Source organism: Marinomonas sp. ABL3_031, assembly GCF_056161265.1.
Genome location: NZ_JBSWYU010000008.1, coordinates 1 through 184,823 on the forward strand (window position 1 = coordinate 1; position 184,823 = coordinate 184,823).

170 protein-coding genes and 1 pseudogene are annotated in these 184,823 nt (G+C 43.5%); 68 read left to right on the forward strand and 103 right to left on the reverse strand.

Features of this window, described 5'->3' with window-relative positions; translation table 11 throughout:
* Window positions 1-925 precede the first annotated feature (925 nt).
* The 4 genes from ACXAH2_RS10080 to ACXAH2_RS10095 all read left to right on the forward strand — a co-directional run bounded on the left by ACXAH2_RS10080 (window position 926) and on the right by ACXAH2_RS10095 (window position 3,214).
* Window positions 926-1,369: a hypothetical protein gene (locus ACXAH2_RS10080; RefSeq protein ID WP_475078271.1), complete on the forward strand. Its 444-nt coding sequence runs from the start codon at window positions 926-928 to the stop codon at window positions 1,367-1,369.
* 92 nt (window positions 1,370-1,461) lie between these two features.
* Window positions 1,462-2,121 carry a HEPN domain-containing protein gene (locus ACXAH2_RS10085; RefSeq protein WP_475078272.1) on the forward strand — a complete coding sequence of 220 codons (660 nt, stop codon included), beginning with the start codon at window positions 1,462-1,464 and terminating at the stop codon, window positions 2,119-2,121.
* Window positions 2,122-2,198: 77 nt separating this feature from the next.
* A complete protein-coding gene (locus ACXAH2_RS10090; protein ID WP_475076562.1) occupies window positions 2,199-2,699 on the forward strand; it encodes a hypothetical protein in 501 nt (166 codons plus the stop codon).
* A 296-nt stretch (window positions 2,700-2,995) separates the two neighbouring features.
* On the forward strand, window positions 2,996-3,214 hold the full coding sequence (locus tag ACXAH2_RS10095; RefSeq protein WP_475078273.1) for an addiction module protein: 219 nt from the start codon (window positions 2,996-2,998) through the stop codon (window positions 3,212-3,214).
* Between the two features lie 401 nt (window positions 3,215-3,615).
* On the opposite strand, the gene ACXAH2_RS10100 is transcribed toward ACXAH2_RS10095, so the two are convergent.
* The 6 genes from ACXAH2_RS10100 to ACXAH2_RS10125 all read right to left on the reverse strand — a co-directional run bounded on the left by ACXAH2_RS10100 (window position 3,616) and on the right by ACXAH2_RS10125 (window position 10,188).
* Window positions 3,616-4,605 carry an LLM class flavin-dependent oxidoreductase gene (locus ACXAH2_RS10100; protein ID WP_475078274.1) on the reverse strand — a complete coding sequence of 330 codons (990 nt, stop codon included), beginning with the start codon at window positions 4,603-4,605 and terminating at the stop codon, window positions 3,616-3,618.
* A 181-nt stretch (window positions 4,606-4,786) separates the two neighbouring features.
* Complete coding sequence (locus tag ACXAH2_RS10105; RefSeq protein ID WP_475078275.1) at window positions 4,787-7,135, reverse strand: fatty acid cis/trans isomerase; 2,349 nt, start codon at window positions 7,133-7,135, stop codon at window positions 4,787-4,789.
* Between the two features lie 149 nt (window positions 7,136-7,284).
* The gene (locus tag ACXAH2_RS10110; protein ID WP_475078277.1) at window positions 7,285-7,881 is read right to left on the reverse strand and encodes a hypothetical protein; all 597 of its coding nucleotides are present in this window, start codon (window positions 7,879-7,881) and stop codon (window positions 7,285-7,287) included.
* A gap of 68 nt (window positions 7,882-7,949) precedes the next feature.
* A complete protein-coding gene (locus ACXAH2_RS10115) occupies window positions 7,950-8,330 on the reverse strand; it encodes a YacL family protein (RefSeq protein WP_475078279.1) in 381 nt (126 codons plus the stop codon).
* Between the two features lie 11 nt (window positions 8,331-8,341).
* Window positions 8,342-9,310, reverse strand: coding sequence for a ribosome biogenesis GTPase YlqF (ylqF, locus tag ACXAH2_RS10120; protein ID WP_475078280.1), 969 nt, complete (start codon window positions 9,308-9,310; stop codon window positions 8,342-8,344).
* Window positions 9,311-9,564: 254 nt separating this feature from the next.
* Window positions 9,565-10,188, reverse strand: coding sequence for an acyl carrier protein phosphodiesterase (locus tag ACXAH2_RS10125; protein ID WP_475078281.1), 624 nt, complete (start codon window positions 10,186-10,188; stop codon window positions 9,565-9,567).
* A 279-nt stretch (window positions 10,189-10,467) separates the two neighbouring features.
* Between ACXAH2_RS10125 and ACXAH2_RS10130 the strand changes: the two genes are divergently transcribed.
* The 6 genes from ACXAH2_RS10130 (at window position 10,468) to ACXAH2_RS10155 (ending at window position 16,905) form a co-directional block, all read left to right on the forward strand.
* A complete protein-coding gene (locus tag ACXAH2_RS10130) occupies window positions 10,468-11,940 on the forward strand; it encodes an ABC transporter substrate-binding protein (RefSeq protein ID WP_475078283.1) in 1,473 nt (490 codons plus the stop codon).
* A gap of 62 nt (window positions 11,941-12,002) precedes the next feature.
* Complete coding sequence (locus ACXAH2_RS10135) at window positions 12,003-12,983, forward strand: ABC transporter permease (RefSeq protein WP_475078284.1); 981 nt, start codon at window positions 12,003-12,005, stop codon at window positions 12,981-12,983.
* Window positions 12,980-13,918 carry an ABC transporter permease gene (locus ACXAH2_RS10140; RefSeq protein WP_475078285.1) on the forward strand — a complete coding sequence of 313 codons (939 nt, stop codon included), beginning with the start codon at window positions 12,980-12,982 and terminating at the stop codon, window positions 13,916-13,918. Before ACXAH2_RS10135 ends, ACXAH2_RS10140 begins: the two co-directional genes overlap by 4 nt.
* A gap of 2 nt (window positions 13,919-13,920) precedes the next feature.
* Entirely contained in the window at window positions 13,921-14,913 is a 993-nt protein-coding gene (locus ACXAH2_RS10145) for an ABC transporter ATP-binding protein (RefSeq protein WP_475078287.1), read from the forward strand.
* A complete protein-coding gene (locus ACXAH2_RS10150) occupies window positions 14,913-15,923 on the forward strand; it encodes an ABC transporter ATP-binding protein (RefSeq protein WP_475078288.1) in 1,011 nt (336 codons plus the stop codon). Before ACXAH2_RS10145 ends, ACXAH2_RS10150 begins: the two co-directional genes overlap by 1 nt.
* A gap of 37 nt (window positions 15,924-15,960) precedes the next feature.
* Window positions 15,961-16,905 carry a LysR family transcriptional regulator gene (locus ACXAH2_RS10155; RefSeq protein ID WP_475078290.1) on the forward strand — a complete coding sequence of 315 codons (945 nt, stop codon included), beginning with the start codon at window positions 15,961-15,963 and terminating at the stop codon, window positions 16,903-16,905.
* Between the two features lie 11 nt (window positions 16,906-16,916).
* Here ACXAH2_RS10155 and ACXAH2_RS10160 read toward each other — a convergent pair whose 3' ends face one another.
* Entirely contained in the window at window positions 16,917-18,536 is a 1,620-nt protein-coding gene (locus tag ACXAH2_RS10160) for a putative bifunctional diguanylate cyclase/phosphodiesterase (RefSeq protein ID WP_475078292.1), read from the reverse strand.
* Between the two features lie 240 nt (window positions 18,537-18,776).
* Between ACXAH2_RS10160 and dbpA the strand changes: the two genes are divergently transcribed.
* From dbpA to ACXAH2_RS10180, 4 genes are read left to right on the forward strand one after another with little or no spacing between them, the layout of a single operon-like run.
* Window positions 18,777-20,159 (forward strand): ATP-dependent RNA helicase DbpA, encoded by a 1,383-nt coding sequence (gene dbpA, locus ACXAH2_RS10165; RefSeq protein ID WP_475078294.1) that lies wholly within the window; start codon window positions 18,777-18,779, stop codon window positions 20,157-20,159.
* Window positions 20,160-20,162: 3 nt separating this feature from the next.
* Entirely contained in the window at window positions 20,163-20,552 is a 390-nt protein-coding gene (locus tag ACXAH2_RS10170) for a VanZ family protein (protein WP_475078296.1), read from the forward strand.
* Window positions 20,553-20,592: 40 nt separating this feature from the next.
* Window positions 20,593-21,903, forward strand: coding sequence for a guanine deaminase (guaD, locus tag ACXAH2_RS10175; protein WP_475078297.1), 1,311 nt, complete (start codon window positions 20,593-20,595; stop codon window positions 21,901-21,903).
* 54 nt (window positions 21,904-21,957) lie between these two features.
* Window positions 21,958-22,143: a hypothetical protein gene (locus ACXAH2_RS10180; RefSeq protein WP_475078298.1), complete on the forward strand. Its 186-nt coding sequence runs from the start codon at window positions 21,958-21,960 to the stop codon at window positions 22,141-22,143.
* Window positions 22,144-22,162: 19 nt separating this feature from the next.
* Here the strand turns inward: ACXAH2_RS10180 and ACXAH2_RS10185 are convergent, their stop codons facing one another.
* Entirely contained in the window at window positions 22,163-22,666 is a 504-nt protein-coding gene (locus ACXAH2_RS10185) for a hypothetical protein (protein ID WP_475078300.1), read from the reverse strand.
* Between the two features lie 152 nt (window positions 22,667-22,818).
* On the opposite strand from ACXAH2_RS10185, the gene ACXAH2_RS10190 reads away from it, so the two are divergent.
* Complete coding sequence (locus tag ACXAH2_RS10190) at window positions 22,819-24,063, forward strand: multidrug effflux MFS transporter (RefSeq protein WP_475078301.1); 1,245 nt, start codon at window positions 22,819-22,821, stop codon at window positions 24,061-24,063.
* 115 nt (window positions 24,064-24,178) lie between these two features.
* On the opposite strand, the gene ACXAH2_RS10195 is transcribed toward ACXAH2_RS10190, so the two are convergent.
* On the reverse strand, window positions 24,179-24,736 hold the full coding sequence (locus ACXAH2_RS10195; protein WP_475078302.1) for a TetR/AcrR family transcriptional regulator: 558 nt from the start codon (window positions 24,734-24,736) through the stop codon (window positions 24,179-24,181).
* Between the two features lie 611 nt (window positions 24,737-25,347).
* Here ACXAH2_RS10195 and ACXAH2_RS10200 point away from each other — a divergent pair.
* The 6 genes from ACXAH2_RS10200 (at window position 25,348) to map (ending at window position 30,048) form a co-directional block, all read left to right on the forward strand.
* Entirely contained in the window at window positions 25,348-26,298 is a 951-nt protein-coding gene (locus tag ACXAH2_RS10200) for a M23 family metallopeptidase (RefSeq protein WP_475078303.1), read from the forward strand.
* 8 nt (window positions 26,299-26,306) lie between these two features.
* The gene (locus ACXAH2_RS10205; RefSeq protein ID WP_475078305.1) at window positions 26,307-26,624 is read left to right on the forward strand and encodes a bactofilin family protein; all 318 of its coding nucleotides are present in this window, start codon (window positions 26,307-26,309) and stop codon (window positions 26,622-26,624) included.
* A 310-nt stretch (window positions 26,625-26,934) separates the two neighbouring features.
* Window positions 26,935-28,182: a tryptophan synthase subunit beta gene (gene trpB, locus ACXAH2_RS10210; protein ID WP_475078306.1), complete on the forward strand. Its 1,248-nt coding sequence runs from the start codon at window positions 26,935-26,937 to the stop codon at window positions 28,180-28,182.
* A gap of 1 nt (window position 28,183) precedes the next feature.
* Entirely contained in the window at window positions 28,184-28,969 is a 786-nt protein-coding gene (gene trpA, locus ACXAH2_RS10215; RefSeq protein ID WP_475078307.1) for a tryptophan synthase subunit alpha, read from the forward strand.
* A gap of 81 nt (window positions 28,970-29,050) precedes the next feature.
* Window positions 29,051-29,254: a ParD-like family protein gene (locus ACXAH2_RS10220; protein WP_475078308.1), complete on the forward strand. Its 204-nt coding sequence runs from the start codon at window positions 29,051-29,053 to the stop codon at window positions 29,252-29,254.
* Window positions 29,255-29,259: 5 nt separating this feature from the next.
* The gene (gene map, locus ACXAH2_RS10225; protein ID WP_475078309.1) at window positions 29,260-30,048 is read left to right on the forward strand and encodes a type I methionyl aminopeptidase; all 789 of its coding nucleotides are present in this window, start codon (window positions 29,260-29,262) and stop codon (window positions 30,046-30,048) included.
* A 43-nt stretch (window positions 30,049-30,091) separates the two neighbouring features.
* On the opposite strand, the gene ACXAH2_RS10230 is transcribed toward map, so the two are convergent.
* The 4 genes from ACXAH2_RS10230 to ACXAH2_RS10245 are packed head-to-tail and all read right to left on the reverse strand — an operon-like array spanning window position 30,092 to window position 35,328.
* Window positions 30,092-31,027 (reverse strand): diguanylate cyclase, encoded by a 936-nt coding sequence (locus ACXAH2_RS10230; RefSeq protein WP_475078310.1) that lies wholly within the window; start codon window positions 31,025-31,027, stop codon window positions 30,092-30,094.
* Window positions 31,024-33,372 (reverse strand): ATP-binding protein, encoded by a 2,349-nt coding sequence (locus tag ACXAH2_RS10235; protein WP_475078311.1) that lies wholly within the window; start codon window positions 33,370-33,372, stop codon window positions 31,024-31,026. Before ACXAH2_RS10235 ends, ACXAH2_RS10230 begins: the two co-directional genes overlap by 4 nt.
* Before the next feature lie 22 nt (window positions 33,373-33,394).
* Entirely contained in the window at window positions 33,395-34,165 is a 771-nt protein-coding gene (locus ACXAH2_RS10240; protein WP_475078312.1) for an avidin/streptavidin family protein, read from the reverse strand.
* A gap of 14 nt (window positions 34,166-34,179) precedes the next feature.
* Entirely contained in the window at window positions 34,180-35,328 is a 1,149-nt protein-coding gene (locus tag ACXAH2_RS10245) for a pepsin-like aspartic protease (protein ID WP_475078314.1), read from the reverse strand.
* Window positions 35,329-35,645: 317 nt separating this feature from the next.
* Here ACXAH2_RS10245 and ACXAH2_RS10250 point away from each other — a divergent pair, with 317 nt between their 5' ends.
* Together ACXAH2_RS10250 and ACXAH2_RS10255 are read left to right on the forward strand one after the other, a co-directional pair.
* Window positions 35,646-36,185, forward strand: a complete 540-nt coding sequence (locus ACXAH2_RS10250; RefSeq protein ID WP_475078315.1) for a hypothetical protein — start codon at window positions 35,646-35,648, stop codon at window positions 36,183-36,185.
* Window positions 36,186-36,371: 186 nt separating this feature from the next.
* Window positions 36,372-37,748, forward strand: a complete 1,377-nt coding sequence (locus tag ACXAH2_RS10255; protein ID WP_475078316.1) for a glycosyl hydrolase family 79 N-terminal domain-containing protein — start codon at window positions 36,372-36,374, stop codon at window positions 37,746-37,748.
* Window positions 37,749-37,763: 15 nt separating this feature from the next.
* Here the strand turns inward: ACXAH2_RS10255 and ACXAH2_RS10260 are convergent, their stop codons facing one another.
* Window positions 37,764-38,447: a 4'-phosphopantetheinyl transferase family protein gene (locus ACXAH2_RS10260; RefSeq protein WP_475078317.1), complete on the reverse strand. Its 684-nt coding sequence runs from the start codon at window positions 38,445-38,447 to the stop codon at window positions 37,764-37,766.
* 181 nt (window positions 38,448-38,628) lie between these two features.
* Between ACXAH2_RS10260 and ACXAH2_RS10265 the strand changes: the two genes are divergently transcribed.
* The 5 genes from ACXAH2_RS10265 to ACXAH2_RS10285 all read left to right on the forward strand — a co-directional run bounded on the left by ACXAH2_RS10265 (window position 38,629) and on the right by ACXAH2_RS10285 (window position 46,714).
* Window positions 38,629-39,729, forward strand: coding sequence for an ABC transporter substrate-binding protein (locus tag ACXAH2_RS10265; protein ID WP_475078318.1), 1,101 nt, complete (start codon window positions 38,629-38,631; stop codon window positions 39,727-39,729).
* Window positions 39,730-39,762: 33 nt separating this feature from the next.
* Entirely contained in the window at window positions 39,763-40,818 is a 1,056-nt protein-coding gene (locus ACXAH2_RS10270) for a FecCD family ABC transporter permease (RefSeq protein WP_475078319.1), read from the forward strand.
* Between the two features lie 3 nt (window positions 40,819-40,821).
* Window positions 40,822-41,658: an ABC transporter ATP-binding protein gene (locus ACXAH2_RS10275; RefSeq protein ID WP_475078320.1), complete on the forward strand. Its 837-nt coding sequence runs from the start codon at window positions 40,822-40,824 to the stop codon at window positions 41,656-41,658.
* Window positions 41,648-42,100 (forward strand): plastocyanin/azurin family copper-binding protein, encoded by a 453-nt coding sequence (locus ACXAH2_RS10280; RefSeq protein WP_475078321.1) that lies wholly within the window; start codon window positions 41,648-41,650, stop codon window positions 42,098-42,100. The genes ACXAH2_RS10275 and ACXAH2_RS10280 overlap by 11 nt, the downstream gene beginning before the upstream one ends.
* A 585-nt stretch (window positions 42,101-42,685) precedes the next feature.
* Window positions 42,686-46,714 (forward strand): amino acid adenylation domain-containing protein, encoded by a 4,029-nt coding sequence (locus ACXAH2_RS10285; RefSeq protein ID WP_475078322.1) that lies wholly within the window; start codon window positions 42,686-42,688, stop codon window positions 46,712-46,714.
* 121 nt (window positions 46,715-46,835) lie between these two features.
* On the opposite strand, the pseudogene ACXAH2_RS10290 reads toward ACXAH2_RS10285, so the two are convergent.
* Window positions 46,836-47,003, reverse strand: a pseudogene (locus tag ACXAH2_RS10290) (IS3 family transposase); the annotation flags it as partial.
* Between the two features lie 100 nt (window positions 47,004-47,103).
* On the reverse strand, window positions 47,104-48,408 hold the full coding sequence (gene fucP / locus ACXAH2_RS10295; RefSeq protein WP_475078323.1) for an L-fucose:H+ symporter permease: 1,305 nt from the start codon (window positions 48,406-48,408) through the stop codon (window positions 47,104-47,106).
* A 373-nt stretch (window positions 48,409-48,781) separates the two neighbouring features.
* Between fucP and ACXAH2_RS10300 the strand changes: the two genes are divergently transcribed.
* Together ACXAH2_RS10300 and ACXAH2_RS10305 are read left to right on the forward strand one after the other, a co-directional pair.
* On the forward strand, window positions 48,782-49,396 hold the full coding sequence (locus ACXAH2_RS10300; protein WP_475078325.1) for a protein-tyrosine phosphatase family protein: 615 nt from the start codon (window positions 48,782-48,784) through the stop codon (window positions 49,394-49,396).
* Between the two features lie 97 nt (window positions 49,397-49,493).
* Window positions 49,494-49,898, forward strand: a complete 405-nt coding sequence (locus ACXAH2_RS10305) for an acyl-CoA thioesterase (protein WP_475078326.1) — start codon at window positions 49,494-49,496, stop codon at window positions 49,896-49,898.
* Window positions 49,899-50,017: 119 nt separating this feature from the next.
* Here ACXAH2_RS10305 and iolG read toward each other — a convergent pair whose 3' ends face one another.
* The 7 genes from iolG to ACXAH2_RS10340 all read right to left on the reverse strand — a co-directional run bounded on the left by iolG (window position 50,018) and on the right by ACXAH2_RS10340 (window position 59,462).
* The gene (iolG, locus tag ACXAH2_RS10310; protein WP_475078327.1) at window positions 50,018-51,016 is read right to left on the reverse strand and encodes an inositol 2-dehydrogenase; all 999 of its coding nucleotides are present in this window, start codon (window positions 51,014-51,016) and stop codon (window positions 50,018-50,020) included.
* Window positions 51,017-51,059: 43 nt separating this feature from the next.
* The gene (gene iolB / locus ACXAH2_RS10315; RefSeq protein WP_475078329.1) at window positions 51,060-51,872 is read right to left on the reverse strand and encodes a 5-deoxy-glucuronate isomerase; all 813 of its coding nucleotides are present in this window, start codon (window positions 51,870-51,872) and stop codon (window positions 51,060-51,062) included.
* 21 nt (window positions 51,873-51,893) lie between these two features.
* Complete coding sequence (locus ACXAH2_RS10320; RefSeq protein WP_475078330.1) at window positions 51,894-53,420, reverse strand: CoA-acylating methylmalonate-semialdehyde dehydrogenase; 1,527 nt, start codon at window positions 53,418-53,420, stop codon at window positions 51,894-51,896.
* Window positions 53,421-53,507: 87 nt separating this feature from the next.
* On the reverse strand, window positions 53,508-54,431 hold the full coding sequence (iolE, locus tag ACXAH2_RS10325; RefSeq protein WP_475078331.1) for a myo-inosose-2 dehydratase: 924 nt from the start codon (window positions 54,429-54,431) through the stop codon (window positions 53,508-53,510).
* A 28-nt stretch (window positions 54,432-54,459) separates the two neighbouring features.
* Window positions 54,460-56,322 (reverse strand): 3D-(3,5/4)-trihydroxycyclohexane-1,2-dione acylhydrolase (decyclizing), encoded by a 1,863-nt coding sequence (gene iolD / locus ACXAH2_RS10330; RefSeq protein WP_475078333.1) that lies wholly within the window; start codon window positions 56,320-56,322, stop codon window positions 54,460-54,462.
* Between the two features lie 24 nt (window positions 56,323-56,346).
* Complete coding sequence (locus ACXAH2_RS10335; RefSeq protein ID WP_475078334.1) at window positions 56,347-58,293, reverse strand: bifunctional 5-dehydro-2-deoxygluconokinase/5-dehydro-2-deoxyphosphogluconate aldolase; 1,947 nt, start codon at window positions 58,291-58,293, stop codon at window positions 56,347-56,349.
* Window positions 58,293-59,462 (reverse strand): Gfo/Idh/MocA family protein, encoded by a 1,170-nt coding sequence (locus ACXAH2_RS10340; protein ID WP_475078335.1) that lies wholly within the window; start codon window positions 59,460-59,462, stop codon window positions 58,293-58,295. The genes ACXAH2_RS10335 and ACXAH2_RS10340 overlap by 1 nt, the downstream gene beginning before the upstream one ends.
* A 449-nt stretch (window positions 59,463-59,911) precedes the next feature.
* Here ACXAH2_RS10340 and ACXAH2_RS10345 point away from each other — a divergent pair, with 449 nt between their 5' ends.
* Complete coding sequence (locus ACXAH2_RS10345; protein ID WP_475078336.1) at window positions 59,912-60,778, forward strand: MurR/RpiR family transcriptional regulator; 867 nt, start codon at window positions 59,912-59,914, stop codon at window positions 60,776-60,778.
* A 71-nt stretch (window positions 60,779-60,849) separates the two neighbouring features.
* Here the strand turns inward: ACXAH2_RS10345 and ACXAH2_RS10350 are convergent, their stop codons facing one another.
* Window positions 60,850-61,320: a DUF2127 domain-containing protein gene (locus ACXAH2_RS10350; protein ID WP_475078337.1), complete on the reverse strand. Its 471-nt coding sequence runs from the start codon at window positions 61,318-61,320 to the stop codon at window positions 60,850-60,852.
* Between the two features lie 137 nt (window positions 61,321-61,457).
* The gene (gene katG, locus ACXAH2_RS10355; protein WP_475078339.1) at window positions 61,458-63,659 is read right to left on the reverse strand and encodes a catalase/peroxidase HPI; all 2,202 of its coding nucleotides are present in this window, start codon (window positions 63,657-63,659) and stop codon (window positions 61,458-61,460) included.
* Window positions 63,660-64,032: 373 nt separating this feature from the next.
* Here katG and codB point away from each other — a divergent pair, with 373 nt between their 5' ends.
* The 4 genes from codB (at window position 64,033) to ACXAH2_RS10375 (ending at window position 69,958) form a co-directional block, all read left to right on the forward strand.
* Window positions 64,033-65,289: a cytosine permease gene (gene codB / locus ACXAH2_RS10360; protein ID WP_475078340.1), complete on the forward strand. Its 1,257-nt coding sequence runs from the start codon at window positions 64,033-64,035 to the stop codon at window positions 65,287-65,289.
* Entirely contained in the window at window positions 65,286-66,527 is a 1,242-nt protein-coding gene (locus tag ACXAH2_RS10365; RefSeq protein WP_475078341.1) for a PucR family transcriptional regulator, read from the forward strand. The genes codB and ACXAH2_RS10365 overlap by 4 nt, the downstream gene beginning before the upstream one ends.
* A gap of 8 nt (window positions 66,528-66,535) precedes the next feature.
* Entirely contained in the window at window positions 66,536-67,795 is a 1,260-nt protein-coding gene (codA, locus tag ACXAH2_RS10370) for a cytosine deaminase (RefSeq protein WP_475078342.1), read from the forward strand.
* Window positions 67,796-67,921: 126 nt separating this feature from the next.
* Window positions 67,922-69,958, forward strand: coding sequence for a methyl-accepting chemotaxis protein (locus tag ACXAH2_RS10375; RefSeq protein WP_475078343.1), 2,037 nt, complete (start codon window positions 67,922-67,924; stop codon window positions 69,956-69,958).
* A 7-nt stretch (window positions 69,959-69,965) separates the two neighbouring features.
* Here the strand turns inward: ACXAH2_RS10375 and ACXAH2_RS10380 are convergent, their stop codons facing one another.
* The 10 genes from ACXAH2_RS10380 to ACXAH2_RS10425 all read right to left on the reverse strand — a co-directional run bounded on the left by ACXAH2_RS10380 (window position 69,966) and on the right by ACXAH2_RS10425 (window position 81,859).
* Complete coding sequence (locus ACXAH2_RS10380) at window positions 69,966-70,931, reverse strand: D-2-hydroxyacid dehydrogenase family protein (RefSeq protein WP_475078344.1); 966 nt, start codon at window positions 70,929-70,931, stop codon at window positions 69,966-69,968.
* A 185-nt stretch (window positions 70,932-71,116) separates the two neighbouring features.
* Complete coding sequence (gene fadA / locus ACXAH2_RS10385) at window positions 71,117-72,292, reverse strand: acetyl-CoA C-acyltransferase FadA (protein ID WP_475078345.1); 1,176 nt, start codon at window positions 72,290-72,292, stop codon at window positions 71,117-71,119.
* Between the two features lie 26 nt (window positions 72,293-72,318).
* On the reverse strand, window positions 72,319-74,469 hold the full coding sequence (fadB, locus tag ACXAH2_RS10390) for a fatty acid oxidation complex subunit alpha FadB (RefSeq protein WP_475078346.1): 2,151 nt from the start codon (window positions 74,467-74,469) through the stop codon (window positions 72,319-72,321).
* 83 nt (window positions 74,470-74,552) lie between these two features.
* Window positions 74,553-75,482, reverse strand: coding sequence for an electron transfer flavoprotein subunit alpha/FixB family protein (locus ACXAH2_RS10395; protein WP_475078347.1), 930 nt, complete (start codon window positions 75,480-75,482; stop codon window positions 74,553-74,555).
* Window positions 75,479-76,231 carry an electron transfer flavoprotein subunit beta/FixA family protein gene (locus ACXAH2_RS10400; protein ID WP_475078349.1) on the reverse strand — a complete coding sequence of 251 codons (753 nt, stop codon included), beginning with the start codon at window positions 76,229-76,231 and terminating at the stop codon, window positions 75,479-75,481. The genes ACXAH2_RS10395 and ACXAH2_RS10400 overlap by 4 nt, the downstream gene beginning before the upstream one ends.
* 252 nt (window positions 76,232-76,483) lie before the next feature.
* On the reverse strand, window positions 76,484-77,236 hold the full coding sequence (locus tag ACXAH2_RS10405; RefSeq protein WP_475078350.1) for an enoyl-CoA hydratase-related protein: 753 nt from the start codon (window positions 77,234-77,236) through the stop codon (window positions 76,484-76,486).
* Window positions 77,236-77,796, reverse strand: a complete 561-nt coding sequence (locus tag ACXAH2_RS10410) for a DUF2889 domain-containing protein (protein WP_475078351.1) — start codon at window positions 77,794-77,796, stop codon at window positions 77,236-77,238. Before ACXAH2_RS10410 ends, ACXAH2_RS10405 begins: the two co-directional genes overlap by 1 nt.
* Before the next feature lie 84 nt (window positions 77,797-77,880).
* Entirely contained in the window at window positions 77,881-79,575 is a 1,695-nt protein-coding gene (locus tag ACXAH2_RS10415) for an AMP-binding protein (protein ID WP_475078352.1), read from the reverse strand.
* A 100-nt stretch (window positions 79,576-79,675) separates the two neighbouring features.
* Entirely contained in the window at window positions 79,676-79,990 is a 315-nt protein-coding gene (locus ACXAH2_RS10420) for an SCP2 sterol-binding domain-containing protein (RefSeq protein WP_475078353.1), read from the reverse strand.
* 63 nt (window positions 79,991-80,053) lie between these two features.
* Entirely contained in the window at window positions 80,054-81,859 is a 1,806-nt protein-coding gene (locus ACXAH2_RS10425) for an acyl-CoA dehydrogenase C-terminal domain-containing protein (RefSeq protein WP_475078354.1), read from the reverse strand.
* A gap of 430 nt (window positions 81,860-82,289) precedes the next feature.
* Between ACXAH2_RS10425 and ACXAH2_RS10430 the strand changes: the two genes are divergently transcribed.
* The 4 genes from ACXAH2_RS10430 to ACXAH2_RS10445 all read left to right on the forward strand — a co-directional run bounded on the left by ACXAH2_RS10430 (window position 82,290) and on the right by ACXAH2_RS10445 (window position 86,280).
* Window positions 82,290-83,138 (forward strand): TraB/GumN family protein, encoded by an 849-nt coding sequence (locus ACXAH2_RS10430; protein ID WP_475078355.1) that lies wholly within the window; start codon window positions 82,290-82,292, stop codon window positions 83,136-83,138.
* A gap of 82 nt (window positions 83,139-83,220) precedes the next feature.
* Window positions 83,221-84,561, forward strand: a complete 1,341-nt coding sequence (locus ACXAH2_RS10435; protein ID WP_475078356.1) for a flavin-dependent oxidoreductase — start codon at window positions 83,221-83,223, stop codon at window positions 84,559-84,561.
* 19 nt (window positions 84,562-84,580) lie between these two features.
* Window positions 84,581-84,871 (forward strand): Dabb family protein, encoded by a 291-nt coding sequence (locus ACXAH2_RS10440; protein WP_475078357.1) that lies wholly within the window; start codon window positions 84,581-84,583, stop codon window positions 84,869-84,871.
* Between the two features lie 116 nt (window positions 84,872-84,987).
* Window positions 84,988-86,280, forward strand: coding sequence for an NCS2 family permease (locus tag ACXAH2_RS10445; protein ID WP_475078358.1), 1,293 nt, complete (start codon window positions 84,988-84,990; stop codon window positions 86,278-86,280).
* Between the two features lie 104 nt (window positions 86,281-86,384).
* On the opposite strand, the gene cpxA is transcribed toward ACXAH2_RS10445, so the two are convergent.
* Window positions 86,385-87,770 (reverse strand): envelope stress sensor histidine kinase CpxA, encoded by a 1,386-nt coding sequence (cpxA, locus tag ACXAH2_RS10450; protein ID WP_475078359.1) that lies wholly within the window; start codon window positions 87,768-87,770, stop codon window positions 86,385-86,387.
* Entirely contained in the window at window positions 87,770-88,465 is a 696-nt protein-coding gene (locus ACXAH2_RS10455; protein WP_475078361.1) for a response regulator, read from the reverse strand. The genes cpxA and ACXAH2_RS10455 overlap by 1 nt, the downstream gene beginning before the upstream one ends.
* A gap of 178 nt (window positions 88,466-88,643) precedes the next feature.
* On the opposite strand from ACXAH2_RS10455, the gene ACXAH2_RS10460 reads away from it, so the two are divergent.
* The gene (locus ACXAH2_RS10460) at window positions 88,644-89,168 is read left to right on the forward strand and encodes a CpxP family protein (RefSeq protein WP_475078362.1); all 525 of its coding nucleotides are present in this window, start codon (window positions 88,644-88,646) and stop codon (window positions 89,166-89,168) included.
* A 66-nt stretch (window positions 89,169-89,234) separates the two neighbouring features.
* Here the strand turns inward: ACXAH2_RS10460 and ACXAH2_RS10465 are convergent, their stop codons facing one another.
* A complete protein-coding gene (locus ACXAH2_RS10465; protein WP_475078363.1) occupies window positions 89,235-89,513 on the reverse strand; it encodes a hypothetical protein in 279 nt (92 codons plus the stop codon).
* A gap of 185 nt (window positions 89,514-89,698) precedes the next feature.
* Between ACXAH2_RS10465 and ACXAH2_RS10470 the strand changes: the two genes are divergently transcribed.
* Window positions 89,699-90,241 carry a hypothetical protein gene (locus ACXAH2_RS10470; RefSeq protein WP_475078364.1) on the forward strand — a complete coding sequence of 181 codons (543 nt, stop codon included), beginning with the start codon at window positions 89,699-89,701 and terminating at the stop codon, window positions 90,239-90,241.
* A gap of 80 nt (window positions 90,242-90,321) precedes the next feature.
* Here the strand turns inward: ACXAH2_RS10470 and ACXAH2_RS10475 are convergent, their stop codons facing one another.
* The 3 genes from ACXAH2_RS10475 to ACXAH2_RS10485 all read right to left on the reverse strand — a co-directional run bounded on the left by ACXAH2_RS10475 (window position 90,322) and on the right by ACXAH2_RS10485 (window position 92,136).
* Window positions 90,322-91,320 (reverse strand): branched-chain amino acid aminotransferase, encoded by a 999-nt coding sequence (locus ACXAH2_RS10475; RefSeq protein ID WP_475078366.1) that lies wholly within the window; start codon window positions 91,318-91,320, stop codon window positions 90,322-90,324.
* 160 nt (window positions 91,321-91,480) lie between these two features.
* Entirely contained in the window at window positions 91,481-91,765 is a 285-nt protein-coding gene (locus tag ACXAH2_RS10480) for a DUF1294 domain-containing protein (protein WP_475078367.1), read from the reverse strand.
* Window positions 91,762-92,136 (reverse strand): DUF1499 domain-containing protein, encoded by a 375-nt coding sequence (locus tag ACXAH2_RS10485; protein WP_475078368.1) that lies wholly within the window; start codon window positions 92,134-92,136, stop codon window positions 91,762-91,764. Before ACXAH2_RS10485 ends, ACXAH2_RS10480 begins: the two co-directional genes overlap by 4 nt.
* Window positions 92,137-92,309: 173 nt before the next feature.
* Here ACXAH2_RS10485 and ACXAH2_RS10490 point away from each other — a divergent pair, with 173 nt between their 5' ends.
* The gene (locus ACXAH2_RS10490; RefSeq protein ID WP_475078370.1) at window positions 92,310-93,209 is read left to right on the forward strand and encodes an AraC family transcriptional regulator; all 900 of its coding nucleotides are present in this window, start codon (window positions 92,310-92,312) and stop codon (window positions 93,207-93,209) included.
* 121 nt (window positions 93,210-93,330) lie between these two features.
* Window positions 93,331-94,224 (forward strand): nuclear transport factor 2 family protein, encoded by an 894-nt coding sequence (locus ACXAH2_RS10495; protein ID WP_475078371.1) that lies wholly within the window; start codon window positions 93,331-93,333, stop codon window positions 94,222-94,224.
* A 164-nt stretch (window positions 94,225-94,388) separates the two neighbouring features.
* On the opposite strand, the gene ACXAH2_RS10500 is transcribed toward ACXAH2_RS10495, so the two are convergent.
* Window positions 94,389-94,856: an anthrone oxygenase family protein gene (locus tag ACXAH2_RS10500; protein ID WP_475078372.1), complete on the reverse strand. Its 468-nt coding sequence runs from the start codon at window positions 94,854-94,856 to the stop codon at window positions 94,389-94,391.
* Between the two features lie 7 nt (window positions 94,857-94,863).
* Entirely contained in the window at window positions 94,864-95,691 is an 828-nt protein-coding gene (locus ACXAH2_RS10505; RefSeq protein WP_475078373.1) for an NmrA family NAD(P)-binding protein, read from the reverse strand.
* 152 nt (window positions 95,692-95,843) lie between these two features.
* On the opposite strand from ACXAH2_RS10505, the gene ACXAH2_RS10510 reads away from it, so the two are divergent.
* A complete protein-coding gene (locus ACXAH2_RS10510; RefSeq protein WP_475078374.1) occupies window positions 95,844-96,848 on the forward strand; it encodes an AraC family transcriptional regulator in 1,005 nt (334 codons plus the stop codon).
* A 373-nt stretch (window positions 96,849-97,221) separates the two neighbouring features.
* Here ACXAH2_RS10510 and ACXAH2_RS10515 read toward each other — a convergent pair whose 3' ends face one another.
* The 3 genes from ACXAH2_RS10515 to ACXAH2_RS10525 form a co-directional block, all read right to left on the reverse strand.
* Window positions 97,222-97,641 carry a GNAT family acetyltransferase gene (locus ACXAH2_RS10515; RefSeq protein WP_475078375.1) on the reverse strand — a complete coding sequence of 140 codons (420 nt, stop codon included), beginning with the start codon at window positions 97,639-97,641 and terminating at the stop codon, window positions 97,222-97,224.
* A 126-nt stretch (window positions 97,642-97,767) separates the two neighbouring features.
* On the reverse strand, window positions 97,768-99,606 hold the full coding sequence (gene nadN / locus ACXAH2_RS10520) for an NAD nucleotidase (protein WP_475078376.1): 1,839 nt from the start codon (window positions 99,604-99,606) through the stop codon (window positions 97,768-97,770).
* 677 nt (window positions 99,607-100,283) lie between these two features.
* Window positions 100,284-100,553 (reverse strand): pectate lyase, encoded by a 270-nt coding sequence (locus ACXAH2_RS10525; RefSeq protein ID WP_475078377.1) that lies wholly within the window; start codon window positions 100,551-100,553, stop codon window positions 100,284-100,286.
* A 238-nt stretch (window positions 100,554-100,791) separates the two neighbouring features.
* On the opposite strand from ACXAH2_RS10525, the gene ACXAH2_RS10530 reads away from it, so the two are divergent.
* The gene (locus ACXAH2_RS10530) at window positions 100,792-102,495 is read left to right on the forward strand and encodes a methyl-accepting chemotaxis protein (protein ID WP_475078378.1); all 1,704 of its coding nucleotides are present in this window, start codon (window positions 100,792-100,794) and stop codon (window positions 102,493-102,495) included.
* Window positions 102,496-102,511: 16 nt separating this feature from the next.
* Here the strand turns inward: ACXAH2_RS10530 and ACXAH2_RS10535 are convergent, their stop codons facing one another.
* Genes ACXAH2_RS10535 through apbC form a run of 3 tightly spaced genes read right to left on the reverse strand, consistent with a single transcriptional unit; the run spans window position 102,512 to window position 105,221 of the window.
* The gene (locus tag ACXAH2_RS10535; protein ID WP_475078380.1) at window positions 102,512-103,537 is read right to left on the reverse strand and encodes a CobW family GTP-binding protein; all 1,026 of its coding nucleotides are present in this window, start codon (window positions 103,535-103,537) and stop codon (window positions 102,512-102,514) included.
* A 7-nt stretch (window positions 103,538-103,544) separates the two neighbouring features.
* Window positions 103,545-104,132 carry a dCTP deaminase gene (gene dcd, locus ACXAH2_RS10540; RefSeq protein ID WP_475078381.1) on the reverse strand — a complete coding sequence of 196 codons (588 nt, stop codon included), beginning with the start codon at window positions 104,130-104,132 and terminating at the stop codon, window positions 103,545-103,547.
* A 9-nt stretch (window positions 104,133-104,141) separates the two neighbouring features.
* On the reverse strand, window positions 104,142-105,221 hold the full coding sequence (gene apbC / locus ACXAH2_RS10545; protein WP_475078383.1) for an iron-sulfur cluster carrier protein ApbC: 1,080 nt from the start codon (window positions 105,219-105,221) through the stop codon (window positions 104,142-104,144).
* 585 nt (window positions 105,222-105,806) lie between these two features.
* On the opposite strand from apbC, the gene metG reads away from it, so the two are divergent.
* The 10 genes from metG (at window position 105,807) to ACXAH2_RS10595 (ending at window position 118,193) form a co-directional block, all read left to right on the forward strand.
* A complete protein-coding gene (gene metG, locus ACXAH2_RS10550) occupies window positions 105,807-107,867 on the forward strand; it encodes a methionine--tRNA ligase (RefSeq protein ID WP_475078476.1) in 2,061 nt (686 codons plus the stop codon).
* Between the two features lie 372 nt (window positions 107,868-108,239).
* Window positions 108,240-108,821 (forward strand): electron transport complex subunit RsxA, encoded by a 582-nt coding sequence (gene rsxA / locus ACXAH2_RS10555; protein WP_353667924.1) that lies wholly within the window; start codon window positions 108,240-108,242, stop codon window positions 108,819-108,821.
* 10 nt (window positions 108,822-108,831) lie between these two features.
* Window positions 108,832-109,428 carry an electron transport complex subunit RsxB gene (gene rsxB / locus ACXAH2_RS10560; RefSeq protein WP_475078384.1) on the forward strand — a complete coding sequence of 199 codons (597 nt, stop codon included), beginning with the start codon at window positions 108,832-108,834 and terminating at the stop codon, window positions 109,426-109,428.
* Window positions 109,428-112,535: an electron transport complex subunit RsxC gene (rsxC, locus tag ACXAH2_RS10565; RefSeq protein WP_475078385.1), complete on the forward strand. Its 3,108-nt coding sequence runs from the start codon at window positions 109,428-109,430 to the stop codon at window positions 112,533-112,535. Before rsxB ends, rsxC begins: the two co-directional genes overlap by 1 nt.
* The gene (rsxD, locus tag ACXAH2_RS10570; protein ID WP_475078386.1) at window positions 112,536-113,594 is read left to right on the forward strand and encodes an electron transport complex subunit RsxD; all 1,059 of its coding nucleotides are present in this window, start codon (window positions 112,536-112,538) and stop codon (window positions 113,592-113,594) included.
* Window positions 113,595-114,212, forward strand: a complete 618-nt coding sequence (gene rsxG, locus ACXAH2_RS10575) for an electron transport complex subunit RsxG (RefSeq protein ID WP_475078387.1) — start codon at window positions 113,595-113,597, stop codon at window positions 114,210-114,212.
* 12 nt (window positions 114,213-114,224) lie between these two features.
* Window positions 114,225-114,971, forward strand: coding sequence for an electron transport complex subunit E (locus ACXAH2_RS10580; RefSeq protein WP_475078389.1), 747 nt, complete (start codon window positions 114,225-114,227; stop codon window positions 114,969-114,971).
* Between the two features lie 35 nt (window positions 114,972-115,006).
* Window positions 115,007-115,642, forward strand: coding sequence for an endonuclease III (gene nth / locus ACXAH2_RS10585; protein WP_475078390.1), 636 nt, complete (start codon window positions 115,007-115,009; stop codon window positions 115,640-115,642).
* A gap of 220 nt (window positions 115,643-115,862) precedes the next feature.
* The gene (locus ACXAH2_RS10590; protein WP_475078391.1) at window positions 115,863-117,176 is read left to right on the forward strand and encodes a sensor histidine kinase; all 1,314 of its coding nucleotides are present in this window, start codon (window positions 115,863-115,865) and stop codon (window positions 117,174-117,176) included.
* Between the two features lie 30 nt (window positions 117,177-117,206).
* The gene (locus ACXAH2_RS10595) at window positions 117,207-118,193 is read left to right on the forward strand and encodes a response regulator transcription factor (protein ID WP_475078392.1); all 987 of its coding nucleotides are present in this window, start codon (window positions 117,207-117,209) and stop codon (window positions 118,191-118,193) included.
* Between the two features lie 83 nt (window positions 118,194-118,276).
* Here ACXAH2_RS10595 and cqsA read toward each other — a convergent pair whose 3' ends face one another.
* On the reverse strand, window positions 118,277-119,503 hold the full coding sequence (gene cqsA, locus ACXAH2_RS10600) for an alpha-hydroxyketone-type quorum-sensing autoinducer synthase (protein ID WP_475078393.1): 1,227 nt from the start codon (window positions 119,501-119,503) through the stop codon (window positions 118,277-118,279).
* A 541-nt stretch (window positions 119,504-120,044) separates the two neighbouring features.
* On the opposite strand from cqsA, the gene aptA reads away from it, so the two are divergent.
* The gene (aptA, locus tag ACXAH2_RS10605; protein ID WP_475078395.1) at window positions 120,045-121,382 is read left to right on the forward strand and encodes an omega-aminotransferase AptA; all 1,338 of its coding nucleotides are present in this window, start codon (window positions 120,045-120,047) and stop codon (window positions 121,380-121,382) included.
* A gap of 194 nt (window positions 121,383-121,576) precedes the next feature.
* A complete protein-coding gene (locus tag ACXAH2_RS10610) occupies window positions 121,577-121,861 on the forward strand; it encodes a hypothetical protein (RefSeq protein ID WP_475078396.1) in 285 nt (94 codons plus the stop codon).
* Window positions 121,862-121,924: 63 nt separating this feature from the next.
* Here ACXAH2_RS10610 and ACXAH2_RS10615 read toward each other — a convergent pair whose 3' ends face one another.
* The 5 genes from ACXAH2_RS10615 to ACXAH2_RS10635 all read right to left on the reverse strand — a co-directional run bounded on the left by ACXAH2_RS10615 (window position 121,925) and on the right by ACXAH2_RS10635 (window position 127,346).
* Window positions 121,925-122,746 (reverse strand): hypothetical protein, encoded by an 822-nt coding sequence (locus tag ACXAH2_RS10615; protein ID WP_475078397.1) that lies wholly within the window; start codon window positions 122,744-122,746, stop codon window positions 121,925-121,927.
* Window positions 122,747-122,893: 147 nt separating this feature from the next.
* Window positions 122,894-123,835, reverse strand: a complete 942-nt coding sequence (locus ACXAH2_RS10620; protein ID WP_475078399.1) for a nucleoside hydrolase — start codon at window positions 123,833-123,835, stop codon at window positions 122,894-122,896.
* A 31-nt stretch (window positions 123,836-123,866) separates the two neighbouring features.
* Entirely contained in the window at window positions 123,867-124,763 is an 897-nt protein-coding gene (locus tag ACXAH2_RS10625; RefSeq protein WP_475078400.1) for a ribokinase, read from the reverse strand.
* A gap of 200 nt (window positions 124,764-124,963) precedes the next feature.
* Window positions 124,964-126,193, reverse strand: coding sequence for an argininosuccinate synthase (locus ACXAH2_RS10630; RefSeq protein WP_475078402.1), 1,230 nt, complete (start codon window positions 126,191-126,193; stop codon window positions 124,964-124,966).
* Window positions 126,194-126,419: 226 nt separating this feature from the next.
* Complete coding sequence (locus ACXAH2_RS10635) at window positions 126,420-127,346, reverse strand: flagellar protein MotY (protein WP_475078403.1); 927 nt, start codon at window positions 127,344-127,346, stop codon at window positions 126,420-126,422.
* A gap of 56 nt (window positions 127,347-127,402) precedes the next feature.
* On the opposite strand from ACXAH2_RS10635, the gene rnt reads away from it, so the two are divergent.
* The 4 genes from rnt (at window position 127,403) to ACXAH2_RS10655 (ending at window position 131,509) form a co-directional block, all read left to right on the forward strand.
* The gene (gene rnt / locus ACXAH2_RS10640; RefSeq protein WP_475078404.1) at window positions 127,403-128,071 is read left to right on the forward strand and encodes a ribonuclease T; all 669 of its coding nucleotides are present in this window, start codon (window positions 127,403-127,405) and stop codon (window positions 128,069-128,071) included.
* A 63-nt stretch (window positions 128,072-128,134) separates the two neighbouring features.
* Window positions 128,135-128,515, forward strand: coding sequence for a YbaN family protein (locus ACXAH2_RS10645; RefSeq protein WP_475078405.1), 381 nt, complete (start codon window positions 128,135-128,137; stop codon window positions 128,513-128,515).
* 473 nt (window positions 128,516-128,988) lie between these two features.
* Entirely contained in the window at window positions 128,989-129,249 is a 261-nt protein-coding gene (locus tag ACXAH2_RS10650) for an HP1242/YdcH family protein (protein ID WP_475078406.1), read from the forward strand.
* Window positions 129,250-129,403: 154 nt separating this feature from the next.
* Window positions 129,404-131,509 (forward strand): TonB-dependent siderophore receptor, encoded by a 2,106-nt coding sequence (locus tag ACXAH2_RS10655; protein ID WP_475078407.1) that lies wholly within the window; start codon window positions 129,404-129,406, stop codon window positions 131,507-131,509.
* Window positions 131,510-131,590: 81 nt separating this feature from the next.
* Here the strand turns inward: ACXAH2_RS10655 and ACXAH2_RS10660 are convergent, their stop codons facing one another.
* The 7 genes from ACXAH2_RS10660 to ACXAH2_RS10690 form a co-directional block, all read right to left on the reverse strand.
* On the reverse strand, window positions 131,591-132,571 hold the full coding sequence (locus ACXAH2_RS10660) for a GlxA family transcriptional regulator (protein ID WP_475078408.1): 981 nt from the start codon (window positions 132,569-132,571) through the stop codon (window positions 131,591-131,593).
* A gap of 2 nt (window positions 132,572-132,573) precedes the next feature.
* Window positions 132,574-133,476 (reverse strand): EamA family transporter, encoded by a 903-nt coding sequence (locus ACXAH2_RS10665; RefSeq protein ID WP_475078409.1) that lies wholly within the window; start codon window positions 133,474-133,476, stop codon window positions 132,574-132,576.
* A gap of 381 nt (window positions 133,477-133,857) precedes the next feature.
* Complete coding sequence (locus ACXAH2_RS10670; RefSeq protein ID WP_475078410.1) at window positions 133,858-134,517, reverse strand: NADPH-dependent FMN reductase; 660 nt, start codon at window positions 134,515-134,517, stop codon at window positions 133,858-133,860.
* Between the two features lie 187 nt (window positions 134,518-134,704).
* Window positions 134,705-135,166: a methyltransferase family protein gene (locus ACXAH2_RS10675; protein WP_475078412.1), complete on the reverse strand. Its 462-nt coding sequence runs from the start codon at window positions 135,164-135,166 to the stop codon at window positions 134,705-134,707.
* 323 nt (window positions 135,167-135,489) lie between these two features.
* Entirely contained in the window at window positions 135,490-136,011 is a 522-nt protein-coding gene (locus ACXAH2_RS10680) for a hypothetical protein (protein ID WP_475078414.1), read from the reverse strand.
* Between the two features lie 503 nt (window positions 136,012-136,514).
* The gene (locus tag ACXAH2_RS10685; protein WP_475078415.1) at window positions 136,515-138,137 is read right to left on the reverse strand and encodes a Na/Pi cotransporter family protein; all 1,623 of its coding nucleotides are present in this window, start codon (window positions 138,135-138,137) and stop codon (window positions 136,515-136,517) included.
* A gap of 610 nt (window positions 138,138-138,747) precedes the next feature.
* Complete coding sequence (locus ACXAH2_RS10690; RefSeq protein ID WP_475078417.1) at window positions 138,748-139,644, reverse strand: LysR family transcriptional regulator; 897 nt, start codon at window positions 139,642-139,644, stop codon at window positions 138,748-138,750.
* 97 nt (window positions 139,645-139,741) lie between these two features.
* Between ACXAH2_RS10690 and ACXAH2_RS10695 the strand changes: the two genes are divergently transcribed.
* Window positions 139,742-140,635 carry a nuclear transport factor 2 family protein gene (locus ACXAH2_RS10695; protein WP_475078418.1) on the forward strand — a complete coding sequence of 298 codons (894 nt, stop codon included), beginning with the start codon at window positions 139,742-139,744 and terminating at the stop codon, window positions 140,633-140,635.
* Window positions 140,636-140,993: 358 nt separating this feature from the next.
* Here ACXAH2_RS10695 and ACXAH2_RS10700 read toward each other — a convergent pair whose 3' ends face one another.
* The 4 genes from ACXAH2_RS10700 to ACXAH2_RS10715 form a co-directional block, all read right to left on the reverse strand.
* On the reverse strand, window positions 140,994-141,473 hold the full coding sequence (locus ACXAH2_RS10700) for a GNAT family N-acetyltransferase (RefSeq protein WP_475078419.1): 480 nt from the start codon (window positions 141,471-141,473) through the stop codon (window positions 140,994-140,996).
* Window positions 141,474-141,590: 117 nt separating this feature from the next.
* Entirely contained in the window at window positions 141,591-142,403 is an 813-nt protein-coding gene (locus tag ACXAH2_RS10705; RefSeq protein WP_475078420.1) for a hypothetical protein, read from the reverse strand.
* A gap of 117 nt (window positions 142,404-142,520) precedes the next feature.
* Complete coding sequence (locus tag ACXAH2_RS10710) at window positions 142,521-142,829, reverse strand: DUF2834 domain-containing protein (RefSeq protein ID WP_475078421.1); 309 nt, start codon at window positions 142,827-142,829, stop codon at window positions 142,521-142,523.
* 127 nt (window positions 142,830-142,956) lie between these two features.
* The gene (locus ACXAH2_RS10715; RefSeq protein ID WP_475078422.1) at window positions 142,957-143,322 is read right to left on the reverse strand and encodes a cupin domain-containing protein; all 366 of its coding nucleotides are present in this window, start codon (window positions 143,320-143,322) and stop codon (window positions 142,957-142,959) included.
* A gap of 459 nt (window positions 143,323-143,781) precedes the next feature.
* Here ACXAH2_RS10715 and ACXAH2_RS10720 point away from each other — a divergent pair, with 459 nt between their 5' ends.
* Window positions 143,782-144,525 (forward strand): formylglycine-generating enzyme family protein, encoded by a 744-nt coding sequence (locus tag ACXAH2_RS10720; protein WP_475078424.1) that lies wholly within the window; start codon window positions 143,782-143,784, stop codon window positions 144,523-144,525.
* Window positions 144,526-144,727: 202 nt separating this feature from the next.
* On the opposite strand, the gene ACXAH2_RS10725 is transcribed toward ACXAH2_RS10720, so the two are convergent.
* From ACXAH2_RS10725 to ACXAH2_RS10800, 16 genes are all read right to left on the reverse strand, one after another.
* Complete coding sequence (locus ACXAH2_RS10725) at window positions 144,728-145,099, reverse strand: DoxX family protein (protein ID WP_475078425.1); 372 nt, start codon at window positions 145,097-145,099, stop codon at window positions 144,728-144,730.
* Between the two features lie 548 nt (window positions 145,100-145,647).
* Complete coding sequence (locus tag ACXAH2_RS10730) at window positions 145,648-145,899, reverse strand: hypothetical protein (RefSeq protein WP_475078426.1); 252 nt, start codon at window positions 145,897-145,899, stop codon at window positions 145,648-145,650.
* Window positions 145,900-145,972: 73 nt separating this feature from the next.
* Window positions 145,973-146,269, reverse strand: a complete 297-nt coding sequence (locus tag ACXAH2_RS10735) for a putative quinol monooxygenase (RefSeq protein WP_475078427.1) — start codon at window positions 146,267-146,269, stop codon at window positions 145,973-145,975.
* 884 nt (window positions 146,270-147,153) lie between these two features.
* Window positions 147,154-147,513 carry a DUF998 domain-containing protein gene (locus ACXAH2_RS10740; RefSeq protein ID WP_475078428.1) on the reverse strand — a complete coding sequence of 120 codons (360 nt, stop codon included), beginning with the start codon at window positions 147,511-147,513 and terminating at the stop codon, window positions 147,154-147,156.
* A 163-nt stretch (window positions 147,514-147,676) separates the two neighbouring features.
* Complete coding sequence (locus ACXAH2_RS10745) at window positions 147,677-148,882, reverse strand: FAD-dependent oxidoreductase (protein WP_475078429.1); 1,206 nt, start codon at window positions 148,880-148,882, stop codon at window positions 147,677-147,679.
* The gene (locus tag ACXAH2_RS10750; RefSeq protein WP_475078430.1) at window positions 148,879-150,276 is read right to left on the reverse strand and encodes an FAD-dependent oxidoreductase; all 1,398 of its coding nucleotides are present in this window, start codon (window positions 150,274-150,276) and stop codon (window positions 148,879-148,881) included. The genes ACXAH2_RS10745 and ACXAH2_RS10750 overlap by 4 nt, the downstream gene beginning before the upstream one ends.
* 193 nt (window positions 150,277-150,469) lie before the next feature.
* A complete protein-coding gene (locus tag ACXAH2_RS10755; RefSeq protein WP_475078431.1) occupies window positions 150,470-151,237 on the reverse strand; it encodes a DeoR/GlpR family DNA-binding transcription regulator in 768 nt (255 codons plus the stop codon).
* A 46-nt stretch (window positions 151,238-151,283) separates the two neighbouring features.
* Entirely contained in the window at window positions 151,284-151,640 is a 357-nt protein-coding gene (locus tag ACXAH2_RS10760; RefSeq protein WP_475078432.1) for a DUF1937 family protein, read from the reverse strand.
* A 19-nt stretch (window positions 151,641-151,659) separates the two neighbouring features.
* Complete coding sequence (gene eutH / locus ACXAH2_RS10765; RefSeq protein WP_475078434.1) at window positions 151,660-152,904, reverse strand: ethanolamine utilization protein EutH; 1,245 nt, start codon at window positions 152,902-152,904, stop codon at window positions 151,660-151,662.
* 18 nt (window positions 152,905-152,922) lie between these two features.
* Window positions 152,923-154,362, reverse strand: coding sequence for an FGGY family carbohydrate kinase (locus ACXAH2_RS10770; protein WP_475078436.1), 1,440 nt, complete (start codon window positions 154,360-154,362; stop codon window positions 152,923-152,925).
* 342 nt (window positions 154,363-154,704) lie between these two features.
* Complete coding sequence (locus tag ACXAH2_RS10775; RefSeq protein ID WP_475078437.1) at window positions 154,705-155,139, reverse strand: GNAT family N-acetyltransferase; 435 nt, start codon at window positions 155,137-155,139, stop codon at window positions 154,705-154,707.
* Window positions 155,140-155,343: 204 nt separating this feature from the next.
* On the reverse strand, window positions 155,344-155,625 hold the full coding sequence (locus ACXAH2_RS10780) for a BrnA antitoxin family protein (RefSeq protein WP_475078439.1): 282 nt from the start codon (window positions 155,623-155,625) through the stop codon (window positions 155,344-155,346).
* Complete coding sequence (locus ACXAH2_RS10785) at window positions 155,546-155,842, reverse strand: BrnT family toxin (protein WP_475078440.1); 297 nt, start codon at window positions 155,840-155,842, stop codon at window positions 155,546-155,548. Before ACXAH2_RS10785 ends, ACXAH2_RS10780 begins: the two co-directional genes overlap by 80 nt.
* A 181-nt stretch (window positions 155,843-156,023) precedes the next feature.
* Window positions 156,024-157,433, reverse strand: a complete 1,410-nt coding sequence (locus tag ACXAH2_RS10790; protein ID WP_475078441.1) for a restriction endonuclease subunit S domain-containing protein — start codon at window positions 157,431-157,433, stop codon at window positions 156,024-156,026.
* 2 nt (window positions 157,434-157,435) lie between these two features.
* Entirely contained in the window at window positions 157,436-159,499 is a 2,064-nt protein-coding gene (locus ACXAH2_RS10795) for a type I restriction-modification system subunit M (RefSeq protein WP_475078443.1), read from the reverse strand.
* 215 nt (window positions 159,500-159,714) lie between these two features.
* Window positions 159,715-160,182 carry an N-acetyltransferase family protein gene (locus ACXAH2_RS10800; protein WP_475078444.1) on the reverse strand — a complete coding sequence of 156 codons (468 nt, stop codon included), beginning with the start codon at window positions 160,180-160,182 and terminating at the stop codon, window positions 159,715-159,717.
* Window positions 160,183-160,642: 460 nt separating this feature from the next.
* Here ACXAH2_RS10800 and ACXAH2_RS10805 point away from each other — a divergent pair, with 460 nt between their 5' ends.
* The gene (locus ACXAH2_RS10805) at window positions 160,643-161,503 is read left to right on the forward strand and encodes an integron integrase (RefSeq protein WP_475078478.1); all 861 of its coding nucleotides are present in this window, start codon (window positions 160,643-160,645) and stop codon (window positions 161,501-161,503) included.
* A gap of 366 nt (window positions 161,504-161,869) precedes the next feature.
* On the opposite strand, the gene ACXAH2_RS10810 is transcribed toward ACXAH2_RS10805, so the two are convergent.
* The 5 genes from ACXAH2_RS10810 to ACXAH2_RS10830 all read right to left on the reverse strand — a co-directional run bounded on the left by ACXAH2_RS10810 (window position 161,870) and on the right by ACXAH2_RS10830 (window position 168,217).
* Window positions 161,870-163,540, reverse strand: coding sequence for an amino acid ABC transporter ATP-binding/permease protein (locus ACXAH2_RS10810; protein WP_475078445.1), 1,671 nt, complete (start codon window positions 163,538-163,540; stop codon window positions 161,870-161,872).
* Window positions 163,509-165,308 carry a thiol reductant ABC exporter subunit CydD gene (gene cydD, locus ACXAH2_RS10815; protein ID WP_475078446.1) on the reverse strand — a complete coding sequence of 600 codons (1,800 nt, stop codon included), beginning with the start codon at window positions 165,306-165,308 and terminating at the stop codon, window positions 163,509-163,511. Before cydD ends, ACXAH2_RS10810 begins: the two co-directional genes overlap by 32 nt.
* Window positions 165,309-165,310: 2 nt before the next feature.
* Window positions 165,311-165,421, reverse strand: a complete 111-nt coding sequence (gene cydX / locus ACXAH2_RS10820) for a cytochrome bd-I oxidase subunit CydX (protein WP_446815433.1) — start codon at window positions 165,419-165,421, stop codon at window positions 165,311-165,313.
* Window positions 165,422-165,504: 83 nt separating this feature from the next.
* A complete protein-coding gene (cydB, locus tag ACXAH2_RS10825; protein ID WP_475078448.1) occupies window positions 165,505-166,641 on the reverse strand; it encodes a cytochrome d ubiquinol oxidase subunit II in 1,137 nt (378 codons plus the stop codon).
* Between the two features lies 1 nt (window position 166,642).
* Window positions 166,643-168,217, reverse strand: a complete 1,575-nt coding sequence (locus tag ACXAH2_RS10830; RefSeq protein ID WP_475078450.1) for a cytochrome ubiquinol oxidase subunit I — start codon at window positions 168,215-168,217, stop codon at window positions 166,643-166,645.
* Between the two features lie 349 nt (window positions 168,218-168,566).
* On the opposite strand from ACXAH2_RS10830, the gene ACXAH2_RS10835 reads away from it, so the two are divergent.
* The gene (locus ACXAH2_RS10835) at window positions 168,567-169,463 is read left to right on the forward strand and encodes an alpha/beta fold hydrolase (protein ID WP_475078451.1); all 897 of its coding nucleotides are present in this window, start codon (window positions 168,567-168,569) and stop codon (window positions 169,461-169,463) included.
* 88 nt (window positions 169,464-169,551) lie between these two features.
* On the opposite strand, the gene arsN2 is transcribed toward ACXAH2_RS10835, so the two are convergent.
* The 8 genes from arsN2 to ACXAH2_RS10875 form a co-directional block, all read right to left on the reverse strand.
* Window positions 169,552-169,980, reverse strand: coding sequence for an arsenic resistance N-acetyltransferase ArsN2 (gene arsN2 / locus ACXAH2_RS10840; RefSeq protein ID WP_475078453.1), 429 nt, complete (start codon window positions 169,978-169,980; stop codon window positions 169,552-169,554).
* Window positions 169,981-170,132: 152 nt separating this feature from the next.
* Window positions 170,133-171,008, reverse strand: coding sequence for a TauD/TfdA dioxygenase family protein (locus tag ACXAH2_RS10845; protein ID WP_475078455.1), 876 nt, complete (start codon window positions 171,006-171,008; stop codon window positions 170,133-170,135).
* A gap of 75 nt (window positions 171,009-171,083) precedes the next feature.
* Entirely contained in the window at window positions 171,084-171,704 is a 621-nt protein-coding gene (locus tag ACXAH2_RS10850) for a dioxygenase family protein (RefSeq protein ID WP_475078456.1), read from the reverse strand.
* A 418-nt stretch (window positions 171,705-172,122) separates the two neighbouring features.
* Window positions 172,123-172,590: a GNAT family N-acetyltransferase gene (locus ACXAH2_RS10855; RefSeq protein WP_475078457.1), complete on the reverse strand. Its 468-nt coding sequence runs from the start codon at window positions 172,588-172,590 to the stop codon at window positions 172,123-172,125.
* 44 nt (window positions 172,591-172,634) lie between these two features.
* On the reverse strand, window positions 172,635-173,252 hold the full coding sequence (locus ACXAH2_RS10860; RefSeq protein WP_475078458.1) for a LysE family translocator: 618 nt from the start codon (window positions 173,250-173,252) through the stop codon (window positions 172,635-172,637).
* A gap of 65 nt (window positions 173,253-173,317) precedes the next feature.
* Window positions 173,318-173,758 carry an N-acetyltransferase family protein gene (locus tag ACXAH2_RS10865; protein ID WP_475078459.1) on the reverse strand — a complete coding sequence of 147 codons (441 nt, stop codon included), beginning with the start codon at window positions 173,756-173,758 and terminating at the stop codon, window positions 173,318-173,320.
* Window positions 173,759-173,813: 55 nt separating this feature from the next.
* Window positions 173,814-174,230 carry a VOC family protein gene (locus tag ACXAH2_RS10870; RefSeq protein WP_475078460.1) on the reverse strand — a complete coding sequence of 139 codons (417 nt, stop codon included), beginning with the start codon at window positions 174,228-174,230 and terminating at the stop codon, window positions 173,814-173,816.
* A gap of 388 nt (window positions 174,231-174,618) precedes the next feature.
* The gene (locus ACXAH2_RS10875; protein ID WP_475078461.1) at window positions 174,619-175,092 is read right to left on the reverse strand and encodes an N-acetyltransferase family protein; all 474 of its coding nucleotides are present in this window, start codon (window positions 175,090-175,092) and stop codon (window positions 174,619-174,621) included.
* A gap of 484 nt (window positions 175,093-175,576) precedes the next feature.
* On the opposite strand from ACXAH2_RS10875, the gene ACXAH2_RS10880 reads away from it, so the two are divergent.
* Window positions 175,577-176,020 (forward strand): hypothetical protein, encoded by a 444-nt coding sequence (locus tag ACXAH2_RS10880; protein WP_475078463.1) that lies wholly within the window; start codon window positions 175,577-175,579, stop codon window positions 176,018-176,020.
* A gap of 306 nt (window positions 176,021-176,326) precedes the next feature.
* On the opposite strand, the gene ACXAH2_RS10885 is transcribed toward ACXAH2_RS10880, so the two are convergent.
* The 7 genes from ACXAH2_RS10885 to ACXAH2_RS10915 all read right to left on the reverse strand — a co-directional run bounded on the left by ACXAH2_RS10885 (window position 176,327) and on the right by ACXAH2_RS10915 (window position 180,778).
* Window positions 176,327-177,373 carry a mannose-1-phosphate guanylyltransferase/mannose-6-phosphate isomerase gene (locus ACXAH2_RS10885; protein WP_475078464.1) on the reverse strand — a complete coding sequence of 349 codons (1,047 nt, stop codon included), beginning with the start codon at window positions 177,371-177,373 and terminating at the stop codon, window positions 176,327-176,329.
* A 207-nt stretch (window positions 177,374-177,580) separates the two neighbouring features.
* Window positions 177,581-177,901 carry a 4a-hydroxytetrahydrobiopterin dehydratase gene (locus tag ACXAH2_RS10890; RefSeq protein ID WP_475078465.1) on the reverse strand — a complete coding sequence of 107 codons (321 nt, stop codon included), beginning with the start codon at window positions 177,899-177,901 and terminating at the stop codon, window positions 177,581-177,583.
* A 143-nt stretch (window positions 177,902-178,044) separates the two neighbouring features.
* Window positions 178,045-178,605, reverse strand: coding sequence for a YbhB/YbcL family Raf kinase inhibitor-like protein (locus tag ACXAH2_RS10895; protein WP_475078466.1), 561 nt, complete (start codon window positions 178,603-178,605; stop codon window positions 178,045-178,047).
* 77 nt (window positions 178,606-178,682) lie between these two features.
* Complete coding sequence (locus tag ACXAH2_RS10900) at window positions 178,683-179,498, reverse strand: helix-turn-helix domain-containing protein (protein WP_475078467.1); 816 nt, start codon at window positions 179,496-179,498, stop codon at window positions 178,683-178,685.
* 118 nt (window positions 179,499-179,616) lie between these two features.
* Window positions 179,617-179,982 (reverse strand): hypothetical protein, encoded by a 366-nt coding sequence (locus ACXAH2_RS10905; RefSeq protein WP_475078469.1) that lies wholly within the window; start codon window positions 179,980-179,982, stop codon window positions 179,617-179,619.
* A 69-nt stretch (window positions 179,983-180,051) separates the two neighbouring features.
* A complete protein-coding gene (gene nudK, locus ACXAH2_RS10910; RefSeq protein ID WP_475078470.1) occupies window positions 180,052-180,630 on the reverse strand; it encodes a GDP-mannose pyrophosphatase NudK in 579 nt (192 codons plus the stop codon).
* A gap of 13 nt (window positions 180,631-180,643) precedes the next feature.
* Entirely contained in the window at window positions 180,644-180,778 is a 135-nt protein-coding gene (locus ACXAH2_RS10915) for a hypothetical protein (protein WP_475078471.1), read from the reverse strand.
* A gap of 104 nt (window positions 180,779-180,882) precedes the next feature.
* Between ACXAH2_RS10915 and ACXAH2_RS10920 the strand changes: the two genes are divergently transcribed.
* Together ACXAH2_RS10920 and ACXAH2_RS10925 are read left to right on the forward strand one after the other, a co-directional pair.
* Window positions 180,883-181,362, forward strand: coding sequence for a hypothetical protein (locus ACXAH2_RS10920; protein ID WP_475078472.1), 480 nt, complete (start codon window positions 180,883-180,885; stop codon window positions 181,360-181,362).
* Between the two features lie 348 nt (window positions 181,363-181,710).
* Entirely contained in the window at window positions 181,711-183,375 is a 1,665-nt protein-coding gene (locus ACXAH2_RS10925; RefSeq protein WP_475078474.1) for a hypothetical protein, read from the forward strand.
* Window positions 183,376-184,149: 774 nt separating this feature from the next.
* On the opposite strand, the gene ACXAH2_RS10930 is transcribed toward ACXAH2_RS10925, so the two are convergent.
* On the reverse strand, window positions 184,150-184,823 hold a 674-nt coding region (locus ACXAH2_RS10930; protein WP_475078475.1), incomplete at its 5' end, for a hypothetical protein.

Below are 184,823 nucleotides of genomic sequence, written 5' to 3' on the forward strand. Positions count from 1 at the left end.
TCCTTTCGCACATTCAGGAACGTGTCGAGCATTTTTTGCTGACAGGCTCATTGCCTCTTTTTACGTTTAAAAGCCTTTCACACTTGATGAACTCTCATGTTCCCTCCCCTTATGTCTTTCAAGGGGAGGGCTAGGGTGGGGTTAGTCCAGCAGCCTCAAATCAGCTCACCGTCAACAACGAAACGTAGGTCTGATAAGTGAAGTGCCATCAAACAAAACCACTGTTCCTTAGGCTATTCTGGATTTCCTCTGATTGCCTTTGGTTGGGGAGCTTTTTTCCGCCCTGCTAGGCGGGTAACTTTTGTCTAGCGCCACAAAACTTTCATTTCAAAAATTAAGCAAAAAGACGCTTTAACCCTTTCGCACATTCCATTACTGCATTAAAAAGCGTGTCGAGGATTACCTCATGAAGCTCATTACCTCTTTTTACGTTTAAAAGCCTTTCACACCTGATGAAATCTCATGTTCCTTCCCATTACCTTTTAAAAGAAAAAGCTAGGATGGGGTATAGCGACCCCAAGTGAACTCGTCATCAACAATTTATAGAGCTGACCAGTACAAAACCATCAGACATACCCTGTAAAGAATCACCAAAAACCAGCATATCCATACAGTTTATTTTTGAGATTGACAATGATTGGCTCGTTTTGTCTAAAAAATAATCGCAGTGTTGCGCGTTTGCGCTGGCGGAAAAATAAAAAGTCTTTTAGTATCAATGGATAAGAATATCTACAGCAGAAATAACGTGCTGTGGATAAATGTGTAAACGCGCATGCTCGTTTTTCCAGATTTGAATTTTGTTAATAGGTTTATTAAAGCATTAATTTTCAGCTACTTATAAAGTTATTGATAAAGTCTTTAAGTTGTCTAAACGCTCATGCGCACTATTAAAAATGTTATGAGTCAATCAGCATCGAGTGTATAAATGGACGATAGAATTAAGAAAATAGATACACCTGAAAAGTGTGAGATTTTTGCCAAAAACTGTATCGAGCGTGGTAGAGAAGATTTGGCCCAAGAAGCGAGGGAGCGTGCTGTTCAACTTCGAGCTGAGGCATATGGTGCAGAAACTGAAGCTGAGCGAGAGGCACTTGAAGCTGTATACGCATACGAAGAAGTATTGAGTACGAAAAATGGAAAGAAAACTCGCGCTGGTCGTACCTGGCAAATGATAACTCGCCACGGAATTATTGGCGCTATAGAGCGAGCAGTAAACCGCCCAACTGAAACTCAAGGCTATACCGCTCTCGTCGAAATGGGTCTTGAAGACTATGCGTTTGAAAATGTAATTCTTCGCTACCCCAGTTTGTTTAGCGAGGAAGCAGCACAAATCTCCAGAGAGCGCATAGAACAGTGGCGAAACTCATAACAAGCAAAGGCAGCATCGCCCTGCGGGCTGGACGCGCTAACGCGCGACGCTGCTTTGGGCGTTAGGCTCTATCGATATCGGAGATAATATTCTTGCAAAATAAACTTGGACAAAGATTTATTGAACTTGAGAAGCAGATGAGAGCTGTCGAGGATTCATGCAGAACATCACACTCTAACTATGGATCTAGCACAAATGTTAATTCTGAGCTCTATCTAGAATGGGTAGTAAAAGTCAAAAGTCTATTGGTAAAAGTGTGTGGAATAGAATCCGAGCACTATAAGGAGTTCGAAAAACCTGAAAGTAGAACATCCATGTCAGGAAATAGTGGCCGGTTCAAATCACAGAAAGCCGTATTCTTAGCTGCAAAGGAAGATTTTGAAGGCGGGTATTTATCATCATATAAAACTATCGTCCAAGCTGAGGTTTTTGATGATGAATTGGAGCAAGCCCAAGAGCTACTAGAGTGCGGTTACTATGGCCCTGCGGCTGTTGTTGCTGGAGTAGTCTTAGAGACTTCAATAAGAAGCGTGTGTCTTTCAGAGTCCATAGATACTGGAAAGCTCGATAAGATGAACTCTGATTTAGCAAAAAAAGGTATTTACAATAAACTTGTTCAAAAACAAATTACTGCTCTCGCTGGTATCCGAAATAGTGCAGCACACGGAAACTATAACGAATTTTCCACCACTGACGTGGAGCAAATGATTGTTAGCGTCAGAAATATCGTTGGCAACCATCTAAATGCTTAGCCTAACAAGCAAAGGCAGCATCGCCCTGCGGGCTGGACGCGCTAACGCGCGCCGCTGCTTTGGGCGTTAGGCATTGTATGAAAATCATCGCATTAATATTAATACTTGCTGTTTATCCTTTTGTTATCTACGCAGATAGTAGAAATACCATTCATGGGACTGCACGTGATGATCATATTATTGGTAGTCCTGACAGTGATGAAATTCTTGGTGGCGCGGGAAACGATATATTACGAGGCGGTGGAGGGAATGATTTCCTCTATGGTGGCACCGGAGCTGATATTTTTGTAGTTAAACTAGATGATTCTTCTTCTTTTGATACCGTGATGGATTTTAGTTCAACTGAAGGTGACGAAGTTTTATTTGACTTTACGGGCGATCAAGACAAAAGAAAAAAATACAAAATACCCAAGAAATTGACCATACATAATGTAACCTTAGACTATAAAGGTAACTTAAACATTAAGTTAACCAACAATAAAACACAATCGGTTCTCAATATTAAACAAGCTGACCTAAATATTGAGATTGAAGATAAAGTAAGCTCGGTACATATTAGGTTTAAAAAGAAATTTTAAAAGATAAGTCTAAATTTCCTAACAAGGTCATCAAGCTGGACAGCTTTTCCGTTGCTTATATGCATCTATAGACGGAGTTGATGACTTTAGATAATAGCAATAAACGGGGAAATGAATGGTTAACAAGCGCATTTAAATCACTCCTGCCACAAAAACCGCAGCCACCATTAGATCAGTTATCTAGCTCATCTTCATGATTACCTTTTATGAAACTCATTAACCGTCATCTGTTAATACAAGGTTTCACATATCTTTTTTAGTGGTAATATCAAGTCATAGTCACTCGGAGTTATTTTATGTCTGATGCATTAAAAGTCATGCTCGAACATATCGAGCAACTCAACACCAAAGAGAAAGCTCTTGCTGCCCACTGCCTTTTAACAGCGATGGATGCCAAAATAGACAGTGATGTGGAATCAGAGTGGATCAAAATTGCTGAAGCTCACAGTGCAGAACTAGAATCTGGCGCAGTAAAAAACATTAGTTGGGAAGAAATAGAAAAGGATCTTAATTAATAGATGCTGTCTGTTTCATTTCACCCTGAAGTCAAAAAGGAAATCACAGAGTCATTTACTTGGTATCAAGAGTAATCATTTGGGTTGGGACATGAGTTCACTCAAGAGATTAAGGAAGCCATTGATTCAATTCGCTCTTTACCAAAAGCATGAGCAAAAATGGGGCAAACTCATCGGCGTTTTGTATTGAGTAGATTTCCATATTCCATTATCTATAAGATTATAGAAAACAGAGAAATTAGTGTTGTGGCTATAATGCACAACCACCAAAAACCAGGCTATTGGAATGAACGCAGCTAGCGACTTAAGCGCTCAATCCACTATTTTCTGCCGCTAAGACACAAACACATGAGCCAAACGATAACTCTGAGTCTGCGCCTCAAATCATAGAGTTAACCTTTCTACCCCACCATCTCGTCTCTCACTTCCGCCATCAAATTCAGTGATTTTAATCTCGCGTCGGCATCATGAATCGGCATGGAGATGATGAGTTCATCTATGCCTGTAGCTTCTATGAAGCGCTCTAATTGAAAGGCTACTGAGGCTTTTGACCCTACCACGGCGTATTGCAGCATGTGTTCCACCATGTGTTTTTCACTGGTGGACCAAATGCCTTCCATGGAATCCACTGGCCGTGGGAAAGGACGATTGCGGTCACGGCGCAAATTGACAAATTGCTGCTGCGCTGAGGTGAACAGGTATTGTGCTTCTTCATCTGTGTCGGCCACCACCGCCATGACACCCGCCATAGCATAAGGCTGATCGCCCTCTTTAGCGGCTTTAAAATGACGTCGATAGATGGTTAAGGCTTGGTGCAATTGATCAGGTGCGAAATGGGAAGCAAAGGAGTATGGCAAGCCAAATTGCGCCGCCACTTGAGCACTGTACAAGCTGGAACCCAGCATCCAGATAGGCACCTGTGTGCCAAAGCCTGGTACAGCACGAATGCCCTTCTCTTGGTCACTCAAATAGCCTTGTAGCTCTCGTACATCATCAGGATAGGAATCCACGCCCGCATCCATGTTACGGCGCAAAGCGCGCGCCGTCATCATGTCGGTACCAGGCGCTCTGCCTAACCCTAAATCGATACGTTGCGGATAAAGTTCGGCTAAGGTGCCAAATTGTTCGGCAATCACCAAAGGCGAATGGTTTGGCAACATGACGCCACCGGAACCAAGACGAATGTCTTTTGTGTGCGCGCCAAGGTGCGACAAGACCACGGAGGTAGCCGAACTGGCAACACCAGCCATGCCGTGGTGTTCCGCCAACCAAAAGCGCTTGTAACCCAAGGCTTCGGCGGTTTGCGCCATCTTGACGCTCATTGTTAAGGAGTCTGCAACAGAATGCCCTTCTGCCACAGGGGCTAAATCTAAAATAGAAAATGGAATCATACTAGGCTACCAATTGTGTCTGATAAAGCCGCACAACACGTTTGTTCACTCTATTCGCTGTGCAGCCTATATATCAAATAGTCGTTCAAGATAGGTCTTATAATTGGCATGATAAGTGACCGTTACAAGTCACCAATCATGCAGCAAATCGTGAAACGTTTTGCTAATGGCAATGTTGACTTTAGCGATTTTCCAGACGGTTGAAGTCCAAAATGCCACTTTCTCTGGGTCTATCTTGTTTATTCAGACGAGCAATGGCATCACTTACTTGCCAGAAATTCGGGTGAGTACGACGAATACCAAAGGCATTCAACAATTCAACATAATCTTGTCGAGTTTTCAGTGAGGCAATTTGTTTCACCCAATTCTGCAATTCCGACTCTTCCACTTGCATAAACACATTGGGGTAATCCCCCAACACACCTTTGGCTATGGTAACACCGTCTTCTTGTGGTAAGCGCGTTGAGGCTTCATCCAACAGACTGGAAATATTGGCGTGGGCTTTATTGTGAATTAAGCTCAGCACCTCTAGTGGTTCCCCTTGGCGTGTCACCAATATTGTCACCACATTGGGTAGATACTGAATGCCACCGCCCTGCACTTGTTGCAATGACAAGAGCGCATTGACATCCTCTTGGGCAAGTTTGCTTTGCGGTAGATCGTAACCATGATCAAGAATCGCCGCTAACTTACTGCGCAGCATCTCATACAATTCCGCTTGACGATCTGAACGGCTGTAATGGATGGCAGATTGCACCCCTACCTTGATGTAATCACTGAAAATATAATTTTTGATGATCTGGTTGGCATCACGATACCAATACTGGCGAATGCGTTCTCTGTCTTCTTTGGGCAATAGCATAAGGAAGTTCATTTCCCCTTCCATGCGCAAGAAGTCCATGTAAAGTCGCGTCACTAGCTGATGGCCCACATTGCCATAGACATCAAACCCTGCCACCAGCAGATAATGAATGCGCTCTAATAATGGATAGTCAATTACCCAAGCGGTTTTGGGGTGCTGACCTACCATACCTCGCACCACTGAGGCGTTATCAAAGTGGCGGAAAATGGTTAACGCTGCATTCTGATTATTACCGTCGCCATCCCAAATCAAATCTAAATCCAAAGCAATGCGCTGGCTAAATTCCTTTTGCATCAATTTGGCTTTGGCCGATAAATACGACTTTTGTTGATCGGAGAACATGACCCAAGACGCAATCGACAAGGTATTACTGGATTCCACTGCAGGCATTTCCAAGTCTTTCACCTGACTTTCAAGGAAGTCTGCCGAGGTATTGTTGTAGGCGATTTCAGGGTCTAGAAAATACACCCAAAATTGCTCATTGATCACATTGACCGCCACTTGTCCGCGACACACCGGCCCTTTAATAAAGGCCATGATGGTCTTCTGGGCATGGTCAAGCAAGAAACGATAACGAGCGTATGGCGGAATTTCGCGGAACGCCATGAAAGGATTGGTGGCCACTTCAGGCTCATAACTTGGTAAAGCCGTAACCTGATATTCAGTTCCATAGAAGAAAGATTGCCAGCGCTGATAGCGAGCGTCATCCAAGCGCATAGGAATGTGATTTTTCTGTACCTTCACTTCCGGGTCAGCCCACAAGCGGTAATACACTCTGTCCACGCCGGGGTCATCATAAGGACGACGTGTGGCAATACGATCGATTGGCTCACCCGGTGGCGTGCTGGAACGGACTAAACGGAAGCGGAAAGCCTCACCCCCGTCTAAATACATGGAATACAGATACAAGTGCTCGTAGATATATCGTGCCACCAGCTGATCTTTCAAACTGTCGCCATTGAAACGACTTTCCCACAGATCAACTTGCTGCTGTAAGGCTTGTGTTAAAGGGGCTGGCGCTGGCATTTTTCCACCATTTACCAGCCAGCGGGTCAGTACACCGTATTCGGCGTCGGTCAATTGCGGTAAGCCATAGGGCATGCCCCAATTTGGGTAATCCTGTTCAAATTGACCGTATTCTTCAATGCTTACGCACTGTTGATCACGGGCCAAGGAAAAGTCGTACTCATCCCCCAATACGGCTTGCTTAAAATCCCCTTGTTGCTGACGTAAGGCAATCGCACGATACAACAAACTGCCTTCTAAATTGGCGGCAGGTGATTGACCGCGTTCATTCAACACCGGGTGAAAGCCTTTCTTACGCCATTCTTCTGTAGTTTTACCATCTATAAATAAGCGTGAAGGTGTGGCCGCAAGCAAACGGGTACCATCGTAGACGAGGTCTTTGGAGCCTCCTCGTTCAATGCCAGCAGAAGCCGTTAATTTCAGCTGACAAGGAGCATCGTAGCACGCATGGCAAGAGACACAGCGAGAATCGAGAATGGGTTTGACTTGCTCGTTATAAAAATTTGCCTCTTCTAATGAAATCTCTTGATGACGATTTTCTGGGCTGGCAGAACCAAACACTGAATCCAATTGTTTTGCGGCGTAAGCTGCACAGCCGGACACCGCAATCAGACTCAATAACACCATAACCCAACGAGACATAGTTTCAATCCTTTTTATTGCTGCCACTTAAATACCACTCCAACGGTCATACCCTAAACTCACCCTATTCGGGAAGATAACGAATGGCAAAGCTCATAAAAAAACGCCATTTCTGGCGCTTCTTAGAGACTTTTTCACTTTTTAAGCGCTTAATTTTTATCTGGGTAATCGTCCACATAATCCGAAGTCAGCTCATAGGAATCTTCCCCCATGTCATCATTTGCCATGAGCAAAGCTTCTTCATAAACCCCACCAAATTCAATACGAGTAATGTCGTATAAATCGTATTCAAAGGTATCGTCAAACCAACGCGCATCGGAACCAATTTCTTCCAACTCATACGTCACAGCATCGGCACGTATGACGCGACCAATTTCACAGCTGTCCGGTTCTACTTCTTCTCGGTGCAAGGTAACCAAGCCGAATTCTTCACTGATGTCCATCAGCAAGACCGCCAAATCCTCTAAATCCACCTCAGGGTCCATCACTTCTTCTTCACGAAGCGTTAAGACGCGTTTTTGAAAGTCATTAAAAGGGGCCGGATGAGCGAAGTCACTAATGTCTTCTAGAAACAAGATTTGATAACCATTAAGACGCACACTGTCATCTACCAGTTGGAGCAAAACCATTTCTTCATTGGCATCCACGACAAAACCATCTGACCAGCTGTCTGGGCCATCCAGTTCTTCACGAAAAATGCGCACTACATTTTTTCGAGTACGTGCTTTTTCCAACTCAATGAGCATATCGGCTCCCTAAAAATACGTAAAATTCAAATACCTAATAGTGTAAACCTAGCCAGCTTACGGAACAACTATTGCAACAGGTCATGCCAGTTTTCAATCATTTCTACCAAGTCTTCTAAACCGCACTCAGCTTGAATGCCATCCGTTGAGGTTTGGTAGAAACTGTCTTGCGAATCAAACATGGCTTTGATTTCTTCTTCTGCTGCGTTTAAGTCCACTTGTCTGGCCACATGGACACCTTCTTCACTGATCAGTACACGAAAAGGACCATGAGCAAATTCTGTGCTTTCCTTTTCTGTCTCCGCCAAGCGAGCGGCCATCAGAACTCGCTGCATCATTTCCAGTTCGCGCACATATTCACTCACCCATTCACCAATGGCAGCAAACTCGTAACCTGTATAGATACGATATTGGTTTTCTTCTTGATCAAAGGCGATTTCATAATCCATGGCCTTAAACCTCACTCTTTGTCTTGCTGTTGTCTACGGTATTCTTGATTGCTGGCTTGCTGGCGCTGAGGCACAGCGGCGGCCAAACGCGCTTGGCGTTCCGCTTCTTTCTTGGCTTTGGCTTCTTCCACCAATAACTCTTCTGCAGCGATCATGTCTGGCGTTTCCATAACATAAGGACCAATGGCACCAGTACGTACGTCGTTTAGAAACACTTCCGCTGCTTTGTGCATATCGACCTTGCCACCAGATCGCAATGCGCCGCGTTTTGAACCAATAATTTTTAAGGTTTCAAACGGGTCGCTTGGCGCTTCTTTGAGCTTATAACGTGTGGTTAGCGCCTCGACATAATGGGCAATAAAAAACGTCAGACCGGCCAAGGCCACGTCTTCATAATCAATGGCAGTATCACGCACGGCACCCGTTACGGCCAAACGGTAACTGGCGTCTGGGTTTTCAATTTTAGGCCACAAAATGCCTGGCGTGTCTAACAGTTGAAAACCTTCTTTTACTTTCAATTTTTGCTGGGCTTTAGTCACCGCAGGTTCATCACCAACTTTGGCGACGCGTCGACCTAGCAAGGCATTCATTAAACTGGATTTACCCACATTTGGGATGCCTGCGATCATGGCGCGAATGGGCTTTTCCGCCGAACCTCGATGCGGCACCATTTGCGCAACCCATTGGCTTATTTTCGCCACGTCACTTTTTTCTAAAGTGGAAAAAGGATGCGCCAAAATATCGTCATTACCACGCCAATGATCCAACCATAAGTCTAAGCGTATTTTATCTGCTAGGTCTTTTTTATTGAGCAAACGCAAGACTGGTACATCACCGCGTAAGGTATTAAGCATAGGGTTTTGACTGGAATCTGGAATACGCGCATCCAACACTTCGATGACGATATCAACCTGTGTCATCACGTCTTCGATTTCACGACGCGCCTTGTTCATGTGTCCGGGATACCACTGAACGCCCACCCTATTTCCCCCATTTTACTTTGTGTTGCTTGCTGGCTGCGGATTCTAGCACAAGCATGGCAACTAAGTTACTGATTCCTCATATAATCTTTTTCGGTGACAAGATTCCTTAAAAAGGCATCACGAACTGATTTAGATCAACACAGTAAACCTGTGCTTGCTTCTATACTAAACACGTCGAATCCACACTCATTCAGACTTCTGCAACTGAGATGGATTGGGTTTGACTGTTCTCTCGATCGAGCCACTGCGGCTCATTCTGCCGAGGTTATGCGTGTGATGACCTCGGCTTTTTTATATTCCTCAGCCTTTTTATATTCTTCAATAAAGATCAATAGCTCAGGATAGAGCTGTAAGAAAGGCTGCTCCGCTTGTGCCAGCACATTAGGCAACTCGTCCACGAAAGCCTGCAAATGATGGCCATGTCGCCAGCGACGCATAATGGAATAAATGGCTTTCTCGACCCCTTCTTGGCGGCCTAAATTGGCCAACCAATTGGTTTCTTGTAAGGACTGAATCATATCTTGCAACCTTGCAGGACAACGGGCTTTATCCTCAGCCAATCCACTTACCGCGCGCTGACAAAAATCGCTCAACGCTTCGTCGCTGTAGTCAGACCAGTGGCGTATTAACCAATAATCCATGGCAATGTCTTGCACTATGCCAGCAAAACGTCTGCGGCCTTGCCTTGGCAAAGCTCGAAAGGTCTGACTGGCCTGATGATCATCGACCCACACATCGACCGCCTGATGCAAACGCCAACCCTCAAGTAAATCTTCCTCTAGGTCCGCCGCCTGCACTGGAAAATCCCCCAATAAATTTCCCGCCCAGGAGGTTTGGGTCAAGCTGGCAATGTGTAAATGAGCAAAGTAATTCATGCAATGTCATTCCATGCTGGGAAAATGATCTAAATACGTCATGTACTATTCGCAACCTGTCTTTTTTATGACAAGTTTGTCAGAATACCCATATTGTCTATATGGTCAAAAAATGAAAAATAAACCCTACAAATACGACACCAGAAAGAAGGTAGAAAAATCGATACGCTCCTCTTCTTTCAAGGATAGAGTGCGAAGCATTACAAAAGGGAAGTCATAAAAATGAATGTTAAGCTTATATTAGCCTGCTGTCTGAGTTTGCTCTTCAGCAGCCAAGCTATGTCTGTGACATTAAGGATGGCGTTTGATGCCGATCCGATTTCGCTGGATCCTCATGAACAATTGTCTGAAGGCACATTGCAGTTTTCCCATCTGGCTTTCGATCCATTATTAAGATGGCGTCAAGACGGCAGCTTTGAGCCCAGATTGGCAACCCAGTGGCAACAAGTCAGCCCAACCACCACGCGTTTCTTGTTACGTAAAAATGTGCGTTTTCATACGGGCAATCCCTTCACTGCAAAGGATGTCGCTTATACCATTAACCGCCTAAAGCGTTCTGTCGATTTTCGGGCCATGTTTGACACCATCGAATCTGTGACTGTGGTGGACGATTTTACCCTTGATGTACATGGCGCTAAACCCAACCCCTTAGTACTCAACATCATGACTTATGTTTTCCCAATGGACAGACGCTTCTATCAAGGCAAAGATGAGATAGTCAAATACGGTGACACCTTTGCCTCTCGTCATGTATCTGGGACGGGGCCTTTTATATTGGAGAAACGCGAACTGGGCTCTCGCCTTGAGTTTAAACGCAACCCAAATTATTGGGATACCGACTCTCCGGGCAATGTAGATGAACTCATCTTCACCCCCATTCACACAGATGCGACGCGTCTTGCCGCCCTCTTATCTGGCGATGTGGATTTCATTTTCCCTATTTCACCCATCGACATTAAACGCACCCAAAACACCGCAGGCATTCAACTGGTTACCATGCCCAGTACACGCATTCTGTTACTGCATTTGAATCAGCAAAGACGTAAAGAATTTCAGGACATTCGAGTACGAAAAGCCATTAATCTGGCCATCAATCAAAATCTTATTGTTGAGAAAATTCTACGTGGTTATGCTGCACCGGCAGGCCAGCTCAGTCCAAATCGTTTTCTTGGCCATGTAGCAGACCTAGTACCAGAATACGATCTAGCTAAAGCCAAACAACTGATGCAGCAAGCCGGTTACGAGCAAGGTTTCCGCGTCAGCATGATGGCGCCAAACAATCGCTACACCAATGATGAAAAAGTGGCTCAGGCAGTGGCGGCAATGCTGGCTAAGATTAACATCAAGGTGGATCTTAAAACCTTACCGAAGGCTCAATACTTCAAAGAATTTGACGACCGAAGTGCCGACATTATGATGCTGGGGTGGCAATCAGATACTGTGGATTCTAATAATTTGTTTGAATTTATTATCGCTTGTCAGGATGCGCAAACTGGCCTTGGCGCTTATAATGCCAGCGAATACTGTAACCCAAGCATTACTAATGATATTCGCCAAGCCAATCAGGAGCTGAACCCCGAAAGACGTCTGCGTTTATTGCAAGGTATTGAGCGAACCTTGTATCAGGATGCGGCCTTAGTACCCTTGTATTGGCAATACTTAACTTGGGCAGCCAAAGATAAAGTCAAAATCAAAGACATAGTTAATGATCGCAACCATCCCTATATCGGAGATTTATTCATTGAACAATAATGCGCCATCCTTTGCAGTTTGCTGGATATGGTTAATTAGCCGATGCACAAAGGGATAGTCGGATGATAGAGTTTTTAATACGACGTCTCATCCAAGCTTGTTTTGTGTTAATCGTCATCAGTCTCATCAGCTTTGCCATTCAGGACAAGCTGGGCGATCCTGTTCGCCAGATGGTGGGTATGACGGTCGCCCCGGAAGTTCGAGAACAACTGCGGGAAGAGCTGGGGCTTAACGATGGTTTTTTGGTGCAATACGCCAGATTTGCTAAGAACGCCCTGTCTGGTGATTTCGGCACCTCATACTATTATAAAGAACCCACCTTGGATGTGATTCTGCAAAAAGTGCCGGCCACCGTGGAGTTGGCTTTATGCGCCATTTTGCTGGTCATCTTGATCGCTACGCCATTTGGTATTATCACGGCGATCAAACCCAAACACATGATTTCGCGCTTGATCATGATCATCAGCTCGATTGGTCTGTCGATTCCTATCTTTATCATTGCCATCTTCATGGTCTATTTGTTTTCTATTCAGTGGAATCTGGCCCCTAGCTTCGGCCGCGGGGAAACCATTATGCTGTTTGGTATTTGGGAAAGCGGCCTCTTCACCAAAGATGGTTTGAACCATTTGTTGTTACCCAGTTTGTCCTTAGCCATTGCCTTGATTCCTATTTTTGTGCGCCTTATTCGCTCAGAAATGAGTGAGGTATTGCAATCCGAATACATTCGATTTGCTTGGTCTAAAGGTCTGTCTGCGCCGCGTATTTATTTATTCCATGCGCTTAAAAATACCATGCTGCCCATCATTACCATTGGCGGTATTCAAGCGGGTACACTGGTGGCCTATACCATTCTGACGGAAACCATTTTCCAATGGCCTGGCATGGGCTTTTTGTTCATGGACGCAGTGAGTCGCGTCGACACCCCCTTGATTTCGACTTATCTACTGGTGGTTGGCAGCATGTTCGTGGTGATGAACACCTTAGTCGATTTGATTTACGGCTTAGTCAACCCAACCGTTCGTTTAGCGAGTCACGGATTATGAAACCTTTTAAATCGGACGTTTCACCGCCAATCTCTGGTAGCCGTTGGCGACATATACTAAGTGGTTTTGCGGGCGACAAATTGGCCATGTTGGCACTGTTTATTTTTGTCTTCTATTGCATAGTGGCCCTACTCGCCCCTTTGGTCGCGCCTTTTGATGTAGACGACCCAACTTTTATGGATTTAATTAACGCTGAGATTGCACCGAGCTGGATCAGTCAAGATGGTCGTTTTCTATTGGGCACCGATGCTCAAGGCCGAGACATGTTATCGGTGATTCTTTACGGTACTCGCTTATCCCTTACCATTGGGGTTTGCGCGGTGATTTTGCAAGCCAGCATAGGCATTTGCATTGGTTTGATTGCCGGCTACTTAGGCGGTCGCGTCGATAACTTCTTGATGCGTTGCGCAGACATTCAATTGTCTTTTTCTAACATGATGGTAGCCATCGTCTTCTTAGCCATTTTCCAGTCTATATTTGGCGTCGCCATGTATCAACAACTGGCCATGCTGGTGTTGATTCTGGTCATTGGCCTCACCGAATGGCCACTATTTGCCCGTACCATTCGCGCCTCAGTGTTGGCCGAAAAGCAAAAAGAATATGTGGATGCCGCGCGTGTTATGGGCATCAGCCAAACTCGCATCATGTTTCGTCATATTTTGCCTAATACCCTTTCGCCGGTGCTGGTGATTTTTACCGTACAAATTGCCAACGCCATTGTGGCGGAGGCCGCACTGTCTTTCTTGGGGTTGGGAATGCCCTCCACCGAACCGTCTTTAGGCTCACTGATTTCTGAAGGTGTGGCTTATATGTTTGCAGGCTCTTGGTGGATCTGTGTAATTCCAAGCATCACCCTGATCATTCTCATACTGGCCATGAATTTATTGGGGGATTGGCTACGTGACCACCTTAACCCAAGGGCTTACAAAGACTGATTATGAATTTGCTCAGTGTCGAACACCTCAACGTCAATTTTCATTTTAAGAAGCAGGAACTGGCCGCGCTTGTTGACGTCAGCTTTACTCTGCAACGCGGTGAACGTATTGCCATTGTAGGGGAATCGGGAGCGGGTAAATCCATTCTGGGGTTTGCTATCGTCAATCTTATTGGTAAGCCAGGTTACATACATTCGGGCTCCATTAAGCTAGAAAACAAAGAAATTACCAAGAAGAACCTACGTCAGCTGCAAGAAATTCGTGGCAAGCGCATCGCAATGATTTTCCAAGACCCTATGATGACGCTTAATCCGGTAATCACCATTGGCGACCAACTGGTGGAAACCATTCGCAGTCACACTAAGATTTCCTATAAAGACGCGCGCAATATCGCCATTGAAAAACTGCGACACGTACAAATCGCTTCGCCTGAAAGACGTTTTGATCAGTACCCACATGAGTTATCGGGCGGTATGCGCCAGCGAGTCATCATTGCGTCTGTGCTCTTGTTGAATCCTGACATCATTATTGCCGATGAACCCACTACCGCACTGGATGTCACCATTCAGGCAGAAATACTCCAGCTGCTATTGGCGATTTGTCGCGACAATGGGGTTGCACTGATTCTGATCAGTCACGATCTTGGCGTGGTGTCAAAAGTCGCAGAACGCACCCTCGTCATGTACGCAGGACAAATTGTTGAAGAGGGGCCGACGTTAGAAATCATCAATGATCCACAGCATCCTTATACTCAAGGCTTGTTAAATGCGCTACCGCAAATGGCCTTGCCAGGCCAACGACTCAATCAAATCAAAGGCAGCATGCCTTCTTTGGCCGATCGCCCCAGTGGTTGCGCTTTCCATCCCCGTTGCTCTTACGCCACGGAAAAATGCCGCAACCAGCAACCGAATTTCATATACAGTGGTGTTTCCAGTGTGGCCTGCTTCATGGTGGAAGACATGCTCAGCGAATTTGCTGCGGATGAGGAGCTATGATGAGTCGCCCTCTTATCCAAATCAGCGGTTTAGAAAAAGTCTTTCGCTCCGAACATAGCTGGCTGAGCCGCTGGCGGCTTCGTCATGGTAAATGGCAACACCAACAAAATGAAATTTTTGCCCTGAATGGCGTCAATCTTACCATTCATGAAGGTGAAACCTTGTGTGTAGTGGGTGAAACCGGCTGTGGCAAGTCCACACTGGCGCGCAGCATTATGGGGTTAACTGAGCCGACCGCAGGTGAAATTCATTTCCAAGATCAGCGCATTGATCATCTCAATAATCGTCAACGCATGTTATTTCGGCGTGCAATGCAGATGGTTTTCCAAAACCCCTATGCCTCTTTAAACCCTCGCATGACAATTTATCAAACATTAAGTGAGCCAATTGCCTTTCATAACCCGCAATTGTCTCGGCTTGAGGTGGACGAAAAAGTCGAAAGTCTGTTGGCGTCTGTCGGCATCAGTGGCAACAGCTCCGACCGTTACCCTCATGAGTTTTCAGGAGGTCAACGTCAACGCATCAGTTTAGCGCGCGCCTTATCGGTAGAACCGCAGTTTATTGTCGCTGATGAGCCTTTATCCGCGTTGGATGTATCTGTTCAGGCGCAAGTATTGAATTTGATGATGGATAAACAGCAAGAGCATAATCTTAGCTATCTGTTTATTACCCATGATCTTGCGGTGGTTGAGCATTTCGCCAATCGTGTTGCCGTGATGTATCTTGGCAGTATTTGTGAGTTGGCCGCCACACACACACTGTTTAGCGTGCCAAAACACCCTTATACCCAAGCCTTGCTATCTGCCATTCCACGTTTGGATTCCAATGCCGCTGAGCCGATTCGTCTGATCGGGGAAGTGCCAACACCTACCGAAAAACCTATTGGTTGTGTGTTTCAAGCACGTTGTCCGTATGCTAACCCGCGTTGCTACAAAGAAACGCCCGTAATGACCTTGCAAAAGGATGGCAGCAGTGTCGCCTGTCACGGTATTGAGGAGGGACGCTTATGAGTCGCTTCTTATCGCCTCTTGAAAGAGGAGGCAGCGCATGGAAATAAGATGGCTTGAAGACTTCATTGCACTGGCAAAAACCCGCCATTTCTCCCGTGCTGCTGACGAGCAAAACGTCACTCAGCCAACCTTTAGTCGACGCATTAAATTGCTCGAAGAAGAAATGCGCGTCACCTTGATCGACCGTAATACTCTGCCTTTGTCGCTGACACCGGCGGGTGAGGTATTTTTGCAAACGGCAGAATTGATTACACGACAGATCCGTGACACCAAAGAGCGCTGTCAGGAAATTCGCAAGCAGGAAGAGTCTCAAGTGCGCTTTGTTACCACACAAACCCTGTTTTTGAGTTTCTACAAAGAAATGATTGAGCCTTTCTGTGAGCAAATAGGCATGGAGCTAGACATCAACATGAAATCCAGCTCTTGGTTGGGCAATGATTTTGTTAATGCCTTGGTCAACCAACAAGCCGACATCATGATGTGTTATTGGCACCCTGCTATTAATTTCATTCGCACCTTGGATGACGAACAATACGAGCACATCGTCATCGCCAAAGAAACCCTAGTCCCTTACAGTGCTACCGATCAAAATGGCGACACCAAATTTGCCCTACCGGGCGCAAAACGTAAGCCACTGCCTTACATAGGCTACTATGAAAACTCTTTCTTGCAGCCGGTGATTCATCATCATCTACAGCGACAAAGAGACATTCCCCAATTGCAAACCTTGGCAGAGAATTATCACTCGGTAAGCATCAAAGCCATGGTCAAAGAAGGTTATGGTATTGGCTGGATTCCACAACGTCTCATGTTAGACACGGTGAATTACGGCAAGGTGGTTCAAGCGGGTGAAGACAATTGGCACATTCCTTTGGAAATACGTTTGTATCGCTCAAAGTTCAATCAAAACCCCAATCTCGTCCAATTTTGGGAAGCACTAAAGATACAAGTGGCACGCAATGCCACTTTGAAACCAGAGTAAAGTTCTCACCCTTATAAATCGCTCGCTTCATTTTGACTCAAGGCTTGAATCATAGGATCGCTGCCCATGGACTTGGCAGCCAGTGCTTTACTGAATAAGTAGCCCTGCCCCACATCACACTGCATGTCTCTTAGCATGGCTAATTGCTGGTCGTTACTTATGCCCTCCGCAATCACCTTAAGACCTAAGTCATGGCCAAGATTAATAATGGCTTTGGTCAAGGCTTGATGATTTTTGTCCTGAGTAATGTCGCGAATAAACACTTGGTCGATTTTAACCGAGTCGATCGGCAAATCTTTCAAATAGCTCAAACTTGAATAGCCTGTGCCAAAATCGTCTATCGCTAATTTAATGCCCAATTGGCTAATTTCTTTTAATAGCTCAGCACAAGTTTCTGCATCCTCAATCAGAATGGACTCGGTGACTTCTACTTCTATCAACCTTGGGTCTACTTGGTAAAGTTCTAATAGGGTTTTTAAATTAGGCAAAAAGTCACTGCGCTTTAACTGTTCCGCGGAACAATTAATGGCAATGGGTGGCACCTTAATACCTTGCTTTTGCCATTCAACAATATGGCGCAAGGTCTGTTCAAACACCCACTCCCCTAAAGGCAGAATGATACCCGACTGTTCCGCTATGGGTACAAACTCGGCAGGTGACACCTGACCTAACTCTTCATCATCCCAGCGCAATAATGCTTCCATACCAATACATTGTTGCGTCTTAATATCCACCTTGGGCTGAAATTGCATTTCCAGAAGGTCGTCTGCTATGGCTTTACGTAAGTGGGTTTCAATTTGTACATTGCGCACAAAACGTTGTCCCATTGCTTGATTATAATAATGGTAAGTAGCGCGACCAGAGCGCTTGGCTTCATAAACCGCCATGTCAGCGTTTTTAATCAAAGTCATGGGGTCACTGCCAAATTCCGGGCAAGTGACAATACCAATAGAACAACCTATGTTCAGTGTCAGATCGTCCACAAAATAACTTTGGCTGATTTGATTAATGGCTTGTTTGGCCACATCATCCAAATATGACGCAGGCCAATAGTCTGACACTGGCAAAATCACCAAAAAAACGTCACCACCAAAATAGCCAATCTCAGCCTGATCAGGAAACACCGCAGCTAGCCTTTGTGCTACTTTTGCTAAAAGTTTGTCCCCCACTTGATGGCCAAACGCTTCGTTAATGGTTTTGAAGTGATCCAAATCCAGCACCATAATGGCCAACCATTGAGGGTCTTGTTTGTTCTGTGATAGGTGTTCAGCTAACACTTGCTGAATTTTGTAGCGGCTCATTAAACCAGTGAGTGGATCCATTTCCAAATACTCATTAATGGCCTCCAATTTGCTGGCCTGCAACTGGATCAAGTAATGCGTTAACAGCGCCAGCAAAATACTCAGAGGGGTCAAAATAAAGATTGGGCTAAAAACGAATAACCAATTCACCGACAAACTATTCAATACCTCCGCTTGGGCAGTAGAAGACATGAGCATCTTAAACCAATGGTTATTTTGCTGAACATGATGAAGTTCATAAAGATACAAAGAGAAACTGCACACAACCGCAAACAACAAAGTCGTTCCAAAAACGACAAAAGAGGAATATTTATACAAAAATGTCTTCATCTAAAAGGCCATGTTATACATTAGAAAAACGAGCATAAAAGTCATTAGTACCTTGTTCTTATAAAATATCTAAAGTTTCTTAGTATAGGAATCATGAAGGCTTAACGATTGAGTTATCCATACGCCATCAACTTTACTAAAAAAGTTTAGAACGAACACGGGATATCTGCTAGCAAAAGGCATTCAAACGATTTTTCTGCTATTCTCTGGCGCAATCTCATTTAATAAGACAGGCCTTCTGTGACTCAAGCTCAATTTAACCTTCCCAAAGCTCTTCCCAAAAAGCTCATCAGTCTACTTTCTGACATGGGGTTTCAACGCTTCACCCCGATTCAAGAACACAGTTTACCTGCCATTATGGACGGTAAGGACATTCTTGCTCAGGCGCAAACCGGCAGTGGTAAAACCTTAGCCTTTGCGATTGGATTGTTGCTGAAAATTAATCCTCGCTTTTTTGGCGTACAAGCATTGGTTATGTGTCCAACTCGCGAATTGGCTGATCAGGTTTCAAAAGAAATCCGCAAAGTGGCGCGCTTCCAAGACAATATCAAGGTACTGAGCCTGTGTGGTGGCATGCCATTTGGCCCACAGATCAATTCATTAGAACATGGCGCTCACGTCGTTGTTGGTACACCGGGGCGCTTAATGGAGCATTTACGCAAAGGCACGTTACGCTTAAATGCGCTCAACACCTTGATCTTGGATGAAGCAGATCGCATGCTCGATATGGGCTTTGTGGACAGCATTCGCGAAGTGGTTGAGCTCACCCCAAAAGACAAACAAACCCTGCTTTTCTCGGCCACCTATGGTGATAATATTGCCGCTCTTAGCGAAGAATTCCAGCGTCAGCCGGTTAGCGTGAAAGTGGCAACACAAGAAGATCTTAAGCCCAATATTGAGCAATATTTCGTACGCAGTGAAAATAGCAACAAAACCTCTGCTTTGCTAAGTTGTTTAGAACATTTTGCTCCTCGTCAGGCCATTGTTTTTTGTAATACAAAAGCTGAATCTCAGCAAGTTGCCGACTGGCTAGACGATCACAAAGTGGCCGCTCAAGCCATTCATGGTGACTTGGAGCAAAAACAACGTGACCAAGTATTGGTGCGTTTTAGCAACCAAAGTAGTTGTGTTTTGGTCGCTACCGATGTGGCAGCACGCGGCATTGATGTCAAAGAAATCGATCTGGTGGTGAACTATGACACTACTCGAGACATTGACGTGCATACCCACCGTATTGGACGTACGGGTCGCGCTGGCGCTGCTGGTGTCGCGGTCAACTTGGTTACTGCAAAAGAAGATTACAAAGTACACGACATTGAAACCCGCTTTGACATACAAGCCAACTTTCTTGAACTGGCAGAAGCCGCTGCGGATTATCGCTTGATTCCACAGAAAACCACCATTGCTTTTGATGCTGGGCGTAAGAATAAACTCCGACCTGGTGATATTCTTGGTGCTCTCACCGCGGGATTGGGTTTATCTAAGGAACAGGTTGGTAAAATCGATATTTTTGATTTTCACGCCTACGTTGGCGTAGACAATCAGGTTGCTAAAAAAGTCGTGAAGGCATTAGAAAACAAAAAAATCAAAGGACGTAATATTCGGGTTCGGATTCTAAGGTAAACAATGACAAAGATAATCTCTTTAATTCAATCACAAAAACTACAATGGCTTGGCTTTGTTATCGGCTTGGTGATCATCAGCGCCGCCACCCTCACTCCTATGGAGCATTTACCCGATGCGCCAGGCTCAGACAAACTTCATCATGTCATTGGCTTTGGCGGTTGGGCCTTGATGTGTGCCTTTGGCCCCTTCCAACGTTTTATATGGATGGCAACTTTCATCTTTCTCTGGGGGGGCGTCATTGAGCTGATTCAACCCAGTGTGAATCGTTATGGAGAATGGCTGGATTTTTACGCTGATGGCTTAGGCGTTTTCATTGTCGTGTTGTTGCGAGGCATACTGTATTACCGGGCTAAAATTCGTCAATTTAGTGAAAGGCAAAACAATAGCTGATAAAATATAACCATTCGGTCAAAATTTTAGAGAGAAGATAATGACGCAGCAAAAAGCCTGGCGTGCGGCCATAGTGCATTGTATTGCAGACCCAAAAGAGGTGGGAGTGGATGCCGCTTATGAGTACTTTGAGGATGGCCTACTGCTGGTTGAAGGGGATAAAATTAAGGCTTTGGGCGATGCCGAAACCTTGTTAAAAACCTTGCCCGACTCTCTCGTAATAGAAGATCACCCTGATGCTCTTATTACACCCGGCTTTATCGATACGCACATTCATTATCCTCAGACGGACATGATTGGTTCTTACGGCGAGCAATTGCTAACTTGGTTAAACACTTATACTTTCCCAGAAGAATCTAAATTCCATGATAAGCAACATGCTCGCAACGTTGCGGATCGCTTTTTAGCCGAACTTTTGCGTAATGGCACCACCACGGCCTTGGTATTTGGCACAGTACACAAGGTATCTGTAGAAGCCTTTTTTGAGGCCAGTCAAGTACATAACCTACGTATGATCTGCGGTAAAGTCATGATGGATCGTAATGCACCGGATTATTTGACCGATACGCCTGAAAGCAGTTATCAAGAAAGCAAAGAGCTGATCGAAACTTGGCATAACAAAGGCCGCTTGCATTACGCCATTACCCCTCGTTTTGCCCCCACCAGTTCAGACCAACAATTGGCTTTGGCAGGTAAATTATTGAGCGAATATCAAGATGTTTACCTGCATACCCACTTATCTGAAAACACAGATGAGTGTGCTTGGGTACAAGAGCTGTTTCCGAATAGTCAACACTATTTAGACGTGTACGACCAAAACCAATTGCTTAGCGAGCGTTCTGTGTTTGCTCATGGCATTCACCTTTGTGACCATGAATACCAAAGATTGCACGATACAGGGTCAGCCATTTCGTTTTGCCCAACTTCTAACCTCTTTATTGGCAGCGGTTTATTTAAACTAAATAAAGCCGAAGAACACAAGGTGAACGTGGGTCTGGGTACCGATGTGGGCGGTGGCACCAGCTTTTCGATGCTGCAAACCATGAATGAGGCATACAAGGTGATTCAACTGCAAAACGAGAACCTAAATCCTATTAAATCTTTGTACTTATCTACCCTTGGCGGTGCTAAAGCACTACGCTTAGAAGATAAAATAGGTAATTTGGCGGTGGGCAGTGAAGCGGACTTCATTCTGTTAGACAAAAAGGCGACACCTTTGCTGACTTCCCGTTTGGCGTTGTCGAAGAGTATTGAAGAAACCTTGTTTGTCTTTATGACCATTGGGGATGACAGAGCCATACAAGCCACCTATTCAGCGGGACAATGTGTACACCAAAGAGATTCATTTTGATGACGATAAGTAACAGCCAAATGAGTCATTGCCATTATATTGTCGAAGGTTTATATGCAACCTGAAGCCACCCTCGCCTTAGGGGCTTTTGCTATTTTCTTCATTGGTATTGCCATGATACTGGCCTTGATTACGGTTAAAAAATATCGTCAGTTTCAAGCTCATCGGCAAAAGCCTGCTAAACCATCCAATAATAAGCAGTCCAATGGCAAACAGTCCAAAACGAAACTCAAGTCATAAGTCTCGTCGCGAGCAAAGGTTAGGGGTAAAGACGCACTATGCCCGTTTTTCCTTCAATGTCTCCCAATATCCATACTTTTTCAAAGGCATGAGGTTCAGGCATGCTAATTAAATGCTCTAAGGCTTTAATGTCAGTCTTTTGCCATTCAGGATGGGCATTACGAATCACCAACCAGACCCTTTGTGTGTGATAGGTCTTACTCGATTTATTGGTAAGAATTTTATTTAACGAAGCTAACAAACGTTTTTCGGCAGGTTCTTCTTTTAGTTGCGCCAACAAGTCACATGTTTTTGCCGTCAAATTACGCCCTAGAATCTCCATGGCTTCCTCTTCGGAGCCATATAAATGCGCAATTTCAAGGTCTAATCGTTGACCTTCAAACATACAAGAGACATCGGGTCGAATAGGGTTGTTGTGCCAAATATGGCGAATGGGTTTGCCTGTATTCTTCTCATAGCATCGCATAAATAACTTAGCGGCTTGATGCTCAAGTTCAATCTTTTCTTTTTCACTGTCGTTCATTGGTTAACTCCTTCGATACATCGAAAAACCAATCACATTTCACTTCCTCATTTGGTACACATAAGCGCAAACTCGGCTTAATATTAACTCAGTATAATAGATCTTTATGCAACCATAAGAGTTGCGATACTGTTGCCAAATTTGGAGTCCAAATGGAAAATGCTCACAACAACACTCAAGCTTCTGGCATGTCAGCCAAAGAGTTCACTATTTTGGTGGCATTACTTATGTCAATTGTCGCCATTTCCATCGATGCTCTCTTACCCGCGTTAGGCATCATTGGTAGGGAATTAAATGCTGCTACCGCCAACCAACCACAATTACTCATCAGTATGTTGTTCCTAGGTATGGCTTTAGGACAGCTGGTTTGCGGCCCTTTATCTGATGCATTAGGCCGCCGCCCTATTCTCTTTGGTGGTATTGGCTTGTATTTGGTCGGCACCTTAATTTGTTACCAAGCTAACGACTTAGACAGTTTGATGCTAGGTCGCTTCATTCAGGGCTTAGGAGTATCTGGGCCCTATATTTCCGCCATCTCTTTGGTGCGAGATCTATTCCACGGTGCGCAAATGGCACGCATCATGTCATTGGTTATGATGATTTTCGTCTTAGTTCCAGCGATTGCCCCCACATTAGGGCAGGCTATTATGTTGTTAACAGACTGGCGTGGCATTTTCGAACTTTACATGATTTATGCCCTATTACTGCTAGCATGGATCTTTTTCCGTTTGAAAGAAACCTTACCTAAAAACAATCGCATTCCTTTTACTGGCAAAGGCTTTTATAACGGCTTCAAAGAAGTGATCAGTAATCGTATTACCGCCGGCTACACCATTTGCATGGGATTATTTTTCGGTAGTTTTATTGGCTATTTAAATTCCTCGCAGCAAATTTTTCAGGTGCAATTTGAAACAGGAAAAATGTTTGCCGTGTATTTTGGCGTATTGGCTTTAGTACTCGGTGTGTCATCACTCATTAATTCTCGAGTGGTAGAAAAATATGGCGCACGTAGCATAGCACTCAAAGCAATCAGCTGTGTCATATTGGCATCAGCCTTATTCTTAGCATTACATGCCATGGTTAGTATCCAGTTATGGATGTTCATGCTGTATGCAAGCGTGTTGTTCTTTTGCTTTGGTTTATTATTCGGCAATGTTAATGCTCTGGCCATGGAGCCCATGGGGCATGTGGCAGGCATTGCTTCAGCCATTATCGGATCAGTCTCCTCTATCATGTCCATGTCGATCGGCACAGTCATTGGACAAATATACGACAATACACTGATTCCGATTTCCGGCGGTTTTGTTATTACGGGCTCATTAGCTTTGTGCATCATGCTGTGGGCTGAAAAAGGCAATGAAACAAACACAGATAACGCGGCAGGCGCGCCACTGTAAAATTGACTTCCAGATCCCCCTAAATAACATAAGGCCACCTAACGGAAGTGGCCTTATGTTATCTTTTCAAGAAACTACTTTAATGAATAGGCTTTCTTATAGAAATTTATAAATTTCAAATAGCGAGCAACCAATTCAGTTGCACTTTCATAAACTCTTCATTATCTGTTGGCTTATTAAGTAGCCTTGGCATCAATATACAGTGGCGACTCAAGGCCTCCATTTGCACAAAAACTTGTGAAGATACTTGAAATTGCGCTTGCCATACTTGTAAGGCGGTCATAAGTACTGTTTCAAAAAGATCGAATTTGGCCATCAATTGGTCACTCATTTTATGCTGTTCACCCAAAAAAATCCGATACACGGCTAAATTTTCAGATGATTCCGACCAAGATTCCCAAATAGCCAACCAAGTTTCTAAAGCAGAATTTGGCTGTTCTGCCACAGTCAGTTTTTCCTCCACCATAACCTGTTTAGCAAGACTAATAATATGCTCCAACACTTCTTCCCATAAGGCTAATTTGGTCGGAAAGTTACTATAGACTGTTGGCTTAGAAACACCAGCAGCCACCACCACTTGATCAATACTAGTGGCCTGATACCCCTGAACAGTGAACAAGTCACAAGCGGCTACAACAATGTGTGATTTTTTACTAGGTCGGCCTCGAGCCATATTAATACCTTATTTAAATTCTGCTTTACTCATGCCATCCCGCTTTCAGAAATACCAATGGGAAAATGACGCAAATTCCACAATAAGGATTAGCAACAAGGCCGATAAATAACCTATTGCAAGAATGCACAACCTTATCCCTACGCGGATTGCCACCTTATCAGGCAAATATTGCTGAAGCGAATAAACTGATAGTAGGATCAAATCATAGATAGTATTGGGAGCACGTTATACCATTAAAAAAACAACCCCATATATTAATACCCTATAACATAACGAATAATCATCCATCCGTCATAAAAAGTGAAGCAGACTAATGAGATAGCTTTCCTTCCCAAATATTTCCTCTGACCATAAATTCGTTATAACTGATATAGTTTAAAGGTATATGATTCCTTGATGCCTTCCATTGCTTGTTCGTAACTTCGCCTGTTGTTACAATGAAAAATCCTGATTACAAAATGAAACATTTTAACTGATCAGAAAAAGAAAATTTAGGTATGAAATATGCCTGAAACATGGACGCAGTATACACAACAAAATGTATATCTTATTAGTTTGATTCACGCTTATTTTTCAGGCGTTGAATGTTGTTGGGATACAAGTAAACAATGAAAGATAATGTAACCATATCAGTATCTTCTATTCATGGTACTAAGCATTTTAGCTTTGGTAAGAAATTTCGACATTCCATGAAAGTGGTTGGTTACTTGTTACTCATTGGCGTTGTGGTGACCGCGGTGGTCATTTATTACCTAGTTCATGAGGCGGAGTTTGCTAAACTCAAGCAAAAAGAACTGGAAACCAAATTTTCCTCCGTCAACCGTGAACTTACTTCTCTTACTGCACTCAAAACTACTCTAGAACACGACTTGTCTGAACGTGAAGAGCGCGTTCAAATAGTTTCAGATCGATTAAATGACCTAGAAAACATGCTAGGCATGGGCGATCAAAACGATACAGAGTTGGAATCCCGTTTGGATACCGCTACTATAACCACATCAATGCGCCTCATGATGTTGACTCAAATTCCGAGTGGACCGCCAGTGGTGAATGCTCGCACATCATCGGGTTATGGTAAACGAGTTCACCCTGTAACAGGGATAACCAAATTTCATCGCGGACAAGATTTCGCCGTGAATACCGGAACACCTGTTTACGCACCAGCTGATGGTGCAGTAGAGGTAATACGACCTAGCAAGAAAGGGTCTGGTAATTATTTACGAATTTTTCATGCGTATGGCTTCTCAAGTTCGTACTCGCATCTAAGCAAATTCGTTGTTAAACGTGGCGACTTTGTTAAGAAGGGAGATTTGATAGCCTACTCAGGAAACACAGGACTGTCCTCTGGGCCACACCTTCATTATGAAGTTCGCTTTGTGGGCCGAGCACTTAATCCAAAGCCATTTATCGAATGGAACGTAGATAATTTTGATACAATTTTTGACAGTGTAAGAGGTATAGGATGGGAATCTTTGGTGGGTCAAGTACAGTTAAGAGTCAGTCGTCAGCTACAACTCTCATCGCAGAAGGTTGCACTATTAATGGACACATCCAAGTAACCAGTCAATTGCAAATTGACGGTCATGTTGAGGGACAAATAGACGCGATCAAACAAATTAAGGTAAGTGAATCTGGCAAAGTGGAAGGTGAAATCAACACCGAGCGCCTTATCGTTAACGGCATATTTGAAGGCATTTGCCATGCCACTTACATTGAAATATTAAGTTGTGGTCGTGTCAGTGGCACGGTTTATAGCGATAATTTAAGCATCGAGCCTGGCGGTAAGTTTACTGGCATCACCAATCCGGCAGAACACAAAATCTCTAAGCAAGAAGCATTGGATCTCGATGAAAAAGTCACTTTATTAAGCAGTGATGCTATTTAAGTCTAAAAAGACTCATCATGTGAAATGCTTGAATAATAAAAAACCGAGTTCGTCATTGACTCGGTTTTTTGTTTCAAGCTATCAAGACAATCAAAGCCTAAATAGACCAACTTGAACCTTTTTCCTTTTAGGCCTCCCTCCCCTCTTATTAGCTAATTTCAAACAGACCACATTGGCCTAAACATGCTCTAAAACGCCAAAGAGAAAACACAACTTGATTGGGAACAATGTGTGAAGCTTGACGAATGAAAAGGAATGTTTTAATTTATTTACTATACCGTTTAGTAAATAAATTATTAGGAGTTCCTCCATGCAAAGCAACAATGGCTTTTATGGGCAATTTGGTGGTAGCTACATTCCCGAAATATTGTTTGCCAGCCAACAACAAATCTTGCAAGCCTTTGAAGAAGCGAAACAAGACCCCACTTTTCTTGCGGAACTCAATCAACAATGGCAAGAGTTTTCTGGACGTCCAACGCCCCTTACTTTTTGCGCCAACCTGACAGAATACTTTGGTGGCGCGCGTATTTATCTAAAACGCGAAGATCTCAATCACAGCGGCGCTCACAAAATGAACAATGTTATTGGTCAAGGTCTGTTAGTGAAACGCATGGGGAAAAAACGTGTCATCGCCGAAACTGGTGCGGGCCAGCACGGTATTGCTAGCGCCCTAGTGGCAGCACGTTTAGGATTAGAATGCACCATTTATATGGGTGCCAAAGACATAGAAAGACAATACCCAAATGTTTTCTGGATGAAGCAACTTGGCGCTGAAGTCGTTCCTGTTACCACTGGGGCACAAACTCTTCGAGACGCTCTGGATGAAGCCTTGCGAGATTGGTCTTCAAGTCATGAGGAAAGTCATTACTTAATTGGCACATCTTGTGGTTGTGCCCCTTTCCCCGAAATGGTGGCTTTTTTCCAATCTGTGATAGGCAATGAAGTACGTCAACAAAGTGTGGCGCAGTTTGGTAAATTCCCTGACCGTCTCTATGCCTGTATTGGCGGCGGCTCTAATGCTTGCGGACTATTTTTGCCTTTTGTCGACGATAAAGAAGTCGCTATGGTAGGTGTAGAAGCAGGCGGCAAAGGTTTGGAACTGGGCGAACACTCCATTCGATTGTCCCACAACTTAGGTGCCCCGGGGATTGCGCAAGGCTTTGCTACCATCTTCTTACAAAATCAACATGGACAATTACAAGAAACACACTCTATTGCCGCCGGACTCGATTACGTGGGCGTATCGCCAATTATTGCTCATCTAGCCGAGACTAAGCGCATCGAGATGACCTATGCAATGGACCAAGATGTGGTTAATGCCTGTACCTTATTGTTAAAAAAAGAAGGCATCATTCCCGCCTTAGAATCTTCCCATGCACTGGCTGGTGCTTTTAAAGATGCTGCCAAGCTTGGTCAGGATCAGCACATTGTTATCAATTTATCAGGGCGTGGAGACAAGGACATTTTTAATGTGGCAAAAGCCGTTGAGGATGAAACCTTCCCAGCCTTTTTACAAAACTACTTAGCCAGTTACCCTATTAGAGAGCAAGGAGAATAATATGAGTTCATTAGCACAATTCACTCAACAGAAACTCCAGCATAAATCCATTCTGGCGATGACACATGTGGTGTATGGCTACCCAACGGTGGACGAAAGTCTTGCTTGGATGACACAGTTACTGGAAGAAGGGGTTGATTTTATTGAAGTGCAATTCCCATTCTCTGACCCCGTTGCCGATGGCCCAAGCATAGTCGCCGCCTGCCATAAGGCACTGCAGCAAGATCTTGATGTGGATACTTGTTTAACGCAATTGGGCGCATTAGCAAAAGACTTTCCTGATAGCCGAATTGTGCTAATGAGCTATCTCAATCCCATGTACCGATTTGGCCTTAAAAAGCTGGCGCAGCGTGCCGCAGAAGAAAATATCAGTGGCCTCATTTTACCAGACCTTCCCATCGAAGCTGCCCAAGAGTTTCAACAAGCTTGTTATGACAAAATGATAGACCCAATTTGGTTGGTCACACCAGCCACTCCAAAAGATCGTTTGGCTATGCTGGCCAAACAAGCGGAAGGCTTTTTGTATTGTGTAGCAAGGTCTGGCGTAACAGGTCAATCCAACCACCAAGATAAAACTCCTAGCACAGAACTGGAAAGCTATTTGGCGGAGATTAAACAACATACCAGCACGCCATTGGGAGTGGGGTTTGGTTTGCGTAACAAGGAGCAGATCAACGCCTTGGTAGGAAAAGCAGAAATTGCCATTCTAGGCTCTGCTTTGCTGGATGCCTACAATCAAGGAGGGCAAGAAGCCGGCGTCAAACTGATCAAGACTCTTTTTGATTAAAGCCCTTTGCAACTTAAAGGCTTGAAGTAACCTACATACCTATATATGATCCATATATAAATCGTATACGGATCATATACTATGGGTATTATTAAAATTTCAGACCAACTCCATGATGAAGTGCGCAACAGCAGCCAAGTTATGTCTCGTTCCATCAATGCTCAAGCCGAGTTTTGGATCAAAATTGGCCGTCTTGCGGAGCAAAATCCGACCTTAACCTTTGCCGAAATCATTGCGATGGAAATGCACAAAGTCACGAATACTGACCAACTTAAGGCGGTATAGTCGAGATGACAGCAGGTATTATCAAATCCACATCAGAAATCGAATTGATGCGGGAATCCGGCCGCCTACTGGCGCAAGTCTTCGCCATGCTTGATGACATAGTAAAAGAAGGCATTTCAACGCTAGAGGTCAATCGTCAGGTTGAGCATTTTATTCGACAAGAACTCCAAGCTCGCCCTGCCAGTCTAGGACAATATGGTTATCAATTTTGTTTGAATTCATCGATCAATGATGTGGTCTGTCATGGTGTGCCTGCAGCAAATAAAATCTTATCAGCAAAAGACATAGTGAATTTTGACATCACCTTGGAAAAAAACGGTTTCATTGCGGATTCGAGCAAAATGTATTTAATGAGCCAAGCCAGCCCAGTGGCCAAAAAATTGGTCAAAACCACTTACGATGCTATGTGGGCAGGCATTAAAGCAGTGAAACCGGGAGCCACCTTAGGCGACATAGGAGCAGCAGTCCAAGCCGTCGCGGAAAAACAAGGCTACAGTATTGTCAAAGAATATTGTGGTCATGGCATTGGCAAAGACATGCACGAAGCACCGCAAATATTGCATTATGGTAAACGCGGTAGAGGGCCTGTAATAGAAGCCGGCATGACCTTTACCATCGAGCCCATGGTGAACCAAGGCAAGGCCAAAACTAAGACTAAAAAAGATGGCTGGACTGTCGTCACTGCCGACAAAAAACTATCTGCGCAATGGGAACACACCATCTTAGTCACTCAAAATGGCTTTGAAGTATTAACATTGCGACCAGAAGAAAGCCACCTTATTGATGCCGACTAACTATAAAAAGCGCTTAAGCTAGCAGCCTATAAAGGCAACTAGCTTACTTCACTGAAACATCCAATTCATGTGAATGAAACCATAGCATTTTATTCTTTCCAGAATTCTTGGCTTCCACCAGTTTACTGTCAGCTTTATCAAAGAAATCTTCCACCAAATCACCTACCAAAGGGCTCACACAGGCACCTCCCACACTGACTGTGACTTGACCTGTTTGACCTTGGTGAGAATAAGATAAATTCAATTGTTCAATATCAAACATGCACTTCTTAGCAATTCGCGCCGCTTCTGGTTGAGAAAAACGTGGTAAAACCACGACAAACTCCTCACCACCATATCGAGCAACGAGCCCTTCACCGGGTTTTATTTGACCCGCCAGAACAGTCGCAACGCGCTTAAGTACTTTGTCGCCTGTCGCGTGCCCGTAACAATCGTTATATTGCTTAAAATTATCTATATCAAGCACTAATAAAGACAAACATTCATTGTGTTGAATGGCTGCCTGCCATTCACGCACAATAAACTCTTCATAACGACGTCGATTCGCTAATGCGGTTAATGGATCAATGTTTGCCAATTGTTCTAATAACTTACGTTGTTTCGTTAACTGTAAGTGAAGGCGTACTCTGGCTTGAACTATGTTGTGGTTAAGAGGTTTTTGAATGTAGTCACAGGCGCCCATTAATAGTGCTTTTTCTTCATGGCTCGCATCATGTAACGCCGTGATAAAAATCACCGGTATGGTACTGGTTCGTACATCATGTCGTAGTCGATTCATGGTCTCATAGCCATCAAGCCCCGGCATAAGTACATCCAATAATATTAAATCCGGCTTATACTCAATGGCTTTACGAATACCCTGCTCTCCACTGATTGCCAACACCACATCAGCATCTTCACGCAATATGTCACTAATGATTTTTAAATTAATTCTTTCATCATCGATCACAAGAATTTTTTGACGATTTACCACTGTCATAAAACATCACCTTGCAAAGTAGCTAGCAATGATTGACAAAGTTCAGCCGCGCGCTCAAATTCAATCGATGAAACGGAATAGCGTATATTTTCCACGGATAAAGCGTATTTGGTTCCCAACAGCATTTTCTGTAACTCTTTCAAAGGGTTTTCTACGGAAAAATCTGATTGCCTTAATAAGGCTTCAACTGTAGCTAAGCTGGCACAAGCCCGAAGGAGCTCATGTTTGCTTAAGCTAATCTGCTGATTCCCTTTTTCCCATGTGGACAAACACGACTCAAGTTGATCCATTAAGGTGTGCAATTGGCTTTCTAGAATGGCGAGTTCTCTTGAACTATCCGACTCTTCATACAATTGAGCTTCCAGCTCAGCACAGAGCTCACTAAGGCCAAATGCCCCAATGTATAACAAACTGGATTTCAAGGAATGTACTTCCAATAAGATGCGATCTGGCGTTAGATTCTGATATGAAAAACCTCGATACTTGTCACAAAATTCCGCTACAAGTTCAAGATAAAATCCTGATTTGCCATCCAGTTTAGCGATCGCTTGGTTGATATCTAATGTATCGATAGCCGAAATTTTAGACAGCAATTCACCAAACTCAGTATCTGCTCTAAAATCTCCAGTTATCTCATGAAATGATGTAACATCTTGGTTCTTTTTTGATCGGTTAATTTGTAAAATTTTGTATAAAGCCGCTTTATCTATGGGCTTATCTAGATGGCCATCCATTCCTGCCTGAGCCGATTTTCTTTTAGCATCATCTGATACATGTGCTGTCATAGCAAAGATGGGAAGTTTTTTTCCTGTTGGCAAAGATCGGATGCGTTTGGTGGCGGTTAAACCGTCCATTACTGGCATTTGAATGTCCATCAAGACCATATCAAAAGTTTGCTGCTGAACCTTATCTATCGCTTGTTGACCATGATTGGCTATGATGACCTGTGCTCTTGTCTCCGCCAAATACCCCATCATTACTTTCTGATTAATAGGATTGTCTTCCACTAGCAAAATTCGCATTGCTGAACAATTTGGTATCTCGATATCGAATCCCGATCTCTGCTCAACAAGCTGTTCAATTTCATTTGTAGAAATCTCAAGAGGTAACTTAAAACGAAAAGTTGAACCCGTGCCTACGTGACTATTTACTTCTAACTGTCCATTCATTAAGTCACAAATTTGTCGACAAATAGCCAAACCAAGTCCTGTGCCACCATAAGACCGAGTAATGCTGTCATCAGCTTGTTGAAAAGATTCAAATAAACGGCTTTGATCCGCAGAAGAAATACCAATACCAGTATCAATTACCTCGCCAATAAAAATAATCTGATGATCAGAGTTAGGTTGCGCCATTAAACGTACTTTCACACCGCCATGCTCAGTAAATTTAACCGCATTACTAATCAAATTTGTCAAAAGCTGTTGGATACGCAATGGATCGCCACTTAACACGGCAGGCACATTTGGTGATATTTCGACAGACAAGGTTATGTTCTTCGCCAATGCTTGTACTTGATTGAGGCTGATAGCATGTTGCAGTAGTTTTACAGCAGAAAAATCCGTTTTCTCCAGGGTCATTCTACCGGCTTCCGCTTTAGAAAAGTCCAACACATCATTCACTATACGGAGTAAGGATTCACCCGCCGTGAGAATCTTTTCCAAAGAATCTCGTTGGGCATCATTCAGTGACGTTTTCAATGTAAGATAACTGAGGCCAATAACAGCGTTAATGGGGGTACGAATTTCATGACTCATGTGAGCCACAAAAGATGACTTGGCTTCCAGTGCGTCTTCTGCAATACGTTTGGCTCGCTCTAGCTCTTGGGTACGGGTACGTACTTTTTTATCTAAATCCTGATTTACCGATTCCAATGCCAAGCTGTATTCGGTTAATTTCTCATTAGCCTGCAAGGCGACCTTTTCCGCATCTTTTATCTTAGTGATATCACGACTTGCGCCACAAACAAAAATGGCCTCTCCCTGCGCATTAAAAATGGGAACAAACAAGGTATCAAAATAAATTTTAGAACCGTCTCCACGAACACCATTTTGCTCTATCGAAATGGGCTTACCGCCATCAATGACTTGTTGATAAGTAGCGAACACTTGTTCCGCCATTTCATCACCGAATTGTTGACGTAAGTCCAAACGATGAATCTTGTCATCTTCAGACAAGCCCATGACTTTTTTGGAGGCAGGATTGTTATCATAGAGGGTAAATTCACCATTTTTCTCTACCGACATGATAAACATCAAATCAGCAGAGTAACGCCACATCTGAAGAAAACAGTCTAAAACCGTTTGATCATGCTCGAACTTATCGTAAGTTTGACCCAGACGCATGTGTTATCCCTCACGAATCACATCAATCAATTGATTGTTTTATAAAACGCCAATGGGTTGCTTCGGATTGAAAATAGACATCACTTGGTGCTGTGGCATGAGCCAGCCAGCGAGTAACATCCAGCTGTTTCGCATCGAAAGACATACGACCGAGCAAAGAAATTGGCTGTTGGTTGCTAAGCATATAACCACTTAAGGTTAGACTCTGTAATATATTGTTATCGGCGTAGGTATCCGTAAAGCCCAACATGGCAATATCTTCTCCCGCTAAGGTTAAAACACCACTGACTAAACCATAGGTGTAATTCTGAATAGTCAAGCTCAATTTGGCTAAGCCATCCTCTCTTTGCCATTCACCATTTAATCGATTGTCATTGCTGTCATTAATACCGACATCAGAGAAAACAGGCTTCACTGGTGCTGACGTTTTAGTGAATACCAACTTGTCGACATAATCTCCCGGTGCAAATTGGTTATAGGGCGTCGTGGTGAGCAAGGTGTTAATCACGCTCAATTCCCCCTCAGCACTAAGCTGACCACAATACGTAGACATCCAATGCACACCATCGTCTTCTGCAGTCTGATCTATCGGCCGCCAAAAAATTGACAGTACGACGGCTTGCCCCAAATCACTGCTAGGATTCCTCGGTTGACTGTGCCCCATCACCAAATAGGTACCTGTCGCACCTGTTGTGGAAATGTATTCCCCTACGATCTGTCCAGCCTGATTGACTTCAAGCGTCATCAGAGAACCATAGCTGTTCTGCCAAACTCCATTTAATATCAACGACATACTTCCCCCTACTCTCATTCGAAAATACTGGCTGTTTTAGATTGCACACTGGTAATGATTTTTGGCCCATTTGGCTTATTGAAAATCCACACACCTAATGGCTTAAGTTGCCATTCATCTTGTACCTTAACCGTTTCATATTGGTATAAAGTATAAAGATGATCCATTAATACAGAACCAACCAAGACGATATCTTCCGCATGGTCCATGGGATCGAACTGGCTCAAGACTTTGCCTTTATCTTTGCCGGCTTCAATCAACACATCATATAAGTCAGCTGTAACATGAATTTCACCTGGTGCACCTGTATCAGTGCTACCCACTTGCATTTGTAAGCTGGCCTTTTGTTCAGCCAGCATCAGCAAGATACTCATTAAGTTTTCATCCCCTTTAAATTGTGAGGAACCAGAATCCAAAGCAAAAAAGAAACCGTCATCCGGCCCAACTAAATCTTTTCCAGCCATCTGCAAAGAGGTTAATGCTGTCGTCCATAAATAATTGGCTTGATATTCTGCCCATGGTAAGAAAAGGTATTCACGGCTGTTTTTGTAGGTCGTATCAACACCTCCAAAATGGACCACACCTTGCGTATTGTGAGAATTTGTCTGAAAACCAACAAAAGGCGTAGCCGGATCCACTCGCTGCTGTCGGATCAAGTCTTGCATAAAATGAAATGAAGGCGTCTTTGCTAAGCTCGTATCTTGGTCTACCGTAGCATCCGACACACTGGGCAAGCCTATTCCCCCATCCCAATCCAACTCAGCAAAATGTTCGCTGTCGTAGCATTGCGCAAGGTACAGATCGCTGATCACTTTTATTTCAGCACTTTCCGCCATTGGCATTAGACTTAATACATCCTGACCAGATTGCACTGCCATGCTTCCCCAAGGGCCAAAACTAACCGATGTCGTTTGTTGACTAATCCATTCGAAGCTTGTCGACAAGGCAATATCAAACCGACCACCAGCATAATGCTGGCAGCCATTTTTGGAACACAGACTGGATGTCACCCAATTAAAATCACTGCCACTGTCAAAACACATTTTTAGCTCTTGAGCCGGCGACCCTATTCCTAGCGTTGCGAACCAGGGAGATGCGCCATTATTTTGAAATGGGCCTCGTTCAAGGGCGAGACAGAAACCATTTGAAATATCCATTTGCATATCAATATCATCCTCTTATCCATTTGAATTATCTAAGGAAGGTGCGAATAAGTCTTCTGAACATGCGACTTACCAGAGAAACAAACCATTAAGGCAAGACTAAGCAGGAATGTTAATACTTTTCAATCACACTTAACACTGAGAGAGGCTTTCTCTGCAAGACCTGAAGGAAAGCGACACGTATGTAGGGGATTAGAGCAACGCAGGAGCAGGTTGCCGAATTCAGTAGACTTGTTCGAACCTTTCCTAAGTGTATACTTTACTAAGCGCAATACCCTTTGGTTCTGTTGAAAGACCTATGGAATAAGATGGCTAAGATGAAACCACCATTTATTCATAACCTCATTTTAATATTACTCGTGTTTCCGTTGGCGACTCATGCCAATCCTTTAATTCAATACGGCCAAAGTTGCCTTATCGAAGAACAACAACTCAATGAAGTTGCCTTAAAAATCCAAAACCATCAGCAAAATTTTCAGCAACGCCAGCAAGTTCGCCTGAAATTAAAACAACAGCTAGAACAACTGAAAATACAACTAACACAACTCAATACTGGCATGGAAGACTGTCAAACCGATACCCCCAACAGCCAATACTGCCATCGCACACGAGAACAATATCAACAATTGACTAAAGGTATTGACGACATCAAGCAAAGCTTACAAGATCAAGAAGAAACAGAATTTGCCTATCAATATGAATTAACGCGCAACGATTACCAAGATAAGCGGCATAAATTTAAACGACGTTGCTACCGTTCCAATCAACATTATGCCTTTATTCAAGATCCTGAAGCTTATTCGCAAGTATGTCATTCTGAAGCATTAAAAAAGACGCAAACCTGCTCATTTTTATAACTCCTGATGCCTTAACATCCCAATAGATCACAAATTTGTCATATATTTTCGGCATCCTATTACTATTGTTTTGCTTAGGAATGCTTCGACTTGTTTTTGCTCAATCTCAATCGTTTCAATAAGACCTCCTCATTGGTCAAAGACCATCAAAAACATGTAACGGTTAGTCTGATATCGAATACTGTGATGCAAGAAACAAGTCCTCGCTATCTGTCCTTTTCCATTGATATTTCAGTGTTAGCTGGCGGTTTTTGGTGGGATGGTGGTAAAAGCTCGCAAAAAGGTCTGGGAACGGAGAAAACATCGCCACTTGAATTACATCCCAGTAAACTGGATTTATTGGTGCAAGCATTAGGGCCATCATATCTGCGCGTGGGCGGTTCAGAAGCCGATAAACTTCACTACTTTACCAACGCTAATAAAGCACAACAGGGAGCACTTCAATTAACAGAAGACACTTGGCAGCAATTACATCTATTTTGTCAGCGCAATGATCTAAAGCTAATGTTTACTTTCAAATACGGCGTATTTGATAAAAAAAAGCATGGTCAATGGCAAGCCAATGAAGTGACTGACTTACTGAGCTATTGCCAGCAGCAAGGTCAATCAATAGCAATATGCGAATTAGGCAATGAACTAAATGCTTATTGGGCTTTTCATGGCATCAGTGCTCAACCTAGCGCGAAAAATTTAGCTCACGATTACGATCGTTTTATACAGTGTATTCGTACCCATAGCCCTGACAGTTTAGTGGCTGGCCCAGGCAGTGCCTTTTGGCCAAGAATCGGAGAAGCCATAAAACCCATTAGTAATCTAACAGCTCCTTTTCTTGAGCATTTAAATGAAAAATTAGACATAGTAGATTGGCATTACTATCCCTTCCAAAGCAGTCGATCACCCGTAAAAACCCGTGCTGCGACTCCCCGTAATTTGCTGTCCCCTGTGGCGATGCTCACTTTTGAAAAATACGCACAACAACTCGCCAGCTATCGCGACAAACATCAAGCTCAAGCGGAGATTTGGACGGGAGAAAGCGGATCAGCACAGTGTGGAGGGCAAGCCAAACTGTCAGACAGATTTATTTCTTCTTTTTGGTGGGCTGACCAATTGGGTAGAGGCGCTAAATTGGGGCAAAAAGTGATGATCAGACAAAGTTTAATTGGCGGAGATTACGCGCTTATTAACCGCCAAACACTCAAACCCAACCCAGATTTTTGGGTTAGCTGGCTTTGGCAAAAACTCATGGGTAATCAGGTGTATCAAGTTCACAGTAGTGACCCAACGCTGCTCGTCTATTGCCATAAGGCCAAAAAATCAGGCAAATGCACCTTGCTTATGATTAACATGACGGCGCAAATTAAAATCATCCATTGTCAGCAATTTGGATTGAAAAAAAAGCGCTTTGAAATCACCGCAGATAAACTCACCGCCAAGAAAATTCGTATCAATGGCTTCCGACCCAAATTTAAAAACGGCAATGTAAAACTCAGTGACTTTCCCAAGTTATCCAAACTCAACTTGGTCAGCCCATACAGCATTAACTTTTGGTGCTTCAGCTTGTAATGAATCGTCTTTCATTCAAATATATGCAAAGGTAATCATGTTCTCATTGACTTGCTTATAACCTCCATATATCCGAAAACCCATTGCAATTTTTTCACTCAGATCTCTTTGTACAACCAACGAAAAGACACCTTCTTGCTCAACCTCCAGAGCAACATCCAAAAAATCAAAGAACTGACCAACACTTGGATACAAAGCCTTATAGACACTTTCTTTTAGGGAAAAAAGCAACAACCTAGCACATTCAGACTGAAGGCCTATCGTATGAAGTATTCGAAACTCTTCTGGCATACCAATCAGACTTTCATCTTCGAGCTGACTGCCGCTGTTCATTTTCTCCAAGTCCACTCCAATCCCTATTAAACTCGACTGCGTGGCATCTATCACAAGAGCAATGGCTTCGTTGTCCGTGTGAGACACACTGCCTATTATATGAGACGGCCAAATGGGGGCGCCATCAACGCCTCGTGGCACATTAAAACAAGTCAAGCCCAAGGCTTGCTGAGCTGAACGCACCGCCATTCTGCCAGCTAAAAAGGTTTCTTTGCGCTTAATACGCCAGCGATGATATTCGGCGGGTTTAGGAATATCGGGATGAACATTCAGTTCAATAAGATCCCCTGACTGAAAACGTATGTGATGAATATAAGCAGAACCATGCTCGCCAAGATGAATCGTTGTTTGGTTATTATTTTTCACGACATTCCGACCGACAAAAGAAACTCAACATACCAAAATCAGCGGCTAATTCAATTGATTGCCATCATTTTTCACCCTAGCGAGAATAAATCACGCAAAAAATCACAGAACAGTATTGAAATAAGATGAATAATAAGTACTATTCACAATCGAAAATCATTCTCAATCAAGGATCATATTGATGAAACTCGGCTCACTCCTAGCAATCGCTCTTGGCGCGTCTATTTTTTCAGGGGTTGCTCAAGCAAAAGCAACCGTTATTGATGATGTTTTAGGCCGACAAGTTGAAGTTGACTTGCCCGCTAAACGAGTTGTCCTCGGCTTTTACGCGGAAGACTATATGGCAATTGGCACTGAAAAAGCCTTTGATAACGTGGTAGGTTTATCTCGTGATACATGGGAAGCTTGGCGTCCTGCAAGCTGGAACCTATACACCAACTATCGCCCTTCACTTAAACAAATTCCAGATGTTGGTGAAGTAGAAGCGCAAACATTTTCTATTGAAAAAGTACTTAGCCTAAAACCAAGTGTCATCTTATTATCGGATTGGCAATACAAAGGCTTGGGAATGGATATTGAACGTTTAGAAGATGCTGGCGTTCCTGTTGTGGTTGTCGATTACAATGCACAAACTCTAGAACGACATCTAAAAAGCACACAGATTATTGGTCAGTTAACTGGTCAAGAGCAACGTGCTGCTCAGATTGCAAAGGAATACCAAACGACAATCAATGACACCATCAAGCGTATTAAAGAGGCAAACGAAGCGAAACCTCGTACCTATGTCGAGTTTGGTAATAAAGGACCAAGTCAGTATAGCTTCACCTATGGTAAAAACATGTGGGGAGCCATGGTCACTATGTTGCAAGGTGACAATATTGCTGCGCCCTTCGTGGAATGGTGGGGACCAATGAACCCTGAACAAGTATTGGCTTCTAAACCACAGGTTGTCTTTATCACAGGTACTGAGTCGGGCGTTAAAGGCGATGCGTTACCAATGGGTCAAGGTATTGATCGCAATTTGTCCGAACAACGCTTAGCTGGCTTCACCAAACGCGCAGGTTGGGCACAAATGCCAGCCGTACAAAATGGTCAAGTCTATGGTATTTACCAAGGTGCATCACGCACTATTTTAGACGCGTCTATGGCGCAGTTTATGGCTAAAGCCATGTATCCGGATCTGTTTAAAGATGTGAATCCAGAACAAGCTTATTTAAATTTCTATCATAAATACTTGCCAGTGACTCCAACAGGCACTTTCACAGTTAACATTACGGAGTAAAATACCACTATAATTCATAGCGGTTTCGTCATTATGCAGCCATCAGGTTTACTCACTGATGCTATTTCAAACCAGCGGCGTTCTGAACAGCGCCGCTGGTTTGTTATAAGTGTCTTATTCATCATTCTTACAGCGTCCTTTATATTGGACGTTGCTACAGGTCCCTCTCTTCTAAACATCAAAGAGGTAGCTAACGCCCTACTTCATCTTATCGGCTTCAATACGCAAGTTGACCCTACGACGGAAGTCATTGTGACCAGCTTACGCTTACCTATTGCCATCATGGCAGTTATCGTTGGTGGCGTATTGGGTGTAGGCGGCGCAGAAATGCAAACCCTATTAAACAACCCAATGGCCAGTCCATATACCTTAGGTATGGCTGCCGCTGCGGGTTTTGGTGCCGCTATGACCTTATACGTTGGTTCACTTGGCCTAAATGCCAATGTAGCAGTACCCTTAGGAGCCTTCATTTGCTGCATGCTTGCAGCGGCTTTCTTGTTTGCTTTGGCCACCATGCAACATATCAGCTCAGGACAACTTATTCTGGCTGGTATTGCCTTATTGTTTTTATTTCAATCTCTACTGTCTTTAGTGCAATTCATTTCGTCACCTGAATTAAGTCAACAGATTCTCTTTTGGCTGTTTGGCAGTCTGTCAAAAGCATCTTGGTCTAATTTGCTGATTGTTGGTGTTGTAACATTGATCTGCATGATTTTTTTAATGAAGGATGCATGGAAATTAACTGCCCTGCGTCTGGGAGAAGAAAGAGCGAAAAGTCTGGGCGTGAATGTCAGCCAACTGCGTCTCAAAACACTTTTCATTGTTGCTCTGATGACGGCCACCGTCACCAGCTTTGTCGGTATCATAGGCTTTATTGGTATTGTTGCCCCCAATATCGCCAAGATTCTGGTAGGTGAAGATCAACGATTTTTCATCCCCTTGTCCTTTTTAATTGGTGCCTTTTTACTGTCTAGTGCTTCGGTACTATCCAAAATAATTGTCCCTGGCGCTTTATTTCCTATTGGCATAGTCACCGCCATCATAGGTGTGCCTTTCTTCTTTTGGCTAATCCTAGGAAAAAGGCGCTAAATTATGCTCACAATTCATCAACTTAATGTCACCTTAGACACACTAACACTCGCCAAGGACATGTCTTTTTCCCTGCAACCGGGCAAGGTCAACGTTATTATTGGCCCTAATGGCACAGGGAAAAGTACTCTGCTAAAAACCCTTTTCGGTGATATTCAGGCTAAGTCAGGAGATATTCGTTTCAATGATAAGTCGTTAACATCGAAACAACTGTCATCTTGGCGTAAGTTATTCGGTTATATGCCGCAAGACATTCGACTGGATATTGAATTGAGCGTACTAGAGGTGGTTTTACTGGGCCAATTAGACGCTCTGAGTTTACGATTAGATGATAGCTTAATTGAACAAGCCTTATCGGCACTGGACAAAATTGGACTATTGCACTTGGCCAATCGCTCGGTAAATAAGCTCAGTGGTGGCCAATGTCAAATGATTTTGTTTGCTCAAGCTTTGATGCGAAACCCACAAATTCTCATGTTAGATGAACCAGTCAGCGCTCTGGATTTACACTTTCAGCACGTGCTATTGGATCACCTTGATGAACAAACTAAGCAACAAGGTTGGGTAACCTTAATGGTGTTACATGACCTTAATCTAGCGGCTCAATACGCGAATAATCTTCTGGTACTAAAAAATGGTCAACTGGTAAAAAGCGGCAATCCTAAGGACATACTTTCTCCTGAGCTAATTCAGGATGTCTATGGCGTTGAGGCTGACATATCACATGACCGTCATGGACTCCCCTTTGTCAGGACGATTCGTAAAAATCCCACGCGAACAGACATGCAAGCAAAAACAACCTCTTCTCAAGCCGCAAAAGGAATGGCAGATGCCGTCTAAACTCTACATCATGATAATCGCTCTGAGCTGTGTGATTTTTGGTACCAATACTTATGCGAAAGAATGGCATGTACAAATGTTAAATTATGGATCAGCCGAACAGGGTGGAATGATCTTTGAACCGGCTTTTATAGATGCTCAAGTTGGTGATACGGTTACTTTCCTTCCCAGCCATTCAGGTCATAATGCCCAGTCTTACGTGGTACCTGAAGGCAGCCAACAGTGGAAATCCTCTTTAGATAAAGAATACTCCATTTCTCTCGATGCTGAAGGCATACATCTTTACTATTGCCCACCACATTTAATGATGGGAATGGTAGGTATGATTCAAGTCGGTACTGCAAAAAACCAAGCTATTATTGAGAAAAAAGCGCCTCGATTACGTTCTAAAATGGCCCTTAAACCCGAACGAATGGATGCCCTTTTGTTGAAAATTCACTAACCTCAAATGCCCCTCTTACCCCTAAGTTACTAAACACGGCGAATGATGTTCTTAAGACACATCATTCGCCGTGTTTGACTCTTTTCGCCTCTCTTGTCGACCTTTGCAAAGCCCTACTGACTCATAATGTTCTTTTTATTTAGGCTTTTACATGCTGCTTTTCTATCTGACAGAGCATCCATAAAACCTTATTGTCATCTGCCACAAAATTGCAAATACGGACTAGACGTTAGCGATGACTGAAGCAAACAATTTAAATTAAGTCTAAATTAAGATACCAGTGTCATGACTTTAGATACTATTACACTTATATTTGAGACGACTTAGCTCGTTATATTACACTTTCTGAAGTTTACTGCCTGAGTATTTTAGAAGCTTTTAAGGAACATACTAACCATGTTAAATGACCAAGTTACTTGTCATGAAAATGCAACATATTCCAAGTAATAATAATTAGCTATTAAAATCAAGAATATATATACTTAACTAAAAGCATTTAAGTAATAACATTTATCTAGTTTCATACGGATTATGAATAAAGGTAGCGTCTTGTTAAAAAGCGCTTCCTAACTTGCAGGAGCACACATGATGAATAAGCAAACTAATGCCTACGGCCTCACTACGCCTGAAATTCATTCACCTCAATCCATACTTCCCCTTTCTACCGCACAACGTGGTCAATGGATGTCACAAAAACTGGCCCCTAAAGGCACAGCTTTCAATGTCGCTGAATACCTTGATATCCAAGGCAAACTAGATGTTCTAAGCTTCCAAAAAGCCATCCATCAATTGATTACAGAAACCGACTGTATTCGCTCACAAATTATCGAAACCGAAGATGGTACCTACCAACAAATTTCTGATTCAAGCGAAGATCACTTCTCTTTATTGGACATGAGTCATGAATCGGATCCGATCAATAGTGCGCTAGACTGGATGCAACAAGACTACCTCAAACCCTTAACGCAAAAAGGCGATCGTTTGTGGTTCAGTGCTTTAATCAAAATCGCGGATCAGCGGCATATCTGGTATCATCGCTGTCATCATGTTGCTCTGGATGGCTTTAGCGGCCACTTAATTACCCAAAGACTGGTACACTTATACAACGGGTATTTTTTTAAGCAAGAGATTTCTGAATGCCCGTTTCACCCACTAGAAGACCTATTAACGCAAGAGCATCAGTATAAAGACAGCAAACGTTTCAAAGCAGACCAAAAATATTGGCTAAATAATCTTGTTCATCTTCCTGAAAGTGTGTCCTTAGCACAACGCGTTTGTCCTGATGACCAAAGCCAAATGCGCCGCCAAACCTTGAACTTATCAGCAGCACTATCTGAACACCTAGATCATGTCGGCAAAGCATTTGGAGCCAGTCGACCACAAACCTTAATTGCCTTAGTGGCGGCCTATTTTTATCGCATGACAGGTGCGGAAGATCTTATCATTGCCATGCCAGTCTCCGCTAGAGTAAATGCGATACAAAAGAATACGCCCAGCATGTTAGCCAATGCAGTGCCGATACGTTTGGCCTTTTCATCAACTATCTGTTTTCAAGAATTGCTGGAGCAAACCTCCAAGGTCGTACGTCATGCATTACGTCATCAACAATACCGTTATGAAGACCTCAAACATGATTTAGGCATGTTGTCTGCCAATCAACAAATTGCCTCTTTGGCGGTGAATATTGAACCTTTTGATTACGACGTCAAATTTGGTCATTGCTCAACCAAACTATGTAATCTCAGTAATGCTATGATTGACGACCTTACCATATTCGTTTTTGACAGAAAGGATGACTCAGGTCTTAGCATTAAGTTTGATGCCAATCCAAAACGCTACACAGATAAAGAATTAATCCAGCACTTACAACAATTTAAGCGACTGATTAAAAGTCTATTGGGGTTGGTAAAATTGCCTATCTCGCAAGCGCCTCTGTTAAGTGATTCAGAAAAACACCGTATCCTTAATGAGTGGAATCAAACGCAGACTAAACTGACCAACAGTAGCTACTTAGACATGTTCCATCAGCAAATCGAACAGCTTGGATCCAGCATAGCTGTCATCGGAGAAGATGGTGATTTCACTTATCAAGAGCTCAATGCAAAAGCGGAATATTGGGCTCATCAACTTATTGAACAAGGGGTACAACCCACTCAATTAGTTGCGGCATGTTTGCCACGCAATGCAGAAATGTTAGCCATTCTTATAGGGATTTGGAAAACCGGAGCAGCGTATTTACCACTCGACCCAGAGTTTCCACAAGACAGATTAGCAAGCATATTAGAAGATGCAGAACCTGCTTGCATAGTCACTAACCGTCAAGTCAGTTCCTGTCTACCCGATACGAACCTTGTTACGCTCTTTACCGAATGCACAGACCTGGTTAGGCCTCATTTATCAGTGACGCAAGATGTTGAACATAGCCAACAACAAACGGATCCTCATACACCAGCTTATGTTATCTATACCTCAGGTTCTACAGGCCGCCCCAAGGGAGTTGAAATCTCTCATTATGCACTAAAAAATTTCTTACTTGCTATGCAGCATGAACTCAAATTCAGTAAATCGGATCGCTTTCTAGCTGTCACTACGATCTCTTTTGATATTTCATTACTGGAATTATTCTTACCCATTATGGTTGGAGGTTCTGTTGTAATCGCAACTCGAGACACAGTTAGAACACCTGAACATCTCACTCAGTTAGCAAATAAGCATAACGTCACCTTTATGCAAGCCACACCTTCTTTGTGGCAAGCTCTGTTACCTGAATACCAAACACAATGGCAAGGTGTCCGAGCCTTGGTCGGCGGTGAAGCTTTATCTGGACAACTGGCTAAACACATGCATGCGTTAGGCCACCCCGTAATGAACCTATATGGACCAACAGAGACCACCATATGGTCAAGTATTATGCCTCTTGAACAGGATCATGACCTACAAAGTCCCCCTATCGGTCGTCCAATCTTTAATACTCAAATGTATGTTCTTGATAACATGATGCAACCCGTTCCTGTTGGCGTGGCTGGAGATCTATACATAGCAGGAGAAGGCTTAGCATTGGGGTATTATAAGAGACCAGATTTAACCGCAGAGCGCTTTATTAACAACCCCTTTGCCATTGGCAAAAAAGTCTATATCACAGGTGATAAAGCCAGATGGCGAGAAGACGGTGTTTTAGAATATTTAGGACGTGATGATAATCAGGTGAAGATTCGAGGGTTTCGCATTGAAACAGGGGATATTGAATCGGCTTTGCTTTCAATGCCTGCTATAGATCAAGCCGTTGTTACACCACAAGCCTCACCAACGGGTAGCAAGCAGCTCGTAGCTTACCTTCTCTCTAATCAAGATAAGGTTGACACCCATGAAGTTCGCCAACAGCTGATCACTAAATTGCCTGACTACATGATTCCCAGTCACTTTATCACCATCAGTGAAATGCCTTTAACACCCAATGGAAAAGTTAATCGTAAAGCATTACCACAACCTAGTTGGCAATCAGCAAATCATTATCAAGCACCACGCAATCATACAGAAGAAATGCTAGCAAACCTGTGGGCGGAAACTCTTGGGCTCACTTTAGTCGGCATACACGATAACTTCTTTGAGATAGGTGGCGATTCTATATCGGCCACGCGCATTCTGCATAAATTAGAACATAATCTGGGTATGGACATTCCATTGGGAGTCCTTTTTAAAGCCGCCACCATTGCAGAATTGGCAGAGCATTTACAGCAAGCTTCTAATTGGAATCCATTGCAACCTTTGTTGCCCATAAAGTCTTCTGGTGACCATGCTCCCCTATTTTGCATTCATCCTGCACTAGGCTTATCTTGGGGCTATGCAGCAATACTTAAGCATTTACCACAATCTACACCGTTATTTGGCTTACAATCTATTAGTTTAAGCCAAGATGAAAACAAACCTGAAAACCTGGAAGCGGTGGCCAGTCACTACTTAAAACTCATCAGAAGCGTTCAGCCACAAGGCCCCTATCAGCTTCTAGGCTGGTCGTTTGGCGGTTTAGTAGCTCACGCCATTACACAACAATTAGAAACACAGGGTGAGTCGGTTTCTTTCTTATGCATGTTAGACAGCTACCCTTATAAAAACAGTTATCAGGAGCCTAAAAATGAAGCAGACATTGTCAAATCGGCATTAATCTTCTTGGGTTATGATCTCAGCAAACTCGATACATTACCCATTAACAAAGCGGAGTTAGCCGCCTTGCTGTGGCATGACTACGATGACTCATCCATGTCGGTTGTAAAAAAATTACAAGCCAGCCAACAGGATATTATGAGTCGAATCCAGGCAACCGTAGAGCATAACTTAGAATTGGCCAGTCAATATAAAGCTCATACCATAACAGCCGATATTCTGTTCTTTACCGCGACAGACAGCGTTAATGGCTCAATGGAAAAGATACTCGAGCACTCAAGTGCCGCTTGGCAAAACCGTACTCAAGGCCAAGTCGAAAGTCATCAGATCGCCTGTCGTCATCAGGAGATGCTTGATCCGTCTGCACTTAGTCAAATAGCTCCCATATTACGTAGTCATTTAAACAAGTTACAAGCCAAACAGCGACAAAATAAAAAAGATAAACAGCGTTAACTAAGCTAACAACAAAGCCTTCTAAATCTGCACAGACAGTGAAGTGATATAACAAAGTAAGAGGTCTAAAACGGCCTCTTTTTTTATTCATCCCCGCGATGAAGGTGAAACCTATTTCAGAACGGGACAACCAAACAAGAAGGGTAGATCTACCTTGAATGCCGAAGTAAACTTGAGCTTGTTTGTAGGTCATTTCGCCTTTTTCTACACGCTCAACTACCCCCAATTTAAAAACCATTGAATAGTCACGCTGTATGCGCTTAATACGCTTGATGCCTGATGTCGCCATAAAGAAGTTCTCTTTATGTCAACCTATTTTAGGATGGGACAATACCAACAAAAAAGCCCCGCATAAAAGCGAGGCTTTTTAACATTACTCGTCGTAGCGATTAAGCGCGCTTCATGGCAAACAAACCATAAGCAGCAACCACTAAGAAACAAGCAGCAGGCACAACATAAGAAACGGTTGCGCTGTAAGCATCAATCGTTGCACCTTGTACCAATGGCATTATAGCACCACCTAAGATGGCCATTACTAAGCCAGCGGAGCCGAACTTAGTATCATTACCTAGACCGTTCAAAGCCACGCCATAAATGGTTGGGAACATCAATGACAAGCAAGCAGAGATAGACACGATCGCCCATACACCAGATACATTTGGTGTTAATACCGCATACAAGCACAACGCTGTACCTGCCGCTGCCAATAAGCTAAGCAATAAAGCTGGACGACAGAATCCCATCAACCAAGTCATCACGAAACGTGAAATCAAGAAAATAATCAGGCTATATTGTAGGTAATCCGCCGCACTGGCTTCAGTACCACCAATGGCTTCTTGTACGTATTGAATAGTAAATGTCCAAGTACAAGTCTGAGCGGCAACGTTAAAAAATTGGGCCACAACCCCCCAACGGTATTGAGCGTTACTAAGCAAGCGACCTAGGGTTGCAAAAAAATCAATTTTCGTCACTTCCTCACGGTAACCTGTTCCAGAAGTGTCGGCTTTTGGCACACGAATGAAGCATACCAATAGCCAAATCAACATAAGCACAAACGCCATACCAACATAAGGCGTCATCACTCCTGTCAGCTCTTCTGCTTGGATACTTTTCAGCATTTCTGGGGCCATACTGGCACGCTCTTCAGCCGTCGCTGTGTTCAGCTTAGGGAGGATTAAGGTAGCCGCAAGGAACACCCCTATGTTGGTACCCACTGGGTTAAAAGATTGCGCTAAGTTCAAGCGACGTGTTGCTGTTGCTTCTGGGCCCATCGCCATTACGAAAGGGTTAGCAGAGGTTTCTAGGATGGACATGCCCGCCGCCATGATAAACAAGGCTGCTAAGAAAAATCCGTAAGTCATCGAGACACTGGCTGGGTAAAATGCCAAGGCGCCAAGAATAGCAAGGCCAAGGCCACTTAATACACCCGCTTTGTATGAATAACGAGCGTTAATAAAAGCCGCAGGAATGGCTAAACAAAAATAAGCACCGTAGTAAGCAAATTGCACTAAGGCAGATTCGAAGGTACTCATAGTAAAGATTTTACTGAATACTTTTACCAGAGGATCGGTCATATTGGCCGCTACACCCCAGGCTGCAAAGCAGGTTATCAATAAAATGAAAGCCAGTTTCATATTGCCATAAACAAACTGGTTAGAAGAATTTTCTTGGATCGGTGAGTTTTTATTTTCCATAAAGCAACAACATCTATGTTTATAGTTAGAAGACAGACTAGGCTCAGAAATTACTTTCTAACGCTGTCAGACATTGATAATGATGCGCAAATGCCAAACAAATGCAGCATCAAAATTTGGTGGAGGATCCTACCACCAAGCGCGATAAAAAATGACCGAAATGACAAAAACTCGCTTTAAACACAAGCATTTAACTTTTTCTTACCAAGTTTGTTAACATTAATGAAACATTCGTGACACACCATTCACTAAAGCCAATCCATCCTTGCCGAACAAAAACCAACAGGCCTCTAAAGATAGGCGACTATGACTCATGCTAAACTGACTAACGTTCTGCCCTATTTGCTATTTTCAACAAGAGAATCCTTACACTATGTCCAGCAGTCAGCCTAAAAAGCGTTACCCTCGTCCGCCAATGAGCTTAATCGTTGAAAATATTGAGGGCTATGATATTGATATTTATCTGGGGGGTTCGGCCGGCGCTGCAGATCGTCAACTGCATGAAGAAAACAATATAAAGGTTATTTTCAATTGTGCGGTGAATCTGGATATTGACCTTGCCAGCACAAGCGATCATAAACATCAGCCTCCGTTACTGAATTTTGGTACGGGACACGTACGTTACTACAAGATTGGTTTGATTGATGGCCCAGGTAACCCAGCTGAGATGTTACTTTCAGGCTATTACTTATTACGTGCGGCATTACTACAACGCATGCCGGAAAAAGCCTCTTACCCGATCAAAGAGCAAGGTAACCTGTTGATCCACTGCCGAGGCGGAAGAAGTCGCTCTGTCGCCTTACTAGCACTGTTTTTACACCTAGAATACCCACACACCTACCCTAACCTGCAAGCCGCCATTGATGTAATCCGTATCAAGCGAGAATTGCACCCAGACGAATGGTATGAAACCCCAAAACCGGCATTAATAGAAGCGGTAGAACAAGCGGCAAAAATGGCAAAGCATTTACAGGGAATGACGCTTTAATTATCTGATACTGTCATTAAAGATAGGCGATTTTGTTATTTGCTTGCCCTGCTTGACCCCTTAACCTTGTTAGAAATAACAAGAACAGGAGGCTTATATGCAAGGTAAAGTGCAGATCAAGGTCCGAGGTTTTCATCTCGATATTTTTCAACACGTCAACAATGCCCGCTACTTAGAGTTTTTAGAAGAAGGCCGTTGGGCTTTCTTTGATGAATTCAGTGTTGGGGAAGATATGCTACAACAAGGCATAGTGTGGGCTGTGGTGAATATCAATATTGATTTTAAATCTGAAGCTGGGTTTGGTGATGTATTGGAAGTACAAACTCAATTCGTCAAATTAAGTAACCGCAGCATTACCATGAAACAGCGCATCGTAAACACCAAAGACGATAAATTAGTGGTGGAAGCTGACGTAACTTATGTGTGTTTTTCGAAAGAGCATCAGGCCGCCATTCCACTACCAGAAGATTATCGTCAAAAGATTGAACAAGCGATTGTTTGAAACCTTTCAAAATCTGTATTTAAGACAGTTACCTATTGAACAAACGCAGTAAAAAGCCCCTTTGCAACATCGTACAAAGGGGCTTTTCTTGTTAGCAAGATTTAACTTGGGTTAGACTATTACCAAGATAGAGTAACCTTCTCACCCGTATCGAACGATTTTTGCGCCGCATCGGCCAAAATCTGCGCACGACGACCATCTTCAAAACTTGGCGATACTGGACGCTTCGCCAATACGTTCTCAATGAAAGCCGTCAGCTGTAGGTTGTAAGCAGCACCATAGCGATCTGTAAAGAAGTTGAATAATGGATCTTTGACACCTGTGGTCTCTGTGTTGTAACGCACAACAGAGGTTGGCGTTTGGTTATCAGAAATCACCATGCCTTCTGAACCAAACACTTCTACACGTTGATCATAACCGTAGGTTGCACGGCGTGAACCATTGATGTGAATTAAACGGCCCGACTGGCTCTTCATGTTAATCATGACACTATCAACGTCGCCAATCTCTGTGATTTTTTCATCCACCAAAGCACTACCAAAAGCTTGGATTTCAACCACTTCTTCGCCCAAAATAAAGCGTGCCATATCAAAATCGTGAATGATCATATCGCGGAAAATACCGCCAGAAGATTTTAAGTATTCAACCGGTGCCATGCCTGGATCTCGGCTACTGATAATCACCTGTTCAAGCTTACCTACACTACCATCATGAGCGGCTTTCGCTGCGGCACCGTGGCTTGGATCAAAACGACGGTTGAAACCAATTTGGATTGGCACATTACAATCTTTGATCTCTTCCATGCAAGCATTTACGGTGGCGGTATCCAGATCGATTGGTTTTTCACACAAAATCGCTTTCCCTGCTTTCGCCGCTTTGATGATCAAATCCACATGGGTATCCGTGCTAGTGGCAATCAATACTGCATCCACTTCTGGATCTGCTAAAGCGTCATCAACACTGGCCGCTACTTTTGCTCCAGTCGCTTTCGCTACTTCTTGCGCTGCTGGCGCATACACATCATAAACGTATTTCAAATTTGAATGCGCGAACGCCTGAAGGTTTTGCGCATGCATCTTGCCAATACGACCCGCACCAAATAAAGCAAAATTCAACATAGTTAAATCCTTAAGTTATTTTTATTTATCAATTAACCATTGGTTACTTTTTATCCCGTTCTATGATCCACTCATGGTCGGGGTCATTATGAAAGATCCAGTTACGACTGGGTCCTGCCATTACATTCAGATAGTAAGACTGATAACCGTGGGGAACGCCCACCGGATGGTAGCCTTCTGGCACCATGACCAAGTCACCGTCTTCCACCGCCATGGTCTCATCAATACTGCGATCGTCTGTGTAAACACGCTGGAAAGCAAAACCTTGAGGTGGGTCTATCTTATGGTAATAGGTTTCTTCCAACTGGGTTTCGGAAGGCGCTGCATCGGTATCATGTTTATGAGGTGGATAGCTTGACCAACCACCGCTTGGCGTGATGACTTCACACACCAACAAACTGTCAGCAGGCTCATTACCAAACAAAATATTGCAAACGTGACGTGTATTACTCGCCACACCACGGGTTTCGTACTGACATTGTTCGGGACGAATCAGTTTAGCGGTATGACCGCCTTTGCCAGGCGCTTTGCAAAATGCCACTTCCACATCGGTCAAGGCTTGAATACTGATTTCATCTTGCGCCGGGGCATACACCGCATAAGGCGCTTTTTGCTCAAACACACTCATGCGATCACCAATATCGTCCCACGACGCTTGCTGTGTCTTGGCATTGACTTTGCCGCTTAAAATCACCGCACAGACTTCGTCGTTACCTGTCTTCAGACTGACCGATTCACCCGCTTTTAGCTGATGAGCCTCGAAGCCGACATATTGCCAATTGGCACTGGCTGGCGTTACCAGCTGGGTTTGTGACTGCCCAGCTTGTTGACGCTTTTTACTGAGTAAACGTGACATAGTGCTTCACCTCGTAAAACATTACTTCATGGTTGGCATAGAAAATTCTGGACCAGCGCGTAAACCAGTTGGCCAGCGTGCTGTCACTGTCTTCATACGAGTGTAGAAACGCACACCGTCTGGACCATGCATATGTAAAGGACCAAACAAGGAACGCTTCCAACCGCCAAAACTGTGGAAAGCCATTGGCACAGGAATCGGCACATTGACCCCAACCATGCCTACTTGTACTTTCTCAGTAAACTGACGTGCCGTATCCCCATCACGAGTAAAGATGGCCGTACCATTACCGTATTCGTGTTGGTTGATCAGAGCCAAACCTTCTTCATAAGAATTCACACGAACCACAGACAAAACTGGGCCAAAGATCTCTTCTTTATAAATACGCATGTTATCTGTGACATGGTCGAATAAGGTTGGGCCAACAAAATAACCTTGCTCATGATTTTTACGCACAAACTGACGACCATCTACCACCAAGGTGGCACCTTCTTCTTCGCCAGAAGTGATATAGTCACGTACTTTTTGCGCATGCTCTTTACTGATCAGCGGTCCCATATGAGGCTCTTCGTCTAAGCCAAAGTTCTTATACAAGCCTGGGCCAACTGTCATGGTCGAAATCTCTTGTTGCAGTTTGGCAATCAAGTTATCCGCCACTTCATCACCAACACAAACCGCTACTGAGATCGCCATACAACGCTCACCCGCAGAACCGTAAGCCGCTCCCATTAAGGAGTTCACCACTTGGTTTGGATCCGCATCAGGCATCACCAACATATGGTTTTTCGCACCACCAAGCGCTTGTACACGTTTACCGTGTGCACTGGCAGTGGCATAGATGTATTCTGCAATCGGGGTAGAACCGACAAAGCTAACAGACTGGATTCGTTCATCGGTTAGTAAAACATCCACCGACTCTTTGTCACCATTCACCACGTTAAACACACCCTCTGGTAAACCGGCTTCTTTTAGCAATTCTGCCAAACGCATAATGGTACTTGGATCTTTTTCCGATGGTTTCATCACAAAAGTGTTACCACAGGCAATTGCCACAGGGAACATCCACATTGGCACCATAGCGGGGAAGTTAAATGGGCTGATACCCGCACACACACCCAGTGGCTGCATCAGACTGTAACTGTCGACGCCACGACCCACATTGAGGCTGTGTTCACCTTTTTGCAAATGTGGAATACCACAAGCAAATTCCACCACTTCCAAACCACGAGTCAACTCTCCTAACGCATCGGAATAAACCTTACCGTGTTCACTGGAAATCAATTCGGCCAACTCATGGCTATTGGCTTCTACTAAGGCTTTAAACTTAAACAATACTCGAGCACGATTCAGCGGTGTCACTTGAGACCAGGTTGCAAATGCGGTTTGCGCAGAAGCAATCGCCGCTTCCGTTTCCGCTACCGTGCTCAACGACACCTGCAGTGATACATCACCAGTGGCTGGATTAAATACATTGGCATTACGAGCAGATGTGCTGGGTACAAACTGATTATCAATAAAATTACCCATCAGTGTGTTTGAACTAGACATAAACCTTCTCTCTTTCATTCATCAATTCGGTAAACAGAGCACCTTCGACGATGCCCCTGCTGTTATCAAAAGTGCGATCAGCTTGACCTAAATCGCAAACCCTGCTTGTTGCAGATTGCTCGATAAGTACTGATACCCCATGGTTGCATAGGTCAATGGATGCGCAATCGCCGGATCTTGCTCCGCTTCCACGACGACCCAACCTTGATAATCGACGCTCTTTAGCACATCAAAAATTGGCGCGTAATCAATGCTGCCATCACCTGGTACGGTATAAACGCCGTCCAATACTGCATTCAAGAAGGCACTGTCACGATTTAAATTGTCCTGCAAAACGCTAGGGCGAATGTCTTTGCAATGCACATGAACAATACGTTTAGCATGTTTCTTAGCCATTTCAAGAGGATTACCACCAGCAAAGGTGATGTGACCTGTGTCTAATAAAAGCCCGACATTGTTACCCGTCATGGCCATTAACTTATCCACTTCTTCGGCGGTTTCAATGACAGTGCCCATGTGATGATGGTAAGCCAATTTAACCCCCTGTTCTGCCATGTAATCCGCCACTTGGGTAATACGCTTAGTGTACTCAACCCATTGTGCCTCCGTCATGCCTGGGCGTTGCGACAAAGGCGCCGACTGATCACCGTGAATGCAATTGGTGACTTCGGCAAACACCATGACATCAGAACCTAATGCTTTAAGCAGGTTAAGATGATCTTGCATGGCGGCAATTTCTTCTTCAGCACTGCGCTCCATCAAACGCGCGCTATACCAGCCTGACACCAAAGACAAATCGTGCTCTTGCAAAATTGGCCCCAGTACTGCGGGATCACGAGGAAATTTATTGCCCAATTCAATACCTGAGTAGCCAGCCTGGCGGGCTTCACTCAAACAGACTTCCAAAGGCGTATCGGCACCCAATGAAGGCAAGTCGTCGTTTGTCCAAGTCAGCGGATTAATGCCAATTCGAACATTAGAAGCGGTTGCTGCGTTGTTATTTTTGTTCATCTGATTGCTCCCTAAATCGTCTCAATATTTAATAAGGCTGTTTTTGTTTTGCCGCTTGGTAGTTACGCTCAGCGTCCACTACTTGCTGTCTGCTCGAAACCTCAGGTACAGCCACATCCCACCAAGCACCACCTTCTTGCGTACTTGGCATTGGGTCAGTATCAATGGCGATTACATAAGTTTTGTCGCTGGCTCGTGCGCGCTCTAATGCGGTTTCTAATTCTGCCAGACAGGCTACCTGTTCAGACTCAGCCCCCAAGGCTTTAGCATGCGCTGCAAAATCGGTTTTTGGTGCTCCCGCTTCCACCGTATGACAATCTTGTAGTAGATTGTTGAACGACTCACCACCACAGGCATTTTGCAAACGGTTAATACAGGCATAACCACGGTTATCCAACACCACTATGGTGAGTTTCAAACCCAACATGACGGACGTCGCAATTTCAGAATTCAGCATCAAATAGCTACCATCACCGACCATCACAATGACATCACGCTCAGGTGAGGCCATCTTCACGCCCATGCCACCCGCAATTTCATATCCCATGCAGGAGAAGCCATATTCCACGTGATAACCCAAGTCATCTGAGGTACGCCACAACTTATGCAACTCACCTGGTAGACCACCGGCAGCTTGCACTATGGTGGTATTGGCTTGCACCTGACGGTTGATGACGCCAATCACGTTGGCATCAGTAGGCAAATAAGTGCTATCACTCGCCTGTTGTGGCAGAGCAGTCGCCTTGTCTACGGCGGCTAACCAAGCTTTATTCCAATCCAAGACTTGTGTTTGCCATGCCTGATCACTCTGCCAAGCAGACAAATCCGCTTGCATCTCTTGTAAGCTGCTTTTCGCGTCCGCCACCAATGGCAAAGCATTGTGCTTTTCTGCATCAAAAGGCGCGGTATTGAGGCTCAACAAGGTGCAGTCTGGATTGGCAAACAAGGTACGAGACGCCGAGGTAAAGTCTTGCAAACGAGTGCCCACGGCAATGACCAAGTCGGCTTCTTGCGCCGCCGCATTCGCCGCACTGGAACCTGTTACCCCTACTGAGCCCAAATTCCATTGATGATCCCACGGCAAAGCGCCCTTACCCGCTTGCGTTTCACAGGCTGGCACGCCATGTTTTTCAACGAAGGCTTTGATTTCTGGCAAAGCGTGACTGTAATGCGCACCACCACCTATCACCATCAAAGGTTTCTTTGCTTGCTTAATGGCCTCAATCGCATTAGATAACTGTTGTACATCAGCACGATTGCGACGCAAACCATGTACCTTTTTAGCAAAGAAGCTAAGCGGATAATCGTAAGCCATGGCCTGCACATCTTGCGGCAAAGCAAGGGTGGCTGGGCCACAGGAAATCGGATCCAACATAGTATTGATTGCCACAGGCAAACTGGTAATCAACTGTTCAGGACGATTAATACGGTCAAAGTATCGTGACACAGAACGGAAACTATCGTTTACCGACATACCAGGATCATTGAAATGTTCCACTTGCTGAAGCACAGGATCTGGCGTTCGCGTAGCAAACACATCCCCCGGTAAAAACAATACAGGTAAACGGTTGGCCATGGCCAAACCTGCCGCTGTGACCATGTTCAGAGCACCCGGTCCAATCGACGTGGTGCAAGCCATAATACGCTGACGTCTATGTTGTTTCGCAAAAGCACATGAAGCCAATGCCATACCTTGTTCATTGTGCGCACGAAAGGTGGTAAATTCTTCTTTTACTTGCGCCAATGCTTCCCCGATCCCGGCTACATTGCCGTGACCAAAAATCGCCCAAGCACCACCAAATAAAGGCACTTCTTTACCATCTATCAGGGTATATTGCGCTTGCAAATGCTTTACCAAGGCTTGTGCCATGGTTAAACGAATTGTTTCCATTTTTATGCCTCCGTTAGCGGGTGATTAAAGGGACTTACCCGCTTCGTTACGCTGACGCCAATATTCGCTCATCTCAAGATAGTTGCTCTTCACTTGAGCGACAAATTCCGCATCGTTAATGTCGTTTCTTAGCCATGCCTTGGTTGGCGCTGAAAAAATGGTGCGTCCAATAGCAAAGCCTTTACATACTTCTTGACCCGCTGCCGCATAGAAACCCGCTTTCAATTCTTCTACCGGCGCATCCAAGCCAAGTAACACCACGCCACGGCAATAAGGTGCACGAGCTTTGATAATCTTGTCTATGTTGTGCCAAGCAGCCTTACTTGGTGAAGGCAGTTTCCACCAGTCAGGGAACACTCCAAGATTGTAGAAACGCTCAATAGAGCGAGACAAAGTCTCATCGTCTACATCGGAACCCGCGGGCGGAATAATCTCCAACAACAACTCATGCCCAGTGGTACAACAAGCGCGATACAAGTCCATGACTTTTTGTTCTTGCTCACTACGTAGATTCACTTCGTCATCTGGGTGATAGAAGACCAAACATTTGACGATGTGATTGGCAGGCCAGGTCGCAATGGCTTGGCCCACATTGTTACCCAGTTCAAAGCGTATCGGGCGACTGCTTGGCATTTCGACCGGACGAGCAATCCAATGATCCTTACCGGTAATGTCATTCAACACATTTTGTGCAAAGGTGCCATCCGCCAAGATGCCGGTTCCACCAACACTGTCGCCTAAGGTTTGCGCGCCTTCGTAAGCGGCTTGCAAAATCAACTCTTTCGCTTTACTGATACGTGAAATAGGCGCACCGGCTTCACGGCACATATCGACGAACTGACGTCTGTGATCAAAGGCCAGAATACACATGTCTTGCCAATCTTTATCTTCCCCTTGGCGCTCTAAGCGCTGAGTAGTCACGCGATGCAAATAGTTCAACACTGGGTCCAAGTCTGGACGTGGAATTTCATCACGATGGATCAAGTAATAATCCAACTCTTCTAAACTTGGCATGGCCGGTGCGCAACCATGACGCGATACCACAATCGCCCCACAAGCATTCGCGTAATCACAGGCGTTTTCAGTACTTTCTTGATTGATCCAGCCACGCAAATAACCACTTAAGAAAGCATCCCCAGCCCCTAATACATTAAGTACTTCCACGGTCACACCGTAACGAGTAATACCCTCATCTAAGGTTTCGGGGATGGCATCTTTAAATACTGAACATCCCAAAGCACCACGTTTTACGACTAATTCAGCAGACGATACTTTGCGAATGCGTTTCAAACACTCAATAGTGTCCTCACATCCACCCGCAATATGAAACTCTTCTTCAGTGCCTACGATCAAATCACACAGAGGCATAATAGACATGATGTGTTCAGTAACAGCATCATCAGAAACAAAGCGATTTTCTCCTTCACCACGCCCCGTCAAACCCCAAAGCACGGGTCGATAGTCTATGTCGATGATGACTTTGGTATCATTAGCTCTGGCGTACTCAATGGCCTTGCGTGCCGTTTTGTCGGTAGACTCAGTAGAAAAATGCGTACCCGTAATCAATAAAGCTTTTGATGAGGCAATGAAATCCTCATCAAAATCCTCTTCTGAAATGGCCATGTCGGCGCAATTTTCACGATAAAAAATAAGCGGGAAAGTATCTTGGTCTTTAATGCCCAGTAGCACCAAACCAGTTAAACGCTCTTGATCGGTAATGGTATGAGAAACGTCAACACCAACACGGGCCAACTCATTGCGCACAAAACGCCCCATGTGCTCATCACCCACACGCGTCAACATGGCTGACTTCAAGCCCATTCGAGCCGTACCAAAGGCAATGTTCGCTGACGAACCACCTAGGTACTTTTTAAAGCTACTGACATCCTCAAGTGGCGCACCGATTTGTTCGGAATACAAATCCACCGCCGCACGACCTAAACAGATGACATCCAGATTCTTATTTTTCATTATCGATCCCCATCATATTGTTCAACCTTGACCCAAGCATTTCCTTCGTATGACTTAAGCACATCATCAAGTATTAGATTGACCTGAGCTGCCGCTCTGAAATCTGGCCACAGGGTTTGACCATGCACAATGCCCTCATAGAGGTCACGAATTTCAACCGCTTTCATATCATTGAAGCCCAAACCATGCCCAGCAGACACACAAAATGCTGCGTAGTCTGGATGTTCGGGGCCAGCTAATACTCGTCTAAAACCTTGCACATCAGGTCGGTCATCCACCAAGTAAAGTGAAAATTCAGACAACCTTTCCTGATCAAACATCACGCTGCCTTTGGTGCCCGTCAGCTCAAATGACAAACCATTCTTTCTACCCCACGCCACACGAGAGGTTTCTAACGTACCTTGAGCACCATTAGCAAAACGCACCATCATATGGGCTTGATCGTCATTTTCGACCAGACCTTTGGCAGTGCTATTCATATTGGAAGTCTCAACAGGACGCTGCTGATGAACAATTTTTAAATCGGCACACAATTCGCTGATTGGCCCAACCAGATGTAAAGCCAGTTGCACTAGGTGTGAACCTAAATCGTTAAGAGAGCCCGTTCCGGCAAATTCTTTTTGTAAACGCCAACTAAATGGCAAGTCGGCATTGGCTAAATAATCCTCATTAAAGACGCCACGAAAATGCACTATGTCGCCCAAATCACCACGTTCAATAAGCTGTTTAATAAATTGCACGGTAGGGTTTTTGACATAATTAAAACCTACCAATGTTTTTACGCCTGCCGCCTCTGCAGCTTCAGTCATCAACTTGGCGTCAGCTAAACTCAACGCCAACGGCTTTTCACTGTATACATGTTTGCCCTTGGCAATAGCCGCTAAGGCAATCTCTTTATGAAGAAAGTTCGGTGCACAAATATCAACCACGTCAATTTGTGGATCTGCCACTAACGCTTTCCAGTCACCAGTAGAGCGCATAAAACCAAGTTCAGCCGCTTTTTTCTCCGCCAATTCAGGTGTGGCGTCTGCTAGCATGTCACAAATGAGAGACTGGTTGGAAATCTCGAAAGCCGCCATAGCGTTACGATAAGCAATCGCATGTGCTTTCCCCATGTATCCTGATCCAACCATACCCACTCTTAGCTGCCCAGATAGTTGCTTAAACATCGACTCTTACCTCTAAACAGGACCCACTTTTGGTGAATACCGTGTTGTATCTGTATCTTGCTCAGCGGTGGCATTTTTACCTGCTCCGAAACAAAGTTTGTTTTTATATTTATCGTTTATTTCAACAACAGAACAATAATAGAATATTTATTTCAAAAAATTCAAGAAATAAAAAAAATATTTTGATTTTTTTCGCGCATTTCTTTTTCATGCTTAAAAAAAATTAATTTAGTGTTTAAAAAACAGTCAGTTAGAAAACAATAAATTTTAAAACAGGCCTTTCGTTTTATTTGCTTTTTTGAAACACAGGTTCTAAAATTTGCTTTTAGAGAATCTGTCGTTTCATTGCCCTAACCTTATCCAATAGAAGAAATCATTCGGCAATGACCTACATCGGAATGCCCATAGTCAGCATCCCCATATAAAAAATCATCATAAGGAGAGCTACTTTGGCCGCACCTTCCAGTCTTGAACAGTTACAACAAGCCATCAGTCGAAACTACGACAATTTATCCAAACGTTTGCAGCAAGTTGCGCGCTTTCTATTAGAGCATCCCAACACAGTTGCTTTAGAAACGGTCGCCAACCTTGCTCAACAATGCGGCGTCCCACCTTCTACTCTGGTGCGTTTTGCAGCGGCATTTGAATACAATGGCTTTAGTGAAATGCAAAACCTGTTTCGTCAATCCTTGGTAGAACAAACCTCAACCGCTAGCTACAGCGAACGCGTAAAAATGAATAAAAAAACCGCTGGTAATAATATCAATGCCAGTGATGTGCTGAGTGAATTTAGTGGCAATAACGCATTTTCCATGAGTCATATGGCTCATCAATTTTCTCCCGATACCTTAAATGCCGCGGTAGATATGCTTGAACATGCACAAAACATTTATTTGATCGGCTTACGTCGGGCATTTCCCATTTCCAGTTATTTTGCCTACAGCTTACGTCACCTCAATAAAAGCACACACCTTATCGATGGTGGCGGTGGTATGTTGGTTGAACAAGCCAGTAATATTCGCAAAGATGATGTGATCATAGCGACCACCTTTAGTCCTTATGCACAAGAAACCGTCACGGTAAGTGAATACGCTTACGCGGCTGGAGCCAAAGTCATTGCCATCACAGACAGTAAAATTAGCCCGCTAGCGGCCATGTCAGATGTGTGTTTTGATATTAAAGAAGCAGAAGTCATGGGCTTTCGCTCGCTGACCTCATCTATGACACTGGCACAAACACTGTTGGTATCACTGGCATATCGATTGAATGCTGACGGCCAAATAGGGGATGCAAAACAGATCGCCTGGAAACATTAAGGCAAACCGATAGACGATAGATCTGCCTTTATGTTGAGCGAACTCTTCTAGACACATCTAGAAAAATTCAACTAAATCGCCTGCCAAGTCGACTTGGGTTTGTCACGTTTTAATACCCAAAATAAATAACTCACGACCATAAGGTTAAAAAGTAAAATCATCCAATTACTGAGTTTGTTCACATCTTGATAAATAGCATAGAGCTCAAATGGGATATACAAACAACCACTCACAAAAGCGAACCATTCTGTCCAACGAAGGTGAAACCAGAGTCCGTATGCCATGACAAAGCGAAAACTGGCGTATAAGAGTGCCAAATAAGTAAACATAGGAATACGTCCTTGTGAAACACTATCAGCCAACATCAGCACCCATTGCGCATAATGACTCTGTTTTGATATTCCCAGAGACAGCATCTTTTCCAGTACCACAGTGTGCAAATCTTGTCCTGATAAACAGTGCACTATTACAACAAGCACTAGGGCAATCACCCCTTTGATACCTTCCATTAAGGCTAATGCATACAAACCTTCAAACTTCATTGGCGTCTCGCATCAAAAAAATAACAGATTAATCAGAGAAGATGACAAAAGCATGATGACACAGTTGGGTCGATAACATTCCATAAAAAAGCCCCACTACTTCACAGTAGTAGGGCTGAGCGTGGTAACGCTAGGAGTTAAGCTAGATCGAATCGATCCAGCTCCATTACTTTCGTCCATGCTGCTACGAAATCCTTCACAAAATCATCTTGTGAATCAGAGCAAGCATACACTTCAGCAATAGCACGTAATTGCGAGTTCGAGCCGAAAATTAAATCCGCACGAGTCGCTGTCCAACGTTTGGCACCGGTACGACGATCGCGACCTTCAAACGTCATTTCTTCATCCGAAGTCGCCACCCATTGGGTTCCCATATCAAGCAAATTCATAAAAAAGTCATTGCTCAATACCGCTGTTCTTGCCGTTAAAACACCTTCCTCAGAACCCGCATGATTGACACCTAACACTCGCAAACCGCCTAATAAAACCGTCATTTCAGGAGCAGATAATGTCAACAACTGCGCTTTGTCTAACAAAAACTCTTCTGTGGACACAGTAAATTTGGCTTTTTGGTAATTTCTGAAACCATCCACCAAAGGCTCTAAAACAGCAAAGGATTCCACATCTGTCTGTTCTTGCGTTGCGTCACCACGACCCGGTGTAAATGGCACCTCAATATCGTAACCCGCTGCTTTGGCGGCTTTTTCCACACCAACAGAACCTGCTAACACAATTAAGTCGGCCAAAGAAACCTGTTTACCACTGGTCTTCACTTGGTTGAATTCCGCTTGTATGGCTTCTAATTCTCCTAACACAAGTGCCAATTTAGCAGGTTCATTAACCGCCCAATCTTTTTGCGGTGCCAGACGGATACGAGCGCCATTTGCACCACCACGCATGTCAGAACCACGGTAAGTAGACGCCGATGCCCAAGCTGTTGATACCATTTGTGCAACCGATAGACCGCTTTGAGAAATCTTTTCCTTTAAAGAAGCAATATCGTTTTGATCTATGACAGAATGCGTACTTTTTTCGATAGGATCTTGCCAAATCAATTCCTCACTTGGCACCAAAGGTCCTAGGTAACGCTCAATCGGCCCCATATCACGGTGAGTTAACTTAAACCAAGCACGGGCAAAAGCATCCGCTAACTGATCTGGGTTCTCGTAGAAGCGTTGCGAAATTTCTGCGTAGACAGGATCTACTTTTAGTGCCATGTCAGCGGTCGACATCATAGGCGCATGACGTTTTGTTGCATCATGTGCATCGGGCACAGCATCGGCTAGAGCGCCACCTTTTGGTGTCCATTGCGTCGCCCCTGCTGGGCTAGTGGTTAGCTCCCACTCATTGTTCAACAAGGTGTCAAAATAACCGTTGTCCCATTGAATAGGATTCGGCGTCCAAGCCCCTTCCAATCCACTGGAAATGGTATCGATACCATGACCACTGCCCTGACTGTTGCGCCAGCCAAAACCTTGTTCGGCAATGTCTGCCGCTTCTGGATCTGGACCAACTTGAGCCGCATCACCGGCACCATGAGTTTTACCAAAAGTGTGACCACCAGCAACCAAAGCAACGGTTTCTTCATCATTCATCGCCATGCGTTCAAAAGTGTCACGAATATCAAATGCCGACGCCAAAGGATCAGGTTTGCCATTTGGCCCTTCAGGGTTAACGTAAATTAAGCCCATTTGCACCGCCGCCAAAGGGTTTTCCAGATCACGCTCACCTGAATAACGTTCGTCATCCAACCAAGTGGTTTCCGTTCCCCAGTAAATATCGTCTTCTGGCTCCCATACATCCACACGGCCACCTGCAAAGCCAAAGGTTTTAAAGCCCATGGATTCCAACGCGCAATTACCTGCAAGAATCATTAAGTCTGCCCAAGAAATCTTGCGACCGTATTTTTGTTTAATTGGCCATAAAAGACGACGAGCTTTATCTAGGTTAACGTTATCTGGCCAGCTGTTAAGTGGTGCGAAACGTTGGGTACCTGACGTAGCGCCACCACGGCCATCAGCAGTTCGGTAAGTACCGGCACTGTGCCAAGCCATACGAATAAAGAAAGGACCATAGTGTCCGTAATCTGCTGGCCACCATTCTTGAGAATCTGTCATCAAGGCATACAGATCTTGTCGTACTGCTTCAAGGTCCAGGCTAATAAAGGCCTCAGCATAGTTAAAATCGCTCCCCATTGGGTTCGATTCTTTGGTGTGTTGGTGCAGAATGTTAAGATTCAACTGATTTGGCCACCAATCTTTGTTACTGGTACCACGTCCTGCTGTTTGCGTTGCCATTCCAGCCCCATGGTGAAATGGGCATTTGCTTTCATTAGACATAACCTTCTCCTACTTTTTTGTTTTCCCAAGTTGCTGACCACTCAGGACTGCTGCTAACAAATGGATGTAATCGGCTTTCCTCACATCATTAGGACATTTATAAAACTATCGAAAAATACTTTCCAATAAATAAAAACTAATTACGCAATAGTTATGCACCAATCTGAGTGATAAATCAGTGCACTGAAAAAGCGTATTTGTTCACGACAATAAGAGCAAGATAGAAGAAAGTTGTCTAGTTTGCCTAAGATGATTGAACATTTATTGGTTATATTGCCAAAAATCTTTCGATCTTCTCTTCATCTAAAAAACTGGTTCATAAGTTGCTTATCACTAATGTGTAAGTATCCATAAGATGCATTAGGAGAGTGTAATGAATCAATCTGATTATCCGTTATCTGAAGTTCCACAAAGTGCACGTCGAGGCTTATTGCCTATGGCGTTTGTGTTGCTGGGTTTTACCTTTTTCACTGCCACCATGTGGGCTGGAGGAACCTTAGGTAAAGCCTTTTCTTTCTCTGAACTCTTGTGGGTGATTTTACTAGGCAATTTCTTACTTGGCGCTTACGCCTCTGTGCTTGCTTATATTGCCTTTAAAAGCGGATTAAACAGCGTGCTGATGGGACGTTATTGTTTTGGTGAAATTGGCAGTAAATTATCGGACTTCGTATTGGGCTTCACTCAAATAGGTTGGTACGCTTGGGGAACTGCCACTCTGGCCATTGTGCTTGTGAAAGTCACTGGTATTACCGAAAGCTGGCAAACCCCTTTGATGATCCTATTTGGTATGGCCTTTTGTATTACCGCTATGATAGGTTTCAAAGGCATGGACATCTTGTCACGATTTGCTGTGCCGCTGATGCTGATCTTTATTTTAATCAGTCTTTATACCGGCTTAGTAGATGTGGGCGGTATGGCAGGTTTACTCAATATTGAAACCACAGAGAGCCTGAGTTTCACTGCTGCGGTGACCATAGTAATTGGCACTTTCATCAGTGGCGGCACGCAAGCGACTAATTGGAGTCGTTTTGCCAGCAGCGGTAAGGTTGCCATTATCGCCACCATGGCGGCCTTTTTCATTGGTAATGGACTTATGGTGCTTACTGGCGCATTGGGCACGCTAATCTATCAACAAGCTGATATTGTGGATGTCATGTTAGCGCAAGGCTTTTTGGTACTGGCGGTGTTAATGTTGTTCATGAATATCTGGACCACACAAGACAACACCATTTACAACTTTGCCGTGGCTGGCTGTAATTTGTTGCGTACTGATAAACGCCGAACGGTCACGGTCGTCGGCGCAGCCATTGGTACCCTACTTGCCGTTTTCGGTATGTACAACTTCTTGATTCCCTTTTTAATCTTACTCGGTACTTTTATCCCACCTATTGGTGGCATTATCATGGCGGATTTCTGGATTCGCTATAAGGGTCAATACCCAAGTCTTGCTGGCAGTCATTTACCCGCCTTCCATTGGCCTGGCTTAGTGGCTTATGCTATCGCCTCGGCGGCGGCTTATACTTCACCAGTATTGCCGCCTATTGTGGGGGTGGTCACTGCCGTCCTAGTCTATGCTGTACTCTCTATGATTACACAAAATCAATCAAAGGCGGCCATTAAGCATTCATGAGCATCAGTTGTGCCGATATCCCTAAACTGCCTGGTCTTGAAAGCATTACCTTTCGAGCTGGGCTGACTGGAGGCCAACGCATAGTGCGTTGGCCTTATGTTGCAGAAAACGAATCCATTCAAGCATGGGTTAGCGGCGGCGAATTGGTATTTGTTACTGGTATCAATCACACACGAGACGAAGCAAACCTGTGCCAGCTTATTCATGAGGCTGCGCAAAGTCATGTGGCTGGTATGGTCATCTTGACTGGCCCGGAATTTATTCAAAAAATTCCTAAGTCTGTATTGGAATTAGCCAATCATTATCAGATACCTTTGTTTGAACAACCTTACCATTTGAAAATGGTGGTGGTCACTGAAATCATCAGCAACGCCATTGTGCAAGATAACTTACTCGGAAAATCTGTTCGCTTATTTTTAAGTAAGCTCATTAACGGCTTTCAACAAGCCCCCGAACTGATTCATTTAAGAGCCAAAGATCTTGGCATCAGCAGTCAATCTGCGTTCGTTGGTTTAACATTGAGTTATCGTCTGAAGGATGACAAGCAAGCCCCTTCTGCCAGCATACAACTTCAGCAACATCAGCACATTGAGCAAGCGTTAGAAGCCTTGTTAAAACGCCGTCATATTGAATGGCCGGTTTTGTCTGATGAAAAAGGCTTATTGGCGGTCTGGCCAACTCCAAAAAATGAAATAACTGAATTGTATGAAGATCTTTCACAACTGCGTGAGCGACTAGAATCGAGCTTTCCAGATTTGACTTTGAGCATGGGAGTCAGCAGCCAAAAACAAGGATTAGAAAATTTATCCGAAGCGGCTGAAGAAGCCAGACAAGCATTGCAATTTGCCATAAAACACCCCCATCAAAGAGTGTTTTTCTATGAGCAACTGGGTATAGCCCAATTATTTTCCGCCATTCCACAACGTAATATGCTTGCCGAGTTCTGCAAACAGCATTTAGGAGATTTGTGCTTTTGCCGTGATAATGCCAGTTTAGAAATGAAAAACACCCTTGAACACTATTTCAACCACTTTGGGCATTTACAACAAACCGCCGATGCCATGGACCTTCATCGCAATACCTTGAGTTACCGTTTAGGGCGTATCGAGCAAAAACTTGGCTACTCTTTACAAGACCCTTTTAGTCGACTCAATCTACAAAATGCTCTGTTGATCGAGCAAATTTTATTTCATCATCATAATTTGGATGGTCAAAATCGAGTTTTGACCGAGGATTAAGGACACTTATGCAAATTATAAACGCCCGTTTACGCCACCAAGCCGAACTTTTCACGCTGGATATTGAACACGGCAAGTTCACTAAAATCACTTCACAAACTCAGCTTATCCCTGCCACAGAAAAACAACTAGACGCGCAACAAAATCTACTTTGTGCGCCTTTTGTGGAACCTCATATACATTTAGATGCCGCACTCACCGCCGGAGAGCCCGAGTGGAACCAAAGCGGCACCCTATTCGAAGGCATCGAACGTTGGCGGCAACGTAAGCCCATGCTGGATGAAGCGGACATCCGTCGTCGAGTCTTATCGACCATAGAATTGCTGGTGCAAAACGGCGTACAGGCTATTCGTACCCACGCAGATACTACCGACCCAAGCTTAATCGGCATCAAGACACTGTGCGCCATTCGCGATGAACTGAAAGACAAAATCGATATTCAAGTGGTCGCTTTCCCACAAGATGGCATGCTGTCTTACCCAAACGGTTTGAGTTTGATGGAACAAGCTCTGGAAATAGGCGCCGATGTGGTCGGCGGCATCCCCCACTTCGAATACACCAGAGAACTCGGCGAGGAATCCGTCAAAACGTTAATTGGCTTAGCACGAAAATACGATCGCTTGGTGGATGTGCATTGTGATGAAATTGACGACCCTAACTCACGTTTTTTAGAATTCCTAGCCTACGAAGCCCTTAGATTTGATATGGGCCATAAGGTCACCGCCAGTCACACGACCGCCATGCATTCCTACGATAATGCCTATTGTTCAAAGCTGTTTCGTTTACTGAAAAATTCAAACATCAATTTCATTTCTTGCCCAACGGAAAGCATTCATCTGCAAGGCCGCTTTGATACTTTTCCGAAACGTCGTGGAGTGACTCGCGTAAAAGAGCTTTTGGAAGCCGGTATGAATGTCTGCTTAGGGCAAGATTCCATCTTTGATCCTTGGTATTCCTTGGGCAATGGCAAGCTATTGAGAACCTTAGATTTTGCCCTGCATATCTGCCAAATGATGGGCTATCAGGACTATCGACAAGCCTTGAATCTTATTACTGAAAACAGCGCTAAAACCTTATATTTGGATGATTACGGCATTGAGGTCGGCAAAACAGCAAACTGCATACTACTGGAGGGTGGAGACGATTACAGCGTCATTCGTCGTCAAGGAGAAGTATTATTATCGATACGACAGGGTGAAATCATTATGCAACGCCAAGCATCGAAAATAATAAAATTAATAGATTTAAAAGAGCAAAATGACAAGTAAAACTCCTAAGGCGTTATTATTGTTACTAAAGTTTACGAATTAGTTGAAAACGACTTTGGAATTATCTATTTCCCTTACCTAGACTATTTTTTGTACAACCCAAAAGACTAGGTAAAAGGAAAGACAATGCGTATTCACTCCATTCGATTAAAAGTTATGATGCCAATCATATCTCTTGCTCTCATTTTAGTGGCCCTATTTGTTTTCATGATGTTTATGAGCAATTTGCAAAAACGTTCAATGAGTGTACAAACAGAACACTATTTTGAAGCAATATCAGAAGTACTCAACGCAGATCGCGATATTTATCAAGCTCGGTTAGCACAAGAAAAATTATACGCAAACGATGGTGATAGAGAGCAAAATCTTCAAGATTATGAGGAAAACGCCCAACAAGTTTATGACCGTTTTCAATTATACCTAGAACACCTTGAAGGAGAACCCAGTCAATTAACAGAGCCATTCAATACATTTGAAGCACTTTATAACAGATGGCTGTCGGCAAGTAATCAGTTAGTCATTACCTCAAAAGCTCAAATAACTATTTCACAAGAGTTTCAAAACCTCGATGAGAAATTTACCGTCATTCGCAACATGCTCGACGAGGCCGGAGAAAAGTTAAGAGATCATACTCATGAAATGGAAGAGAAATATGGCTCTGATTTAGACTTACAGAATTATATTGAAGCCATCGCTGAAGTACTCAATGCAGATAGGGATCTGTACCAAGCCAGACTAGCCCAACAAGAAATCATCAACGGCATTGGCACCATTGAGGAGAATAAGCAATTATTCATAGAAAATACTCAGCAAGCATTACAACGTTTCCATACCTATCGTAGTCTTTTGGTCTCAGAGACATTTCTTACCGACCCATATAGAGAATTTGATACCTTATTTAATGAGTGGCTACAAGAAAGCGAAGCCTTTATCAATTCTCCCAATATTGAAAATAAAATCCAGCTTTCGGAAAGTTTTATCATTGCGGATAAAGCCTTTAGCGACATTCGAACCATGCTGGATGTCGCAGGTGAAACCGTAAGAAATTATTCTAGGACGGTTGAACAGCTTACCCAAGATAAAGTGAGATCCTATCAAGAAATAGCGATGGTTATTATTATCATCGCTTTTCTAATTGCCATGGCATTTGGCTACTTTATTCCTCTTAAACTGACCAAAGATGTGAGAAGTATGACCAAGCGCATCAAGGAAATTGCTGAAGGCGATGGCGATTTAACCCAGAAAATTAATTCAACCTCAAAAGACGAATTAGGCGATTTAGCAAAAGAGTTTGATGACTTTGTAGAGCAGCTTCGCCTCATCATCGCGAGTATTCACAAGCAATCAACGTCGTTAGGTAAAATGACTCATGAATTAAAAAATGCGTCTGTACACACCACTCAGATCACCGAAGCCTTAGGCACAGTTTCGGACTCCATTGTGAGTGCAGGCCATGAAATGAATATGGCAAATCAACAAATGGAAAGTGCTGCCTCAGAAACGGCTGCTGAAGCGACGACCTCAACAAACCTGACTCAGCAAGGAATTGAAGCCGTAAAAACGTCTCATGATGCTATTTCAGGCTTAATCGATGATATCGAAGAATCATTAACCAGAGCCAAAGAATTAGAAGAGAGTTCAGAAGCCATTGCCTCGGTATTAGAAGTGATACGTAATATTGCTGAACAGACTAATCTTTTAGCCTTGAATGCCGCCATAGAAGCAGCTAGAGCCGGTGAACAAGGTAGAGGTTTTGCGGTAGTTGCTGATGAAGTCCGTACGCTTGCTACACGAACGCAAGACAGTACAGATGAAATAGAAACCATGATTGATCGACTTAAAGCCAACGTGAAGAAATCATTAAATGCGACACAAAGCAGTCGAACCAATGTGAACCATACAGCCTCTAATTTTGATGAGGTGATTCGCACCTTCGACGCGTTAAAAGAATCTTTCGAAAAGGTACAAAATATGGCGGCTCAAACCGCTCAAGCCACGCAAGAACAATCTAGCGTCTCAAATAGCATTAATGAAAACTTGTCCTCTCTCAAAATACAAACGGATGGAGCTGAAGAAGTTTCTTCACTCATCAGTAACCAATCAGACCAAATTTCAAAACTTTATCAAGGGCTTAATAAACAAGTTGGCAGTTTTAAAGTGTAGTATTTGGCTATTTCTTAGCAACAAGTTGCTGTGGCTTTCCCTTAGCAAAAGCCACAGCATTTTCAAAAGCCGCCTTAAAATACAACTCATAACTATTGCGCTCAACATAGCCAAGATGAGGTGAACATAAGATATTAGGCAATCCTAACAATGGTTCATTTTGAGCATTTGCGGGCTCATTTTCATACACATCCACAGCAGCGCGTTTACTTGGCACACGACGTAATTCATCAAACAAAGCTCCCGACTCAACCAGCTCCGCACGACTGATGTTGACGAACAAAGAATCTTCTTTCATTAATGCCAAATCTTCCCTTGTTACGCAGCATTTGGTTACCGGATTAAGACGCAAATGCAGCGACACTATATCAGCCGATTGAAAGAATTGAGACTTAGACTCAGCGACCAAGAAGCCATCCGCCAAGGCCTTTTGACGTGAGGTTTCACTGCCCCAAACCATCACCTGCATAGCAAACACTTTAGCAAATTGAGCAATACGTTGACCTATCTTTCCATAGCCCCAGATACCTAAGGTTTGCCCATTAAGTGTTCGCCCCAAACCGAGCGCTTTGGACGATTGCCACTCTCCCTGTTGGAGCTGATCGACATAGGTTGGGATATGACGACTCGCAGCCATGATCAAAGCCCAACAAAGCTCAGACGGTGCCACTGGAGAACCAACGCCTTCCGCGACTTCCACGCCATACTGGTGACACAATGCAGGCTCTAGATGATTACTGACTTTACCTGTCTGACTAATGAGTTTGAGGTTAGGTAGGCGTTGCAGCAAGGATTCGGTGATAACAGTACGCTCACGGATCAGCACCAAGATATCCACATCGCTCAACTTCTCGACCAACTCGTCCTCGCTAAAAGTTTGGTTGAACACCGCCACCTGATAATCTTTTAACAAAGCGAAGCTGGCTAGATGTTTAACACTGTCTTGATAATCATCCAATACGGCAATCTTCACGCTCACTCCTAAATACAAAATCATTTTAACAAATCAATATCATGATACAGAATCGTCACCGAGTCACCCTATTAAGCGGCAGCGTAAAACAAAAAGACAGGCCAAAAAAAGCCCCACACAAGGTGGGGCAAAGACAGAAGTTAGAGATAAATTTTATCGAAGTAGCATTCGATAAGTTATCAGCATCACACTCGTTCAAAAACGGTTGCAATGCCCTGCCCCATGCCGATGCACATGGTAGCAAGCCCGAGTGTTGCGTCTTTATCACGCATCACGTTAAGCAGAGTGGTGGAAATACGCGTCCCCGAACAACCCAATGGGTGTCCAAGAGCGATGGCGCCACCGTTTAAATTCACTTTCTGATCCACTAGATCCAGTAGTTTCAAATCTTTTAATACTGGAATAGATTGCGCAGCGAAGGCTTCGTTTACTTCCACCATATCGATATCATCAATGGTCAAACCTGCGCGTTTTAATGCTTTCTTAGTCGCTGGTACTGGACCGTAACCCATGATCGCCGGATCACAACCCGCTACTGCCATGCTGCGTACTTTGGCAATTGGCGTTAAACCTAGATCCTGCGCTTTTTGCGCAGACATCATCAACATTGCCGATGCACCATCTGACAGAGCAGAGGAAGTACCCGCGGTTACCGTACCGACTTTTGGCATGAAAACAGGTTTCAAACCCGCCAAAGATTCCATAGAGGTTTCTGGACGAATCACTTCGTCCACTTCGACAAGTACCTTGTTGCCATCGGCATCATGACCTTCTAAGGCAACGATTTCATTAGCGAAACGACCTTGCAGCGTGGCTTCATGAGCAAGACGATGAGAACGCACGGCAAATTCATCTTGCGCTTCACGGCTGACACCGTGCATTTTGCCCAACATTTCCGCTGTCACACCCATCATCATGGACGCTTTCGCCATGTGTTTGGACAAAGCAGGGTTTACGTCCACACCGTGCATCATGCCAACGTGGCCCATGTGCTCTACACCACCGACAACAAATACATCACCCTGACCTGTCATGATGGCTTGAGCGGCCGTATGAATTGCAGACATGGAAGAACCACACAGACGGTTCACGGTTTGCGCTGCTGAAGTGATTGGCAACCCCGCCAACAAAGATACCGCACGCGCCATGTTGAAACCTTGCTCTAGGGTTTGGTTTACGCAGCCCCAGATCAAATCTTCAACCTCATTAGGATCCACATTTGGATTGCGTTTAAACAAGGCCTTTACTAGACCTGCTGATAAATTTTCTGCGCGCACGTTACGAAACACACCATTTTTGGATTTGCCCATAGGTGAGCGAACTGCGTCGATGATGACGACATCGTTTGGATTCAGTTTCATGGAGATTCTCCTCTTCCTTTGGGCAATTAAGCGCTGTAGTAAGTTTCGTTGTTTTTCGCCATTTCACGCATTGTCGCGGTTGGCTCGTACAACTTACCTAGGTGGCTGTATTTATCTGCAAGGTCACAGAATGCTTGCAGTCCCATCTGATCCAAGTAATGAAGAGCACCCCCCAAGTAGGGAGGAAAACCAATACCGTAAATCAACCCCATGTCCGCTTCCGCAGCAGAAGAAACAATCTTCTCTTCCAAGCAGCGCACGGTCTCGATACACAATGGAATCATCATACGAGCGATAATATCGTCTTCGCTCAGCTCCGTTTTAGAAGTCACCACGGGCGCAAGCAAAGCATTGATTTCTTCATTGAAAATTTTCTTCGGCTTACCCTTACGATCTGGCTCGTAAGTGTAGAAACCTTTACCGTTTTTCTGACCAAAACGCTCTAGCTCAAATAAACGGTCAACGGCATTTTTGCCTTCGTGTTTCATACGATCTGGGAAGCCATCCGCCATCACCTGATCGGCATGAAAAGCGGTATCCACACCCACGACATCAAGCAAGTAAGCAGGCCCCATTGGCCAACCGAAACGTTCCATAGTCTTATCAACCACTTGGAAATCCGCCCCTTCTTGCATCATCAAAGAGAAACCTGCGAAGTAAGGGAAAAGAACTCGGTTTACCAAGAAGCCTGGACAATCGTTTACCACCACTGGGGTTTTACCCATGGCTTGCGCGTAAGCCACTGTTTTAGCAATCGCGGCATCACTGGTTTTTTCACCGCGGATAACTTCCACCAGCGGCATGCGATGTACAGGGTTGAAGAAGTGCATACCACAGAAGTTTTCTGGTCGTTTTAGTGCTTTCGCTAATTCAGTAATGGAAATAGTCGACGTATTCGATGTCAAAATCGCGTCATCGGCGATCTTGCCTTCTACCTCTGCTAAGACAGATTGTTTAATCTTGACGTTTTCAACAACCGCTTCCACCACCAAATCAACCTGCTCAAACTCACCGTAGCTCAAGGCTGGGGTAATGCCATTCATGGCTTTAAGCGCTTTATCTGTAGTCAAGCGGCCACGTTCAACTTGGCCATTAAACAATTTGTTCGCTTCACTCAAACCAAGATCCAATGCTTCTTGGCGAATGTCTTTCATGATAATAGGCGTACCTTTAGAAGCAGACTGGTAAGCCACACCGCCACCCATGATACCTGCCCCTAATACCGCCGCCTGCTTCACTGGCGTCGCACCTTTCGATACTTTACCGGCGCTTTTCTTAATGGCTTGATCACTTAAGAACAAGTTCACCAAAGATTTCGCCACTGGCCCTTTGGCAAGCTTAATAAAACCTTTAATTTCCGTCTCAATGGCTTTTTCCATGGATTGACTGATGCCTTTTTCCATGGTTTTAATGGCTGCCATTGGTGCTGGATAATGTTTGCCAGCTTTGGCTCCAACCACACCGCGAACGGACTCAAAAATCATCATCTTTTCAATCGGAGAGAATACCATCGGAGCACGAAGTTCTTCACGACGCGCTTTGTAATCTAGCTTGCCATCCATTACCTGCTGAACAAGATGACGAGCAGAATCTTGAACCTTATCTACTGCAACAACCGCGTCAACCGCACCATCTTTCATGGCATCAGCACTGCGTTTTTGTGCACCACCACAGATCCATTCACAGGCATTATCGACACCAATCAGGCGAGGTAAACGCACAGTACCGCCCCATCCTGGGTAGATACCTAGCTGTGTTTCTGGAAGACCAATTTTCGCTGAGTCAGCCATCACGCGGTAATCACAAGACAACACCAATTCCATACCACCACCGAGTGCGATACCGTTTATAGCGGCAACGGTTGGACAAGGTAAGTTGGCAATATCGTTGAAAATATTGTGGGCATCGCGCAATTTGTCAGTCAACTCTTCATCTGACAACTTGAACCATGAGGTAAATTCCGTGATGTCGGCACCGACAACAAACACGTCTTTTGCACTAGCGAAAACAACGCCTTGTAGATCGTCAGTTTGCTTAAGAGTATCAACAGCTTTTGCCAATTCGCTTAACGTAAGACTGTTAAATTTATTAACCGACTCACCGGCCAAATCCAGAGTGACGGTTGCCACACCTGCATCATCGACTGCAACCTTGACTGCTTGTCCTTCGAAAATCATGCTGGTCTCCAATTATTTTTATTATGACCCAGCTCAATACGATTGAACTGGACCTAGATTAAATCGTTTTCCCTAGGGGATACTTATAGATTACTTTCCAATTCAGGCACGGCTTCAAACAAGTCAGCCACCAAACCGTAATCGGCAATTTGGAAGATAGGGGCTTCTTCATCTTTGTTGATCGCAACAATGACCTTAGAGCCCTTCATACCAGCCAAATGCTGAATGGCACCAGAAATACCTACCGCAATGTACAAATCAGGGGCAACGGTTTTACCCGTTTGACCAACTTGAAAATCATTCGGCACAAAACCTGCGTCGACCGCAGCACGTGAAGCACCGATAGCAGCACCCAGTTTGTCAGCCACACCTTCCAATAACTTGAAGTTGTCGCCACTCCCCATACCACGACCACCAGACACCACAACTTTCGCTGCGGTTAACTCTGGACGATCTGATTCAGCCAGTTCGTCTTTGATAAAACGGCTCTTATCAGCAGCAATAACCTGCGCCAATACTTCACGCTCTGCACTGCCACCTTCGCCTGCGGTTGCATCAAAACCTGTGGCACGAATCGTCATCACTTTTACTGAGTCAGCAGATTTCACCGTAGCGATGGCATTACCTGCATAAATAGGACGCACAAATGTGTCTGCAGACTCAACTTTAATGACATCGGATAGCTGAGCCACATCAAGCAAGGCAGCCACGCGAGGCAAGGTATTTTTGCCCGTCGTCGTCGCTGGCGCTAAGATGTGGGTGTAACCTTCCGCTACATCTACCACTAACTTAGAGATGTTTTCCGCCAACTGATGTTCGTATGCCTGATTGTCGGCAACCAAAACTTTAGCCACCCCAGTCACTGAAGACGCTTGTTCAACCACGGTTTGGCATTCAAAACCCGCCACCAATAGATGAATATCACCGCCAATTTGTGAAGCAGCAGTAACCGTATTTAGCGTGGCAGGTTTTAGAGATTTATTATCGTGTTCAGCAATGACTAAAATACTCATGACACCACCTTCGCTTCATTTTTAAGTTTGTCTACCAACTCAGTCACTGAGCCAACCTTAATACCACTGGCACGTTCTGGCGGCGGCGTAACCGATACCACGCTCACATTGGAACGAATCTCGACACCCAAATCAGCAGGCGCTTTTACATCCAGTGGCTTTCTTTTGGCTTTCATGATGTTCGGCAAAGAAGCAAAACGTGGCTCATTCAAACGCAGATCCGTTGTGACGACCGCAGGCAAAGTCACCGCAAGCGTTTGTAGACCGCCATCAATTTCACGAGTCACTTGTGCTTCGCCATTATCAATCACCACTTCAGAAGCAAATGTCGCCTGAGGATAATCCAACAATGCTGCCAGCATTTGACCCGTCTGATTATTATCAGAATCGATCGCCTGCTTACCCATTATGATCAAATCAACAGCTTCTTCTTGCGCCACTTTTGCTAACAATTTCGCTACTGAAAGAGAATCCACATCGTCTTCCGCTTCCACTTGAATGGCCCGATCAGCTCCCAAGGCAAGTGCCGTACGTAAGGTTTCTTGACAGGCTTTAGAACCGATAGAAACCGCAATCACTTCCGACGCTACGCCTTTTTCTTTCAAGCGAATAGCCTCTTCTACAGCGATTTCACAGAAGGGATTCATAGACATTTTGACATTCGTAAGATCGACCGCAGTCTGGTCAGCCTTAACACGAACTTTGACGTTATAATCAATAACGCGTTTAACAGAAACTAGGATTTTCATAAGTCCCTCGTATTTATTATTTTCTTGCAGCCTATATTAGTTTGAGCGCAATTTTCATCAATAACAAAAAAGCGCCAGTTAACTAACAAAAATAATCATGGATGATTGAGTTAGCCTATTTCATGCGCTTTCTTCTTTTGAGTTTAGCCGCAATTTATGAAAAAAATCACAGTGTATAGTGAAAAGAAAACTTATTTTTCATTAACAAAAAAAGCCCCATCTGTGATGAGACGTTGAATATCAAACTTTGCATTATTTATTTCGCGATAAAAAAGCAGCAAAGGCCTGATAGGCTTCTTGGGACTTTAATCTGTCTTTGAAGATGCGACCTTCACGCATCAGTGTCATCTGCACATCATCATGATCGCGATACTTTAATAAATCCTTACTCAAAGCCACCGCTTCCACTGGCAAAGCAGCAATTTTCTGGGCGTACATTTGTGCCACCTGAAATGCCTCACCTGGTTCGCATAAATGATTGAGCATTTTCAAATCATGGGCGTCTTTTGCTTCAATAAAGTCACCTAAAATAAGTATTTCAAAGGCTTTTTGATGACCAACCAATTGCGGCAAAAGATGACTCGATGCCGCTTCAGGCACAACACCAAGTTGTACGAACGGAAACTGCAATTTGGCACTGCGTGACGCCACCACCATGTCACAATGCAATAGCATAGTCGCACCAACCCCAACGGCACGGCCTTCCACACCCGCTAGCAGCGGTTTTTTATAACCACTGAGCATTTGCAAAAAAGCCATGATGGATTCCATTTTCTCAGGTGCTTGAGCAATTTGTATAAACTCTTTGATGTCATTACCTGAAGAGAAGTCATCTCCAGCGCCAAAGATCATGCTGGCTTTTACCGCAGGATTCTGTTCAGCAAAATGCAATAACTCAGTTAATGCCTGATACATTTCTAATGTAATCGCGTTTTTTTTATCCGTACGGTTGAGACAAATGTATTGCACCCCCGCTTCGATTCTTTCCGTTACCAATTCACTCATTAGGAAATCTCCCCAGCGGGTAATGTTAATACTTGCTCTTCCACCAGCTTTTTCACCATGGGACCATCCTCTGCCCAACCTTGGCAGGTGTTCACCAACTTACCAATCGCAATCGGTACTTGTTGAGGGTATTTTTCACTTAACGGCTGCCACATGGTCTGAAATGCCGTCGTTGCAGCCACTGGCAATAACTCCATCACATGAGTACAACCAGACTTCCCAGCAAAGGTTTCCTTTAACCAACGATTCCAACCAGGACCAATACGCGTGCCTTTCACGACATCAAACGACGGCACCGCACCACCACAACCAGGAAAAGGAAAGGCATGCATAGAGACTTCTATGTCTTTAACCAAAAAACTGTCGTCTAACGTTAAACGCACATACATATCATGAAAAGGTGTGTCTTTAGGAACCAGGCTGCCGTCGTACTCTCGATGTACATCATGAGCCTTGAGGTCTTGCATCGTGGCTTCGACTTCCCATAAGCCATCATCACGCAAAAAACCGTATGACTCAATACGACGACGATGCAGCAACTGACGTTTCACTTGCGTCATCATTCTCTCCTAGGAAAGGCGTATGGAAAGGGGGTACTGCGCGACAGCGAACTCAGCCGCTGTCGCGCAGAAATAAAAATACGCTTAGTCAGCCATTTCTTCGCGCAAAGCACGACGTAATACTTTACCGACATTGGTCTTAGGCAGTTCAGTGCGTACTTCGATGTACTTCGGCACCTTGTAAGCAGCCAAATGCTCCTTACAAAATACTCTCAATGTTTCTATATCAATGCTTTCATCCGTTTTCATCACGACAAAAGCTTTTACCGCTTCACCTGTTTTATCATCTGGCACGCCAATGGCAGCCGACTCAAGAATCGAAGGATGAGAGGAAATACAGTCTTCCACTTCTGTTGGGTATACGTTGAAACCAGACACTATGATCATATCTTTGGCACGATCAACGATTTGTAGGTAGCCATCTTCATGCTGCATGGCGATGTCACCTGTGATCAAGAAACCATCTTCGGTCATTACTTCACGAGTCGCTTCTTCACGGTTCCAGTAGCCTTTCATGACCTGTGGGCCACGCACGCACAACATGCCTGATTCACCCTGTGGCAAGGCCTCACCCTTATCACCTTGGATCTTGATGTCCGTTTCACCCACTGGCAAACCTATGGTTCCGATACGTTCTTTACCAATCGGATTGAATGACACAACAGGTGAGGTTTCCGTTAAGCCGTAACCTTCGACCACTTGGCATCCGGTAATGCGTTTCCATTCGTCGGCTGCGGCGTGAGTGAGTGGCATACCGCCAGAACAGGTCAATTTCAAAGCGGTGAAATCCAAAGCGCGGAAATCTTCACGATTACAAAGTCCGACAAACAAGGTATTAAGACCAACAAAACCCGTAAATTTCCACTTCTTCAATTCGCTAACGAAACCAGGTAAATCACGAGGGTTTGGAATCAAGATGCTATGGGCACCTCGCTCAAGCAAGGTCAGACCATGAATCAAAAATGCATAAATATGATACAGAGGCAAAGGCGCAATATAGGTTTCGGTTCGCTCATCAATTATAGTCTGTAAGCGCGAGCTTAATTGATACATATTGGCTAACAAGTTAGCGTTGGTTAGCATAGCGCCTTTGGCAACACCTGTGGTACCACCCGTGTATTGCAACACGGCAATTTCCTCAGGCTTAATTGATGCTTTAGCCACACTCTTGCCACGCCCTTTAGCTAAAGCTTGGTTAAGCGTAAGAGCACCCTGTATATGATATGGCGGCACCATTTTCTTCACGTATTTTACTACCGAGTTCACCAACAAACGTTTTACTGGCGGATGCAAGTCTGCAATTTCGGTAATAATGACATGCTGAATGCTGGTTTTAGGCAGAATTTTTTCCACGTTGCTCGCCATATTAGCGAACACTACGACGGCTTTCACATTAGCATCGTTAAATTGGTGCTCCAGTTCATTTGGGGTATAAAGTGGATTGGTATTAACCACCACCATACCCGCTTTCATAGCACCAAAAAGCACAATCGGATATTGGATAATATTAGGTAACTGGATAGCAATTCGATCACCAGGTAACAAGCTGGTTTCATTTTGCAAATAGGCCGCAAACTCGTTAGATTTTTCATCCAATTCACGGTAAGTAATAGTGCGCCCTACACTTGTGTAGGCAGGCAAGTCGGCGTATTTATCAACCGCTTTTGCAAGTACATCGGTTAGACATTGATAACCATTAGGGTTTAGCGAGTCTGGTAAATAACTACCTGGCACTTTCTCATTATCTAGGTTGTTATGAGGAGAAGTATCCGTTGTCATAAAAAGCTCCAGTTGTTTTTTTTATGTTGGAGAGAATCAAATACAAAAGCTCAACCACAAGTTTAGCAGTTGAGCTTAGAAGTTTTCTGCAATTTTCTTGTTACTGGGGGAAAATTTGCGTTAACTTGGTTGCTAGCATGATGTCTCCATCTGCACGGATTTTACCTTGCATGAAGGCTTGCATGCCATCTAATTCACCACTCATTACATCTTTCAATGTAGCAAGGTCCATGCTCAGAGTAACAGTAGGATCATCGTGCTCCCCTTCACCCATTTCGCATTTACCTTCATCAATGCTTAGGTAATAACTGTCAGCATCGTCTAAGTCAAATTGAAAGACCGCTTCCATGTCGTCGGCTTCATCGGCATCGAAACGATTTAACATGGAATCAAAAACAGCTTTAGCATCGCTCATAACACACCTCATTTAATTATTCTGTCTTTTGCTGCCCTGCTATCAGGGCAGCTATTTTTACTATTAAGCATTTAGGAATAGGAAGTTATCTTCGTCCATATCCAGTAAATTATCGGCACCAGACAACATCGCCTCTACGTGCGCTTTAGTACGTGGCAGAATACGATCGTAGTAGAAAGTCGCTGTTTGTAATTTCGCTGTGTAGAAACCCACTTCATCCGTACCTTGGTCTAGCTTGTTCTTCGCTGTGATGGCCATACGAGCCCAGAAGTAAGCCAATACCACATAGCCAGAGAACATAAGATAATCAACCGACGCTGCGCCCACTTCTTCTTTATTACGCATGGCTTTCATACCAATTTTCATGGTCACATCGCCCCATTCGCTGTTCAGTTTGTCTAGCGCGGAGAGGTAGGATTTGAAGCGTTTGTCACCCTTGTGTTCTTTACAGAACTTATGAACAATCTTAGTGAAACGACGCAGTGTAGCGCCTTGCGTCATCAGTACTTTACGACCCAATAGATCCAGTGCCTGAATGCCAGTTGTGCCTTCGTACAGCATGGAAATACGACAATCACGTACGTTTTGCTCCATCCCCCATTCAGCAATGAAACCGTGACCACCAAAAACTTGTAGTCCGTGGTTAGCCGCTTCAAAACCTGTTTCCGTCAAAAATGCTTTGGCAATTGGCGTCAATAAAGACATCAAGTCTTCTGCTTCTTCTTTCTCTTCTTTGCTGCCATGTTTGGTGCTATCCACCAACATAGAGCAGTAATGAATCAACGCACGACCACCTTCTGCAAAGGCCTTTTGTGTCAATAACATGCGGCGAACATCAGGGTGAACGATAATAGGATCAGCCGCTTTTTCAGGCGCCTTAGCACCAGACAAAGCACGCATTTGCAAACGATCTTTAGCGTAAGCCACTGAGTTTTGTAGAGCCCACTCAGAATGCGCCAAACCTTGCATTGCCGTACCTAAACGAGCCGCGTTCATGAAGGTAAACATGCAGTTCAAACCGCGATTTGGTGGTCCGATCAAAAAGCCTTTGGCACCGTCAAAGTTCATCACACAAGTCGCGTTACCATGGATGCCCATCTTATGTTCGATGGAACCACAAGCCAATTGATTACGATCGGCTTTTTCACCCGCGTCATCTACGTTGAATTTAGGAACGATAAACAGTGAGATGCCTTTGGTACCGGCTGGAGCATCTGGTAAACGTGCCAATACGATGTGCACGATATTTTCTGCCATGTCATGCTCACCCGCAGAGATGAAGATTTTCGTACCAGTAATAGTATAGCTACCATCTTCTTGTGGCTCAGCCTTGGTTTTCAACATACCCAAGTCGGTACCACAATGCGGTTCAGTTAAGCACATGGTGCCTGTCCACTCGCCCGATACAAGCTTGGTCAAATACGTCTGTTTCTGCTCTTCTGTACCGTGTTGCTCAATGGTATTCATCGCTCCATGACTAAGCCCTGGGTACATACCCCAAGACCAGTTAGAAGTGGCGATCATTTCGGTAACCAACATACCAAGAGAATCTGGCAAGCCTTGACCACCCATTTCTTCAGGATGTGACAACGATGGCCAACCACCTTCAACATATTGTTGGTAAGCTTCTTTAAAGCCTTCAGGCGTGGTAACGACACCGTCATTGAATTGGCAACCTTGCTGGTCACCGATACGGTTTAGAGGAGAAAGAACACGCTCAGCAAACTTGGCACCTTCTTCTAGAATTGCAGACACCATATCTGGCGTTGCTTCTTCGGCACTAGGTAACTTTGCGTAATGACCGTAAATATCCAGAACTTCCTCTGTGACAAATTTAATATCGCGCAATGGCGCTTTATATTCAGGCATGGCCTATAACCTCTTATTGTTTTTGTTGGAACAGTTCCAAAATGAACTCTTTCGATACTAGAAAGATTCGTCTATAAAGCCCATTCTCTCAATAACAAAAGATGCCAAAGTTAGTGACAAAATACACCAAAGCCAAAAAATCGTCATTTTCTTGGCTATTTCATCCTGTTGCATCGATATCAAATCGGCACACAAAATAAAAAATAAAAATAATAAATTCAAAGACTTAAATAAATTATCTATATTTCTTATTGCATTTTAGACATAAGACTTCCATCACATCTCATAAAGTTGCCGACTAACAAAGATCATCAAGCCAGTTAAAAAATGTCATCAAAAAACACTTCATTTACTTGTTGTTATTTCTCTCTTATTGGTAATCTGCTGGTCATCAATAATGAATATAGACCATCACATAATGAAGATTCTAATGAATAGTTTGCTGCTCGTTTCCCTGTGTCTTGCATTACCAAGCCATGCAGCCTCTGTATGGAAGGTATCAAACGGAAACAGCCATCTCTTTTTAGCGGGCACCATACATGTATTGAGCGCTGAAGATTACCCTTTACCCTCAGCGTATGATAAGGCTTATCAAGACGCGGATACTCTGGTGTTTGAAACGGATATTCATGCTTTAAACCAAGCCAATTTCCAGAGTCAACGGCAATCGGTCATGATGCTACAAAATGGCGACAAGCTTCATCAGTATCTGAATAAAGCCTCTTTTACACGACTTAATGACTATTTAACTCAACATGGTATTCCATACCATCAAGTCGAAAACTTCACACCGGTGGCCTTATCAATCTTTTTAACATTACATGCGCTCAGTGAGCTTGAAATGACAGAGGAAGGCGTCGATTTTTACTACGCTAATAAGGCTCAGCAAGACGGTAAAACACAAGGCTGGCTGGAAACGCTAGAAGAACAAATCGCCCTACTAAGCCGCCTTAATCAGATAGAAGCCAATATTATGGTCCGCTACACACTAGAGGACGTCAGCACCCTGCCCAGCGCCATGGATAACATCAAACAAAGCTGGCGCTCAGGAAAACTAGAAGCATTAAACAAAACCGAGATAATAGATTTTAAAAGCGATTATCCAGCCATTTACGACGCCCTACTTACTCAGCGCAATAAACAATGGGTTCCGCAGATAACGCAAATGTTCGACACACCTGAAATAGAGCTTGTTTTGGTTGGCGCCTTACATTTAGCCGGCCCTGATAGCGTGTTAAAAGCACTAGCTGCGCAGGGCTATCGAATAGAACAATGGTGACAATAGGCAAATACGCGATTGTATAGGAAGACAGTGTTAGCGATAATAACCGTTTAATGAAAAACTGTGGACCCTCTCAACTATGGCTCTTAGTAACATGGCATCTAGCAACACTACTTCGAATAATAAAAAACCCATTCTAATCGCTGGCGGCGGCATTGGCGGACTCGCTCTAGCCTTAACCCTTCATCAAATCGGCCAGCCATGCCTAGTATTGGAATCTGTTGCGGAATTAAAGCCCCTTGGCGTAGGTATCAACATCCAACCAAACGCCGTTCGTGAACTCTATGACCTAGGCTTAAATGAAGACCTGCTTAACACCATAGGTATTCAAACCAAAGAGTGGACCTTAGTTGGTCTTAACGGCAAAGAAGTTTACAGTGAACCTCGTGGTTTAGAGGCAGGCTACCATTGGCCCCAGTATTCCGTTCATCGTGGTGAATTACAAATGCTACTGTATCGCACCGCTGTTGAGCGCCTTGGCAAAGAGGCCATTAAAACCGGCCATAAAGTCACGCAATATCGAAATACAGCTGAGGGCGTGCTTGCAACCGTCACCTTAGCCACAGGCGAACAAATAGAGCTAGAAGGTTCATTATTGATCGCGGCTGACGGCTTACACTCTGCAGTACGCGCTCAAATGTACCCACAGCAACCACCTATTCACTGGGGTGGCGCTGTGATGTGGCGAGGTACGTCCCAAGCCAAGCCCATTCGCACGGGCGCTTCATTCGTCGGCTTAGGAACACATCATCATAGAATTGTCTTCTATCCAATTACGCCTGCCGATCCCCAAACTGGCCTAGCCACCATTAATTGGATTGCCGAGGTCACCATGGACAATTCAGCCGGCTGGACCAGTGGTGATTGGAATAAAAAAGTCGAGCTGGAAGATTTTATTCATCATTTTGACGATTGGAATTATGATTGGGTCGACATACAAGGCTTGCTGAGAGGTGCGCAAGAAGTCTTTGAATACCCAATGATAGACAGAGATCCGGTACCAAGCTGGGTAGAAGGTAATGTGGCATTAATGGGCGATGCGGCACACATTATGTATCCGACAGGTTCCAATGGTGCCAGTCAAGCGATTGTCGATGCTCGCGTATTGGGTGCAGCCATACTCAAATTTGGTGCGACCGCGACCGCACTCAATGAATTCAATAATAGCTTGTGTGAGGATATTTCTGCCGTTGTCTTGCGCAATCGAGGCGCTGGTCCATTTGTTATCTTAAACGAGCTGGATAAACGCTGTGGCGGTATGTTTGAAGACATTGAAGCCGTTTTCCCTGCGCAAGAGCGTCAGGATATGATGGCTAAGTACAAGGCCGCAGCAGGTTACGCAATGGAGGCGCTCAATAACGCTCCCCCAACGGTAGACGTCACCACGCCAACACAAAGTCCGAAACAAAAAGCCTCTTAAACGGATTATAAGGAATACCATGCTACAGCATTATGTCTTTATCAAATACCAAGACAATGTCTCAGGTGACCACATTGATTCCTTTATTGAAAAAATGCAGGCCTTAAAACACAGCATTGCACAAATAAAAGCATTGCATATTGGTCGAGATGAGTTAAAAGAAAATCGCAGCTGGGATCTCATCTTAGATATGCAATTTGATTCCCTTGAGGAGTTAAGACGCTATCAAACCCACCCTGAGCACCAAGCTGCGATGGCCTTTAACAGCCCTTATGTAGCGGATGTAGGCGCCATCGACTTCCATAAATAACCCTGCCACTTTGTGCCGTTAATTTTTTGCAATATTATCTGCACAAAGTGCGCTTATTTTTTTATACTTACGCCGTTTTTTAACCCTGAAAACTAAACCACAATTAAGGCAATTCAATGCTTGAACCTTTATTTCAACTAAAAGCACATAATACTAATGTGCGTAACGAAGTGGTTGGCGGTATTACCACCTTCCTAACCATGGCTTACATCATTTTCGTAAACCCTTCTATTTTGTCTCAAGCAGGCATGGATTCAGGGGCAGTATTTGTTGCAACCTGTCTAGCGGCTGCAATCGGCTGTTTGATCATGGGATTGTACGCCAATTATCCCATTGCAATGGCACCAGGTATGGGCCTCAATGCTTTCTTTACTTTTGGTGTCGTAAATGGCATGGGCTATTCTTGGGAACAAGCATTAGGTGCCGTATTTTTATCCGGTATCTTGTTCATTCTAATCAGTATCTTGCGCATCCGCGAATGGGTCATTAATGCAATACCCACGTCTTTGAAACTAGGTATTGCGGCAGGTATCGGTTTATTCTTAGCTATGATTGCCTTGCAAAATGCTGGCATCATAGTCAAAAACCCAGCCACTATGGTGGCGCTAGGCGACTTGTCTTCTCCTTCTGCCATATACGGTCTAATGGGCTTTTTCATCATTTGCGCTCTAGCCTACCTTAACGTCACAGGTGCAGTAATGATTGGTATTTTAATCATTACCCTTTTGTCTATGCTGCTAGGCCAAAGTCAATTTGCTGGCTTGGTATCTATGCCACCGTCTGTTGCGCCAACTTTCTTAGCCATGGACATTGAAGGCGCTTTCCAAATCTCCATGATCAGTGTGGTATTCGCTTTCTTCTTTGTCGACCTCTTTGACACATCTGGCACCTTAATCGGAGTGGGCCAACGTGGTGGCTTATTGGATAAGAATGGCAACCTACCTCGCTTGAAAAAAGCACTATTAGCGGATTCAACAGCAACCGTTGCTGGCGCAGCTCTTGGCACCTCTTCTACGACCAGTTACATTGAAAGTGCATCAGGTGTGGCAGCAGGTGGTCGAACTGGCCTTACCGCTGTCGTGGTTGCTGTGCTCTTCTTGTTGAGTTTGTTTTTTGCGCCTTTAGCAGGTTCTATCCCAGCGTATGCGACAGCAGGTGCACTTATGTACGTTGCTGTTTTAATGACCAGCAGCTTGGCACGGGTGGAATGGGATGACATCTCTGAAGCGGCACCTGTTCTAATTGCCGCATTTAGCATGCCATTGACCTACTCCATTGCTGATGGCATCGCCTTATCTTTTATCAGTTACGCGGTAATCAAATTACTGTCCGGCCAAGGTAAGCAAGTAAGTTTTGCCGTTTACGCTTTGGCAGCCTTATTCACCGCAAAATTCTTTATCTTTGTATAAGGTAAATGACGACCAATAAAAAATGGGAAGCCAATTGGCTTCCCATTTTTTATCTATCTACTCTCTTTTTCACCTATCTGCTCTCTTAATGATCACTTTCCCTATTAAGACAAAGGCAGAGTCACCTCAACAAATAAGCCTCCCAGTAAGCTTTTCTTTGCCTGTATGCTGCCATTGTGCTGACGAATCGCATTTTCTGAAATGGCTAAGCCCAATCCTGTTCCACCAGAATGACGGTCTCGAGCCGCGGATACTCGATAAAAAGGTCTAAAAATAGATTCCAATTCATTCTCTGGTACACCATCACCATCGTCTTCAACCCCTACTAAAAGGCGACTCGACTGTAATGTCAAAGACACTTTCACTCTATTTTTACTGTAATAAATGGCATTGCGAATAATGTTTTCTAATGCACTTGTTAATAATTGTGGATGACACAGAATATCGCAGTTCGGAATGTCCGGTAATTCCACCACTTTATGAATTTGTTCTGCTTCAAACTGACTGTCTGCAAAAATTTCCTTGAATACACTAGATAAGGGCTGACGTTCACGAATCAGATGACTGTCAACTTGTAAACTGGACAATTCCAATAATTTACCAATCATTTGTTCCAGTCGCTGCGCTTCAAGATCAATTCGCTCAAGTTCGAGGCTGTCCCCTTGTTTACGAGACGCCAAAGCTTGTGCCATGCGCAAACGCGTGAGTGGAGATCTAAGTTCATGTGAAATATCCGATAACAACCTTTGTTGGCGACTGATCATCATATTGACAGCCCCCACCATTTGATTGAAGCTAGCGCCCGCCTGTCGAAACTCTTGCGGCCCCTTCTCCAATGTCGGATCCGTTTCAAACACCCCTTTTGATACACGTTTAGCCGCCTTCTCTAATCGCCTAGCTGGCTGACTTAATGCCCATGCAAGCCATAATAAAAACGGCGTACTGACCAACATCACAAGCAATAGCAAACGCAATGGATGATCAAATAATTGCAATAAAAAATTTGGTGGTTGATCCCAACGATTGGCAACGATCAAATAAAAATCTTGATGAGCAAGGTAGATGGGGATAGGCCCAGAAAACATCATCTTGCCATACAAACGCTGACTCGGTATTGCTGGGTTTTCTATGCTGGAAACAAAATTACGTAAAGAACGGTCAATAAAGTCAGGACGTTCTAGCAAGGTCAACACATTGCCATCTAGATCCGTTAAAAATAAACTCAAACGATGATCGTCTTTATCTTTATGTCGCTGTGAACGACCTTCCAATAGGGCAATAACAGGTTCAATGCTTTGCGCCTCGGCAAAGCGATCTTCCAGTCGATCACGAATCTTGAGCATCACTCCATAATGATGAGGTGAAATCGCGCGACTTTTACGAGGATCAAGATGCGGTAGGGTAAGCACAGCCATCACGATAAGGAACATAGTAAACCAGAAAATAGCGAATATTCGACCATACAAGCTGGTGATATTGGGCAATCGCATCAGCTCCCCTCTACCAATAAATACCCCCGGCCACGTAAGGTTTTGATTCGCACTTTACCATCTTCCCAATTTGGCAATTTTTTTCGTAAATTGGAGACATGCATGTCCACGGCTCGATCAAATGCTGAGAGACGTTTACCCAACACTTCAAGGCTCAAATTTTCTTTAGTCAATACCTGCCCTGGGCGTTGTAAAAAATAATATAGCAAGGCAAATTCCGTACTGGTTAAATCCAATAATGTCTCTTGGCAATAGGCTTCTAATCTTCCCGGATACAATTTTAGATCGTAATACTCAAAGCCGTCCGACAGCTTTTCTTTTTCGCTTACCACTGGCGCTTGGGTTCGACGCAAAATCGCGCGAATACGCGCCAATAATTCTCTTTCACTAAAAGGCTTAGGTAGATAATCGTCTGCGCCTAACTCTAATCCCACCACGCGATCAATTTCATCGCCTTTTGCGGTCAACATCAACACTGGGGCAGACCATTTTTCTCTCAGTCGTTTTAATGTATCGAACCCATTCAATTTAGGCATCATCACATCCAACAGAACCAAATCCACAGTATCATTCATTGCATGCAAACCAGCCTCACCATCGTAGGCAGTCGAAACTTGAAAGTTTTCAAACGACAAAACTTCCTTCAGCAAATCACTCAACTCATTATCGTCATCAATGATTAAAATATGTGTCATCTTCTTCTCAAACCTTACTGAACATTCGATCTATTTTACGTTGAAATAGTGCTTGATTTTTACATTTTACTATACTTTACCTGCTCAGACCGCGATTTACCTAGCAAATCCTAATCTAGTTCTCATGCATTCGAACGCTGCCAAAAAAGCAACCTGTCACTGTATTGAGGATCAGACAATGAAATTTCCCAAGCAACTTATCATCGCTTCCCTTGTATTACCATTAACACTTGGTACAACCAGTAGTTTTGCTCACGGACATAAAGATGAGAAAGGACCACGAGGCCCACAACATGAATGTCGTATGGGTGACTTTGATCGTGGCATGATGAAAGAACTGGCACTAACTGATAGCCAAAAAGAGCAACTAAAAGCACTGCGCGAAGCCAATCGTGAAGCGATGAAAGCTGAGTTTGAAAAAGCACCTAAACCAGACATGGCGGCTCGTGAGGCACATATGAACCAGCTAAAAGAACTCATGATAGCAGACAGTTTTAACTCAGCTAAAGCCACAGAATTAGCGAAAGAAATGAGCGAAAAACGCATCGAACGTCAAGTAAATATGATGAACCAACAACACAAGATGTTGAGTGTTTTAACACCTGAACAAAAAGCTAAGTTCTTCGAATTACAACAGGAACACGCCGATGACTGCGCAGACAAACCACGCAAAGGCAAACCACGTAAAGACAAGCGCCACTAAGACCTTCCTTAAAGACACGAAAGGCAGCCTAAGCTGCCTTTCTTCAATTATGGCAATATTGCTCTTCTAATGACGCTTCCAAATACGCGCTACGGCCCTATCGCTACCTAATAAACCTACTATTTCACACACCAGACCGGTTGCACCAAACAAGATGACAGGAATCACTCCCGCTAGCTGACCCGTTAACAAAGCAAAATAGATAGAAGCGGCGGCAATCACTAAGCATAAAACACCAAGTACCACTAACACTTTCCGGTGGGATGGCTTGTAGTTAAATTCCCCTTGCCCACTCTCAAAGGGCTTTAGAATAGGCGAAAATATATTTTTCAGTACGGCTTTCATGGTTTTTTCCAAGTCAGTGTTGTCGGGCTTTAAGCGCTCTTAATGTTGCATTTATAACGAAAAACCTTCATGTCATCAAAATAAAATGTAAATTGTTTAAACTTTGTTCATCCAGAGTCGACACAGTAAATAGACACTCAAACAGTTTCCGAAGAGAAACGAACTTAAATGAAATGGAGAAGAAAATGAACAAATTTTTACTGGCCGGATTTACGACTGTTGCATTCACCTTATCTAACGCGACACAAGCAGAATCAATTTTTACCTATCTCGATTATGCTAAAGGAACCGTAGACGTCGACTCTTCTGATGATGAATACTCCTCTCTTTCCGGCGCTTTTGATCTTTCTGGCAGCTCTTATGTCGCCTTCGAATCTACCGAATATGGCAGTATCGACGTTATGGCTGTGGGCGGGGGTTTATACTCTAGTGTTGGAAGACAATCTAATATTTTTGGCCAGCTGCAATTTGTTGACGTTGATTTTGGCCGCTCTGACGACACAGGTTATCGCCTGAGCGCAGGCTTACGAACCACGATTTCCGACCGACTCGAATTAGAAGGCAAACTCAAATACGACGACGTATTTTCTGAAACGGATTCCAGCTTTGCAGTGACAGCACGCTACTATGTCACTAGAAACTTTTCTGTGGCTGCTAACTACGACAGTGCTGAAATAGCAAGTCGCAACTATGATGCTATGTTCGCTTCATTACGTTTAAACTTCTAACGCCATATCAAACAACAAAAAAGCGCTTGCCGGTGTCCATATAAATCACCAGCAAGCGCTTTTTTGTACATCAAACCCGATTAAACGACTTTCGTTAACCAGTTGTGTTTGTCTTCTGCTTTACCCCATTGAATGTCATTCAATGCTTGGCGTAATTTCTGCGCAACAGGGCCAGGCTCACCGCTACCCACTTTGAAGTCTTTACCGTTGTGAATAAAAGTACCCACGGAAGTCAGTACCGCAGCGGTACCTGACAATACTGCTTCCACTTCTGGCTTAGCGGCACGTTCAAGTAGTTCCTCCACTCTAATATCACGCTCGGAAACCGTCATGCCTAAGTCTTTAGCAATGGTCAAAATAGAAGAGCGAGTCACGCCGTGCAGGAAGCTAGTATCCAATCCTTTGGTGATGATTTCATTACCGTCAATCAATAAGAAGTTAGCCGCACCAGTTTCTTGTACGTCACCATTTGGACAAAACAGGATTTGATCCGCCTGTACTTCTTTTTGTGCTTTTGAAATTGGACCTAAAGCGCTGGCATAGTTACCACCGCTTTTTATCACTCCCATATGAGGTGCGCAACGCATGCCGTTTTCATCCAACAATATGCGTAACGCTTTAGCCCCACCTGTGAAGTAATCCCCTACTGGAGACAACAACACATACAACATAGAAGAAGTGGTCGGCGCAGCTGCTTTACCAATCGCCGCTTCCGTCCCAATATGAGTAGGACGAATATACATAGAACCAGGAGGCGCTGGAACCTCAGCAGCAAATTCTGCTATTACGTCTAAAATCATTTGTGAAACTTGTGCTTCATCTAATTCAGGCAAGGAGAGCAAACGGCTACTTTGAGCGAGGCGTTTGACGTTTTGGTCCATTCGAAATACATGCACACTGCCGTCTTCATGGCGAAACGCCTTCAAACCTTCAAAGCAGGTACTGGAATAATGCAAGACATGCGCGCCTGGATGCATTTGAATGCTGTCCGCCGCAACAATGTCTGCTTTACTCCACTGATTATTCTCGAATGTCGCCAATGCCATTTTAGGCATAAAAACGCTACCAAAAGCCGCCATTAGTGTTTCCTAAATTGAGTTTAATAAAGACAAAATGAGCCACTTCAAAAAAGAGACTCATTCAATAAACAAATAGTAAAACGGAACCGAGTTTGAAGGAAGAGAATCTGAGGTTAGGAAGAAAATAAAATCCAATACTCAATATTTTTTGCCATATTAGTTACATAAAAGTCGGCCATAGACTTAAAATCAGGACCACCCCCAGTAAATTGACAAACACGCTTGCCCAAAACACCAACATAAAACGCTTTTTACTCATCTTATGATGGAATACCTTTTGCGCCACCAGCGCTCCAATCCAACCGCCCAATAAAGACAATAAGTGCAAAGTGGATTCCTGAACTCGCCAATGGCCTTTTATCGCCGCGTACTTATCAAAGCCGTAAGCCAAAATCGCCAAAAGACTGAAAAGAACGTACCAAATGCATAGCAAGCTAAACATCATAATTGGGCTCGAATCGACTCCATGCGCTTACGATTTACGCCCAAATCAGAGTAACCCACTCTGGAAGCGGAACGAATGTGTATGGTGGTCAAACTAGGCGACTCTTCTACAAAATAAAATTCCACATCATCAACAAAGCGAAACACCTTTGACGTAAATTCAGCATGCAAATAATTTGACTCATTAGTTTCTATCGACACTCTTTTCAACTCTTGAAGAATATCCACAATAGCATCGTGTGCTTTATTTAAAGCACCTCGAAACAACAATGGATCAATGTAATGTTCTCTATCCTGCGCCTGACTACTAACACAATTAGGCTTACTGGAACATGCCGCCAATTGCCCTTTATTTACACCCAGTTTTGCCATCTTATTTATTCCGCAACTAACACAAATGATGATGAATTATATCAATACTTAATCCCATACAGAGTTTACCACTTAAACTTGTTATCTTATGCTCTTCATGATCAATCTGCCTTACATCTTACTGTGACATCTGTTTGAATGACCTTTATAAGATAAAGGAGCGCTGAACTTCAATGAAACACGCTATAGAATCGAATACCATTCCAAAGGTCGACTTTCATCAATCAAAGCAACATACACGTCATTTTGAAGTACGCAAACTGGAAGAATTACTGTCCATAATGTCACAGCCCCTAGTCAAACCTTCCAAGCAAACGTCTCCTACTCAACCCCATAGACTCAGTTTTCACCTGTTATTCATCATTACCGAAGGCACACTTCACCACCTATACGACGGTAAAGAGGTCACCCTTACTGCTCGTAATACCATGATGGTACATAAAAATCAGGTACATGCTTTTACCCAGCAGCACGATAAGGCTAAAGGTTACCTAGTGTTTTTTGCCGAAGAAGTGTGGCCAGAGTTAGTTGAATCGCAACTCAGCCACTGGAGCGCACTTTATGAGCCTTTGCACCTTCTTGAGCAACAAGACTATAACAACTGTATTAACCTAATAGAGATATTAGCCACAAAACAAAATCGCACGACCGAATCAACCAGGTTCCCCTATTTACTTCTTTCCGCCATGCTTAATTTAGTATTTGAAAACTGGCCTAAGCTGCATGCCACACAGCCGGAACAATCCACACAAAGATACCTCAATTTTAGACAATTGCTCGAAAAACAATTTAATACAACCCGTGACGCCAAACAGTATGCCGAACAACTCGGTATCAGTTATAAAACCCTCAATAATCTGTGTAAGACTTTCACACAACATACAGCCAAAAAGTTAATCGACGACTATGTTACGCTAGAGGCTAAGCGACTTTTGCTGACAGAAGATAAGTCATTATTATACATAGCATTATCTTTAGGTTTTCTAGAAAGCACTAATTTCAATAAATTCTTTCAAAGACAAACAGGGCTTTCTCCACATCAATTTAGGTTATCGTTTCGCTCAACAGGTTAGAGATTGACCCTAAAAAGGCAGGTTATGACCTTTCGCTACTGGCATCTTGCAAGAAAAATACTCCTATTTAACAAAATAATCTTTTATTTTGGACATTGACACTCATTAGGAGGCAAAACCTATGTTCTCACTTACTAACGCCATTCGCTCAAGATCTATCACCATCATCAGTCTAGCCCTAAGTTCAACCTTGTTGTTATCGGCTTGCAGTACCACCGCACCTAAACCCGAGCTAAGCAACCAGCAAAAAGCGGTTGCCGTATTAGACAGTCTAGGGACGACGGATTTGTCTCCGCTTAGCTACATCAGTGATGAAAAATACATCCAACATAACCAATCTGCAGCAACAGGAAAATCCGGTCTTTTGGCTTTCTTAGATAAAATGCCAAAAGTTGAACATAAAGAATCCAGCATAGTTCGCGCGTTTTCCGATGGTGATTATGTTGTCCTCCACTCTCATGTAAAGAGTTTCAATGGCGTTGTATTTGATATTTTTCGTTTTGAGGAAGGCAAGATTGTAGAACATTGGGACGCTATCCAACCCAGCGCCAAACCTAATGCCAGTGGTCGCACCATGTATGATGGCACCACAAAAATTACCGATTTAGCACAAACTGAAAATAACAAAAAGTTGGTAAAAAACATGGTCGAAACTCTGTTTTTAAAAGGCGAGTTTAATAAAGCCAACCAGTTCATTAGCGAGAAAACGTATCTACAACATAACCCATGGTTCGGTGACGGCCTCAATACTTTATTGGAAGGTTTCAAGGCTATGATTGCACAAGGTCAAACCATACATTATGAAAAATTACATGCGGTTTTAGGGGAAGGAAATTTTGTTTTAGCCGTCAGTGAAGGTGAATTCAATGGTACACACATGGCCTTTTACGATCTATTTCGAGTCGAAAATGGCAAGGTCGTAGAGCATTGGGACGTTCTGCAAGCGGTACCACCTAAAGAAGCTAGAAAGAATGACAATGGCATGTTTAATTTTCCAAGCTCCGCGCTAAACTAATCGACCAATTTAGTTAGGTCTTATGCAGAAAAAGCGAATGACACGCCATTCGCTTTCCTCTAAACCACGAAAGAAGATGCGATGAATCCAACACAGACTGACTCAAACATAGGTTGGAGAAGAGTATTCACACACCACCAAAATATAATAAATCCATCTAAACCTTAAAACACTGTCCCTTCCAAACAGGTCAACACATAACATGCCAACGCACTGCTAACGCTTCTGAGGTGATTCAGTTGTGTCCACTTCCTTGAATAGTCGAACCAAATTGCATCACTTTGTTGGCTGCTTTCTGAGCTAAGCTTTAGTCGCTCATTTAATGGCACATTTCCAACCAAGGTTACCGCAAACATACCCAGTAAATAGATTACGGCTGACGTTATCCAAAGCCATGAAGCATGCCCTTGCCAGTGAAGCAGATGCCATATGAGCGCCCCAAACAACCAAAGACTGGTAGCAAAGAAAACAAGCATAAATCCGCTGCGTAAAATCACTTGGTTTATGCTGTTCATGACATTAATGGCATCTTTTGCCGTCAGACGGTTTAATGCATCCATCATAAAAACCGAAAAGGCGAAATAGACTCCTGTCATGGTACCCAGTAACATAATCAACACTCCAGTCATCATGGCTCTCCTATTGTTCACACCATATGGATATATCTTGTTGTGCAGCAAGATATTGATCAAAATTGCGCGCTGGACGACCCAATACTCGCAAAACTGTGTCTGTCGTAACCTCATTGCGACCATCCAACACATTGACAAACAATTCATTGATCAGCCAAGCCATTTCATCGGGCATACCTTGCTGCTTAGCGCCCGCTAAATAGGCCTCCACTGGAACAGGAGTGAAACCTATAGTTCGTCCAATCATCTCACTGATTTTCTCTACGCAATTGCCAAAACTCAGTAACTCTGGCCCTGTCACTTCCAGCAATTGATCTTGTAAATGAGTCTGAGTTAACACCGCGACCACCACATCGGCAATGTCTTCTACATCAATAAAAGGCTCCGTCGCGTTCGGTTTAGGTAAGACCAAGTCTCCAGAGTTAATGCCTTGCGCCATAAAGCTCTCACTAAAGTTTTGCATAAACCAACTAGCACGTATCACATTCCATCTTAAACCACTCTGCATCACCACTTGCTCGGCTCGCTGCGCGCCTTCTTCTCCTCGACCAGATAACAACACCACATTCTCAGTCCCAACCTGCTTTGCCACTTTGACAAGCGCCGTCATATCCTCTGTGGCTTGTGGCATGGCCAAATCAGGATAATAGGTTACATAAAGAGCTTTCACACCAGATAAAGCGGGGGCCCAAGTCTCACGGTTTGACCAGTCAAATACCACTTCACTATGACGAGATAAACCACGCGTACTGATCCCTTTTGCATCCAACTTGGTCATTACTCTTGTTCCGGTTTTACCTTGCGCCCCTATTACAGCCATCACTTCACTTTTCATTTTTTTGTCCTCTGTCATTTTTAAGCGTCAGCAACCCATTGCTAACCTGAGTCACAGTGTAAGGAGACAGGGCTTGATGTTTAATGCTTTAACATCCATACTTTTTTGCAGTTTATCTAAAATTATCCATATACTTATTTATGATGACCAAGATGATTCCACCTCGTGACATACCTACCTATTCCGATACTCTGGGTGAAACACTCTACTCTCTTAGATTAAATGGCTTGATCTATGCCAATTCAGAATTAACAGCCCCTTGGGGAATGGCAATGCCGCCTTTAGCCGGTAAAATGATGTTTCATATTGTGACGCAAGGCAGCTGTTGGCTAAGTTTTGAGAACGGCCAAAGTCATTTTTTACGACCTGGGGAACTGGCCTTGGTGCCAAAAGGTTTGGGTCATAGTATTAGCCATGAAAAGGGGCAGGCATGTGAGCCTTTTTTCGACATTCCCGTTACCAAACTCTCAGAGCGATATGAATTTCTTCGCTATGGAGGTACACAGAGTGAAGGTGAAGGAAAGGAAAAAATAAAGAAAGACAAACCAGACCAAACACAGATAACTAAACTCATCTGTGGGGTATTAAGCTTTGATCATATTGCTGGCCAAAAACTCATTGCCCAGCTGCCAGAAGTCATTCATCTGACCCAGGCAAAAGACAACTTGTCTTTATCACTGCAGAGCATGATAAACACATTGGAACAAGAAGCGGCTACCCTTGCTCCAGGCGGCGAAACCATTATGACCCATCTAGCGGACATCATAGTCATACAGGCCATTCGCAATTGGATTAACCACAATAACAGCGCGACAAGTGGCTGGCTTTGCGCTCTGCAAGACCCTAAATTAACCAAAGCCCTATCAGCCATTCATACTCAACCACAACACGCTTGGACAGTGGAAAAATTGGCTGCATTGGCTGGTATGTCGCGCTCAGGATTCTCAGCACACTTTACTCAGATTATCGGTACATCGGTAAAACACTATCTCACCGAATGGCGAATGAATGTGGCGAGAAATAAAATACAGCAAACCTCTGTAACATTAACGGATCTTGCTGAAGAATTGGGCTATCAGTCCGAAGCCGCCTTTTCCAGAGCTTACAAACGTGTTTTAGGCGAACCACCGTTACGGCGCAAAAAACCTGCCACTTAGGGGCTTGATAAACAGGTTTAAAGTGTTCCAGTAACACATCTTCTTTAAGAGAAGTACCCCATTTCTCACACGCCTTGGAAAATAGTCTCAATGTACTTCACCACCAAGGCAATAACTTGTCTTCCTCACCTTCGGCAGTAACAAACTCAGCCGATACCGAATTAAAAAGACACTCTAATGCCTGGGTGATTTCAATAATGCACACAGGTTAACGTTACCCTGATCCGCACAAAAACAATCCGTACTATACGAAAATATTGCTCAGCTTGAGATTTGGGTAAGCGCTTTAGATAGTCTGCTAGATAGCACTGACAGACGACAAACATCGCCTTGGGAACAGATTAAGATTCATAATCACCTCTAAATAGAACTCTTAATTGTCTTTTGTTAAGCGCTTACCTAAGCCAATAACATGATCATTGCCATAACCTAATGATTCATAAAACGCGATCACTTGAGAATTAGTCTCGCGCACTTGTAAATTTATCTTGGGGCAGCCAAGAGCCGTTAATCGGCTTTCCAACTCCGCCATCATCTTGCGTCCAAGCCCATTTTTTCTATGGTTTTCATGAACAGCAAGGTAGTTCGCCCAACCGCGATGTCCTTCATATCCTCCCATTACAGTGGCAACAATCTCGCCTTTTATTACGCCCAATAAAAACAATTCAGGATTGACCAACAGCTTACGGTTTATGTCTTTATTTGGGTCATTCCAAGGGACAGTAAGCTGACACGCCTGCCAAAGTTGTATCACTTGCTCACGATATTCTTCCGAAAATGGCTGAATTTTCATATCACCTCAATAATGAAGACAAATGTGATCTCAATCAAAACGACTTACGAACAAAAAATGGGCGCATAATGGCCAAATTTACCTTGCCATTATGCGCCCAGATTGAAAAACAGCGTTACCCAGTAATTACTGTTTTACACCGTCTTTATTAATGAAAACCTGAGTAGAATATTCAGACAAAGGCAGTTTGTTCAAGGTGCCCACGGTACGAACGTAATCAACGAAACTCTGTGCATAATCCAGATACGTATCGACGACTCGACCCTCTTTAACGACTTTACCAAAGGTAAGATAACCATCTTTACCACCGGCAATATAATCATTTGTGGCCACTTTATAAGTCATTGTTGGATTTAAAGGTTGCCAGCTTGCGCCTTTTTTCATCACTTCCAAATCATAAAAACGTTGGCCTTTTGGCTTAGAAGCATCCACTTTCCAACGCAAGCCAGAAGCATAAGGATAGGCGCCTGTTGAACCACCTTCTACGGTCGCGTAATCAAATGCTTCCTCTAATACTTGATGGATTTCCTCTCCTGTCATATCCAATTCAACAATCGTATTAGAAAATGGCAACAAGGTATAAGCATCACCAATGGTTAAATCGCCTTCAGCAATATCAACTCGAACGCCACCACCATTTTGAATGGCAATATCCGACGTCTTACTCATATCACGAAACGCTTTCGCCACAATATTAGAGATATCTGCACCATGACTGACTGTCATCGAACGATCACATAGCTTAGAACGACCTTGACCTGGAATACGCTCTAAACACAAAGTGGTTGCAGATTTACCAATCACCTCGCCTTTCATAGCATCCACTTGAGCAGAAAATTTCGCCAAGGTGGCCACGGCAGATGGATCAGGTTCAACAATGGATACATTGTCTAACGCATTAACATCTTTATATACCGACTCTCTAGCAGCACCGACTAACTCCACTCGTTTGCCATCAGAATTTTTACGCTTAAAACTATCAGCCAATAATAAATGAGGCGTTCCAGAACAGTTGGTCACAACGCCCTCTTTATTCCAAGCGACGTCAAGTTCGCCCACCACAGCAGAATATTGCCACGCTTGCGCAACACAAACTAAATTACCATCTGCGTCCGTTACTTCTGTTGGATATGGTCCTGCAGCATCTAAACCTAAGGTCGAGAAATCACCCAGTAAGGTATGAGAATCTCCACCGATAATAACGTCTACCCCTTTTAGCTTAGACGCCAGGCTTAAGTCATTCTGGTACTGGTAATGAGTTACCAAGACAATTTTATTGATGCCCATACCTTCTAATTCATCTATGTATTTTTGTGAAGTTTCCGCTTCATCTAAAAATACAGTGGTTTTATCTGGACTAGACGAGTTTTTGGTTTTATTCGCAATATCAATCCCAATGAAACCTACTTTTACACCGTTAAATTCTTTAATGGTGTAAGGCGTAAAGTAATCTTCAGCGGTTTTCATCGTAAGAGGAGAGACGCCTACTTCAGGCTTAACATTGGCTGAGATAACATCGGTTGAGCAATTTTCATCGGCTTTTAACCAATCTAAAAATTGCACTAACCCTGCATCACCGTCATCAAACTCATGGTTACCCAAAGTAAAGACGTCAAAACAAGCTTCATTCATAAGAGCGGCATCGGCTTCCCCCTGAAATAGGGTATAAAACAGGTCTCCTGTCATAGCGTCGCCAGCATGGATTTTCACCACAGGCTGATCCGTATTGGTTAACTCTTTTATTTCAGCCACCACAGATGGGAAACCACCTACCGCTACTCGCGTTTTCTCGCCACCTAGCATCACATCAACACCAGTGTCGGCATTCAAATGTGAGTGATGATCATTAATGTGTACTATTTTTAAATCTAATGATTTTTCAGATTCATCTGAGGATGTAAGCGACTGACAACCGGTTAATATCAACGAGCTGGCAGCAGCCATCACAAAGGTTTTTCTAAGCATGTTAGCTTCCTTTATTCTGCGGGATAATAGATTAGCAACAATGTAAACACGAGTTAGGACAAACTCATCACCTACTGTTATAACTCTGCAAGAAAAAAGTATCACGCTTTTATGCTAAAAATGTTAAATAATCTTCGAAAAGCATGAACTGGAGTGGCATAGTGAATTTGGGTAGCGAATTAGAGATGTTCAGATCTCTCTAAGAACGAGTTGATCATATGAAAAATTCTCAACGTGATCCGAATTGGCGAAAAATTCAAGCGATCTTTACCCTTCTGTTTCCCTCTTCCTTATAACAAAACAAACAACAAAAAAAGTAACGAAAACGTCTCTGTGGTAGACAATGCTGCTTATAAAATACTTTGAGAGAAGATGAACAAGACCTTAAATATTTGCATTTGAATCCCCATAAGCCACTCAAGTAGTTTTATTGATTATGTACGCTATTTCAGAAAAGATAGCGTTATCAGGTAGAGACAATATTAAAGTATCTGCAGTTGATAATGACGTTTTGATAGGGCTCAGAAAATAGTATGTCGCTTCATGTCTAAAACATCATACTATTATTAAGGAACGACTATTTAAAATTTACTAACATCGGATACGGATTCATTACAAACTCTTGTATCCCATCTTTGCAGCAATTTTCTCCGATTTACCCTTACCTTTTACAACCCCTATGTATTCTTCTCAGACTTTTGCTTTACCTTTTTACAGTCTTTTATTTTTAATTTTCTGATAGTAGCAGTGTCTTTATAGTTGCCATTCACACCAGCGATTGAGCCAATTTTAGCGTTAACTTTTACGTCATTAATGATGAGACGTCTTGATCCACCATTGTTAGAACAATCTGTGCAGGAAGAGTAAAGTTTACCGAGCTCACCAGTGAGGCTGTAATCCTCCCAAAAAATAATTACATCGCATAATTTTGCTTGTTTTATGATCACGCTTGCATGGAATTAATATTATCCAATTCACAAAAAATTCCTCTCAGGCTAATTTTTTTCTTTTTAATATATTATTTTTCCTTAGAATAAATGATAATTCGTTGAAATGGAGTATAGGATGTTTTTCTCGAGAAAAAGTCGGTATCTTTCCTCAGGATCAGATAAGGGATCAATAAACTGGCAGCAAGCTTTATGTGAAGGAAACATTGAAACAGCATTATCACTTGGAGCAAGTGAAATGCCACTTCAACTAAAGGAAACTCTTGAACTTTCGCTTTCTTCTCCTCGATATCCATCGATTAACCCAGATGAGCTGTCTCTTATTATAGAACGTTTACAAGCTTTAATTAGACACAGTACCCAAGCGCAAGAGCTGCTTCATGATTCTATCGGTGAAATCCAAGCCCGAACCACAGAACAAGATACTTTTGTGAATAACACTAAGACATTCTTGAATGATAGCAGCCAAAATACTAATGCACTCGGCCAAGCCATCGAACAAAAATTAGATAACACAAATCAAAAATTTTCCGAACAGTTTGATGACTTACAAACGCTTATCAGCAACCGTTCTAACAATGCAATTTCTGTCATCAAATCCATTGAAGATATTGGTAAAACCGTTCAATTATTATCCATTAATGCAGCTATCGAAGCGGCTCAAGCAGGCGAAGCGGGACGTGGATTTTCCGTTGTCGCTGGAGAAATTCGCGATTTAGCCATGCGCACTCAAGCCAGCACCCAAGAAGCTTACAAACAAATGAATTTATCCAGCTTAAGCGATGAATTGAACCAAATACTGGCGGTTACAGAGCAAGAATTTACCGAACTTTCCCATCAGGTCACCGAGTCCCTAACCAGTATTCAGTCACTGCTTACTGAAATAGCAACCTCTTTGGGTGAAATAGAAAGCAATAATAACATCATTAATGCTTCAATCGGCCTTAGTCAAGGCGCTCAACAACAAGTCACTGACAAAGGCGATTGGAGCGGCAAACTGTTAGAAGACATGGGACTTGCTCTCAACACGGATCAAGATGCTATCCAGTTTTCTCCATTATTAAACAAAGAACATCTTCGCTTGGAACCAAAAGAAGATCGTTTAGCGGAGATCAAAAAACGGGGTGAAATTCGTATCGCGATAGAACCCGCCTTTGTAGGTTTGTCGTTCCGAATGTCGGGTGAGCAAGAGTTACAAGGGTTTGATGCAGAAACCGCCAGAGCCTTTGCTAAATGGCTTGGGGTCAATTGTAAGCTGGTAGAGTATCCTTGGGATCGTTGCTTGCAAATTCTTGAAACTGGTATTGAACGTGGCGAGCAGGAAGTCGATGTGGTGTGGAGTGCCATGCCTCCTATGCCAAATGACCATATCGCATTTTCAGACCCTTATACTTTCTTGCCCTATGTATTGGCCAAGCGTCATGGTGACGGTGAGATTAAGGAAGTCAAAGATTTAGAAGGCAAAGTATTAGGTTGCATCAATGATCCTGCGGCAATGCAAATCCTAGAGGATTTAGGACTTCGTTGGGAAGCCAATCGACAAAAGCCAGGTGGCACCATCCAACTCGCCAATCTCTTGGCTTACAACGATCAAACACAAATACATAATTGCCTAGTGGATGGCATTGTTGATGCTTTTGCCGTGGATCTCCCTATTTATCATTGGGCCTGTTACGGCGAAGCCAGTCCTTGGAAGGGACAAATTGAAATCCTTCCTGGCAATATCAGTGATGAACTCTGGTACTATTCCGCAGCCGTCGCTTACTCTTCACACAATACTTCCCTATTGCACGAAATTAACACCTTCATTCAACACTTTAAGCAACAGCCTGAATATCAAACGTTGACCGATATTTGGCTCGGTAAAAAATACGATAATGCGTCATGGGCTCATGACACTGGCGTGCTCGACGTACATCATATGAAAAATGAAAAAAAATAAGATTCTCTAAAAATCACTAAAACAACGCCTTTTCAATAAGGCGTTTTACAGCAGCAAGCTGGATTTCATCATCGACAAGACATTCAATTTTGGATTGAGAAACACTATTTTGCGCGGTGAAAGTCAGCTCAGTTTGGGTAACGTTGCACTCAATGGATCTATCACCAACTAGATTCAGCCGACCTTTGAGTCGCCAAAAGCCTTTTTGCTGCTTGAGTTGAAGTGCGAGATTTTCTAAAGTGTCTCGCTGAAAATGCATTTCACCTGCAATCACCCAACCAATGCTACACAGGGTTTGATCGCGCTTTTCATAACAAGTGATCTTATCATGCTGTGATGTGAGCGTATCAGACTCATGATGATGACTGTGTTCATGATGATGTGAATGATCATGGTGATGGTGATGGTGCGAATGATCATGAGGCTGAATGGTCAAAGCATCGCCCTTCGAATAATCCAGCCAAGCTAAAGCGATATCACCATGATAGGAAAAAGCGTACTTTTTCGGATCGTTAAGTTGCGCGACAAATGTAAGAAATTGATCTTGCTCAACTTCTGAGTATTGATCCGCTTTTGACGCAATCAGTACATCCGCTTGATCAATCTGATCGAAAAACGCCGGATGCCCTAAATACCTTGGGTCTTGTAAATTTCGAACGTCTAACAGACACACGGACGCTTTGACATCCAACACACCTTGATAATGTTCCGCCTGCAATTGCGTCATGATCTCGGCCGGATGGCCAATGCCAGTGGGTTCAATGAGTATGCGATCAGGATTCACCTGTTTAATTAACCCATTCAAGCCCGCGCTAAACGCCGCCGAGGTCACGCAACACAAGCAACCACCCGGCACTTCTTTAATACTGGCGCCGGTGTCCGCCAACAAAGCTCCGTCTATGCCAACCTCACCAAATTCATTCACCAAAACTGCCCACTTTTCACCAGCCGGCACCTTACTCAACAGAGTACGAATCAAGGTGGTTTTACCAGAACCCAAAAAACCGCTGATGACATTAATGGGAATATTTTGATACATCATTGGCTTCTTATGACTTATCGCCACTAATACGACTGCCTACCGCCGATTTTTGATCTTTGTATTTGGCGTTATCACGCTTGTTGTATGGACGCTCCGCTGGACCAGACAGTGTTTCAAAGTTGATTGCCCCTATGGTCATGCCAGGGCTCAGAGCAATGGGTAATTTCCCCCCATTGAGGAATTCAAGTACGATGCCGCCACTCCAACCGGGATCAATACGATGCGCCGTTACGTGCACCATTAACCCCAAACGCGCCAAAGAAGAACGGCCATCTAACCAACCGACCAAGTCGTCTGGAATCGTCACCGACTCTTTGGTGACGCCCAACACCAATTCTCCTGGATGAATGAAAAACGGCTTACCATCCTCTACTAGAATTTCATCGCTCATCACAGATTCGATGACTTTGCTTAGGTCGTCTTTGGAACTGCTCAGGTCAAGATAAGGCGCCGGGTGACCTTGAAACACACGAAATGAATTGCCCAAACACAGGTCCACCGACACTCCACTGATCACGCTGTTATCCGGGCGTGGCTCAATGACGATATCGCCTCGGTCTAGGGCTTTGATTATATCTCGGTCACACAAACGCATTTTTCTTCCTCAATCGTCGCTCATGCCAATGGTCGGCATCACAAATGTCTGTTCTTGGCGGGCAAGAGTAGCACCCAACTGACGAGCAATCGACTGATAAATGTCGGTCACGTCACTGTCGGGGGAATTTACCACAATCGGCTTACCTAAATCACTTTGTTCGCGAATTGATAAACTCAATGGCAATTTACCCAACACATTCACACCGTATTCTTTTGCCAAACCGGCACCACCCTCATCACCAAAGATGGCTTCGTGATGACCACAATTAGAACAAATGTGCGTTGACATGTTTTCCACCACACCCAACACAGGAATCTTCACCTTGTTGAACATTTCAATGCCACGGCGCGCGTCCAATAACGCAATGTCTTGTGGTGTGGTCACAATAACAGAACCCGCTACAGGCACTTTTTGCGATAAAGTCAGCTGAATGTCTCCTGTACCGGGCGGCATATCAACAAACAAGTAATCCAAATCGTCCCAGTCGGTTTGCGTGAGGATTTGCATCAAAGCCCCCGTTACCATGGGGCCACGCCATGCCACTGGCGTATCTTTGGTCGTCAAAAAAGCCATCGACATGACTTGCACACCATGCGCGCTCGGCGGAATAAAAAATTTTTCATCACGCACTTGTGGTCGAGTACCATCGGCAAAACCCAACATCATGCCTTGGCTTGGGCCGTATATATCGGCATCCAAAATGCCTACTCGTGCGCCTTCACGCGCCATCGCTAAGGCAAGATTTACCGTGGTAGTGGATTTACCAACCCCACCTTTGCCCGACGCCACCGCAATGACATTCTTCACCCCGTTTAAACCTGGCAAATTACCTTGTGTCGCGTATTTTGCAATCTCATGTTCAATGTCAAGCGTCAGGTCGCGCGTATCTTGCAATGCACGAGTAATGGCTTGTTCAATTTGTGCTTGCTGTTGCTGGGCAGGATAAGGCAAGGTCAAACGTACATGCAGGCGATCTTCATCACCGGTTAATTGCCAAACGTCCCCATAAGGCTGCTGAGTATTAGGGTCAATCATATCGGCCAAAATGGTCTCTTGTGTAGCGTGCAATTCATCTAGGTTGGACATATGGTTTCCTCTGTGCAAGCAGCGCGAATAATAATCAAGGTGTTGCCAATGTGGGGGCAAATTGTGGAAAAGCAAGGCTGAGACTTGTACTCAACTTGCACTCAATAAGAAGTGGCGACTTATTGCACTCTTATTGCACAAAATAAGAAGTAGCGACTTATATCGCGGAAAAACAAGGCTGAGACTTGTACTCAACTTATACTGAATAAGTGGCGACTTATATCACGGAAAAGAAAGGCTGAGGCTTGCACTCAGGTATAACTAAAAAGAGGTGGCGACTTATAGCGCTCTTAATTGCATAAAATAAAAAGTAGTGACTTATATGGCGTAAAAGCAAGGCTGAGACTTGCACTCAGGTATAACTAAAAAGCAGTGGCGACTTATTGCTCTCTTAGATTGCACAAAATAAGAAGTAGTGACTTATATGGCGTAAAAGCAAGGCTGAGACTTGCACTGAATAAGTGGCGACTTATAATGTCGCCTTCTAATAGATTATCCCTATTTTTGATATGCGCTCGATTCGCATCAATAACAAGAATACGGATGGAATTTTCGACTTTTTTTAATCCAGTAGGCTTATCAAAAATGGCACAAACGCAACGTAAAATACTCGTCACCAGCGCCCTTCCTTACGCAAATGGTTCTATCCATTTAGGACACATGCTGGAACACATCCAAACCGATATCTGGGTGCGTTTTCAGAAAATGCGTGGGCACTTGTGTACTGCAGTTTGTGCCGATGATGCTCATGGCACCGCCATCATGCTCAAGGCGGAGCAAAATGGCATCACCTCAGAAGAGTTGATCGAAGGCGTGCGCCAAGAGCACATGAAAGACTTCAATGATTTCTTGATTGGTTACGATAACTACCACTCAACTCACTCAGACGAAAACCGTGAGATTTCCACCAGCATTTATAAAGCCTTACGTGACAATGGCAAAATTGCGGTGCGCTCTATTGTGCAAGCTTATGACCCTGAAAAAGAAATGTTCCTAGCAGATCGTTTCATCAAAGGCACATGCCCTAAATGTAAAGCAGAAGACCAATACGGTGACAACTGTGAGGTCTGTTCGGCCACCTACACACCGATGGAAATGATCAATCCACGTTCGGTTTACTCTGGTGCGACACCGATTGAAAAAGAATCTGAGCATTACTTCTTCAAACTACCCGACTTCCAAGCATTCCTTAGCCAATGGACTCGCAGTGGCACCTTACAAGACCAAGTCGCTAATAAGCTAGCGGAATGGTTAGACTCCGGCTTACAAGAATGGGACATCAGCCGTGACGCACCTTATTTCGGTTTTGAAATTCCAGATGCACCTGGCAAGTATTTCTACGTTTGGCTGGATGCTCCGATCGGTTACATGGCCAGCTTCAAAAATTTGTGTGATCGCACCGAAGGCTTGAACTTTGATGACTACTGGAAAAAGGATTCGGACGCTGAGCTATACCATTTCATCGGTAAAGACATCATTAACTTCCACGCCCTATTCTGGCCAGCCATGCTGGATTGCGCGGGTTACCGCACACCAACCGGTGTTAATGCTCACGGTTATGTCACCGTCAATGGCACTAAGATGTCTAAATCACGTGGCACCTTTATCAAGGCGCGCACTTATTTGAATCACTTGGATCCACAATACTTACGTTACTACTTTGCCGCTAAGCTAAACGCCAGCGTCGATGACATTGATTTAAATCTGGAAGATTTCATCCAACGAGTGAATTCTGACGTAGTAGGTAAGGTGGTGAACATTGCCAGCCGTACTGCCAGCTTTATTAACAAGAAGTTTGATAATAAATTATCACCCGAACCAATTGATACAATAGTTAGTTACTGCATTGAAGCTGGTGATGGTATTGCTGCTCTATATGAAACTCGTGAATATGGTAAAGCGATTCGTGAAATTATGCGTATTGCAGATGTGGTAAACGAATATATTGCCAAAGAAGAACCTTGGAAGTTAGTAAAATATGAAGCAACTTTAGATAAAGCTCATCAGGTATGTTCTGTTGCTTTAAATGCTTTTGCAGTATTAGCAACATACTTAAAACCTGTTCTACCGAATTTAGTAGCCGACGCCGAAGCCTTCTTGAACAAAGAACTGACGTGGGACAACCGTTCAGAATTATTGTTCGGCCATACCATCAATAAATTCAAACCTTTGATGGGCCGTATTGAGCAAAAACAAATCGATGACATGATCGAAGAAGGCAAAGTAGAAGCCGCTGCCGAAGCCGCAGCAAAAGAAGCGGCAGCCAATAACCAAGACAATGGCCAAGAAGAAGCCGAACTCAGCAAAGAGCCTATTGCAGAGGAAATCAATTTTGATGATTTTGCCAAAGTAGACTTGCGCATTGCCTTGATTGCCAAAGCTGAGCACGTTGAGAAAGCCAACAAGCTACTGAAATTAACCTTGGATCTTGGCGGCGAAACACGCACTGTGTTCTCTGGTATAAAGTCGGCTTATAAGCCTGAAGACTTGGAAGGCAAGCTCACTGTCATGGTAGCAAACTTAGCACCACGTAAAATGAAGTTTGGCTTGTCTGAAGGTATGGTGTTAGCAGCGGGCCCAGGCGGTGAAGAAATTTACCTGCTGGAACCCCATGCAGGCGCTAAACCTGGTCAGCGTGTGATGTAGGCGTTGTCACTCTGATGAACAACGAATAGACAATCTAAACCCTGTGCTGGCTCAACCTAAATGAGAAAGATTCTTAATAGGTTGAGCCATAGCATTTTAATAGATACATAAATCGAATTTATATAAACGAAACTTATTATCTATATATTAAATCAGACTATATATACTGGATTTTTAGCTTTGTTAGTTATAAGCCCATTGGTATAGTAATCATAGTCAGTGTAAGTAGTACTTTTAAAAATGGCTTTCGTTTGAACAGACAAAGTTCGTATGAATAGCAAAAAATAGTGACAACACTCTTCCTAAAACTTGCAGGATAGGCTTAGGAAAATAGAACACATTTCGTTTAATTTACCCTTTTTTGGACGTGAGATGACAGAATATCTGTTGATACTGGTCAGCACCATTCTGGTGAACAATTTTGTCTTGGTACAGTTTCTCGGACTTTGCCCTTTTATGGGTGTGTCTGGCAAATTGGAAACCTCTATTGGCATGGCGATGGCAACCACCTTCGTGTTGACTCTATCCAGTCTGTGTAGTTATCTAACGTTCACCTACATATTGCAGCCCTTTGGCTTGGAATACCTGCAAACCATTTCCTTTATTCTCGTCATCGCCGTAGTCGTGCAATTCACCGAAATGGTGGTGCATAAGACCAGTCCTTTGTTGTACCGCGTATTGGGTATTTTCTTACCTTTGATCACCACCAACTGTGCGGTATTGGGTGTTGCCCTGCAAAACATCAGCAAACAAAACGGTTTTGTCGAATCCATTTTGTACGGCTTCGGTGCGGCGGTCGGTTTCTCTTTTGTACTGGTGTTATTTGCCGCCATGCGTGAACGCATCAATGTGGCGGATGTGCCTGTGGTATTTAAAGGCTCAGCAATCGGTATGGTCACTGCAGGCTTAATGGCCTTGGCTTTCATGGGCTTCACCGCCCTAGTACAGATTTAGGAGCCAGCTCATGACGACTGTTTTACTGGCCATCGGCATCCTAGTCTTACTCGCTTTAGTCTTTGGCGGCATTTTAGGTTACGCCAACGTGCGCTTCCATGTGGAAGGCGATCCCATTGTTGATCAAATTGATGCCTTATTACCACAAACCCAATGTGGACAATGTGGACACCCAGGCTGTCGACCTTATGCCGAAGCCATTGCTAACGGCGAAGCCATCAACCATTGTCCACCAGGTGGTCAAGCCACCATTCAGGCGCTGGCTGACTTGTTGGACGTCGAAGCTATCCCGTTAGACGGCGATCACGGCACAGAAAGCGCCAAGCGCGTCGCGGTGATTCGTGAAGACGAATGCATTGGTTGTACCAAGTGTATTCAAGCATGCCCTGTCGACGCCATTTTGGGTGCGGCAAAACAAATGCACACGGTAATTTCAGATGAATGTACAGGGTGTGATCTGTGCGTCGAACCTTGTCCAGTAGATTGTATCGATATGGTAGAAGTGGGTGTGAACACAAAAACTTGGTCTTGGGATAAACCACAAGGCGTTGCTGCCACCTCATTGAATATTATTGCCACCGACCGTCAAACGGAGGCAGCCCACTGATGCAAACCTTTGATATTTTCTCGTTTCATGGTGGCATTCATCCCCCCGAAAACAAAACTCAGTCACTGCAATTGCCACTTGGTCATCCTAGCTTACCAAAAGAACTGATTTTGCCGCTTGGACAACACATAGGTCAAAGCTCCCGTCCTTTGGTCAAAATCGGTGATAAAGTCTTAAAGGGCCAAACCATTGCGATAAATAATGGTTTTTTGAGCAGCTTTTTACACGCTCCGACTTCTGGCACCATTGTCGCCATTGAAGACCGTTTGATTGCGCACCCTTCTGGCTTGAGCGATCTCTGCATTATTCTGCAGCCAGATGGCTTAGAAGAATGGCAGGCATTAGAACCGTTAGTCGACTGGAAATTACAAAACCGCACCGACATTCTGGCTTTCCTATCTGAAAAAGGCATTGTCGGTATGGGGGGCGCTGGCTTCCCAACACAAGTAAAACTTCAAGGCGCCAACAAGTCACCATTGACACACTTCATCATCAACGCCGCTGAGTGTGAGCCTTACATCACAGCAGATGACATGTTGATACGTGAACGCACTTTGGAATTAATCCTAGGCATCGAAGTGTTACAACATTTGGTTAGCGCCAGCCAAGTGGTTATCGGCATCGAGGACAACAAACCAACCGCTATCAAGTTACTCAACGACTTATTAGACGAGCGCAACAGCACCATCAAAGTCGCAGTGGTGCCAACAAAATATCCGTCAGGCGGTGAAAAACAGCTCATCCAACTGCTGACAGGCAAAGAAGTACCGAGCGGTCAGCACCCAGCCGACATTGGCATTTTGTGTCAAAACATCGGTACTTGTGTGGCCGTTCACGATGCTATTTATCTTGGAAAGCCTTTGATCTCGCGTTTTACGACCTTGACTGGCGATGCCCTTAACGCCCCACAAAACGTCGAAGTATTATTGGGCACGCCTGTTTCTCACTTATTGGAGTACGCCGAATTCCAAGACAACAAGCTGCACCGCTTGGTAATGGGTGGTCCTATGATGGGCTTTACCCTAGATTCCACACAAGTTCCTGTGGTGAAAACCAGCAACTGTATTTTGGCAGCCACTCAACAAGAATTACCGCCACCGGCACCAGAGCAAGCTTGTATTCGTTGTGGTATGTGTGAACAAGCCTGCCCTGTGAGCTTATTGCCACAGCAATTGCTGTGGTTTAGCAAAAGCCAAGAACATGAGAAAGCCGAACATCACAACTTGTTTGACTGCATTGAATGTGGCGCTTGCTCCTATGTGTGCCCAAGTAGTATTCCTTTGGTGCAATATTATCGTCATTCCAAGAGCAGCATTCGAGAAGCCCGCGAGTCCGCAGTCAAAGCGGATCTTGCTAAGCAACGCTTTGAGGCGCGTAAAGCTCGCCAAGAAGCGGAAGCGGCTGAGAAAGAAGCCAAGCGCCTCGCTCGTCAAAAACCGGCTCCCGCTAAGGACACGAACAAAGCGGCAGCAAAAGCAACAGTCAGCACGGCACCTGCAGCAAACGACGAAGCCAAGAAGCTCAAGGTGGATTTGGCCATTGCCAAGACCAAATTGAAGAAGCTTGAGAAGCAATTGCTTAGCGCGCAAGAAAACGAACATCTTGAAGAAATCAACAGCATTCAGTTGCAAGTGACGGATCAAGCTAACCAAGTTAAAGACTTGGAGGCACAAATGGCCAAATTGGCTGTAGCAGAGCCTGTGGCGAAAGCAGTCTCTAGTGCACAAGACAATGCCAGCGATGAGTTGAAAAAAGCCAAAGTGGATCTGGCGTTAGTGGGCGTGAAGCTGAAAAAGGTACAAAAACAACTAGACGAAACGCCAGACGATGTGGACTTGAAACAAAAAGTCGCAGACTTACAAGCGCAACAACAAGCGGCCCAAGCCAAATTGGATCAAGCCGCGAGCACCTCACCCGCTCAAACAAGCTCGAAAGCAGCATCCGGTGACAACAGCGACGAATTGAAAAAAGCCAAAGTCGACCTAGCGCTCGCTGGCGTGAAGTTGAAAAAAGCCCAAAAGCAGCTAGCTGAAGCACCAGATGACGCTGATTTAAAACAAAAAGTGGCCGACTTGGAAGCACAGCAAAAAGCGGCTCAAGCCAAATTAGATCAAGCGCAAACAAGTGGAAAAGCTGCCACCCAACCTGCCAGTGGTGAAACGATAGCCAACAGCGATGAGCTTAAAAAGCTCAAAATTGATGCTGCCATTGCCAAAGCGGCGGTGAAAAAAGTGGAAAAAGCCCTTAAAAAGGCCGAAGAGCTGCAAGCGCCTGAGCTAGACACCTTACGTCAGCAATTCAAAGAAGCTCAACAAAGAGCGGCTGAGCTAGAGAAAGCTTTGGCTAACCCAGGCTCGCAACCGAAAGCACCAGCCAAACCGGAGGAAAACACTACCACTTCGGCAGACGAAGACAAAAAGCGCAAAGTCGATCTCGCCATTGCCAAAGCTGGTATTAAGAAGGCGGAAAAGAACATTGCCTTATTAAAAGAACAAGGTAAAAGCGAAGCGGAAATTCAGGCCTCTGAATGGCCCCAAAAATTACTTGAGGCTCAGCAAAAACTGGCGCAACTAGAATCAACGACAGCAGTCGAAAAGCCTTTAGTTGAACCATCAACCTCGGCGGATCAAGCACAAGCTGCAGCACCGTCTAATGCGGATGAGGATAAAAAACGCAAGATTGATCTGGCTATCGCCAAAGCCAGTATTAAGAAGGCGGAAAAGAACATTGCCTTATTAAAAGAGCAAGGTAAGAGCGAAGCGGAAATTCAGACTTCTGAATGGCCACAAAAATTGCTTGAGGCTCAGCAAAAATTGGCGCAACTAGAATCGTCTGAGGCATCTACATCGGATGCTGCAACGTCAAATCAAAACAATGTAGATCAGGTGAATGAAAAAGCACCTGAAGCCAGTTTGGCAGAGCAAATTAAACAGCAAAAAATTGCCGCTGCCTTGGCGAAAGCACAGGCCAATAAACTGGCGAAAAAGCTTGATGTGGAAGCAGACAATGCCGAACAAATTCAAATTGAAATCGCTCAACTAAAAGATAAGCAAGCACAAGCGGAACATTTGCTTGAGCAACTGATGAAACAGCAAGAGAGTCAATAAATGGCATTATTGAGAATATCGTCTCCCCACGCGCAACGTGCAGGCCATCGCACTTCTTGGGTGATGCAAATGGTTATCTTGGCGACCGTGCCGGGTATCCTAGTGCAGACTTGGTTATTTGGTTTTGGCACCCTGATCAATATTGTCATTGCTTGTTTGACTGCCCTTGCCAGCGAAGCGGTGATTCTATTAATCCGCAAACGCTCAGTAGCCTTCTTTCTTAAAGATTACAGTGCCTTGTTAACAGCGGTATTATTAGGCATTGCCCTACCTCCTGCTGTACCTTGGTGGGTCACAGTCACCGCGGTTGGTTTTGCTATTATTTTCGCCAAACAATTGTACGGTGGTTTGGGCAATAACCCATTCAACCCAGCCATGGTGGGTTATGCCATTGTCTTGGTCTCTTTCCCAGTTCCCATGAGTCAATGGCTTGGTCATACTAGCCTTACCACTTCAGGTGAGACCTTGTCTTTCATGCAGAGCCTGCAAGCCATTTTTCATCATTTGCCCAGTATTGATGGTTACACCATGGCGACACCACTAGACGGCTTTAAACACAAGGACTTGCTCGATAGCGAAACCGCTTTTAATAGCATCCCTGCTCTGCAGGCTGCCAGCCTCAATGCTTGGCTTTGGGTCAACCTTGCTTATCTCATTGGCGGCTTGGCGTTAATTTGGCTGCGCATCATTACTTGGCATACGCCAGTGGCTTTCTTATCGGGTTTATTGATCCTATCGGGTGTGTTTTATGTCATCGACCCAGGCCACTTTGCTTCCCCCGCTTTCCATTTAGCGACAGGGGCGGCCATGTTTGGTGCCTTCTTTATTGCCACCGACCCCGTGTCTTCTTGTACCAGTAATCGCGGCAAGCTGATTTACGGCTTGGGTATTGGCATTCTCATTTACATCATTCGCACCTGGGGCGGTTATCCTGATGGTGTGGCATTTGGTGTGCTGTTAATGAATTTTGCTGCGCCGCTCATTGATTACTACACTCAGCCACGCAGTTACGGTCACAGTAAAGCCAAAAAAGGTCTGAAATTCGGGGAGGACAAATAAATGGACATCCTTGCTTCGATTCGACGTAACAGCCTTGGCCTTGGCATTTATGCGGTATTAACTGCGGGCTTGATTGCTGTGACCCATCAACTGACGGATCACACCATTAAAGATAATATTCTTGAAGCGCAAATCTCCGCCTTTAATGAAATTTTGCCTGCTGATTTGTACGATAATGACTTAACTAAAGACACCGCCGTATTACCGGTAGACCCTTTGTTGGGCAGTGAAACTGGCACCAAGATTCATATCGCCAGAAAAGACGGTGAAGTGACAGGCATTATCTTCGAAACGACCGCCACTCGTGGCTACAATGGCAATCTGGATATGTTGGTGGCAATTAATCGTGATGGCGTAGTAACAGGTAGTCGTGTGATCAGTCACAAAGAAACCCCTGGCCTTGGCGATAAGGTAGATCTAAAGAAATCCCCTTGGATTCTCAGTTTTGCCAACAAATCCCTAACCAACCCGGAGCTATCCGGTTGGGCGGTGAAAAAAGACGGCGGTGATTTTGACCAATTCACTGGTGCAACTATCACCCCAAGAGCGGTGGTAAGAGCCGTGAAAAATACATTAATTTATTTTGATCAAAACAAGGACGCGCTGTTAGCGCGTTGATAAGGCAAAAGTATGAGTGCAGAAGCGGCCACCACAGACGTACAAGAAACCAAGCCTAAAACCAACTATGCCGAGATCATCTACAACGGCATTTGGAAGAACAACCCAGCCTTGGTGCAGCTACTTGGCTTGTGCCCCATGTTGGCGGTCACCAGTACCGTCGTCAATGCGCTGGGACTTGGCCTCGCGACCCTAGTGGTGTTAGTCGGCTCTAACATCGCAGTATCCATTATTCGTAACTATGTTTCTGATGCAGTTCGCTTACCCGCATTCGTAATGATCATTGCTTCTTTCACGACTTGTATTGAACTCATTATGCAGGCTTATACTTATGAGCTGTATCAGATTCTCGGTATCTTTATCCCGCTGATAGTGACCAATTGTGCCATCTTAGGGCGTGCGGATGCCTTTGCCAGCCGAAATCCTATTTTACCATCGGCGATTGATGGTTTCATGATGGGCCTGGGCTTTATGGTGATTTTGGTGGCCTTAGGTGCCATGCGTGAGCTTATTGGTCAAGGCACCCTGTTTTCCGACATGCATTTACTGTTCGGCGATATGGCCCTGAACTGGAAAATCACGGTTTTCCAGAATTACCCGAATGTGCTGTTTGCTATTTTACCACCTGGTGCTTTCATTGGTTTAGGCTTACTCATAGCTGGCAAAAACTATTTCGATGAAAAAGAAAAGCAACGTATTGCCGCCGCCAAAGCCAAAGCAGGCCCTGCAGAATCGAAACGCGTGCGTGTGACAGGATAAATCAGTGAAATCAACAGAAAGTTAAAGGTCATTAGGTGAATAAAGATAAACGACACCAAATATTCTCTCGACTACGAGCAGAAAACCCCAATCCTGTCACTGAATTAGAATACAGCTCCCCTTTCGAGCTGTTAATTGCCGTGTTATTTTCTGCTCAAGCTACTGACGTTAGTGTCAACAAAGCGACGCGTAAGCTCTTTCCTGTTGCGAATACACCTGAATCCATGCTGGCCTTGGGTGTTGATGGTTTAAAAAATTACATTAAGACCATCGGCTTGTTTAACGCCAAAGCCGAAAACGCCATCAAAACCTGTCAGATTCTTGTTGAACAACATAACAGCCAAGTGCCTGAAACGCGGGAAGCCCTTGAAGCTCTTCCGGGTGTTGGTCGTAAAACGGCAAACGTGGTGTTAAATACTGCCTTTCGTCAAATTGCGATGGCGGTAGATACACATATTTTTCGCGTCTCAAACCGGACCAAGATTGCCCCAGGCAAAAACGTCTTAGAAGTAGAAGAAAAGTTACTGCGTTTTGTCCCGAAAGAATTCCTACTCGACGCCCATCATTGGTTAATCTTGCATGGTCGTTATATTTGTGTCGCCCGCAAACCCAAATGCGACGCTTGTATTATTGAAGATTTATGCGAATTTAAAGAAAAAACCTCTTGTTAATTCTAATGTCTTTTCTATTAATCTACTCACCCCTACAAAGAGCCATGCTGTTAAGCAAACCGTTGTCATAACAAACTGACTGTAATAGCATGGAAGTTCAAAGCCAGATCTAAGCTATCCTTATCATTTATGGCAAACATCAAGCCATTGTTGCCAGAATAATTATTTAATTTATATAAAACAACATCTTAAACTGATTGTTTCAAGGAAGACTAAGAAAGTGCGAACGATAAAAGTCCTTTTTTATCTAATAATGATCCGCTTAAAAACATCACTCATCACAAGTGTCGAGTACTCTAAACCTCATGCCTTTGCCATAGGCTTAGTTGGCGTGTTCGGTTTCCCTTTATACTACTGGATTTGGAACGACCTCTTTCCACAACCTTATGAAAACCTAACACTACGTTTAATCGGCAGCATGCTATTTTTGGGATTCGCCTTTATTAGACACTGGCCAAGTTACCTGCAACCCTACATACCTATATATTGGTTAATTATCATGCTTTATGGGTTATCTTTTTTCTTTACCTTCATGTTATTAATGAATCAAGGAAACATTGTCTGGGCCATGTCCACAATGGCAGGATTAAGTTTACTTATATTAGTAGCCTATGATTGGGCTTTAGTCATTTTCATGTATTTTTTTGGCTCTTTACTTGCTTTATCTGTCTATTTTTTAGAATCAAATGCCCTACAATTGAACAATTTTTTAATACAATTGCCCATTTATTTATTCTTAATCTTCACTGGAAGTATTTTTAATTACAAATCCGTTCAACTTAAGCAAGAAAAGCTAAAAGTTTTAGCTGCTGTCGGGGCAGAAATTTCCCATGAACTGAGAACCCCTCTGATGACCATTCACAACCATGCTCATGGTTTAAAACGATACCTACCAGAATTGTTCAATGCCTATGAGCTAGCCATAAAACACAAACTACTCAAGCAGCCAATGAAATCTAATACTTTCGACATTCTCAATGCTTCTTTGGATCAAATTAAGAACGAAGTCCTGCATTCCAATACGATCATTGACATGCTTCTCATGAATTTAGGCAAATCAAAAATCAATCAAGAGGAATTCGGGTATTTCTCCATGGCAGATATAGTGACTCAAGCAATTGAGCGCTATCCATTTGATTCGCAAGATGAAAGAAATATAGTCACTACGAATCTTAATGAAGACTTTCAATTTTTCGGTTCTGATCTACTCATGATGCATGTGCTATTCAACCTAATAAAAAACGCTCTGGTCTTTACAAATAGCACCTCAGAAGCCAATATTGAAATTAACCTTAAAAAAGAAAATAATAGAAATTGCCTGTCTTGTAGAGACAATGGCAAAGGCATCTCATTAAAAGATAGGCTATCTATTTTTGAGAGTTTTTATTCCTCTGCCAATTTGGACAAAGGAGCCGGTACTGGCATCGGTTTGGCGTTTTGCAAAAAAGTGTTAACCAGTTTTAATGCTGACATTACATGCGATTCTAAGCTCGGGGAGTACACTGAATTTACTTTAAGCTTCCCCGATCCATAAAAAGAAAGTAACAACAAAGATGGAATTTGAATGATGCTTCAACCTAATCAAAAAAAAATTAATGCGTATTTTCACCCTACCACAGTGGTCTTCTTAGATGATCACCAAGCCTTTCTCGATAGTATCCCTTTAGCATTAGAAGCAGATACTATCTATAAGAGCTTTGTTCAACCGCAACAAGCCATTCAATTTATTAATGATAACATACAACATCATCCGGCATTGGAAAAAGACAACCAATGGTTCTTAAACGATTCAACTTACCATTATAAATTTGATAGCAGGTCCATCTTACACAAAACCCTTAATAAACAACGTTTTTCGGAACCTTCCGTGCTAATTACGGACTACGCCATGCCAGGCTCAGATTACAATGGATTAGATGTTTGTAAGGCCATTAATAACCCTTATATAAAAAAAGTCCTCTTGACCGGTGTCGCAGACGAACACATTGCCATTGAAGCACTGAATAATAAGGTGATTGATTTTTATCTGAAAAAAAATGTGCAAGACGTTCTCCCGCAGATAAACCAATTAATTGAAAAATACCAACAGGATTACTTCAATGACATGAACAGAGTCATTCGAGAAGGTTTAACTTTACAATCCCCTCTGGTTGAGGACTCTGCGGTTGTGGATTATTTCTTTTCTCTGATGCAACAAAAAAACATTGTAGAATACCACTTACATACCGAATTGAGCCCCGCCTCAGCTGACTTTTTACTCTTGGATAAATCTGGAAAACGTTATCGCTTGTTGCTACTCACTAAAGAAGACATCAAGGTTCACAAAGAAATTGCAAGCGACGCCAAAGCACCGTCAGAGTTATTAAAATCATTAGATCAGCCTACTAGCATCCCATTGTTCCCCAGTTTGGACGGTTTTTATCACCCAAACATTGAGGAAAATTGGCAAGACTTCTTTTACCCATGCATTACAATTGATGGCGAAGAAAGCTACTTAGCGGCTTTTATAGAAGAAAGCAATATGATTACCCCTAAACAAAAAGTCTCCTAATGCGAATATTAGTAGATAATTACGAACGAATTCTGCGAGATGACAAGCCTAGCCCTCTCGCAGAATAGTGTTTTCTTAAAACATTAAGCAACTGATGTCTTTAGATATTCAGTCGACATCCTCCTCGTTGAACGCCATTGATCTAAGCTAATATCCTTTCTAATCTCTTTGAAGACCTGAACGACTTTATGCAACTGGTTAATCGTTAATCCTGAATTTACAGACAAACGCATTAACGCTCGATTTTTCGCTGTGGCGGGCGCACAAAAAACGGAACCAAACACATCCCTGGCCTCTAACACGTCTTTTAATACCTTGGTTTGCCACTCCGTTCCTGACTCAATAGCAATAATTTGTGATTCAGAAGCTCTCGTGTTATAGCCTAAATTACTCAAGGATTGCCTTAAATAATTGGCATTCAGTACCAACTGTTTACGACTCTCATCAGCAACCAATATTAAATCTAAGGTCGCGTTCAAACCCGCAATTTCATAAGGTAAAAGAGCAGAACTAAAAATCGCGGGTTTTGATGTAAATTTAAAGTATTCTGCAAAGCCTTTTGGACAACTCACTATTCCGGCACGGCCTGCAAAAGCTTTTGCCAAACTGGCGGTTCGGAACATGACCTTGTCCTGCAAACCATATTCCACCACCAAACCACGACCTTGGGGTCCATGGGTGCCCAAGGAATGCGACTCATCCACCAATAACAAACAACCTAAATCAAATGCGGTTTCCACTAACTCTTTGAGTGGACAAACACTGCCATTGGTACTGTAAACAGAATCCACCATGACCAAACCTGGGCCATGTTGTTTCACCAATGTTGCCATATGCTCAACACTATTATGACGGAATGGATAAACCGAGGCCTTGCTAAAATGCGTCCCATCCCACAATGACATGTGCGCCAACATATCAATGTAAATGGGCACTTCAGCCCCCTCGACAATCGCCTGAACCAAGCCAATATTAGCGTTATAGCCAGACTGACAAAGTACCGTCTCATCTGCTTGCATAAAATCCGCCATACGCTTTTCAAAGTTTAGCTGTGGATTGTCTCCATGCAGAAAAATGGAAGACATAACAACAGTATCTTCTATGCCGTCTAATACCTCACGTTGTGCGCTGAGAATATCAGGATGATTTGCTAATGCAAGATAGTCATTACTAATCAATTTCAGAGAAAGTGAAGTTGGGATAAGCCCATGCATAATATGCTCCCCCCCCCATTCTTCCTTATATCGTTGTAAATGTGCGTTCACTTTTTTAGCCAAATAATTGGGATAACACTTAGTCTCATTCATCATGAGTTTTCTCCTATTGCCTTTGGGCATTTTTGAATAACTCAAAAAAGAGAAAAAAAACCTTCACTAAATGACACAACCAAATCGCTTCATCTTCTCATCAGACCTAAGCCGTATGGGCAATTATTCATCAGTACACCCTATCGCTTCATTAAAAAGGCCTTTATAAATGTCACCCTTATAATTCTTCACTTAAAAGTGATAAGAAAATATGTCAAGACTGGCTGAGACAATCCGACTGCTTCTTTCCAATTTTCCGAGGTGAATATGAGCCCCAATCATTGGGGATCATTTCCATTTTAAGGAGAAATTGAAAAAATCAATCAATGGAAATGTTATAAAGGCAATAATTCTTAATTTAAAAGCAAAGTAGCTAAAAAAGATAAGGAAACAATTGAAATGATAAAATCCATTTTTATCAACAAACTAAATCAATATTAAATTAACTAAATGATTACGTAAGATTAAATAATTACAAATTTACTAAACCATTCGACCAGGGCATGATGATCCTACTATTTGCTATTCTGATGGGGACAATGTCATGAGCCAAACCATTAAAACCAAGCTTTCAAAAGCTCAACTTGACGCCCATTGGATGGCCTACACAGGCAATCGTCAATTTAAAAAAGACCCTCGTATTTTGACGGCAGCCGCTGGCCGTTACTACACTGATGCGGATGGTCGTCAGATCTTTGATGGTTTATCTGGCTTATGGACCTGTGGTTTAGGTCACGCCGTTCCTAGCATAGTAGAGGCTGTCAGCAAGCAAGTTAAACAGCTAGACTACGCGCCCGCGTTTCAATTTGGTCATGATAAATCCTTCCAACTGGCAGAACAGATCATTGAATTTATGCCAGAAGGCCTTAATCGTGTTTTTTTTACTGGTTCAGGTTCCGAATCTGTTGATACTGCGCTGAAAATTTCACGCGCTTACTGGCGTAAAAAAGGCATGGGCACCAAAACTAAGTTCATTGGTCGGGCAAAAGGCTATCATGGTGCCGGCATATCGGGTTTTAGCGTAGGCGGGATTCCAGCAAATCGCACCTTATATGGACAAGGTCTCGAGGCTTATCACCTACCTCATACTCAAGTTCCAGGCACAGAATTCAGTAAGGGCATGGCCAAGCAAGGCAAAGAACGTGCTGAGGATTTAATTAATCTAATCACTATGCACGACGCCTCAAACATTGCAGCGGTTATTGTAGAGCCCATGTCTGGATCCGCCGGTGTGATAGTGCCACCACAAGGCTATTTACAACGTTTACGGGAGATTTGCGATCAGCACAATATTCTATTGATTTTTGATGAGGTGATTACCGCATTTGGTCGTATGGGTGCGAAAACTGGCTCTGAAGCCTTTAGTGTTACGCCTGATATCATCACCCTGGCCAAGCAAGTTACCAATGGCGTCATACCTATGGGAGCAGCGGTCTTCAAGCAAGAAATCTACGATACCTTTATGGAAACCGGCGGCCCTGACTATATGTTAGAAGTGCCTCACGGATATACCTATTCGGCTCACCCTATTGCTTGTGCGGCTGGCTTAGCCTCATTAGAAACCATTAAGACAGAAGGCCTAATTGAACGTGTCAACAAGATGAGTACTAGTTGGGAACAGCATGTTCATTCACTTAAAGGAGCAAGCGACGCCATTACAGATATTCGTAATTACGGTTTTGCCGCCGGTATTAGCTTAGCAGCAATAGACGACGAACCTGCAAAACGTCCTTTCCAAATCGCCATATCCATGTGGGAAAAAGGCTATTACGTGCGCTATGGTGGCGATACCATTCAATTAGCACCACCTTTCACCACAGAAGCGCATGAAATGAGCAGCTTAATCGACGCTCTTGGCGAAAGCATTAGCTCCATCTGTTAAAATAAAAAAAACATATTCAAATCAATTAGTTGAAAATATAAAAAGAATTTCAACCTATTGTCTTTCTTTCCTTTTCACACCAAAAAACTTACATTATACTGTCTCGTCGCCGCAAATTGACAGTTAACGCGAGAAGGGAACGCATTATGTCTATCACTCACTCACCCTATGTTCGATGCTATTGGACGGGCTCAATGTTTCTGATTAATGGTAAAGTCATGGCCATCAATTGCACAAACATATCCACTAAAATGATTGAAATTGAAGCCCCATCAGGGGTGGAAGGCTCAAAAATGGTGAAGCTAGAGCTAAAGGCCATGCACGAGGGTAGACGTAAGTTGATCAAGGTATTATGCGACCCAGAGTTAGACATACTCAACGAGCGTAATAAGCATTTTTTAAAATTCAAATTCCACACCATTGCCAAAAGCGATGTGGACTTTATCAAACAATACGTTGAATATCATAGCTCTCATTAATACAAGATATCGCAACGAGACGAGACGAAACCAATCAAAATTCAATCTAGGTCAATAATATCTCTACTCAACTAAAGCCATGCGAACCAGATCCGCAGTCGATTTAGCCACTAGCGAATCAGGCACCTCCTTCTTAGCCAACTCAGACTTTGCTTTGTAAGAGCCTAACTCCGCCGCCTTTTGCAACCAGAAAAGGTGGCTTTGGAAGTCCATATAAACCGACTTGTCATCAGCTAATGACTCTTTGGCATCGAGTTTCACATCAAGGTTGCCATCAAAGGCTTGTGCGACAAGGTAAGCTGCCCGGCTATTATTAAGATCTGCAGCAATCGCAGCCAAGGCCAACGCCACTTTAAAATTGGCTTTTATATAACGACCTTCTAACAATGCTAATGACAGTTGCAATAACGCCTCGCTGTCACCCTGCTGGGCTTGGGAGATGTTATATTCCAGATTTACCAGCCCATCAACTGTCATCAGTTTGATATTTTTATTAAATGCCAAACCCTTCTTATTCAGGTACGCAGCGAGCAAAGACAGCTTTCTGTTTTGATACACCTTAAAACTTTTAAACAACACGAAACAGGCGCCAACAATAGACAATAAATAGCCAATGACCAGTAAAAAGAAATACATTAATTTAGAAACATATTGATAAATATTGAGCTCAGCCAACAAGCTGCCAATGAGGTTCCCAGCCATTAGGCCTAATATGATCACCAGCAAAGCATGACCTATACCCGCCAATTTATTGTTTTCAGCCCACTCAGCCTCAGCCAGCAAGGACTGACTAAGTTCATCCGAACTTAGTGCCAAACTGGTTGCCTCCTGATAAGAAGGACTATTTACTAGATCATTTAGAAGGTTCATGCTGGTATTCGTCATAAGATTTCTAGCCTTATTCCATAGAGTGTCATTGTCAACTCTATCAAGAGTCTGTCCATTTGATGCCATTTAATAATATAAATTCAAAAAAACAAAAGGCATAAAGATTTGCACCTTTATGCCTTTAAATATTTTCAAATCAATAAATTAAGACAAGGTTGCCTCAAACAGCTTCAGCAACTTATCACTGTCCACTTCCATACAAACTTGGGTCATAGGCACGTCTGTCCAATGAGGCTCTGGGAAGGTCATACCTTCAGGCGCAAAGATGGTTTGACCAATGCCAATGCCTTCGCAAGCGACACGAATGGCACCAGTTTCAACACCAAAGATACTTGGGTCCATCACATAAGCAATGGTTGAGGCATCGTGGAAATAACAGCCATCCATATCAAAACGGCTGCTGTAGAAATTGATGTAATGTTGCGCGCAATCGTATAGGAAGCCACCCTGCACTGGGTTCGCCGCACGGATTCGCTCAAGGACATTGTTATCCAACAAGACTTGATGAGTCACATCCAAACCTATCATGGTAACCTGCCATGGCGCAGTAAACACTTTGTCTGCAGCGTGTGGGTCATTCATAATATTGGCTTCCGCTACGGGTGATACATTGCCATATTCAATCGCTGTACCGCCCATTAACACCACTTCATCCACCAAGTTCGCCACGTCAGGATCCAGTTCCAAAGCTTTCGCTAAGTTCCCTAAAGGCCCCAAGGCAACAATAGTGACTTCACCAGGGTATTCGCGCACTGTGTCGACAAGAAATTGTGCCGCACTTTTGTCAACCGCCTGGCCTTGTGGCGCTGGCCAATCGATATTACCGAAGCCATCTTTACCATGAACAAAATCAGGATGAGGACGAGGTGCAATCACGCTTGGTACGGCAACCCCTTTGGCAACAGGCACATCGACTTTGGCAATTTCCGTCAAGGTAATCGCATTTTGGGTAGCCAAATCCACCGGCACATTGCCAAAAGTAGTGGTTAAGCCCAACACCTCAATTTGTGGTGCTTGGAAAGCAAAAAAGATCGCCATCGCATCATCAATGCCCGGATCCGTATCGATAATAATTTTACGAGCCATACTAGCCTGTTCCTCTATTAAACGGGTGTTGCTAATCATTTTTTGATGCAAGAAACTCACTGACTTCTTGCGGTGTAGGTATGGATGACGCCGCACCTAAGCGCGTGACACAAATAGCAGATGCGGCACAGGCACAGCGAATGGCGTTAGCCATTGATTCGCCAGCCATGATTGCAGACAAACAAAAACCAATAAAAGTATCTCCTGCGGCCGTGGTGTCCACAGCCTCCACGGAAAAAGCTTCCACTTGCAATGCTTGTTGATCGTTAAAGTAGCACACGCCATCTTTACCTAAAGTCATTAACACTTCTAAATCTGGGTGGGCTTTAGGAAATGCTTCAATCGTCGAGGCAATGTCTTGCGTACCAATAAGATCCATGGCTTCCACTTCATTGACGATCAACAAATCCACTAATGACAATACTTTTTTGGTCAAATCCACGTCCATAGGAGCAGGATTAAACACCACTTTTAGGTGACATTGCTTGGCTTTTTGCATCACGTACTCAATCAGATTGGTTTCGTTTTGCAACAACACCCAATCGCCTTTTTGAGCACTTTGTAATACCTCATCAATTTGCTGCTCAGTCAGCGCATGATTGGCACCTTGATACAAAATAATTGCGTTTTCAGCCTGCTTGGTTAACTGAATAATAGCATGACCTGTCGGAACATCTGTCTTGGCAATCAATTGAGTATCGACCCCAAGGGATTGCAACTGACTAAGAATCGTTTGATTAGCGTGATGAATCGCTCCAACGTGCTTCACATCCGCGCCCGCCCTAGCTAAAGCAACCGATTGGTTTGCGCCTTTACCGCCTAACAGACATTGATAATCATCAGAGGCCATGGTTTCACCAGGACGCACAAAATGATCAAGCTGATAAACATGATCAAGATTGATCGAGCCAACGTTATAAATCGTCATAAGATTTTTCCTTCAGCAAGGCATCTGGCTTGAGTGTTAGTTCAATAACACTGAACATGCAGCCACACTCTTCAATTTAATTATGCCATAAGTTAGCAAATTCTGACCGATTGGACAAAGAATAAAAAACGCTCCGAACCGAAAGGTATGGAGCGTTTTTTAATTCAGCGTGAGACCCTTAGAAACGTCTCACTGCTCTCTTATTTGTCGTCTAAGAAACCACGACCTTTTTGTGCCGCAATGCGCATACGCAAAGCATTCAACTTAATGAAGCCAGCGGCGTCTTTCTGATCGTAAGCACCAGCATCGTCTTCAAAGGTAGCAACCGAACTATCAAATAAACTGTTTGGCGACTGACGGCCGACGACTTCTACGTTGCCTTTGTACAATTTTAGACGCACCGTACCGCTAACGTGCTCTTGAGACGCGTCGATCAAAGCTTGCATCATGCGACGTTCTTCAGACCACCAAAAACCGTTATAAATGATTTTCGCATAACGCGGCATGATCTCATCTTTCAAGTGCGCCGCTTCGCGGTCAAGAGTAATGGACTCAATCGCACGGTGTGCTTTCATCATGATGGTGCCGCCAGGTGTTTCATAACAACCACGGGCTTTCATACCCACAAAACGGTTTTCAACGATGTCTACACGGCCGATGCCATTTTCACCACCAATCTTGTTCAGGGTTGCCAAGATAGTTGCTGGAGACATAGCTTCGCCATTGATGGAAATTGGATCCCCTTTCGCGTAACCAATTTCAAGGTAAGTCGGCTCATTTGGTGCCTCTTCAGGCGACACAGACCAACGCCACATGTCGGCTTCCGCTTCTGTCCAAGGATCTTCCAATAAGTCACCTTCGTATGAGATGTGAAGCAAGTTCGCATCCATAGAGTAAGGAGATTTTTTCTTCTTATTAGAGAAATCCACAGGAATCTGATGTTTTTCACAGTAAGCCATCAGAGTTTCACGAGACGTTAGGTCCCACTCACGCCAAGGGGCAATCACTTTTACACCAGGTTTGAGTGCGTAGGCACCCAATTCAAAACGTACCTGATCGTTACCTTTACCCGTCGCACCGTGAGAAATAGCATCGGCACCGGTTTCGTTAGCGATTTCAATCAAACGCTTCGCAATCAAAGGACGTGCGATGGACGTACCCAGTAGGTATTCGCCTTCATAAATAGTGTTCGCTCGGAACATAGGGAAAACAAAATCGCGAACAAATTCTTCGCGCAAATCTTCGATGTAGATTTCTTTAATACCCAACGCTTGAGCTTTCGCGCGAGCTGGTTCAACCTCTTCACCCTGTCCTAGGTCAGCGGTAAAGGTCACCACTTCACAGTTATACTCTTCTTGAAGCCACTTCACGATCACAGAAGTATCAAGGCCGCCTGAATAAGCAAGCACTACCTTCTTCACGTCAGACATTATTTCTATTCTCCTCAACGAGCTCGCGCTCCCACGCCAATGCTTTCAAACCACTACACGGCGGCGCAAATAATTTTAAAAAAGGGAGCTAAGTTTAAATTTTCACTACAGGCTTAGCAAGTAAAAAGCCCCATTGTCACCGATATTTTGTGATCAAATGGGGCTTCCAAAAATGCTGACATATCTATTATAAAATATTTAAGCCAACGTAAAATTGATAACTTGCCTAATCCAACTCATTTTTTTCTAAGCGAATGGTCACACGACGGTTACGTTCTCGCCCTTGCGGATTATTATTGGTCGTCGATGGATAACGCTCACCGTGGTAACGGGAAATAATTTTTCCAGCAGGCACGCCTTTTTCCAACAGGTAGGCCGTCACTTTTTCCGCTCGCAATTTAGACAATTCACGGTTGTCTCGACGAGAACCGATATTGTCTGTATGACCATCAATATAAATGTATTCCACCGTTGGATCGGATGACACATACAAGGCCACCAAATCTAAACGAGCCTTAATACGATCCGTTAGATTCACACCATTAATTGGAAACAATGCTGCCGTACGGGCGATCTGATCATAATTCACTGGCAACAAGGTTGATAAACAACGACGAAATTCATTATAGGCAGGAGCAAAATTGATGTTTGATAGGCCTACTTCTACTGTTTCACGACTGTCTTCCCAAGCACGCCCCGCAACAATCGGATGACGACCTCGATCCAAACTGGTCAACATTCGCTCCGCCACTTTACCGCCGACTTCCACCGTTAATCCATAACCCGGGTAAGGCAAAATTTCGAGGGTTTCTGGCTTAACGCCAGGTGACCATTGTGGCGCTTGAGAGATAATATAGACTTGGCCAGGGCCAAGCTTTTCGTTACGAGGTTGCAACACAAACTTCATCGGTTCGCCCGCTTCCTTAATAAACTGGCCTTCACCATAGTGCGCAACAGGATGCGTCAAACTACAAGAGAAGATGTCCCCAGATAGCAACCATTTTGAATCCGTGATACCAGACTGATAATGGGTTAACGCTTGCACTTGCGTCACTGACAAACAAGCGGCAAAACAAAACGCAGAGCGAATTAAAAGTTGTTGGGTGATTCCCATTGAGACATCTCGTTCAAGCATAATCAATTGTGTTATCATCACATCCTATTGTATACCGATATTCTCAAATACGCGGCAGAATTAAGGACCCTCATTTGTCAAACCATGAAATCAAAGATCGATTCCGAGGTTTCCTACCCGTTGTTATCGACGTAGAAACCGCAGGCTTTAATCAAAAAACCGATGCTTTATTAGAAATGGCTGCCAGCATTCTAAGAATGGATGAAAACGGTGATCTTTACATACATGAAACCATAGGTTTCCTAATCAAACCATTCGAAGGCGCTAATCTTGAGAAAGCCGCCCTCGACTTCACTGGAATTGATCCATTTGAACCTGGTCGAGAGGATATATCAGAAGGTGAAGCCATAACACAAATGTTCTCCAAAGTGCGCAAAGAACTGAAATCAGTAGGTTGTAAACGCGCTATCTTAGTGGGTCATAATGCTGCCTTTGATCATGGTTTTTTAAATGCGGCTATTGAGCGTGCGGACATAAAACGCAATCCTTTTCACCCATTTTCAAGCTTCGATACTGCCAGTTTAGCCGGGCTCGTTTTTGGTCAAACGGTATTAGCCAAAGCCTGTGAGGCAGCGGCAATCCCCTTTAGTAATTCTGAAGCCCACTCAGCAAAATACGACACAGAAAAAACCGCTGAGCTATTCTGTGAAATGGTAAATCGTTGGAAACGACTGGGCGGCTGGCCATGTATTGAAAATACACCAGAGCAGGACATGTCAGCAATTTTCCATTCAGGCCAATAAGTCGCACAATAATAAGGACCAGCAGTATATTATGAACTGCCTATTGCCATTAAGGTGCTTGCTATGATGCCAGCCAAAAAATATTTCTATCTCGCACTCGGCTGGTTTTCCTTGATCACCGGCATTATTGGTATCTATTTACCTTTATTACCCACCACACCACTGGTTTTACTGGCCGCTTGGTGCTTTTCTAAATCATCCGAGCGCTTCCACAACTGGTTACTCAATCACAAATTTTTTGGCCCTATTGTGCGGGATTGGCAGTCCGAAGACGGTATTCCTAGACGTTCACGCAACCGCGCCATTCTTTTCATGTGGGTGGGAATGAGCATTTCCATGTTCATTGTTTATCGTTTTTGGGCAACTCTTGGCCTGATAACCATCGGCATATGCGTCAGCATTTATCTGCTCAGATTGCCTGTGCGTGAAGACCAACAAGACTAATATCTGCACGGCTCTGCCATATTTTCTATTACTGACTCCATGCTCTTTCGATAGACAAAATTACAATCCACGATACCCACGCTACTGTTTACTTCAATCGTTTTGTCACAACTCGAAGAGTTCCGTGTAGCGGCAATAGCAATGTCAGTGATGCTATTTAAAATCAGCAAACATTTCCTTAATTACTTTTAAAATTACACCAGCAAGACGGCGGCTTGTCTCCTATACTTTGAAATACCGTCGTTAATCGACGCCGCCTTAAGGTGTCTGCTACCAAGCGGAAACTCAATTAAATAGGGGCTTGCTAAAGCAAACATCCTAATTTCGTAGTATTCGGCAGTTCGATGAACAGGATGAGAAACCGTATTAATACTGACGTAAGAAAAACTGACAAGGATCAAGAACCCATTTCTTCGTCTCGACTAATCTATAAATGAGCATAATGATTCAGTAAACACGCATCGGAGGACAACATGCCAATTTCTGACCACAGTTTAATCAATGAGTTTCCCGAGTATAAAGACGATATCCACGACCTTAAAATGGAAGATGCTCACTTCAGAAAGCTTTATAATGAATACAACCATTTAACTCACGAAATTGAAAAAATGGAAAAGGAAATTATTCCCGCGACAACACAACAGGAAGAAAGCTTAAAGAAACAACGCTTACAACTTAAAGACACACTTAAAGGCTATATCAAAGCCAGCATAGCCGCTGCAGAAAAAGCGTAAGCAGCTCACTTCATGTTGATAAAAGCGAGTCTAAACACTCGCTTTTTTTATGCCACTACCAGTATTAAGCTTTTGTAAGTATTTTAAAATTGAAAACAATTCTCATAATCATTATTATACCGCGCTTAATTTAGCGGTATAAGAAGATACTTCCATGTTCAAAAAAAGCTTTCTCATGATGCAGGCATGTGGTGTGCTCACGTTTTCTTGCCTTGCCTTGGCTGAAACCTCACAAACTGATGACTCCATCGATTTGCAAACACTTGAAGTGCAAGGTCGCGCTTTATCTTATTACAAGGAAGACGAAACCAGCTTAGCCACTAAAACGGCGACCAGCATGGACAATACGCCACAGTCGGTTCAGGTCATCACGGAAACCTTGATGGAAGATCAAGCGGCCAGACAAATCACCGATTTATATCGCTCTATTTCAGGTCTATCGCAATATCAACCCTCAACCGTGACTTTGCGTGGTTTTCAGCAAGACGAGATTCTCTACGATGGCTTAAAAGGCGATCCGTTTGGTGACTTTTCTATCCCGCAACTGTTCACCATAGAGCAGGTTCAAGTATTGAAAGGCCCTTCTGGTGCCGTTTATGGGGCTGGAGAACCCGGCGGTGTGATCAACTATGTCACCAAAAAACCAACCTATGAGCAGCAAAACACCCTACAAGTAACCGCCGGAAACAAAGACTTTTTCAGTGGTAGTGGGGAGTCTTCTGGCCCCATCAATGAAGATGGATCAGAGCGCTATCGTGTCGGCATTTATTCCGATGGACAGGACTCTTATCGCAACAATGTGGAAGAGCAGAATCAGATCATTGATCTTGGTTATGCCTGGGACATAGATGAAGACAACAGCCTAACACTGCAATTTACCGACATTCATCAACATATTTCTGGCGCTCGTTTACGCGGTATTCCCACCGACGACGATGGCAATTTCCTTGCCGACACCTCGTGGAATAATAATGAAAAAACCGATTACCAAGAACTGGATGCCCAAGTGTTCCAAGCGCGTCTCGATCAGAGCATCAATGATTGGCTAGAAAGCAATGTCGCCCTACGCTACTTTGAAAATACCGAAACGCAGAAATACCACGAAGTTGTTGGCTTACTAGACTCCGACAGTGATGGTATTGTGGATAGCACACAGCGCCAATACCGTGATCAAGTGCGTAGCCGTGAAGGCATCACCTTAGTAGGCAACCTGATTGCTGAGCTGGGCAATCATACTGTGCTGCTGGGCAGTGATTACTTCCGTGAAAAAAACAGCTTTCTTTATTACCGAGCAAATCAAGCCGATGGTGTGTCTGCCCTGAGTTTAACCAATCCAGTCTATGGGCAAGACGACGTAAATTCTTACACTATGCACTTGAATAGAGATGAAACCACGACGTCAAACCGATTAGGTATTTACGCTCAGGATCAATGGCAAATGACCAACAAGCTAAACTTATTGGGTGGCATTCGTCTTGATCGCTTTGAAGAAAACTACCAAGATCACACCAGCAGCGACGGAGAAGAGGAATACAAAGACACAGGTTACACCACGCGCTTTGGTGGTAGCTATCACCTGAATGACACTTGGAAACCCTATGCCTCCTTTTCTAGTGGATTTGTTCCGCAAGACGCGGAAGATCAACAAAGCAGTGTTGGTGGTCCATTTGACCCAGAAGAAAGTCATCAAATGGAGGTCGGTGTACGCAGTTATTGGTTGAACAAGCGAGTAAACATTAACCTTGCCGCTTATCGCATTATTCGTGAAAATATTTTGCAGGAAGATCCTAATGACAGCGACATGCTGGTTGCTATTGGTAAGGTTCGTAGCAAAGGGGTTGAATTGGATATACTGGCAGATATCACCCCACGCTGGGTAGCGAATGTCAGTTACGCCTACAATGATACTGTGGTAAAAGAAGCCAATGATGGCATTCAATACGCTAGTGGTGACCGCTTTGCCAATACCCCTTATCATCAGCTAGGCGCTTGGACACGTTATGACTTCCCCAGCCTGCAATCTTCCATTGCGTTTGGCTCTGACTATGTCAGCGGTCAGATAAACCGTCAGGGACAAAAAGTGAAGCCATACACAGTGTACGACTTGTCTTGGCAAACCCATTGGCAGGATTGGAAATTCCAAGTTAATGTGAAAAACCTGCTCGACAAAGAATACGCTGTCAGTGGCTTTACCGATAGAATTGGTTCCTATGTGGGTGAACGACGTCGCGTATACCTGAGCGCCGCCTACCAATTTTAACTGTCTGCTCATCCTCCAATAAAAAGCGAGTCCAAGTGCTCGTTTTTTATTGGAAAATCGAGTCATGTTCACAACAAAATATTACTTTAACCTATAAAAAGAAGGCGGTGCTGGGTGACACCGAGCCCAAAGTCGTCGAAATTGTCTCGGATCATCAAACCCACACTGTTCTGCTACTTCTTCAATCGTCAAAGACGTGCTTTGTAAAAACTGCATAGCCAACGCCAAGCGCAACTTATGAATGTATTCACGAGTCGTAATGCCTGTACTCTCTTTAAACAGACGAACAAGATGACGAGAGCTACAATTGGCAATGTCCGCCAAATTTCCTAACGACCAGTTACGAGCAGGGTCAACTTGAATGGCATCTTGAACACGATGTACGCTTTGATGAAAATGGTTACGATTTTCTAACCAAGGAGACTGACTTGGGTCATTAGGTCCTCGGCGAGAGAATAACACCATGTGACGAGCCACTTTACTCGCATAATGAGCGCCAAATTCTTGCTGTACCAGATAAAGCGCCAAATCAATCCCCGCAGTTACGCCAGCACTACTATAGAAATCGCCGTCTATGGCAAACAATCGGTTCGATAATACTTTTGCGGTCGGTGCGGTTTCTGCAAGTTCCTTGATATGGACATGGTGAGTAGTACACTCTTTCCCAGCTAATAAGCCCGCTTTTGCGAATAATAAAGTACCCGCACAAATACTAATATAACGGCTAATAAAGCCCGTTTGTAAGGCTAACCAATGAATGGTTTTTTGCACTTCAGGAGTCGTCAATTCAATAGAATTACCCGCCAACCCCGTGCTAATCACCCAGCTTCCTGTTGGAATAGGATCAGGCAAATCCTCTACCTGAATCGTCAAGCCTAAGGTATTTTCGACATTCGCTTCTGGGCCAATAAAGTGTAGTTTAAATGGATTCGGCCCTTCCCATTCACCTTCCTTACAAAAACGATTGGCGTACTGGAAAACTTCTGCAGGACCAATCGTATCGAGCAAAACACTGTTTGGCAGCATCAGAAAATACACATGAATGCTTGGCTTTGTCTGCATTGTTAAACCCCCCTTAATTTGACTAATGCAGAATAAAACAAACGTGCCCCAAAACTATTCATCAATAATCCAACTAATACTAAACAAACGCCTACCCACTGCATCAGCAATAAACTCTCGCCCAGTATCATAGACGCTGCGGCTAAACCAACAATAGGCACACCTAACGTTAAAGGGGCAACCTGACTGGCGGGATAACGCCCTATCAAATATCCCCATAATGAATAACCCAGAATGGTCGCAATAAGAGACAGATAAGCCAAGGCGCCAATGGATGTCCAACTGATATCAAACAAGGCTTTTTGCATAGCCTCAGGACCTTCTATTGACCAAGAAGCAAGGAAAAATGGCAAAGGAGGAATCCACGAACTCCAAATCACCAAACTTAAAGTCATTTGATGTCCTTTTTTACTCATCTTTTTGACACTAACATTGCCCACCGCCCAACACGCGGCGGCACACAAAGTTAGGATAAAACCAAATAAGGTCATGTCACCCACCCCCGCTACTAAAGCAATCATTAGCAAACCAATGCTCGCCAAGACAAGCGCCAACACTTGGTGAATACGTACCCCTTCTTTCAGAAACAGCAGAGCAAACACCATAGTAAACAAGGCTTGCGACTGCAGCACCAAAGACGCTAATCCAGCAGGCATACCATTCGCCATCGCAATAAACAGGAAAGCAAACTGCAAAAATCCAATCGGCAAAGCAAAAGCAAACCAGAAGGTTAGAGGCATAGTCGGTCGCTTGACGAACCAACATCCAATAGCCGCCACCACGAGAAAACGTAACCCTCCCAACAACAAAGGAGGCATTTCACTCAGGCCAAAAGAAATCACAACAAAGTTAAGCCCCCAGGCAACTAGAATCACCAAGGCCAGCATACTGTCTTTAAACGTCATTTCGATTCTCACTTATAAAATATGTAAGAATCACTATATAAAGGCTATAAAGAATAAACGAGGACAAGCAATAGGGTCAAAAAGGACATTTAACTTCTGAAAAATATCAAGCAAGATGGCATTTCGACAGGCTGATTTAATAACAAACGACTTGAAGTTGCTCTGAGTCAGTTTATTGAATGCTTTTGATACTCATGTTCACCAGAATACACACCATCACCCGCCCTCCCTTCAGATAGACCATATTAAAACAGTATGGTCATAAATGAAGTCCCTGACTTTCGCCAAGGGATAAGGCAATTTAGGGAATAGATTTCTTTGGGTGCGTGCAAATTCAACTTAATGGTTTGATGGCTGCTCTCATTTTAAATGACAAATTCATCATGGCGCATTGCGTTGCGATGGCTGAGTTTTAAACACTTTAGCATGAGTAAAAGGGTCTTCCACACCACGCTGTTGTTTGGTGGCTTCCGCCCACCAAATCAGTTGATAAAAACTGCGTCCAAAGTAATCAAACCAAGCACTTTGCTCTTCACCTGCTTGTAATGCACCATCTTGATGAAATACTTCTTGTGCTTTGGCGACATGAATCATAGCGGAGACAGACAAACAGCCTAGTTCTGCTAAAAAACTTCTCATTCCTACGGCGGCTCGCATCCCACCCCACTGACCCGCGGAGTAGGTTACGATTGCACTTGGCTTGTAAGAAAATATCGAGCTACCAAAATGATTTAACAAATTCGCTAAGGCAGGACTCATAGAATGGTTGTATTCCGGGCTAACCATTATATAGCCATCGGCAGCGGCAATCTTTTCCGCCAACACATCGAGTGCTGTTGGCGCTTTACCCTTCGCATAAGCAAAATGCGGTTTAAAGACGGGCTCCATGGGATAATCTAACGCATCAATGAGTTCTATATCATGCTCAGCAAAACGCGCGGCAAAACAATCTAAACAGGCCTTTGCAACACGTTCACCTAAACGTGCAGGCTTAGGCGGCGTACTATTACGGACACTGCCAAGAAACACCAAAAACTTCATCGTTGAACTCCATTTAATCAGCTGAAGGAATGTTCGAACACATCCTCATTCCTCGTCTCTAAAATCTGAATATCATCACAGCTTTTGGCATAGACACGCAAGCCCGTTATTTGAATTTCTAATGACCTCGCTAAGTGTGGCTGGACTTTTTAAGGGACAATCTTCTTGCTCCGCTGAACCTGATTCGCTAAAACCAGCGTCTTACCTTAGATGAATAAGTGTGGAAATCATCACCAAACTTTTCTTTCATATGCCGCTCTTCTGGCAGGATTTGAAACCGCGTCATATAAAGCACAAATGCCACAATCCATAGTACCGCAACCAGGTTCATCAAGAACCAAGCAATGCCGATTAACAATAAAGCAAAACCGAGATAAATTGGATTACGACTCGAGGCAAAGATGCCACGGGTCACCAATTGAGAAGATTGTTCTGGAAAGCGAGGGTCCAACGTAGTGTTGGCACGACGAAATTCAATAATGGATAAAACCGGTAATATCATACCGAGAAGGACAAACACACTCGCTAAAAGGTTAGCCCCACCAAAGGACACAGTAAAAACTGGCGTCACTTCAGCGGTAAACCACATACCAATAAGGCAAATCAGCACCACAAAAATAGGCGGAATACGCAACTCAAGCTTTGACATATCGAACTCCATTGAGCGTAACTCAGATCTGAACTAACGAACACAAGTCAAATGAGGTAACTATCAGATCAGCTCTGAGCGAATACACATTAGCCGTTTGCTGAACCCTTTACTCGATGCGCTTCAAACACATACACATCCGCTTGATAAACAAAAGTGACAGAACCTATGACCCTTCTCGCTACACCAACTTGCTTGCCATCTTGATCAATAACGCCAAAACAAAGTGAGTGAGCAATGGCTTTTCGTGCAATTAGTATCCCCTAAAACCTCTTTCTGAGGCATTGTCAAACTTTATCCTTAATGATGACAACTGCTAATAACTAGCGTCGCTGATAACTTTGATTTGGTAGCCCTTTCAGAAGGGGCAAAACATTCTTCATTGCTCTTTCACCAAACAAGAATCCAAGAACAAGGAAGTTGATGATCCAGAAGGCAGACTCAATATTTGTTCCTATTGTGTTATCGCCGACCTGCTGAACCATTTCATGCAGCTTCCATTGCCCTGAAAACACCATAAAATCCAAATATAAAACCGAATATCCCCATAATGGTCTTTGTGCGCCACGAAGAAAAACAATAACCCTACCAAACCAGCCAAACTCTTTTAGATCACTAGCCGTTCCTTCAAGCTCTTTCACTCGGCTTTTAAATTCTTCATCCTGTTCTTTGGCGAGCTCGAGAAGTTTCATTTCATGTTCTCGTGTTACCTCAATAATAGCCGCTTGTATCTCAGCCTTGTCGACATCAGTGAGTCGATCTGGACATTGCTGCAGAACTTTATCTACTACCTTTGAAGCGATACCAGCGGATAAAAACTCCGTTACTTTTGAAAAGAAACTCATTACTAACTCCTTCTAGTGTAAAATGATCAATATGTATTTTGCTTGTTTCGCAAACCTCTTCTGAAGCGCACGACTGTCTCAGCTTAGTATCCAATCAAGGTCTTTCAACTGTTCTTTTTAAGAATTTATGCCGTTTAAGTAGGGAATGATAATTTCTATCTCATTCTGTTTTAGCTTCACCCAGAAAATTTAAGGCAAAGTAAAAGAGGGTGTTGAGAGGCTTCTAATCATCTTAACGCTCTTAAGGAAACGAACACCATCTCTGAAGATCAAAATAACCCTTCTGACGATCCTATCATTACCTGACATTTGACGGGTACAAATGACATGATAAGGTTCGAAAAAATTGAGAATCGACAAAACGCCCTATCAACTTGTCTGCACCCTATATAGCTTCCATCTTAGATCAGGGCTTAGATATTCGCTAATGCTCGTTAGATTATATTATTAGCTGCCAGCCCTTTCGCTATTCCCCTTTTCCAGCAAAGACATTGCTTTATTCCTTACGACACTTGGTGGCGTTTTAATATTGGATAGCCCGTTGAGATGAGCAGAGAGCAAATACGTTGTAAGTCTCTTAGTATGTCCATATGAATTTGAGTAGAAGACAAGGATTCTATTTCTTGCTTGCGAATCCTACCCGTATGTTCTTCTCGGTAAATGGCCAGTTTGTCTCGATACACCTGTTTCGCCTCAATCAATTCCGCGGCCAACTCAGGGCTTTTTGATACATACACGGCTTGGGCTAGACGGAAGATTTCCAACAGCTCAATAAAGAGTTCGCGTAATTCACCTTCCCCTTGTGCTGAAAACTTGATCCCACTCTTATGCTTTTTGCGCGCTAATGGTATTAAACTGGCTTCTATAATGTCGCCTACATGTTCTATGTTGGTGACAAAATTGAACGCATCTTGCCATTTTATATGGTCTTCAGACGCCGTTTTAATGTTTTTAATGGCTGACAAGTAATAGGTCACTTCCCTATGAATATGGTCAATATCGTCGTCCAGACCTTTAATTCGATTAATGTGTTTGCCATTGCGAAACATACGCGGCGTATTTTCAAGCATTTGATAAGCCAGATCCGCCACACGCAAGGTTTCATTTGTCACATTTGCCATGGCCCTAACAGGGTGATTGATGTCGTCCTGAGATAGATAAACGGAAGACAGTGGTTTGTGTGCCGAACTGGCTTGAGCAGCATTAGGTGAAATGTATTTCTTTAACAAGTTGCCCCAAAACTGCAAGCAACATAAGAATAGCAAAGCATTAATCAGATTGATCGCCACATGAAACACCATTGGAGAGGTTAAATTCCAAGATTCAAGTGGCAATAAACCACTCTTATACAAAAAGATAATGACTAAGCCAATCACCACAGCCAAAGCACGAATTAGCAAATTGCCAATGATGATCAAACGTCCTTTTGCACTTACTCCCCAGCCAGAACTCAGCGCTGGTAATGCACCGCCAATGTTAGCTCCCAGCACCATGATCATTGCAGTATCAAGTGGCATAGAACCATCAATAGCAAGATGACTCACCATTAAAATCACCGCAAGGCTGGAGTGAACCAACCAGGTAAACAGCGCCAATATAAATAAAGTTAACAACGGATCATGGGCTAAAATATTGGTTAAAAAAGCCATTCCTTCGCCTGAGCGCATCTTTGCTGTAGTGTCGGCCACCAATGAAAGTGACAGTAACAACAACCCTAACCCCATTAAGATACGGCCCCAATATCTGTGCTTGCGTTTGTTCGATCTTTGAAAGGTAATGTAGCCAACCAACAATAGCACGGGAGAGAGTAAAGATAAGTCGAGACTGAGTAACATGACCATTAAACTGGAGCCAACTTCTGCTCCCACGGCCAATGCCAGCGCTGGAAGCAGGCCAAGGGCACCCGTTGCAACAAAGCCAGCGGCCAGTAACACCACCGCGGTTCCAGATTGAAAAGCCGCCGCCGCTATCGCGCCGAGAGCAGCCGCTTGTATACGGCGCTTCGTCATGACGCGAATGGCATTTTCCAAGCGGCTTTTATAGGCTCGCTCAAAGCCAGTTCGAACCATTCGAATGCCCCACAGCAATAAGGTAATGGCGCCAGCCAATTGAATCAGTTCGTTCATACGCTCTACATCTAATATACGAGGGAAACGAGAGGAATTAAATCGACGTGCTTATTCGCTTCCCTGAATAAAAATCTTTGTTACTTTACTGTAACAAAAATGAGAGAAAATGTTGCTGTTAAACTTGTCTCGTTACGACACAAAGACTCTCAAAATGAATGAAATAAAGCGTTTAAGCGGAAGCCCTATGCTAAAAGGCGTCCTGACAAGCGTTAACTTAGCCCGAAAAACACAACAGAAAGTGAAAATAAAATGGTTTGAAAGGCAATTTACTCTTGATTCGAAAACGTATTTTTCATCAGTAACCCGCTTATCAAAGTGGGTTGCGTTACGTCACGAACCTTGACCATAAGAGCGATATCGCTATAACAAATGGCAGTGCTGTAGCCTTCTATCCATCGGCAGAAGTCTGAACGATGCAGGTCGATCCATTGCTGTTTGAAATTCACCGAAGGGCTTTCCATATCCCGTTTTTTTGACTTTAACGAGCAAATCTCAATGACCTGAGAAACGCTCAACACCTGCTACAAAGCAATCGACTCCAGAGCACCAGAAGCCCCCTAAAATAGCATGAATTCTTATAGCTTCTCCTGAGCGCTTACATGAGAGATTAAGACTGAGCAGCCTGTTCTAGCACAAAATCTCGAAACGCCTGAGCCCGTGCGGACATATTTTTGCGCGAAGCATAGATCAATGCAAAAGTCATTTCCTCGCTCTGCCACTCTGGCAGCACATTGACCAACTGCTTATCAACAATCGCCTGCTCTATCAACATGGGAAAAGCCATCCCCAGCCCCAAACCTGCTTTCATTTGCGCAATACTGGCCGCAGGAGAATTACTCAGCCAAGACTTTTCTGGATCAAGTGAACATTGCTGGTCGTCATTCCAGAGACGCACATACGGTTTACGTTGCATCTGTGCTAACAGAATCCAACTGTGCTTTTGAGCAGCCTCTATGTCTTTCGGAATGCCCGCCTGTTGCAGATAATCAGGGGAAGCAAAAATTCCCATGCGCTGTTTAAACAATGGCCTTGCAATAAGCTGATCGTCACTTGGGATACCAATACGCAAACCAAAATCAATTTGATCTTTGACTAAATCCAACCTGTCGTCACTGGTCAGAAATTCAAAATCTACCTCTGGGTACTTTGCCTTAAAAAGTGGCAAACGCGGGCTCAGCCATTCGACGGCAAAATCCACCGTGGTCGTCACCCGGATCAGCCCTTTTAATTCATTGTGACTGAGCAAATCTTTGATCGTCAAATAACGCTGATTAATCTCTGCAGCATGGGGGTAAATCAAATCACCGTCGTTGGTTAATGACAATTTACGAGTGGTGCGATGCAGCAAACGCACGCCAAGCTTTTGCTCCAGCAAAGCAATCTGCTCACTCACAGCAGGGCGACTCATGTTTAATAGCCTTGCCGCCTTTGCAAAACTGCCCTGGTCCACTACCGTTGCAAAAATCGACAAACCTTTCAGTTGAGAAAAATCAGAAACACTCATTATTCGAAAATATATAACAGTCTATTTTAATTGGGCTACCTTATCATACCAGTCATACTCTCCTAAACTGTTTTTAAATTCAAATAGGAGTCATGCTATGAAACACACGATAAAGAATATTATGCTTACTGTACCCGTGGGTATGATGCTGTTAACCGGTTGCCAATCACTGTCCGAAAAAAACGCTAGTGATCAACTTGCAGCAAATAAAGAGGTTGCGCAAAAGGTCATGCAGGGCGCCTTTGCTGACTTTGATGTGGAGGCAGTCACACCGCTATTAACGGAAGACTACATTCAACACAACCCTGCCGTACCGACTGGTCGTGCGCCATTATTAGGCTTTATCCCGGCGCTAAAAGACATGGGCATCAGCTACAAAACCCATCGTATCATCGCAGATGGTGACTTTGTTATCACTCACAACACCTTTGACAATGCGTTTGCGTTTGGCGCGAAAGAAATTGTGACCTTTGATATGTGGCGCGTTATCGATGGCAAACTCACCGAGCACTGGGATGCGATCCAACCCGTCGTCAAGCAAACCGCCAGCGGTCGTTCGCAGGTAGATGGGCCAACCGAGATCACTGATCGTGATTTAACCGAGGCAAACAAAACCTTGGTGAAAGGCATGGTTGAAGATGTCTTAATGGGTAAGAACCCTGAAAAAATTACCGATTACATCAGCACTGAGCAGTACCATCAGCATAATCCAATGATTAAAGATGGTTTGCAAGGCCTAAGTGAAGCCATTCAATTTTTGCAACAAAGCAACAATATGTTCGTGTATGAAAAACTGCACCGTATATTGGGTGAAGGTAACTTTGTTGTCGCGATTAGCGAAGGCACCTGGGATGGTAAGAAACAAGCATTCTACGACTTATTCCGAGTGGACAATGGTAAAATCGTAGAACACTGGGATATCGTTCAAGCCATCCCGACTCAATCAGCCCACAATAATGGAATGTTTGGTCAGTTGGCTGAGTATCCATAAAGATAACGCCTTCGTTTAAGGCTATCAAACGGGCAATTGCTCCTTTAATCCGCTTAACGCAAAAAGCGGATTAAAGGGACACCTAAAACACAATTCCCTTTAATCCACTTACTCCAGCAAGCAATATAAAATTTTGTAGTAGCCCTTAAGAGCCCCCTATAGAACGACAGCCCAAACGTTAGTGTTAGCCAAGTTCCTTGTCTCGTAAACAATAAAAATGAATTGCTTCAATACTGAAATGACTGCATCTACCTCAATAAACTCCCCATTCTAGTTTGAAATAGCGCATCGAAAAATAATGGAATAGTTACCCTCTGCAGTTCTGTTGATTGAGATGGACATAGAGATAGCCAGTAACTTAACACTCAAAGCTCATATATTGCACATCAAATGGCAGGTGCGGGAAGCTTCTTATCTCCCCGTCTACGAACCCCAATGTTAAATACCAGTTCTTAAGCTTAATGTGCTCAGCGATAATTCCGATACTGACTCTTTGGATGTTCTTTGATTGGGCGCGCTTGAAAACATGTCGAACAAGCTCTGCTCCTATCCCCTTGTGGCGATGCTCGGGAAGCACAGATAAACGATTTAAGTAAGCTACACCAGGCCTTGGGTTTTCGAAAGCAACACAGCCGACGCTAGTCGTTCCATTCTTGTATAAAAAATATTCTTCGCCTCGCTCAAAATCAGATAGAACCCAATCTTTATTACAAAAAGAAGGATGTTTTGGATTGTTATCCATGTTGAGGCCGAACTCTTCTGCCACATCCTTATTAGCTTTACTAATAATTTCAGCAATCGCTTCAGCATCATCCATTGTCGATTCAAATATAGCCATGTCTTTTCCTTCGTCTTCATTTTTACTAGGAGCTAGGTAGCGCCTTCGAAAATCCAAGGCCCATTGTCATTAAAATAAAAGGGGTGTCGTTAAATTATAATGTTGTTTTGCACCTAATTATTTCTCATTATCATAACCAAACCATCTTTTTAACTTACCTCTAATTAGAAAGAGTATTAGGCCAAAAACAATAGCGACCAGAGCAGCCCAAAATTTTACAAACTCTTCCCATAAAACACCCCAAAGCTCATTCACTTTTTCACTGAATATTTCTTTTCGATCCACTTCAACTAACACACTCAAAGTCTCGGTAATCTTCGGGATAGGCACGCCACTACAATCAAGGGTATTGAAAAGATAAACATTAGCACCTACTTCAAACCTACCCTGCTTGTGAGGTATCAGTTTGAAACGCACTTCTGAACCAGACGGATCTAGCTTAAGACATTGGGTTTCTACAGGCTCTATTTTAAACCCTGGAGCAAATGGTTGTACCGTCGCAGACTCTCCAACTGCAGGAAGGGTGGTATCGTCTTTAGTCATACGATCCGGAAAGTTTGGGGTGTGATTTGGACCGCCAATCCAAACTCTGAGCTCGCCCGGTAGGCCAGGAATTTTTATTTTCTCATCCGCACCCAATACAATACGATACTCGTCGATTCTAGTAGTATTTTCGGCAGAGGCAACCGCTTCCGCTTCTTCTGCAAACGCTGAATCACTTTCGGCAGAAGCTGCAGGGGCTCCAGCTGCAGAATAGTCGAGGTAGAGCTCAATAGGAAAAGAAATATCCTCAGCGTATTTTGAGTAACTCTTGGCAGGGTCAGTAGTTTCTTCAACATGGTTTTCATCATCTGAACACGACACTAAAGCAAATATAGTAATGAATAAGATGTAAGAAAAATGTTGCCTTTTAATACTGTTGAATATCATTAGTAAACTTCCGTATTCTGGCTAATATCATCTTAAGTGAATAGAAATTGCGTGCCAAAACTATTAAGGAACGAAACAGAGCACACTATTTTTCAGTTTAAAGCTTATCAGGCTGATTTACTGCTTTTCTTTCAAATATAAATACAAAGGCAACCCAAATGAGACGCCAACCGTGAGCGTTCCTATAATGGCTAACCAATGGTATTTTACTTGGTTTTTTTTACCGTCTACCGCAATAAATATTAACAACGCTACAGCAGCAATTAAAACATCAAGCCAAGCAAAAATACTAATGGGATTTGCAATGGCAGCATTAAAAAACGCAATAAAATCAAGACCATTATTTAGCAACCAAGGTATAAAGGCACCAAACGGAATCACGACACCGAGAAGTGTTAAAAACAAATACAATTTACTCAAAGCCATCCCCTTTATAATTAAAAATATTGAACTTTACTCTGACGCTAATGATTCATATGCATTTTCACCATAACAACACAGGCAGCAGCGAACCTTCCTTAATATGATCAGCTGTGTTGTTTTTTGATAGCTATTATAGCCACTCCTGATCTGCGGTAGATACTGTAACGTCAGATTCGAGTTCTCCTGTATGCTCAGTGCTTGCTGGCTCGATCATCATAAAATGCGTATCAGGCGCGGCAAGAGGACAATGCTCTACCCCTTTTGGGACGACATACATTTCTCCCGGCAAAAGCTCAATATTTTGATCTCGAAGCTGTAATACAAGACACCCCTTGAACACAATGAATAACTCATCTTCATTTTCATGCCGATGCCAAACCAGCTCTCCGCTTCCCTTAGCAATTTTTACCAGCTGACCATTTGATTGAGCGACTATTTTGGGTGTCCATTCTTCTGAAAATAAGCCAAATTTTTCACTAATATTTATCTTTTCCATGATTGTCCTCGTTTATATGGTCCCGCTGAAAAGCGAGTGCGTAAAGGGCTTTGCCCTATTTGGTTTCTTTAGTATTAGGTTAATATTACCACAACCTTTTGTTGAGATTTGGGTATCTAGAGCCGTTTTTGCATCAGTAAGTATGTTTAACTTTCTCTGCTCTTAAATATTTTGATTGACTGTTAAAATGGAGAATTTAGCGCATGATACTGGCTTATTCACGATATCCCTGCGATCAAGCCATCAGCTGCAAACTGAAAAACATTTTTGCTACATCAATGACAAAAGTATTAGACTTATTCATGTGTGCCTTCCTTATTTTTAGGCGTATTGCAACATAGGTACCACTTTGGAATGTTTACCTCATCCCTCCTATTTTCATATTACAATGGGGGAGGTTGATAAAACTGCATAGCGATTCTGCTAAAAATCCGTCATCTATGTCTAATAGGGAAACCAATGGGTAACATTTTGGAACGCTTTACTATGGATACCTTGGTTACTTTACCAGAAGGAACAGAACAAATAAGAAGATTCCGAGATAATATAAAGTGGCTGAGTTCGAATTATCAAATGTGTATTCCTAGTAAAGGGATTAATCAGGAACAAATTTTAGAAAGTGTAAAAATACGCTCATTTCAGATTGCTAAATACCCCGTCACTAACCAACTTTATAACCTAATATTAGGCTCGGATGCATTCAATCCCCTAACTAACCAGCAGCCAAAGGTCGAGATATCATGGTATGAGTCTATTCTCTTCTGTAACCGGATATCGAGATATTTTGGTCTGACAGAGTATTATTATTTGGATGACAATATGTCCAATGTCTTATGCAACTCAGACTCGAAAGGATTTCGCTTAGCTACTGACGCAGAATGGCAGTATGCGTGCAAAGCAGGACAAGAATCCTATCAATATTCAGATATAGATAAAATCGCTTGGCATGAAGGCAATTCTGGAGGACGTTTACAGAATGTCGGTGAAAAGCAACCAAATGAATGGGGGCTCTATGACATGTTAGGCAATGTCTGGGAATGGACATGGGATTTCTACAATCAAGAAACCTATTCAGACTATAGAATTTTCAGAGGTGGGGGTTTTGCAGATGCCCCCAGAATATGTGGCGCTACAACACGCAGAAAAAGCCACCCTGACCATGCACTAGATGATCTAGGATTGAGATTAGCAAGATCGTTATGAAGAGGTTTAATGATAGTAAAACGTGATAGCTAAGGTCCAAATATCATCATTTTTTCTCAGTGCAAAACAATATATTTATAACCCCTAAATAACATAGATAGGGTGATTAAGACCCTATTTGCATTAGGCGCTAAACCTAACCGAAGGGCAGCCAAACCACTCGCGATTTGGCTGCCCCCTGGGTAACCTTGGGCAGGTTTTACTATTTGCTGTTTAAACTCCAGATGCCAGGGCCTTTTGCTGCAATGTAGAGAAATGCAAAGCAATAGAAAGCCGCGAGTTCACCACCATTTGCGATAGGGAACGGGTTATTCAATCCATGCACCAGCCAATAAGCGACCGCCATTGTGCCACTCGCGAGAAAAGCGGCATATCTTGAATAAAAGCCAACGACTATAAGAATACCGGTGACTAGCTCAATAACCGCAGCACTTGTGCTCATTGTGTTCAAGGGATAGGGAAATGCGATGGGAAAACCGAACAGTTTTTGAGTGCCATGCCAAAGAAAAAGAAAGCCTGCAACAATTCTAAAAGCTGCGTAAGTTTGTTCCGTATATTTATCCAAGAAAGTCATAAAATTCTCCTTTAATGATATGAAGGTCTGAGTTTACGGCGACCACAAGGTTAAGCTAACACACAAATACATGGAACGAAAACCCAAAGCCACCCCACCTAATTGTCCCAGTAACTTGCACAACAATAATGTGCGCAGCGAGTTGCAACCTGAACGCATGACGATACACCCGTCGCATACCTCGGCATTTGTTCAATATCGGCTTACCATAAATGCTGCCGACCTTATTCTGAAAATAATACAGACATTGAATAAAGAGTAAACTTTACCTTTGTCTCTAGATCATTATCTTGTTGAATCAAGTCGCTTGCCGATATTCATACTGACTGATGCCGAATGATTTCCCCTAAGCGGCGAACATCACATTAGGCTGTAAGCGCGGCGTAGTGCTTGTCGATACGTTGAGAAAAGCAAAAACACCCAGCGTTACAAATCACGCTTAAATGCTTTTGTAACTCCTCTAACCAATTATTTTAATTCCTATAAGGTAACCCGTAGTGCTCAATTCGCTTATAAATTGAGCCATTTTGTTACCAGGTATATGGCTATTAAAGATCAACCCGTATCCAAACATAAATGCTTAGTAGAAACGCAAAAATGGATGCGAACCAGTCCCAAGGCAATTTGGCTATAATCTTCAGTTTATGTGAATTTTTCCAATCCGATACCACACCACCTAACGCCGCAGCCAAAAAAAAGCCTATTAGCGCACCAGGAAATAAATCTCCAAGAGCAAATTTAGCAGTTTCAAAGCCTAAGAGTTCAAGTAAGGAAAAGAATATGTCTTCTATGACTTTCATATAGGAAACCTAATCTCCAAACTCACAGGAGAGCAAGCGAATCCTGCGCAGTCCATTGTTAGCTAGTAACATTTCACACTTCATTTAATTGCAAAACAGTTGCTGGCTTTGCCCTAAATGTGGGAGTTATTGAATCAGCCTCTTGCATGTGTGGCGATATATCATGTGCCGCTAAATCTTCAGAGGACGCCCAGCGCTCCGTTATTACAAACTCAACGTCGCTACCAGCAACTTTGCTAAGTTTGTATTCTATGCAGCCTTTTTCATTTAACACTAAGGGTTGAAGTTTTTTGAATAAATTAATTTGCTCTTCAGCCTTTCCAGGTTTCACTTCAATTAAAACAATTAAATTGATTTCTTTATTTTCCATATTTAAAGCCAGATTGTAATGAATGAATAAAATATCGAATGGTAAATGCAAGAATGTCATTCACCCAGTTTCAATGAACACAAGATAGAGATACCGGTTTTCAGAACTTAGTGTTTAGCAACTTCAGCAATGCCCTTCTTACGGTTGTTATGAATTGCTACTTCTGCATCCCTCAATCCCTCAATCCCTCACTATGTATAAAACCTTTACCTTGATAAAAACTCGTCACAAAAAAGCGAACGTTAGCGATTCCAGGCTGAAAGCACGGTTTTGGCTTGCCATGTTATGAGCTTTTACATGCCAAGGGCTCATAAATATAAGCGTCTTTTTTCATAATAAAGGTACCATTATTGTATGGAAATGCTAACACACAACTTAATTTCAGTGTCTGAATAGATAGCTTCCACTTACCTGACTGCTTTCCATTGCTCCACGAGAAATAATGAAATTCTTTATCGGATCCCATATAAATCGTATGTTGCAATGGAGTAATACCATAGTTATGAAATTCGGTTAAATCGATCTCTTTGTAAGTAAAGCCTTTTGGCGTACAGGATAAAAGAGTAAGAGAAACGAAAAAGCTAAAGATATATTTTTCCATCATGTCAGTATAAATCTGGGCTTTTATTTAATGGACTCATAACGCCGCACACAGGAGCGGCCAAATAAGTATCGCCTTTTGGGCCTCCTAGATAACGACGCTAAATAGTTACACTAGATAGTTCCTAGGAGCAAATACATATTGACTAGCATGGTGAGCGAAGTGGACAAAAATACAGCTGTTATTTGTCCCGTTTTAACGCTTTGTTAAGCCATTTCCTTCTCAAACAGTACCCAAGATAAATAAACCATGAATACAGTGTAAACGCCAAAATACCTTGATTTCACCCTACTGTGTTTGAGCTCGGATCTAAATTGCTCAAGGCAAACACAGCGAGTATGCCTGCCACATAACCCGTGTTTGACCATGATATAGAAGCTAACGATATACAGAATATGGCGAGAATCCCGCATAGATAGCCTGGAAAAGCCGATGCCATATGAATCATGTGAGATAGTGTTGCTACATCGGGTTCACACTCAAAATCACATAGAAAAAAAGCCGCAACACCAAGACTAACAGCATAGACTGCTATCAAAATAAGCCCAATGCTATTCCGCTTTGTACGAGGTAATACGGAAAAACTAACAAAGACAAAACCAAGCAAGAACAATTCAGTAGGGATAAAGCCTAAATAGTTCACCTAATCCCCATAGGGCGACCCAGTTGCCCCCAATTCACTTATAAATTGAGCAACATGACTGTAATTTACAAATGACTGAATCATTAAAATTCTTTGATATTACTTTATTGTTATAAAAAACCCCTCAGCTGAGGGGAATAGAGAGTGCTGAACACACGAACTCCTAGTAGGTTATTTCGATTAATGAACAACCTTCTGGAATAACTAAATTTTTCAAAACCACCCGTCTTTCGGGGATGGTGTTAACCGACTGCCGGTGAATGACTGTCTGATCCGCCTTAACGAAAATTTCGCCGCTAAAATGTTTTTGAAAGCGAATATTTAAGTCTATTTTCTGATTGGTCTTACTAATAAATGTTGGAGACGTCATTACTACTTCTGATGTGGGGGGGAGGTCGATCTCGCAGATGTTTCCATCTACTGCCAACCCTTGTAGTAAGTCCTTCGCAATATAGAGGCCTTTTTCTCGCCCTTCTAGATAGCATTGGTCACCCATATCTGCTGGATGAAGCATATTGCCAGCAACAAAATAGGTACGATCAGAACAACGACCAAATTGATCATGTTCCGGAACACCGCTTGGCTGTTTATGCTTTAGATGACTGTCGCGAACAAGAGGGGTGTCCCCCACAAATTTGCCAGAAAAAATAATGCCATCACACGTCAATGAATGCGTTTTACCATGGCTACTCAGCACAACCGATTCGACTCGTTCATGACCTTGAATAGACTCCAATTTGGTATGGGTTAGCAAAGGCACTCCTAGAGTCTTGGCAAACCATTTAACAGGGCTCCAAACTGAGATTTTTTCGTTTTGCTCAACCATTGCCACAGGTTTAACCCCCGCATAGCGCAATGTCCATAATGCGGAAAAACTCACCAATTCTGTTCCCACAATAATAGGTTTTTGAACAGGCAAAGTACTTTTTAAGTAAACAAACTGCTGTAGTGCTCCGGTTGTTAAAACCCCTTGGGGGCGGCTTCCCGAAACAAAGCGAGGATGTCGAGGAGTTTCGCGTACTCCTGTTGCCAAAACAACGCGTTTTCCATAGAGCGTTTCCATACCATCTGGGGAGCTAACCTGTACTACCCCATCTTCGCCTAATTTGACAACAGTAGTGTGCGTTCTAATTTCACATTTGCCTTGCAACTTACTCAGCAATTTTTCAACCCATACATGCCCTTTCATAGGTCGCTTGAACGATTGTAGGCCAAAGGTAGGATGTTGGCAGTGCCTTGGTACACCACCAGCATGACTTTCACGTTCAAGGATAAGTACGTTACTGACCCCTTGTTCCAGTAAGGACGAAGCAACACCTAAGCCGGCCGGCCCAGCACCAATGATAATAACGTCAAATTGTGTGCTCATGATAAAGTGCCTACTGCTATTTTATTACTCAATGTCTTATCTACGATTTCAGCTACTGCGTTACTACAATAAAAACCATTACATCTCCCCATCATGGCACGGGTTCGACGTCGTACTCCACCCACGCCTTCAGGAGGAATAAGCGAGTTGATCACCCTTTCAATCTCTCTTCTTGTCACCCACTCACAGTGACAAACAATGCCGCCATTGTCCTTTTTCTGAAAATCTCGTTGGTGATAATGACTTAACATTGGCATTGTTGGCCAAATAATATCGTCTTTAAGAATTGGCTCGAAACTGATTGCCTGAACACTTTGCAATTCGCGGAAAACATGCTGAGCAATTCCTAATGCTGCTGTCAGGCCTGTGGAGCGAATACCTCCTACAGAAATCCAGTGATCATGTGAGTAATTAAAGATTTGATAGTCTTTTTCTGTTGTTGCCGGACGCAAGCCTGCATAGGTTGCAGTCACGGGAAAGTTGGCGATATCCGATGCTAGCCGTGCCCCTTGCTCCATCAATCGTGCAAGCTGCTTTTCACATACTTCTGCAACCTCACGGTTTTCTTGCTCTTCTGCGGTAGGGCCAACCAATAAGTTTCCGAAGATGGTTTTTGACAGCAGCACACCTTTAGTCGTCGCTGTAGGAACAGGTAGAATAATGCTATTTACGAGATTTGCTGCAGCCTTATCTAAAACCACAAACTGCCCCTTACGAGGCTTGATCGAATAATCGGGCTTACGCCACAACCCATCGACTAAATCACCATGGTTACCTGCACAGTTAATGACCCAGTCTGTGGTGAACTCCTCCTCACCACAACGAACATGCCAAACCTGATCAAGGCGAGTGACATGGGTTACCTCGCTCAGAAAGCGGTATTCTGCACCGTGAGAAACCGCCTGTGTTAAATAGGCAAGTGGGGAACTCCAGGGGTCGATAACAAACTCCCCCGGAATTTCAACAGCGGCTAACGCACCTCCTGACAAATTCGGCTCTCTTTCATAAAGCTCATTTGCTGATATTTTTTTTACATTAAGGACATTGTTTGTATGAGCTTTATTAACGATTCCATCCAACGCTTGGAGCTGTTCCTGATCCCATGCAACCACATGCGCACCCGTTTCAAGCAACGGAAGCCCAAACTTCTCATAGACGGACAGATATTCCTGATAACCTTCTTGCATGCACTGTACTTCTAGTGACCCCGGCGGCGCATCAAAGCCTGTGTGCAAAATAGCACTGTTCGCTTTGCTGGCACCTGACAAGATATCATCACCTTTTTCAAGCAGCAGTACCCTAGCACCTTGCAAAGTAAATTTACGAACCATAGCGCAGCCGACCACTCCGCCTCCAATCACTATGACATCATATGTAGCATTCTGTTGTCCCATGCGCCCCTCATTTACATGTTGACCATAGACGATATAACAACATCAAAACAACATTATTTCAACATATAAACAACAAAAATCAGATTCTAGAGAAAATCAATGCATCAAAGATTTTCTTTAAGCACAACAACCCCTCTCCCCTATCGTCTTAAAAAAGGGAGAGGGCACACGCAAAGAATGCAAGCAGGAAAGTTTAGTTAGAAATGTGAACCACTAAATGGTTAGGAAGGTTAACAAGCTCTGAATCGTGTTCTGAAGGTACAGTAACAAGAAAGTCTACGCGACTCCAATCACTCACTAATGTCGAGGCTCGTCTTTGTACTTTACTGGAGTCAGCAAGAATAATAGTTTGACTACTGTTTTGAATCATTTGGCTAGCAATCGCCGCTTCTTCATAGTCTTGGTCCATGACGCCATCGGCAACGGTGCATCCACCAATGCCTATGACTGCGTAGTCACAGAAATGTTGTTTAATAGACTGTAAGGTAAACTCCCCAACACATGACAATTTTGTACGGCCGAAGCGCCCCCCTAACAAAACAACTTCTAAGGTGTCATTTTGCAACAGTTCATTGGCAATCAAATGGGAGTTGGTTATAACCCTGATATTCTCTCGTTGGCTCAACTGTTTAGCAAACTCTAACGTCGTAGAACCAAAATCTACGAAAATGGAATCACCAGGCTTTATAAGGGTGAGCGCTTTTTGCGCAATCAGATGCTTTTCATCGCTAAGAAACTTAGCACGTTCTTGAAAGTCCAGCTCAAAGCCATAACGACTGCTGGTTGCACCTCCATGAACTTTTTTTATCTGCCCAAGCTCATCAAGTAAGTTTAGATCTCGGCGGATGGTTTCCGTTGTCACATTAAAAAAATCGGACAACTCTGTCACTGTAACTTTCCCTTTTTCACGGATAAGTTCAATGATGCAATCTCGTCTATTGGAAGCGTTAGAATAGTCCATGTTTTTCCTGAATACCCCCGCGAGATACTCGCGGGGGGATATTTAATTATTTAAAGTCTCCCTCCACTGCAGACCAGAAACTCACATTGCCGCCACGTGAACGGTAAAATTCAATTTCACGGGCAATGCCAGAACTCAAATCCCAGCCGGGTAAATCTATGATAATTAATTCATCCATCGTATCAAGAAAAATTGCGTCGACAGGCCCCCACATTTTACCGATCTGAGAGCGCTCAGTCTTTGTCAAAGACTGATTAATTGGATGAGACATAGATACCTGACTAAATACCGCGTGCCCTGCTTCTACAATTGCCGCTGCCACCTGATTTGATTTTACAAATCGCTCTTCAACGACAGCTGGATCCTCGTGTGAATAAGGACAAGCTAGGAAAATTTTACGCATGATTTACTCCTTGGTATTACTAAGCAAGTTGTGGTTTTGAATAATCAGGATCGGTATTGAGTAGATCTTCTTCATCTTCTCTTTCCATTTTTTCCGCCTCAGGCACAGAGATGTATATCGCTAGAGCAATAGCTATAGCACCCGCGGCAAGTTTGCCAATCATGATAGGGATGACTAACGTGGGCTGAAAGTTTGCCGTGAAGGCTAAGTGGTCACCTAGGGTTGCTTGAGCACAAATACCAAAGGCAACACAAAGCACTTTGTCACGCGCCTTCATGTTGGCAAACAGATGGTATACCGCAATGATATTTGCCAATACCATAACTAACCCTACCGCACCTGTGTCACTTAGACGTAGTTTGGTGCCAATGTAGTGCATGGGTTTACGACAGTATTTTTGGAACAAGTAGCAGATAGGAAAGGTACCGGCGAGCATGATGCCAATGTAACCTGCAATCTCGATGGCACGGAAAAGTTCTTTCTCGTCAGCAAACAGAGGGTCAAATACCCAACCACCAAAGACATAGTCAAATACACCTGTGAAATGCTGTACGATACAGGCTGCCAACACTAATTTAATGAAAGCATCCATAATCTTGCCGAAGAACAAGAAACCAACCACCATCATATGAGTCTTGTATTTAAGACCGAGTGCCAATAGAAAACAGAAAATAAATAGTGGTGACAACAGCTGCAAGGCATGAACAAAATCCAATGTCAGCAAATGCGTGGCTTCAGATGAAGTGGAAATTACATCTCGTACCGGAATATTATTAAACGTAATGATCAACAGCGACAAAAGCACGCCAAATGGAACACTGATCAAACCAGCCATAGCACCAAGCGCTAAATATTTGTGGTCTTTTTGTTTTAACATCACAAGACCGACAGGGATTAAGTAGACAATACTGGCACCTGATGTATAACCAACAAGCATAGCTGTAATCCACATATCGCGATTTTGAGCGATGACATCGGCGAGTTGATAGCCCCCCATATCTACAGCGATAATCGATAGCGCAGCAATCGAGACATCGGAATTAAAGCTTTGGAAAAGTGGTCCAATGCTATTACTAATGGCATAGGACAAAATTGGTATAGCTGCCATTATGCCTGCTTGTGCTAGAAATACAGGCCCAATAGCATGGATCCCATTAACAAATTCTTTGCCCAGATTGCTCTCTGGACGAATAATCGATGCGATGGCTCCAATAAAGGTGCCACACATGATTAGGTAAATAACAATATCCCCTATTTCAGACATAGTTTGTTCCTCTTGCTTTTATCGTAGATTTTTAGATTTTTGAATGATGCCTTTGTATTTTTCATACAGCTCATTCAATTCTGGGTTTTCTTGGGGTAGGGTTGGTGTGCTTGATGCAGACCAATTAGCTTCGGTTTCGAGACCTAAGCCTTTTCTCGCCAGTAACGCCACGCCAAGAGACGTCATCTCGTTATTTGAGGGACAATCAATCGTTCGCTGCAATAAGTTGGCTAGAAACTGTTTGAAATAGGTATTGGAAGAAAGACCGCCATCAATCGAAATACGGCCTGAAATAGCAACGACTTGGTTCATTGCTTCAATGACTTCCGTAGACCTAACGGCAATGCCTTCCAGTAAAGATTGCAATAAATCCTGACGCTCGGTATCTAGAGACAGGCCGGCCCAAATTCCTGCTGCGGAGCGGTCCCAATGAGGACATCCTAAGCCACTCAACGCGGGAACAAATGCGACACCTCTTGCAATGGCTGGCTCATCCTGAAAATTGGCCAGTTCATCAAAGTCAGAAAATAAACCTATACGATGGGCCCAGTTTATTGCCGATGCGGCATTGTATACACCACCATCAAGACCAAAAACTGGCTGTTCAGAAGGGAACTTCCAACACAATGTTGGCAGTAAGCCCGCACTGTTTTCTTTTGGAACATCATTCCCTGTAATGCATTGCAAAAAAGCACCAGTACCAAACGTAATCTTCATCGTACCCGGTGCTTGGCAACCATGGCCAAAAATACCGGCAAATTGATCAACGATGCACGCGGTTACCGGAATTTGGTTACCATTAATCGTTACACTACCAAAATCTCCGATGTTATCTTGAATCTTAGGTAGACATTCGAGAGGAACTGCAAACAGCTCGCACAACTCTTGATCCCACTGAAGCGAATGAATATTAAACAGCGATGTGCGCGACGCCGAGTTAAAATCGGTCACATGTTCACCAGTGAGATTAAACAGAAAGTAGGAATCCATTGTCCCCAGACAAAGTCTATTCTGCTCCAATAGTTCTTTAGCTAGTGGTACGTGCTCAACAATCCAACCCAGTTTACTCGCAGAGAAATACGCATCTAATGGCAAGCCAGAGCGGGATTTTACAAAGGGCTCTTTACCGGCCTGTTTTAATTGCGTGATGACATCTTCGGTTCGCTGGTCTTGCCAGATGATGGCATTGTAAATTGATTTACCAGTATCACGATCCCAAGCCACAACACTCTCACCTTGATGAGCAAGCCCAATCGCATCCACATAACCACATTGAGAAAGGCCTTTTTTGATATTTCTCAATATCTCCTCAGGATCATGCTCAACCCAACCTGAGTTAGGGGTAATTTGTTTATGCATCATTGGAGTTGGTGAAAAATGAGTGCCATCCTCTTTAAAAACGGTAATGCGTGTACTAGTCGTACCTTGGTCTATTGCTGCGTATCGTTGGTTCTTCATGTGACATCTATGTTGTTTTAATGTTGCATTATTGTTTGTTAATACTTTTTATAACCCATAAAAAACCATTAAACAACACAAAACAACAAACAAACAAAATAAAAACCACATAAAATTAATTGGGGTCAGCGTAAAATTAAATCTTACTCTAACCCCAATTATTACAATCTAATCCTTTTAAAAAGTGACTTTCTCATAGACCGGCGGTAGTGATTGGATGGCGTTAACCAGTAAGCAGCATAAGGAGAAATTGAGCCCCCTTTAATCCCCTTACCAAGGGGATTAAAGGGGGTTGCGAAGCGGATCAATAGGTCATTGGCTAGAGTACAAATTCCTGATTATTTATTTAATTGCCTTGTCATAAACATGAGACGTTTTAGCGCAACGGAATCCCATCGCAGCGTAAAAAAGATGAGAAGCTTCTCGCGATACGTTTGATCTCACGACGATTTTTACTAAGCCCTGCTCTTTCGCCCAACCCTCAGCAGCAGAGACTAAAGCCTTGGCTATGCCGTGGCGACGATAACTTTCACCCACCACCAAGCCCGTAATTTCAGCTTTATAACCCGACTCAAGAAACAAACGCTTTTCCACTACCAACCAAGCGGACACTTTGCCCTCACAAACAGCCACAAAGACATGATGGGAAGATGAATGAATTAGAGCTTTCAACCAGACTGTCGTCTCTTCTCGATTCGCTTCATAACCTAATGCTTGGGTTAGATACATGATGTCATCAGCATCTTTTAATTTGGCGGGAATAATATCGAAAAGCACGGGGTTAAGCCTTTAATGTTGCGTGGGGTGGGTTTTACTTTGGGTTTGATTAGCCCAATTAGTGCCTCAAAAAATATCCGTTTAAAATCTTGTGTATATGACATTGGTTAATGCCTTAATAACAGGCATAAATGCTTGGCTAAAATTAGCGACGAAGGAGAAAAGCCAACGATGATTGCCCTGTTGATTAACTTGTTAGCTTTCCTATTGCCAATCAAGCTTCAGTTCTTTATGGCTACTAGCGCAATCTTTCAGATAAAGGTTGATTAGATTCTGGTACGGAATTCCATTCTTATCCGACAGTTGTTTAAAGTACTCGATAACGTCTTGATCGAGCCTAATAGTAACTTGTTTCTTTAACTTCTTCGCGTACGGATTAGGTACGGAATCAGAGAAATCATATTGATCACGCATGGCTAAACCTCTCATATTGTTTGCGTTCGTATTTATCTGCTTTTCTCGCTGATATGATACGAATAGTCTCATTTGGCTCCCTGTAGCAGTGACAAACGACCATTGTTTTAAACTGGGAGCTCTGCCCTAAAATAATGAAGCGTTCTTCCCCATGGGAGCTGTCTGGATCTGGAATCAGTCTAGCTAACGCATCGTAAAATACGGTCTCCGCCTCTTCAAATGTAACTCCATGTTTAGAGTAGTTCGTAGAAGCTTTGCTAGGATCCCATTCAAATTTGAATCCACTCATAAATTACATTGTAGTTATAGGGTAATTATAAAGCAAGAATTGAAAGGAAAACTAACGCCCGCCTCAACTGCCAGAGGCTACTGGCGCCTTTTGTGCGTATTTTTGCACAAAAGGTGACAGTGGCTGGAGGTCAGATTGCAGGCGCTTGTTATGTGGCTCTCACTGAATACTACATCTTGAATCATATGCTTGACTGTAAATATTTAGTTGCAGGACGCTCTCCTTTATCTAGTGACATTGAAATAGACTCTTCAGCCGCCTTCAGAATTTCAGTAGATTTTTCACGTAATTCCGTGCATTTCTCAATTTTTGTGCGAATACCTTTTTGAGTGTTTTTTGGTGCAGCCCACACATAAAATTCAGATATGTCAGAAGGGTACAATTCTATTTGTCCCGATGACCCATGAAAATATTTATCTACTTGCATCTGGCCGAAAGGGCTACTAAGGAATACGGAAAGGTAAACTGGGCAAATATCCTTCACTTTCAGCACTGTCACGTGATTATCTGGTATAGCACTTGATTCATGAAGATATGCCGAGCAACGTCCGATTGTTCCTACACCTGTTCCATTTACAAGAACATCCCCCTTCTCAATTATCAGAGTTTTATCTTTTAAAACCTGTGCTTGTCTATTCCCTTTGAGTACAACTTCGCACGGTCTAACGTGCCTAGAATTGATTACTGGCAAGCCATCTTCAGAATATGAAGGCTGAGTACCTCTTTTATTTTGTGTTAGGAAACAAGATAGTTTTTCAGATTTCCCACTGGATGCCAGTTTCTCCATCAATTTTGCATACTTTGGCTGGAAGAAATCAGCATCAATGCGTCCGGATGAACTAACTTGTTCATAATCCATTGTATAGCTTAGCTGGTGCTTAGGTGGGTCCTTGTAAAAGTCTAGAGCAGTGAGAATTTTATTCTGGGCTAAATCATAGAGCTCATTTGATTTAGCTCTCATTTTTTGCGATTCATAATAAATTTCTTCAAAAAGACCTTGAAACGTTTTTGAAAGACAAGGCACTTCTAGTTGATAGATTGCCTCTAATGTTAGGTGAGGCTGGCCAGTTTGACTAGCTGTTCTCAGCAATAGAGATTTGCCGATCTCGGAATGTAAATACATCCAAAGAAAATATTTATTTACATCCACAATATTTTGAGTTTTTACAACAAGCACGTCACGGCAAATTGCATACTCAGGATATTCATCAGTTAGCAAAGCTACTTTTCCTAACGAATTCCCCCCCTTCGCTATAACTAAATCTCCCGGATGACAAACTGCAATTGTAGAGGAGTTCTCTTCAAGGATGGATTTCGGTAAGAATGCCGTATCTTCTGAAATCGCCAAAAGCCCATTCTGGATCTCATTTACTCTAAGGAATGGCACGCCAATGCCTTCAAAATCATAGAATTGGACTATAGAAGGGTAAAAAGCGCTACAATCAATAGTGCATTCTATTTCTCTTAAAGTTTTTAATTCAAAATTTCTGAGCTTATTTTCTAGCTGAATGTATTTTGGGTGATAAAAATCAGCATCCAGCCTAAAAACGATATTATCTAAATCTCCAAATTTAACTTCTGAGAACTGCATAGCTATTCTTCACTCCAAAAAGAAAGCTTTTCTTTTTTCGCAAAGCTAATGAATGCTTCAGATATTCCATCGGGCAACTCACCATCATGATTATGCAGATCGTGATCAACTATTAGGTGTCCATTTTTGTCCAATCTATACTTCTCATCTGAATTTTTAACATAGATATAATCACCCGAATTATCCTTTCCTCCTTTTTCGCTTACTGCAAAAAATATCGGGTAATTATCCTTCTTGGGGCAAAGTTTATCGTCCCATTTCTGAATAAAGAGAACGCTTGTTTTTGTTCCAGTGTGGGGTTTGAATGTATTACCGTGTAAGCTTACGACCGCAAGAATTCGGCCGTGCTCTGATATAAAGTCTCTTATATATTTATCCGTAGTGTTATTAAACCGGCCTTGCGGCAAAACTATTGCCATTCTTCCACCTGGTTTCAAAAAGTCCAAATTTCTTTCAATAAACAGTATATCTCGGCCAACCTTTGTTTGGGCCTTGCCATTTGCATTAAATCCAAGCTCATATTGGTGCAGTATACGACTCTCTTTGATATCACCTGCAAATGGCGGATTTGCCATTAAAAGATCAAAACCAAATGTTTTGTTTCCATTCTTTTCGGTGCGGAGCTTTTCTAACCTCGAAAACCCCTTGCCGTAGGTATTGATCCAACTCTTATCTTTTTCAGTCTTATCTTTCCAACGGTCAAAATCCAACGTATTTAGGTGTAAAACATTTGTTTCTCCATCGCCAGCAATAAGATTAAGAGTTCTAGCAACACGAACCGTTTTTTCATCAAAGTCGATACCAAAGATTTTTAGTACATGTTGTTTTTCTTCATCCGGGATCTCTGCATTAGTAAATAGATGACCTGTTAGTTTAAAAATAGTATGAACAGGAAACCCACAACTACCGGAAGCAGTATCTATCATATACTCTCCCCGCTTTGGATCTAGCATTTGGACGCACATGTCAATTACATGACGAGGAGTGAAGTATTGACCTTTTTCACCTTTAGCGGACTTATTTACAAGGTACTCAAACGCTTCATCTACAACCAAAAGATTTGAGTTAAACAGTTTTACATCTTGCAGGCTAGATACGCATACAGATAAATGACTGTCAGACAATTCAAAAATTGAACCTTCGGGGAAAACTCCAGGCCATTGATTCTTTGCCTCATCAAAAAGCTCTTGTATTTTTTGTTTTAATTCAGTATCTGTTTGCCCAGTGTTCCTAAAATCCATGACTCTAAATTTTTTGTCATTAATTCCAGAAAGGCAATCTTTTAATTTTTCATAATCGCCTCTATCTTCATCGTCAAGATTATCTTCAAGATAGAACTCAATTTTAGATTTATCCTTTTTGCTGCCAAATTCATCATGAAGCTTTGTGAAAATCAACTTAAAGACTTCTTCAAAAACATCAACGCCAGCATTTGCTAGGACTTCATCTTCCATTTCAAGAATGATATCTTTTAGTGATTTCCGTTCATTAGCAATTTTATCTTTAACTATAAGGTCTTTAAGTGTAAATCTTTCGCTCAGGATATCTTTTAGTGTTTGATTTTCTTTGGGGATGTCCGTTATATCTTCAAAATAATTAGGATCCTTCCTGTGGTAGTGAGATATCTTTTCACCGTTCGACCATATTCCAATAGGCGCTCCTGTTGCATTGCAATATGATCGCAATTGATTTTTTCCATCTTTTAGTTTCGGCTTTTTTAGCTCTACTATAATAAATGCGCTATCGACTCTGTCCTTGTCAAAAATTACAATATCAGCGCTTTTCTTCTCACGGCCGAAACTAACAGGGTATTCAAATGCTATTCTCTTTTTACTATAACCATATTGATCAATGAGCTTTCTCGCATAAAGCTGCCTTACAATTTCTTCTGGCTTTAGCTGTATATCCTTTTCCCTAACGACACATTTCACGAAAAAATTATCTTTTTTACGAACTTTTTTTGTGAAAACCTTTTCCTTTAGTTCTTCTATTTCATTTTCACTAAATAGCGAGAGACTATAATTACTGTCTTTTAATATCGCCTGAATTACATCCGGTTTGGCCATTCTAATTCTCTATTAATACGCTCTGTTTTATATAAATTAAATTGATGCTGACTATACATTAAATGGGCTATATTCTCGCAACTTGCTTAGGCCACATAACGCCCGCCTAAGGGGCTGGCAACGCATAACACTAAACTCAAACATAACAACTGAAACCACCGCGGCTCATTGAGACTGGAAACGCCGCGCGTTGACAGTCCCTCTTGAGGCGTTTGTTAGTTTACAGTTTTCCACATTGTTTTTGACTGCTCTTCAAAGCCTAATTTTACATAAAAGCTTTGCGCACGCTTGTTGAAAGCCATGACCTCTAGTCTAATTTGCTCAGCACCTTGAGACTTAGCCCAGTCATTACATCGAGCCATGAGTTGAGTACCAATACCAGAAACTCTAGCATTTTCATCAACTACGATTGTGCCGACACGACAAATAGGTGTTTTAACTAAAAATGGGATAGCTTCATTTTGAGTTACCGTAGCTGTTACAAAGCCAACAACATCACCAGAGATTTCTGCAATAAGAAACAGCCTTGATTGATCATTTAGAGCCTTAAGAAGGAACTCTTTTTCTTCAGATGACGGTTTAACAAATGCTTCAGGTGCATTTTCAAAGTGCATAACTCCAATCTGATAATTAAGACGCAAAAGTGAGTCTAAATCTGAAGCATCTGCTGATCTAATTTTCATTTTCGTCCTCTGAATTTGATATGTAAACTAACATTTTTAATAGTACGCATGCGCGTTTAGACAATTCAAAAATTTCGCTAGTATCTTTATAAATTACTGATAAAAAAGGTTTTTATCAAGATATAAACAAAATCCAAATCTGGAAAAACAAGCATGCGCGTTATTTCATTTTTCCACGGCCTGTTATTTCTGCTGCGGATATTCTTATCCATTGATACTAAAAGACTTTTTATTTTTCTACCAGCGCAAACGCGCAATACTGTGATTATTTTTTAGGCTAAACGAGCCAAAAATTGGCAACTCAAAAAAATACTGTATATTTATACAGTTTATTTGAACATATACACAAGGAGTGTGTGATGTCATCCAGTCCGTTTCTTAATTTTATTCGACATGAGTTACGCCTTCGCGGCTATAGCTTAAAAACAGAAAAATCATACTTTTTTGGATCAAATATTTCATTCGGTTTCATAAGTTACAACATCCTCAAAACATGAGCGCGGAAGAAGTAAGAGCGTTTTTATCGTTTCTCGCCGTTGAACAGCATGTTGCTATTAACACTCAAAAGTCTGCGTTGAATGCTCTCGCCTTTTTGTACAACAAGTTACTGGATAAACCATTGGGTGATTTAGGCTTCCAGCATGCTAAACAAGGTCGGCGCTTGCCCATTGTTTTAACCGCTAATGAAATTAAACAAATCCTCAGCGGCTTAAATGAACGGGATTATTTGATATTTTCATTACTTTATGGATCGGGTTTAAGGGTCAGCGAGTGTTTACGTATTCGTATCAAAGACATTAATTTGGAGCAAGGTAGTTTGGCGGTAAGGTGCAGTAAAGGCAATAAAGACAGAACCACCATTCTGAGTCGAAAATTAGCAGAATCATTAAACAAGCAAAAGTCACATGCGCTAAGCATCCAGCAAGAAGACAACACCAAAGGTTATGGCCCTTCTTTACCCTTTGCCCTGCCTAAAAAGTACCCGAATGCCTTTCGTCAACTCAATTGGATGTTTTTATTTCCCTCAACATCCATCAGTCCGCATCCTTTAACTGGTCAGTTATGCAGGCACCATTTGCATGATTCTGTACCTCGTAAAGCTCTAAAAATTGCAGCCTCCAAGGCAGGGATTAACGACAAGAGAATAAATTGCCATACATTTCGACATTCTTTTGCAACCCATTTACTCATGGCAGGACGAGACATAAGAACCGTTCAGGAATTATTAGGTCATAACGATGTATCGACGACTCAAATTTATACTCATGTCATAGGCCAACATTTCACGGGGATAGACAGTCCTTTGGATCAAATATTGTAACAATTTGTCTTCACTGTCTGATGGCGCTTTGCTTATAAGACCTACATTTGGTGGTTTACTCTGAGTTGATGTGAGGTTGCTGGGCTAACCCCACCCTTGCCCTCCCCTTGAAGACATAAGGGGAAGGAACATGAGAGTTCATCAGGTGTGAAACGCTTTTAAACGTAAAAAGAGGCAATGAGCCTGTTAGCAAAAAATCCTCGACACGTTCCTGAATGTGCGAAAGGATTTAAGCGACTTTTTGGTTACTTTTGTGGCGCTAGACAAAAGTTACCCGCTCAGCAGAGCGGAATAATGCTCTCCCGACCAAAGCCAATCCGAGGAAACCCAGAACTCTCAGACTCCCCCTTAATAAGGAGAGGGAATTTATAACTCAATGACTCTTGCTTGCTCCGACAATGGGCTATCGATGTGGCTTACAAGTATCAACATCTCTGGCTTGTAGTCATGACTCAAAGAATGACAAATGCGTTCGATGGTGGCTTTGTCTAGGCCGTCAAAGGGTTCGTCTAGTAAGAGTAAAGGTGCGCGGCGCAGTAGCAATCTTGCTAGGACGAGGCGTTTTCGCTGTCCGCCAGAAAGATCGCGGCCTTGTGAACTGAGTAAGGTGCTCAGTCCGTTTTCTAGTCCCCTCACCCAATCGGCTAACGCCACGGCTTCCAGTACCGCCCACATTTCTTCATCGCTGGCATCGGCTTTGCCTAGCATTAGGTTGGCCGCAATGCTTTGTTGAAACACATAAGGAGACTGGGGTAAGTAGCTGAGCTGGGCTTGGAAAGATGAGTTGTCGTAAAGGTCACAAGTTTGCTGATTCACTTGCGCTTTACCTGTGGCTAAGCAATCTCCGGCAATGGACGCCAACAAGGTGGATTTACCGCTGCCGCTGGCACCGCGTAACCAAAGGCTGCCCCCTGTGTTGAGTGCAAGATCGATAGCTTGATTGCCCAAGCCACTTGCTAGGTGATAGCCACGCCAATCTTGCAATGCAAGGTGGTGAAGCCGATCAATAGCATCACCTACTACTTGTGGGGCGTCTTGTTGGATTTGATTCAAACGACGCAAGCCTACTTGCGACTGACCTTGTGCCACGAAGGATTGCACCAGTGGCAACACCAGTTCGTTGACCGCCAACAAGGCCAATACTAGGCCCACTAACCAAGTGCCTGACACTCCGTCTTTGAGTTGCCAGTTCATCTCGCTCATGCCTGAGCTGTTGATCATTACGTCGCCCAATAGCAGAAACACGCTGGCGAGTAAGCCGATGGTGACCATGTATGCCAATAATCGCCCTAGGCTAATGGCTTGTTGAATCATAACCTCCATGCGCTTTTGACGATTGTCTAATTGCTCCAAACGAGCTGCGTAATCTTGCCAGTGGCCACGTATGGTTAGGGTAATCAAAGCAGAAAACAAGCTGACAAAACGGCCGCGTCTGTGTACGCCAAGAATTTGTCCAACATGCACCGCATGGGACGCGAAACGACCACACACATAAGGCAATAAGACTAGATGACAAAATGCCGCGATGCCTAGCGGCCAAAGTAAAACGGGGTCAATGAAGTAGGCAAAAATGCTTACGCCGAGATAGCCAAGCAAGGCATAGAGCCAAGGCAAAAACACCACCAAGGGCCAACGTATGATTTGATCCAAATCGCTTACCAAGCGTTGTAATAAGTCGCCACGGCTTTGTTGGTGCAAATCGGCAATCGGTTTGGCGACACGCTGGTCCCACACCCAAAGTCGCAGGGTGCGTAATAAACCCAATAGATGATTGTGAGCCGTAACTTGCTCACCGTAGCGCCCTGCTGTTCGAAGAATCGCTAAGCCGCGCACTATGGCCCCCGGGGTGAGGTAATTAAATACTAAAGCGGTGCCCAAGGCGGTTGCCAGTCCGGCGGCAGAAATAAACCAGCCAGACACGCCCAATAGCGCCACGCCGGCAATACTAGAGGCCACACCGGTTAATACCGGAATGAAAAAGCCCCAAGGATTGGCCAATAACAGCTTAACAAGGGACAGCGTATTTGGCTTGTTCATGCAATCCTCCGGAACGATATGTTCGCCCTGCTTTACTTTCTTCTGCCAAGCCTGTGCGGCTCAGGCTCCAGTGTTTGTCGGCCCAATGAATGGGGTGGGTATCGTGGCTAACAATGAGTAAGGTTTTGCCACGTGAGACGTTTTCTAAGGTGGTTAATATGGCGGCGGCGGTATCAGTGTCCAAACCTGAACAAGGCTCGTCCAAGAGCCAAACCTCGGCGTTAGATAATAAGGCTCTCGCAATGGACAAACGCTGCATCTGTCCACCCGATAAACCACTGCCTAGCTCAGTGAGTTGGGTGTCTAAGCCATTGGGTAAGGTGGCAATAAAGTCCGCACATTGGCTGTTGTATAAAGCTTTTTGTATGCAGCTTTCGCTCGGTTCAACAATGCCCAGCAAGAGGTTGCGGCGAATGCTGCCATTCACCCATTCAGGGGTTTGTGGCAACCAAGCCAACTTGTTACGCCATGTTTTTAGGTTCAGCTTAGAAAAAGCCTTGCCTTTAATATAGAGCTGGCCTTGGTAATTTTCTTCAAAACCTAATAATAGATGCAATAAACTGGATTTCCCTACACCGGATTCACCGCTTAGCCAAACCCGTTCCCCTTGCAGTATATGGCCCGTCATCGGCGCTAGACGTTGTCGTCCTGCATCTTGCCAAGCGAGTCCCTGAAAGGATAAATAGGCCAATTGTGCTGAACTTGTAATCTTGTCTTCTGCTGTCGACAACGCTTTTTCCATCGATAAAGGCACGTCTAGAATACGCATCAGATCTGTGGCCGCCGCTTCGGCTTTTTGTTTGGCGTGGTAATCGTTTCCTAACTGACGTAGAGGCAAATAAAACTCTGGGGCAAGCAGTAAGAGAAACATGGCTTGCGTTAATGTCACAGGCGCAGTGCCTACTTGCCAAGGCAAGATTTCCAACAAGCCCAAACCTAAATATAAGGCAATCATGGCAATGGAAATGGAAGCAAACAGCTCCAAGGTAGCAGTGGATAAAAAAGCCAATAACAGGACGCCCATGGTGGTTTTTTGGTACGCATTAGCACTGTTAGACAGACGATCTCGTGCAGCGTGTGTGCGACCAAGGCGTTTGAGTTCCGCCAACCCCTGGCTGAGATCCATAAACTGGTTGGACAACATGGCCAGCACATTGAATTGACGACGATTCGCCTGCGCCGCCTTGTAACCAACAAAAATCATAAAGACGATCACCAATGGCGCGGTGAGCATGAAAACTAAGAAGGCCACCCATGACACCGGAGCGACCGATAATAAGATCACGCAAGGTATCAGGGTAACCATAAACACTTGTGGTTTATAGCGACTGAAATAATCGTCCAAAGCGTCTACTTGTTCATAGACTCGTGTCGATAAGGCCGCGTCTTCTTCGATACGCAAACGCGCTGGGCCCAATTGCGTGAGATGGGCGATCAATTTGTGCCGCAAGCCATAACGAATGTGCCGACTCGCAGAAGCACAAACGCGCTCTCGGCCAAAGTTGGCAAGAGCGCGTAATAACAAAGCAAATAAAGCCAGAAACAGGAAGAAAAGCGAAAACGCCTGTTGCAACACCATGTCGGAAAACAGGTTGGCAAACGCCCAAGCTTGCAGCACCAAGGCCACCGCAAATAACACACCAAAGCCTTGCGCGAATCGGTATTGAGCCGACTGCTGCGTCGCCAATTCGGTTAGGAAACCGGCTTCGGGGGTTTTGATGCGTTTACTTTTTGACGCCTTGGAGGCCGCTTTTCTGCCCGCCATCATGCTTAGGATTGCTCCTCTTCACCTTCGTAACCACTAAACTCTAACCATACCGCATTGATGATACCGAAAGAGCAAGCCAATAAAATGCCTAGAATCCAAGCGAAATACCACATGATTCATTCTCCTATTTGTTGATCAAGTAAGGTCTGCATGCCTCACTCGATCCATTACCCATATTGATTTTCTCTAACCTTGCTTAGTACAAAGAATGCTTGTTGGCTTCAATGTGCTGCTTGTTCAAACGACCGTACATCACTAGGTAGCTCCACAGGGTGTAACCCAATACGATAGGCACAAAGATACACGCCACCACAAACATGATCATCATGGTATTTTCACTGGAAGTCGCATCCCACATAGTCAAGCTCATGCTTGGGAAACTGGATGATGGCATCAAGAATGGGAACATAGAGCCACCAGCCGTCACAATAATGCCCGCAATCCCTAGCGAAGAGCTCAAGAAGGCCAAGCTCCCTTTACGCTTCACGCCCGCAATTGCGGCCATCAACATACCCAAGATACCAATCACTGGTGCCAACATCAGAGCCGGTACCTTGGCATAATTTGCCAACCACGCCCCAGGCTGAACTTCTGCGGTTTTCATTAACGGTGTCATGGCTTCATTACCATTTACCACGCTAGTGATGACGTAGCCATCGATACCAAAGGCCAACCACACACCCGCCAGCATGAAAAACACCGCAGCTAAGAAACCTGTGATGGAGGTCGCCATACCGGCTTTACGCAACAAGTCGCCTTCGGTCTTCATGAGTAACCAAGCGCCACCTTGAGTGACCAGCATCATCAAGCTGACCAAACCACATAGAATGGCAAAAGGGTTCAACAAGGCGAAGAAGGAACCTGTGTAAGTGACTCGAAGGTATTCATCAAACTGGAAAGGCACGCCTTGCAACAGATTGCCGAACGCCACACCGAAAATAATCGGCGGCACAGCCGAACCAAATACGATGCCCCAATCCCAGCTATTACGCCACTTTGAACTTTCTAACTTAGAGCGGTAGTCAAAGCCGATTGGACGGAAGAACAAGGCCGCCAACACCAACATCATGGCAAAGTAGAAGCCAGAGAAGGATGTCGCGTAGACCACAGGCCAAGCCGCAAACAAAGCACCACCTGCGGTGATGAACCAAACTTGGTTGCCGTCCCAGTGCGGTGCAATGGAGTTGATCATGATGCGACGCTCCGCATCGTTCCCCCCGATCACTTTCAACAAGCTTCCCACGCCCATATCAAAGCCGTCGGTTACGGAGAAACCAATCAGCAAGACTCCGACCAACACCCACCAAATGATTTTTAATAATTCGTAATCCATCTTATACCCCCTGCTTTAGCTGATCAGCTTCTTGTTCAAGCGCGTAGCGTCCAGTGTGTAAGCTGGAAGGCCCTTGCTTGGCAAAACGAATCATTAAGTACATCTCGGCCACCAAGAAAGCGCTGTAAAGTAGAGTGAAACCTATGATGGTGAACCAGATTTCCCCCGCAGTCAGATTGGATACCGCCACGTGAATTGGCAACACCTCACCAATCGCCCAAGGTTGGCGACCGTATTCAGCAACGAACCAACCAGTTTCGCAGGCGATCCAAGGTAAGGGTAAACTGGCCACAAAAAACTTCAGTAAGGTCCGGTTTTGACCAATACGACGACGGGCATTTTGATAGAAGGCCACAGCGAACATGAGCAACATAAGGAAGCCACAGGCCACCATGATGCGGAATGAGAAGAACAAAGGCGCCACTCGTGGAATCGAGTAGTCAACGGCCATGTCAATGTCCTCAGGAGACACTCGGTTAATGTCTTCGTTGAAGGCAGTGACCAGTAAACCATAACCAAGATCGTCTTTAACCTTGTCAAAGTTTTCTTTCACCAATGGATCCGGATTACCAGAACGCAATTCTTCCAACAGCTGATTGGCATAAATACCGTTAATGATACGCTGACGGTTATGCTCTTTCAGCTCTTTAATGCCCATCACTTCTTCGTCTAAAGAACGGGTGGCGATCAAGCCCATCAAGCCCGGTATACGTAAAGCGTATTCCGTTTCCTCAAGCGCTTGATTCGGAAAGCCAATGATAGTGAAAGGCGCTGGTGCTTCGTGAGTTTCCCATTCGGCTTCAACCGCCGCCAGTTTCACCTTTTGCACTTCCCCCAACTCGTAACCAGACTCGTCTCCGAGAATGATCACGCTCAATACTGACGCCAAACCAAACGCTGAGGCAATAGCAAAAGAGCGCCGTGCAAAGGCAAGATCACGACCTTTTAATAGATAGTAACTGGAGATGGCCAATACGAATACTGCGCCCGTTGTGTAACCAGCAGAAACCGTGTGAACAAACTTCACCTGTGCCACCGGGTTCAATAACAAAGCACCAAAATCGACTAGTTCCATGCGCATGGTTTCGTAGTTGAACTCAGACCCCACTGGGTTTTGCATCCAACCATTGGCGATCAGAATCCATAATGCCGATAAGTTAGAGCCCAGCGCCACCAACCAAGTCACCATCAAGTGTTTGACCTTGCTCATGCGATCCCAACCGAAGAAGAACAGCCCGACTAACGTGGACTCTAAGAAGAAAGCCATCAAGCCTTCAATGGCCAGTGGTGCACCGAAAATGTCACCCACGTAATGAGAGTAATAAGACCAGTTGGTGCCAAATTGGAACTCCATGGTCAAACCGGTTGTTACCCCCAAGGCAAAGTTAATGCCGAACAATTTGCCCCAAAACTTCACCATGTCTTTGTAAATTTGTTTACCCGTGATCACATAGACCGACTCCATGATCGCAAGTAAAAAAGCCATCCCTAGTGTTAAAGGAACAAACAAAAAGTGGTACAGAGCAGTAAGAGCAAACTGAAACCGCGATAGATCCACTACAGCTTCGTTAATCATATGACTTCAACCCATTCATTTGATTGAGAAAAAGGCGCTTGTCGACACATCTGGCACAGTGTTCTTTTTATCCAACGCCCACCGAAACCCCAAACCTAAGATCAGGGTTTACTATAAGAATGGATTATGAGTGCTGTTGGATTTTGAAACATTGCTATAGATCAAGAGAATGATAGTGAACAGACATTGTCAGATTGTGACAGGGAAAACCGTCTCCCGACGAACGCAATCTTTGGCTTTATTCTGAAAGAGGAATGACTATTGATGTCAATCATGTACAATCTCAACTCTATTTAAAAAAGCAGAGGATGCGCTTTTTAATGTGCTATCTCGGTATGGAAAACACACCATGAAGTCGCTCGCTAATGTATTTGCTTATCCCTTTCGCTTCCTACTAGCAACAAGCTTGGTGGGGCTTCTAGCTGCCTGTGATTCCTCTTCACCTAATTCTGACACTCAATTTAATGAGGCCAATAATGATTTAGGCCCAATACAAAATCATGTGCTCTATATGGAAGGCCCAAGCGGTGACTTCAAACTCCACTATGCCAGCAGTGATCGCAGCCTCACGCCACGAGACACCTTAGTCTTTATTCACGATACCGATGACAGCAGCTTCAAGCCCTATTTTCAAAGCGATGAGATTAAACAGGATTATCGTTTGATTGCCATTGATCGACCCGGCTGGGGACGCTCAACTTACCCACAAAATTATCCCGCAGATATTGAATTACAAGCGGAGATGCTGGCCCCTGTGATTCAAAATATTTGGCAAAGAAACGGTCAGCAAAAGCTTATTTTGGTCGGTAATGGTTACGCTGGCGTCTTAGTGCCTTTGTTGGCCGTAAAGTACCCTACCTTTATTCGAGGCATAGTGTTAATTAACGCCACTATTACCCAAGATCATCTGCATACCGATTGGTTCGCTCCCGCGTTAACCTGGCTGCCCTCCTTTTTATTACCCACACGCTGGTATCAAACACAACAAGAGCAAGCGGATCTACAAGGCAAACTCAAGCAAATACAACACGCCTTTGCTCAGCTCACACAACCTGTGGCTTGGCTGCAAAGCGTCGACGCCAGCTCGGCCCACCCAGGCACATACATGCGCTTGGCAAAGCAGCTGTTTCAGCAAGCGGACATTCATCTAACCTTGGTGGAAAACTCAGCACTGGATTTGTATCAACAGAACACAGAACAAGTCATGCGTGCTGTGCAAGCCATTAACCTTCACAGCCGCTTGTAAAGTGTGTTTATTGCTTATTTACTTGGTAAATCAGAGTGGCCACTGATTCGAGCTGTCACTGATAAAAAGGAAAAGAATGCCACTGCCATTAGATGAATGTTTTTTTCATCAAGCTGGCTGATGCTGGGCACAAGGACGAAAATTGTTCTGTTTTCACTATGCTTGTGGGAGCTTCTTGTCTGGTGATGACCTGATAACCCAGCTTTGAAAAATACGCTTTCGCAGTGGTTGTTAAAAGATAAACGGCTTTCATGCCTTCATTGTTTGCCCAATGCTCTGCATGCTGAACCAATGCTCGCCCTAAAGCGGAACCTTGATAGGTTTTATTAACGGCCAAAGAACGAATCAGCCCTTCTTCTTGATAAGCTTCAACCCCTATCATACCCACCAAGGTCTCCCCTTCTTGCATACCAAATAAGGCCACCTGTGTCGCACCAGACAAATCCTCATAAGGCAAACCATGCTGGATTAACAAGGCCTCAGCTTGCGCATTAAAACGCATTGATAATATGTTCATAGGCGCTCCCCAAAAGATCATTTTGCATTCTCAAGTCACACTTGGCAGTACTTGTCTCAAATCAACAAGCGTCCCAGAGCGATTTAAAGAACGGGCCACTTGTTGTCCGCTCCTATTCCATTAACACATTTAAAGAATGCGTTGAAAGGAACTTACTCATAAGGTAACCCGGCCATCTCCGCATTCCCTTGTACTGTCACACGATGCAAACGGCGCGGCGCATCACCATAATCGGTCACAGCAAAATGTTGGGTAATGCGGTTATCCCAAATCGCGACTGAATTCACCTGCCATTGAAAACGCACCTGATGCTTGGTTTGTCGTGCTTTGGCAAAGAGTTGTGCTAATAACGCGTCACTTTCCTGTTCACTCATGCCCACAATAGCGCGAGTAAATTGTTCATTTATGAAGAGTGCTGTTTGGTGTGTTTCGGGATGCGCTTGCACCATGGGTCTTACCAAGGGAGGAAAATCTTCCGATTTTTTACTCACCGAGCTTTCACCCTGTTCATTTATGTCATCGTAACGACTATTGGCAAAGGCATGTAAGGCATGCAGAGCTTGCTTGTCACGCACTGCTTCTTGCTCAGCCAGATTAAGGTCAGCCCACACGGCTGCCATGTCACACCAAATAGTGTCGCCGCCCTGCTGAGGAAGATATTGCGCATGCAGGATGGAGCATTTAGGAGGAATCCGTTGCCAGGTCATATCCGTATGCCAGAAACTTTTGCCAGGTGGATTACCAGGAGAGGTTTCAATCACCACTATACGATTATCTTCCTCCAAATGAGGGAAGAATGGGTGCGCAGGTTCTAACTCCCCAAAACGCTTACCTAAGGCTAAATGTTCATCGACCGTTAATGCTTGATCTCGAAAGAACAAAACCTTGTGCTGTAAAAAAGCCTGATACAAGAACGCAAACTGCTCATCAGACAAATCGCTCAATACCACATCTTCCACCATAGCACCGATGGATTCCGTTAACGCTTGTATCTTCATCACAGGTTCTGCTTCTCTTAGGTTTGACACTGTTGCATATTCTTAGACGTGCTTTCCCCGTGATTGTAACTGGTCACTGGTCACTGGCAAAAATAGAAATTTACTTTAAAGAATAAGGTCAATTTGCGCAGTGGTGACCCCGTCTTTTTTCACCAACACCATAGAAACACTGTCGGCTTCGGCAGCGGACAGACGGCGAAAAACACCATCGGAGCGATTACTCGGTTCATCAGCAATATAAAATTGCGTAGTCAATTTCTCTCTGCGTCCATCCAATACCTTGACATGAATATGAGGCGTTCTTCCCGGATAGGGTGTCGGTTTGATGGTTCGAAAACCATAAGCACCATCGGCATCCGTAATGTCGTAACCAAACCCCTGAAAACCGCTATCGTATTCTATGTTGTTGTCATCTTCAGGGTGCAAGTATTTACCATTCACATCACATTGCCAAATTTCAATGCGATAACCCGTCAAAGGTTGACCCGTTTTAGAACGAATCTTGCCATGCAGATGAATCACTTCTCCACCCGCTTCCTCCACTCGACCACGCACCTTAACAAGATCATTATCCGAATCGTTAAATCGCATGGCTGGCGTTGGATAAAATGGTCCTTCCGTGGCTTTTGGGGTCAGTACTGCCGCCATAGTATTGCGCGACAACAGCGCTAGACTGGATAGAATAAAACCGCGCCTTATAAGACCACGGCGAGAAAAGAATGTCATAGAGTGTCCTATATAAGATCAATAATAAACGCTCTTATAAAAGACAGATGAGAAAGGATTAGGTTCCCCATCCATTTACTTTCCTTAGAAAAGGCGAAAGCCGACCTCTTTCACCTTGGCTTCTTTGCTGATCGAATAGCAAGCCAATAATTCGCCTTAACTTGGGTGTTGGTTTGTTTTCACATCAAAAGGACGACATCACCAGGATGTAAAATAATCAGCCAATAATATTGAGCTTTAGCCTTGTTTCCATTGTTTGGATTATCAAGCTCGTCGTCCATTTGGTATTTTGAGAACAAGATCCAATCCTTTGCATTGTGTGCCTTAATCACCTCATCAATCATAGGTTTAGCAATTCGATAAATGTCTTCATCTGTTTTTCTATCATCATGCTAACAACCTCGGTCATTCGTCTTATTTATGTCGCCTTTAGTGATAACAAATCCTTCTGCATAAAAACACGTTGATAGCCTTCGTTATTCTTACGCTCTGTCTCAACATAACCAAGAGATTGATATAATTTAATATTTTCATGCATATTGACATGTGTATATAAGGTTATCCTAGGAAACTCCGCTTTCAAGGCTTCTATTTCGGCTAAATGAAGCAATTGCATGCCAAAACCTTTGCCCTGATGATCTGGTCGAATCGCAATATTATCCAACAACATAATGGATTCACGTTCTTTCAACACCAGTACACCAACCAAATCATCATCAACTAAGACCACAAACACTCTATGCTGATAAATCACTCGATAATAATCTTCCATCATAGGGCCAGGCGGTCTCCCTATTCTTTCAATATAACCCTCGAATGCCGCTTTAACACAATCCGTTACCGCTTTTGTATCGGTTAACTCCGCTCTTCTAATTACCGTCGCCAAATACACTCTCCTCAGCTGTATTTATCTATTTCGCCCTGCTGTTCTTATGCTCTGTGACTCAACAGTAATGCACCACCAAAACCAATGAATAAGCCACCTGTGAGTCGATGAAACCATCTCACCGCAGCCTCTTTTGCTAAATGTTTGCTGCCCGACATGGCAAACCAAGCATACGCAGACAGAGCGACAAAAGAACAGATCGCAAAGGTCAACGCCAAGAGACTAAACTGCGCAAAAGCATTGTCTTGAAGCGAAATAAACTGGGGGAAAACAGCCGTATAAAATGCCCAAGCTTTGGGGTTAGATACCCCTGTGAAATACGCTTCAATAAATAAGGTACGGGAAGAAATAACGCGTGTTTTTTGCGATAAAATGACCGCGAAATGTTGTTTTGAACGCCAAGCCTTTAGTCCAAGATAAATAAGATAGCCCCCACCGAGCAACTTCATAATGACAAAAGCTGGCTCCGATGCCAATATCAAAGCGCTTAGTCCGATGGCGGATAGGGTCGCCAATGTCATCACTGCCGCCACATTCCCCCAAATGCCCAGCAAAGCCTTTTTAACACCAAATTTTAGCGTATTCTTAACCACTAACAGTACTGCTGGCCCAGGTGTAAACGTGGCCACCAAACAAAAACAAATAAACGCAAAGTAACTCATAAGCAAAAACCTCCATGTGAGTATATAGATAGTTTATGATGACTTATCTGACGCATCCTGCGCCGTTATAGTTGTTTCAGAAAACACACGACTCGTGCCGTCTCCTCAAAACCAAACTCTTGATGCAAACGAATACTTAAGGCATTTGATTCATTTGTATCGCTGCCCAGTTCCGAATACCCCAGACTCAAGGCCCATTCTTGTGCCGTTAACATCAGCGCCTTACCCAAGCCTCGGCCACGATATTCTGACGTCACAAACCAGGCTTCAATAAAGGGCACGGCATCTTGATGACTGCCTTCCACGAAGGAACGTATATTGAGTTCAATAAAGCCTACTGCTATGTCATCCTGCTCGGCAATAAAAGCGGCCACTAGATCTTTACTTTTACCATCAAAATATTTATCCAGCTCAGGTAAATGATCTTCATCGTATTCTGGCCATAAGGCAGCTCGCATTTCCGCCCAAACAGCCCTGTCTCGATATGCCATTTGTCTAATTTGCATTACACCTCCCACTCTCTATTCATACCATTTCATAAAATGGCAATGAAGCTCAAGGTTATCGATTCGCCATAGGGTGATCTGGATGAAACTTTACAAGATCCCATAAGTTGCCATATAAATCAGCAAAAACAGCCACTGTGCCATAATCCTGCTGCTGAGGCTCACGTTCAAAATGAATTCCAATGGCTTTCATGCGTTCGTAATCACGCCAAAAATCATCGGTATTTAAAAACAAAAAGACGCGACCACCCGCTTGATTACCAATAACATCATATTGTTCTGGTTTTGATGCTCGAGCCAATAATAGTGTCACACCATGAGAATTCGGTGGCGCCACCACCACCCAACGTTTGTCCTGTGCAGGCTGATAAGTGTCTTCGATTAATTCAAAGTTGAGTTTGTTCACATAAAAATCAATCGCTTCATCATAGTCTTTCACAACCAGTGAAACGTGCACAATATTTTGCTTCACAAAGCCTCCTTTTGAAAAACGCATACTAACATAAACGCGTTTTCATAATGAATACGAATGTCTCTCGTTAATTCATATTAAATAAGGAAAATTTGAAAAATAATGGCAATAGAAATTTTTTTAAAGTAACCAATAAGTAACGATAACAATCACATCTAAAGGCACTAATCTAGTCTAATAAGACCACATATTAGTATATAAAGCTATCTAAGCAAGGGGCGAATAAGTCTTCTGAACATCAGTCTTATCTAAGAAACGGCCTATCAAGGCAAGAGTGAGCAGGAATGTTAATACCTTTCAATCACTCTTAACACTAAGAAGCCGTTTCTCTGAAAGAATCGAAGGAGACCTACATGGATTATGGCATTAAGGCAGCACAGGAGCTTACTTAATCAGCGAGCCATTTAAACATAATATAACTGTCAACATAGCCTAATTGCTTATGCTTGTAAGCTTGGGGAATGGTACCAATAATACTAAAACCCAGCTTTTCCCAAAGTCGAATGGCAACTTCATTTGTGGAGACCACACTATTAAACTGCATCGCCTCAAAACCCAGTGTCCTCGCAACTTGCTGAGAGTGCTCACACATACGACGGGCCACGCCTTTTCCCCTCGCATGAGAGGACACCATGTACCCGCAATTACTAATGTGGCGACTCGGCCCCATGGCATTGGGTTTGATATAATAACTGCCTAGAATCACATCATTTTCGACCAACACGTAGGTTGCCATCGGCGACTCACACCAAAGGGTATACGCCTCTTGCTGAGTCATATTAGGATCAAACGCGTAGGTTTCTTGCGCTGTAACAATCTCAGCAAACGTGGGCCAAAAGGCAACAAAATCCGACTTTGTCATTTCTCTAATCACAATACTTCTCTCCAGATAAAATGAACACATTGAGCCCTGACTTACACAAAATACTCAGCTATACATCGCTATCAGTAAAATTTTATATTCGACCAGATAGAGCTCATCTAATGAGATATTGTTTTCCTTAATGGTGTATTAAGTTATCTCAAACTAAATATTTCTCTGTGACTAACTGTATCAAGTTTAAAATTTAGGTGCCCTCTTGTACCAAGTTATTACTGCACGAAAATCTTTATATTTCTTGAATTATCTTTAGTCCCTAACTATATAGTTATATGAGAACCATTTACATTTCTCATATTTGCTTCATTAGCAAATCAGGGTATTAGTTTGCAGTATTACCCGACAATGCTGCATTCCTGTGTCAGTTAGCAATTCCCAAGGGATTGCTCGGTTTTAATTGATTTCGGAGTGAAAGCAAGGAAACTTTCGCATTCAAAACCTATTTCAATTAATTGGAGGGTAAATCATGTCAACAACAGCAAGTATTGCATGTCAGCAATTTGAAGTTCCGGGAGCAGGAGAAACTATTCAAGCTGTTTCAGAATTAAGCGATGTATTTAGTCCACCACACCATGGGCCCGTCAGTATTCCAATTACTGTGCAACTAGAAAATAGTGACTCAAGTTATACCCATTTCCCAATTGTTCGCACGGCACGATACGCCATTTATCTGGATACACCTGATGTTTTTGCAGGCCTCATTTATCCAGGCTCGAACCAAAATACAGGGACAGGTACTTCAATAGCTACTGAAATAACCACTATAGGAAGCTGCTCATCTTTTGTAGAAGGGTTTGTTAGCACAACAGATATTATTTTTAGCAGAGACGACCCTCAACCCATTGCTATTCAATTTAATAACTGTAATAGACAAACAATTAAGTACATTGTCGCAGTTTTTATCGACTAAGCTTACTAAGTCACACAAAAATGCACCACTACATAGACTTATGTCAGTGGTGCATTTCTCATTAGTATCTATTAATCTGCTTTGATCAAATACCATTTAAAAAGTGAGACTATTTTTTGCTTTGGTATTTGGCTTGTTTGCGTTTATGACATTCTCTGACAAAAAAGGCCGCCTGACTGCTATTTTAAGACAATGCAGAATCGTCCATTAACAATTTTGATCTGAATTGTTTAAACGTCAATTAGGCAAGCAAAGCAGTGATTCATCCTCAAAAAAATGGCCACCAATGTGTATTTCATTAAAAACTCATTGATAATTTGGTGCAAGACGCTTAACTATTTTCTTAACCTCTTGCGCATGATTCTTATCCATTACCAGCACAGCATCAGCGGTTTCTACAACGACCAAATTCTCCACTCCAACCACTGCAACCAAACGAGACTCCGAACGAATCAAACTGTTGTGCGTTGCCTTAACTATCACATCGCCCGACAAGACATTCTGATCAGCGTCTTTTTCTGCATAATCATACAATGCATCCCAAGCACCAATATCATGCCAATCTCCAGTATAGGGAACCACTTTGGCTTTATTGGTTGGTTCCATCACAGCAACATCAATAGACTCTTCTGGGCATTGACTAAAGAGTGCGGCATCAATACGCACAAAATCCATGTCTTCACTGCGTTTATCATAAGCAGCTATGACAGTCTCAGCGATGTCTTTTCTATGAATGGATAACTCAGTAAGATAAGCATCCGCTTGAAATAAAAATATACCGCTATTCCAAAGATAATCGCCTGAAGCAAGATAGGACTTCGCGGTTTCTAAATCAGGCTTCTCAATAAATTCAACGACCTGGTGATTGGCGGCAGAACGAATGTAACCATATCCGGTTTCAGGATGAGTGGGTTGAACGCCAAAGGTTACCAAAGCATTTTGCTTAGCCAGCTTAGCAGCTGTTAAGATACTTGTTTCAAATGCATTTACATCGCGAATCACATGATCAGCAGGCAAGACTAACATCAGCGCATCAGTAGGGTATTTTTGTTTTACTGTCAACGCCGCTAATGCGATAGATGGTGCTGTATTGCGGCCTTCAGGTTCAAGTAAGATACTCGATTTATCAACACCAACAGACTGTAGCTGTTGTGCGATCAAGAATCTGTGCTCTTCATTACAAACGATAATAGGATCCGCGACATCCAGTGCTTGAATACGAAGCAAGGTTTGTTGCAGCAGACTGTGTTCTTGATCCGTCAGTGGCAAGCATTGTTTCGGTATATGTTTACGAGAAAGTGGCCACAAACGATTGCCAACACCGCCGGCCAAGATAATGGGAATTAGTTTCATATAATGGTGCTTTATTTCTGCTGTGAAGATGAAAGTTGCATTGGCTCACACTCAATAAACAGGAAGCTCACAGCTTACTTTAGAGGGCATAGTAAAGTAATACTCTATTGGTTGTAAGTGGCCGAGCATTACTTTAAGTGATTCATACTATATTGAGCATAAAATATCCTGTATTAGTGACCTGCTATTTGCCTCTGACAAGACATCTCAGCCATTTGACTTGTGAAGAGACTCTGCATAAGCATCCATTTGTTTTGCCATGTCTTCATCTTTAAGGGAAATACCAGCAACATCATGGGTCATCAGCTGGACCTTGACCCTATTGTAAACATTAAACCATTCTGGATGATGATTTATTTTTTCCGCATATAAGGCAACCATGGACATAAAACCAAAAGCCGAGGCAAAATCCCTAAACACATATTGCTTGGTGAGTTTCCCTTGCTCCAAAGACCAGCCATCGGCGCCTGTGTTTAACTCTTTAATAAGCAATTGAATGTCAGCTTGTTCATATTTGTCAACTTGCATAACCCCTCCTTGCAATTCACTTATCAAGTATAGGAAAAAATCTGCCTACTTAGGCTATGATAGAAAAAAAACCATACTATCTAGGGAAGATAAGAATTCCGTTCAAAAAACCCTTCCTATCTTCCCAAGATCACGCCACTTCCTTAACGCTTATAAAGGGCTTCCAGTGTCGCTGAATCTAAAGAATAGGCATTAATCATGTAACCCGATAATGCGCCAGAAGGGTCTTCAGGCAAGTCCAATGTCTGTGATAAGGCATGGACAGTAAATTGATAACGGTGAGCACCATCCCCTGGTGGAGGGCAAGCACCACCAAAACCGGCCACACCATAATCATTTCTGATTTGTCTACTGCCATCAGGAATGAAACGGTTATTGGCATTCCCAGCACCGGAAGGCAAGGTCGAAACATCACTTGGAATATTGACCACCTGCCAATGCCACCAACCACTGCCCGTCGGCGCATCAGGATCATAGACAGTGATCGCAAAGGCTTTGGTGCCTTCTGGCGCTCCGCTCCATGAAAGTTGTGGTGACTGATTGCCCCCACTGCATCCAAAACCTTCAAACTCCTGAGCTTTCCCCATAAAGGCCCCATGTTCTATGTCGTCACTGCTGAGGGTAAATGACTCCGCCAATACCGAACCCGACATAAGCATGATGGACAAAAAACAGTAACGCAATTTAACGGCTTTGATATTCATCTGTGTTTCCTTTAAGCTGATTTAAAGAGATTATCCTAGTCTCACTTGCCCTTTTACTTTAGTCCCTATCAATCCATTTATTCGCCCAAAACCGTCAATCTGGTTTTTCTTAATGCGGTCGGCGTAATATCAAAAAGCTGTTTAAATTTATCGGTAAAACGCGATTGAGAGGCATAGCCACATTTTTCCGCGATCAAACCAATGGGCTCAAAACTGGTCTGCACCAGATGCAAGCCATAACCTAATCTTGCTCTGTCCTTAATCTGTTGCAAGCTCATTCCTTCTGCCATCAATTTACGCCTCAAGGTTGACTCACTCATCGCCAACATGGAAGAGAGAGTCTCAGCGCCTAAGTCGTTTGACAGATCATCACTAATAATGGAATACACCTTATGACTTAAGGTCGGCGGCTCCACAATCGATCTTACCTGATCAAAGCCCAATGACAGCAAAACATGCAGTATTTCTTGACGCCTAAGATGCCATAATTCCTTTGGTGCAAAAGCCGACCATTCAATAAATTGCTGTAATGTTTGCCGCAGCCGAGACTCAATTGGCCCTTGGAAATACCCTTCTGAACTGGCATTAGTCTGTCTAATCCCTTCAAAATCCGCATAGGAAAACTCAATAATAATAGAAAAATATTCCACGCCACTAGGCACATTTTTCATGGCAATCTTGGGGGTATTGGATTGAAAAACAAAACTTCCGGAAGGGCAATGTATCTCATTCTTTTCGCCCAGTGTTTTATTGCCGGACAAGACAAAAACTAACAAGGGCTTAGCCACAGGAACGTTCAACATAAATTGTTCCGCCGACGAGGAATAAACAGAAAAAGGCAAATCGCTCCTTTCCTCTAAAACACTTTTTGCAATTTCAATAAGCTTCTGCATAAAAAGAACATCTTGATTAAAAAGACATAAAGAATGAGACTTTTTTAAGATAGAAAGCAAGCCAAAGTTTGTGATTGATTGAACACAGCGGATAACCTAAAACCATCTCATCCGATTTCTACTCGGCCTTTCCCGTGCCAGCAAACCCCACCATTCGGGAAATTAACTCACCTTTATGTTCAACAAAATATTGACCATATTGCACTTTATGAATGCCATCTGGTCCAACACCACTAAAGGCGACCAAAGCACGAGTGAGATCACCGGTTACATCAGCCGATACCAGCTTAGCGGACCAACCTGGAGCATTGGCACTGAACATACCAAGATAATGATTTAACTCAGTCACATTGCTAATGGTGTCTGGAGTACGTGGGTCAAGGTATTCCACCTGACTGACTACCGAGCTTTTCACCTGAGCAAAACGTGCCTCTTCATTCGTCACTTGCCAAGCGGCAAAGAAATTCGCAATCGCCTCAGACATATCCATCTCCTTTTATCCTCTAATAAAACCATGAGTATTCGCTAAAAACGTCACCTATTATTTGCTTCTTTAACAAAGCCCCTGTAATTGAGCGTATTGCAGCAGCATAATGGTTTTACCGTCTTTAATTTCCCCTGCAGCAATCATATCAAGCGCTTTGGTCAATTCCAGTTCCACGACTTCAATGTGCTCTTGCTCTTCGTCAAGCCCACCACCTGCCGACACTTTCATCGCATCATGGTATTCGGCAACAAAAAAGTGCAGTATCTCGGTCACCGAACCCGGTGACATATAAGCCTCATAGACTTTTTTCACTTTTTCGAGGCGAAAACCCGTTTCTTCTTCTGTTTCTTTGCGAATGCATTCTTCTGGATTATCTTCGTCCAGCAAACCAGCACAAGTTTCGATCAGCATACCATCGGGGTTGCCATTCACATAACTGGGCAAACGAAATTGGCGGGTTAAAATAACGCTGCGTTTTTGAGGGTGATAGAGCAAGATGGTTGCGCCATTGCCTCTATCATAGGCTTCTCTTTCATGGCGCTCCCATTCTCCCTTGGGGTTCTGGTAGTCATAAGAATATTTATTAAGGGTATACCAGTTATCGGATAACAAGGTTTTTTCCACATTTCTTATCTTGCCGCTCATCGCCGCCTCCTTTTTATGGGGTAAGTTCCATTCTAACGAAAAACAGCAATGTGTTGACAGACATGTATTCATCCGTCATGGCTTTCCCTTCTGCCACGCCTAATGAACCCAACTCGATGGGCTTTCCAAAGCCTCTACACAGTGACATTTGTCAGTCACCTTGCCGTTATAACGCTGCGGCTGAAATCTTTTATTCTCAACCGCCTCGGACCATGGAAGTGTTGCCTGCGGTAGTCGTTATAGGGGGAGTCGATGTTGACGTATGACACCCTGTCCATAAACTATTATTCCGATCCAGACCTAATGCCAAAAGCCATTCATAATGACCAAGACACTTGGGCAGCTCTCATCAAGGCAACACAATATGTCTCCCACTGGATTGAAGATGCCCAGTTTACGATAAGCAGTCCACCGTCTTTAACCAGTGCCGCTACCCGTTGGTTATCGCCAGCAGCAGGCATTGCGAAAAAGGCTGGTTGGGCTGCCATTGGTGACGCGGCCGCCTCATTTGATCCATTGTCAGCCCATGGTATGACAACAGCACTCTGGGCGGCCGCACAAACACCCCAACTCGTGCAAGGCTTTTTAACGGGAGACATGACGCTGCTTGAAAAGTATGCACAGTCTATTGAAACTGGACGCAAGGAATACCGACATCAGAGAAGCATCATGTATTCAGCGGAAAGAAGATTCAATGGCAGGCCTTTTTGGGACAGAAGAATACACAAATAACCATGCGATCAAGGGGACCTTAAACACAGGTGGCAAGAATCCACTTAAGCTACTGAGATGTGATTTTATTGCATCCGCTACTTTGAAGCCTTTTTAAAATGATTGTGTCTAGAAATGGATTTCCTATAAGAAAGGTCAAAAAATTACCTGACGCTTCATATCTGAAACGCCATTTTTCGGGGACGACACATGAAATAAAAAAAAGGGTGTTTTATTTGAAAAAATATGTTCTATTTTGCCGGTAGGTAGACCTGTAGACAGATGAAAAAATTCCTTTTTAGCATCTGTAAAAAGAGCACTGCCTATTAAATACACAGGATATTAACTATGGACTATGGAGAAAACAGGATGTTTTTACCAGCAGAACAAAGACTCAAAACCAACCAACGTAGGACCTTAAAAAAGCAACTCATCAATTTCCTCTTGACGGTGATACTAGCAAGTTTTACCAGTCTAGCGAATGCCACAAACTTAACTCTTCAGCAAATCATAGATGCCAGTAGTATTTTTCGATTCGATGAAAATAACAGCATGTTCACTGATACCTCGGCACCAGACGAGCTTTCAACAACCAATGGCAATACCGCATCCACACTAGGAGCACAAAGGCTGCAAGCTTTCAAATACGCGCTTGGCATCATAGCGTCAGAATTACGCATTAATCAAACGATTGATATCGTCCTCCAAGACAGTGATACAAACTGTAACTACTATGCAACCGCCTCCTATGCGTACAGCTATCAAAATGGCGCAAATCAAATTGCCAATACCCTTTACCCTGCCGCCTTGGCTAACCAGCTAATGCAAACCGACTCTTCAGGTAGCAATGACGACATCTGGATTAAAATCAATCCAAATTACCTAAATGGCTCTTGTAATAAGAAGTTTAACTATGGTTTTTATAGCAACGAAAAAGACGTCAATGCCATCGACTTTATTCAGCTAATCATGCACGAAATGACGCATGGCATGGGCTTTGAGATAAGACCTTCCAACGATAGTAATCCTTTTATCTATGAGCGTATGCTGTGGGTCAAAGACAAACAAAAGTATTATTCAGATTTAAACAGTGATGAGCGCACCGATGCTAAGAAGGTGATTTCTAATATCGTGTTTAATGGCCGTATAACGCGCCAACAAGCCGCCAATCTATTAGACACAAATGTTGAGCTGGTTCCAGAAACCATTCAGGATACCAGCATCCCTAAAATTGACAGTAATGTGGTCACCACTGAAGCCCTTCCTGACAGCGGCATTCATGGACAAATTAATATTGTCAATTTCAATACTTGCGCCATTAGCGGAAGCCTTGAAGACAAAATAGTCCTACTGCCCGGTGGCTGTGCTCGTAAAGAATTAGGTTACAATGGCACCCAATATGACGCCATTACTAAAGCTCAAAATCAAGGCGCATTAGCCGTTATTACCAATGCTGAAGCAACCTTCCGTGTTTCTGCTTATACCGATATTACCATCCCCGTCGTTACCATGCCTTTGTCAGACTATCAAAAATTACAATCTGCCATCGAGCTTTTACCAACGGATACTTACTACCGCTTACAGAAACAAGCCAACAAATTAATGGGCACCGATGAGTCTGGCAGACCTTACGTGCATACCGGAATGAACATAGGATCCGCTTCTATCTTACTGCATTGGAAACCAAATGTTTCTCCTAAGCCAGTGAATAATCGCACCGTCAGAAATATCATGGAACCTTATACAGACAACGGTTTAGAGTATGCTCAGCGATCTATTCGCTCGTCTATACCGGCTTTAGTTGACATGGGCTGGGCTGTTCATAGCTGCGGCAACGGCATCCTTGATGAATTTGAAGAATGTGACAATGGTAATCTAAATGGCACCCAGTTTTGTGCACAAAACTGTACCTTACCAGGCTATTGTGGTGATGGCGTGGTAAATATTGCCACGGAAGAATGTGATGACGGCAGTAATAATAATGACAATACCGCCAATGCTTGTTCATCCATGTGTACTGTTAATAATTTTTAACCCCTCTAAACATAAAAGCAGAAAAAACCATCGGTTTTTTCTGCTTTTATTCGTCTAACTACCCACTTTCCATATTGAGTTATTCAGTAAGATACGAACCAATCCACTCGATGCATTCCAAGCTACCCTAGCGGGCATTATTTACTCAGTTGACGACCAACAGTAACTTTGAGCGTTCGCTTTTTGAAGGAATTAAAGCTGTGATGATATTTGAAAAAATTTAAACTGGCTCAATTGCTAGATTGAGCCCTAAAAGAAGTTAAGGGGATTTCTAACTTATTGAAAATATTAAGAACTTAAGGTGGGTGTCTTGTTAAATTTGTTGAAAATATTTAGAGCCTAAGGTGTGTATCTTATTAAATTATCTTAGCTCAAATCTAATCTGACATCGACACCTGAAAAAATCGGTAACTGTCAGTTCAAACCTGAGCCAGTAAAGCTAAATTGACAATTAGATTTTCAATACTCTTTTTAGTTCTTCTTCATCAAACATTGCTGGATTAGATAGTAGGCTATCTAGAACAAAAAAAATACAATATATTCCAACAATTAAAAAAAATATTCGACTATATTTATTTTCCACTCTAACTACTCCATAAGCATAGTGAATTATTTTTTTAAAAATAAAACAATAACAATAATATAATCCTAAACTATAGGTTAATATCACTCCACTAATACTTCTCCACCCCCTCACCTCCGAAATATATATACATAACAATAAGAGCAAGTACATTAAAAATAAAAAGAATATATTTCTCTTAGAATAATTCACTATTCATCCCCCTCAGATAAGAGGTCTTTAATTTCATTTGATGATAAATGACTAACTCTTTCAGACGTATTATCATTTATGCCTGTTCTTTTTAAACCATTTTTTATAGCAGATCCACCAATATTAGGAATAATAAAGTTAAGCCAATCACCAGTCATAATGAATTCGGCAGTATCTGCAGCAGCCCCTAATATACTCCAACCAACCCTCTGAGGAGCAACCATTGTACCAACAGTAACGACTCTATTTCCAACCTTAAGAAGATCTTTGCCATCTATTCCATGAACAGCCCTCTTTACATCCTTAGGAAAATTTTTAACTGGTTGAACCCATGCTCTATCTACAGCCTCTGGAGCATGCCATGGATTCATATCAACATGCATTAAATTCCAATTATCTCCCTGCTCCTTATCCAAGCCTTTGTATTGAGCTGTATTTGTTTTGACATAATGACTAGTGTTACCGACATGCTCATTAGTCGACGCCATGCCACTGTCATAACCATTGATGTCTAAGGCTAAATTCGTATAGTCCGCTAGGTTGCTACCAAAATTATTGGCGTAGGCTTCGTTATCGCTTTGGCTGTAATGATTGCCATCCTGCGCATCCATTTCATGAGCCGATTCATGACCAGCGGCATTAACAAGCACTTCCGTTGAGTCTATATTAACGT

Bases quoted from the DNA above. Each gene is read 5' to 3' on its own strand.
- ACXAH2_RS10080 (WP_475078271.1), top strand. From the start codon at position 926: ATGGACGATAGAATTAAGAAAATAGATACACCTGAAAAGTGTGAGATT.
- ACXAH2_RS10090 (WP_475076562.1), top strand. From the start codon at position 2,199: ATGAAAATCATCGCATTAATATTAATACTTGCTGTTTATCCTTTTGTT.
- ACXAH2_RS10095 (WP_475078273.1), top strand. From the start codon at position 2,996: ATGTCTGATGCATTAAAAGTCATGCTCGAACATATCGAGCAACTCAAC.
- ACXAH2_RS10100 (WP_475078274.1), bottom strand. From the start codon at position 4,605: ATGATTCCATTTTCTATTTTAGATTTAGCCCCTGTGGCAGAAGGGCAT.
- ACXAH2_RS10105 (WP_475078275.1), bottom strand. From the start codon at position 7,135: ATGTCTCGTTGGGTTATGGTGTTATTGAGTCTGATTGCGGTGTCCGGC.
- ACXAH2_RS10110 (WP_475078277.1), bottom strand. From the start codon at position 7,881: ATGCTCATTGAGTTGGAAAAAGCACGTACTCGAAAAAATGTAGTGCGC.
- ACXAH2_RS10115 (WP_475078279.1), bottom strand. From the start codon at position 8,330: ATGGATTATGAAATCGCCTTTGATCAAGAAGAAAACCAATATCGTATC.
- ACXAH2_RS10125 (WP_475078281.1), bottom strand. From the start codon at position 10,188: ATGAATTACTTTGCTCATTTACACATTGCCAGCTTGACCCAAACCTCC.
- ACXAH2_RS10130 (WP_475078283.1), top strand. From the start codon at position 10,468: ATGTCTGTGACATTAAGGATGGCGTTTGATGCCGATCCGATTTCGCTG.
- ACXAH2_RS10135 (WP_475078284.1), top strand. From the start codon at position 12,003: ATGATAGAGTTTTTAATACGACGTCTCATCCAAGCTTGTTTTGTGTTA.
- ACXAH2_RS10140 (WP_475078285.1), top strand. From the start codon at position 12,980: ATGAAACCTTTTAAATCGGACGTTTCACCGCCAATCTCTGGTAGCCGT.
- ACXAH2_RS10145 (WP_475078287.1), top strand. From the start codon at position 13,921: ATGAATTTGCTCAGTGTCGAACACCTCAACGTCAATTTTCATTTTAAG.
- ACXAH2_RS10150 (WP_475078288.1), top strand. From the start codon at position 14,913: ATGAGTCGCCCTCTTATCCAAATCAGCGGTTTAGAAAAAGTCTTTCGC.
- ACXAH2_RS10155 (WP_475078290.1), top strand. From the start codon at position 15,961: ATGGAAATAAGATGGCTTGAAGACTTCATTGCACTGGCAAAAACCCGC.
- ACXAH2_RS10160 (WP_475078292.1), bottom strand. From the start codon at position 18,536: ATGAAGACATTTTTGTATAAATATTCCTCTTTTGTCGTTTTTGGAACG.
- ACXAH2_RS10170 (WP_475078296.1), top strand. From the start codon at position 20,163: ATGACAAAGATAATCTCTTTAATTCAATCACAAAAACTACAATGGCTT.
- guaD (WP_475078297.1), top strand. From the start codon at position 20,593: ATGACGCAGCAAAAAGCCTGGCGTGCGGCCATAGTGCATTGTATTGCA.
- ACXAH2_RS10180 (WP_475078298.1), top strand. From the start codon at position 21,958: ATGCAACCTGAAGCCACCCTCGCCTTAGGGGCTTTTGCTATTTTCTTC.
- ACXAH2_RS10185 (WP_475078300.1), bottom strand. From the start codon at position 22,666: ATGAACGACAGTGAAAAAGAAAAGATTGAACTTGAGCATCAAGCCGCT.
- ACXAH2_RS10190 (WP_475078301.1), top strand. From the start codon at position 22,819: ATGGAAAATGCTCACAACAACACTCAAGCTTCTGGCATGTCAGCCAAA.
- ACXAH2_RS10195 (WP_475078302.1), bottom strand. From the start codon at position 24,736: ATGGCTCGAGGCCGACCTAGTAAAAAATCACACATTGTTGTAGCCGCT.
- ACXAH2_RS10200 (WP_475078303.1), top strand. From the start codon at position 25,348: ATGAAAGATAATGTAACCATATCAGTATCTTCTATTCATGGTACTAAG.
- trpB (WP_475078306.1), top strand. From the start codon at position 26,935: ATGCAAAGCAACAATGGCTTTTATGGGCAATTTGGTGGTAGCTACATT.
- trpA (WP_475078307.1), top strand. From the start codon at position 28,184: ATGAGTTCATTAGCACAATTCACTCAACAGAAACTCCAGCATAAATCC.
- ACXAH2_RS10220 (WP_475078308.1), top strand. From the start codon at position 29,051: ATGGGTATTATTAAAATTTCAGACCAACTCCATGATGAAGTGCGCAAC.
- map (WP_475078309.1), top strand. From the start codon at position 29,260: ATGACAGCAGGTATTATCAAATCCACATCAGAAATCGAATTGATGCGG.
- ACXAH2_RS10230 (WP_475078310.1), bottom strand. From the start codon at position 31,027: ATGACAGTGGTAAATCGTCAAAAAATTCTTGTGATCGATGATGAAAGA.
- ACXAH2_RS10235 (WP_475078311.1), bottom strand. From the start codon at position 33,372: ATGCGTCTGGGTCAAACTTACGATAAGTTCGAGCATGATCAAACGGTT.
- ACXAH2_RS10240 (WP_475078312.1), bottom strand. From the start codon at position 34,165: ATGTCGTTGATATTAAATGGAGTTTGGCAGAACAGCTATGGTTCTCTG.
- ACXAH2_RS10245 (WP_475078314.1), bottom strand. From the start codon at position 35,328: ATGCAAATGGATATTTCAAATGGTTTCTGTCTCGCCCTTGAACGAGGC.
- ACXAH2_RS10250 (WP_475078315.1), top strand. From the start codon at position 35,646: ATGAAACCACCATTTATTCATAACCTCATTTTAATATTACTCGTGTTT.
- ACXAH2_RS10255 (WP_475078316.1), top strand. From the start codon at position 36,372: ATGCAAGAAACAAGTCCTCGCTATCTGTCCTTTTCCATTGATATTTCA.
- ACXAH2_RS10265 (WP_475078318.1), top strand. From the start codon at position 38,629: ATGAAACTCGGCTCACTCCTAGCAATCGCTCTTGGCGCGTCTATTTTT.
- ACXAH2_RS10270 (WP_475078319.1), top strand. From the start codon at position 39,763: ATGCAGCCATCAGGTTTACTCACTGATGCTATTTCAAACCAGCGGCGT.
- ACXAH2_RS10275 (WP_475078320.1), top strand. From the start codon at position 40,822: ATGCTCACAATTCATCAACTTAATGTCACCTTAGACACACTAACACTC.
- ACXAH2_RS10280 (WP_475078321.1), top strand. From the start codon at position 41,648: ATGCCGTCTAAACTCTACATCATGATAATCGCTCTGAGCTGTGTGATT.
- ACXAH2_RS10285 (WP_475078322.1), top strand. From the start codon at position 42,686: ATGATGAATAAGCAAACTAATGCCTACGGCCTCACTACGCCTGAAATT.
- fucP (WP_475078323.1), bottom strand. From the start codon at position 48,408: ATGGAAAATAAAAACTCACCGATCCAAGAAAATTCTTCTAACCAGTTT.
- ACXAH2_RS10300 (WP_475078325.1), top strand. From the start codon at position 48,782: ATGTCCAGCAGTCAGCCTAAAAAGCGTTACCCTCGTCCGCCAATGAGC.
- ACXAH2_RS10305 (WP_475078326.1), top strand. From the start codon at position 49,494: ATGCAAGGTAAAGTGCAGATCAAGGTCCGAGGTTTTCATCTCGATATT.
- iolG (WP_475078327.1), bottom strand. From the start codon at position 51,016: ATGTTGAATTTTGCTTTATTTGGTGCGGGTCGTATTGGCAAGATGCAT.
- iolB (WP_475078329.1), bottom strand. From the start codon at position 51,872: ATGTCACGTTTACTCAGTAAAAAGCGTCAACAAGCTGGGCAGTCACAA.
- ACXAH2_RS10320 (WP_475078330.1), bottom strand. From the start codon at position 53,420: ATGTCTAGTTCAAACACACTGATGGGTAATTTTATTGATAATCAGTTT.
- iolE (WP_475078331.1), bottom strand. From the start codon at position 54,431: ATGAACAAAAATAACAACGCAGCAACCGCTTCTAATGTTCGAATTGGC.
- iolD (WP_475078333.1), bottom strand. From the start codon at position 56,322: ATGGAAACAATTCGTTTAACCATGGCACAAGCCTTGGTAAAGCATTTG.
- ACXAH2_RS10335 (WP_475078334.1), bottom strand. From the start codon at position 58,293: ATGAAAAATAAGAATCTGGATGTCATCTGTTTAGGTCGTGCGGCGGTG.
- ACXAH2_RS10340 (WP_475078335.1), bottom strand. From the start codon at position 59,462: ATGTTTAAGCAACTATCTGGGCAGCTAAGAGTGGGTATGGTTGGATCA.
- ACXAH2_RS10350 (WP_475078337.1), bottom strand. From the start codon at position 61,320: ATGAAGTTTGAAGGTTTGTATGCATTAGCCTTAATGGAAGGTATCAAA.
- katG (WP_475078339.1), bottom strand. From the start codon at position 63,659: ATGTCTAATGAAAGCAAATGCCCATTTCACCATGGGGCTGGAATGGCA.
- codB (WP_475078340.1), top strand. From the start codon at position 64,033: ATGAATCAATCTGATTATCCGTTATCTGAAGTTCCACAAAGTGCACGT.
- ACXAH2_RS10365 (WP_475078341.1), top strand. From the start codon at position 65,286: ATGAGCATCAGTTGTGCCGATATCCCTAAACTGCCTGGTCTTGAAAGC.
- codA (WP_475078342.1), top strand. From the start codon at position 66,536: ATGCAAATTATAAACGCCCGTTTACGCCACCAAGCCGAACTTTTCACG.
- ACXAH2_RS10375 (WP_475078343.1), top strand. From the start codon at position 67,922: ATGCGTATTCACTCCATTCGATTAAAAGTTATGATGCCAATCATATCT.
- fadA (WP_475078345.1), bottom strand. From the start codon at position 72,292: ATGAAACTGAATCCAAACGATGTCGTCATCATCGACGCAGTTCGCTCA.
- fadB (WP_475078346.1), bottom strand. From the start codon at position 74,469: ATGATTTTCGAAGGACAAGCAGTCAAGGTTGCAGTCGATGATGCAGGT.
- ACXAH2_RS10395 (WP_475078347.1), bottom strand. From the start codon at position 75,482: ATGAGTATTTTAGTCATTGCTGAACACGATAATAAATCTCTAAAACCT.
- ACXAH2_RS10400 (WP_475078349.1), bottom strand. From the start codon at position 76,231: ATGAAAATCCTAGTTTCTGTTAAACGCGTTATTGATTATAACGTCAAA.
- ACXAH2_RS10405 (WP_475078350.1), bottom strand. From the start codon at position 77,236: ATGAGTGAATTGGTAACGGAAAGAATCGAAGCGGGGGTGCAATACATT.
- ACXAH2_RS10410 (WP_475078351.1), bottom strand. From the start codon at position 77,796: ATGACGCAAGTGAAACGTCAGTTGCTGCATCGTCGTCGTATTGAGTCA.
- ACXAH2_RS10415 (WP_475078352.1), bottom strand. From the start codon at position 79,575: ATGACAACGGATACTTCTCCTCATAACAACCTAGATAATGAGAAAGTG.
- ACXAH2_RS10420 (WP_475078353.1), bottom strand. From the start codon at position 79,990: ATGAGCGATGCTAAAGCTGTTTTTGATTCCATGTTAAATCGTTTCGAT.
- ACXAH2_RS10425 (WP_475078354.1), bottom strand. From the start codon at position 81,859: ATGCCTGAATATAAAGCGCCATTGCGCGATATTAAATTTGTCACAGAG.
- ACXAH2_RS10430 (WP_475078355.1), top strand. From the start codon at position 82,290: ATGAATAGTTTGCTGCTCGTTTCCCTGTGTCTTGCATTACCAAGCCAT.
- ACXAH2_RS10435 (WP_475078356.1), top strand. From the start codon at position 83,221: ATGGCTCTTAGTAACATGGCATCTAGCAACACTACTTCGAATAATAAA.
- ACXAH2_RS10440 (WP_475078357.1), top strand. From the start codon at position 84,581: ATGCTACAGCATTATGTCTTTATCAAATACCAAGACAATGTCTCAGGT.
- ACXAH2_RS10445 (WP_475078358.1), top strand. From the start codon at position 84,988: ATGCTTGAACCTTTATTTCAACTAAAAGCACATAATACTAATGTGCGT.
- cpxA (WP_475078359.1), bottom strand. From the start codon at position 87,770: ATGCGATTGCCCAATATCACCAGCTTGTATGGTCGAATATTCGCTATT.
- ACXAH2_RS10455 (WP_475078361.1), bottom strand. From the start codon at position 88,465: ATGACACATATTTTAATCATTGATGACGATAATGAGTTGAGTGATTTG.
- ACXAH2_RS10460 (WP_475078362.1), top strand. From the start codon at position 88,644: ATGAAATTTCCCAAGCAACTTATCATCGCTTCCCTTGTATTACCATTA.
- ACXAH2_RS10465 (WP_475078363.1), bottom strand. From the start codon at position 89,513: ATGAAAGCCGTACTGAAAAATATATTTTCGCCTATTCTAAAGCCCTTT.
- ACXAH2_RS10470 (WP_475078364.1), top strand. From the start codon at position 89,699: ATGAACAAATTTTTACTGGCCGGATTTACGACTGTTGCATTCACCTTA.
- ACXAH2_RS10475 (WP_475078366.1), bottom strand. From the start codon at position 91,320: ATGGCGGCTTTTGGTAGCGTTTTTATGCCTAAAATGGCATTGGCGACA.
- ACXAH2_RS10480 (WP_475078367.1), bottom strand. From the start codon at position 91,765: ATGATGTTTAGCTTGCTATGCATTTGGTACGTTCTTTTCAGTCTTTTG.
- ACXAH2_RS10485 (WP_475078368.1), bottom strand. From the start codon at position 92,136: ATGGCAAAACTGGGTGTAAATAAAGGGCAATTGGCGGCATGTTCCAGT.
- ACXAH2_RS10490 (WP_475078370.1), top strand. From the start codon at position 92,310: ATGAAACACGCTATAGAATCGAATACCATTCCAAAGGTCGACTTTCAT.
- ACXAH2_RS10495 (WP_475078371.1), top strand. From the start codon at position 93,331: ATGTTCTCACTTACTAACGCCATTCGCTCAAGATCTATCACCATCATC.
- ACXAH2_RS10500 (WP_475078372.1), bottom strand. From the start codon at position 94,856: ATGATGACTGGAGTGTTGATTATGTTACTGGGTACCATGACAGGAGTC.
- ACXAH2_RS10505 (WP_475078373.1), bottom strand. From the start codon at position 95,691: ATGAAAAGTGAAGTGATGGCTGTAATAGGGGCGCAAGGTAAAACCGGA.
- ACXAH2_RS10510 (WP_475078374.1), top strand. From the start codon at position 95,844: ATGATTCCACCTCGTGACATACCTACCTATTCCGATACTCTGGGTGAA.
- ACXAH2_RS10515 (WP_475078375.1), bottom strand. From the start codon at position 97,641: ATGAAAATTCAGCCATTTTCGGAAGAATATCGTGAGCAAGTGATACAA.
- nadN (WP_475078376.1), bottom strand. From the start codon at position 99,606: ATGCTTAGAAAAACCTTTGTGATGGCTGCTGCCAGCTCGTTGATATTA.
- ACXAH2_RS10530 (WP_475078378.1), top strand. From the start codon at position 100,792: ATGCCACTTCAACTAAAGGAAACTCTTGAACTTTCGCTTTCTTCTCCT.
- ACXAH2_RS10535 (WP_475078380.1), bottom strand. From the start codon at position 103,537: ATGATGTATCAAAATATTCCCATTAATGTCATCAGCGGTTTTTTGGGT.
- dcd (WP_475078381.1), bottom strand. From the start codon at position 104,132: ATGCGTTTGTGTGACCGAGATATAATCAAAGCCCTAGACCGAGGCGAT.
- apbC (WP_475078383.1), bottom strand. From the start codon at position 105,221: ATGTCCAACCTAGATGAATTGCACGCTACACAAGAGACCATTTTGGCC.
- metG (WP_475078476.1), top strand. From the start codon at position 105,807: ATGGCACAAACGCAACGTAAAATACTCGTCACCAGCGCCCTTCCTTAC.
- rsxA (WP_353667924.1), top strand. From the start codon at position 108,240: ATGACAGAATATCTGTTGATACTGGTCAGCACCATTCTGGTGAACAAT.
- rsxB (WP_475078384.1), top strand. From the start codon at position 108,832: ATGACGACTGTTTTACTGGCCATCGGCATCCTAGTCTTACTCGCTTTA.
- rsxC (WP_475078385.1), top strand. From the start codon at position 109,428: ATGCAAACCTTTGATATTTTCTCGTTTCATGGTGGCATTCATCCCCCC.
- rsxD (WP_475078386.1), top strand. From the start codon at position 112,536: ATGGCATTATTGAGAATATCGTCTCCCCACGCGCAACGTGCAGGCCAT.
- rsxG (WP_475078387.1), top strand. From the start codon at position 113,595: ATGGACATCCTTGCTTCGATTCGACGTAACAGCCTTGGCCTTGGCATT.
- ACXAH2_RS10580 (WP_475078389.1), top strand. From the start codon at position 114,225: ATGAGTGCAGAAGCGGCCACCACAGACGTACAAGAAACCAAGCCTAAA.
- ACXAH2_RS10595 (WP_475078392.1), top strand. From the start codon at position 117,207: ATGATGCTTCAACCTAATCAAAAAAAAATTAATGCGTATTTTCACCCT.
- cqsA (WP_475078393.1), bottom strand. From the start codon at position 119,503: ATGATGAATGAGACTAAGTGTTATCCCAATTATTTGGCTAAAAAAGTG.
- aptA (WP_475078395.1), top strand. From the start codon at position 120,045: ATGAGCCAAACCATTAAAACCAAGCTTTCAAAAGCTCAACTTGACGCC.
- ACXAH2_RS10610 (WP_475078396.1), top strand. From the start codon at position 121,577: ATGTTTCTGATTAATGGTAAAGTCATGGCCATCAATTGCACAAACATA.
- ACXAH2_RS10615 (WP_475078397.1), bottom strand. From the start codon at position 122,746: ATGACGAATACCAGCATGAACCTTCTAAATGATCTAGTAAATAGTCCT.
- ACXAH2_RS10620 (WP_475078399.1), bottom strand. From the start codon at position 123,835: ATGGCTCGTAAAATTATTATCGATACGGATCCGGGCATTGATGATGCG.
- ACXAH2_RS10625 (WP_475078400.1), bottom strand. From the start codon at position 124,763: ATGACGATTTATAACGTTGGCTCGATCAATCTTGATCATGTTTATCAG.
- ACXAH2_RS10630 (WP_475078402.1), bottom strand. From the start codon at position 126,193: ATGTCTGACGTGAAGAAGGTAGTGCTTGCTTATTCAGGCGGCCTTGAT.
- ACXAH2_RS10635 (WP_475078403.1), bottom strand. From the start codon at position 127,346: ATGATAACACAATTGATTATGCTTGAACGAGATGTCTCAATGGGAATC.
- ACXAH2_RS10645 (WP_475078405.1), top strand. From the start codon at position 128,135: ATGATGCCAGCCAAAAAATATTTCTATCTCGCACTCGGCTGGTTTTCC.
- ACXAH2_RS10650 (WP_475078406.1), top strand. From the start codon at position 128,989: ATGCCAATTTCTGACCACAGTTTAATCAATGAGTTTCCCGAGTATAAA.
- ACXAH2_RS10655 (WP_475078407.1), top strand. From the start codon at position 129,404: ATGTTCAAAAAAAGCTTTCTCATGATGCAGGCATGTGGTGTGCTCACG.
- ACXAH2_RS10660 (WP_475078408.1), bottom strand. From the start codon at position 132,571: ATGCAGACAAAGCCAAGCATTCATGTGTATTTTCTGATGCTGCCAAAC.
- ACXAH2_RS10665 (WP_475078409.1), bottom strand. From the start codon at position 133,476: ATGACGTTTAAAGACAGTATGCTGGCCTTGGTGATTCTAGTTGCCTGG.
- ACXAH2_RS10670 (WP_475078410.1), bottom strand. From the start codon at position 134,517: ATGAAGTTTTTGGTGTTTCTTGGCAGTGTCCGTAATAGTACGCCGCCT.
- ACXAH2_RS10675 (WP_475078412.1), bottom strand. From the start codon at position 135,166: ATGTCAAAGCTTGAGTTGCGTATTCCGCCTATTTTTGTGGTGCTGATT.
- ACXAH2_RS10680 (WP_475078414.1), bottom strand. From the start codon at position 136,011: ATGAGTTTCTTTTCAAAAGTAACGGAGTTTTTATCCGCTGGTATCGCT.
- ACXAH2_RS10685 (WP_475078415.1), bottom strand. From the start codon at position 138,137: ATGAACGAACTGATTCAATTGGCTGGCGCCATTACCTTATTGCTGTGG.
- ACXAH2_RS10690 (WP_475078417.1), bottom strand. From the start codon at position 139,644: ATGAGTGTTTCTGATTTTTCTCAACTGAAAGGTTTGTCGATTTTTGCA.
- ACXAH2_RS10695 (WP_475078418.1), top strand. From the start codon at position 139,742: ATGAAACACACGATAAAGAATATTATGCTTACTGTACCCGTGGGTATG.
- ACXAH2_RS10700 (WP_475078419.1), bottom strand. From the start codon at position 141,473: ATGGCTATATTTGAATCGACAATGGATGATGCTGAAGCGATTGCTGAA.
- ACXAH2_RS10705 (WP_475078420.1), bottom strand. From the start codon at position 142,403: ATGATATTCAACAGTATTAAAAGGCAACATTTTTCTTACATCTTATTC.
- ACXAH2_RS10710 (WP_475078421.1), bottom strand. From the start codon at position 142,829: ATGGCTTTGAGTAAATTGTATTTGTTTTTAACACTTCTCGGTGTCGTG.
- ACXAH2_RS10715 (WP_475078422.1), bottom strand. From the start codon at position 143,322: ATGGAAAAGATAAATATTAGTGAAAAATTTGGCTTATTTTCAGAAGAA.
- ACXAH2_RS10720 (WP_475078424.1), top strand. From the start codon at position 143,782: ATGGGTAACATTTTGGAACGCTTTACTATGGATACCTTGGTTACTTTA.
- ACXAH2_RS10725 (WP_475078425.1), bottom strand. From the start codon at position 145,099: ATGACTTTCTTGGATAAATATACGGAACAAACTTACGCAGCTTTTAGA.
- ACXAH2_RS10730 (WP_475078426.1), bottom strand. From the start codon at position 145,899: ATGAAAGTCATAGAAGACATATTCTTTTCCTTACTTGAACTCTTAGGC.
- ACXAH2_RS10735 (WP_475078427.1), bottom strand. From the start codon at position 146,269: ATGGAAAATAAAGAAATCAATTTAATTGTTTTAATTGAAGTGAAACCT.
- ACXAH2_RS10745 (WP_475078429.1), bottom strand. From the start codon at position 148,882: ATGAGCACACAATTTGACGTTATTATCATTGGTGCTGGGCCGGCCGGC.
- ACXAH2_RS10750 (WP_475078430.1), bottom strand. From the start codon at position 150,276: ATGGGACAACAGAATGCTACATATGATGTCATAGTGATTGGAGGCGGA.
- ACXAH2_RS10755 (WP_475078431.1), bottom strand. From the start codon at position 151,237: ATGGACTATTCTAACGCTTCCAATAGACGAGATTGCATCATTGAACTT.
- ACXAH2_RS10760 (WP_475078432.1), bottom strand. From the start codon at position 151,640: ATGCGTAAAATTTTCCTAGCTTGTCCTTATTCACACGAGGATCCAGCT.
- eutH (WP_475078434.1), bottom strand. From the start codon at position 152,904: ATGTCTGAAATAGGGGATATTGTTATTTACCTAATCATGTGTGGCACC.
- ACXAH2_RS10770 (WP_475078436.1), bottom strand. From the start codon at position 154,362: ATGAAGAACCAACGATACGCAGCAATAGACCAAGGTACGACTAGTACA.
- ACXAH2_RS10780 (WP_475078439.1), bottom strand. From the start codon at position 155,625: ATGAGACTATTCGTATCATATCAGCGAGAAAAGCAGATAAATACGAAC.
- ACXAH2_RS10785 (WP_475078440.1), bottom strand. From the start codon at position 155,842: ATGAGTGGATTCAAATTTGAATGGGATCCTAGCAAAGCTTCTACGAAC.
- ACXAH2_RS10790 (WP_475078441.1), bottom strand. From the start codon at position 157,433: ATGCAGTTCTCAGAAGTTAAATTTGGAGATTTAGATAATATCGTTTTT.
- ACXAH2_RS10795 (WP_475078443.1), bottom strand. From the start codon at position 159,499: ATGGCCAAACCGGATGTAATTCAGGCGATATTAAAAGACAGTAATTAT.
- ACXAH2_RS10800 (WP_475078444.1), bottom strand. From the start codon at position 160,182: ATGAAAATTAGATCAGCAGATGCTTCAGATTTAGACTCACTTTTGCGT.
- ACXAH2_RS10810 (WP_475078445.1), bottom strand. From the start codon at position 163,540: ATGAACAAGCCAAATACGCTGTCCCTTGTTAAGCTGTTATTGGCCAAT.
- cydD (WP_475078446.1), bottom strand. From the start codon at position 165,308: ATGATGGCGGGCAGAAAAGCGGCCTCCAAGGCGTCAAAAAGTAAACGC.
- cydX (WP_446815433.1), bottom strand. From the start codon at position 165,421: ATGTGGTATTTCGCTTGGATTCTAGGCATTTTATTGGCTTGCTCTTTC.
- cydB (WP_475078448.1), bottom strand. From the start codon at position 166,641: ATGGATTACGAATTATTAAAAATCATTTGGTGGGTGTTGGTCGGAGTC.
- ACXAH2_RS10830 (WP_475078450.1), bottom strand. From the start codon at position 168,217: ATGATTAACGAAGCTGTAGTGGATCTATCGCGGTTTCAGTTTGCTCTT.
- ACXAH2_RS10835 (WP_475078451.1), top strand. From the start codon at position 168,567: ATGAAGTCGCTCGCTAATGTATTTGCTTATCCCTTTCGCTTCCTACTA.
- arsN2 (WP_475078453.1), bottom strand. From the start codon at position 169,980: ATGAACATATTATCAATGCGTTTTAATGCGCAAGCTGAGGCCTTGTTA.
- ACXAH2_RS10850 (WP_475078456.1), bottom strand. From the start codon at position 171,704: ATGACATTCTTTTCTCGCCGTGGTCTTATAAGGCGCGGTTTTATTCTA.
- ACXAH2_RS10860 (WP_475078458.1), bottom strand. From the start codon at position 173,252: ATGAGTTACTTTGCGTTTATTTGTTTTTGTTTGGTGGCCACGTTTACA.
- ACXAH2_RS10865 (WP_475078459.1), bottom strand. From the start codon at position 173,758: ATGCAAATTAGACAAATGGCATATCGAGACAGGGCTGTTTGGGCGGAA.
- ACXAH2_RS10875 (WP_475078461.1), bottom strand. From the start codon at position 175,092: ATGACAAAGTCGGATTTTGTTGCCTTTTGGCCCACGTTTGCTGAGATT.
- ACXAH2_RS10880 (WP_475078463.1), top strand. From the start codon at position 175,577: ATGTCAACAACAGCAAGTATTGCATGTCAGCAATTTGAAGTTCCGGGA.
- ACXAH2_RS10885 (WP_475078464.1), bottom strand. From the start codon at position 177,373: ATGAAACTAATTCCCATTATCTTGGCCGGCGGTGTTGGCAATCGTTTG.
- ACXAH2_RS10890 (WP_475078465.1), bottom strand. From the start codon at position 177,901: ATGCAAGTTGACAAATATGAACAAGCTGACATTCAATTGCTTATTAAA.
- ACXAH2_RS10895 (WP_475078466.1), bottom strand. From the start codon at position 178,605: ATGAATATCAAAGCCGTTAAATTGCGTTACTGTTTTTTGTCCATCATG.
- ACXAH2_RS10900 (WP_475078467.1), bottom strand. From the start codon at position 179,498: ATGCAGAAGCTTATTGAAATTGCAAAAAGTGTTTTAGAGGAAAGGAGC.
- ACXAH2_RS10905 (WP_475078469.1), bottom strand. From the start codon at position 179,982: ATGTCTGAGGCGATTGCGAATTTCTTTGCCGCTTGGCAAGTGACGAAT.
- nudK (WP_475078470.1), bottom strand. From the start codon at position 180,630: ATGAGCGGCAAGATAAGAAATGTGGAAAAAACCTTGTTATCCGATAAC.
- ACXAH2_RS10915 (WP_475078471.1), bottom strand. From the start codon at position 180,778: ATGTCACTGTGTAGAGGCTTTGGAAAGCCCATCGAGTTGGGTTCATTA.
- ACXAH2_RS10920 (WP_475078472.1), top strand. From the start codon at position 180,883: ATGTTGACGTATGACACCCTGTCCATAAACTATTATTCCGATCCAGAC.
- ACXAH2_RS10925 (WP_475078474.1), top strand. From the start codon at position 181,711: ATGTTTTTACCAGCAGAACAAAGACTCAAAACCAACCAACGTAGGACC.